This is a genomic window from Streptococcus alactolyticus (assembly GCF_012277075.1).
Taxonomy (GTDB): Bacteria; Bacillota; Bacilli; order Lactobacillales; family Streptococcaceae; genus Streptococcus; species Streptococcus alactolyticus.
This window is the reverse complement of sequence record NZ_JAAXMT010000005.1, coordinates 403701-600007: the sequence shown is the minus strand read 5'-3', so window position 1 is coordinate 600007 and position 196307 is coordinate 403701. Positions and strand designations below refer to the sequence as shown.

The following is a 196307-nucleotide window of genomic DNA, read 5'->3' as shown; positions in this document are numbered from 1 at the left end:
AGCTCATTTTCCCTTTCTTAAAACTATACTCATCCCAGCTCATGACAGTAGGCAGGTGATTCAAGTTGGTTTTAAACTGAAACTCATTGAGCATACGGATGACAGTTGAGGTTGACACCGATAGCTCCTCAGCTATTTTTGTCATGGAGGTCTTTTCGATGAGTTTTTGAGCGATTTTTTGATTGAGGATCGTCGGGATTTGATGATTCTTCTTGACGAGAGAAGTCTCAGCGACTTGCATCTTTCGACAGTTTGAACAGCGAAAGCGACGCTTCTTAAGAAAGATTCGACACTTGAAGCCGACACAGTCCAGATAAGGGATTTTAGAGGCTTTCTGGAAGTCGTATTTAGTCATCTTTCCCCTACAATGCGAACAACCAGGTGCATCGTAATCAAGAGAAGCTATAATTTCCTTGTGTGTTTGACAGTCTACAATATCGTTGATTGTGATATTTTGGTCTTTCATTCCGAGTAGTTTTGTGATAGTATTGAAGTGTTCCATATGATTCTTTCTAATGAGTAGTTTCGTCGCTTTTCATTATAAGTCATATGGGGCTTTTTTTCTATGCACGAAAAGGCTCCATAACTTCTGACTGGGTGTTACCCACTACAGAAATTATAGAGCCGAAAAAGCCATGTCAGGTTATGCTGATGTGGCTTTGTTTTTTATGTTCGTGGAATTTGTGATATAATACACAGACGTAAGGAGGATTTTGTATGTCTGGACATAACAAATGGAGCAAAATCAAAAACAAAAAAGGCGAAGCAGATGCTAAACGAGGGGCTGTTTTTAATAAATTGTCCCGTGAAATTTTTGTAACAGCTAAAGCTGGTGGGGACGATCCAGCCATGAATGCCAGCCTTCGCATGGTATTAGACAAGGCGCGTGCGGCGAATATGCCAAAAGATAACATCAATCGTGCCATTAAAAAGGCAACTGATGTTGGGGACACAACAAACTATGACGAGATTACTTATGAGGGCTATGGTCCTGGCGGTGTAGCGATTTTAGTACACACGTTAACAGACAACAAAAAACGTACGGATGCCAACCTACATACTATTTTTACCCGCAATGGAGGTAATATGGGCTCAACAGGTTCAGTGGCTTATATGTTTGACCGCAAGGGGCATTTGGTGATCGAACGTGAAGGCTTAGATCTCAGTGAAGATGATATGCTGGGAATGATTTTAGAAGCTGGGGCTGATGATCTGAAAACAACAGATGACGTGTTTGAAATTTTGACAGAACCCAAAGCTTTTCCTGAAGTGAAAGAAGCCTTGCAAGCTCAAAACCTTACCTTTGCCCACGCCCAATTGAGCATGATTCCGCAAAACTATGTCAGTCTTGATGAAGAACAAGCAGCTATCTTGGAAAAACTCGTTGATAAATTAGAAGACGATGACGATGTTCAAGACGTTTACACCAACATGGCAGAGGATTAAGACAATAGCATAATACTCACCCCACACAAAAACTCCCTACCCACCAAGCTTTGCGCTTGTGGATAAGGAGTTTTTTCTTGTTATTTCACGAACATGGCATCGCCAAAACTAAAGAAACGGTAGTGTTGGTCAATGGCGTGTTGATAGGCTTCAAGCACAAATTCACGTCCTGCAAAGGCAGATACGAGCATTACGAGGGTTGATTTTGGCAAGTGGAAGTTGGTTGAAAAGGCATCAACAACCTTAAAGTCATAACCAGGTTTGATGAAAATGTTGGTCCAACCGCTATCTGCTTTAATCTCACCGTTAAATTTGGAACCGATGGTTTCAAGGGTGCGGATAGAAGTTGTTCCGACGGCTACCACGCGACCGCCAGCAGCCTTGACGTCGCGCAAGGTTTGAGCGGCTTCTTCAGAAAGGGTGTAAAATTCAGAATGCATTTCGTGTTCGTCAATATTATCCACAGAAACAGGGCGGAAAGTTCCCAAACCAACGTGGAGCGTTAGGTAAACCAATTTGACGCCTTTGGCCTCAATTTTTTCCAACAAATCTTGCGTAAAATGCAGTCCAGCTGTTGGTGCAGCTGCAGAGCCATTTTCCTTAGCATAGACAGTTTGGTAGCGCTCAGGGTCATCTAGCTTTTCATGGATATAAGGTGGCAAGGGCATTTCACCAAGACTTTCGAGCACTTCAAGGAAAATCCCATCGTAGTCAAATTCTACAATGCGTCCGCCATGGTCCAACTCTTCCTTGACCGTAGCAGTCAAACGCCCATCACCAAAGGACACTTTAGCCCCCACGCGCAAGCGTTTGGCAGGTTTAGCCAGCACTTCCCACTGGTCGCCTTGTGTATTTTTCAAAAGCAATAATTCCACGTGACCGTGCGTGTCAGGTTTTTCACCGTACAAGCGAGCAGGCAAAACACGTGTGTTGTTCATCACGAGGGCATCGCCAGGGTTCAATTCGTCCAAAATGTGGTCAAAATGCGTGTCTACCATGTCATGGGTTTTACGGTCAATAACCAACAATTTAGAGCTATCACGTTTTTCAAGAGGGGTTTGTGCAATCAATTCCTCAGGCAAATCAAAATCAAAATCTTTGATGTTCATGTTATTATCCTTAATTCTTATAGTTTATCAATTCTACATTATAACACGCAAATGCCTTGCCGTCATCTCACACTTCTCTATACTAGCTATAAAAAAGAGAATATCTCTCTTTTATTGTAACCATTCTAAAAAAGTGCTATAATAAAAGCGAAGTTTATTTAGAATTATTATAAATATTTTTTATGATAAGGGACTTGATGTAAGCAGTCATCGTACCATAAACACGGGGGAGGTGATGAAATTGGCTATTAAGAATTATGCGAAGTCGATTGTCTATGGTGGGATGGATGGGATTGTAACCACGTTTGCCGTAGTAGCTGGTGCTGTCGGGGGTAACTTAGGAGTTGAATCTATCTTGATTTTAGGTTTTTCTAATCTCTTGGCAGATGGTTTCTCTATGGCAGCTGGGGATTATTTGAGTTCGACAACAGAAGAGTCTAACATCAAAGATAAGTCTATCAAGAATGCCTTAGCAACCTTTGCTTCTTTCATCATTTTTGGCTTGATTCCTTTATTATCTTACATTTTCATGGGAGTATCGACGGTCTTTAAAGCCCATACCTTCTTGTTGGCCTGCTTGTTTGTATCTTTTGCCCTCTTTTTGTTAGGTTTGGTTAAAGGCTTAATTGCAGGTGAAAACAAGGCAAAAGAAATCTTCAGAACCTTGTTTATCGGTCTGGTGGCAGCTCTTTTTGCTTACTATGTCGGAGAAGTGCTTGGTCATATCGCAGGTACTATCTAGATTTTAAAAAGAAAATATCGAAGTTTGAGAGTTTGGCTCTCAGACTTTTTTTGTTTCAAAAATTTTCTTGACAAAGATTGGTATATACCATATAATAAAAATAGATAAACGGTCTATACCAAACAAGGAGGCGTTACAATGAGAATCATTCGTGTACAAAATCAAATAGAAGGCGGTCAAGTGGCATTCTCACTCTTAAAAGATGAAATGGCTAAAGGTGCTAAGACATTGGGCTTGGCAACAGGTAGCACGCCACTTGCTTTTTACGATGAGATCAGAAAGAGTGATCTTGATTTTTCAGACATGACCAGTGTCAATTTGGATGAGTATGTGGGCTTGGCAGCTGATAATGACCAAAGTTACCATTACTTCATGCAGGAAAATCTTTTCCGGGCCAAATCCTTTAAAGAAAGTTTCCTTCCAAACGGGTTGGCAAGTGATTTACAAGAAGAAACACGTCGTTATGATCAAGTGATTGCAGAACACCCTATCGATTTTCAAATTTTAGGGATTGGTCACAATGGGCATATTGGTTTTAATGAACCTGGAACGTCATTTGATGTGACGACACATGTTGTTAATTTGGCAGAAGATACAATTAAAGTAAATAGCCGTTTCTTTGATAGCATTGACGATGTGCCAAAACAAGCCATTTCAATGGGAATTCAATCCATCATGCAATCTAAAATGATTGTCTTAATGGCTTATGGTCAAGGCAAAGCTGATGCTATTAAACAAATGATCGAAGGACCTGTGACAGAAGACTTACCAGCCAGCGTTCTTCAAAAACACCCTAACGTAGTGGTTATTGTGGACGAAGCTGCTGCCAGCGCATTGGATTAAGTTTATTTTTGGCAAGATCTTGCTTGAGTCATGATACAATAGTCCTATGCGTTTAGATAAATTATTAGGACAGGCGGGCTTTGGCTCGCGAAATCAGGTGAAAAAATTGATCCGTAGCCGTCAGGTTTATGTGGACGGGCGTTTGGCTGAGTCGGATAATCTCAATGTCGAACCAAGTCTACAAGCCATTACGGTATCAGGTAAATCCGTGACCGCGTCATCTGAGAAGTATTTTCTCCTTCATAAGCCAACAGGAGTCGTTTCTGCGGTGTCGGATAAGGAACATCAGACGGTAATTGATTTGATAAAGCAAGGGGACCGCGTTTCTGGGCTTTATCCTGTTGGGCGTTTGGACCGCGACACAGAAGGCCTTCTCTTGATAACCAATAATGGTCCCTTGGGCTATCGCCTCCTGCACCCCAAGCATCATGTTACAAAGACTTATTATGTTGAAGTGAATGCCCTATTGGCGGAGGATGCTCCTGACTTTTTTGCAAATAGGGTAACTTTTGCGGACGGTACGGTTTGTAAGCCTGCTAGGCTTGAACTGATCATGACGAGTTCAGATAAAAGTTCGGCCTACATTACCATTTCCGAAGGTAAATTTCACCAAATTAAAAAGATGTTTTTGGCTTACGGTGTGAAGGTGATTTACCTGAAACGCCTAACTTTTGGCGATTTTCAATTAGGTGATTTGCCCAAGGGTCGCTACCGTGAATTGACAGTATCAGAAAAAGAAATCTTGAAAACCTATTTGGATTAGCCTCCAATGGTTTTCAGGATTTTTTCGAATAAAGCGGTAGGAGGTGTGTTTATGTTATCAGCACTCGATGAAAAGGGGCAATTGGTGTCGGTATTGGACGGCATTCCAGACAAACAAGCCTTTAGGTACCCTGCCTGTTATGCTGCTTTGCATTTGAAAAATGGCATGGTTTTGCGCCCGCATTTTGCCCATGTGTCTTTGGAGCAATGCGACTTTTACCATGAAAATGAAAGTAGCGAACACCTGCAGTTGAAAGCAGCTCTCTACCGTGCTATTACGCGAACAGATGACGTCGTGGTAGAGCAAGTTCTGCCAGAGTTACAACAAGTAGCAGATGTCATGGTTAATGGTCATTTGGCCTTGGAAGTGCAATGTTCTCGCTTGTCGCAGAAGCGTTTGTTTGATCGCACGCGGGCTTATCAAGAGCACGGTTTTCAAGTGCTTTGGCTCTTGGGTAAAAAGTTGTGGTTGGGTGAACGCTTGTCTTCTTTGCAGCGGCACTTTTTGTATTTTTCACAAAACATGGGGTTTCATTTGTGGGAGCTGGATGCCACACAGGAAGTTATTCGGTTGCACTATTTGATTTATGAAGATTGGCATGGCAAGTTGCATTATAAGACTAGGACATGTGCGTTTTCAGATGATGTGATGGCTTTTTTGCGTTTGCCCTACCAAAGACAAGCCTTATCTTGTTACAGCGTCGAGCAAGACCCGCAGTTACTGACCTATATTCAAAGGCAATTGCTGGCGCGTCAGAGCAAATGGCTGCAAAGGCAGGAACAGGCCTATTTGAAAGGAACTAATTTGTTGAGCCTGCCCTTGTCTGCTTATTACCCCCAGGTTCGCCCCTTAACAGCGAAAGAAGGTTTTTGCCAGATTAGGCAGGATTTATCTGTCTTTTATGAGCAATTTAGCCGTTATTACCAAAATCAGTCGGAAAAAGAACGTCAATGGCTTTATCCACCAGCCTATTATGATAAAATGGTAGGTAAAGAGCAAAAAGGAGAATAAGATGTCAGATAATCGTCGTCATATTGATGAAAAATACCAATGGGATTTGCGTACCGTGTTTGCGACTGATGAAGCTTGGGAGCGAGAATTGGCAGCTATCGCGTCAGACTTGGATGAAGCCAAAAAATGTAAGGGACACTTGGTTGAATCTAGCCAAAATTTGCTAAGCATCACGGAGCAATATTTGGACTTGTCGCGCCGTTTGGAGAAGGTTTATGTGTATGCGTCAATGAAAAATGACCAAGACACAACAGTTGCAAAATACCAAGAATACCAAGCTAAAGCCACAGCCCTTTATGCCAAATTTAGCGAAGTTTTTGCCTTTTATGAGCCTGAGTTGTTGCAGTTGTCGCAGGCAACTTTTGCGGATTTTGTGGCAGAAACGCCAGCCTTATCAGCTTACGCGCATTTCTTCGAGCAATTGTTTAAACGTCAACCACACGTCCTATCACAAGCTGAGGAGGAATTGTTGGCTGGCGCTCAAGAAATTTTTGGGGCTGCGGGTGAAACCTTTGGTATTTTGGATAATGCCGATATGGTTTTCCCTATCGTTTCAGATGATGAAGGCAATCAAGTGCAGTTGACCCACGGCAATTTTATCAGTTTGTTGGAGTCTAAAAATCGTGAAGTTCGCAAAGAAGCTTACCAAGCCATGTATGCAACCTACGAACAATTCCAGCACACTTACGCGAAAACCTTGCAGACCAATGTCAAAGTGCACAACTATGATGCACGCGTTCACCATTTCCAATCAGCTCGTGAGGCAGCTCTTGCGGCTAATGATATTCCAGAATCGGTATATGATACCTTGGTGGAAACGGTCAATGATTACTTGCCACTGTTACACCGTTATGTCGCCTTGCGCAAAAAAATCCTCAAATTAGATGATTTGAAAATGTATGACTTGCATACGCCTCTTTCTGAAATGGACATGAGTTTTACTTATGAGGAGGCTTTGAAGAAGGCTGAGGAGGTTTTGGCTGTTTTTGGTGAAGATTACGCTGCGCGTGTACACCGTGCCTTCACGGAACGTTGGATTGATGTGCATGTTAATAAAGGCAAACGCTCAGGGGCTTATTCAGGTGGGTCTTATGACACCAATGCCTTCATGCTTTTGAACTGGCAAGACACCTTGGACAATCTCTTTACCCTCGTTCACGAAACAGGGCACAGTTTACATTCGACTTTCACACGCGAAAACCAACCTTATGTTTATGGGGATTACAGCATTTTCTTGGCGGAAATTGCATCAACAACCAATGAAAATATCCTGACAGAAACCTTGTTAAAAGAAGTGACAGACGACAAGGCACGTTTTGCCATTTTGAATCATTATTTGGATGGTTTTAAGGGCACTATTTTCCGTCAAACGCAGTTCGCTGAATTTGAGGACAGCATTCATAAGGCAGATCAAGCAGGTGACGTCTTGACAAGTGACTACCTCAACCAACTCTATGCGGAATTAAACGAGAAATACTATGGCCTTAGCAAAGAGGACAATCCTGAAATCCAATACGAATGGGCACGGATTCCGCATTTTTACTACAATTACTACGTTTACCAATACGCAACAGGTTTTGCGGCAGCAAGCTATTTAGCAGATAAAGTGGTGCATGGCACTCAGGCAGACATTGACCGTTATCTTGACTATCTCAAGGAAGGTAGTTCTGATTATCCACTGAATGTGATTGCTAAAGCAGGTGTGGACATGACCAGTCGTGATTACCTTGATGCTGCCTTCAAGATTTTTGAAAAACGTTTGAATGAATTGGAAGCCTTGGTTGAAAAAGGGGCACATCTCTAAAAAGAGTTATGAGGTTGGCTTAGGCTAACCTCGTTTTGTGTTATAATAAAAGCAATTTGTGAAGAGATTGGATAATGAACGTGACAGCATTGATTTGGGATTTTGACGGCACCTTGGTGGATTCTTACGAGGCAATTGGTGAAGCTTTGCAGGCGACTTATGCCCATTATGGCTTGGATTTTGATGAAGAATGGGTGATGGCATTTATCATCAAAGAATCCGTCAAGGCCCTGCTCTATCAAGTGGCAAAAGAGCACCATATGGATTTTGCGGCCTTGTCAGCTTTTTTCAAAAAAGAGCAGGAGGCGCGTGACGATAAGATTAAATCTATGCCACATTTGGTGGAGGTTTTGGCTGCTACTAAGGCAAAAGGAATCAACCATTTTGTCTATACGCATAAGGGCATTACGGTAAATGATGTCTTGGAACGTTTTGGGGTCCGTCAATACATCATCGAAGTGGTGACTTCTGCCAATGGCTTTGCTAGAAAACCTAGTCCAGAAGTCATTGATTATGGGATAGACAAGTACCATTTGGATAAGGCAAGAACTTATTATGTTGGCGACCGTCGTTTAGACGTTGAGGCTGCAGAAAACGTAGGCATTCCATCTCTTAACCTTGGGCAACCGTTTTTAGCCAATAACCAGCATATCGAGGATTTATCAGATATTATCCGTTTGTTTGAAGTATAAAAATCGAGGTAAATCTATTCACATCGGCCGCGTTTTGCTATATAATAACAGTTATGGTTAAATCATATTCAAAAACAGCAAATCACAATATGCGCCGTCCTGTGGTGAAAGAGGACGTTGTGCGTTATATGCGCAATCAACAAAAGCCAAATGAGGGCTATCTCGCAGAACTGGCCGATTTTGCACATCGCGAAAATATTCCTATTATTCAGCACGAAGTTGTGGCTTATTTCCGTTTTTTGATGCAGACCTTGCAGCCCAAAAATATTTTGGAAATCGGAACGGCTATCGGTTTTTCAACGCTTTTGATGGCTGAAAATGCGCCAGGCGCTAAGATTACGACGTTGGACCGTAATCCTGAGATGATTGCCTTTGCTAAGGACAATTTTGCCAAATACGACAAACGTCATCAAATCACCTTGGTTGAGGGCGATGCCGTAGATACCTTGTCAAGCATTGAGGGAGAATTTGACTTTGTCTTTATGGATTCTGCCAAGTCAAAATACATTGTCTTTTTACCAGAAGTTTTGGAACACTTGAAAGTCGGTGGGGTTGTTGTCTTTGATGATGTGTTCCAAGGCGGTGACATTGTTAAGCCAATTGAAGAGGTTCGCCGTGGACAACGTACTATTTACCGCGGCTTGCAGCGTTTGTTTGACGCAACATTGGACAATCCAGATTTGACGGCTACGCTTGTCCCACTGAGCGATGGCTTGTTGATGATTCGCAAAAATGCAGAAGATGTCACGCTATAGATTAAGCAAGATTTAAGATATTATGATATACTGATAGAGTTAACGACAAATTAAGGAGTTTAGTAATGGCTAATAATGAAAATTCAGGGTTCAAGAAAGTGATTCAAAGCACAGCTTTCAAAGGGATTTCAATTGCGGTAGCGTCAGCGTTAATCGGTGCTGGTATTACTTACCTTGCAACAAATAATAACTCAGAAAATAAAGCATTGGTTACTATGAAAGGCGATACTATTACTGTATCTGATTTTTACAATGCTGCAAAAGATAGCTCGTCTTCAAAACAAACTATGTTGAACTTGATTTTGTCACGCGTGTTCGAAGAACAATACGGTGATAAAGTATCAAGTGAAGATGTGGATAAAGCTTACGACAAAACAGCAGAGTCATACGGTTCATCATTCTCCAGTGCATTGGCTAATGCTGGTTTGACTGCCGACACTTACAAACAACAAATCCGCACATCAATGCTTGTGGAATATGCTGTTAAACAAGCGGCTAAGAAAGAATTGACTACTAAAAACTACGAAGAAGCTTACAAAGACTACCAACCAGACACAACAGCTGTTGTGATTGCTTTGGATGATGAAGAAAAAGCTAATTCTGTTCATGACCAAGCAACAGCTGACGGTGCTGATTTTGATACTATCGCAAAAGATAACACAACTGCGAAGAAAACAGAATACACATTCAATTCAGCAAGCACTGATTTGCCAGAAAGCGTTATGGAAGCTGCCTTTAACCAAGACGAAGGTTCTGTTTCTGATGTAATTAAAGTTATGGATACCTCAACTTATTCATACAAATACTACATCGTTAAAACAACTAAGAAAACAGAAAAAGATTCAAACTGGAAGACTTATAAGAAAGAGTTGAAGAAAATCATTATGGCACAATACCAAAATGATACAAACTTCCAAAACCAAGTGATTGCAGATACACTTGAAAAAGCTAACGTTAAGATTAAAGACAACAGCTTTGCAAGCATCTTATCACAATATGCTACAAGCTCATCATCAAGCTCTTCTAAATCATCAAGCTCATCAGACAGTTCTTCAGAGTCTAGCTCATCTGAATCTGAATCAAGTTCATCTGAAGCAACATCAGCAAGCGAAGAAGCGTCAACAACTGAGTCAAGCTCTAATGAGTAACAAACTTGACCAGACGTTAAAATTACAGTACAATTAAGGGGATTGAGAATCGTTTTATCTTTCGGATACAGAAAAGTGGTGGCTGCTGCGAACCATGGAAGAGGGTAAATCGTGCTACTCGATTGCCGTTAGGTTATCAAGTCTGAATTGTCTTGAGATAGCCTACTAAACAATTAAAAACGTAAATGAAGAATGACAAGTTCATTGAATAGAGGTGGTACCGCGGCTAGTGTCGCCCTCTGGATATGGCTTGTCGTTTTTTTGTGAGCATGTGCAAACGTCACATGCCATCAAATAGAGATAAAGGATACACGTAATGAAACAATTAACTAGTGCACAAGTGCGTCAAATGTGGTTGGATTTTTGGAAATCAAAAGGTCACTCAGTAGAACCATCAGCTAACTTGGTTCCTGTTAATGACCCAACCTTGTTATGGATTAACTCAGGTGTGGCAACACTGAAAAAATACTTTGACGGTACAGTTGTCCCAGAAAACCCACGTATTACCAATGCCCAAAAAGCTATTCGTACAAATGATATTGAAAATGTTGGTAAGACAGCCCGTCACCATACGATGTTTGAAATGTTGGGGAATTTCTCTGTGGGGGATTACTTCCGTGATGAAGCCATCACTTGGGGATTTGAATTGTTGACAAGTCCTGAGTGGTTTGATTTCCCACAAGACAAACTTTACATGACTTACTACCCAGATGATAAAGACACTTACAATCGTTGGATTTCTCTTGGTGTTGAGCCAAGTCACTTGATTCCGATTGAAGATAACTTCTGGGAGATTGGTGCTGGACCTTCAGGACCAGATACCGAAATCTTCTTTGACCGTGGGGAAGACTTTGACCCTGACCACCTTGGTATCAAATTATTGGCTGAAGACATTGAAAACGACCGCTACATCGAAATTTGGAACATCGTTTTGTCACAATTCAACGCTGATCCTGCTGTTCCGCGTTCAGAATACAAGGAATTGCCGCATAAAAACATTGATACGGGTGCTGGTTTGGAACGTTTGGTTGCAGTTATGCAAGGGGCTAAAACAAACTTTGAAACAGACCTCTTTATGCCAATCATTCGTGACATTGAAAAATTATCTGGTAAAACCTACGATCCAGATGGCGACAACATGAGCTTCAAAGTCATTGCTGACCATATCCGTTCGCTTTCATTTGCCATCGGTGATGGTGCTCTTCCTGGTAACGAAGGCCGTGGTTACGTGCTTCGTCGCTTGCTTCGTCGTGCTGTTATGCATGGTCGTCGCTTGGGCATCAACAAACCATTCTTGTACCAATTGGTTCCAACCGTTGGTCAAATCATGGAATCTTATTACCCAGAAATCCTTGAAAAACAAGATTTCATTGAAAAAATCGTTAAACACGAAGAAGAAACCTTTGCTCGTACCATTGATGCTGGTTCAAATATGCTAGATGGATTGTTGGCTGAATTGAAAGCAGAAGGCAAAGATACCGTTGACGGAAAAGACATCTTCAAATTGTATGATACTTACGGTTTCCCAGTTGAATTGACAGAAGAATTGGCAGAGGACCAAGGTTTCAAGATTGACCATGCTGGTTTTGAAGCTGCCATGAAAGAACAACAAGAACGTGCTCGTGCTAGCGTGGTTAAAGGTGGTTCAATGGCTATGCAAAACGAAACCCTTTCAAGCATTACAGAACCTTCTGTCTTTAGTTATGAAGACGAAGTGCTTGATGCGAGCTTGTCTGTTATCATTGCGGACAACGAACGTACAGAAGCGGTTTCTGAAGGTCAAGCCCTTCTTGTCTTTGACCAAACACCGTTCTACGCTGAAATGGGTGGACAAGTAGCTGACCACGGGGTTATTAAAAATGATAAAGGCGACATTGTGGCGCGTGTGACGGATGTGCAAAAAGCACCAAACGGTCAACCTCTTCATACGGTTGATGTTTTGGCAAGCTTGTCTGTTGGCACAACTTACACGCTTGAAATCGACAGCAAACGCCGTCACCGTGTGATTAAAAACCACACAGCTACTCACTTGCTTCACGCAGCCCTTCACAATATCATCGGCGACCATGCTACCCAAGCAGGTTCATTGAATGAAGAAAGCTTCTTGCGTTTTGACTTCACTCACTTTGAAGCCGTAACGCCTGAAGAATTGCGTCGTATCGAAGAAGAAGTTAACCAACAAATTTGGAATGCTATTCCTGTTAAAACCATTGAAACAAATATTGATACGGCTAAATCAATGGGTGCTATGGCTCTATTTGGTGAAAAATACGGTAAAAATGTTCGTGTGGTAACCATCGGTGATTACTCAATCGAGCTTTGCGGTGGAACACACGTGTCAAACACTTCTGAAATTGGTATCTTCAAGATTGTGAAAGAAGAAGGAATTGGTTCAGGAACACGTCGTATTATTGCCGTGACTAGCCAAGAAGCCTTTGAAGCTTACCGTCAAGAAGAAGAAGACCTTAAAGTTATTGCTGCAACTTTGAAAGTTCCTCAATTGAAAGAAGTGACTAACAAAGTAGCAAGCTTGCAAGAACAATTGCACCAATTGCAAAAAGAAAATGCGGAATTGAAAGAAAAAGCTGCAGCTGCCCAAGCTGGTGATGTCTTTAAAGACGTCAAAAAAGCTAACGGCGTTCGCTATATTGCAAGTCAAGTAACGGTTTCTGACGCTGGTGCCCTTCGTACTTTTGCAGACAACTGGAAACAAAAAGATTACTCTGACGTGCTTGTATTGGCCGCAGCTATTGGCGAAAAAGTCAATGTCCTTGTGGCAAGCAAATCAAAAGACGTTCATGCGGGTAACTTGATTAAAGCTTTGGCACCAATTGTTTCTGGTCGTGGTGGTGGTAAACCAGACATGGCTATGGCAGGTGGTTCTGACGTTGCTAAGATTGCAGACCTTCTTGCAGCAGTTGCTGAAAACGTGTAACAAACCGCATCAGTTAGGCAGCAGCTTAGCAGATTAAGGAGTTGTTTTAAAGTAGATGACACCCAAAAATAGACTTTTAAAAATGGCTATTGTCTTTATCGGCTTGACCTTGCTTATTTTGATCTATATGGCTATCAAAGAGGCGGTAAGCGGACATCTTAATATGGTTTATCTTATCGCAATCCTAGCTGAAGGGAGTTTATTGAGCAGTTTTGTCAGGCTATTAAAGGAAAAGTCCAAATAATCATGAGGAGTTCCAATTGGGAACTCCTTTTTGGTTATAGTTTTTAACTATCGATTGCTTTTGAAATAACTATTTTACGATGTGAGGCGATGCTGCTATAATAGGCACTAAGATTTTAGAAGATTATTGCCATATAGAATCGAGGATACAATGAAAGTAGCACTTATTCAGATGGCTATTCGTGAAGGACAGCCTAAGCAAAATACAAAAACCGTATTGGCATTATTGGAAAAAGCGGTGCTGGATGAACCTGATGTGATTGTTCTGCCTGAAATGTGGAACACAGGTTATGCTTTGAGCCAGCTTGCTGATTTGGCAGATGACAATGGTGAAAGGACCAAAACTCTTTTGCGGGCCTTTGCCAAGAAACACCATGTAAATATCGTGGCAGGTTCGGTAGCAACCAAGAAAAAAGATAGCTTTTTTAACACGACTTATGTTTTTGATCGGACGGGACAGGTCATTGTGGACTATGATAAAATTCATTTGTTTGGTCTGATGGGAGAGGATCAATTTTTGCAAGCAGGGCACCAGCCAAGTACTTTTGTTTTGGATGGCATTCAGGCGGCTAGTGTCATTTGTTATGACATTTGGTTTCCAGAATGGATTCGGACGCTCATGTCTGGTGGTGCCAAAGTTCTGTTTGTGGTGGCTGAGTGGCCGACAGAACGCGTGGCGCAGTGGGAAATCTTATTGCGGGCGCGTGCGGTTGAAAATCAGGCCTTTGTTGTCGCTGTGAATCGGGTTGGCAAAGGAGATTTGGATAGCTTTTCAGGACACTCCTTGGTTATCAATCCTTTAGGAGAAGTGATTTTACAAGTGCCAGATAACCAAGAAGGTGTTTTTTCCACTTGTTTGGATTGGTCAGAAGTGGAAAAAGTACGCGGGCAAATACCTGTTTTTGCGGATCGAAAACCCCAGTTGTATCATTAAGGAGGCGTGCAGATGTTTTCACAATCACAGATTTTACAAGATTTACCCAAACAATTTTTCGTCAATCTGGTGGCCAAGGTAAATGCCAAGCAGGCTGAAGGGTATGATGTTATCAATCTCGGACAAGGCAATCCGGACCAGCCGACCTATGATTTCATTGTAGATGCCTTGATTGCTTCGGCTAAAAATCCAGTGTCGCATAAATATTCATCTTTTCGTGGGAATGCTCATTTTAAAGAGGCAGTGAGTCAATTTTATCGGGAACATTATCAGGTTGATCTTAATAGCGAAAAGGAGATTTGCGTGCTTGGTGGTGCTAAAATCGGTTTGGTGGAATTTCCTTTGGCTTTGATGAATCCTGGGGATTTGTTGCTACTGCCTGACCCTGGCTACCCTGATTACCTGTCTAGTGTGGCCTTGGCGCAGATTGATTATGCGACATTTCCATTGACCAAAGCCAATCACTTTTTGCCTGATTTAACAGCTATTCCTGAGGACGTAGCAAAACGGGCTAAGTTTATTTATGTCAATTACCCCAATAATCCGACGGGTGCGGTGGCAACTGCAGCCTTTTACGAAGAATTGGTGGCTTGGGCTAAAGCCTACGATGTCGGTGTTATCAGCGATTTTGCTTACGGTGCCTCGGGAGCAGAAGGTTATGAAAACCCAAACTTTCTTTCCACACCTGGAGCTAAGGACGTCGGCATTGAACTATACACTTTCTCCAAAACCTTTAATATGGCAGGCTGGAGGCTTGCTTTTGCGGCTGGCAATGCTCAGTTGATTGAGGCGCTTAACTTGTTGCAAGACCACTTGTTTGTGAGCGTCTTTCCAGCGATTCAAGATGCAGGTGCGGTGGCACTTTTGGATGAACGGTCGAAAGATGCCGTTGCAGACTTAAATAAGACTTACGATGAACGACGTCGTGCCTTTGTTCAAGCCGCTGAGAAGATTGGTTGGCACGCTTTTGATTCCAAAGGGTCATTCTATGCTTGGATGCCTGTGCCAGAAGGTTATGACAGTGAGCAGTTTGCTGACTTGCTTTTAAATGAAGCCCACGTGGCTGTCGCACCAGGAAAAGCCTTTGGGAAACAAGGTGACAGCTATGTCAGAATCGGTTTATTGGTTGATCCCGAACGTTTGGTCGAAGCTGTTGAGCGCATCGGCAAATTACATCTGTTTGAAAAGACGAATTCCCATTTGTAACGATACAAAGGGAATCAGATTATTTCCCTCGTTAATAAGCAGTTGATTTTATAATCAACTGCTTATTATTTTTATTCAAAAAAACACTTGACTTATGAATAAATATGCTATAAAATAGACACATATTTATTCAAGGGGTGTATATTATGAAAGTGTCGATTGTTGGTATCACTGGATACAGTGGTTTTGAATTGGTTAAAATATTGAATAATCATAAAAAAGTGACGATTGCTTCGATTCATGCCACCAAGGATATTAGCCGACGCTTGTCAGATATCTATCCTTACCTTTCTGGGATTTGTGATTTGGTGATTGAAGCCTTTGACGCGAAAACTATCATGGCAGTTTCTGACTTGGTTTTCTTTGCGACTCCAAGCGGCATCGCTAGTCAATTGGCAGCTCCTTTTGTAGCAGCTGATTTTCCAGTGATTGATTTGTCTGGCGACCATCGTCTGCCTGCAGATGTTTATGAAAAATGGTATCACAAAACCCCAGTAAGCGATGCTGTTTTGAGTCAATTTACCTACGCTTTGACAGAGTGGACAGACCTTAAGGGGAAACGTTTTGTTTCAAATCCTGGTTGCTATGCAACGGCAACAGAACTGGCCTTGCTTCCCTTGTTAAAGGCAGATGTGATTGAGGAAGATGCGATTATTGTTGATGCTAAAAGTGGTTTGACAGGTGCTGGGAAGGCCTTGTCTGAAGCCAGCCATTTCGTCAATGTGCATGATAATTATGTAACTTACAAGCTAAATCACCACCAGCATATTCCTGAAATTGTGCAAATGCTGCAAGAGGTCAACCCTAAGGTGCCGTATATACAATTTTCAACCTCGCTCTTGCCTGTTAATCGTGGAATTATGGCGACGTCTTATGTGAAGTTGAAAAAACCGTTGAGCAAAGCGGAATTAGATGCCATCTATCAAGCGGCTTACGAGGACAAACCTTTCGTGCGTGTGCAAGAGGATTTACCAGAATTGCATAATGTGATTGGGTCTAATTTTACGGATATTGGTTTTCTCTACAATGAGGTGACAAATGTCTTAACGGTGGTGTCTGTGATTGACAATCTGATGAAAGGGGCGGCTGGTCAGGCAGTGCAAAATCTCAATGCCATGATGGGTTGGGATGAAACCGAAGGCTTATTGGTGTCGCCAAGTTATTTATGATAGAAAGAAAGGGTTAGGAGCTTTAAAAAGGAAGCTTTGTGCTTGTGGTTAAAGCTTTAGGTGATTAGGATGAAAGTGATTGAAGGCAATATTGCAAGCCCGCTTGGTTTTTCGGCAGATGGCTTGCACGCAGGGTTTAAGAAAAGAAAAATGGATTTTGGGTGGATTGTGTCAGAAGTCCCAGCCAGTGTGGCAGGTGTTTACACGACCAATAAAGTGATTGCAGCCCCTTTGATTGTGACACGTCAATCGGTGAAAAAAGCTCAAAAAATGAAAGCCATCGTGGTCAATTCGGGTGTGGCCAATTCTTGTACGGGGGTGCAAGGCATGGAAGATGCCTACACCATGCAGCAATGGACAGCTAATAAATTGGGGGTTGAGCCTGATTTGGTGGGGGTAGCTTCAACAGGTGTCATCGGTGATTTGTTGCCAATGGACACGCTCAAAACAGGATTGTCTAAATTGGTGGTCAATGGCAATGCGGATGATTTTTCAAAAGCCATTCTAACAACGGATACAGTCGTCAAAACTGTTGCCGTGACGGAACAATTTGGGCGTGACGAAGTCACCATGGCAGGTGTGGCTAAGGGCTCGGGTATGATTCATCCCAATATGGCAACTATGCTAGCCTTTATCACGTGTGATGCCAATATTTCCAGTGAGACCTTGCAGTTAGCGCTTAGTCAAAATGTGGAAACAACGTTCAATCAAATCACAGTGGACGGTGATACCTCAACCAATGATATGGTCTTGGTCTTGGCTAATGGCTGTACGCTCAATGACGAAATCTTGCCTGACACAGCCGAATTTGAGAAGTTCTCGGCCATGCTCCACTACGTGATGCAAGAACTTGCTAAGAAAATTGCCAAGGACGGTGAAGGCGCAAGCAAACTCATTGAAGTTGTGGTAAAACACGCTCCTAACACCTTTGACGCACGAATGATGGCTAAAAGTGTGGTGGGCTCAAGTCTTGTGAAAACGGCTATTTTCGGCGAGGATCCTAATTGGGGACGTATTTTAGCAGCGCTTGGTTATGCGGGGGTCGATGTCCCTGTTGACAACATTGATATTACTTTAGGAGATGTGCCAGTCATGCTAGGCTCAGGTCCTGTGGCCTTTGATGCCGAGAAAATGCAAGACATCATGCATGAAGAGGTTATTTGTATCACGGTGGATTTGCATTCGGGTGAGGCAACTGGAAAGGCTTGGGGTTGTGATTTATCCTATGATTATGTGAAAATTAACGCTTTGTATCGGACATAAGGGGAAGTTTATGGAACATGTCATTGTCATTAAAATCGGAGGTGTTTCCAGTCAGCACCTATCACAAGAATTCATTCAGCAAATCAAGCAGTGGAAGGCTGAAAACAAGCAAGTGGTTATCGTCCACGGTGGCGGTTTTGCCATCAACCAACTCATGGAAGAAGAACACGTGCCCATTACCAAGAAAAATGGCTTGCGCGTGACCAGACAATCAGATATGAAACTGGTTAGCTATGCCCTGTTGAAAATCGTCGGTGCCAATTTGGTGAAAAAATTGAACCAATCGTCGCTAGATAGCGTCCAACTTTTGTCAAATATGCCAAAAGTGGTACAGGCAGATTTCTTGGACAAGGCGACTTATGGTTATGTGGGCAATGTGTCGCACATCGAGACAGAGATTTTGGAGCAAATGTTGGCAGATCAGATGTTGCCAGTTCTAGCTTCTATTGGTTTTTCTAAGGATGGTAAGATGCTCAATATCAATGCGGATTACCTAGCGACAGCCATTGCCGTTGCTCTTGGGGCTGAAAAATTGGTGCTGATGACAGATGTCAAAGGAGTTTTGGAAAATGGTGCGGTGCTTGATCACTTGTCATCCACTGATTTTCAAGAAAAAATTGATAAAGGAGTCATCACAGGTGGGATGATTCCAAAGATTGAATCAGCGGTCAAGACAGTCCTGGCAGGTGTTGGTGAGGTTTTGATTGGCGATAATTTGCGGGCAGGCACATCCATAGTCTGCTAGGTTAGATTGATGAGGGGACAAGGATGACGAAACTATTTCAAAATTACAAACGCGCAGCGATTGAATTTGTCAAGGCAAAGGACAATTATCTCTTTGACCAAGAGGGCAAGGCTTATTTGGACTTTTCATCAGGAATCGGTGTGACTAATCTTGGTTTTCACCCTACTGTACAGGCGGCATTGCTCAAGCAGGCTCAAGATATTTGGCACACGCCTAATTTATATGAAAACTATCTGCAAGAAGAGGTCGCCAGTAAGTTGATTGGCGATAGGGATTATTTGGCCTTTTTTGCCAATAGCGGAGCAGAAGCCAATGAGGCTGCTATCAAACTAGCCCGTAAGGCAACTGGCAAGCAAGGCATTATCAGTTTTGTGCAGTCTTTTCACGGTCGGACCTATGGCGCCATGTCCGCAACAGGCCAAGACAAAATCAAAACAGGCTTTGGAGATGGTGTGCCGCATTTTAGCTATGCCATTTACAATGATTTGGACAGCGTGAAAGATTTGGTGACCAGCGACACTGCTGCCGTCATGCTGGAATTGGTTCAGGGAGAATCTGGCGTGCGTCCAGCAGACCCTGCCTTTATCACTGCCTTGAGCGCATTTTGTCAGGAAAATGACATCTTGTTCATTGTTGATGAGGTTCAGACGGGCATGGGACGTACGGGCAAGCTTTACGCTTTTGAACATTATGGCATTGAACCTGACATTGTCACCCTCGCCAAAGGTTTGGGAAATGGTGTTCCTGTTGGTGCTATGCTGGGCAAGGCGAAATTTGGGGGGGCTTTTTCTTATGGCAGTCACGGTTCTACCTTTGGAGGCAATAAACTAGTCATGGCAGCAGCCTCAAGCGTTCTTGATGTCATGTTGGCAGAAGACTTTTTGCCACATGTTCTTGAAAAAGGGCAGTATTTACAAACTGCCTTGCAGAAAGCCTTAGCTGAAAATGCAAAAGTGACTGACATTCGTGGCTTGGGTTGCATGATTGGGATTGAAACAACGGAAAATCTTACTGACTTGGTAATCCAAGCACGTGAACAGGGTTTGATTGTCTTAACGGCAGGCAGCAACGTTATTCGCCTTTTGCCACCATTGACTCTGACCAAAGAAAAAATAGACGAAGGTGTTGCCATTCTTACTGATATTTTCGACTAGAAAAAGAATTTTTCTCAAAAGAAACTCTTTTTTGGTTAACAAAAGCATTTTGGCTGAAGTCAAACAAGCACTTCCAGAAGTGGAATTGGATATTTTGAGTGACTTGTATCCTGATTATCAAATCGATGTAGCAGCCGAGCAGGAAAAATTGCGTCAGGTAGATGTGATTGTTTTTCAGTACCCACTGTATTGGTATGCGGTGCCGTCTTTATTGCAAAAATGGCTTGAAAAGGTCTTTGTGCACGGCTTTTCTCATGGTGCTTCTGGGGATGCTTTAAAGGGCAAGTATGTGATTGCATCCTTGACCACTGGAGCTGGCGAGGCAGCTTATCAGGCAGAATCAGGCACCAGCATCGAGGATTTGTTAGCACCCATTCGCTTGACGGCAAAACTCACTCAGCTGAATTATCTTGGACACATTGTCACACACGATGTGTCTTATTCACTACGTCAAGATGCTGACAAGGCACAAGAAATTCTAGCCAAATCTAAAGACCACGCCAAACAACTGATTGCCCTCATTTAACAATTAGACGATTAGTTTTAACAAAAACTAGAAAAACCAGCTTGAGCAAGGAACTCAGGCTGGTTTAATGTCTAACCAAGAACAATTTCCCTTGGGTGGGGATGATGATGGCAAAGGTTAGGATAAGAAAGACTAGCGTCAAAAGGCCAGCAGTGCCATTGACGGTGAGGGAGTACATATAAGGGGACATGCCTTTGGGAGCATAGCTACCCCAAAAAAGAAAGCCTGCAAGAAAATGCCAAAAGTAGCGGACAAAAACAGCTAGACAGCCTCCTAAGCTGGCATAAATCAAAGCACGTCCCTTGTGTTCCTGTCTTAAAGCTTTTTGGAAAGGCGCCGCGAAAAAGCCTGCTAGTCCCATTGAAGCAAAGGCAAAGAGGTATTCAATAACCACTTGCGAAACGGATAAATACCAAACCTTCCCCAAAATAAAGTGCAGCAAGCCCCAAATGGTTCCCGCTAAAATGCCGTATTTTGGCCCACGTCGTAGGGAAAAAAGCACCAAGGGAATAGCACCAAAAGAAGGACTAAACCAGCTAGCAAAATCAGGAATGTAAGACAAGGCCATGGCAAAAGCAGCAACAAGAGCCGTTTCGACCAAGATAGACAATCTAAAACGTTTGGATGACATTAAAAAAGCTCCTTTCACAACAAAGGAGCTTTTTTCTGATTTATTGCACAGGTTATTCAAAACAAAGTTTTATTAACACATGTCACAATCCCTACGCTCGTCCTAACGAGATCAGGTGATCAGGATTTCGCATTTGCGATCTCAGCCTTAAGCACTCCTTTGTGATTCAATTGCCTTTAGTCTATCATGAAAGCGCCATTCTTGTCAAGCATTCTTAACAGCCCTCGCCTAATGATTGGTAAAAGCTACTTGTAAAATAACTCCCCAGTAGTATCTCCAACGCTTTCTTTCCAAATATTTCTTTAAAACAAGCAATTCATCGTTGCGATTGGCTTTTCGGTGTAAGATCTCATCACAAACAAAAGGATACAATCGGTAAGCCAAGTAGGCTATGGAATCGCCCTTTTCAAGTCCTGAGGCACTGTTTAAAAGGGCTTGACGCAGCTCTTCACTAATGACCAGAGTAGGATTATTATAAACCAACTCAATATGATGATAAAATATCTGGCGCTTCCTCTTGCGTCGTTTGTTCATAAACAAGCTAACACCACCCCTCTAATGTTCATTATACCTTATTTCGGTAAAAATGCATCACGAAATCGTTATTGCAGATGGTAGCAGCTACAAAGCCTTTGAAGCAAGTAAAAAGAGAACAGTTTTCCTGCTCTCTTTTCAAAAGGATTAAAGTCCGTAGTTGTAGTCGTCATCCTGCATGGCTTCCACGGTACCAAGCAAGTAACCATTTCCGACTTGACTAAAGAAATCGTGGTTAGACGTCCCCGTTGAAATACCGTTCATGACGATTGGATTGACATCGTCCGCAGTATCAGGGAAAAGTGGGTCTTGTCCGAGATTCATCAAGGCCTTGTTGGCATTGTAACGTAAGAAGGTCAAGACCTCATCTGTCCATCCCACAGCGTCATAGAGGGATCTGGTGTAATTTTCTTCATTTTCGTAGAGCTGGTAGAGCAAGTCATACATCCACTCACGAAAAGCATCTTGTTCGTCTTCTGATAATTCATTGAAACCAAGCTGGAATTTGTAACCGATATAAGTACCGTGAACAGATTCGTCACGAATAATCAGTTTGATAATTTCAGCCACATTGGCTAATTTGTTATTGCCAAGGTAGTAAAGAGGTGTGAAAAATCCTGAATAAAACAAGAATGTTTCCAGAAAAGTAGAGGCTACTTTCTTTTGCAAGGCATCGCCGTTTTCATAAATATCGTTGATGATTTTGGCTTTCTTTTGCAAGTATTCGTTGTTGTTAGTCCACTCAAAAATGGCTTCGATTTCTGATTTGGTGTTGAGTGTTGAGAAAATCGATGAGTAAGATTTGGCGTGGACAGATTCCATGAATTGAATGTTGTTGAGGACAGCTTCTTCATGCGGTGTGCGCACATCTGCTCGAATAGCTTCTACTCCAGATTCAGATTGCATGGTATCAAGTAGGGTAAGACCTCCAAAGACCTTGCCTACCAAGTCTTTTTCTTGTTCAGACAATTGACGCCAGTCATCAAGGTCATTTGATAAAGGAATGCGGGTATCTAGCCAAAATTGTTCGGTCAATTTTTCCCAAGTGGATTTGTCAATGACGTCCTCGATTTCATTCCAGTTAATCGCTTTATAATAAGTTTGTGACATGTTATTCTCCTCGTGTAGCAAAAGGTAGGGTATTAAGTTTTTGCCTTAAATCGTACATGATTCGCATTGGTTAGCGCCAACTTCGTCTCCATCATCGGTAAAGGTACGAATGTAGTAGATAGATTTGAGTCCTTTGTTAAAGGCATAGTGGCGTAAAATGGACAAATCACGTGTGGTTTGCTTGCTTTGCGTTTTCCACTCATAGAGTCCTTGAGGAATGTCGCTGCGCAAGAACAAGGTCAATGACAAGCCTTGGTCAACGTGTTCGGTTGCGGCTGCATAGACATCAATGACTTTTCGCATATCCATATCGTATGCAGATGTGTAATAAGGAATGGTATCGGTTGAAAGTCCAGCAGCAGGGTAGTAGATTTTACCAATTTTCTTTTCCTGGCGTTCTTCGATACGTTGGGTAATGGGGTGAAGGGACGCTGACACATCGTTGATGTAAGAAATAGACCCATTTGGTGCAACGGCTAAACGGTTTTGGTGGTAAAGCCCATCTGCCATGACCGCATCACGCAGTTTAGCCCAATCTTGACCGCTAGGGATGAAGTGGTCTGCAAACAAGTCTTTCACACGGTCAGAAGTTGGCACGTATTTTCCTGTGATGTATTTATCAAAATAGCTACCGTCAGCGTAAGCTGATTTGTCAAAACCGACAAAGGTTTGCTGGCGTTCACGAGCAATGTTATTTGATTCGACCAAGGTCCAATAGTTCAACAACATGAAGTAGATGTTGGTAAATTCGATCGATTCGGGGCTACCGTAGTGAATGTGGTGTTGGGCGAGGTAAGTGTGTAAGCCCATGGCACCAAGTCCAAAGGTGTGTGCTTGGTCATTGCCGTTTTTGATGGTTGGAACAGCTTCGATAGATGATGTATCTGATACGAAGGTCAAGGCGCGTGTCATTGCCTTAATAGAGCGTCCAAAATCAGGTGAAGTCATCATGTTGACCACGTTGGTTGACCCAAGGTTACATGAGATATCTGTTCCCATTTTAACGTATTCCTGAGCATCGTTAATCTCACTTGGTGTTTGCACTTGAAGGACCTCAGAGCACAAGTTAGACATGATGATTTTACCGTCAATTGGGTTGGTACGGTTAGCGGTGTCAATATTGACCACATAAGGGTAGCCTGATTCTTGTTGCAATTTTGAGACTTCAGTTTCCAAATCACGTGCCTTAATTTTGGTTTTGACGATATTAGGGTTTGCCACCATGTTATCGTATTCGGCTGTAATGTCCACATAGCTATATGGCACACCGTATTCACGCTCAACGCTGTAAGGGCTAAAGAGGTACATATCGTCGTTGTTACGAGCTAATTCGTAAAATTTATCAGGGACGGTGATACCTAGTGAAAGGGTCTTAACACGCACTTTTTCATCAGCATTTTCTTTTTTAGTCGATAGAAAAGCCATGATGTCTGGATGAAAGACATCCAAATACACTGCACCAGCACCTTGACGTTGCCCCAATTGGTTAGAATAAGAGAAACTGTCTTCAAAAAGTTTCATGACAGGAACAACTCCAGATGCTGCGCCTTCATAACCCTTGATTGGCGCGCCAGCTTCACGAAGGTTTGAGAGGCTAATGCCCACACCACCTCCGATACGTGACAATTGCAAAGCTGAATTGATAGAACGCCCAATGGAATTCATGTCATCAGTGACCGAAATCAAAAAGCAAGACACAAATTCACCGCGACGGCTACGTCCAGCATTTAAGAAAGATGGTGTAGCAGGCTGGTAACGTTGGTGAATCATTTCTGTGGCCAAATCGCGCGCTAAAGCTTCATCGCCATCTGCAAAATAAAGGGCGTTAAACAAGACACGGTCTTCGATGCTTTCAAGGTATTGTGTGCCATCGTTGGTTTTTAAGGCATATTGTTGGTAAAACTTGTAGGCAGCCATGAATGATTTGAATTGGAAGTGTTGTGCTTGCAAGTCTTTGGCTAAGGCCTCAATAAATTCCGGTGTGTATTTGCCGATAAAAGCCGCTTCGATGTAGTCATTGTCAATCAAATAGCGGATTTTAGCCGTAATGGAATCAAAAGCCATGGTGTTTGGAATGACATTTTCACGAAAGAAGGCTTCGAGAGCTTCTCTATCTTTGTGAAGAGGAATTTGACCATTGATAGGTCGGTTAATTTCATTGTTTAGGCGGAAATAAGACACATCGCCAAGATTTTTTAAACTCATAATTACGATACAAAAGCCTACCTAACAAAAAGAAGAGGCAGACTTTATTTCCTTTCTGTGCTTGGGTTAGAGTTAAAGCAAGGCTTTTAACTTAGCAGGTTGAAAACCAGAGAAAATGATATCTCCTGATTTAATAACGGGAGCAGCGGTAAAGCCTAGATTTTTGACATATTCAATCATTTCAGGACGTTCGTCGATATTAATTTCTTGATAGTTTGCTCCCTCATTATCAAGGAGTTTTTTCGTCATTTTACATTGAATGCAGTTGTTTTTTGAATAAATGGTAATGGTATTAGCCATCTGACATCGACCTTTCTAAATGTTTTAAGTGTACTGTTCTACTTATCTAGCATACCCAAAAAAGAGGAAAAAAGCAAGCTAAAGTGCTTCAAAAAATACTATATATTGTGTTTTTTATGGTCAAATAGCACAAAATATAGTAACCAAGCGGCTTGACGGGGATTGTTTTGAAAACACCTTGCTAACACTATATGTTATAAAAACTAACACATAACAAAATAAAACTTGACACAATATTCTGAAAGTTGTATAATGTATGAAAATTTATACTATTTTAAGGGGGATGTTTATGAGTAAGTTTTTATCTGATTTTTCCTTCAAGGAAAGCCAATATTCCTATTACGACATTGAGCGCGTGGTGACTTCCTACGGAGGAGATATTCATAAAATCCCTTACACCATTCGTATTTTACTTGAAAGTTTACTCAGAAAATACGACGGAAAAGATGTAACGAAAAATCACATAAAAGCCTTGGCGACCTATCAAGCTAAGCAGCCCAGTGGTGAAATCCCATTTAAGCCTAGTCGCGTGATTTTACAGGATTTTACGGGAATTCCGGTAGTTGTTGATTTGGCTTCTATGCGAGATGCGGTGGTTGCACATGGTGGCAATCCCCAACTCATTAACCCTGAAATTCCAGTGGATTTGGTGATTGACCACAGTGTTCAGGTGGATGTTTTTGGTTGTGATTCAGCTTTGGAAGATAATATGACGCTTGAATTTCAACGCAATAATGAGCGCTACACCTTTCTAAAATGGGCGGAAAAAGCCTTTGACAATTACCGTGTGATTCCGCCTGCGACAGGGATTATCCACCAAGTCAACATTGAATTTTTAAGCGATGTGGTGATTGAACAAGACGGCTTGTTGTACCCTGATTCCATGTTTGGAACGGACAGCCACACCACGATGATTAATGGTATTGGTGTTCTTGGCTGGGGTGTCGGTGGTATCGAGGCAGAGGCCGCTATGCTGGGCGAAGCCTCTTTCTTTCCCATTCCTGAAGTGGTTGGCGTGCATTTGACAGGCAAATTGTCTAAGTTAGCGACAGCAACGGATTTGGCCTTGAAGGTTACGCAAGTGCTTCGACAAGCTCATGTGGTTGGCAAATTTGTTGAATATTTTGGGGAAGGTTTAACCAGTTTGACCTTGGCAGAACGAGCAACAGTTGCCAACATGGCACCTGAGTACGGCGCGACCTGTGGTTACTTTCCGATTGACGATGAAACCTTGAATTATATGCGTTTGACCAATCGTTCTAGCGAACATATTGACTTGACAAAGGCTTATGCCAAGCAAAATCACCTATTTTACAATCCTGAGCATCAGGCGGATTATACGACTGTTATTGAGATTGATTTGTCAACGATTACGCCAAGCATCGCTGGACCAAAACGTCCGCAGGATTTGATTGATTTGACCCAAGCCAAACAAGCTTTTCAAGACAGTTTGGTGCGTGAGGCAGGTGTTCAGGGGTTTGGTTTGACAGCAGATGAACTGGATAAGGCCGCTACAGTTCAGTTTGAGCAAGAAACTGTTGACATTAGAACAGGGCACGTGGCGATTGCGGCCATCACGTCATGTACCAATACCTCTAATCCTTATGTATTGATGGCAGCGGGCTTATTAGCGAAAAATGCGGTTGCACGTGGCTTGAAAGTGGCTCCGACAGTCAAGACGTCTTTGGCTCCAGGCTCTAAGGTGGTCACAGGTTACTTGCGCCAATCAGGTCTACAAGCTTATTTGGACCAGCTTGGCTTTAATCTCGTTGGTTATGGTTGCACCACTTGTATTGGAAATTCAGGCAATTTGTTGCCAGAGGTAACAGAAGCGATTACAAAGTCGGATTTGTTAGTATCAGCGGTCTTGTCAGGCAATCGTAATTTTGAAGGGCGGGTCAATCCGCTTGTCAAAGCTAACTTTTTGGCAAGTCCACCTCTAGTAGTGGCCTACGCTCTTGCTGGCAATACTAATGTGGATTTGACCAGTGAGCCGCTTGGTTTTGACCACAATCAAGACCCTGTTTACCTAAAAGATCTTATGCCAAGCCATGACGAGGTTGCCCAATACGTTGATCGTTATGTGACCCGCCAGTTGTTTGAGGATGAGTACCAGCACGTTTTCACTGACAATGAGCAATGGAATCACATTGATACTCAGAACAGCTTGATTTACCCATGGAAGGCAGATTCTACCTACATTCAAAACCCGCCGTATTTTGATGGTTTGGATAATCAAATCACAATCAAACCGCTACGCCATTTGCGTGTTTTAGCTAAATTTGGTGACAGTGTCACGACTGACCATATCTCGCCAGCGGGAAATATCTCAAGAAATAGCCCTGCAGCAAATTACCTTGAAGAACACGGCGTGACTTATGCTGATTTTAATTCTTACGGCAGTCGCCGTGGTAATCATGAGGTCATGATGCGAGGAACCTTTGCCAATATTCGCATTCAAAATCAGTTGGCGGCTGGCAAAGTGGGCGGTTACACGACTTATGAGGGTGACGTGATGCCTATTTACGATGCGGCTATGCATTATAAAGCTGATAACGTGGCGACCTTGGTCATTGCAGGAAAAGATTACGGCATGGGTTCTAGTCGGGACTGGGCAGCCAAGGGAGCAAATCTTCTTGGAGTCAAAGCCGTGCTGGCTGAAAGTTTTGAACGCATTCACCACTCAAATCTAATCATGATGGGGATTTTACCGCTGCAATTTTTAGATGGTGAAACAGCTGATAGCCTTGGTTTAACAGGATTTGAAAGCTATGATATCGAACTGCCAGAAAATCCAAGTATTCATGATGTGGTTGATGTTGTGGCGCGTGATGCCTCAGGTGACAAACGCTTTAAAGCCATGGTGTGTTTTGATGCGGCAGCAGATATTCGCTACTATAAAAACGGTGGTATTTTGCCAATGGTGGTTCGTAAAAAGTTGGAGGGAGTAGCTTATGATGGAAAGTGAAGGCATGAAAGACTTAATTGCCTGCCAAACGCGTATTAGCGCGATTGTTGACGATCAGTTGTCTTATGCAGGCTATAATATTTCAGAATTGATGGACAATGAAGCGAGTTTTGAAGAGGTTATCTATCTTCTTTGGAACCTGCATTTGCCCAATCAGAAAGAATTGGCTGATTTTACTGCGGAGTTGCGTGCCAATTATGGCATTAGCGATGCGATTGAACAGTGTTTGTTGATTCAGTCACGTCGCCATCTGCACCCCATGAGTGTCTTACGTTCAACGGTCAGTCTGCTTGGGGTGTACAACGTTCATGCTGAGGATACTTCAGAAGAAGCTGTTTATGAGCAATCCATTCAATTAATGGCAAAAATGCCCACTATTATTGCGGCATTTGCTCGTTTGCGCTCAGGGCAGACACCCATAGCACCGCGTGAGGATTTGTCTATCGCAGCCAACTTTTTGTATATGCTAAAAGGAGAAGAGCCAACTCCTCTGCAAGTTAAGGCGCTCAATCGTGCCTTGGTCCTACACGCTGATCATGAGTTAAATGCTTCTACCTTTGCTGCGCGTGTGTGTGCTTCGACCTTGGCAGATATCTATTCTTGCGTGACCACTGCTATCGGTACCCTAAAAGGCCCTCTGCACGGTGGGGCAAATGAACGTGTTTTTGATATGCTAACAGACATTCGTGAAATGGGAGATAGCGAGGCCTATTTACAGGAAAAACTCGCCTGCAAGGAAAAAATCATGGGCTTTGGGCACCGTGTTTATAAAAAACAAGACCCGCGTGAAAAATACTTGCGAGATATGGCAGAAGAATTGACCAAAGGCACAGAAGATGAGGTTTGGTTTGATTTGTCGCGTGAGGTGGAAGATTACATGAAAAATGCCAAGGGGCTGATTCCAAATGTCGATTTCTACTCAGCGACAGTTTATCATGTGCTTGGCATTGACAGTTCCATCTACACTTTGATTTTTGCCATGAGCCGTGTATCAGGTTGGATTGCCCATATTCAAGAGCAACAACGCCATAACAAACTCATTCGCCCACGTTCAGACTATGTTGGCTTTGTGGATTTGACTTACATTCCCATGGAAGCGCGTTAGAAAGGATAGCTATGTCAGAAAAAATCACTTTGGAAAATGGCCGTTTGTCTGTGCCTAATCATCCTGTCATTCCGTTCATTGAAGGGGACGGGATTGGGCAAGATATTTGGAAAAATGCGCGTGCGGTTTTTGATGCGGCAGTAGCAAAAGCCTATCACGGTCAAAAAACAATTCAGTGGCTGGAAGTCTTGGCAGGTCAAAAGGCGCACAAAACCACGGGTCAATGGCTGCCTGATGACACACTTGAGGCAATCAAAGAATATTTAGTTGCCATCAAAGGGCCTCTAGAAACGCCTGTTGGTGGTGGTATTCGCTCGCTCAATGTCACCTTGCGTCAAGAATTGGATTTGTATGCTTGCGTGCGTCCTGTGCGGTATTTTCAAGGCATTGAAAGCCCGCTCAAAGAACCTGAAAAAATCAATATCACCATTTTTCGGGAAAATACAGAGGACATTTATGCGGGAATTGAGTGGCAAGCTGGTAGCTCAGAAGCCAAGCAAGTGATTGCTTTTTTGCAAAAAAACATGGGGGTTAACAAAATCCGTTTTCCTGAAAGCAGTAGCATTGGTATCAAACCCATTTCAAAAGAAGGGAGTGAGCGTCTGATTCGCTCAACCATTGAATACGCCCTGACCAATAACCTCGCTAAAGTTACCCTTATTCATAAGGGTAACATTCAAAAATTCACAGAAGGTGGTTTCCGAAAATGGGGCTATGAACTCGCTCAAAGAGAGTACGCCGATGAACTTGCCAGCGGAAAATTAGTTATCAATGACATCATTGCGGACAATTTTTTGCAGCAAATTCTGTTTAATCCTGAAGCTTTTGATGTGGTGGCGCTGACCAATCTGAATGGGGATTATGCCAGCGATGCCTTGGCAGCACAGGTGGGAGGTATTGGCATTTCACCAGGTGCTAACATCAATTACAGCACAGGTCATGCCATTTTTGAGGCGACACATGGCACAGCGCCTGATATAGCAGGGCAAGACAAGGCTAATCCCTGCTCGCTGCTCTTGTCAGGTTGTATGTTATTTGATTACATCGGCTGGACAGAAGTGGCTCGTCGCATCACGACGGCTATTGAAAAGACCTTGGCTCAAGGCTATGTCACTGCTGATTTAGCACACGGTAAGACTGCCTATTCAACCAGCGACTTTGCCGCCAAAGTCATCGACTATTTGTAAAAAGATAACCTAGGATATGTTTTGGTCCTAGGCTTTTTGCTGCCGCCGACATGATATTGATTTTTACCCCAAAAAAGCTTATAATCTTGATAGAAAAGGTAGGTTTTTATGGAATATTCATTGACAGACATTATTTTTTTATTTTTTATTTATTCGTTTGTAGGCTGGCTCTGGGAAACCATTTATTGTTCCATCAAAGATAGAAAATTTGCTTATCGTGGTTTCTTGGCTGGACCTTACTGCCCTGTATATGGCTTTGCGGTGACAACCGTTCTGGTGGCGACAAAACCTTTTCAGAGTCATTTGCTATGGCTGTTTTTGAGTGGGATGCTGGTAGCGACCGTGTTCGAATACGTGGCAGCATGGTTACTAGAAACTCTCTTTCACATGAAGTTGTGGGATTACAGCAATGAATTTGGAAATATCCAAGGACGTATCGCCCCAGCCATCTCACTGTTTTGGGGCTTTGGGATTGTGATTTTAGTTAAATTCATCCAGCCAAGCGTGATGTGGCTGATTGCCCATACGAGCGATTGGGTTGCCTTAGCTATTGTAATTATCATGACAGCGGATTTCATTTGGACAGTGACAGATACAGTGAAATTCCAACAAGCAGCCAGCTCTTTTGAAAAATATGCGCATGCAGAACAAGAACGCTTGCACGAGTCCGTTAAAAAAGAATTTGGCGACTTGGCTCAGCAAACCGAAGTCTTTAGCAAGCGCTTAGAAGATTTACGCCTGCACATCAATGAACGCTTGAAAGCAAGAGGTATCGAACCTTTCCGTTTCAACCAACGCCGCCTCTTGAGAAACTACCGTCAATTCCGTTTGACGACAGCGCCATTTTTAAATGATATCCGTCGCAAACAAGAAGACGCCAAACAAAATCAAAAAAACAAGAAATGAGAACGAAGTCTGGAATGAAAATTCCAGACTTTTATCATAAAAGTGTTTCTTTTTTGCTGTATTTAATGAAGGAAAAGTGATTTTTACCACCTTAAATTTACACCGATCCAATGAATGGTAAGTGCTTGAAAATAAAATTATATTGTGCTATAATCAATTCTTGTAAGGGTTATCAATTGTTGATAATTCAAAAAAACATAATAAAAGGAGAACCAATTATGGCTTCAAAAGATTTTCACATTGTTGCAGAAACAGGTATTCACGCACGTCCAGCTACTTTGCTTGTTCAAACAGCTAGCAAATTCGCTTCAGATATCACTTTAGACTACAAAGGTAAAGTTGTAAACCTTAAATCTATCATGGGTGTTATGAGCTTGGGTGTTGGTCAAGGTGCTGACGTTACTATCTCAGCTGAAGGTGCTGACGCTGACGACGCACTTGCTGCTATCGAAGAAACAATGACTAAAGAAGGATTGGCTTAAAAATGACAGAGAAGCTTAAAGGGATTGCAGCATCAGATGGTGTTGCTGTTGCTAAAGCGTATTTACTCGTTCAACCGGATTTGTCATTTGAAACTGTTACAGTTGAAGATACAAGTGCAGAGGAAGCTCGTTTAGATGCTGCATTGCAAGCATCTAAAGACGAGCTTTCTGTTATTCGCGAGAAAGCAGTAGAAACACTTGGTGAAGAAGCAGCAGCTGTGTTTGACGCACACTTGATGGTTCTTTCTGACCCAGAAATGATTGGTCAAATTAAAGAAACAATCCGTGCCAAACAAATTAACGCTGAAGCAGGTCTTAAAGAAGTAACTGATATGTTTATTACTATCTTTGAAGGTATGGAAGACAACCCATACATGCAAGAACGTGCGGCTGATATCCGCGACGTTGCAAAACGTGTATTGGCTCACCTTATCGGTGTTAAACTTCCAAACCCTGCTACAATTGACGAAGAATCAATTGTTATTGCTAACGATTTGACACCATCTGACACCGCTCAATTAAACAAAAAATTTGTAAAAGCGTTTGTCACTAACATTGGTGGACGTACAAGTCACTCAGCTATCATGGCACGTACTTTGGAAATCGCTGCTGTTCTTGGAACAAACGATATCACAAGCCGTGTTAAAGATGGTGATACTGTAGCCGTTAATGGTATTACTGGTGATGTTATTATCAATCCAACAGAAGAGGAAATTGCTGAATTTAAAGCTGCTGGTGAAGCATATGCTAAGCAAAAAGCTGAATGGGCTATTCTTAAAGATGCCAAAACAGTTACTGCTGATGGCAAACACTTTGAATTAGCAGCAAACATCGGTACTCCTAAAGATGTTGAAGGCGTTAACGCTAACGGTGCAGAAGCAGTCGGTCTTTACCGTACTGAGTTCTTGTACATGGATTCACAAGATTTCCCAACTGAAGATGAACAATACGAAGCTTACAAAGCTGTTCTTGAAGGCATGAACGGTAAACCAGTTGTGGTTCGTACCATGGATATCGGTGGGGACAAAGAACTTCCATACTTTGACCTTCCAAAAGAAATGAATCCATTCCTAGGATTCCGTGCTCTTCGTATCTCAATTTCAGAAACAGGTCAAGATATGTTCCGTACACAATTGCGTGCGCTTCTTCGTGCGTCTGTTCACGGACATCTTCGTATCATGTTCCCAATGGTTGCTCTTCTTAAAGAGTTCCGCGCAGCGAAAGCTATCTTCGAAGAAGAAAAAGCTAAACTTAAAGCTGAAGGTATTGCCGTTGCAGATGATATTGAAGTAGGTATCATGATTGAAATCCCAGCTGCAGCTATGCTAGCTGACCAATTTGCTAAAGAAGTTGACTTCTTCTCAATTGGTACAAATGACCTTATTCAATACACAATGGCTGCTGACCGTATGAACGAACAAGTTTCATACCTTTACCAACCATATAACCCATCAATCCTTCGCTTGATTAACAACGTTATCAAAGCAGCTCACGCTGAGGGTAAATGGGCAGGTATGTGTGGTGAAATGGCCGGAGATCAACAAGCTGTTCCACTTCTTGTCGGAATGGGTCTTGACGAATTCTCTATGTCAGCAACTTCAGTTCTTCGTACGCGTAGCCTTATGAAGACACTTGACACTGCTAAAATGCAAGAGTATGCAAACCGTGCTCTTACAGAATGCTCAACTATGGAAGAAGTTCTTGAACTTAGCAAGGAATACGTTGACTAATTAGCAGCATTATTAGACTTTTAAAGACTGTTTTGAGTGATTAAAAGTCAGTTGTTAGAGAGGGCGCTAATCGTTCTCTCTTTCTTTATGCTTTAAATGGTGGCGCTATTTTATAAGATGTGATTTATGCTAATTTTCTGAATTTAGTAGTGTTGAATAATTGAAAAAAACCAAAAAAGTGATAAAATAAAACTATCATATTAAAAGGGGAAAGAACGTGACCAAACAATACAAAAATTACGTTAATGGAGAATGGAAACTTTCTCAAGAAGAAATCACTATTTATGCTCCAGCAACAGGTGAAGAACTAGGTTCTGTGCCAGCTATGAGCCAAGAAGAAGTAGATTATGTTTATGCTTCTGCTAAAGCTGCTCAAAAAGCATGGCGTGCGCTTTCATACGTTGAACGTGCGGCTTACCTTCACAAAGCTGCTGATATTTTAGAGCGTGATGCTGAAAAAATTGGTGCGGTATTATCAAAAGAAATTGCTAAAGGCTACAAATCAGCTGTTAGCGAAGTTATTCGTACAGCCGAAATCATTCACTATGCTGCTGAAGAAGGTGTTCGCCTTGAAGGTGAAGTGCTTGAAGGTGGTAGCTTTGAAGCTGCAAGCAAACAAAAAATCGCTGTTGTTCGTCGCGAACCAGTTGGTCTAGTGCTTGCTATCTCACCATTTAACTACCCAATCAACCTTGCTGGCTCTAAGATTGCACCAGCCCTTATTTCAGGAAACGTTGTTGCCCTTAAACCACCAACGCAAGGTTCTATTTCAGGTTTGCTTTTGGCTGAAGCCTTTGCTGAAGCAGGTCTTCCAGCTGGTGTCTTCAACACAATTACAGGACGTGGTTCTGTTATCGGCGACTACATTGTAGAACACGAAGCTGTTAACTACATCAACTTCACTGGTTCAACTCCTGTTGGTGAACACATCGGTAAATTAGCTGGTATGCGCCCAATCATGCTTGAACTTGGCGGAAAAGACTCAGCTATCGTTCTTGAAGATGCTGACCTTGATTTGGCTGCTAAAAACATCGTTGCTGGTGCTTACGGTTATTCAGGTCAACGTTGTACAGCGGTTAAACGTGTCCTCGTTATGGATAGCATTGCTGATGAATTGGTCGCAAAAGTATCTGCTTTGGTTGAAAAATTAACAGTTGGTATGCCTGAAGAAGATGCAGACATCACACCATTGATTGATACAAAAGCAGCTGACTTTGTAGAAGGTCTTGTTAAAGACGCTCAAGAAAAAGGTGCTAAAGAAGTGATTGCCTTCAAACGTGATGGTAACCTTATCAGCCCAGTCTTGTTTGATAACATCACTCCTGAAATGCGCTTGGCTTGGGAAGAACCATTTGGTCCAGTTCTTCCAGTTATCCGTGTGAAATCACTTGAAGAAGCTATTGATTTGTCAAACCAATCAGAATACGGTCTTCAAGCAGCAGTCTTCACAAACAACTTCCCACTTGCCTTCAAGATTGCAGAACAATTAGAAGTTGGTACTGTTCACATTAACAACAAGACACAACGTGGTACCGATAACTTCCCATTCCTTGGAGCTAAGAAATCTGGTGCTGGAACACAAGGTGTGAAATACTCTATCGAAGCCATGACAAAAGTTAAATCAACTGTTTTCGATATTGCAAAATAAAAGAATGAGGGTTGGAACGCTTGTGTTCCGCCCTTTTTTGTTTGTGAAAAGAATCATCATTTTATGGAAAAGGTGATCCTTTTTTTCGTTTTTACAGAATATTGCACTTTTTATTGCGAAAACGCATACATTTGTGGTAGAATAGGGTTACCATACAATAGGAGGTGGAAAATGGTCACACGTAATCAATTTTCACCATCGGAGATGCGTAAAGCAAGTCCTTATTTTTCTGCGTTAAAAACTATTGTCGAAACGGCTTTTTATGAAAACCAAGTGCACCCTATCAAGACTCTAGAGGAGGCTTACCAGTTGGCGTCCAATGCTGCTGGAACAGTGATTTTAGATATGTCTGTCATTCATACCAAGGAGTTGGGGTTACCCTCATATGCTCGGGTTTTATTGACAAATTCTGGGGCAATTGTTGGTCGAACAGCTAAGGCGCGCCGCATTTATGGGAGGGATGCCGAAGAAGATGAACGGCTTTTATCCATTGTGAGAAGTGCGGTGTATCAAGCACATAGCCGCACCTTTTACAAGGCAGATGCTATCGTGGGCCTAGAGGAGGATTTCATGGTGCGTGCCCACTTGATGGTGCCGGAAGAAGAAATCAATAATCTCTACTCTTGGTTGCTGAATTTTCAAATTTTGGATGAGGAATTTAAAAACCGTTTGAAGGTTTCCAAACGGTATGACGAAGATGATATTTTTGTCTTTTTTGACCCTAAATGGTCGCATCCTGACTATCCAGATGGTTTGGCTTATTTTGATACCAATCACAATTGTGTGGCGATTTTGGGATTGAACTACTTTGGAGAATTGAAAAAAGCCACTTTGACCTTGGCTTGGGGAACGGCTGCACGAAATGGATACGTTTCTTGCCATGGTGGCTTGAAAATGTTCCAACGAAAAGATATCGAGCAGCATTACGTCGCATCCTTTTTTGGCTTGTCTGGTTCTGGTAAATCGACTTTGACCCACGCTAAGCATAATGGAAAATACGACATCAAAGTTTTGCACGACGATGCTTTTATCATTTCTGAAAAAGATGGCTCATCTATCGCCTTAGAACCGTCTTATTTTGATAAAACCAATGATTACCCAACGGGACATCCCGAGCAAGATTTCTTTGTAACGGTGCAAAATTGTGGGGTGACCTTGGACCATAATGGTCGGAAAAAATTGATGACCGAAGATATCCGCAATGGGCAATGGGCGAACAGTCAAGTCACGCTTTGCGACACCAAATCGTGTGGATGTTGTCAAAGAGCCTATTAACGCTATTTTTTGGATTATGAAAGACGACTCGCTACCGCCTCTCATGAAAATCAATGACCCCATTATGGCAGCAACGATGGGCTGCACCTTGATGACGAAGCGCTCAAGTGCTGAGAATATCGAAAGTGGCAAGCAAACACTGGTGATTGAGCCTTTCGCCAATCCTTTCAGGGTCTATCCGCTGGTAGAAGATTACCAAAAATTCCGTTCGCTATTTTCAGGTGGCGTGGATTGTTATATTATCAATACAGGTTCTTACCTGTCTGAAGATATTTCTAAGGAAACATCTATTGCCTCCATTGAAGAGATTGTGGATAGCAGAGCGGTTTTTAAACTTTTTGGCCAGATTGAAACTTTTGAATATTTAGAATTAGAGAATTTTCCTATTCATCCATTTGATAATCAGTACAAGCAAATCATTCGTTCATGGATGCAAATTCGATTGAATTTCTTGCTCTCTTTCAATCAAAATTATCCTAAATTTGCTCTACCTGTTGAAGCCATTTCTTGCTTGGAAAAAGTGATTAATCAGTTGAAATGATAAGAAACGTTTTAAAAATACCGCCTCCAAGGTTTGGGGCGGTATTGTGTTTATTTGAGATGAAGTTCTTGATTTTTGAGGTAAACTTCTGATACAGATGCGTATTTTTTCAGTTTTTTGAGTTCCTCAGGATGAGTAATGAACGTGATAACCACACCTGCCTTGCCCATACGCCCTGTTCGTCCAGCACGGTGGGTATAGGTTTCCTTATCACGAGCCAAGTCAAAATTCAGGACACATTCTAAGTTGTCAATATCAATGCCTCGTGCTACTAAATCTGTTGCCAACAGCAGTGAAATCTCATGGTTTTTGAATTTTTCAAGGATGATCTTGCGGAATTTGACATTGACATCAGAAGCCAGTGATACCGCCGAAGCGTGGTTGAATTGCAAACGTTCCTCAGCAGCTCCTAGGTCAGATAAGTTGTTGAAAAAGACCAAACCACGAAAATCAGGAGTATTGGAGAATTTACGCAATAAATCTAGGCGGTCGCGTTTATCAACAGTGATGTAGTAGTGAGCAATCTGGTCGAGTTTCTGCTCTGACAAATCAATGGAAATGGTGTTTTCCACTAAGGCATCCACATCGACTTGATTAGTCGCACTCATGTAAATCATCTGGTGGTCACGTGGTACTCGGTGCACGATGCTGTTTACAAAATGGTACTGAGAATCGCTAAGCAACTCGTCAAATTCATCCAAAACAATCGTATCCACAGACATCATTTTGATTTTTTTGAGTTTAACCAATTCAAAAATACGGCCCGGCGTTCCGATGAGGATTTCAGGCCCTTTTTTCAGGCGTTCAATTTGGCGTTTTTGGCTAGAACCTGAAATAAAGAGTTGTGCGGTTAGATTTAGCGGCTCAGCCCATGTTTTGGTCACATCAAACAATTGCCCAGCTAATTCAGTATTTGGGGCTAAAATCAAGAGTTGTTGTGCTTTTTTTGGTTTGAGTTTTAACAAGGCTGGCAAGAGATAAGCCAGGGTTTTTCCTGTACCAGTTGGGCTAATTCCAAGCACATTGTCCCCTTGTGAAATGGGCTCAAAAACCTGTTGTTGAATAGCGGTTAGTTCAGTTATTTGTGCCTTGGCAAGTTGGTCTTGCCAGACATTTGGAAATTGTGAAATCATAGCATGCCTTTTCTAATGTGTAATCTTTATTCCATTATACCATAGAAAAGGGTATCTTTTTGGATTTCAAGGCCAAGTAAGAGTTTTCAATAGTTGAAAAATAACAAAAATAGTGTAGAATAGATAAGAATATATTTGTTTTGGAGTAGTAAATGCGTAAAAAACCTATTATTATCGGTGTAACTGGTGGATCTGGTGGCGGAAAAACCAGTGTTTCAAAAGCGATTTTGGCTAATTTCACAGACCAAAAGATTTCAATGATTCAGCACGATTCGTATTACAAAGATCAAAGCCATTTGACTTTTGAAGAACGTGTGACAACCAATTATGACCACCCACTAGCATTTGACACAGATTTGATGATTGAACACATCAATGAACTCATTGCTGGTCGTCCTGTGGATATTCCGATTTACGATTACACCTTGCATACACGTAGTGAAAAAACTTACCGCCAAGAACCCCAAGATGTCTTTATTGTGGAAGGTATCTTGGTGCTTGAAGATAAACGCTTGCGTGAGTTGATGGATATTAAAATTTTTGTGGATACTGATGACGATATTCGCATTATTCGTCGTATTAAACGTGATATGGAAGAAAGAGGTCGCAGCCTTGATAGCGTCATCGACCAATACACTTCTGTGGTGAAACCCATGTATCACCAATTTATCGAGCCAACAAAACGTTATGCGGACTTGATTATCCCAGAAGGGGCATCTAACATTGTGGCTATCGATTTGATTAACACGAAAATTTCAACCATTTTGGAGTAATATATTAATAGTTAAGACAAGCACCTGTTGTGTTTGTCTTTTTTTTGCAGTAAAAAGTCAGAAAATTTATTTTATTTTGATTATTCTGTTGACTTTTATTTTAGAAAGGGGTATGATGTTAAAAAAGAAAAACATTGAAAGGAAGTCAAACGATGGTATTCGCAGAAATGACAGTTTTGCTATTGCGACAGGGGGGCTAATGCAGCAGGAAAGCATTAGTCCTGTTTGGTTTACCAAGCGGGAAAAAACATCTCGCTGGATAGTGAGATGTTTTTTTAGTTAGTTTATTCGTGATTGTGCACGTTTTTAGAAAGAGGTTTTTATGCGTTCTATTGAATTTCTTGATACAACTCTTCGTGATGGGGAACAAACCCCAGGTGTTAATTTTTCCATTAAGGAAAAAGTGGCGATTGCCAAGCAATTGGAACGCTGGGGGATTGCGTCTATCGAAGCAGGTTTTCCAGCTGCAAGTCCTGATTCATTTGAAGCGGTTCGTCAAATTGCCCAAGTCATGACAAAAACAGCTGTGTCTGGTTTGGCACGTTCGGTAAAATCAGATATTGATGCTTGCTATGAAGCCTTAAAAGATGCGAAATACCCACAATGCCACGTTTTCATTGCGACCAGTCCTATTCACCGCGAATACAAACTGAAAAAATCTAAAGAGGAAATTCTTGAAATTATCAAGGAACACGTGACCTATGCTCGTAGCAAATTTGAGGTGGTGGAGTTTTCGCCAGAAGATGCGACACGAACAGAACTGGATTACTTGCTGCAAGTGGTTCAAACAGCGGTTGATGCTGGAGCAACTTATATCAATATTCCTGACACAGTTGGTTTCACCACACCCGAAGAATACGGCTATATTTTCAAATATTTGATTGAAAATACGGCCTCAGACCGTGAGATTATCTTTAGCCCGCATTGTCACGATGACCTTGGCATGGCAACGGCAAATACCCTTGCAGCTATTAAAAACGGTGCTGGGCGTGTGGAAGGTACGGTCAATGGCATTGGAGAACGAGCTGGTAATGTAGCTCTGGAAGAAGTGGCTGTTGCTCTCAACATTCGCGAAGATTATTATCAAGCCACGTCTGATATTGTGTTAAATGAAACGGTTAATACGTCAGAATTGATTTCGCGTTTTTCAGGTATTCCGATTCCTAAAAATAAAGCTGTGGTGGGTGGCAATGCCTTCTCTCATGAATCAGGTATTCATCAAGACGGTGTGCTTAAAAACCCATTAACCTATGAAATCATCACTCCTGAATTGGTCGGCGTCAAGCACAATTCGCTTCCACTTGGAAAATTATCAGGTCGTCATGCCTTCATTGAAAAATTAAAGGAGCTGGAATTGACCTTTGAAGAATCTGAAATCGTTCCACTTTTTGCGAAATTTAAACAATTGGCAGACAAGAAAAATGAGATTACCGATGACGATATCAGAGCCTTGGTGGCAGGTACGGAAATTGAAAATCCTGAAGGCTTCCATTTTGGCGATTTAAAATTATCGTCAAATACGGACGATACGGTGACAGCGGCGGTTGTGATGGCCAATGCTGACGCTGATGAAGTAGAGGTTGTTGCTGACGGTAAAGGTTCTGTTGAAGCTATTTACAATGCTGTGGATAAATTCTTCCACCAAAATGTGCGTCTGCTTAGCTACACCATGGACGCTGTGACTGATGGCATTGATTCTCAGGCGCGTGTGTCAGTTTCCATTGAAAATACAGATACAGGCACTATTTTCAATGCGTCAGGAATTGATTTTGATGTGTTGAAAGCTGGGGCGCTGGCTTACATTAATGCTAACACGCTTGTTCAAAAAGAAAATATGGGTGAAATTGGTCAAATCATTTCATTTCGTGATTTGCCAACAAACTAATCAGCCATAACAAAAAGGGTAATCTTGACTGAGGGAGTTTAGCTATGACAAAAAAAATTGTGACACTTGCTGGTGATGGTATCGGTCCAGAAATTATGGCAGCAGGTCTGGAAGTTCTTAAAGCCGTTGCTGCAAGAATTGATTTTGCTTATGAGATTGATGCCAAGCCATTTGGCGGTACAGGAATTGACGCTGTTGGACATCCACTTCCTGAAGAAACCTTGGCAGCTGCCAAGTCAGCGGATGCTATTTTACTGGCTGCTATCGGCGGTCCTAAGTATGACAAGGCTCCAGTTAGTCCAGAACAAGGTTTATTGGCCATTCGTAAGGAATTGCAACTGTTTGCCAATATCCGTCCTGTTCGGATTTTTGATGCTTTGAAGCACTTGTCGCCTTTAAAACCAGAGCGCATTGACGGTGTTGATTTTATAGTGGTGCGTGAATTGACAGGGGGCATTTATTTTGGTGAACACCAGCTGAATGACGATTCTGCCCGTGATATTAACGATTATTCTGCTCATGAAATTCGTCGTATTATCCGCAAGGCTTTTGAATTGGCACAATTTCGTGGCAAGAAAGTGACCAGCATTGACAAGCAAAATGTTTTGGCAACGTCTAAATTGTGGCGCCAGATTGCTGAAGAAGTAGCCACAGAATTTCCAGACGTTACCTTGGAACACCAATTGGTGGACAGCGCAGCCATGATTATGATTACCAATCCGTCGCGTTTTGATGTGGTGGTGACAGAAAATCTTTTTGGGGATATTTTGTCTGACGAATCCAGCGTTTTGCCTGGAACTTTGGGCGTGATGCCATCAGCCAGCCATTCGGACAAAGGGCCAAGCCTTTACGAACCCATTCACGGCTCAGCGCCAGATATTGCAGGGCAGGGCATTGCCAATCCTGTTAGCATGATTTTGTCTGTTGCCATGATGTTGCGTGAGAGTTTTGGCGAAGTGGCTGGAGCAGAATTGATTGAAAATGCGGTAGATAAGACTTTCAATCAAGGGATTTTGACACGAGATTTGGGTGGAACGGCTTCAACGGCTGATATGACCGCCGCGATTATTGCCAATCTATGAGCACTAAAGTCGTTGTTTTTCTCCTGTTTGTGTTGTGGAATAGCCTCGTTTTTGCCAGCTATGGTTTGGATAAGAGGAGGGCAAGGCGTGGTTCTTGGCGGATTTCAGAGAAAACCTTGCTTTTGGAAAGTCTTTTCTTGGGAGGAATAGGCGCCTTTCTAGGTGGAAAAGTCTTTCGCCACAAGACACGAAACAGGTATTTCAGACTAGTTTGGTACTTGGGTTTGTTAGGAGATATAGCCTTTTTGTACTGGCTTGTCTGGCTATGGCGATAAGGGGTATTTAAAGGGAATGTAATAAAGGAAAGTGGAGGTTGAAATGAGCGGAAAATCGATTTTTGATAAACTTTGGGAGCGTCATGTGGTGACAGGAAAAGAGGGCGAGCCGCAACTCATGTATGTTGACCAGCATTATATTCATGAGGTGACTAGTCCGCAGGCTTTTCAAGGGCTGAGGGATGCAGGTCGCAAGGTGCGCCGTCCAGATTTAACCTTTGGAACAACAGACCACAATGTGCCAACGGTGGATATTTTTAACATTCGTGATTTGATTTCTAAAAATCAAATTGATATCTTGGCTAAAAACGTTGCGGAATTTGGTATTGATGCGGCGACGCACGGCAGCGAACGTCAGGGAATTGTTCACATGGTTGGGCCTGAAATAGGTCGCAGTCAGCCAGGAAAATTCATCGTTTGTGGGGATAGTCACACGGCGACACATGGTGCTTTTGGAGCGATTGCCTTTGGTATTGGGACTTCAGAAGTAGAGCACGTATTTGCCACGCAATGTATTTGGCAAGTAAAACCTAAAAAAATGAAGGTGGAATTTGTCGGAAAACCGCAAAGAGGGGTGTATTCAAAAGACTTTATTCTAGCTTTGATTGCTCAATACGGTGTTGATGCTGGTGTGGGTTATGCGGTTGAATATTGCGGGGAAGCCATTGATGCCTTATCGATGGACGAACGCATGACCATTGCCAATATGTCGATTGAGTTTGGGGCTAAGATGGGCTTGATGAATCCTGACCAAAAAACCTTTGATTATGTCAAAGGACGAGAAGCCGCACCAAAAGGGGAAGCATTTGAAGAAGCTGTCGCAGATTGGAAAAACTTGGTTTCAGACCCTGACGCGACTTATGACAAGGTGATTACCATTGATGTGTCAGAACTAGCACCGATGGTGACTTGGGGCACCAATCCAGAAATGGGCGTTGCTTTTGGGCAACCTTTCCCAGCCATTAAAGACATCAATGACGAGCGCGCTTATCGTTACATGGGAATGCAGCCTGGCGATAAGGCAGAAGATATTGATTTAGGTTATGTGTTTATTGGGTCTTGTACCAATGCCCGCCTGTCAGACCTTGAATTAGCCGCTAAAATTGTCAAAGGCAAACACATCGCACCCAATTTGACCGCTATCGTTGTTCCTGGGTCACGTCCTGTCAAACAAGAGGCAGAGCGCTTGGGGCTTGATGTTATTTTTAAAGAAGCTGGCTTTGAGTGGCGAGAACCAGGGTGTTCGATGTGTCTCGGCATGAATCCAGACCACGTTCCAGAAGGGGTGCATTGTGCATCAACCAGCAATCGTAATTTTGAAGGGCGACAAGGTTTTGGGGCTAGAACGCACCTGTGCAGTCCAGCCATGGCGGCAGCGGCAGCTATTGCAGGCCAATTTGTTGATGTTCGCCAGCTCGCAGAAGTTCAGTAAAGGAGAAAAAACATGGAAACATTTACCGTTTACACAGGAAAATCCGTTCCTTTGATGAACGATAATATTGATACCGACCAGCTGATTCCCAAGCAATTTTTGAAAGCGGTCGATAAAAAAGGCTTTGGGAAAAATTTGCTTTTTGAGTGGCGTTATCTCAATGACAACTACGATGAAAATCCTGATTTTGTGTTCAACAAGCCTGAATACCGTGGGGCGACCATTTTGATTACAGGGGATAATTTTGGCTCTGGGTCATCGCGTGAGCACGCGGCTTGGGCCTTGGAAGATTATGGTTTTCGTTGCGTTATCGCAGGCTCTTTTTCAGATATTCACTATAATAACGAATTGAAAAACGGGATGCTACCTATTGTTCAGCCTCTAGAGGTTCGAGAAACACTGACGACATTGCCAGCAGGAGAAGAGATAACAATTGATTTGCCCAACCAAGTGATTCAATGCTCTGCAGGAACTTTTCCTTTTGACATTGACGGAGAATGGAAACGCAAATTGGTTCTTGGACTTGATGACATCGGCATTACGCTTCAATATGAGCAACTCATTGCCGATTATGAGGCTAAACGTCCGACTTACTGGCAATAAACGCAAGAGGGAAATCAACCCTCTTTTCTTTTTATGCATTTTAGAAATGTGACGGTCTGTCCATTTTTTGGTATAATAAAGCTTATGAATAAGACACAGAAAATTGAAAACTATCAGATGATGTTGGCGCAAGCACAAGCGCTTTTTGCTAACGAGAAAAACCTTTTGTCAAATTTATCAAACGCCAGTGCCTTGCTGAATATGACCTTGCCAAACTCTGTTTTTACAGGTTTTTACTTGTTTGACGGTCAAGAATTGCTCCTTGGGCCTTTCCAAGGTGGGGTTTCTTGCGTTCACATTGCCCTTGGAAAAGGGGTTTGTGGCGAATCTGCAGCCAAACAAGAAACGATGATTGTGGCTGATGTTACCAAACACGCCAATTACATTGCTTGCGATTCAGCTGCAATGAGTGAAATCGTTGTGCCAATGGTCAAAGATGGTCAATTGGTGGGTGTTTTGGATTTAGACTCACGTTTAACCAATGATTATGACGCTATTGACCAAGAGTATTTGGAACAATTTGTGGCGCTGCTTGTCGAAAAATCGTATTGGAATTTGGATATGTTTGGAGTTGAAAAATAATGTATCAAGCGCTTTATCGAAAATACCGTAGCCAGACTTTCGATGAGATGGTGGGGCAAACGGTTATTTCGACGACCTTAAAACAAGCGGTCGCTTCGGGAAAAATTAGCCATGCCTACCTCTTTTCAGGACCTCGTGGAACAGGTAAAACAAGTGCGGCTAAAATTTTTGCCAAAGCGATGAACTGTCCAAATCAAGTTGACGGTGAACCTTGTAACCATTGTGACATTTGCCGAGATATTACCAATGGCAGTCTTGAGGACGTGATTGAAATTGATGCGGCTTCCAATAACGGTGTTGATGAAATTCGTGAAATCCGTGACAAATCGACCTACGCTCCTAGCCGAGCAACCTACAAGGTTTATATCATCGACGAAGTGCATATGTTGTCAACAGGCGCTTTTAATGCCTTGCTAAAGACCTTGGAAGAACCTACTGAAAATGTTGTTTTTATCTTGGCAACAACGGAGTTGCATAAGATCCCAGCAACTATTTTGTCGCGTGTCCAACGGTTTGAATTTAAGGCTATTAAGTTGGCGGATATTCGCGAACATTTGGTAGAGATTTTGGAGAAAGAAGGCATTGGGTATGACCCAGACGCTTTGACCTTGATTGCACGTTGTGCAGAAGGTGGGATGCGGGATGCCTTGTCTATCTTGGACCAAGCTCTCAGTTTAACCACTGATAATCAGGTGTCGCTAGCCATTGCCGAAGAAATCACAGGCAGCATTTCAATGGTTGCCCTAGATGACTTTGTGGCTAACGTTTTAGCCAATCAGACCACCCAAGCCCTAGCTAATTTGGAAACCATTTTTAATAATGGAAAGAGCATGAACCGCTTTGCGACAGAGTTGCTCAATTATTTTCGGGACCTTTTAGTGGTGCAATCTGGTGGGGAAAACACGCATAACAGCTCGACTTTCCAAGCTAATTTGGAAGTTTCACAAGATGATTTGTTTCACATGATTGACCTTGTGACCAAGCGCCTGCCTGAGATTAAAACGAGCTTGCAGCCTAAAATCTATGCTGAAATGCTCACCATTCAATTGTCAGAATGGCATAAAACCGCTGTAAGCCAAGACTTGCCAGAAAATATCTCTGAAGAGTTTGAGGCTTTGAAGGCTGAAATCAAGGACCTAAAACAGCAATTAGCCAAGGTATCGACGTCACCAGCGCCGAAAGAAACTCGGAAAAACACGGCCAAAGGCTTTACCTTTAAAGTGGACCGGGGCAAGATTTTGAAAATCATGGAAGAAACGGTGGCAGATAGCCGCACGTCAAGGGCCTATCTAGATGCACTCAAAGGGGCTTGGAACGAGATTTTAGACAGCATCTCCTCGCAAGACCGAGCCTTGCTGAATGGGTCAGAACCTGTTTTAGCCAATCAAGAAAATGCCATCTTGGCTTTTGAGGCTGCTTTTAATGCCGAGCAGGTCATGAAACGATCAAATTTAAACGATATGTTTGGCAATATCTTGAGCAAGGCTGCTGGCTTTTCACCGAATATTCTAGCGGTGCCACGCAAAGATTTTGATAGCATTCGACAAGAATTTGCTCAAAAGCTCAAGAAACAAAAACAAGGTCAGGTACCAGAAGAAAAACAAGACACCAGTTTTATTCCAGAAGGGTTTGATTTTCTCGCTGAAAAAATCCAAACCGTTGACGATTAAAAAAGAGTTTTCAATTAAGAAACTCTTTTACTATATGATGAAGGGAACTGAGTAAATCCTATGACAAAAGGTCGTTTTATATTTATTGCACTGATGTGTGCTTTGGAAACTTTTTATTTAAATGATTGTGTGTTTGAAGGGGATTACTTATTTGCCTTCTTTTGGGGCTTTTTGCTCTATCGTGACCTTCGGCATGTTTATCTTATCGATAAGGTGGTTAATAACCTCTGATTTATTGCCAAGAGGAGAGGCTGATTTCACCGCTACGCAGGAGTTTTTCCTGTCCATTATCAAGTGTTACCAGCAGATGCCCTTGATTGGTCACATCTGTAGCAACTCCTGAGAATAATTGGTCATTTTCCATAAACGTCACTTGTTTGTTCAAAACAAGTGATTTTTCTTTATACACTTTAATCAAATCTTTTTCGGGAATGGTGAAAAAAAGCTTCCAAATTTCTGTGATGAGCTGATTGCGCGTGATGCTTGGTGGCTGATGAAAGAGAGAAGTTGCTTTGTTTGCCAAATCCTCAGGAAAATCTTGCAGGTAAAAATTGATGCCGACTCCGATGATGACATCTGTGATAAGCCCTGTTTCGACAGAAGAAATAGCTTCTGTCAAAATACCAGCTATTTTTTTGCCATCAAGATAGATGTCGTTGACCCATTTAATGTCTGTGTCAATGCCCGTCAATCGAGAAATGGCTTTGACCACGCTTGAAGCAACCATAAGCGTGTAGGGTTTCATGTCTTCAAAAGGAACGTTAGGTTTAAGGTGCAGCGACATATAAATCCCCCCTTGCGAAGAGGTGTAAAATGGTCTGCCAAATCGCCCTTTTGCCATTTTTTGATAAGGAGCCAGATAAAGGTGAGGTGTTTTGGCTGTTTCTAAATGATTTTTGGCATCTAACTGGGTTGAATCGCTATCTTCATTTAAGGTCACAGGGGTATGCAGATTTTTGGCAATTTCTTCAGGCAAAAGCAGGTCGCTCGCAATAAGGCGGTAGCCCTTTTTTTTGACCGAATCAATCTGAACTCCCTTTTTTTCCAAAGTTTTCACAGCTTTCCAAATGGCACTCCGAGAAATCCCCAAATGCTGTGCCAAAGCTTCCCCACTCACATAATCAGGATGGGTGCTGAGGTAATGATACAATTTTTCGTAAGTTTTCATGCTTTTAGTATAATACATTTGAGCCTTGGCTGGCTAGTCCCAACTAAGAGAATGTACTTTTTTCAGCTGGCTATAGGTTTTTGGGCTAAAAAATGGTACAATAAACAGGTTAATGAGTCCCGATAAGACAATCTTGCCTATTTTCAAAGGGAGATTGGTACTTTGTAACTCTCGTTGTTTGCTAGCAAATAACGGTAAATCCTATGGTATTTCTAAAAATGAGTAATGCCATGGTATTTTTTAACAACTGCTTTTTATGGTGTCATATCAAGCAATTTTTAAAATTTTTAAGGGGGGACATTTTTTATGTCAGAACGTAAACTTTTCACGTCTGAATCTGTTTCTGAAGGGCATCCAGATAAGATTGCAGACCAAATTTCAGATGCTATTTTAGATGCTGTGCTGGAGCAAGATCCTGACGCACACGTTGCCGCAGAAACAGCTGTTTATACAGGTTCAGTCCATGTTTTTGGAGAAATTTCTACATCAGCTTATGTTGATATCAATCGTATTGTTCGTGATACGATTGCCGAAATTGGCTATACGAATGCGGAATATGGCTTTGCTGCAGAATCAGTTGGGGTGCATCCGTCTTTGGTTGAGCAATCGCCAGACATTGCTCAAGGGGTTAATGAGGCCCTTGAAGTCCGTGGTCATGCCAATCAAGACCCATTGGATTTGATTGGAGCAGGTGACCAAGGTTTGATGTTTGGATTTGCCATTGATGAAACACCTGAATTGATGCCATTGCCAATTTCGCTTTCTCATAAATTGGTGAAAAAATTGGCGGATTTGCGTAAATCAGGTGAGTTGACTTACTTGCGTCCAGACGCTAAATCTCAAGTAACAGTTGAATACGATGAAAACGACAAGCCTGTTCGTGTGGATACGGTCGTGATTTCAACCCAACACGCTCCTGAGGTTAGCAACGAGCAAATTTACCAAGATGTTGTAAACAAGGTGATTAAGGCTGTTATTCCTGAAAAATACCTAGACGATGATACGACATTCTTGATTAATCCGACAGGGCGTTTTGTTATCGGTGGACCGCAAGGAGATTCAGGTCTAACTGGTCGTAAGATCATCGTGGATACTTACGGTGGTTATGCGCGTCACGGTGGCGGTGCCTTCTCAGGTAAAGATGCCACTAAAGTTGACCGCTCAGCTTCTTATGCCGCGCGCTATATTGCCAAAAATATCGTTGCTGCTGGTTTGGCTAGCAAAGCAGAGGTGCAATTGGCTTACGCTATCGGTGTGGCTCAGCCAGTTTCTGTTCGTGTGGACACTTTCGGAACAGGTACCGTTGCTGAAAACAAAATCGAAGCAGCCGTTCGTCAGGTCTTTGACCTACGCCCAGCAGGTATCATCCAAATGCTTAATTTGAAACGTCCGATTTACCGTCAAACTGCCGCTTATGGCCACATGGGACGCACAGATATTGATTTACCGTGGGAAAAATTAGATAAAGTGGATGCCCTAAAAGCAGCCATCGACTAAATAAAACAATCGTTGTATCATGTATACAGCGATTTTTTATAACATAGGTTATATTTTTCTCTTTTTATGGCAGCAATTGATTTGTCAATCAGCATAATATGTGATAAAATGATAAAGTTGAATTCTAGCAGAAAGTTTTGAATATATGCGTAAAATTGTAATTAATGGTGGCAAACCTTTGAAGGGTGAAGTTGCTATTTCGGGTGCAAAGAATAGTGTAGTCGCTTTGATTCCTGCTACTATTCTTTCAGATGACGTTGTCACATTGGACGGTGTTCCTGACATTTCCGATGTTGATAGCCTAATTGAGATTATGGAAATCATGGGGGCAAAGGTAAAGCGAGAAGGCGATACGCTTGAAATTGACCCTCGTGGCGTTAAAAATCAACCAATGCCTTATGGCAAAATCAATAGTCTTAGAGCGTCTTACTACTTTTATGGGAGTTTGTTGAGTCGTTTTGGTGAGGCAACAGTGGGCTTGCCTGGTGGTTGTGACCTAGGTCCACGTCCCATTGACCTTCATTTGAAAGCTTTTGAAGCTATGGGAGCCTCTATTTCCTATGAAGGTGAAGCCATGCGTCTATCAACAGAAGGTGAGCCGATTCACGGGGCACACATTTACATGGATACGGTGAGCGTTGGGGCAACCATCAATACCATGTTGGCGGCGACTAAGGCAAAGGGACGTACAACGATTGAAAATGCGGCGCGTGAGCCAGAAATCATTGATGTGGCGACCTTGTTGAATAATATGGGAGCTCATATCCGCGGGGCTGGTACAGATATCATCACGATTGAAGGGGTTGACTACCTGCACGGGACACGCCACCAAGTCATTCCTGACCGTATCGAAGCAGGGACTTATATTGCTCTAGCGGCAGCAATTGGGGAAGGTATCCGCATCACCAACGTGCTTTATGAGCATTTGGAGAGTTATATTGCCAAGCTTGAAGAAATGGGCGTTCGCATGACGATTGAAGAAGATGCGATTTTTGTTGAAAAGCAATCCACCTTGAAAGCGGTAACGGTGAAAACCTCTCCTTATCCAGGCTTTGCGACGGATTTGCAACAACCCATCACACCTTTGCTCTTGAAAACAGAAGGGCGTGGCATGATTTTAGATACGATTTATGAAAAACGTATCAATCATGTGGCGGAGTTGGCTCGAATGAGTGCAGATATTTCAACGGTTGGTGGTCGCATTGTTTACCAAGGTCCAAACAAATTAACAGGAACGGTGGTGAAAGCATCTGACTTGCGTGCGGGAGCAGCTCTTGTGATTGCAGGTTTGATGGCAGAAGGCCGCACAGAAATTACCAATGTCGAATTTATTTTGCGTGGTTATTCAAGTATCATTGAAAAACTCACTTCTTTGGGTGCTGATATTGCATTGATTGAAGAGTAAAAAGGGGCTACGAGTTAGCCTCTTTTTGATTAGTTAAAAAGAAGGTGTGTTATAATAGGGACATGGATATTTGGACACAATTAGGGCGGTACGCTTCGTTTGAAACCGACCGTACCCGCTTACGCCCTTTTGCTTTTTCAGACCGCTTGGATTTTTTTGATATTTGTCAGGATGCTGACAATTTGCGTTTTATTTTTCCAAGTTGTCAGGCTCAAGCCGAAAGTGATTACGTCATGGTTCACTATTTTATGAAAGAGCCGCTTGGGGTTTGGGCAATTGAGGACAAGGTGAGCGGCAAGATGATTGGTTGCATTCGCTTTGAAAAATTGGACAGCCGCCGTGCGACGACTGAAATTGGCTATTTTTTGCACCGCGATTTTTGGGGACGGGGTCTGATGACTGAGTGTTTAAAAACGCTTTGCTTTTTGAGCTTTCAAGAATTGGGGCTGCAAGGTTTGCGCATTGTGGCACATAAGGAAAATATTGCCAGCCAAAAAGTGGCGGAAAAATCAGGTTTTTGTTTAAAAAGGCGATTTAAAGGGAGCGACCGTTACACCCATAAAATGCGGGATTATGTGGATTATCAATTGAACAGGAGGGATTACCGTTATGAGTAAGCATCAACAAATATTGGAATACTTGGAAAATCTTCCTGTTGGGAAACGCGTTAGCGTACGCAGCATCTCCAATCACCTTAACGTGAGCGATGGAACTGCCTACCGTGCCATAAAAGAAGCTGAAAATCGTGGCATCGTGGAAACCAAGCCACGCAGCGGTACTGTGCGCATTGAGAAAAAATCAACCGTTCGTATTGAACGCCTCACCTATGCTGAAATTGCTCGCATCACGGATTCGGAAGTTTTGGCAGGAAAATCAGGCCTGCACCGTGAATTTAGCAAATTTACGATTGGTGCCATGACCCGTGACAATGTTTTGCACTACCTCGTCAAAGGTGGGCTTTTGATTGTTGGGGACCGAGAAAATATTCAATTGCTGGCGCTAGAAAAGCAAAATGCCATTTTGGTGACAGGTGGCTTGCCCGTTTCAGAAAATGTGCTTTGCTTGGCAGATGAATTGGCCATTCCTGTCATGGTGTCCCATTATGACACCTTTACCGTGGCAACCATTATCAATCACGCCTTGTCTAATTTGCAAATCAAACGCGATTTGACGACCGTTGAGCAATTTTACCAAAAGAAAGACGATTACGGTTTCTTGCGAGAAGGCGATACCATTGGCGAATTTAATGACATGATTAAGCAGACGCGTAATGTCCGTTTTCCTGTCATCAATGACAAAAACGTGGTCATTGGGGTGGTCAGTATGCTAGATGTCTTGGGCAAGGAAAATGCAACGCCCATCAAAAGCATCATGTCCCGCAATTTGATTGTGGCAAAACCGCAAGCCAGTCTTGCCAATATTAGCCAAAAAATGATTTTTGAAGATTTGAATATGTTGCCTGTTGTGGCGGAAGATTTGACCTTGTTGGGTGTCATCACCAGACGTCAGGTGGTCGAAAACCTCCCCAACCTCCAACATTCTCACCTTCACACTTACAGCGAGCAGCTGTTGGCTAGTTTGCATCAAAAAGATGATGTTTATCGTTTCACTGTGGAACCAACCATGATTGATAGCTCGGGTAATTTTTCACAAGGCATTTTGACCGAATTTCTCAAAGACATTAGCGTGCGGGTATTGACCAAGAAATACCAAAAAAACATTGTTATGGAGCAGCTCATGCTTTATTTTGTGCGTGCCGTGCAAATTGACGATTGCTTGGAAATTCGCCCACGATTGATAACGGAAAAACGCCATAGTTCTGTCATTGATTTTGAAATTTTGCTGGACAATCAAATCGTCGCAAAAGCTTTGGTGACAACGAAAATTAACTGAGAGCTTACGGGCTATTTTTGACCTTTACACCAGTTCGGTGTATAATGAATACTGATTAATTTTGAACGATGAAAAGGGAGTACAAACGATATGATTACATTAAAATCAACTCGTGAAATTGAAGCTATGGACCGTGCAGGTAATTTTCTAGCTTCAGTTCACATTGGTTTACGTGACTTAATCAAACCAGGCTTGGATATGTGGGAAGTGGAAGAATATGTGCGTCGTCGCTGTAAAGAAGCCAACGTATTGCCCCTTCAAATTGGGGTGGATGGTTCTGTAATGGACTACCCCTATGCCACTTGTTGTGGTTTAAATGATGAAGTGGCTCACGCTTTTCCACGTCACTACATTTTAAAAGAAGGCGATTTGCTTAAAGTTGATATGGTTTTGAGTGAACCGCTTGATAAATCTGTTGTGGACGTGTCAAAATTGGACTTTGACAATGTTGCTCAAGTGAAAAAATATACCCAATCTTACTCAGGTGGTTTGGCGGATTCTTGCTGGGCTTATGCAGTTGGAAATGTTTCAGAAGAAGTTAAAAACTTGATGGACGTTACCAGAGAATGCCTTTATATCGGTATTGAAAAAGCGGTTGTCGGCAATCGTATCGGTGATATCGGTGCAGCCATTCAAGAATACGCTGAAAGCCGTGGTTACGGTGTGGTTCGTGATTTAGTTGGTCACGGTGTTGGTCCAACTATGCACGAAGAACCAATGGTGCCTCATTATGGTAAGGCTGGTCGTGGGCTTCGCTTGCGTGAAGGCATGGTCTTGACCATTGAACCAATGATTAACACAGGCACTTGGGAAATTGATACGGATATAAAAACTGGCTGGGCTCACAAAACCCTAGATGGCGGCTTGTCATGCCAATACGAACACCAATTTGTGATTACCAAAGATGGTCCAGTTATCCTAACTAGCCAAGGAGAAGAAAGAACGTATTAAGCATGGAGCGTAAGCAACAACGATTAGATGCTTTGTTGTCTAAATTGCAGTGGCAGCCATTACAAGTTTATGTCAAACATTATCAAAGTGCAGAGATGGATTTATCGGCTGTCGCAGTTGCTTACTACCTCATGTTGACAGCTTTTCCCTTGATTGTGATTGCTGCAAATATCTTTCCCTATCTCAATTTAGACATCTCAGTCTTATTGTCGTTTATGGAGAAAAATTTGCCAACCAATATCTATCCAACGGTTTCTGCCATTACCACGGATATTTTTTCAAACCCATCTGGCGGTATTTTGGGAGTGGCGACTTTGACGGCCTTTTGGACCATGTCCAAATCACTAACATCACTGCAAAAAGCCATCAATAAGGCTTATGGTGTATCACAACACAGGGATTTTGTGGTGGGGCGTTTGATTGGCATTTTAGCTGGTCTGCTCATTTTGTTCCTCTTGACCTTTGTGCTGATTTTTTCATCCTTTTCAAAAGCTATTTTGCAACTCATCAGCCGTCATCATCCTTTAGATGACACACTGGTAAAAATGCTTTTGAGCCTAGCACAACCCGTCACGGTGCTGACCATTGTGTTTGGCATTATGATTTTGTATTTCATTTTGCCCAATGTTAAAATTCGGTGTTTCCGCTTCATTTTGCCAGGAACCGCTCTGACCTCTATTGTTCTTGTTTTCCTGAATAATTTATTTAGTCAGTATGTTTTGAGGACTTTTGAACGCATGGTTGACCTTAAAGTTTTCGGGTCGATTATGATTTTTGGTTTGATGATGTGGTTCATCTTTTTGGCACGCATTTTGATTTTGGGGGCTGTTTTCAATGCCACTTATCAAGAGCTGAGTCAAGGCAAGATGGAAAGCAGACGTGGGGATATCTTATCCATTTTAAACCGCCGAAAAAAGAACACCCCATCAGATAAAAAAGACAAGTAAAAAAGCTATCATTTTAAGAGAATGGTAGCTTTTATTGATTATCTCGGAAAACAAGTAACTTACTGAGCACGTAGTTTAGGACGATGATAAGCACTTGCGAGAAGATGGTTTCCACCATGTTGACCATGGCGATGTTATCGTTGACGAATTGTCCGATAATTTGTGGGTATTTGGTAACGAGAAGGTAAGCCAAAGCCAAGTCCAACACAAGGGTTGCCAAGCGAGCCATGAAAAATTTGACCAAACGTCTGAACCAGCCCGTGCGAACTTGGTTAAAAACAAAATAATCATTGGTCACAAAGGCAAAAATAATGGCAACAATGTTAGCGACAACGGCTGAAAAGGTCGCTGATTGGGTGAGTGAGAAAAAGGCTACCCGAGTTACCATGTAAACAAGGGTTGTCAAGACACCGAAAAACAAGTATTTAAAAACTTCGTTAGAGATTAATTTTTTCATAGAACTACTATATCAAATTTTTGGTATTTGTGCTATACTTTAAAACGTTGTGCAAACGACCCTTGACGCTTATTTCCCTTTCGTCAAGCATATTAAAGACGTGGAGTGTAAAACTCTGACGTTAAAGGAGAAAGTTATGAAATCATTGACTATTCGTGACCTTGCTCAAGTGGCTTTTGTGGCTGCTTTGTATGTTGTTTTAACGATAACACCGCCTTTAAATGCCATTTCCTACGGTGCCTACCAATTTCGTGTATCAGAAATGTTGAATTTTATGGCTTTTTACAATCGTAAGTATATTATTGGTTTGACACTGGGTTGTATGATTGCCAATTTTTACAGTTTTGGTTTGATTGATGTTGTCGTCGGAGGTTTATCAACGCTTGTTTTTGTAAGCTTGGGTGTTATGCTCTTTGACCGCTACAAGGACCAATATCTATTTAATGGCTTGTTTAATAAGGCTTTCTTTTATTTTTCGTTTTTCTTTTCAGCGTCTATGTTCACAGTCGCATTAGAATTGCATTTCTTTGGTGCACCTTTCTGGTTGACTTGGTTCACCACAGCTATGGGAGAATTGGCATCCTTGCTTATCGGTTCTCTGATCATGGACCGATTAAGCAAGCGCATCAATCTCAGTGCTTAAGCATAAGGCAAAGCTTTCTTTTGAAGAAGGCTTTTTTCGTTTCCTTTTTGTTAAGAATTCCTAAACTTTTAGTAAGACTTTTTGACAATATATGTTAAAATAATAGTATGAAAAAGCGTATTCAAAACCTGGTTGACCTACTCAACCAATACCGAAAAGAGTATTATACAGACGATAAACCAACGGTGTCAGATAGTGAATATGACGTCCTTTATCGTGAATTAGTTGACCTTGAAAAAGCACATCCAGAGTGGATTTTACCCAATAGCCCAACACAAGAAGTCGGTGGGCTTATTTTAGAGGGCTTTGAAAAGTACCAACACCAAGTTCCTCTATATAGCTTACAAGATGCCTTTTCACGTGAAGAATTGGACGACTTTGACCGCCGTGTCAAATCAGAATTTCCAAATGCCTCTTACATGGCTGAGTTGAAAATTGATGGCTTGTCTATTTCGCTGGTTTATGTCGACGGTGTCTTGCAAGTGGGGGCGACTCGTGGCGATGGTTCGGTTGGCGAAAATATCACTGAAAATGTCAAACGCATCAAGGATATTCCCCACCGTTTGAAAGAACCGCTCACGATTACTGTGCGTGGTGAGGCTTACCTTCCCAAACAATCTTTTGACAAAATCAACGAAGAACGTCGTGAAAATGGACAGACTGAATTTGCCAATCCTAGAAATGCAGCGGCGGGTACTCTGCGTCAGTTAAATACGGCAGTTGTTGCTAAGCGCCAACTGGCTACTTTCTTGTACCAAGAAGTAGGAGCAACTCAGATGACCACACAAAATGCGGTCTTGGATGAGCTGGCGCGTTATGGCTTTTCGGTGAATACTAAGCGTATCACCACGTCATCGATGGATGAGATTTGGACCTTTATCCAAGACATCGCTGAAGAGCGTGACCGTTTGCCTTATGATATTGACGGGATTGTTATCAAGGTAAACAGCCTAGCCATGCAAGAAGAACTTGGTTTCACAGTGAAAGCACCACGCTGGGCCATTGCTTATAAATTTCCGGCAGAGGAAAAGGCAGCTGAAATCCTATCCGTTGACTGGACCGTTGGACGAACAGGGGTAGTGACGCCAACCGCTAACTTAACACCCGTTCAATTGGCAGGGACGACCGTTAGCCGAGCAACCTTGCACAATGTGGACTACATTGCCGAAAAAGACATTCGTATCGGTGATACGGTTATTGTTTACAAGGCTGGGGACATTATTCCTGCTGTTCTTCATGTGGTTGAAAGTAAACGCGACCAGCAAGTACCGATGCCAATTCCGACACAGTGCCCATCTTGCGGTAGCGAGTTGATTCATTATGAGGATGAAGTGGCTCTGCGTTGCATCAACCCACTTTGTCCAAGCCAAATTCAAGAGCGTTTGACCCATTTTGCTAGCCGTGATGCCATGAACATTACTGGTTTAGGACCGTCAATGGTCAAAAAACTTTTCGAGGCCAATTTGGTTCATGATGTGGCGGATATTTACCAGTTGAGCGTGGCGGATTTGCTGACTTTGGATGGTGTCAAGGAAAAATCAGCAGAAAAACTCTATCAGGCTATTCAGGTTTCCAAGGCTAATTCTGCGGATAAATTGTTGTTTGGCTTGGGAATTCGTCATGTGGGAGCTAAGGTTAGTCGCCAATTATTAGAAGTTTTTGAAACGATTGATGCGTTAGAGCAAGCACCCGTGGATGCGATTGCTAACATTGATGGCATTGGAAATGTCATCGCTAATTCTCTGCACAGCTATTTTGCAAAAGAAGAAGCCCAGACCTTGCTGGCAGAATTGCGAACAGTTGCGGTTAATTTTGCTTATCTAGATCAAAAAGCGTCCGCTGATGCCCAATTGTCAGGCTTGACCGTCGTATTGACTGGAAAATTGGAGCATTTCACTCGCAATGAAGCCAAGGAAAAATTGCAAGCATTGGGAGCAAAAGTAACTGGTAGTGTGTCTAAAAAGACAGACCTTGTGATTGCTGGGGCTGAGGCAGGCTCAAAATTGGACAAGGCACAAAGTTTGGGCATTACCATTCGTGATGAGGAATGGTTAGTAGGTTTATAATGGATGTCGAGGTATTTTATGGAAAAGACAAAAAAACGTGCACGTTTAATCTATAATCCCACTTCTGGACAAGAAATCATGAAAAAAAATGTCGGAGAAGTATTGAATATATTGGAAGGGTATGGCTATGAGGCCTCTGCGTTTCAGACGACCCCAGAACCTAATTCAGCCCGAGATGAAGCGAAACGAGTGGCTCAAGACCATTTTGACTTGGTCATTGCAGCTGGTGGTGATGGCACCATTAACGAAGTGGTTAATGGGATTGCACCGCTGGAACACCGTCCAAAAATGGCTATCATCCCAACAGGAACAACCAATGATTTTGCACGTGCCCTAAAAATTCCTCGTGGCAATCCTATCGAAGCGGCTAAGATTATCGGGAAAAATCAAACCATTGCCATGGACATTGGGCAAGCGCGTGAAGATGTTTATTTCATCAACATCGCAGCGGCGGGTTCTTTTACAGAATTAACTTACAGCGTGCCTAGCCAGCTCAAGACCATGTTTGGCTACTTGGCTTACTTGGCCAAAGGGGTGGAGTTGTTGCCTAGCATTCGGACGGTACCTGTTCGGATCACTTATGAAAATGGCGTCTTTGAGGGCGATGTTTCCATGATTTTTGCGGCCATTACTAACTCTGTCGGTGGTTTTGAGCAAATTGCCCCAGATGCCAAATTAGACGATGGCAAGTTTACCTTGATTTTAGTGAAAACGGCTAACCTCATTGAAATCCTGCACTTGATTCGCTTGGTGCTTGATGGTGGTAAGCACATTGGAGATAAACGCATTGAATACATCAAGACGGATTTTCTTAAAATTGAGCCTTTGTCTGATAGCAGAATGATGATTAACTTGGATGGCGAATACGGTGGCGATGCCCCAATCAAACTCCGTAACTTGAAAAATCACATCACATTCTTTGCCAATACCGATGAAATTTCAGACGATGCTTTGGTGTGGAACCAAGAGGATCGCGAATTAGAAGAAATGGCTCAAAAATTCTCAAAAGAAGTTGATGGATTAGATAATCATTAAAATATTTTTTGATAGAATATAATTTAACAGTCTAAAATGGTCGAAGGATCTTTTAGGCTTTTTTGTTTTTATTTAGGGTTTTTTAGTCCTCTTTTTTGTAAAGAATGTGTAACAGTTTTATCATTTTTAAAAAATATAAGAAAAATCTTGAAATTTTCATGACAGTATTTTCAAATCATGTTATAATTTTATTAAATATAAAGCGATTACAAAATATTAGCGACAGAGCTAGAAATTTGCCTGTATGGGATCTTTAAAATTGGAAATAGCCTTAGAACAAGGCTGTTTTTTGTTTAGCTTTATGTTTAATAAAAAGAGGGAGGATGTTTGATGGACGTAAGTGAAGCACTGAGAACTTTTGAAACGGGTGAAAATTACCATGCTCAGCACTATTTTGGTTTTCATAAGGAAAACCGAGACGGCAAAGATGGCTATGTTTTTAGAGTATGGGCTCCAAATGCTCAGGCTGTTCATCTTATCGGCGATTTTACACAATGGAGAGATAATCCACTGGCAATGAAGCGAAATGTAGCGGGGGTTTGGGAGGTATTTACAGACCAGCCTAAGCCAAATCAATTGTATAAGTACTTGGTGAAACGCTCAACAGGACATGAGGTTGAAAAGATTGACCCATTTGCGTTTTACTTTGAACAAAGACCAGGTACCGCTGCAGTCATCACGGATTTTCCAGAGAAGAAATGGAAAGATTCACTTTGGTTGGGGCGACGAAAACGGTTTGGTTTTCAAAAACGCCCAGTCAATATTTATGAAGTGCATGCTGGGTCTTGGAAGAAACACGCCGATGGTCGCCCTTACCAATTCAAGGAATTAACGGAAGAATTGGTGCCTTATTTGGTGGAGATGAACTATACGCATGTTGAATTGATGCCTTTGATGGCTCACCCTTTTGATGCCAGCTGGGGCTATCAGCTGATGGGCTATTTTGCATTTGAGAGCAGTTACGGAACACCTGTGGATTTTCAAAATTTCGTAGAGGCTTGTCACCTCAATAATATCGGTGTTATTGTCGATTGGGTCCCTGGTCACTTTACCATAAATGATGATGCTTTGGCGTATTATGATGGCATGCCGACCTTTGAATATCAGGATTACGATCAAGCACATAATCGTGGCTGGGGAGCTTTAAATTTCGATCTTGGCAAAAATCAAGTTCAGTCCTTTTTGATTTCGAGTGCCAAGTTTTGGATTGATTATTACCACTTGGATGGGATCCGAGTTGATGCCGTCAGCAATATGATTCACCGTGACTACGATATTGGTCCTTGGACACCAAATAAAGATGGCGGCAACCGCAATTACGAGGGCTATCATTTTCTGCAAAAATTGAATACCGTCATTAAAGAAGCTTATCCTGACGTGATGATGATTGCCGAAGAAAGTACCAGCGGGACAAAAGTCACTGGCCCTGTGGAATGGGATTCGCTAGGGTTTGACTACAAGTGGAACATGGGATGGATGAACGACATCTTAAAATTCTATGAAGAAGATCCTGTTTATCGGAAATACGATTTTAATCTAGTGACTTTTAGTTTCATGTATGTTTTCTCGGAGAATTTCCTCCTAGCTTTGTCGCATGATGAAGTCGTGCATGGTAAAAAAAGTATGATGCACAAAATGTGGGGAGATCGCTACAATCAATTTGCAGGATTGAGAAACCTCTATACCTATCAGATTTGCCACCCAGGTAAGAAACTCTTGTTTATGGGAAGCGAATTTGGTCAGTTTTTGGAGTGGAGATACAATGACCAATTGGAGTGGGGAAATTTAGAAGACGACCTCAACCGTAAAATGCTTGGTTTCACCAGTCGTTTAAATCAATTTTACAAGGATAACAATATGCTTTGGAAGATTGATGACAGCTATGATGGCATTGAAATCATTGATGCGGACAATAAAGATGAGACGGTCTTGTCCTTTATCCGCAAAAATGAAGAAGGGGATATGCTGGTCTGTATTTTCAATATGGTGCCAGTCGAGCGGAAAAACTTCACGATTGGGGTGCCAGTAGCGGGCGTTTATGAGGAAGTCTGGAATACCGAACTCGCTGAATTTGGCGGGGTTTGGCAAGAAAACAATCCACAAACACGCACTCAAGACGGGCTTTGGAAACATTATGAAAATACCTTGAGTTTCACCTTGCCAGCCTTGGGAGCAAGCATTTGGAAATTAAAACGGCGTATCATAAAAACTATTCCTAAGAAAGGAATATAAAATGAGAAATGAAATGTTAGCACTCATCCTCGCAGGAGGACAGGGGACACGTCTTGGAAAATTAACACAGAACATCGCCAAACCAGCGGTTCAGTTTGGTGGGCGTTATCGTATTATTGACTTTGCACTTTCAAACTGTGCTAACTCAGGCATTTCAAATGTTGGTATTATCACACAATACCAACCATTAGCCTTAAATAGCCACGTGGGAAATGGTTCAAACTGGGGGCTAGATGGCATCAATTCTGGTGCGACCATTTTACAACCTTATTCTGCTACGGAAGGGAATCGTTGGTTTGAAGGAACCAGCCATGCCATTTATCAAAATATGGATTATATTGATAGCATTGACCCTGAGTACGTTTTGATTTTGTCAGGGGACCATATTTACAAGATGGATTATGCGGATATGTTGCAAACCCATAAAGATAATATGGCTAGTTTGACGGTAGCTGTTATTGATGTGCCGTTGAAAGAAGCCAGCCGCTTTGGGATTATGAATACAGACACCAACGATAGAATTGTTGAATTTGAGGAAAAACCAGAACATCCAAAATCAACCAAGGCTTCAATGGGGATTTACATTTTTGATTGGAAACGCCTGCGTGAAGTCCTCATCAATGCTGAAAAAAATAACGTTGATATGTCTGACTTTGGTAAGAACGTGATTCCAGCTTACCTTGAAGCTGGGGACCGCGTTTACACTTACAATTTCAACGGCTACTGGAAGGACGTTGGAACGATTGAATCGCTTTGGGAAGCCAATATGGAATACATCGGGGAAGACAATGAGCTTCACAGCCGTGACCGCTCATGGAAGATTTATTCTAAAAACCTCATCGCTCCTCCTAATTTCATTACAGAAGAAGCTGATGTTAAAGATTCGCTCGTTGTCGATGGGTGCTTTATTTCGGGGAAAGTGGAGCATTCTATCCTATCAACCAATGTTCAGGTGAAAAAGGGAGCTCAGATTAAGGATTCCTTTATCATGAGCGGAGCAATTATTGGAGAAGGTGCCAAAATCACGCGTGCCATTATTGGGAAAAATGCCGTTATCGGTGATGATGTCGAAATTGATGGGACAAATGATGAAGTGCAAGTTGTGGGCTACGGTGAAGTAGTAGGAGGTCAAAGTGAAGCGTGATAAATATACTGCAGTTTTGGGAAATGCGGTGGTCTACCATGATATGTCAACCTTGACTGAAAAACGTCCTTTGGCAAATCTGCCATTTGATGACAAGTACCGTCTGATTGATTTTCAATTATCAAACCTAGCCAATGCAGGTATTCATAACATTTATGCTATCTTTAGAGGACACAATATTCACTCGGTTTTCGACCATGTGCGTAGCGGTCGTGAGTGGGGGCTAAATACGCTATTGAGCCATTATTTTCTTGGCTTTTACGAAGAACAACACAGCAGCGAGTTGGCCAATCGTGATTACTACGAACAGATTTTGACTTACTTAAAACGCTCAGGCAGTGAGCAAACGGTTTACATGAATTGTGACATCTTATGTAACATTGATTTGGCACAAGTCATTCACCTGCACGAAGTCAGCGACGGCAATATTACCGTTGTTTACAAAAAAATGCCTAAGGAAGCCATCTCTGATGCCAATGAAATCCTTGACATTGATGAAACCGACCATGTGATTAGACGCACGACTATTGATGACAATTTGGAATTGCAAAAAATGTCTGCTGATATTTATGTGGCTAAGACACCGTGGTTGATTAACCGCTTGGAAGAAGAAATGAAGCGAGAAGAGCCACGTCGTCTACGTTACTTCTTGCGTGAGTTGTTGCTCACTAGCAATGCTCTAGCCTTTGAATACACGGGCTATCTCTCAAATATCTTCTCTGTTAAATCTTACTACGATGCCAACATGGATATGCTCAATGCTCAAAAATTCTATTCATTGCTTTATACCAACCACAAGGTTTATACGCGCGTGAGAAATGAAGAGGCGAGCTATTTCTCAAACGAATCACAGGTAACCAACGCCCAATTTGCGTCTGGTAGCATTGTGAAGGGACGTGTTGAGCATTCTATTGTGTCGCGTAATTGCTACCTTTCTAAAGATTCGCAAGTCACAGGTAGCATTCTCTTTCCAAAAGTAACGGTCGGTGAAGGTGCTGTGGTTGAAAATGCCATTGTCGATAAGAATGTTATCGTGCACCCAGGCGTTGTCATTCGAGGCACTAAGGAAAACCCACTTGTTATTAAAAAAGGTTTAGAAATCACTGAGGATATTATAGAATGAAACTATTGTTTGTTGCGGCAGAAGGGGCACCCTTTGCCAAGGCAGGCGGATTAGGCGATGTCATTGGGGCATTGCCTAAATCCCTTGTCAAAAAAGGTCATGAGGTTGCTGTGGTTCTGCCATATTATGATATGATTGATGTTAAATTTGGCGATCAAGTCGAAGACGTCCTGTATTACTACACCAATGTGGGTTGGCGTCATCAATACGTGGGCGTTAAGCGTTTGGTAAAAGATCAAGTCACGTTTTACTTTTTAGATAATCAATACTATTTTTTCCGTGGTCATATCTATGGCGATGGGGATGACGGGGAGCGCTTTGCTTTCTTCCAATTAGCTGCGATTGAATTGATGGAAAAAGTGGCTTTTATCCCTGACCTTGTCCATGTACATGATTATCACACAGCTATGATTCCTTTCTTGTTGAAGGAAAAATACCACTGGATTCAAGCTTATCAAGGCATTCGTACGGTCTTGACCATTCATAACTTAGAGTTTCAAGGGCAATACGACCCAGGAATGCTTTGGGATTTGTTTGGAGTTGGCTTTGAACGTTATGCTGACGGGACTTTACGCTGGAATGAGTGCCTTAACTGGATGAAGAGTGGGATTTTATATGCTGACTGCGTCACAACCGTTTCGCCATCTTATGTCCAAGAAATTAAAACTCCAGAATTTGGCAAGGGCTTGGACCAAATTCTACGCATGGAAAGTGGTAAACTAACAGGTATCACCAACGGTATTGACACTGACCTCTACAATCCTGAAACAGACCAATTGATTCCTTATGCTTTTTCTGCGTCGGATTTGACTGGAAAAATGCAGGATAAAAAAGCGCTTCAAGAGCGCCTTGGCTTGCCTGTACGTGAAGACGTGCCTTTGATTGGGATGGTTTCCCGCTTAACAGACCAAAAAGGCTTTGGTTTAGTAGTCCATGAGCTGTGCCACCTACTTGAAAAAGATATCCAAGTGGTGCTTTTGGGAACAGGTTATGACGGATTTGAAGCAAGCTTTTCTTGGTTTGCCCATGCTTTCCCAGACAAAATGTCTGCCAATATTACCTTTGACCTCGCCCTTGCCCAGCAGATTTATGCGGCTTGTGACCTCTTTTTGATGCCAAGTGCCTTTGAGCCATGTGGCTTGTCACAAATGATGGCTATGCGTTACGGCACCCTGCCTATCGTTCACGAAGTCGGTGGTTTGCGTGATACCGTTCTGCCTTACAACCCTTACGACCAGACAGGAACAGGCTTTAGTTTCCAAGAATTTTCAGGCTACTGGCTGACCAAAACCGTTGAAAGGGCCTTGGACCTTTATCATCATGACAAAGAAGCTTGGGAAATGCTGCAGCAAAATGCCATGGCTTGTGATTTTTCATGGGACACTGCCAGCCAAGCTTACGAGGACTTATATCGTTCTCTTTTCCAATAAAATTAACCAAAAGGAGCTTCTAAAAAGGCTTCTTTTTTACAAACTCCATACACAAAACAGACTCCCATTTTACATGGATTTGAAAGTAAACAAAGGTTAAGAATAATATGAGAAAACGTTTCCCTAATCTGCGATTTCGTTGACAATTCAGCAAAATAGGACTAAAATAACGGAGTAAAAAAATTTATAAAGGAGATTCATATCATGTTGAATTTAGCTATTTTAGCACTTGGTTTTGGTGTTCTAGGTGTCAGTATCGGTGAAGGTATCCTAGTAGCCAATGTAGCCAAATCAGCTGCACGTCAACCAGAAATGTTTAGCAAATTACAAACACTTATGTTCTTAGGGATTGCCTTCATCGAAGGTACATTCTTCGTACTTCTTGCTTGTACATTCTTCGTAACGACTAGATAACAGTTGGTATATCTTTAAGGGGGGGTAGAATTGGAAACTTCTGTGAATCCAACAGCGCAACTCTTTGGGATTGATTTTGACTTAACCATTCTCTCAATGTCACTGTTGACAGTGCTCATTACATTTTTGATTATCTTTATTTCAAGCCGCAATATGCAATTGAAACCAAAAGGAAAACAAAATGTGTTAGAGTGGGTGTATGAGTTCGTACAAGGAATTATTAAACCCAATCTTGGTCGCTATACTAGCAACTACAGTCTCCTCTTCTTTAGTTTATTCTTTTTCTTAGTGATTGCCAACAACATAGGGCTAGTCGCAAAAATTGAAATTGGTGGCTACAACTTTTGGTCATCTCCAACCTCTAACGCAGCCTACAACTTTGGATTGTCTTTGATGATGGCTGTTGTTATCCACGTTGAAGGTGTGCGTAAAAATGGTTTTAAGGAGTATTTGAAAGAATACCTCTCACCAACGCCAGCAATGTTACCAATGAATATTCTGGAGCAGTTTACGAACATCATTTCGTTGACGCTTCGTCTTTATGGTAATATCTTTGCCGGTGAAATCATTTTAGGATTGTTGGTGCAATTTTCAGATACTAGTATCTTTGCATGGCCAATAGCATTCGCCTTGAATGTTGTTTGGACAGGATTTTCGATCATGATATCTTGTATTCAAGCCTATGTATTTGTCATTTTGTCATCTGTTTACGTTGGTGACAAAGTGAATCACAAAGAATAATAAGAAAGGAGAAAGTATTTATGTCAACGCTTATTAATAGCACAAGTCTTGGTAACATTATTATTGTAACTGGCTCTTTTCTTCTCTTGCTTGTTCTCGTTAAATTATTTGCTTGGAACCAAATTACAGGCATTTTTAAGGCTCGTGAAGAGAAAATCGCCAATGATATTGATGATGCCAAAGCAGCTCGTGAAGAGGCTGAAGATTTGGCCGCTAAGCGTCAAACAGAATTAGCTGGTGCACGTTTGGAAGCAACGCAAATCATTGATGATGCCAAAGAAACTGGTAAAAATCAAGAAGCTAAAATCGTTGCTCAAGCGCATGAAGAAGCTAAACGTTTGAAAGAAAAAGCTAATCAAGACATCGCACTCAGTAAGGTAGAAGCCCTATCAAGTGTTAAAGGTGATGTTGCTGATTTAACCGTAATGTTGGCAGAAAAAATCATGGCGACAACGCTTGATAAGGAAGCTCAAAGCGATCTCATTGATAGTTATCTTGATAAGCTAGGAGATGCCTAATGGATAAAAAAACAGTAGCGCTTGTTGAACAGTATGCCAAAAGTTTCGTTGAAGTAGCTATTGAAAAAGATCAATTAGCAGCGCTTCAAGAAGAAACAGACGCCGTATTATCTGTTTTTCAGCAAACACGTTTAGCTAAATTTTTATCAAGTATAGCTGTTTCGCGTGATGAAAAAGTAAAACTTGTTAGGTTGTTTCAAGAGTCTAGTTCAGTTTATATGAACAATTTTCTTGAGGTAATTTTACAAAACGAAAGAGAAGCGTTCTTAGAAGTGATTTTGAAGGAAGTCAAAGCGCAAATGGCTATCGCAAGCAATCAACATGATGCTGTGGTGACAACAGCTGTTGCTTTGACACCTAACCAAAAAGAACGTATCCTAGCGTTAATCTCCAAAAAATTTGGAATAACAGTAGGAAAATTGATTGAAAATATTGATGAGGCTATTCTTGGTGGCTTTATCATCAATGTGAACAACACAGTAATTGATACAAGCATTCAGCATCAATTACAAGAATTAAAAATGAATTTGAAATAGAAAGTGGTGTGACTTTTGGCAATTAATGCACAAGAAATTAGCGCTTTAATTAAAAAACAAATTGAAAACTTCCAGCCAAATTTTGACGTCACAGAAACTGGTGTGGTCACTTATATCGGTGATGGTATCGCACGTGCTCGTGGTCTTGATAACACGATGAGTGGGGAACTTCTTGAATTTTCAAATGGTGCCTTTGGTATGGCTCAAAACCTTGAAACCAATGATGTTGGTATCATCATTTTAGGAGATTTCTCTACAATCCGTGAAGGCGATGTGGTAAAACGCACAGGTAAAATCATGGAAGTGCCAGTAGGTGAAGCCCTTATTGGACGTGTTGTTAACCCACTTGGTCAACCTGTGGATGGTCTTGGTGACATTAAAACCACAGCCACTCGTCCTGTTGAAGCACCTGCTCCAGGTGTTATGCAACGTAAATCAGTTTCTGAACCTCTTCAAACAGGCTTGAAAGCTATTGACGCCTTGGTTCCAATTGGACGTGGTCAACGTGAATTGATTATCGGTGACCGCCAAACAGGTAAAACATCTGTTGCGATTGATGCGATTTTGAACCAAAAAGGACAAGATATGATTTGTATCTATGTCGCTATCGGTCAAAAAGAATCAACCGTTCGTACACAAGTTGAAACCCTTCGTAAATACGGTGCCCTAGATTATACAATCGTTGTGACAGCCTCAGCTTCACAACCATCACCATTGCTTTACATCGCACCTTATGCTGGTGTTGCAATGGCAGAAGAATTCATGTATAACGGCAAACACGTTTTGATTGTTTACGATGATTTGTCAAAACAAGCGGTTGCTTACCGTGAACTGTCCCTTCTTCTTCGTCGTCCACCAGGACGTGAAGCCTACCCAGGTGACGTTTTCTATCTACACAGCCGTTTGCTAGAACGTTCAGCGAAAGTTTCAGATGAACTTGGTGGTGGTTCTATCACAGCCCTTCCATTCATCGAAACACAAGCAGGGGACATCTCAGCTTACATCGCGACAAACGTGATTTCGATTACTGACGGACAAATTTTCTTGCAAGAAAATCTCTTCAACTCAGGTGTTCGTCCTGCGATTGATGCGGGTTCTTCAGTATCACGTGTTGGTGGTTCTGCGCAAATCAAAGCCATGAAGAAAGTAGCTGGTACTCTTCGTCTTGACTTGGCTTCTTACCGTGAATTGGAAGCCTTCACGCAATTTGGTTCTGATTTGGATGCTGCTACACAAGCGAAATTGAACCGTGGACGTCGTACCGTTGAAGTGCTTAAACAACCTGTTCACAAACCACTTCCAGTTGAAAAACAAGTTGTTATCTTGTATGCACTAACTCATGGTTTCTTAGATGATGTGCCAGTTAGCGATATCTTAGATTTCGAGCAAGCTTTGTATGATTACTTTGACGCTCATTACGAATCTATTTTTGAAACCATCCGTACAACGAAAGATTTACCAGAAGAATCAGTTTTAGACGCTGCTATTCAAGCTTTTAAAGAACAATCTGAATTCAAATAAGAGGGGGTAAGCATATGGCAGGCTCTCTTAGTGAAATTAAAGGGAAAATCGTTTCAACTCAGAAAACAAGTCATATTACTGGTGCCATGAAAATGGTATCAGCAGCCAAATTGACCAAATCTGAGCAGGCTGCAAAAGATTTCCAAATCTATGCTTCAAAAATTCGCCAAATCACTACGGATCTTTTAAAATCTGAATTGACAAGTGGTTCTAGCAATCCAATGTTGGTGTCACGTCCAGTGAAAAAAACAGGTTATATCGTGATTACCTCAGACAAAGGTTTGGTTGGCGGATACAATTCAAAAATCTTGAAAGCCATGATGGATTTGATTGCAGAGTACCATGCGGACAATGATAACTATGCCATCATCGCTATTGGTGGTATCGGTGCTGATTTCTTTAAAGCCCGTGGCATGAATGTTGTCTTTGAATTGCGAGGCCTTGAAGACCAACCGTCATTTGAACAAGTTGGTAACATCATTTCGCAGTCTGTTGAAATGTATAAAAACGAGTTATTTGATGAGTTGTACGTTTGTTATAACCATCATGTGAATAGCTTAACCAGTCAGGTTCGTGTTCAACAAATGCTTCCTATCGCAGAATTGGATGCCAATGAAGCAGCAGAAGAAGGCACATCTGGTTTTGAATTGGAACCAGACCGTGAAATGATTTTGGAACAATTGTTGCCGCAATACACGGAAAGCCTTATTTACGGGGCAATTGTAGATGCGAAAACTGCTGAACATGCCGCTGGTATGACAGCCATGCAAACGGCTACTGATAACGCCAAAAGTATTATTAACGATTTGACGATTCAGTACAACCGTGCGCGTCAAGCAGCTATTACACAAGAAATTACAGAAATTGTAGCGGGTGCTAATGCACTAGAATAAAAGAGAAATCTGTTTTCTAGCAAAACCGTATTTCTAAAAAATCTAAAAGGAGAAAAACATGAGCTCAGGCAAAATTGCTCAGGTTGTTGGTCCAGTCGTTGACGTCGCGTTCGATGCTGGTGACAAATTACCTGAGATTAATAATGCATTGATTGTTTATAAAGATGGCGATAAATCGAAAAAAATCGTTCTCGAAGTTGCTCTTGAACTCGGTGACGGTATTATTCGTACAATTGCTATGGAATCAACCGATGGGCTTACACGTGGATTAGAAGTTTTTGATACAGGTCGTGCTATTAGCGTGCCTGTTGGGACAGAAACACTAGGTCGCGTCTTTAATGTTCTTGGGGACACTATTGACCTTGAAGAACCATTTGCTGAAGACGCTCCTCGTGAACCTATCCACAAAAAAGCACCAGCTTTTGATGAATTATCAACATCATCTGAAATCCTTGAAACAGGAATCAAAGTTATCGACCTTTTAGCGCCATACCTTAAAGGTGGTAAAGTCGGTCTTTTCGGTGGTGCCGGTGTTGGTAAAACAGTTCTTATCCAAGAATTGATTCATAACATTGCCCAAGAACACGGTGGTATTTCAGTATTTACCGGTGTTGGGGAACGTACACGTGAAGGGAATGACCTTTACTGGGAAATGAAAGAATCTGGCGTTATTGAAAAAACAGCCATGGTCTTTGGTCAAATGAATGAACCACCTGGAGCACGTATGCGTGTAGCCCTTACTGGTTTGACTATCGCTGAATACTTCCGTGATGTTGAAGGCCAAGACGTGCTTCTTTTCATTGACAATATCTTCCGTTTCACCCAAGCCGGTTCAGAAGTATCTGCCCTTCTTGGACGTATGCCATCAGCCGTTGGTTACCAACCAACCTTGGCTACTGAAATGGGTCAATTGCAAGAACGTATCACATCTACGAAAAAAGGTTCTGTAACCTCTATTCAAGCCATCTACGTGCCAGCCGATGACTACACTGACCCAGCGCCAGCAACAGCATTCGCTCACTTGGATTCAACAACCAACCTTGAACGTAAGTTGACTCAAATGGGGATTTACCCAGCCGTTGACCCACTTGCTTCAAGTTCACGTGCGCTTGCACCAGAAATTGTTGGTCAAGAGCACTACGATGTTGCGACAGAAGTGCAACGTGTTCTTCAACGTTACCGTGAATTGCAAGACATCATTGCCATTCTTGGTATGGACGAATTGTCTGATGAAGAAAAAACATTGGTTGGACGTGCACGTCGTATTCAATTCTTCTTGTCACAAAACTTTAACGTTGCGGAACAATTTACAGGTATGCCTGGTTCATACGTTCCCGTAGCTGAAACAGTTCGTGGATTCAAGGAAATTTTGGAAGGTAAATACGATGATCTTCCAGAAGATGCTTTCCGTAACGTGGGTCCAATCGAGGATGTTGTTGAAAAAGCGAAAAAAATGAACTACTAATGAGGTGATGCCATGACATATATGACTGTTCAGGTGATAACACCCGATGGAATTCGCTATGATCACCATGCTAATTATATTTCAATCAAAACACCTGACGGTGAGATGGGGATTTTGCCAGACCATATCAACCTCATTGCCCCTTTGACAGTCCATGAAATGAAAATCCGTCGTACGGATGATGAAAATCACGTGGACTGGATTGCCATCAACGGTGGTGTTATCGAAGTCAAAGATAATCATGTCACTATTGTCGCTGATTCTGCTGAACGTGAACGCGATATTGACGTTAGCCGTGCCGAACGTGCTAAAATTCGTGCTGAACGTAGCTTGGAAAAAGCACAAAGTAACCATGATATCGATGAGGTGCGTCGTGCCCAAGTTGCTCTTCGTCGGGCATTGAACCGCATTAGCGTGGGAAATAATAAAAAGTAAGAGAAATCTTTACTTTAACCGGCTCTTTGTCAACTGTAGTGGGGTGATGAAAAGCTAACATCGAGAGAGAACCAATTGGTTTTCTCTTTTTTCTACGGTCTGCTAGTGTTAAATGTTTACCTTTTGGTGTATAATAGTCTTGCATCTCAGAGTCCTTCTAATTGTTGTTGTGGTGATTACAATTATATCTCTCTGAGATGTTTTTTGATACACTCAAGTGCTCAAGTGGCTAATTTCATTTTAGAACTTTCAAATATCTTGCTTTTTTAAAATCGCTGTTAGATAAACTGATTTTATGGTATAATGGAAATAATTAAAATTCGATTTTATTAATGGGATCGTTCGGAGCTGAAGTTCTGCTGTGGACGAATAGCGCGATTACGAAATCTTGTGAGAAAAAATGGTCCACGAGTTTTAGAGCTGTGTTGTTTCGAATGGTTCCAAAACATATAATTATGAGACTAACGAATTTCGGAAGTTTTAGAGCTGTGTTGTTAATTGAACGAGCGTATAAAAGCGCTTGTTTTTTTGTTTAGGAAAAATATAAAAGCACAATTGAAAACGATATCATAAACTTGTTTTTTATGTTACAATTAGGGTGGTTTAGGAACGATAAATATTTACTGATTGTAAGAGAGGGGATAAATGGATATGAGAAAAGTCTTTTTATGTTTGTTGGCCTTGTCTTGTGTGGGCTTATCAGCTTGTCATAAGTTCCAATCGCTTCAAACAAATTCCAAAACAACCGTATCTACTACTAGCCAAACGCAAAAAGCATCATCTAGCTCGACTTTCACCTCAACGTCCATCTCAGAAAGTAGCACTCAAACAGAGTTAAGTAGTTCTTCAACACAGTCAATTACTACAGAAACTGAAAGTTTTGATAATCAGACCACACCAAGTAGTAGTCAAGATGAGGCTTCGGTGTCTCAGCCGACTGGAATACAGTTAGAAGAACTAGCTGTGGGAAATTACGCTTCTTTGGCTGGCACATGGACGACTGGAGATGGTTCGGATACCATCATTATCCAGCCTGATGGCTACAGTTACAATGCTAATTCTGGAGTTGGTTTTGTATCGCTTGTAGGTGGTTTACAATCTGTTAATGGCTATCCGTACATTTATTGTCAGTTTGAAGATGATAGTGTTATGAGAATCAATGTTCTTGTGTTGTTAGAAGCTGGGCGTGCAAGCGGCTCTTCAGATGCCAGTCGTGACCGTTTGTATTTTACCAGCAATCGTAGCAATGGCTATGAATTCGCGGATGATAGTTTGTGTTATTACAAGGTGGCAGACTAGAAGTGATTTAAAGGCTTAGATTTTTCAAACCCTACTTTTTATGGTAAAATAGAGAAGAATTTATTTAGATAGGTTGGATTGTTTACATGGAAAAAACATTCTTTATGATTAAGCCAGATGGTGTCAGACGTGGATTAGTCGGTGAAGTGTTGCATCGCATTGAAAGACGAGGATTCAAGATTGAAAAACTTGAAATGCGTATGGCTACTCCAGAGTTGTTAGAAAAACACTATGAAGATTTGGTTGACCGACCATTTTTCCCACAAATTGTTGATTTTATGACAAGTGGACCACTTATCACAGGTGTCTTGTCAGGGAACCAAGTGATTGGCTCATGGCGCACTATGATGGGAGCAACAAATCCTAAAGAAGCTCTTCCAGGAACAATCCGAGGCGACTACGCACAAGCCCCAGATGAAGGTGGCGCAACCTTCAACGTCGTTCACGGTTCAGATTCACCGGAATCAGCCGAACGCGAAATTTCCCTTTGGTTTGGCGAATAATGAAAGCAAGCACTTGAAAGTGTTTGCTTTTTTGTTTGCAAAAAGGTACAATGAAAGGGATTGCAAAAAAGTTAATAGAAGTCCTGGGTAAAGCGCTAAAAGTGGACAATGTTTAAAAAGTTTAAACAAACCAAATCTTTCTATCTACAAAATACGTATAGATGTTCTTGGCAATAGCTATTGTGTAAAAAAGAAGGAGATGAACTACGATTATATTTGAAAGGTAAACAAAAATAATTGGCAATTGGGGTTGCAATTTTTAAGTAGCTGTAAAACTTCATCAGTATCAAACAGCATCGTTGTTTGTGTTATGCACAAGCGGTAATTAACCAACTAGGTACGCTATTGATTTCAAGTATTGTGATACAGCGATGATGTTTATAAAAAATACAGAAAAACATTTATATCTTTTATCATTCACTGTCGAACGCATAGTATATAGCTAGAAAGCGTGGATATCATGAAAAAATGGCAGACAATCACAGCAATAGCTTTAACAATTTTTGCTCTCTCTATAGGAGGATTTGTGACTTACACTTATCTACGACCATCACATTACGGAGGTGGTATATTTACTGATGAAACTTCTCAATATACAACTTCTACTAGTGATACTATTTCTAGTACTACTGAAACCTCTCAATCTATAATTTCTACTAGTGAAACAGGGGGTGACGATGGTTATCATGAAGAAGCAGTAACTGAAACTGAAACCAATACAGCATCCAGTAACATTATTTATCTAACTGATGTTGTCGGACTTGGCACTGATCCTTCTATTTTCAAAGATGGTGGCTACTATATTGTGGCACCAGGAGGAGTGAGATCAGGATCAGAAATTGTATATTCAGTTTATAGATTGGAACGCGAAGGAACTATGGCCGATGGTAAACCAATTGTGGCAACTAAAGACTCTATTCTGACTGGTCCATACAATATTACAAAAGAATTTCTTTATTGGCTACGCTACTATGATCCTGACAATACACCAAATTCTAGCCTTGAAGAAAACTGGAATTACTTTGTTACAGAAAGAGAAGGATGAGATTGACACTATATTAATAGTGTGATAAAAATGATGAGGGCTGAGTTTTTGTGTTCTCAAGATTTAAGTAGCCGTAAACCAAAACACTACAGTGTATGCTTTAGCAATTGATTTAAATAGCTGCAAACTTTTAATAAAACGCTTATTTAGCTAAGGTTTTAAAAAGCGCCTAGCTTAACTCTAAGTACAGCAAATCAATAAGATAGGTGGGACTGTCGGAGCTCCCACATTTATCGACTGGCTAATAAAGCGGTGTGTTGTTGACAGATTCTTAACCTCTATTTTCTTGTATGATATTTTAAAATACTCTATTGTCAAATATTTTTCCTTGTATAGCTAGTTTTCAGATATCTAACTCACCTAACTATAACCACGTTTACTTTCTTGAAAATAAATCAAAAACAGGTGTGATGCTATTTTCTATGCGGGTGTTTGTCGCATGATAGGCTTTGCTTTTTAGGTCTTAACAACTTTCTATGGCGACGTTTTTGGTAATTTGGTATAATAGGAGTAGTGACTAATATTATAGGATTTTAAAATGGATATTCAAGAATTAAAAAAACGTCAAGAGAAGATTCGTAATTTCTCTATTATTGCACATATTGACCATGGGAAGTCGACTTTGGCGGACCGTATTTTGGAAAAGACTGAAACGGTTTCGAGTCGTGAAATGCAGGCACAACTGCTAGATAGCATGGATTTGGAGCGTGAGCGTGGTATCACGATTAAGCTTAATGCGATTGAGTTGAACTATACAGCTAAAGATGGCGAAACTTATATTTTTCACTTGATTGACACGCCAGGACACGTTGACTTTTCTTATGAGGTATCGCGTTCACTTGCTGCGTGTGAGGGGGCTATTTTGGTTGTGGATGCTGCTCAAGGTATCGAGGCGCAAACCCTCGCCAATGTTTACTTAGCTCTTGATAATGATTTGGAAATTTTGCCGGTTATCAACAAAATTGATTTGCCAGCAGCGGACCCAGAGCGTGTGCGTCAAGAAATTGAAGATGTGATTGGATTAGATGCTTCAGAGGCCGTTTTGGCATCGGCTAAAGCGGGAATTGGGATTGAGGAAATCCTCGAGCAAATCGTGGAATACGTTCCAGCTCCATCAGGAGATGTGGAGGCACCACTACAAGCTTTAATTTTTGACTCGGTTTATGACGCTTACCGTGGTGTTATTTTGCAGGTGCGTATTGTCAACGGTATGGTTAAACCTGGTGACAAAATTCAATTGATGTCAAACGGAAAAACCTTTGACGTTACTGAAGTTGGTATTTTCACTCCAAAAGCTATTGGACGTGATTTCCTAGCAACAGGTGACGTTGGTTATATCGCGGCTTCTATCAAGACCGTTGCAGACACGCGCGTTGGGGATACTATTACCTTAGCTGATAATCCAGCAGATAACCCGCTTCATGGCTATAAACAAATGAACCCAATGGTGTTTGCAGGGCTTTATCCGATTGAGTCAAACAAGTACAATGACTTGCGTGAAGCCCTTGAAAAACTGCAATTAAATGATGCCAGTCTTCAATTTGAACCTGAAACCTCACAAGCTCTGGGTTTTGGTTTCCGTTGTGGTTTCCTTGGTTTGTTGCACATGGATGTTATTCAAGAACGTTTGGAACGTGAGTTTAACATTGATTTGATTATGACAGCGCCGTCCGTTGTTTATCATGTCAATACGACAGACGGGGATATGCTTGAAGTGTCAAATCCATCAGAATTCCCAGAACCAACCAAAGTAGCCAGCATCGAGGAGCCTTATGTAAAAGCTCAAATCATGGTGCCACAAGAATTCGTTGGAGCTGTTATGGAATTGGCTCAGCGCAAACGTGGTGATTTTGTGACCATGGACTACATTGATGATAATCGGGTTAATGTTATTTATCATATTCCACTTGCCGAAATTGTTTTTGATTTCTTTGATAAATTGAAATCATCAACACGTGGCTATGCGAGCTTCGATTACGAAATTTCAGATTACCGTAAATCAAAACTGGTGAAAATGGATATCTTGCTTAATGGTGATAAGGTCGATGCCCTTAGCTTTATCGTGCACAACGAATTTGCCTATGAGCGTGGTAAATTGATTGTCGAAAAATTGAAGAAAATCATTCCACGTCAACAATTTGAAGTGCCAATTCAAGCGGCTATCGGTCATAAAATCGTGGCCCGTTCGGATATCAAAGCTCTTCGTAAAAACGTGTTGGCAAAATGTTACGGTGGTGACGTCTCGCGTAAACGGAAATTACTTGAAAAACAAAAAGCTGGTAAGAAACGCATGAAGGCGATTGGTTCTGTGGAAGTTCCACAAGAAGCTTTCTTGTCTGTCTTGTCAATGGACGATGACAACAGTAAAAACTAATCTTATCAGAACACCTCGTATTTAGTTGCGCTCGGATGTGTTTCTGAGCGCTTTTTAGGTACAGAAACTTAGTCAATCATTCAAATTTTTATCTATTTTTGGTAAAATAAATCTAAATGTATCTTGGGAGAACGGCATGAAATTATTAATCAATGTATCGCAATTAAAGGGAACGGTGAGAGTTCCAGGAGATAAATCAATCAGTCATCGCTCGATTATGTTTGGTAGCCTTGCCAAAGGTCAAACGACGATTCATGATATTTTACGTGGGGAAGATGTTCTATCAACTATGCAAGCTTTTCGTGATTTAGGTGTTGACATTCAAGATGACGGTGACCGTGTGACCATTACAGGTGTAGGTTTTGACGGGCTAAAGGCACCTCAAAAATCTTTGGATATGGGCAATTCTGGAACGTCTATTCGCTTGATTTCTGGAGTTTTAGCAGGGCAAGACTTTAGCATTGAGATGTTTGGGGACGACAGTTTGTCAAAACGTCCAATGGACCGTGTGACTATTCCCCTTCGTCAAATGGGGGTTGAGGTTTCAGGACAGACAGAACGTGATTTGCCACCATTGACTATGCATGGTAATAAAAAATTGAAACCAATTCACTATCAATTGCCTGTGGCATCTGCTCAGGTCAAATCAGCCCTTATTTTCGCAGCTTTGCAGGCTGACGGTGAATCCGTTATCATCGAAAAAGAACACACGCGCAACCACACAGAAGACATGATTGTTCAATTCGGTGGCTCAATTGATGTCAATGGTAAGGAAATCCGTATCACTGGCGGGCAAGAATTGCTTGGACAAGAAGTGGTGGTGCCAGGTGATATTTCCTCAGCAGCCTTTTGGTTGGTTGCAGGGCTCATTGTTCCAAATGCGAAAATAAGGCTTGAAAACGTTGGTATCAATGAAACACGCACGGGTATTCTTGATGTGATTGAAGCCATGGGCGGTCAACTAAGCCTGTCAGATGTGGACGATATTGCCAAATCAGCGACAATCACGGTAGAAACTTCCGACCTTCACGGGACAGAAATCGGTGGCGAAATCATTCCACGTTTGATTGATGAGTTGCCAATTATTGCCCTTTTGGCGACCCAAGCCGAGGGAAGAACTGTGATTCGCGATGCGGAAGAATTGAAAGTGAAAGAAACTGACCGTATTCAAGTGGTTGCGGATGCCTTGAATGCTATGGGCGCCAATATTACGCCAACAGATGACGGTATGATTATCGAAGGCAAAACGCCGCTTCATGGTGCAAGCATCAATACTTTTGGGGACCACCGCATCGGCATGATGACGGCAATTGCGGCTCTTTTGGTAGCAGATGGTGAGGTCGAACTGGACCGTTCAGAAGCCATCAACACTAGCTACCCAAGCTTCTTCAAAGATTTGGAGTTACTGACACATGGCTAGAATTATTATCGGTTTTATGGGCTCAGGCAAAACAACCATTTCTTCTTTGTTAGATGAGGATTACGTTGATATGGATGCAGTGATTGTAGAGCGCATCGGAATGCCTATTGCAGATTTTTTTGAAAAAGAAGGCGAAGCCCGTTTTCGTGAGATTGAATCACAAGTTTTGGCAGAATTGATAGCGTCTGACCGAGTGATTGCAACAGGTGGTGGCATTGTAACCAGTGCGGCTAACCGAGCACTTTTGGCAGAAAATCCTGAAACCATTTACTTGAAAGCAGATTTTGACACGCTCTATAATCGTATCCAAAAAGACACTAAAAATGTGCGTCCGCTATTTGTCAATAATAGCAAAGAAGACTTCAAGGCGATTTTTGATGGGCGCCAAGACTTGTACGAATCAGTTGCCAACCGTATTATTGAAGTAGCTGGTAAAACGCCCAAAGACATTATTGAGGAAATCGGATGAAAGTTGGTTACCTAGGACCAAGCGGTTCGTTTACACACAATGTTGCGGTCAAAGCCTTTCCAAAAGCTGACCGTATCCCTTTTGCAAATATCACCGAAGTCATTAAATCTTATGAGGAAGGCTTGGTGGATTATGCTATTATCCCCGTTGAAAATTCGATTGAAGGCTCGGTGCATGAAACCCTAGATTACTTGTTTCATCAAACGGATATTAGTGCCATTGCAGAAGTGATTCAACCCATTAAGCAACAATTATTAGCAACGGCACAGGATAAGCCTGTCGGAAAAATCTTCTCACATCCGCAAGCCATTGCCCAAGGGAAAAAATACATCAAAAGCCATTACCCCCATGCACAAATTGAAGTGACTGCTAGCACGGCTTACGCTGCGCGTTTTATCGCAGAACACCCAGACAAACCTTACGCAGCTATTGCTCCCGTGGCAGCAGCTAAAGAATATGATTTGGAAATCATCGGCAAGGACATTCAGGAAATAGATGAAAATTACACGCGTTTTTGGGTGCTAGGGCATGAACCTTATGTCTTTGATCTGATCAAAGACACGCAAAAAATATCCTTGGCATTAACTCTTCCTGACAATCTCCCTGGAGCTCTCTACAAAGCCTTGTCTGTTTTTGCTTGGCGGGGCCTTGATTTGACTAAAATTGAAAGCCGTCCTTTGAAAACGGCATTGGGGGAGTATTTTTTCATCGTTGATGTGGATAATAGCAATCATGATTTGGTGACTTTTGCCTTAGAAGAATTGCGTGTTTTAGGTATTACTTACAATGTTATGGGGATATATGACGTCTATTGTTTATGATTAGAAAGTGAAGGACTGGTATGATAAAATGGTAGAAAATCGTTTAAGTCGCCACGAGGAATTGCGGTATCAATACCTGTTACGAAATCTTGAATATTTAAGCGAGCGTGAGAAGCAGGAGTTTGATTACCTTTATCAAAAAAAATTAGCGAGCATCTCTAGTCCCTCCCATTATACCCAACCAGCTGCGCCTCATGACCCACGTCCTATTTATCAGGAGGTTAATGATCAAGCTTATGATGGCTACGATGACTATGCGAATTGGGAAGATGAGAAGCAATGGACCGCACCAGGACTTCCCAAATATCCAGACGAAGCCCCTCCCAAGCGTTCTAAAAAAGCCAAACGTGCCTGCCGTTTTACAGATGTGTCTGGAGAAAGACCAAAAAAGAAGAAACGGCACTTCTTTAAACGCTTGATGAAATGGCTAGCTTTGCTTGTGGTGGCAACCATGGCTGGCATGATTTATATGTTTTTCAAGGGAGTGCGTGATGTATCAGAGGGCAATACCAATTACACCCCTGGCGTGACGGAAACGTTTCACGGTGAAAATAGTCCTGACGGCACCAATATTTTGATTTTGGGAAGTGACCAGCGGGTGACCCAAGGCTCGTCTGATGCCAGAACCGATACCATTATGGTGATGAATATCGGAAATAGCGATGACAAAATTAAATTAGTGAGCTTCATGCGTGATATCTTGGTTAATATTCCGGGTGTTAGCTACAATGATTACACTAATGACCAAAAGCTAAATGTCGCCTTTAATATTGGTGAGCAAGATCACAATCAAGGAGCTGATCTTATGCGCCAAACCTTGAAGGATAATTTTGGCATCAACATCAAATATTACGTGATGGTTGATTTTGAAACGTTCGCAGAAGCCATCAACACGCTATTCCCAAATGGGGTTGAAATAGATGCCAAATTTGGTACTGTAGATGGTCAAGAAGTAACTTCCGTCGAAGTTCCTGATGACCTCAATATGCAGCCTGACGGTAGCGTTCCTAGCCAAACCATTAACGTTGGTAAACAACGCATGGATGGTCGTACCTTGCTCAATTACGCACGTTTTCGTAAGGACGATAATGGGGACTATGGCCGTACCCAACGTCAACAACAAGTGATTACCGCCATTATCAATCAAGTCAAGGACCCCGCCAAACTTTTTACAGGGTCTGCGGCTATCGGTAAAATCTATGCCCTTACCTCAACCAATATCTCTTATCCATTTTTCCTCAAGGAAGGCTTGTCTGTCATCACCAGCGGTCAAAAAGGCATTGAGCAAGTCACCATTCCAGCAGAAGGGGATTGGACAGACGAGTATGATATGTATGGAGGTCTAGGCATTGCCATTGATTTTGATAAATATCAACGAGAACTAAAAGAATTGGGATTGCGTGAATAGCGTTATGTTATAATAGAGGGACAGTGATGTTTCTCTATTTTTTGAGGAAGTAGAAAGGATATTATGTTAGAAAAAAATAGCATTGTAGAGGTTGAGATCACAGATTTATCGCACGAAGGAGCAGGGGTGGCCAAGTTTGATGGCTTCGTCTTTTTCGTTGAAAATGCCCTTCCTGGTGAAACCATCAAGATGCGTGTCTTGAAAGTTAAGAAAAATATTGGATTTGGTAAGGTTGAAGAATACCTAACCCTCTCGCCTTACCGTAATCAAGATGTCAATGTGGATTATTTGCGAACAGGAATTGCAGATTTTGGACATTTGGCTTACTCAGAGCAACTCAAATTCAAACGCAAACAAGTCGTGGATAATCTGTATAAAACAGCTGGTATTTCAGATGTTGAAGTCGCAGAAACTATGGGAATGGCGCATCCTTATGCTTATCGCAATAAGGCCCAAGTGCCTGTTCGTCGTGTCAACGGTCAGCTAGAAACTGGCTTTTTCCGCAAACATTCTCATGATCTGATGCCTATTACTGATTTTTACATTCAAAACAAAGAAATCGATCGCTTGATTTTATTTACCCGTGATTTGCTGCGTCAATTTGATATTAAACCGTATGATGAAAAAGCTCAAACTGGCTTGATTCGCAATCTCGTGGTTCGTCGTGGTCATTACTCAGGTGAAATGATGCTGGTTTTTGTTACAACACGCCCTAAAATATTCCGTATTGAGCAAATCATCGCTAAAATCGTAGCAGCCTTTCCAGCGGTGAAATCCATTATTCAAAATATTAATGACAAAAACACCAATGCTATTTTCGGTCAGGAATTTAGAACGCTTTACGGAAAAGACACAATTGTAGATACTATGCTGGGTAATCAGTACGAAATTTCAGCACGTTCTTTCTATCAAGTTAATACTGAAATGGCAGAGAAACTTTACCAGACCGCTATTGATTTTTCAGATTTAACACCAGAAGACATTGTCATTGATGCCTATTCAGGTATTGGAACCATTGGGCTTTCATTTGCCAAAAAAGTCAAAGCTGTCTATGGGGTCGAAGTGATTGAAGAAGCTGTCGCCGATGCCAAACGCAATGCTGCCCTAAATAGCATCACCAATACCCATTATGTGGCGGACTCAGCCGAGCACGCTATGGAAACTTGGATCAAAGAAGGTATTAAACCAAGCGTAATTTTGGTGGATCCACCACGCAAAGGCTTAATTGAAAACTTCATCAAAGCAAGCGTCGCCATGCAACCAGACAAAATCACCTACATTTCATGTAACCCAGCTACCATGGCGCGTGACATCAAACACTACCAAGAGTTAGGCTACAAACTCCAAAAAGTTCAACCCGTCGATTTATTCCCAAATACCCATCATGTGGAGTGCGTAGTGTTGCTACAACGAAGCAACGGGTGAAAATCCTTTATTTTAAGCATTTTTTCAAATATTTTGTCTTTATTGAAAAGAGTGATTTTGACATAAAAAAGGTTCAAAAAAGTACATTGATGTGAACGTCTGTTTGGATGTCGACTGCGTAGACAAAAAATAGATACGTCATAAATATAATGGTTCAGCGAGAACATTTTAATAAGTGTTCTCGTTTTTTTTATCTGGCTCATTGTCAACTGTAGTGGGTTGATGCCAGCTAACATCTAGAGAGAACCAAATTGGTTTTCTCTTTTTTGACGTTCAAAGCGATGAGAATGCGTTTTTTAAAGTTTTCAAAGTTCCTAAAGCCATAGGCATTCCGCTTGATAACCTTGATCAGATTGTTAGTAGCTTCGAGTTTGGCATTAGAGTAAGGTAAAGTAATGGCGTTGATGACTTTCTTCTTATCCTTTCGGAAGGTTCGAAAAACCGTCCGAAAGATTGGATGCACGAGCATGATATTGTCTTCAATGAGCTCAAAGAAGTGATCAGTGTTTTTCTCCTGAAAGTGGAACAGTGAGAGCTGGTAAAGGTCGTAATGACATTTCAATTCTTCTGAATAGCTGATGAGTCGATCTCGAATTTCTTTATTTGTTAGATGTTCTCTAAAGGTTGGACGGTAAAATCGCTTGTTATTCATCTTGCGACTATCCTGCTGTATCAGTTTCCAGTAGCGTTTAAGAGCTCGATATTCTATTGATTTACGGTCAAATCGGTTCATGATTTGGATACGAACACGGTTCATAGAACGACTAAGATGTTGGAGTAAACTAGTCCAGTGGACTATTTTAGCCCGAGCTTAAAAAATGAGAAAGCGAGGGGAAAACGGTCGAGAACGATTTGAGCATGCGGAAAAAGCTGTTTGGCCAGCTGTTAGTAAGGACTATACATATCCATAGTGATGAATTGTACACGTTCACGGACCTTTCTGTGATAACGCAGGAAATGGTTGCGGACGACTGCCTGTGTTCGTCCATCTAAGATAGCGATGATATTCTTGTTATCAAAATCCTGAGCGATAAAGCTCATTTTCCTTTTCTTAAAACTATACTCATCCCAGCTCATGACAGTAGGCAGGTGATTCAAGTTGGTTTTAAACTGAAACTCGTTGAGCATACGGATGACAGTAGAGGTTGACACCGATAGCTCCTCAGCTATTTTTGTCATGGAGGTCTTTTCGATGAGTTTTTGAGCGATTTTTTGATTGAGGATCGTCGGGATTTGATGATTCTTCTTGACGAGAAAAGTCTCAGCGACTTGCATCTTTCGACAGTTTGAACAGCGAAAGCGACGCTTCTTAAGCAGGATTCGACACTTGAAGCCGACACAGTCCAGATAAGGGATTTTAGAGGCTTTTTGAAAGTCATACTTCCCCATCTTTATCCCACAAGCAGGACAGTTCGGAGCATCGTAATCAAGAGAAGCTATAATTTCCTTGTGTGTTTGACAGTCTACAATATCGTTGATTGTGATATTTTGGTCTTTCATTCCGAGTAGTTTTGTGATAGTATTGAAGTGTTCCATATGATTCTTTCTAATGAGTAGTTTCGTCGCTTTTCATTATAAGTCATATGGGGCTTTTTTTCTATGCACGAAAAGGCTCCATAACTTCTGACTGGGTGTTACCCACTACAGAAATTATAGAGCCACATTTGTCAGGGGTTTCTTGGTTATGTGACTTTTTATAGAGCCTCTTTGTCTAGCTTTTTTTGTGTCTTCTTATGACAAGAAGATTACAGTTGTAAGGGCTTTTTGAGGAATGATACTGTGAAGGTCTTTTTTATGTTATAATGGCATTATGGAAATATTAAATACAACTGTAAGTCTATTTAGTCATGTCATTTTTATTGCTATGACCAATTCTTTGTTAAGGCAGTTATTTGACTGGTCTAAGTGGATAAAAAACACCCCTGATAATATCGGGCGCTTGAAAGTGTTTATCTTGTTTTTAAGCATTGCAATTGGCTACTTGGTTAGCAATTTTATCCTGGAAATTGTGACATTGAGTCAAACACTTTTCTTCAGCTTTCAATAAAAGCATTAAATAGAAAACTGTGATATAATTCTAGTTAATAGAATATTGAGAATGGAGTTCATTTTGGATAAGATTATTATAGAAGGTGGTCATACGCGTTTGCAAGGAGAAGTGGTCATTGAAGGGGCTAAAAATGCCGTCTTGCCACTTCTTGCAGCCACCATTTTACCAGAAGAAGGAAAGACGGTACTTACGAATGTGCCAATTCTTTCGGATGTGTTTACCATGAATCATGTGGTGCGTGGTTTGGACATTCAAGTGGATTTTGATGAAGCCACTAACACCATTGAGGTTGATGCATCAGGAAAAATTTTAGATGTTGCTCCTTACGAGTATGTGAGCAAAATGCGTGCTTCTATCGTTGTTCTGGGACCTATCTTGGCTCGTAACGGCCATGCCCAAGTATCTATGCCAGGCGGTTGCACGATTGGAAGTCGTCCGATTGACTTGCACCTAAAAGGTTTGGAGGCAATGGGAGCAACTATCACACAATCTGGCGGTGATATTACTGCGACAGTTGACGGCAAGTTGCGTGGAACCACGATTTACATGGATTTCCCATCTGTTGGAGCAACGCAAAACTTGATGATGGCAGCCACTTTGGCAGAAGGTGTGACAACCATTGAAAATGCTGCACGCGAACCAGAAATTGTTGATTTAGCCATGCTGCTAAATAAAATGGGAGCAAAGGTTAGAGGAGCAGGTACAGAAACCTTGACCATTACTGGTGTGGAAAGCCTTCGCGGTGCAGAACACGATGTGGTGCAAGACCGTATTGAAGCAGGGACTTTCATGGTCGCTACAGCCATGACTTCAGGTAATGTTTTGGTGAAAGATGCCATTTGGGAACACAATCGTCCGTTGATTTCGAAATTGATTGAGATGGGCGTGACAGTGATTGATGAAGAAGAGGGTATCCGTGTGATTGCGGACACGCCAGCCTTAAAACCAGTGACTGTTAAAACCCTACCCCACCCTGGTTTTCCAACGGATATGCAGGCACAATTTACCGCTTTGATGGCGGTTGTGAACGGCGAATCAACCATGATTGAAACGGTTTTTGAAAATCGTTTCCAACACCTTGAAGAAATGCGCCGCATGGGCTTGCAGTCTGAGATTTTGCGTGATACAGCAATGATTCATGGAGGCAAAGAATTGCAAGGAGCACCTGTCATGTCTACAGACTTGCGTGCCAGTGCTGCCTTGATTATGATTGGTATGGTGGCAAAAGGCACAACAACAGTTGGCAAATTGGTTCACCTTGACCGTGGCTACTACAAATTCCATGAAAAATTAGCAAAACTAGGAGCGCATATTAAGCGTGTAAGCGAGGACTAAATGACAACAGGTTGGAAATATGTTGCAAAACAACTAACCTTAATTCTAGTGGTGGTGATTCTTAGCGTTCTTTTTCTAGCTATCGGTTTAATGCTAGGTTACAGCGTTTTTGGAGAGGGTAAGAACCCCTTAGCCATCTTATCCCTTGATAAATGGCAGTCCATTATCGGAAAATTCACTGGAAACGGTTAGGTTAATCACATTATCAAATTCAAAGTGGATAATCGCCTTTATGCGAGTAAATGCGGTTTTCCACTTTTTTAATGGAAGGAATTATGGCGAAAAAATCAAAAACATCAAAACAGTTTAAATCCATTATTGCAGTACTAGTTGCCTTAATTGGTATCGGGACGGGCTGGGTAACCACCTCAGAATCAGGCGAGCAATCCTTGCAGCAGGTGGTTTCCTTGGTCACTGGGCAAGAAACGTCTGCCTCATCTATCACGTCTAACCAATCCAAATCAACAGACGGTGCCCCAAGTCAAGCCTTAGCAGAAACGGTTTTAACTGATAGCGTCAAGGAACAGTTGGGCAACAAGCTTGAGTGGAATGGGGCTGGAGCTTATATTGTGAATCAAAACAAGACGTCTTTAAATGCCAAGGTATCGAGTAAGCCTTATGTCAACAACAAAACCAAAACCGTTCAAGGGCAAACGGTTCCGACGGTTGCGAATGCCTTGCTAAGCAAATCCACACGCCAATACAAGAGCCGTGAGGAAACTGGCAATGGCTCAACTTCTTGGAAACCAGCTGGCTGGCACCAATTGCAACACTTGTCAGGAACTTATCACCATGCCGTTGATCGCGGGCATTTGCTGGGCTATGCTTTGGTTGGTGGTCTAAAAGGATTTGATGCCTCAACCAGCAATCCTGCTAATGTGGCAACGCAAACAGCTTGGGCAAATGAAGCCAACTCAGAAGACTCAACAGGTCAGAATTACTATGAATCACAGGTTCGCAAGGCTTTGGATCAAAACAAACGTGTGCGTTATCGCGTGACCTTAATCTATGATGGCGACAATATTCTCTCAAGTGGTACGCATTTGGAGGCAAAATCATCAGACGGTAGTTTGGAATTTAATGTCTTTATTCCAAATGTCCAAAGCGGCCTGACTTTCAATTACTATTCTGGTGAGGTCAGTGTCAATTAGCCGTTTTTCAATCTTGTCAAATGGTTTAAAATTTGTTAGAATAAACTGTAATTGAATAGTGTCTTGTGAGAGTAGTACCCTTATGGCAGTTTAACAGGGAATGGGAGCCGTGACTGGAAGCTTCCTAGATGAAAGTTTGGCGAATTCACTCACCAAAAAAGACAAGAATTAAGGTCTGCAAGTCAGATAAAAAACGGATGGTACCGCGTGTCAACGCTCCGCTAATGGAGCTTGGCACGTTTTTCGTTTTGTGAGCAGTATTCAGAGAGGGAATGGAATGGATTTACAAGCGCAATTAGAAGAATTAAAAGAAACAACGCAAGCCAAGTTGGCTGAAATGCATGGCGATCATGCCAAAGAACTTCAAGAATTACGTGTACAAGTTCTTGGGAAAAAAGGATCATTGACAGAATTGTTGAAAGGTTTGAAAGAACTCTCACATGATATGCGTCCAGTGGTTGGAAAACAAGTCAATGAAGTCCGCGACGTCTTGACAAAAGCTTTTGAAGAACAAGCTAAAATTGTTGAAGCAGCAAAAATTAAAGCTCAATTAGAATCTGAAAGTTTGGATGTGACTTTGCCAGGTCGCCATGTGAACCTTGGTAACCGTCATGTCTTGACTCAAATCAGCGAAGATATTGAAGACATTTTCATCGGTATGGGCTTCCAAGTAGTCGATGGTTTTGAAGTGGAAACAGATTACTACAACTTTGAACGCATGAATTTGCCAAAAGACCATCCAGCGCGTGATATGCAAGACACTTTCTACATTACAGAAGAAATCTTGCTTCGTACGCACACAAGCCCTGTTCAAGCCCGTACACTTGACAAACACGACTTTGCCAAAGGACCTTTGAAAATGATTTCACCAGGGCGTGTGTTCCGTCGTGACACCGACGATGCCACACACAGCCACCAATTCCACCAAATCGAAGGACTTGTGGTTGGCGAAAATATTTCAATGGGTGACCTTAAAGGAACGCTTGAGATGATTATCAAAAAAATGTTTGGTGAAGACCGTAAAATCCGCCTTCGTCCATCTTACTTCCCATTCACGGAGCCATCTGTTGAAGTGGACGTGTCATGCTTCAAATGTGGTGGTAAAGGCTGTAACGTTTGTAAGAAAACAGGTTGGATTGAAATTCTTGGGGCAGGAATGGTTCACCCTCGCGTCTTAGAAATGTCTGGTGTTGACTCTGAAAAATATTCTGGCTTTGCTTTTGGTCTTGGTCAAGAACGCATTGCAATGCTTCGCTATGGTATCAACGATATTCGTGGTTTCTATCAAGGCGATATGCGTTTTTCAGAACAATTTAAATCTTAAGCAAGTGTAGCTATTAAAATCAGCTCATTTACAAAAAAGTCAGTCTAAAAGAATAAACAGTAGAAAGGAATAAAGCGTTTGTCATTTGAGTTTTGCTTGAATGCAAACACGCTTTTAACGATTAGATTATGTTAGTCAGTTATAAATGGTTAAAAGAGCTTGTCGATGTTGATGTGACAACACACGAGCTTTCTGAAAAAATGTCAACAACAGGGATTGAAGTTGAGGGGGTATCAAGCCCGTCTGATGGTTTAACGAAATTGGTCGTTGGTCATGTGGTTTCTTGTGAAGATGTCCCTGATACTCACTTGCACCTTTGCCAAGTGGATACAGGTGATGACGAATTGCGCCAAATCGTTTGTGGTGCCCCAAATGTGACTGCAGGGATTAATGTCATTGTAGCCGTTCCAGGAGCTCGTATTGCAGACAATTACAAAATCAAAAAAGGTAAAATCCGTGGCATGGAATCACTTGGGATGATTTGTTCTCTAGAAGAACTTGGTTTGCCTGATTCAATCATTCCAAAAGAATTTTCAGATGGTATTCAAATCTTGCCAGCAGAAGCAAAACCAGGTGATAGCATTTTCCCATACCTTGATTTGGATGATGAGATTATTGAATTGTCAATCACACCAAACCGTGCGGACGCTCTTTCAATGCGTGGGGTTGCTCATGAAGTGGCAGCCATTTATGGCAAATCTGTTCACTTCCCACAAAAAGACGTAAAAGAAGTTGAAAAAGCAGCCAAAGATGTGATTGATGTGGCTATCGAATCTGATAAGGTTTTGACTTACAAAGCGCGTGTGGTGGAAAATATAACGGTAAAACCAAGCCCACAATGGTTGCAAAACCTTTTGATGAATGCTGGTATTCGCCCAATCAACAATGTGGTTGACGTCACTAACTACATCTTGTTGTACTTTGGTCAACCAATGCACGCTTTTGATTTGGATAAATTTGACGATAGCAAAATTGTTGCCCGTCAAGCGCGTTTGGGTGAAAAATTGGTAACCCTTGATGGCGAAGAACGTGACCTGGTGGATGAGGACCTTGTTATCACTGTTGCGGACAAACCAGTTGCCCTTGCAGGTGTTATGGGTGGACAAGCAACTGAAATTGATAACCAATCTAAAAACGTTGTTTTGGAAGCTGCGGTCTTTGATGGCACATCTATTCGCAAAACCAGCAGCCGCTTGAACCTTCGTTCTGAAAGCTCATCACGTTTTGAAAAAGGCATCAACTACGCAACTGTTGATGAAGCCCTTGATTTTGCAGCTGCTATGCTAAATGAATTGGCAGGCGGAGAAGTTCTTGTTGGGTGTGTTGAAGCTGGTTTTGTTCCAACAACAGACGTTGAAGTATCAACAAGCCTTGATTACGTTAACGTTCGCTTGGGTACATCCTTAACTTATGCTGATATCGAAGATGTCTTTGCCAAACTTGGCTTTGGTGTGTCTGGCAATGCAGAACATTTCACTGTTTCAGTGCCACGTCGTCGCTGGGATATTGCCATTCAAGCTGATTTGGTTGAAGAAATTGCGCGTATCTATGGTTATGACAATCTACCAACAACCCTTCCAGAAGCTGCTGGAACAGCAGGCGAATTGACTGCGACGCAAAAATTACGCCGCAAAGTGCGTTCAATCGCAGAAGGTGCTGGTTTGACTGAAATCGTGTCATACGCCTTGACAACACCTGAAAAAGCTGTTGAATTTACCTTACAACCAAGCCATTTGACCGAATTAATGTGGCCAATGTCAGTGGAACGCTCAGTGCTTCGTCAAAACATTGTGTCTGGTATGTTAGATACCATCGCTTACAACGTCGCTCGTAAAAACAGCAATATTGCCATTTACGAAATTGGTAAAATCTTTGAACAAAAAGGCAATCCAAAAGAAGATTTGCCAAATGAAATCAGCACTTTTGCTTTTGCGATTTCTGGTTTAGTGGCTGAAAAAGATTTCCAAACCAAGGCAACTCCAGTTGATTTCTTCTATGCCAAAGGTATTTTGGACGCTCTCTTTGATAAGCTTGATGTGACGGTGGATTATGTGGCTGAAAAAGGTCTTGACAGCATGCACCCAGGACGTACAGCAGCCATCTACCTAGATGACCAATTGCTTGGATTTGTCGGACAAGTTCACCCACAAACCGCTAACAACTACAATATTCCTGAAACTTATGTTGCAGAATTGAACTTGGATATGATTGAAGCAGCTCTTCCTGCGGATAAAACTTTTGTTGACATCACCAAATTCCCTGCAGTTTCTCGTGATATTGCCTTGTTATTGCCAAGCACAACAACGCATAAAGACATCATTACAGCTATTGAATCGGCTAACGTGAAACGTTTGACAGATATCAAACTCTTTGACGTTTATGCTGGTGCTAATATCGCCGAAGGCATGAAATCAATGGCTTACAGCCTTACATTCCAAAATCCAAACGATAACTTGACTGATGAAGAAGTTACTAAATACATGGATAAAATCACTAAAGTCCTTGTTGAACAACTAGGAGCAGAAGTTCGTTAATCATTTGATACAATATTATGCTATTTTGGTTAATATAGATAAACCACCTCTACGAAAGTAGTGGTGGTTTCTTGTTTATCAAAAGGCCAAACCAAAAGCAGAATTTGGTATAATAGGATTATCTAGTGACATGACGAAGGATTATTATGAAATTATTATATACAGATATTCAGTTTGATATGACTGAAATTTTGGCAAGAAAAGCGATGGAAGAGGCTAAAGCTGGTAAGCGTGTTTTCTACATCGCTCCAAACTCTTTGTCTTTTGAAAAAGAAAGGGCAGTTTTGGAACTTTTGCCTGACCAAGCGTCTTTTGCCATTACCATTACACGTTTTGCTCAAATGGCGCGCTATTTTGTCTTAAATGAACCTCAGACCAAAGAAACGATTGATGACAATGGCTTAGCTATGATTTTTTATCGTGCGCTGTCTCATTTTTCTGATACAGATTTGAAAGTTTTCGGGCGTTTAAAGCAAGATACGAATTTCATCAAGCAATTGGTTGATTTGTATAAGGAATTAAAAACGGCTAACATGACCGTGCTTGATTTGACAGAATTGCATACGGCTGAGAAGCAAGAAGATTTGGTGAAAATCTTTTTGGCAGTTAATGACATTTTGTTAGCTAACCAGTATGAAAATCAATCAAAAATTGCATTTTTTGTTAAACAGGTAGCATCGGGTCATTTGGATGATGCGCTTGAAAATGTTGTTTTGGTTATCGATGGCTTTACTCGTTTTTCAGCAGAAGAGGAAGACTTAGTCAGCCTTTTAGAGGAAAAATGTGCTCAAGTGATTATCGGAACTTACAGTAGTCAAAAGGCTTATAAGGCTACATTTTCAACTGGGAATGTCTATCAGGCAAGTTTGGATTTTTTGCATTCTTTGGCTGCTAAATTTCAAACACAGCCAGAGTATGTCGAGAGTTCTCAAAAATCTCAAGAAGCATTTGCTAAGTTGTCAAAACTCTTTGAAGCTAAGCACGACTTTACAACATCAGATATCACCTTAACGCAAGATGATAAGAAACATTATGCTATCTGGAATGTTATTAATCAAAAAGAAGAAGTTGAGCATGTGGCAAAGGCTATTCGTCATAAACTTCACCAAGGCTATCGCTATAAAGATATTTTGGTGCTTTTGGGTGATGTGGATAGCTATCGTCTGCAAATCGGCAAAATTTTTGATAAATATGAAATTCCCTATTATTTTGGAAAAGCAGAGTCGATGAGCGATCATCCTTTGGTGCATTTTATTGATTCCTTGGAGCGCGTGAAACGTTATCGTTTTCGTATGGAAGATGTGGTTAATCTTTTGAAAACAGGACTTTATGGTTCCTTCACTCAAGATGATTTAGACCTTTTTGAGCAATATCTGATTTACGCTGATATTAAAGGACAAAGTAAATTTGGCAAGGAGTTCACGATTGCTTACAAGGGTGAAGAACACTTAGCTTATATTAATTGCATGCGCGAGCAAATCATAGCGCCTTTGCTAGGTTTATTTAAGGCACAAAAGCAGTTTGGCTCAAGCCTGCTTGAAAAATTGATGACTTTCTTGGGTGCTATTTCTTTGCCTGAGAATTTAGAGCGTATGGTAGCTACCTTCTCAGAAAATGACCAGGAAAAGCACGAGCAAGTTTGGCGAACATTTATTGGCATTCTCGAGCAATTTCAAACGATTTTTGGACAAGAAAAATTGTCTTTGGATGAATTTTTAGCTCTTCTAAGAAGCGGTATGTTGGCTGCCCAGTACCGCGTAGTGCCAGCAAGTGTTGATGTGGTTTCTGTAAAATCTTATGATTTGGTTGAGCCACATACCAATAAATTTGTCTTTGCACTTGGCATGACGCAGTCGCATTTCCCAAAGATTGCGCAAAATCGTAGCTTGATTTCAGATGAAGAACGTGCCAAGGTTAATGAGACAACAGCTGACAATCAACGTTTTGATATGATTAGTCGTGAAAATATTAAGAAAAATCATTTTGCTGCTTTGTCATTGTTTAATTCAGCGACGGAAGAATTGGTGCTCAGTTTGCCACAAATTGCTAACGAGTCAGAAGATAAGGAATCTTCTTATCTTGCGGAATTAGCTAGCTTTGGTGTGCCTGTTTTGGTTAAGGGACGAAATCGTTTGTCGACAGATGCTGAAGACATTGGGAATTATAAAGCGCTCTTATCTCGTGTGATTGAGGTTAATCGCTTAGCTATTGAAGAAGAACGCGAGCTTAGTAAAGAAGAGCAGACCTTCTGGTCAGTAGCTGTACGTTATCTTCGTAAAAAACTGGTAAATGACGGTATTGAATTGCCACTTATTAAGGACAATATGCAGACCAAGCCAGTTTCTGATGAAGTGATTGAGACGCGTTTTCCAAGTGATGAGCCGATTAATTTATCTTCATCAGCGGTGACAACTTTCTATAACAATCAGTACAAATATTTCTTACAGTATGTGCTTGGTTTACAAGAGGTTGAAACCATTCACCCTGATGCTAGAAATCACGGAACATACCTTCATCGTGTCTTTGAATTGGTCATGAAAGATGCTTCTAACCAGCCGTTTGACAATAAATTAGATCGAGCTATTCAAACAACCAACGCCGAAGATGCTTTCAAATTTATCTACGAAGAAGACGAGGAAAGCCGCTACTCATTGACAGTCTTAGAAGATATTGCTAGAAGCACGGCAACCATTTTACGTCAGGATACTCAGATCCAGGTGGAAAATGAAGAAGAACCTTTTGAATTAATGCTTGCCAATGCAGTTCGTATTCGAGGCATTATTGACCGTGTGGATCGTTTGTCAGATGGAAGTCTTGGGGTGGTTGATTACAAATCAAGTAACAATACCTTTGATATTCAAAAATTCTACAATGGTCTTAATCCGCAATTGGTGACTTATATGCAAGCACTTCGCGATAAAAAAATTAAAAGTAAATCAGATAAGATTTTTGGAGCCATGTACCTTCACATGCAAGAGCCAAAAGTAGATTTGTCATCGGTAACTACTACAGAGAAAATTTTGGAAAATTTGTCTAAAGAACTTCGCTATCGTGGCTTGTTCTTAGAAGATGAAAAAGGCTATTTATCAAATGGAAATTATCATCTTAATGATTCTGTTTACACGCAAGAAGAGTTAGATATTTTACTAGCTTATAATCAAAAATTATTCCTTCAAGCAGCTGAGCAAATTAAACAAGGATACTTTTTGATTAATCCTTACAGTGAGGATGGTAAGACGGTTAAGGGTGACCAATTAAAAGCTATCACACGCTTTGAAGCGGACCGCCACATGCCATACGCACGCAAGTGGTTTAAATTACCAAGAAAAGATAGACGTCAAGGCTTTTTGAGCCTGATGCAAGAAGAGGAGGAAAAAGATGACCTTTAAACCATTTTTAACGGCTGAAGCGATTTCTTCTCTACAGCAAAAAGAGGCGCAGTCATCAAAAGCGCAAAAACGAACACCTGAACAAATTGAAGCCATTTATAGCTATGGCAACAATATTTTGGTATCAGCGTCGGCTGGTTCTGGGAAAACTTTCGTCATGGTTGAGCGCATTATTGATAAAATTTTGCGTGGGATTGCTGTTGACCAGCTCTTTATTTCGACCTTTACAGTTAAAGCAGCGGGAGAATTAAAAGAACGTCTTGAGAAAAAAATCAGCCAAGCTTTGCAACAAGCGACGCATAATGATTTAAAAACCTATCTTAATGAGCAGCTGCTAGCTCTGCAGACTGCTGATATTGGAACCATGGATGCCTTTACGCAAAAGTTGGTTAACCAATACGGCTACACATTAGGAATTTCACCGACTTTTCGCATTATGACGGATAAGAGCGAACAAGATCTTGTCAAGAATGACGTTTTTGCAGATCTTTTTGCAGATTACATGACGGGGCAAAATCAAGACATTTTCCGCAAATTAGTTCGTAATTTTTCTGGCAATCGTAAAGATACCACAGCTTTTAGAGGAATTGTTTACAAAATCTATGATTTCAGTCAAGCAACGGATAATCCTAAGAAATGGCTGGCTGAGGTTTTCTTGAAAGGTGCTAGAACCTATACTGATTTTTCCGCTATTCCCGACCAAGAAGTTGTGGATTTTCTAGCTTGCATGCATGAGACAGCTAATCAATTACAAGATGTGACGGATTTAGAAGATTACAAGCAAAAAACAGCTAAGGGGACGCCTACAGCGGCTTATAAAAAGCATTTGAACATGATTGAGCATTTGCATGAGTGGGCTTTGCATTTTGAGACGCTTTACGGTCGTGATGGACTTGGTCGTTTGGCGACAGATGTGGCTGACTTGATTCCATCTAGTCCAGCTGTGACAGTTGCAGGGGTAAAATATCCAATTTTCAAGACTCTCCAAGGTCGTTTGGCTGGTCTGAAACACTTAGAAACTATCTTCAAATACCAATCGGAAAGTCTACCTTTGTTAGAACTTTTACAAGCGTTTATGCAGGATTTTTCTGAACAATATTTGCAAGCTAAAATCCAAGAAAATGCTTTTGAGTTTTCGGATATCGCTCATTTTGCTATCCAGATTTTGGAAGAAAATCCAGATATTCGTGAGCTCTACCAAGATAAATACCACGAAGTCATGGTCGATGAGTACCAAGATAACAATCACACGCAAGAACGCATGCTTGAATTATTGTCAAATGGTCATAATCGATTCATGGTGGGAGATATCAAGCAATCTATCTATCGTTTTCGTCAGGCTGATCCGCAGATTTTTAACCAAAAATTCAAGGATTTTCAAGAGCATCCAGAACATGGAAAATTAATTCTGCTAAAAGAAAACTTCCGTAGTCAGTCAGAAGTCTTGGATACGACAAATAGTGTCTTTACGCATTTGATGGACGAGTCTGTTGGGGAAATTTTGTATGATGGCATGCACCAGTTAGTAGCAGGCAGTCCCGCACAAAAAGAAGCTCATCCAGAAAATAAAACACAAGTCCTTATTTACGATACTGATGATGGTGGTGAACTTGCAAGTAGTCCAGAAGAGGAGCAAATCAATCCAAACGAGGTTAAGCTGGTAGCTAAAGAAATTATTCGCCTGCATAACGAAGGAGGTGTTGCCTTTGAAGACATCACGTTGCTAGTTTCATCACGTACGCGTAATGATGGTATTTTGCAGACTTTTGAACATTATGGTATTCCTTTGGTGACGGATGGCGGTGAGCAAAATTACCTAAAATCTGTTGAAGTTATGGTGATGCTAGATACCCTTCGAGCTCTGGATAATCCGCTTAATGATTATGCTTTGGTAGCTCTGATGCGTTCACCAATGTTTTCTTTTAACGAAGATGATCTTGCTCGTCTTGCTCTTCAAACAAGCGAGGATGAGACCAGAGCCAATCTTTACCAAAAACTAGAACATGCTTTGGCTAATCAAGGTCAGCATGCAGAATTGGTCACACCAGTTTTACGTGAAAAATTAAAAGATTTTATGACTTGCTTTAGCAAGTGGCGTGATTTTGCCAAATGGCATTCGCTTTATGATTTGATTTGGAAGATTTACAATGAGCGCTTTTATTATGATTACGTGGGCAATCTCCCCCGTGCCGAGCAGCGCCAAGCCAATCTTTACGCCCTTGCCCTTCGCGCTAATAATTTTGAAAAGACTGGCTTTAAAGGCTTATCACGCTTTATTCGCATGATTGATCGCGTCTTAGAAAGTGAAAATGATTTGGCTGACGTTGAAGTGGCCCTTCCAAAACATGCTGTGAATTTGATGACTATCCATAAGAGTAAAGGACTTGAATTCAAGTATGTCTTTATTTTGAACATTGATAAGAAATTCAGTATTCAAGACATGATGTCACCCTTGATTTTGTCACGTCAAAATGGAGCTGGTATCAAATATTTGGCTGACATGCGAGAAGAGTTAGATACGGATGTTTTTCCAACCGTTAAAGTCAGCATGGACACTTTGCCTTATCAGCTTAATAAACGTGAACTGCGCCTAGCAACCTTGTCTGAACAAATGCGTTTGTTCTATGTTGCCATGACCCGTGCTGAGAAGAAATTGTATTTAGTCGGAAAAGCAAGTTCTGAAAAATTGGTTGATAAATACAGCGGTAAGTCAGAAAATAATCATCTTCCAGTTGCAGAACGTGAAGCTTTCATGACTTTCCAAGATTGGATGTTGGCCATTCATGAAGCTTATAAGGACTTACCATTTAAGGTTGAATTTGTCACAGATGAAGATCTGACAGAAGAGAAAATCGGGCAGATTGAAGTCAAATCAGCTATTAAACCTGATGATTTGTCAAATAACCGCCAGTCAGAAAATATTGCAGAAGCTTTGGAGAGACTTGAGGCAGTTGCAGAGTTGAATACCAAATATCAATCAGCCATTAACCTGCCAAGCTTAAGAACACCTAGTCAGGTTAAGAAACTGTATGAGCTTGTTATGGATACTGATGGTGTTGATGTGATGGCTAAGAAGGACCAAGTAAAACCAAGCTTTGCCTTACCTGATTTTTCGAAAAAAGCCAAGGTTGAAGCGACAGCGATTGGTTCTGCCATGCACGAGCTCATGCAGCGCATTTCCTTGTCTCAAAAAGTGACACTAGAGGATATTTCAAAAGCTCTAACACAAGTGTCTGCTAAAGATGAAGTTAAAGCGCGCATTCATCTAGAAAATGTTTTGGATTTCTTTGAAAATTCAGCTCTTGGACAATTGATTCAGCAAAATACTGACAAAATCTACCGCGAAGCTCCATTTGCTATGCTAAAAGAAGACCCTGAGAGCAAAGAAAAATTTGTTGTTCGTGGGATTGTCGATGCTTATCTTATTTTAGAGGATCGTTTGGTTCTTTTAGATTACAAGACTGATAAATACACAAACAGCGAGGAAATCAAAGACCGATACCAAGGTCAAATGGCACTTTATGCCGAAGCACTCAGCAAGTCATATCATATTGATCAAGTTGATAAATACCTTGTTTTACTTGGTGGAGAGTGTCTGGAAGTAGTTAAACTTTAAAAGTAATTAAAAAAACGACCGTTTAGCATAAAGCTTGCGGCCGTTTTTGGTATAGTATATTGTATATTGAAAAAATAAAGGCGAGTTGATTGGATTAACTCCAGAATTTAGCGGCGATGTCTTGACCTTGCTTAATTTTAGCCCATTGTTGTGGAATGCTCAATTCATTTCCAGAATCACATGAAGCAAAACCGCATTGGTGTGAGAGGTAAAGGCGGTCTTTTGGCAAGATTTGGCTAGCTTCTTCAAGCATTTTAAGCGCACGTTCTTCATCGTCAAGATCAGTTGTTTTACTTGAAAGAAGTCCAAGAACGACTTCAGCATCTGAGTCTTTCAAGCTTTCAAGAGCTTTAAGGTCACCAGCCACTTCGCTATCCCATTCAAGGAAGAAACGGTCATAGTGTTGATCTTTCAAGAATTTTGTTGCGATAGCTTCGTAAGTACCACCAGCAGCAGAACGACTTTCGTAGTTACCACGGCAGTTGTGAGTCCAAACTTGCAAACCAAGCTCATGACCGTAGTCCGCAACATCGTTATTTACTGCGATGAATTCATCAGCAAGATTGGCAAGAGCGCTGTTTCCTTGAGCAAAGAAACCAGCTGGGTTTGTTTCATCGAAAAGTTCCCAGAGGCAGTCGTCAAATTGAATGATTTCTCCGCCAGCTTCTTTGTATTCTTTCAAGAATTCTTTATAGGCATTTGTAAGACCAGCTTTTAGTTCTTCTTTAGTTTTGTAAACTTGGTCTTCGCCAACTAATTGATTAAAGACTGTGAATTCTGTGTAGGCGTGAGCAGGTCCCCAGATTGTTAGTTTTGTGTCAGTTTCACCAGCTTCTTCTTTAAGAAGTTTGTAAATATCTAGAAAGTGGTGATTTTTGCCAGAAAGTGGTTCTGTGATACGGATACCAATATCCTTACGTGTTTCAAAATGACCGCCATCATGGTCTTGGAAAGTGTATCCGTGGTCAGCGATGTAACGTTCAATACCTTTTAAGCCCCAAACGAAATCAAGGTGCCACATAGATTTTGAGTATTCGCCGTCAGTTAGGACATCGATACCTGCCGCTTTTTCTTCAGCGATAACTTTTCTGATATCAGCTGTTTCTGTTTCTTTGTAGCCTTCGAATGCATCGTAGAAAGGATATTTGATATCATCACGATGCTCGATTGCGATTTTGTATTCGCGTAAATCTGCTGGTCGTAAAAGTGAACCAACTAGTTGAAATCTTGATTTAGCCATTTTCTATACCTCGTTTATTTTTTGTGATTCCTATTTTAGCTGAGCTTTTCAGTTTTGAAAAATAGTTATTTATATGGGATAATGTATAGTTATAAACTATAACTGAAAAAATATGTTTTTCTATAAAAATGACAGAAAATTTGGTAAAATAATAAAAGACTGACAATTTTTATAGGAGATTTATGATGGATATTTGGGAGAAACTGTACGAAGCGGCAAAAAATGACTATAATCCACATTATGTGACGCCTTTTATTTATTCAAATCATGTTGTTGCAGCAATTGAAGCAGAAGATGGACAGATTTTCACAGGCTACTGTTTTGAAGCTACGTCTGGTGTATTTCATCTTTGTGCGGAACGAGCTGCATCATTTAATATGTTCCAGCAATCTGGTCAAACGACTATAAAGCGTATCATTGCCTTTCGTGATAAAGCGCCAAATGGTGGTGGTTCAGGTATGCCTTGTGGTGCCTGCCGTGAATTTTTGATGCAATTGTCACCTAAAAATAAAGATTTGGAATTTATGATTGACTATGACAAGCGTGAAACCATTACACTTGGTGAGTTGATGCCAAATTGGTGGGGAGAAGAGCGCATGGCAGCTGGTATTGAGGATTTAGATTAGTCACAAGTAAAGATAAACGAGGTAGAGGATGCGAGATAATCATTTACACACACATTTTTCATATGATTCAGAGACTCAGTTTGAAGATTATTTAACTCATTATGATGGTAATATTGTGACAACAGAGCACTATGATTTGTCAAATCCTTATACTAAGCAAGATAATGTGCCGGATTATGACGCTTATTCGCGTGAAATAGCTGAGCTTAATCGAAAATATGGCAATCGTATCAAAAAAGGAATTGAAATTGGCTATTATGAGCCACGTGAAGATGATATTATTGCTTATTTAGCAGATAAGAACTATGACTTAAAATTGTTATCGGTTCACCACAATGGCATCAATGATTATTTGGATGATGAAGTGGCTAGCATGGACAAGGATGTGGTCATTCAAGATTATTTGGATAGGCTTGAGCACGCGATTGGGCGCGTGGATGCGGATGTTTTAGCACATTTTGATTATGGCTTTCGAATTTTTGATATGACAGTCGAGGATTTAAAAGTTTATGAACCTCAATTAAAGCGTATCTTCCAAAAAATGATTGACCATGATTTAGCTTTTGAGTTAAATAGTAAATCCATGTATTTGTATCATAATGAGGACTTGTATCGTTATGCCTTGGGCTTGGTCAAGGAATTGGGCGGGCATAAGTATTCGATCGGATCAGACGGGCATCGTTTGGAACATTTTCGCCTGTATTTTGATAAGATCCAACAGTTGCTAGAGGAATTTGGCATTAAGGAATGGGAAATTTTGTAAGTAAGACAAAAAAAGAACTACAAGCAGATGCTTGTAGTTCTTTTAAACTTGTCTGATTAGTGAGAGACACGTTTACGAGCGGCTTTTTTACGATTTTCTTCGATGAAAGCAGCTTTTTCTTCTTCTGGGTCAATGATATTTTTCTTGACAGCGTAAACAGCTCCAGCAACAGTTGCTGCAGTTGCTAAAACACCTGTCGCAATCCCTTTAGCAAAAGCAAATCTTTTAGCCATAATCTAATTCCTCCTTTTTTATAAGGACGGTAGTCACAACACATCACTGATTGCTAAAATCAAGTCGTTATTAGTAACTGACGATTGTTCCTTGTCCCGTCACCATATGTTATAATAATAGTAACTAAAATTAGTGTAGAATTCAAGTAAAAACGTTTCTTTTATCAGGATATGTGTTAGGACGGATGGATAAGTAAAAATGGGTTTAGATAAGGTAAAAATCATAGCAGTTGTTGGTCCAACAGCAGTGGGAAAAACCGCTTTAGGGATTGAATTAGCAAAGCGATTTAACGGTGAAATCATTAGTGGGGATAGCCAGCAGGTGTATCGTCATTTGGATATTGGGACGGCTAAGGCGACTCTTGAGGAGCAGGCTGAGGCACCGCATCATCTCATTGATGTGCGTGAGGTGGATGAGGCTTATTCGGCCTATGATTTTGTCAAGGAAGCCAGTGCGGCGATTGAGGATATTACTAGCCGTGGCAAGTTGCCTATTATCGTTGGCGGGACGGGCTTGTATTTGCAAAGTCTGCTGGAAGGCTATCATCTAGGCGGTCAGGTCAATCAAGAGGAGGTGCTGGCTTATCGTCAGGAGCTGGAGCAGTTGGCGGATGCTGTTTTATTTGACAAAATAGCAGAGTAGGACATTGAGATTCCTGAGTTAAACCGCCGCCGTGCCATTCGTGCCTTGGAATTAGCGACATTTGGGCAAGATTTGGAAAACAAGGAAACTCCCTACGATGCTTTGTTGATTGGCTTAAACGATGACCGTCAGGTGCTTTACGAACGCATTAATCACCGTGTGGATGTCATGGTTGAAAAGGGGCTTTTGGATGAGGCAAAATGGCTTTATGACAATCACCGTGATGTGCAGGCGGCGCGTGCTATTGGTTACAAGGAACTTTTTCCTTACTTCGCAGGTCAAGCTTCGTTGGAGGAGAGCGTTGACAAACTCAAACAAAACACTCGCCGTTTCGCCAAACGACAATTAACGTGGTTCCGAAATCGCATGTCCGTTTCTTTTTACATGGTATCAGAAAGTGATGTTAAAAAGCAGATAAATAAGGCTGTTCAGGATTTTTTAGCAAACTAACTAGCCTAAGGCAAGTAGCACCTTCAAGGTGCTTTTTCTAATGCTTTTGCTGATAGCCTAACGGTGCTTTGTACCGTCATTTTTGATTTTATGATATAATGATATTTACGAGTTAATCAAGTAAAGGGGTGAGTACAAGATGATTGAAACAAGCAAGCACCAAGAACGAGTGATTTTGCTAGGAGTTGAGTTGCCTGACACAGAAAACTTTGAAATGTCAATGGAAGAATTGGCGTCACTCGCTGAAACAGCAGGTGCTGAGGTGGTCTCATCTTATCGTCAAAAACGTGAGAAATATGATAGCAAATCTTTGATTGGTTCAGGGAAATTAGCTGAAATCAAAGCGATTGTTGACGCTGATGAGATCGATACTGTGATTGTCAACGACCGCTTAACGCCACGTCAAAATGTTAATTTGGAAGCAGAACTTGGCGTTAAAGTTATTGACCGCATGCAGTTGATTCTAGATATTTTTGCCATGCGTGCCCGTAGTCACGAAGGTAAATTGCAAGTTCATCTGGCTCAACTCAAATACATGTTGCCACGTCTTGTTGGTCAGGGGGTTATGCTTAGCCGACAAGCAGGTGGAATTGGTAGTCGTGGACCTGGTGAAAGTCAGTTAGAGCTTAACCGTCGTTCGATTCGCAATCAAATTTCAGATATTGAACGTCAACTGAAAATCGTTGAGAAGAATCGTGAAACTGGTCGAGAAAAACGCACTGAGTCACAAGTCTTTAAAATTGGTTTGATTGGTTACACAAATGCTGGTAAATCAACGATTATGAACGTTTTGACAAATGATAAGCAGTACGAAGCCGATGAATTGTTTGCGACTTTGGATGCGACGACAAAGCAAATTTATTTGCAAAATCAATTTCAAGTGACTCTCACGGACACGGTTGGATTTATTCAAAATTTACCGACAGAATTGGTGGCAGCCTTTAAGTCAACCTTGGAAGAGAGCCGTCATGTTGATCTCTTGTTGCACGTGATTGACGCTAGCGACCCCAACCATGAAGAACATGAAAAAGTGGTCCTGGATTTGCTGAAAGACTTGGATATGCAGGACATTCCTCGCTTAGCCGTTTACAACAAAATGGACCGCACTGAAAATTTGGTGGCTACGGCTTTTCCAAATGTTCGCCTATCTGCGCGTGATAAGGGTGCCAAATCTCTCTTGCGTCGTTTGATACTTAATGAAGTTCGTGACCTTTTTGAACCGTTTAGCATTCGGGTGCATCAAAGTCAGGCTTACAAACTGTATGACTTAAATAAAATTGCGCTGCTTGACCCTTATGAATGGACACAAGAATATCAATTGATCACGGGCTACATTGACCCTAAAAATAAATGGAGATTAGAAGAATTTTATGACTGATTATATCAATTTAGCCTTAACCTACGGCGGTTTTACGTCACTAGATAAGGTTTATTTGCAAAATACCTTGGAGCCATTGACAGATGCGCAAAAGTTGAATTTTATCACCCCACCGCCAAGTGTGATTAACGCTTATTTTGCAGAAATGTATCAAAAACAATCTCCAAAGGCAGCAACGGATTACTATTTTGATTTGTCAAAAGCCTTGCATTTGTTTAATAGCGAGCCTTCTTTTGACGAGCACAAGCCCTTTATTCGCTTGAATTTATCAGGAAAATCGTACGGATTTACTTACGAAAACGATCAAGAAATTGCACGAGTATTTTCTGAAAAGCAGGAGCCTGTATCGTTAGAAGTCTTATTTGAATTGGCACAGGTTTTCCCACAATACAAGGTCTATGTCACAGACAATCATATAAAAATGGCAGACATGACGTTTGATGAAGAGGTTCTTGAAGACCTCACGCCACAAGACAGTCTGCTCAGCCATGTTTCAAAGCTAAAAGGAAACGTGGTGAAACTAAAAAGTTTCAATCGCGATGAACTCGCAGAATTACTAACTGGCTACAAGGGGCAAGTTTATTACACCTTTGACCAGCGAGAATTTATCGCTTATGTAAAAGTACAGTAGGAAAGGACAAAACTTCGGTTTTATCGGTAACATATGGAATTACAATTTTTGGGAACAGGAGCAGGTCAGCCTTCAAAGTCACGCAATGTGTCGAGTTTGGTTTTGAAATTGCTCGATGAAATCAATGAGGTGTGGATGTTTGACTGCGGTGAGGGTACCCAGCGCCAGATTTTAGAAACAACCATTAAACCTCGCAAAGTTAAACGTATTTTTATCACGCATTTGCATGGGGATCATATTTTTGGTTTGCCTGGTTTCTTAGCGAGCCGTGCCTTTCAAGCTAACGAAGAACAAACAGACCTTGATGTTTATGGGCCAGTTGGCATTCGTTCTTACATTTTGAGTAGTTTGCGTTTGTCAGGTGCCCGCTTGCCTTACCGCATTCATTTTCATGAATTTGACGAAACCAATCTTGGAAAAATCATGGAAACGGATAAATTTGTGGTTTATGCGGAAAAATTGGACCACACGATTTTCTGTATTGGCTACCGTGTGATGCAAAAAGATTTGGAAGGAACCTTGGACGCTGAAGCCTTGAAGGCTGCTGGAGTACCGTTTGGACCGCTTTTTGGCAAGGTCAAGAGTGGGCAAGATGTTGTCTTGGAAGATGGTCGCAAGATTATTGCCAAGGATTACATTTCAGCACCTAAAAAAGGAAAAATCATCACCATTTTGGGTGACACGCGTAAAACAGATGCCAGCATTCGCCTTGGTTTGGGAGCAGATATTTTGGTACACGAATCAACCTACGGCACCAAAGACGAGCCTTTGGCACGCAAGCACGGACATTCAACCAATATGCAGGCAGCCCAAATTGCCAAAGCTGCTTCAGCTAAGAAATTGCTGTTGAACCATATCAGTGCGCGATTCTTGGGACGCGAGTGCCGTCAATTGGAAAAAGATGCGCAAACGATTTTTGAAAACACACATATGGTCAAGGATTTAGAAGAAGTTAGCCTATGAGAATCATCGCCATTACAGGAGCAAGCGGAGGTGTAGCGCAAGCCATCATCAATCAGCTACCGAGTGAGGATTATGTCATTGCCTTGGGGCGTGATAAGGCGACATTAGAAAGCCTTTATGGCAAGCGTCCCCACACTACTTGTTGGTCGCTGGATCTGTCAAATGATGCTGAGATTGCTGCTATTGTTGAGCGGATGTATGATTTGCACGGTCGGATTGATGTCTTTATTAACAACGCTGGTTACGGGAATTTCAATGCTTTTGATGCCTATACCACTGCGGATATTCGTGCCATGTTTGAGGTCAATACCTTTGCCACAATGACTTTTTCACGACTGGTTGGGCAGCGCATGAAAGCTGCTAAACGAGGGCATATCATCACTATTGCCAGCATGGCAGGCTTGATGGCATCGGCTAAATCGTCGGTGTATTCAGCCACAAAATTCGCCGTCATTGGTTTTTCAAATGCTCTACGTTTGGAATTAGCTGATAGCAATGTTTATGTGACAACGATTAATCCTGGACCGATCGCAACAAGCTTTTTTGACAAGGCAGATCCATCTGGAGAATACTTAAAGAGTGTTGGACGTTTTGTTTTGCAACCAGAAGAAGTTGCTAGACGTACGGTTGCCATTTTAGGTAAGAACAAGCGTGAAGTGAACATGCCTTGGTCAATAGCTGCAGCACACAAATTCTATACTCTTTTCCCAAAGATTGCTGATTTTTTAGCACGCAAAGTTTTTAATTATAAATAACCTCCTTTCAATTCTACATAAGAAGTGAGAAGTGAATGATAACAAGTAAATACAATTGGAAAAATATTGAAAAAGAGCCAGATGATGGCTTTTTTGAAGTGACAAAAAAAGAAAATATAACGGCATTAGCCAGCAAAATCCTATACAGTCGTGGCGTTGACAACGACGAAAAACTAGCTCAATTTTTATCGAATGATTTGTCACAACTTCACGATCCATATCTTTTGCACGATATGGACAAGGCAGTTGCCCGCATTCGTCAAGCTATTGAAAATTATGAACAAATCTTGGTTTATGGTGACTATGATGCCGACGGGATGACCAGTGCTAGTATCATGAAAGAAGCGTTGGAAATGCTTGGAGCTGAGGTTCAAGTCTATCTTCCTAACCGATTTGTTGATGGTTATGGACCAAATGAATCGGTTTATAAGTATTTCATCGAGCAACAACAGGTTTCTTTGATTATTACGGTGGATAATGGCGTAGCTGGACATGAAGCTATTAGCTATGCACAAAGTCAAGGAGTAGATGTCATTGTTACTGACCACCATGGCTTACCAGCAGAGCTTCCAGACGCATTTGCCATTGTACATCCAGAGTATCCAGAAGCTGACTATCCTTTTAAATATTTAGCAGGATGTGGTGTAGCCTTCAAAGTGGCTTGTGCCCTATTAGAATCCATCCCAACCGAAATGTTAGACTTGGTTGCTATCGGAACGATTGCCGATATGGTTAGTCTAACAGATGAAAATCGTATCATGGTCAAGGTTGGGCTTGAAATGCTCAAGCAGACCGAACGCATTGGTCTCATAGAGCTTATGAAAGTATCTGATATTGACATGTCAGATGTTAATGAGGAAACTGTTGGGTTTAAAATTGCGCCGCAGCTAAATTCTCTTGGTCGTCTAGATGATCCAAATCGAGCTATTGAATTATTGACTGGTTTTGATGATGAAGAAGCGCTAAGTATTGCGCAAATGATTAATGCCAAGAATGAAGAACGTAAAGAAATTGTTCAAAAAATTTACGATGAAGCCATGGGCATGGTTGATCTTGACAAGCCTGTGCAGGTGTTGGCAAAAGAAGGTTGGCACCCGGGTGTTCTAGGAATTGTCGCTGGTCGTATTTTGGAGCACATTGCTCAGCCAGTTATTGTCTTAAACATTGAAGACGATATGGCAAAAGGCTCTGCAAGAAGTATTGAGGCAATCAATATCTTCCATGCACTTGATGACCACCGTGATTTATTTGAAGCTTTTGGTGGACATGCTGGTGCTGCAGGAATGACCTTGCCAGTTGATAACTTAGAGCAATTATCACAAGTTTTATGTGATTACATTGCTGAAAATGATATTAATTTAGCTCAGAAAAAGACTTTGATCATTGATGAAGTGCTGGACTTGTCAGAAATTGATTTAGACACTGTTAAAAGTCTTGAGAAGATCGCACCTTTTGGGATGGATAATGCTAAGCCAGTCTTTGAAATCAAAGACCTTACCGTTAAACAAGCACGTACCATGGGGCAAAATGGTGCTCACTTGAAATTAAAAATTGCTCAAGGAAGTACGGCGGTTGACCTTGTTGCCTTTAACCAAGGTCATTTGGTACAAGAATTCCAGCAAGCGCAGAACCTGCGCCTTGCCGTTACCTTGTCAATCAACAAATGGAACGGGCAAACCACAGTTCAGTTGATGCTTGAAGACGCGCGTGTTGACGGCGTTCAGTTGATTGATATTCGTTCCAAAAATGCCAGTCTTCCTGAACGTGTTCCTGTTTTGAGTGAAGACACCAGTGCCAGTGAAGTGGTTGTACTAGATATTCCTGATAAGGCTGAAGAACTCAAATCCCTTTTTGTTGGTCGACAATTTGATGCCGTTTACTTTAAAAATCACATTAAACGAGCTTATTATTTGACTGGCTATGGAACTCGTGAACAATTTGCTAAGTTGTATAAAACGATTTATCAATTCCCTGAATTTGATGTTCGTTACAAGCTGAAAGAATTGAGTCATTATCTTAATATTCCTGATATTCTTTTGGTCAAAATGATTCAAATTTTTGATGAATTGGATTTTGTAACCATCACAGATGGAGTAATGGTCGTCAATAAAGGTGCTGAGAAACGCAGCATTTCTGATAGTAAAATTTATCAAGATCTTAAGCAAGAAGTGAAATTTCAAGAGCTCATGGCACTTGGAACGCCACAAGAAATTTATGACTGGTTGATGAACTAGACTAAAAAGTTACGTTGCTTAGCTCAGCGTAGCTTTTTTAGTTTTTTTCATAGAAAACGTTTACTTAAAAATTGAAAACTTTTTTAATTGGAACTATAATGAGACTGCAAAGTTGTAGATGACTTTTAAAGTATTTTTTAAAGGAGTTTTTTTATGTGTACTGCAATTACTTATACAACTAAAGATAATTACTTTGGTCGAAATCTTGATTTGGACTTTTCTTACAATGAAACGGTAACGATTTGTCCTCGAAATTATCCTTTTTCGTTTAGACACCAAGGAGAAAATAACAGCCATTTTGCCATGATTGGAATGGCAACGGTAGTGGCTGATTACCCACTTTATTACGAAGCAGTTAATGAAAAAGGTTTAGGAATGGCAGGTTTGAATTTCCCTGAAAATGCCGACTATAAAGAAGTAGCAGAAGGGAAAGACAACCTTGCATCTTTTGAATTGATTCCATGGTTCTTATCACAATGCCAATCTGTTGCTGAAGTTAAAAAACTTTGCCAAAATCTTAACGTCACAAATGAAGCATTTAGTGATGATTTTCAACCAAGTCCCTTGCACTGGTTGATTGCAGACCGCAATGAAGCTATTGTGTTGGAATCTGTGGCTAGTGGTCTTAAGGTTTATGATAACCCAACAGGTGTTTTGACAAATAACCCAACTTTTGATAAACAATTATTCAATTTAAACAATTATCGTCACGTTTCTCCAAAAGTTTCTGACAATCTCTTTTCTACAGAAATTACCTTAGACACTTATAGCCGAGGAATGGGAGGCCTTGGTTTGCCTGGTGATTTGTCATCAATGTCACGCTATGTTAAGGTAGCCTTTACTAAATTAAATTCAGTAGCAGAAGATACAGAAGTATCTAGTGTTAACCAGTTCTTCCATATTTTGAAATCCGTTGAACAACAAAAAGGGTTATGTTACGTAGATGAAAGCGGCAAATACGAATACACCATTTACAGTTCATGTATCAACACAGAAAAAGGTATCTATTACTACACAACTTACGATAATTCACAGATTACAGCTGTCGATATGCATAAGGAAAATTTGGATAATAACAAGTTAGTTACTTATCCATTGATTAAAGATTGGCAAGTGAATTATCAAAATTAAGGTCTTGAAAATTTATTACCTAAATCCCCTTCTTTTTTCGAAAAATATGCTATAATAAAATGTAAAACATTTTTTGGCAAAAAGCCCATAGAAAGAAGAAAATGGATTTAAAAAATTATATTGCTTCAATTGAAAATTACCCAGAGGAAGGGATTACTTTTCGTGACATTTCGCCTCTAATGGCAGATGGAAATGCGTACAGCTACGCCATCCGTGAAATTGTTCAATACGCAACAGACAAGAAAATCGATATGATTGTTGGGCCTGAGGCGCGTGGTTTTATCGTTGGTTGCCCAGTTGCTTTTGAACTTGGTATTGGTTTTGCGCCAGTACGTAAACCAGGTAAATTGCCTCGCGAAGTAATTTCAGCAGATTACGAAAAAGAATACGGAGTGGATACTTTATGTATGCACGCAGATGCCATCAAACCAGGTCAACGTGTTCTTATCGTGGATGACCTCCTTGCAACAGGTGGTACCGTTAAAGCGACCATTGAAATGGTTGAACGCCTTGGTGGCGTAGTTGCTGGTTGTGCCTTCTTGATTGAATTGGATGGTCTTAATGGTCGTAAAGCTATTGAAGGTTACGATACCAAAGTCTTGATGAACTTCCCAGGTTAGTTATAGTTATTAGTTATAACTACATAAAGAATTTATATAATTGAAAACTATATCTCCATGTTTTATAATATGATTTAACATATTATAGAATGGAGATATTTTCATGCCAATAAAACTTGATCGCGAACTACCTGTATTAGACATTTTGCGCAAAGAGAATGTCTTTATTATGGACAATAAACGGGCAAATCACCAAGATATCCGACCCATTCGTTTTTTGATTGTCAATTTAATGCCGACAAAGGAAACTACCGAGTTGCAATTATTGCGTTTATTGGCTAATACTCCCTTGCAAATCAATATTGACTTTTTGTATATGCGCAGCCATCATTCCAAAAACACAGCCAAAAGTCATCTCGAAACCTTTTACAAGACCTTTGAGGATGTGAAGGACAATTATTATGATGGCTTGATTGTGACGGGCGCCCCTGTTGAAACCCTTCGATATGAAGAGGTGGATTATTGGGAGGAGTTGTGTCAGATATTTGATTGGGCTAAAAGTCATGTGTACTCGACCTTACACCTGTGTTGGGGCGCGCAAGCAAGCTTGTATTACAAATACGGCATTCCTAAGGCACCGCTTCCACAGAAATTGTCAGGTATTTTTGCTCAGACGATTGAAGCACCGTCAAATCCTTTGGTGCGTGGCTTTGATGATGTGTTTATGGCACCCCATTCACGCTATACAAAAGTGACGCGTGCGGCGATTGAGCAGGTGGAACACCTTGAGATCGTTGCTTCAGGGAAAGAAGTCGGCGTTTCCATTGTGGCCAGTAAAGATTTGCGGGAAGTTTACAGTTTTGGGCATTTGGAGTATGATAGAGGTACTCTTGATTGGGAATACCAGCGTGATGTCAAAGCTGGAAAAGAACCCCACTTGCCAGCGCATTATTATATCAATGATGACCCTAGTCAAGCCATACTAATGCAGTGGAATTTAGCCGCAACGACTTTCTTTAGCAACTGGATTAACTATGCCGTTTACCAAGAAACCCCTTATTTATTAGAACAGTTGGGAGAATCTGCAGGTATTTAGGGCGATAAAGCCAAATAAACAATAAAGGAGATTCTCTTTTTAGAGATAGTGTCATGAGTTTTTTAGACAATTTTAAATCGGGCAATTTGGTTTTGCCAAGTGCTCTGCTATTTCATTATAAGGATATTTTTAAAAGCGCCGATGATTTTGTGATTTGGCAATTTATTTATTTGCAAAACACTACAAAAATGGAGGATTTGGCGCCTAGTCAGATAGCTGCTGCCTTAAATAAAACCGTGGCTGAGGTCAACAGTACCATTTCAGATTTGACGGCTCAGGGGCTTTTGGATATGAAAACCATTGAGCTGGGCAATGAGATTGAAGTGCTTTTTGATGCTAGCCCCGTTTTAGCCCGCTTGGATCAATTGCAAGATCAAGCTAATACAACCCCAGAAAAGCAAGCTTCTGACAATCCGATCAAAACCTTGGTTGAGGATTTTGAGCGCGAATTGGGTCGGATGCTTAGCCCCTTTGAATTGGAGGATTTGCAGCAAACCATTCGTGAGGACCAAGCGGATCCTGATTTGGTTCGGGAAGCCTTGCGTGAAGCGGTTTTCAATGGTAAAACCAATTGGAGATATATTACGGCTATTTTGCGTAATTGGCGCCGTGAGGGCATTACCACTGTGCGTCAAGTTGAGGAAAATCGCAAGGAGCGTGAAGGTGGCAAAACCAACAAAGTATTCGTATCAGATGACTTTTTGTCAGCAATGGATTTATGGAGTGACTCATGAGATTAGGTAGAGAACGTTTGCGCAAGGTCTTGGCCATTATTGGTGAGATGTATCCTGATGCACACTGTGAATTAGACTATCAAACCCCTTTTCAATTATTGGTGGCTGTGATTTTATCAGCACAGACAACAGATAAATCGGTCAATAAGGTAACCCCTCAGTTGTGGCAACATTACCCCACTATCGCGGATTTGGCTGCGGCAAATGTGGTCGATGTTGAAAATGATTTGAGAACGATTGGGCTCTATAAAAACAAGGCTCGTAATATTGTAAAAACGGCGCGAGCTGTTTTGCAGGATTTTGACGGCGTGGTACCTAAGACGCACAAGGAACTAGAAAGCCTGCCAGGAGTGGGGCGCAAGACTGCCAATGTTGTTTTGGCAGAGATTTACAAAGTGCCTTCCATTGCCGTAGATACCCATGTTTCTCGTGTTGCTAAGCGCCTTAATATCTCAGCACAAGACGCGAGTGTAACTGAAATTGAGCATGATTTGATGAAGAAAATTCCTAAAAGGGATTGGATTGTGACACATCATCGCTTGATTTTCTTTGGGCGTTACTTTTGCCTAGCCAAAAATCCTAAGTGTGCGATTTGCCCAGTCCAAAGTTACTGCAAATACTACAAGGATCATGTTAAAAATACCAAGTAAAAAGCTGATATTCAGCTTTTTTATATTGCCATCGCTTTTTGTAAGCCGGGTGCCTTTTTGATATAATAATGTGGTGAATGAAGATTTAGAAGGAAGACTTATGCAGACAGTATTATCACAACGTTTGGCGGCTGTGGCAGAATTTGTACCGCAGGGCGCACGTTTATTAGATGTGGGAAGTGACCATGCCTACTTGCCCATTGCTTTGATTGAAGACAATACCATTTCCTTTGCTCTTGCTGGTGAAGTGGTCAAGGGACCTTATGAATCAGCCCTTCATAATGTGGCTAACGCTGGCTTGAATGACAAGATAGCTGTTCGTTTGGCCAATGGTTTGGCAGCATTTGAGCCAGAAGATAAGGTGGATGTTATTACGATTTGTGGCATGGGTGGTGGCCTGATTGCGGAGATTTTAGCAGCAGGAAAAGCAAAATTAGCTAGCGTTGAACGCTTGATTTTACAACCCAATAACCGTGAAGATGAATTGCGTGCTTGGTTGATGACCAATGGATTTAAATTGGTTGCTGAACACATCATGACCGAAAACGATAAGTATTACGAAATTATGGTAGTCGAACACGGTCACATGCATTTATCAGCCGAAGATTTGCGCTTTGGACCATTTCTTATGCAAGCCAAATCGCCTGTTTTTTGTGCTCGCTGGGAACGTGAACTGGCCAAACTGGAACTGGCTTTGTCTCATATTCCTGAAAATCGTGTGGCTGACCGCACTGCTATGATTCAAAAAATAGATGCCATTAAGGAGGTTATCCATGAAAGCAAGTGATCTTATTGCCCGTTACGAAGCCTATTGCCCGCAAGCATTATCTATGGAGGGTGACATTTCAGGCTTGCAAATAGGGACCTTGGACAAGGATATCAACCGCGTGATGGTAGCTCTCGATGTCCGTGAAACAACAGTTGCGGAAGCTATTGCTAAAAATGTGGATTTGATCATTGTCAAACACGCTCCTATTTTTAAACCACTTAAAGATTTGGTGGCAACAGCTCAAAACCAGATTTACTTGGATTTAATCAAACACGACATCGCTGTTTACGTCAGTCATACCAATATTGATATTGTGCCAGATGGATTAAATGATTGGTTTTGCGAACGTTTGGGGATTACAAATACAGAAATATTGATTCCGACCAAAGACGGGTATGGTATCGGGCGCATTGGCACGATTAAAGAGCAGGCTTTTTCAGATTTTGCCTTGACTGTGAAGGAGGCCTTTCACTTGGATAGTGTGCGTTTGGTGGCTTATGGCAATCAGGACCAGCTGATTAACCGTGTGGCTGTTTGCGGTGGCAGTGGTCAAAGTTTTTACCACGATGCTTTAGCCAAAGGGGCACAAGTTTACATCACAGGCGATATTTATTATCACACTGCACAAGAAATGATTACCAATGGTTTGATGGCTATTGACCCAGGTCACCACATCGAAGTGTTATTTATTGAAAAAGTCATTGAAAAATGCGAAACTTGGAAAGCTGAGCAAGACTGGGATGTCACATTTATCGCCAGTCAAGCCCCAACGAATCCGTTTTACCATTTGTAAATGTGAAGGACAAGTAAGGTAAGTCCAGTGTAAAATCTGGAAACTTAGTGACAGCATTTGAAAAAAATGATAGAATAGGCTTGAATAATTAATGTAAGAGGGAGACCTAGTATGAAAGGTATTATTCTAGCAGGAGGTTCAGGGACTCGTTTGTACCCTTTGACTCGTGCAGCTTCAAAACAACTTATGCCAGTGTATGATAAACCAATGATTTATTACCCACTATCTACACTGATGTTGGCAGGGATTCGTGATATCCTAATCATTTCAACGCCAACAGATATCCATCGTTTTGAAGAATTACTTGGTGATGGTTCAGAATTCGGTATTTCATTGACTTATGCTGTGCAACCAAGTCCAGATGGTTTGGCTCAAGCCTTTATCATCGGTGAAGAATTTATCGGTGATGACAATGTTGCTCTTATCTTGGGTGACAACATCTACCATGGACCAGGACTTAGCAAAATGCTTCAAAAAGCAGCCAGCAAGGAAAAAGGTGCTACTGTCTTTGGTTACCAAGTAAAAGATCCAGAACGTTTTGGTGTGGTTGAATTTGATGAAAACCGAAATGCTATTTCAATCGAGGAAAAACCAGAACATCCGAAATCTCACTATGCTGTCACAGGTCTTTATTTCTATGACAATGACGTGGTTGAGATTGCTAAAAACATCAAACCAAGTGCGCGTGGCGAACTTGAAATCACAGATGTTAACAAAGTTTACCTTGAACGTGGCGACCTTTCTGTTGAAGTGATGGAACGTGGCTTTGCTTGGCTTGATACAGGAACACACGAAAGCCTTTTGGAAGCAGCCCAATACATTGAAACCGTGCAACGTATGCAAAACCTTCAAGTTGCTAACTTGGAAGAAATTGCTTACCGTATGGGTTACATCACAAGAGAAGATGTGCACAATCTCGCACAACCATTGAAGAAAAACGAATACGGTAAATACTTGCTTCGTTTGATTGGAGAAGAATAATGACAGAACAATTTTTTGGTAAAGCTTTAGCTGCACGTCCCATCGAAGCCATCCCAGGAATGATTGAATTTGATATTCCTGTGCATGGCGACAACCGTGGTTGGTTCAAAGAAAACTTCCAAAAAGAAAAAATGGTACCGCTTGGTTTTCCAGAATCATTCTTTGCAGAAGGCAAATTGCAAAATAATGTCAGCTTTTCACATAAAAATGTTTTGCGTGGGCTTCATGCAGAACCATGGGATAAATACATCTCAGTAGCTGATGAAGGAAAAGTCCTTGGTTCATGGGTTGACTTGCGTGAAGGCGACAGCTTTGGTCATGTGTATCAAACCGTTATCGATGCTTCAAAAGGGATTTTCGTTCCTCGCGGCGTTGCCAATGGTTTCCAAGTCTTGTCTGATAAAGTGTCATACAGCTACTTGGTTAATGACTACTGGGCTTTAGAATTAAAACCTAAATATGCCTTTGTTAACTACGCCGACCCAACTTTGGGCATCAAATGGGAAAACTTGGAAGAAGCGGAAGTGTCTGAAGCAGACAAAAACCACCCATTATTAAAAGACGTTAAACCACTAAGCAAAGACGATTTGTAATACCAAATAAAAATAAATCAGAAAGGAATGTTCCGTTTTTTAAAAACAGAACACGGGACTAAATCTCTGAGAAAAGATGTTCTATTTTCTACGAGATTTTGCACAAGCAAAATGTCCCTTTGTATCTTAAATTATGTCAGAATACAAAAATATCATCGTAACTGGTGGCGCTGGGTTCATCGGTTCAAATTTCGTACATTATGTTTATAATAATCATCCAGACGTTCATGTGACAGTCCTTGACAAACTCACTTACGCTGGTAACCGTGCTAACCTAGAAGAAATTCTAGGTGATCGTGTTGAATTGGTTGTTGGCGATATTGCCGATGCTGAATTGGTGGATAAATTAGCAGCAAAAGCGGATGCTATTGTTCACTATGCGGCTGAAAGCCACAACGATAACTCATTGAAGGATCCAAGCCCATTTATCCACACTAACTTTGTTGGAACGTACACTTTGTTGGAAGCTGCTCGTAAATATGATATTCGTTTCCACCATGTATCAACAGATGAAGTGTACGGTGACCTTCCTCTTCGTGAAGACCTTCCAGGACATGGTGAAGGTCCAGGTGAAAAATTCACAGCAGAAACAAACTACAACCCAAGTTCACCTTACTCATCAACCAAAGCTGCTTCAGATTTGATTGTTAAAGCTTGGGTACGTTCTTTCGGTGTGAAAGCAACTATTTCTAACTGTTCAAACAACTACGGACCATACCAACACATCGAAAAATTCATTCCACGTCAAATCACGAACATCTTGTCAGGTATTCGACCAAAACTTTACGGTGATGGTAAAAACGTTCGTGATTGGATTCACACCAACGACCATTCGACTGGTGTTTGGGCTATCTTGACTAAAGGACATATCGGTGAAACTTACCTTATCGGTGCTGATGGTGAAAAGAATAACAAAGAAGTTCTTGAACTTATCCTTGAAAAAATGGGTCAACCAAAAGACGCTTACGACCACGTTACAGACCGTGCAGGTCACGACCTTCGTTACGCGATTGACTCAACAAAACTTCGTGAAGAACTTGGATGGGAACCACAATTCACAAACTTTGAAGAAGGACTTGAAGACACGATCAAATGGTACACTGACCATGAAGATTGGTGGAAAGCAGAAAAAGACGCTGTTGAAGCGAAATACGCTAAAATGCAACAAGTCATCAAATAATCACAGTCTAGCATCCTATCACACTGTTGGTAGGGTGTTTTTTGCGTTTGACAAGATGAGAATATCAGAAAATACGCCAAACATGAGAGGAAATCACAATGACTAAACTAGCCACCATTTGTTACATTGACAATGGCCAAGCCTTGTTATTATTGCATCGAAATAAAAAGCCAAACGACGTCCATCACGGGAAATGGATTTCAGTAGGTGGAAAATTGGAAGCGGGTGAAACGCCTGATGAGTGTGCCAAACGTGAGATTTTTGAGGAAACGCATTTAACGGTTAAAAAAATGGATTTCAAGGGTGTGATTACGTTTCCAGAATTCACCCCAGGTCATGACTGGTACACTTATGTCTTTAAGGTCACTGATTTTGAGGGAGAATTGATTTCAGATGAGGAATCAAGAGAGGGTACTTTAGAATGGGTACCTTATGATAAAGTGCTCTCAAAACCAACTTGGGAAGGGGATTATGAGATGTTCAAATGGATTTTGGATGATGTGCCCTTCTTTTCAGCAAAATTTGTCTATAACGACCAGCAAGAATTGGTTGATAAAGAGGTTATTTTTTACGACTGAGCTACTTTGCTTAAATGTGGTTATTTTGCTCAAAAATGCTATAATGGTGTCTAAGTAGGATTATAGTGGTTTGGAAAGGAATACGTTATGCATCAGCAAAATGAAAAGAAATTTTCAGATTCTTGGTTTTTTAAGTGGTTTTTAGACAATCAAGCTGTGGTTGCTGTTTTAGTCACTTTCTTGGTGTTTTTGACCCTTTATCTCTTTACCAAGATTTCATTTTTATTTACAACCTTAGTCTCAGTGGTTGCTGTAATCATGCTGCCTTTGGTTATTTCAGGCCTTCTTTATTACCTCATTAAGCCACTGGTGAGCTTCATTGAACGGCGCGGTGTCAATCGTACGATGTCGATTTTCATTGTCTTTGCCATTATTGCAGCCCTTTTGGTTTGGGCGGTAGCCAGCTTCATTCCGATGATTGAAACTCAGCTGACTTCTTTTGTCGAAAATCTCCCAAATTATGTGAGAAGCACCAACCATGAAGTCAATAAATTATTGGATAGCCCTTGGTTACTGGTTTATCAAAAAGAATTGAGTGATATGGTGTCTAATATTGGAACCAAAGCCGTTGATTATGCAGAAAGTTTTTCTAGAAATGCCATTGATTTGGCATCTACTTTTGCAGGCACCTTTGCCCGTGTGACCGTAGCAATTATCATGTCACCGTTCATTTTGTTTTACTTTCTACGTGACAGTAGCAAGATGAAGGAAGCTTTGATTCAAGCCCTTCCTACCAGAACACGTCAACCAATTTCGCGTGTTTTGGGAGACATTAACAAACAATTGGCTGGTTACGTTCAAGGTCAGGTAACCGTTGCTATTGTGGTTGGGATTATGTTTACCGTCTTTTTTAACATCATAGGCATTCGCTACGCAGCGACCTTTGGGATTTTGGCAGGCTTTTTGAACATGGTTCCTTATTTGGGAAGTTTTCTAGCCATGGTTCCTGTTGTGATTATGGGAATTGTGCAAGGACCGATTATGTTAGTCAAGGTTCTGATTGTGTTTGCAATTGAGCAGACTATTGAAGGGCGTTTTGTATCCCCATTGGTTTTGGGTAGCCGCTTGAACATTCACCCCATCACCATTATGTTTATTTTGTTGACGGCTGGAGCCCTGTTTGGCGTGTGGGGCGTCTTTTTAGGGGTGCCATTGTACGCTTCGGCTAAAGTTATTGTGACCGAAATTTTTGCGTGGTACAAGCGTGTCAGTGGTTTGTACGAAGAATTGAAGGAAGAAGAAGGAGGACAAGTAGCCGAACATGCTGAATAGTGAAAAAATGGTAGTGTCCATCCAAAATCAAGATTTGGAGCATGCCAATAAATATTTCAAAAAAGCTTTAAAGGAAGATGACGATGAGGCATTGCTTGAGTTAGCGGAATATCTTGAAAGCATTGGTTTTTTAAATCAAGCAAAAACCATCTATGAAAAAGAGCGTGCGTCTTTCCCTGAGGTCAATATCAATCTCGCACAGATTGCGGCTGAGGATGGTGATATTGAGGCAGCTTTTACTTATTTGGATGCCATTTCACCTGATAGTGACGCTTATTTGTCGGCTTTATTGGTGATGGCGGACATTTACGATATGGAAGGTTTGGCGGATGTGGCGCGTGAAAAACTCTTGTTAGCCTCTCAAATCAGCGACGAGCCTTTGGTGACTTTTGGATTAGCAGAAATCGAAATGGAATTGGGTCATTTTTCAGAAGCCATCAAGGAATATGCCAAATTGGATAACCGCGATGTCTTAGAAATGACAGGTATTTCAACCTACCAACGCATCGGTAAAGCTTATGCTAGCCTTGGTAAATTTGAAGCAGCCGTTGAATTTTTGGAAAAAGCCATTGAAATCGAATACGACGATGAAACGGTCTTTGAATTGGCAACCATTTTGTATGACCAAGACGAATTCCAAAAAGCCAATACCTACTTCAAACAATTGGACACCATGGACCCTGATTTTCAAGGGTATGAATACGTTTATGCCCTTTCCTTGCACGAAGAAAACAAGACTGAAGAAGCCTTGCGTATGGCACAAAAAGGAATCAGCAAAAATGCGTTTGATGCTCGCTTGTTGTTATTAGCCTCACAATTAGCTTATGAATTGCACGATGCTGCTCAATCCGAAAGTTATTTGCTCAGTGCTAAAGAGGTCGCAGAAGACGAAGAAGAAGTCTTGATGCGTTTGACCAATTTGTATTTAGAGGAAGAACGCTATGAAGACGTCATCGCCTTTGCCAAAGAGCCCATTGATAATGTGTTGACCAAATGGAATATCGCCAAAGCCTATCAAGGTCTAGAAGCTGACAAAAAAGCCTTGGCCTTGTACAATGACTTGGCTGCAGATTTGGGCGAAAACCCAGAATTCTTGCATGATTATGCCTACATTTTGCGAGAATTTGGGCAAAAAGAGCATGCGCATCAAGTGGCTAAACATTATCTGACCTTGGTTCCTGATGATGTCAATATGGTGGAATTTTTACATGAAGATGAATTTTAGAGATTTGCTGATTAGCAATCTGATTACGGTTATCACGATTTTTATTTTATTGATGTTCTTTGACCAAAGCGGCGAACCCGTGCGCAATATTATCCTTGTGTTTGCTGGCTTTGTAGTGATGACTATTTACGATTTTATCAGAACAAAGCAAAAGTAGCCCAAACCAGTGACTCTTTGTCTCTTTTAATCGGTGGTGAAGAGTCCTTTTGTTTTTATGTTAAAAGAAAAATTTCACAAGTATTTATTCACAAAGTCTGTCAAAAACTATGATATAATTGACTTATATTTGTGAAATATCGAAAAAATACTATAAAATAAAAGAGATGGGGGAGCTAATGAGCGAGAATAAGCAATATGGGGCAGACTTGATTGTTGATAGCCTTATTAATCATGATGTGGAGTATATTTTCGGAATTCCTGGAGCTAAGATTGACCGTGTCTTTGACACGCTGGAGGATAAAGGACCGAAATTGATTGTGGCGCGTCATGAGCAAAATGCTGCTTTTATGGCGCAAGGTATTGGACGCATGACAGGTAATCCTGGTGTGGTCATTACCACCAGCGGTCCAGGGGTTTCCAATTTAGCGACGGGCTTAGTAACGGCAACAGATGAGGGCGACCCTGTTTTGGCTATTTCTGGGCAAGTGAAACGTTCTGATTTGTTGAAACGCTCGCACCAATCTATGAAAAACGTTGCCATGATGGAGCCTGTCACCAAATATGCTGTGGAAGTCAATGACCCAAATACCTTGTCAGAAACCATCGCCAACGCCTATCGTGAAGCAAAATCAGGCAAACCTGGAGCTAGTTTTGTATCTATTCCACAAGATGTGACCGATAGTTTGGTGTCTGTCAAAGCCATCAAGCCACTTACTGACCCTAAATTGGGTTCTGCTTCCGTGGATGACATCAATTATTTGGCACAAGCCATTCGCAATGCGCAACTACCTGTTCTTTTGTTGGGAAATGGTGCCTCAACGAGCAAGGTAACGCAAGCCATTCGTCAATTGTTGACTGCTGTCAAATTGCCAGTTGTTGAAACGTTCCAAGGCGCAGGAATTGTTTCGCGTGAACTAGAAGAAGATACCTTCTTTGGCCGTGTCGGTCTTTTCCGTAACCAACCAGGTGATATGTTGCTCAAAAAAGCGGATTTGGTGATTGCTATTGGCTATGACCCAATCGAATACGAGGCACGCAACTGGAATGCTGAAATTTCAGCTCGCATCATTGTGATTGACGTAGCTCAGGCTGAAATTGACACTTATTTCCAACCTGAGCGTGAATTGATTGGTGATATTGCTGATACGATTCAACTCTTGTTGCCAGCCATCAACGGTTATTCCTTGCCAAAAACATCGGTGGCTTACCTGCAAAACCTTAAGAAAAACGTTGTCGAAGATGTGAAATTTGACCGAAAAACAAAAGACGGTTTGGTGCACCCACTAGATGTTATTGATGTTTTGCAATACAACACCACAGATGACATGACCGTAACTGTTGACGTGGGAAGTCACTACATTTGGACGGCGCGTTATTTCAAATCTTATGAGCCGCGTCACCTGCTCTTTTCAAATGGGATGCAGACACTGGGAGTTGCTTTGCCATGGGCTATTTCAGCGGCCCTGATACGCCCTAACACCACGATTATTTCAATATCAGGCGACGGAGGTTTCCTCTTTTCTGCCCAAGAATTAGAAACGGCTGTGCGCTTCCAATTGCCGATCATTCATTTGATTTGGAATGATGGCAAATACAACATGGTTGAATTCCAAGAAGAAATGAAATACGGGCGTTCTTCTGGCGTTGATTTTGGTCCGGTTGATTTTGTCAAATACGCTGAAAGTTTCGGTGCCAAAGGTTATCGTGTTGACGGCAAAGAATCCTTCGAACAGACCTTAAAACAAGTCTTGGAAGAAGTCAAACACGGTCCGATTTTGATTGATATTCCTATTGATTATAAGGACAATATCAAGCTAGGTGAAACCATTTTGCCGGATGAATTTTATTGATAAACGGTAAGGATGTTAGGAAAGAAAGTGAAGTAAAATGTCAGACGTTATTAAACTATTTCAATACAATACCTTAAGTGCTTTGATGGCGGGGCTTTACGGTGGAACAATGACCATCGGCGAGCTTTTGCAGCACGGTGATTTGGGAATTGGAACGCTGGATTCGATTGATGGTGAGTTGATTATTCTTGATGGTAAGGCCTATCAAGCCAAAGGTTCTAACGGCAAAGCAGAAGTGGTAGAGGTTTCTGATGATGTGACCGTTCCCTATGCTGCTGTCGTTTTTCATCAAGCAGAAGTGATTTTTAAACAACGCTTTGAAATGACCGATACCGAGCTCAAAAGACGCATCGAGTCTTATTATGACGGGCAAAACCTCTTCCGTTCCATTAAAATCAAAGGGAATTTTTCAAAAATGCACGTTCGCATGATTCCAAAATCAGCTCCTAATATTAAGTTTGCAGACGTTGCCACAAGACAACCAGAGTACACCTGTGAGAACATTTCAGGAACGATTGTAGGGATTTGGACCCCAGAGATGTTCCACGGCGTTAGTGTGGCAGGCTACCACTTGCATTTTATCTCTGATGATTTGACCTTTGGCGGCCACATCATGGACTTTACCATCACAGAAGGCATTGTCGAAGTTGGCCCCGTTGACCAATTAGACCAACGCTTCCCAGTTCAAGACCGAAAATACCTCTTTGCAACCTTCAATATTGATGATTTGAAAGAAGATATTGAAAAAAGTGAGTGAGCTTTATATATGATTTATAGCATTACCTTTACCCATTTGGGTAGAAGGTAGTGCTCTTTTTTATTTCTTATCAAGTGGGAAAAAGTGTCATCGTTTAATACTTTTCCCAACCTCACTGACTAAGTTTCAGAATGCCTGAAATCTATTGTTTTCCCGTATTGATGTTGATAAAATAACCAATGTAAACGATAACAAAAGGAGAAAACATTATGTCAGTAGTATTAGCAAGAATCGATCAACGTCTTATTCACGGTATTGTCGTCACACAGTGAGCAGGATTTACCAAGGCCAAACGCCTTATGGTTGTCGATGATGATATTAGCAAAGATGAAGTTCAAAAGGCAGCTATGAGAATGAGTAAGCCAGCAGGAACAGGAATGTCTATCATCGATACAAACACAGCCATTACTAATTTTGCAGCAGGAAAATACGACAGTCACAACGTTTTTCTAATTGTCCGCCACCCTCAAACATTAGTTGACTTAGCTAAAGGAGGCGTAGCTATTCCTAAAGTTAATATCGGAATCATTTTTGATGGTCCTGGTAAGCAAACTGTTAAAAAGATGGTTTCAGTCAATGAGGAAGAAATCAGTGCTTTGAAAGAATTGGAAAATCTTGGCGTGGAAGTAACCTTCCATTTTGTTCCAAATGATGTTGAAGAACCAATGAGTAGCTACATTAATTGAGGTAGATCACTATGGATATTATTCAAGGCATTTTAATTATTTTACTATCATTTTGGGTCGTTTTGGATCAACAAGGGCTAGTAGTTGTGACTTGGTTTCCTATCATGGTGTCATTGTTTGTTGGTCTTATTATGGGCGATATGGAAACAGCCATGGTTATTGGTGGAACCTTCCAATTAATGTCTTTAGGTGTCGCAAATATTGGAGGCTCATCGGTTCCAAACTGGGGGTTGGCAGCATTGGTTGGTGGTTATGTCGCTATAAAGAGTACTAACAATATTGAAGATGCCAAATCTGTTGCTCTGGCAGTAGGGGTTCCTGTTGGTATGTTAGGCATTCAATTAGATGTACTAGCTAAAATCCTAAATACTTATGTTGCACACTGGGCACAAAAGGCAGCAAATGCCAAACCATTTGATAAAATGAATCGCATCCTTTGGCTTGGTCCTCTTATTTTTGGGCTATCAATGGCGATTCCAACAGCTTTATGTGTATTGTTCGGTGAACAAATTGTTACGTTAATCTTGAATTATGTCCCTGATTGGGTGACAACTGGCCTAACGGTTGCTGGTAATATGCTTCCTGTTGTGGGGATTGCGTTGTTGTTACAAGTGATACCAGCTAAAAAATATCTATCCCTATTGTTGATTGGATTTGTCTTAACGGCTTATCTTAGCCTACCAATTGTAGGGGTTTCTATCATTGGACTAGCTTTAGCTTATTACTACTTTACAACCACGACTCAAAAAGTCGCTACAACTAGTGCTAATACTGTAGAAGATATGGGAGATGATTTTGATGAGTAAGCAAAAAGATACCGTAACCACTAAAGACATTAATAAAGCAGCCTTTAGATACATGTTTATGGCTTGTAACACTTTCAATTATGAAACACAACAAGGACCAGCAGTTGTATTTGGATTAAATAAATTACTACGAAAAATTTACCCTAATGATAATGAATACCTAGCCTCTTTGAATAATCATTTTAAATATTTCAATACCACAACTTGGATGGCTAATGTTTTGCTGGGGGCAAGTGTGGCAATGGAAGAAAAAGATGGGGCGGCTGCTCATGATGCGGTTAAAAGTTTTAAAACAGGGATGATGGGGCCTTTGGCAGGTATTGGTGATACCCTTTGTTTGGGTTCTTTATCCAACCATCATTGGTTCTATATCTGCTTATATGGGACTAGAGGGAAATCCGACAGGAGCAATTGTCTGGCTTTTACTCAATCTGCTTTTCTTGTTATTCCGTTTTAAATTGTTTAACATCGGTTACAAATCAGAGATTAAGCTAATAACAGCTTTAGGTGAACGCCTTAGTGTCTTTACAGAGGCAGCTTCCATCATGGGACTGACTGTTATTGGTGCCTTGGTAGCCTCTGTTGTCAAAATCGACGTTGCTACTGTTTTTAAAACAGGAGAAGTTTCCCTACCTTTACAAACAGAAGTGCTAGATAAAATCATGCCTTCGTTACTACCTGCTTTATTAACCGTAGCTGTCTATAAATTGATTGCAAGTAAAAAAGTATCTGTTATCCAAATTATTTTTGGTATTATTATCCTCTCAATTATATTATCTTATTTTGGAATTTTGAAAGCGTAGGTTATATATGGTTAAAGTTATTATTGCAAGTCATCATAAGTTAGCAGATGGTATGGGAGATACGTTAAAGTATCTCGTACCTTCTTTGACAGATATTGAAACCATCAGTGCTTATCTTGACAATGAGCCGATTGATTCGGCTGTTGAAGCAGCTTTAGGCCGTTGCCAAGATACAGAAGATGTTGTGGTTTTCACAGATTTATTAGGCGGTTCTGTCAATCAAGAATTTGTTAGACAATTAAAACCCAATGTTCACGTCATTGCAGGGATGAATTTACCTATTATCATGACTTTGTTGTTACAATTGGAAAATCAACCACTATCTGAAGAATTGATTACACAGAGTATTGAAGAGGCTAAAAATCAGATTATCTATGTGAATCAGTTTTTAAAAGAATCAGTTGATGATTTAGATGAAGATGAATTGTAAGTAGGATATAAAGGAAGAGCGTCATGGAGAAAGATTGGTGGAAACATAGCGTGGTCTATCAAGTGTACCCGCAAAGTTTTAAAGATAGCAATGCAGATGGTATTGGTGATTTAAAAGGAATAATCGAAAAACTTCCTTACTTAGCGACCCTTGGTATTGATGTCATCTGGTTAAATCCAATTTATGAGTCACCAGGAGTAGATAACGGGTATGACATTAGCGATTATTATAAGATTGATCCTAAATATGGGCAATTAGATGATTTAAAAACGTTATTGGAAGAAGCCCACAAAATAGGTATAAAGGTCATATTGGATTTAGTGGTTAATCACACTAGTGATAAGCACCGCTGGTTTGAAGAGTCTAAAAAAAGCCAAGACAATCCGTATTCAGACTATTATATTTGGAAAGATCCAAAGCCAGATGGCAGTGAGCCGACCAATTGGGGATCCACTTTTGGAGGTTCAGCTTGGGAATATGTTCCAGAAAGAAACCAGTATTACTTACATTGTTTTGCCAAGGAACAACCCGATTTAAATTGGGATAATCCAAAATTGCGTGAAGAGATTTTTCAGATGATAGATTGGTGGTTCCAATTTGGAATCGATGGGTTTAGGATGGATGTGATTACGTTAATCAGTAAAGATCTAAACTATCCAGATGCCCCAGAATCTCTCCCTTATACTAAATCTTATTATATCGGTGCTTCAAATGGTCCTAGAGTTCATGAGTATTTGCACGAATTGAATGAAAAAGTATTAAAACGTTATGATGTGATGACCGTAGGTGAAGCGCCTAATACCAATGCTGATCAAGCCCTTCATTACACCAAACCTGAAAATGAAGAGTTAAATATGGTGTTCCATTTTGACCATATGCATCTAGACTACGGTCGTTATGGCAAATTCTCTGATGTTCGTTTTAAATTAAGTGAATTAAAGAGAGTATTATCAGAGTGGCAAGATAAGTTAGCTGAAGGCTGGAATAGCTTATATTGGAGTAACCATGACCAACCTAGAGCTGTAACGCGTTTTGGTGACGACGGTGTATATCGTGTTGAATCTGCAAAAATGCTGGCTACTTTATTACATATGATGAAAGGGACTCCTTACATTGTTCAGGGAGAAGAGTTAGGTATGAAAAATGTTCCTTTTGAAAAAGTGGAAGACTATCAAGATATTGAGACGCAATATTTCTTGCAATTAATGAAAGAAAAAGGAGAGCCTGAAAGTTATATTAAAGAGTCGATGTATCTCAAATCAAGAGACAATGCTCGAACCCCTTTCCCTTGGAATGGGGATGCCAACGATGGCTATGGTTTTTCACCATCAAAACCTTGGATTGCTTATTCTAGCGATAATCAATTTATTAATGCTGAGTCAGCTTTAGAAGATGAAGGATCTGTTTTCTATTACTATAAACAACTAATTGCTTTGCGACATCAATTACCAATTATCGTTCACGGAGATTATGAACTGATTAATGAAAGCGATAGTAATGTGTATTCTTATTTGAGAACATACGAAAATCAGACGCTTCTTGTTGTGTGTTCTTTTGCTGATAAGCCGACTTATGTTGATCTTCCAAAAGAGTTGCTGGAACGCTCAGGGCGTTGTTTAATCCATAATTACCCCAAAGAGCCATCGTCATTAAATGTTAAACAAGAACTCCAACCTTATGAAGCTTTTGTCTATTTATTTGATTAATGAAATAAATACCTAAAGGGATAATGCGATGAGCATTGTCTTTTTTGGTATCGAAAATTTTTAGCAAATAGTATACAATATTGTTATATCAGTCGTTATGATTAAGCATGAAAGCATCAGTTTGTGGAGGGTTAGTCTTGAATTTTGAACAGTTAGTTGGGTTGCATTTCGATCACTTGTCGGAGTCTGAAAAGGATTTAGCAAGGTATATCATAGCTCATTAAGAGGATATTGCAGAATTAACGTTGATAGAATTAGGGCAAAAAGTTCTAATGTCTAAAAGTACGGTTTTAAGATTTGCCAAAAAACTAAGGTTCAGTGGTTATTCGGAAATGAAGTATTTTATTCAGTCTTCCCTTGCCGCACAAGTTATCCCATCGGACCAAGATGTGATTGATAGACTATTAGGCGATATTCATAATACTATCAAGTTAATGGAAAATATTGACCTTGATAAAATGTTTTCTATGCTTCATAAGGCGTGTAATGTTATTATTTACGCAACAGGGTTCACTCAGAGTAATTTTGCGAGAGAATTTTCAAATGAACTGTTCTTGTACAAAAGACCCAATTTTTTACTCTCTGGGGAAACCAATTTTTCTGCCATTTCCGATAATCTGACTGAAAATGACTTTGTTATTATTATTTCACTAAGTGGTAATACCTTGTCTATCCAAGAAACCTTGAAGAAGTTAGTTTTAAAACAGATACCCGTCTTGAGTGTTACGGCATTTGGGGATAGCTTTTTAAGACAGCATTCGACCTATCAATTGTATTATGAAGTGAGTGATTTAGAAGTTGATTTTGAAGATAGCAAATCCATGTCTGGGCTCTATGTTGTTTTGATTTTAATGGCTCGGATGTACAACCTATACCGATTGCAACACCTCAATGAGTGATGTTAATCAGATTTTAATAACGATTTTTGCAGACTTTTTCTCGCTCTCCCCAATATGGTGTTGATTTTTGCGTATATTTATACTAAAATAGAGTTCGTTGTGTAGTTCACTTTGTCTGTGATGGTAAGGGCTATCACTTGGTAAGGCTATATTAGAATAAGATTGGGTATCGTTGGTAAAAAGAGCAAGCATCCCAACGGACATAGTTTGCAAAGGAAAAAGACCAACGAGTTTATTTTTTACATAGGAGAGTGTATGGATATCTTTCGAAAAGCTCCCATGACTCAAAAGAAATCGCATCTACAGCGCCACCTTGGATTATCAGAATTGATTTTTCTAGGTGTTGGGTCAATTGTGGGGACTGGAATTTTCACGATAACAGGAACGAGTGCAGCAGAGTATGCTGGTCCTGCTATCACCATTTCTATTATTATTGCCGCTATTTGTGTGACAATGTCAGCATTGTTCTTTGCTGAATTTTCATCTCGACTTCCTCATTCAGGTGGCGTCTATCGCTATATTTATACAGTTTTTGGTGAATATCCTGCTTGGATTGCTGGATGGTTTATGATTATTGAATTCCTCGGTGCTATTTCAACGGCAGCATCTGGTTGGGGAGAATATTTCAAAGCCTTCCTGCAAACCTTTGGTATCTCGTTGCCAAAGGCTTTGAGTGGCCCATTTAACCCTGCAAATGGTACTTACATTGATATTGTTCCTGTCTTGTTGCTGCTTTTTGTGACCATTTTGGTACTTAGAGGGTCTAAGACAGCGCTTCGTTTTAATTCTGTTTTGGTTGTTTGTAAAATAGCGGTGCTGATTTTGTTCATCGCTTTGGGCTTGACAGCCATCAATGTGGATAACTGGAGCAATTTTGCCCCGTATGGTTTTGGTCAACTTTATGGCGGTAAAACGGGTATTATGGCAGGAGCGACACTCATGTTCTTTGCTTTTCTTGGTTTTGAGTCCATCTGTATGGCGGCTGATGAAACCAAAGACCCACAAAAGAAAGTTCCTCAAGGGATTTTCATTTCAATCGGTTTGGTAACTTTGCTTTATGTTCTATTTACTTTAGTCTTGACAGGAACGGTGAACTACACCAAACTCAATATTACTGACGTAGTACCGTTTGTGCTTCGTAGCATCGGTTTCCCACTGGCAGGGAATTTCGTGTCAGTTGTAGTTATTTTGACCTTGGTAACTGTCTGCATTTCAATGATGTATGCCTTGTCACGTATTATTTACAACATTAGTTGTGATGGTTTGTTGCTAGTGCAATTCCAAAAAGTATCAGCTACAAGCAAGGTGCCAAATAATGCGACTATTTTCGTGGGTATTGTTACCATGATTTTTGCAGGTATTTTACCGCTAGAACTTCTCGCTTTATTGGTTAATATCGTTACTTTAGCTTACTTGATTTTGTTGGCTTTAGGTGTGATTCAATTGCGCCGCGTACACGGAGAGCCAAAAGAAGGTGAATTTAGAACACCATTTGTACCTGTTCTACCAATTCTATCTATTATCATCTGTTTGTCATTGATGACTCAATGTGGCACAGAAGCATGGATTGGATTTTTCATTTCATTTGTTCTTGGTACAATTATTTACTTTGTCTATGGCTACCGCCATTCTAAAATTGGCAACGGTCAAGTAGATGATTAACAATCTCAGATAAAATATCCCTCCTAGGTCACCTAGGAGGGATATTTTATGTTTATGGCAAACGCATGCTATTGATTTTTTCTTCTGTTGGTGTGACGCGTAGGGTCTTTTGACCTGTGTAAGTCACAAAACCTGGCTTACCACCAGTTGGCTTGTTGAGTTTCTTAGCTTCAATCATATCCACCTGAACGAGGTTAGATAGCCTTGCCTTAGAATAATAAGCCGCTAATTCAGCTGCATCTGTTTTGACTTCATCGCTAGGATTGAGGTTGTCTTTGATGAGCACGTGACTACCAGGAATATCTTTGGCGTGGAACCAAAGTTCCCCTTTTTTGGCCAATTTAAAAGTCAATTCATCGTTTTGAAGATTATTGCGCCCAACCAGAATAATGGTCTTGCCGTCTGAAGCAAGGTATTGTTCTGGTTTTTTGCGTTTGTGACGTTTGTCGCGCGTGCGACGTTTGACAAAACCAGTTTCCACCAATTCGTCACGAATGTCCTCGATGTCTGAAAGCGACGCATGATTGAGGGCTGTTTCCACACTTTCTAGGTAAGTGATGGTGTCTTTTGTTTCTTGGATAAGCCCCGTCAAATGCTTAACAGCTTCCTTTAATTTTTGGTATTTTTTGAAATAGCGTTGAGCATTTTGGCTTGGTGTTAAGCTCTTATCCAGTGCAATACGGATTTTGTCGTTGGTGTAGTAGTTGTCCAACTCCACAGAATCTTTGTTATTGGGCACAAGCGTGAGGTAAGTGGTTAAAAGTTCCCCTTTTTGGCGAAATTCTTCCGCGTTTTCAGTCGCCTGTAATTCCTTTTCTTGCTTGCCCAGTTTTTTGATGTTTTTGTCCAATTCCGTTTGCACCCGATGAATCAAATCGCTGGATTGCTGAGTTACACGATCACGCTCAGCCTTATCTTGGTAGAATATATCCAGTAATTCTGACAAGTTGTCAAACGTTTCCTTGCTATCTTCAAATAGCACTGGCGCAAACGATTTTTCAGTCAGATTGGGTTGGGCAGGACGATTAAAGAAAGCGTGGAATTGTTTTAATTTGTCTGTGCTGAGTTGGTGAGAGAGGTTTTCAGCCGTATCACGTCCTAAACCTTGGAAGAGTTTTTGCAGGTGACGTGGTGCCAAATCTTCCGTTTGCAGTATTTCAAATAAGGTCTGGTCTGGCACGGTAAAAGGATTTTTGGCATTGGTTTGAGGAGGGGCAACATAAGTTGAACCTGGTAAAATCGTACGGTAGCTATTTTGAGAGAAACCGATGTGTTTGATAGATTCGATGATTTTGTGCTCAGCCTTGTCAATCAAAATGATATTGCTGTGTTTTCCCATGATTTCGACCACCAAAGTGACCTTGATGTTGTCGCCAATTTCATTTTTATTAGAAAAGGCAATCTCCAAAATACGGTCATTTTCGATTTGACGAATATCCTCAATCACCGCACCTTGCAGGTATTTCCGCATAATCATCGTGAAAGTATTAGGCGTTTGCGGGTTTTGAAAATCTGCTTTTGTAATTTGCACCCGCCCAAAAACAGGGTGAGCAGATAGAAGAAGCTTGTAATTTTGACGATTGTTCCGAATGGTCAAGACAAGTTCACGCTCAAAAGGCTGATTGACCTTTTGCACCCGCCCATGAATCAGCTCGCCTTGGAGTTCCTTGGTTAAATGGTGTAGAAAAAAACCATCAAATGACATGATAAAAGTTGCCGTAAGGCTGTCAGTAGCAGCATCAAAGCCCCATAACCTTACGACGCCTCCTTTCTAATCTCATGTGTTCAATCCCTATATTATACCATAAAAAAAGCTATTTTAGTTAATCGTAGAGAGTTAGAAAATGGTATAATTGGCGTGAAAGCAGTTGACAATGTAGAAATTACAGGAATATCAAAACATACAACTGAAAGAGCTATTGAACGTGGTGGTACAATTCAGACATTGACAGATGCTTTAATTAATCCGCTGGAAGTAACAAATACTAAGTACGATAAGGACGGTTTACCATCGAAACAATATCGTGGTGCAGTCTCTACCGTCGTTGTCAATCCAGATACTGGTAATGTTGTATCAACCAATCCAACACGAAGAAACATCAGAAAACGACATGGAGTTTATAAAAATGAAACTAAATAGCATTTATTCAAGTGATGAATTCAAAAAAATCAGTAGTCACTTGCCAAATTGGGAATACGATAAAGATTATTCCAAAAATGAAATCGATATCTTTGACGAACAACTAGAAGACGTCAACGATTTTATCGGTTACGAAAATGAAGCAGGTATTTTTATTTCAGAAATGATTTACAAATTGAGAAGTAACCCACAATATTAACATTTGTATGTCTCCAGCACCTAGAGAAATCGAGAAAACAAGAGATACAATTATAGCCCCAAAAAATTAATCAAATCTCTTGAAATTTTCAGAATTTAGTATATAATTATAAAAAAACACTATTTCAGGAGGATATTAGGATGAACATGACACAAGCTCTTACAAGTTGGCAAGGTTGGCGTAGGTAGAGTTGTGTTTATGTTGTGGCATAGATACGACTTTTAGAGTACTTCTAAAAAGTATCTATGCGCTAGTCTTAATGACAAAGTTGGATAAGGCGTGTAGTAGGCATTTACTACACGCTTTTCTTTTTAGCAGGCTCGATGATATGGCAATGATGAGAATGGTTTGACTGGCAAAGTCAGTCTTCAATAGGTGAGATAAAGGGAGACACGTATGAAAAATAAAGGACTTATTGGAACGTTAATTGTTTTAGTGGTATTAGTGGTGGGGTCAATGCTTTATGACCAAACCAAGAGTGATTCGCATCGCAATGAAAAGATTAAAATCGGTATTTTGCAATACGTGACCCACGAGGCTTTGGATGAGATTGAGCGAGGGATTGAAGATGGTTTGGCTGATGCGGGTTATGATAAGTCAAATGCGGATATCACGGTTTTAAATGCTGAAGGAGATCAAAGTAAGATTCAGACCATGAGTAAGCAATTGGTCAATGCTAAAAGCGATGTTTTGATTGGGATTGCAACGCCAGCGGCACAAGGTTTGGCTTCGGCTACGAGTGATATCCCAGTTGTGATGGGGGCTATTTCAGACCCAGTTGGAGCAAAATTGGTTAAAAATCTTGGGAAACCAAATAGCAATGTAACAGGGGTTTCCAACCAAGTACCGCTCAAACAAACGGTAGAACTCATCCAAAGCATCACGCCAAATGCGAAAACGATTGGTGTTTTGTATGCTAGCAGCGAGGACAACTCAGTGTCACAAGTGGCTCAATTTAAAGAATATGCCAAATCTGCTGGCATCAATGTTGTGGAATACGCTGTGCCGTCAACTAATGAAATCACAACAACCATGTCTGTGATGACTGGCAAAGTCGATGCTATCTTTGTTCCTCAGGACAACACCATTGCTTCAGCTTTCACGAGCGTTGTGAGTGCAGCCAACGCAGCTAAAATCCCAATTTACTCATGCGTGGATACCATGGTTGAGCAAGGAAGCATTGCTTCTGTGGCACAGAGCCAATACGATTTGGGTGTCGAAACGGCTAAGATTGCCGTGAAATTATTGGCAGGTAAAAAAGTATCAGAAGTTCCTGTTAAGGTGGTCAATACAGGAACACCAACCTTGAATTTAAAAGCGGCTAAGGAGCTTGGCATTACTATTCCAGAAGACGTTTTGTCTCATGCAACCGTAGCCGTTGAGGCAGATAAGAATTAGAAAAGGAGAGGCACATGATTATTTCATCGGTTTCACAGGGGCTTTTGTGGGGAATTCTTGGACTCGGTATTTACCTCACGTTTCGTATTTTGAAATTCCCAGATATGACGACTGAGGGTTCTTTCCCCTTGGGTGGTGCAGTGGCGGTTACCTTGATGAATCAAGGCATTCATCCTATTCTAGCGACTTTTGCGGGAATGTTGGCAGGCTGTGTGGCAGGTCTTGTGACTGGCTTACTCTACACCAAAGGTAAAATTCCAACCATTTTGGCAGGGATTTTGGTAATGACCTCATGTAATTCTATCATGCTGATGATTATGGGGCGTGCTAATCTTGGTTTGCTGGATATTAAGACCATTCAAGACTTGCTACCTTTTTCAGCAACAACTAACCTTTTGGTGATTGGGTTGTTAGCCGTTATTCTCGTGATTGCGGGGCTGATTTTCTTCCTATATACAAAACTTGGGCAGGCTTATATTGCTACGGGTGATAATCGTGATATGGCTAAGAGTTTTGGCATCAATACCGACCGTATGGAAGTCATGGGCTTGGTGGTTTCAAATGGGCTGATTGCCTTGTCAGGTGCTCTGATTAGTCAGCAAGATGGCTATGCTGATGTGTCAAAAGGGATTGGTGTCATTGTTATCGGTTTGGCTAGCATTATCATTGGTGAGGTGCTTTATTCGACCAATCTGACCTTATTAGAACGTCTTGTGGCAACGGTTGTGGGAGCTATCTTGTACCAATTCTTGATTGCTGGCGTGATTGCACTTGGTTTCAATACCAACTACCTCAAATTGTTTAGTGCCATTATTTTGGCTATTTGTCTTATGGTACCTGTTCTCAAAGATAAATTTTTCAAAGGAGTGACCTTATCGCGATGAAAAAAGTTGTAGAATTAAAAGAAGCGACCGTTCAGGTTAATAACGGTTTGGATAATGTCAAAACCATCCTTGACCATGTGAATTTGACGATTTATGAACATGATTTTTTGACAATTTTGGGTGGCAATGGTGCTGGAAAATCAACCCTTTTCAACGTGATTGCGGGGACTTTGATGTTGACTAGCGGCAGCATTTTCATCTTGGGTAAGGACGTGACCCATTTGCCTGCTGAGAAACGAGCGAGTGATTTGGCGCGTGTTTTTCAAGACCCTAAGATGGGAACGGCTCCTCGAATGACCGTGGCAGAAAACCTCCTTATTGCTAAATACCGTGGCGAAAAACGTGGTTTGATCCCTCGCAACATTCACGCTTTTACAGAAGAATTTCAGGCCTTGGTGGCTAAGACTGGCAATGGTTTGGAAAAGCATTTGGAAACGCCGACAGGTCTTTTATCTGGGGGACAACGTCAGGCCTTGAGTTTATTGATGACAACGCTCAAACGCCCTGAATTGTTGCTGCTGGATGAACACACCGCAGCCCTTGACCCCAAAACCAGCGTTTCTCTGATGCATTTGACCAATACGTTTGTCCAAAAGGACCAACTAACAGCCTTGATGATTACCCATCACATGGAGGATGCCTTGCATTATGGTAATCGCTTGATTGTCATGAAAGATGGTAAAATCGTCAAAGACCTCAATCAAGAGGAAAAGAAAGACATGACGATTGCGGATTACTACCAGCTGTTTGATTAAATGTGTGAAAGATGCCTTAGGGTATCTTTTTTTGCTGTTTAAAGCAATCTTTCCAAGTGTAAAAGAAGAAAATCTTCTGAAAATATGCTATAATGAAAGAGCTGTAATTCGACTTGTTAACCGTTTGGTGCAAGGACCGTTTGTATTATCATGAAGCAACTGGCGTTGCTTGTATTAAAAAATCAATGAAGGAGAAAACATCGTCATGAGCGATATTAAACTAATTGCCCTAGGTGGAGTCCGTGAAAACGGTAAAAACCTGTATGTGGTTGAAGTGAACGATTCTATTTTTATTTTAGATGCTGGTTTGAAATATCCTGAAAATGAGCAATTGGGTGTTGATGAGGTCATTCCAAATCTAGATTATTTGATTGAAAATAAAAAACGTGTTCAAGGGATTTTCTTGACACATGGTCACGCAGATGCAATTGGGGCTTTGCCTTACATTTTGTCAGAAATGAAGGTACCTGTCTTTGGGTCACCACTTACGATTGAGCTTGCTAAGCTTTTTGTGAAGAAAAACAACAATGTGAAGAAATTCAATCAGTTTCATGTCATTGATGCAGAAACAGAGATTGAGTTTGCGGATGCGACCATTTCCTTCTTCAAAACGACCCATTCTATTCCAGAAAGTTTAGGGATTGTGGTTGGTACAGATGAAGGTCAAATTGTCTATACTGGTGATTTTAAATTTGACCAAGCTTCCCGTAAATACTATCGTACAGACTTAGCACGCTTGACTGAAATTGGTCGTGACGGCGTTTTGGCTTTGTTGTCAGATTCTGCCAATGCGACAAGTCATGTTTTAACGGCTAGTGAATCAGAAGTTGGGGCAGAAATTGATGACGTGATTGCCAATGCCGAAGGGCGTGTTATCATTGCGGCTGTGGCGTCAAACCTTTCTCGTATCCAACAAGTTTTTGATTCTGCCGCTGAACACCGTCGCCGTGTGGTCTTGACTGGTTTTGATGCGGAAAATATCATCCGTACCGCTATTCGCATGAAACGCTTGGGCGTGGCAGATGAAAAACTCATTGTTAAGCCAAAAGATATGCATAAATTCGAAGACCATGAATTGATTATCTTGGAAGCTGGACGTATGGGTGAGCCAATCAATGGTTTGCAAAAAATGGCTTTGGGACGTCACCGCTATGTTCAAATCAAAGACGGTGATTTGGTGTATATCGTAACCACTCCAAGCACTTCAAAAGAAGCTGTTGTGGCTCGCGTTGAGAACCTTATCTACAAAGCGGGTGGAACGGTTAAACTCATCACACAAGATTTGTGCGTATCTGGTCATGCCAATGCCCGTGACTTGCAATTGATGATTAACTTGTTGCAACCTAAATACCTCTTCCCTATCCAAGGGGAATACCGCAACCTTTCTGCCCACGCAGACTTGGCACAAGAAGTTGGGATGTATCCTGAGGACATTTATATTGTCAAACGTGGGGACGTTATGGTACTTGAAAAAGATGGTTTCCACCACGAAGGCAGTGTTCCTGCTGGTGATGTGATGATTGATGGAAATGCGATTGGTGATGTCGGCAATATCGTCCTTCGTGACCGTAAAGTCTTGTCAGAAGACGGTATTTTCATCGTGGCTTTGACAGTCAACAAACGTGAAAAGAAAATCGTATCAAAAGCTAAAATTCATACGCGTGGCTTTGTTTATGTGAAGAAAAGCCGTGATATCTTGCGAGAGGCAGCAGAATTGGTCAACCAAACAGTTGAAAATTACTTGGCACAAGACAGTTTTGACTGGGGCGAATTAAAAGGAGCTGTCCGTGATGACGTGGCTAAGTTCTTGTTTGACCAAACCAAACGCCGTCCAGCTGTTTTACCAGTTGTCATGGAAGTGCGTTAATCCGTTTTGAAAAGGAGCAGAATGAGCATTTCAAGAATAAGGTTTTCCTTATTTTTGGGTGCTTTTTCTCGTTTTTTAAGCCAAAGCTTGGTATACTTGAGGTAATAATGATGAATTAAGCGTTTTCAAAAATACATAAAAAGGAGAAGGTGGATGCGGTCTTTTGTAAACATGATTTTCTTTATTCTCAGACTTGTGTTTCGGCTGATTTGGAATCTTTTTTGGGGTTTGGTCGAGACGGTGGTGGTGCTGGGACTTCTAATTTTTGGTTTGCTTTATTACGCTAATCATAGCCAATCAGCTCTTGCCAATGCTATTTTAGATGTCAAAGACCGTGTGGTGACTTATGTGTCCACACAAGATGACGATTTGGTTGGGTGTTTGAAAAACCTCACTATTGACCAGGACAGCCATCATGCGGGCGAGCGTTGGGAAAATGCCAGTGCGACGGTTTATATTGATACGGACAACACGACCTTGGTTTATGCTTATGAAGAAGCCATCAGGGCTTGGAATGATACAGGGGCTTTTACCTTCAACATCGTTCCTGACAAGAGTTTGGCAGGGATTGTTTTGACCGAGTACTCAGATGCCCAATCAAAAGCCGCAGGAGTGGCCGAGGCTGAAACCGATGCTCTCACCAATGAAATCAAGTATGTCAAGGTCAAGTTGAACACCTATTATTTGACGGAGAACAACTACGGTTACAGTTATTATCGAATTGTTTACACGGCGGAGCATGAATTGGGGCACGCGATTGGCTTGGACCACGATGATAGCCAACAGTCTGTCATGCAATCATCAGGCTCTTATTATGGCATTCAGCCTGTTGATATTGAAAATGTCAAGAAACTTTATGCTTCTTAAAAATGGTTTGTTTGGAAAATCTGCTGATTTTGGCAGATTTTTTGACATTCTTCTAGTTTAACGACTCGTGATTTGGTAAAATAGACCTATGATTATTTTACAAGGTAATAAATTGGAACGCTCATTTTCGGGCGATGTGTTATTTGATAATATCAATATTCAAGTAGATGAAAAAGACCGCATTGCGCTGATTGGGCGAAACGGTGCGGGAAAATCGACTTTGCTGAAAATTTTGGTTGGCGAAGAAGCACCGACTTCTGGTGAGATTAACCAAAAACGGGATTTAAGCCTGTCGTATTTGGCACAAGATAGCCGTTTTGAATCGGAAAATACGATTTTTGATGAAATGCTGCATGTTTTTGATGACGTGCGGAGCATGGAAAACCGTCTGCGTCGCATGGAAATACAGATGGCAGAGGTGACAGGCGATGCCTTTGACCAGTTAATGTCAGATTATGACCGCTTATCAGAAGAATTTCGCGTGAAGGGCGGCTTTACCTACGAAGCGGATATCAAGGCTATTTTAAACGGTTTTAAATTTGATGAATCCATGTGGCAAATGAAGATTTCGGAATTGTCAGGAGGGCAAAATACCCGCCTAGCCCTTGCCAAAATGTTGCTGGAAAAACCAGAACTTTTGGTCTTGGACGAGCCGACCAACCACTTGGATATCGAAACCATTGCTTGGCTGGAAAATTATTTGGTCAATTACCAAGGCGCCTTGATCATCGTCAGCCACGACCGTTATTTCTTGGATAAGGTAGCAACGATTACGCTGGACTTGAATCCGCATTCGCTTGACCGTTATGTGGGTAATTATTCGACTTTCATGGACTTGAAGGCGGAAAAATTAGCCCTTGAAGCCAAAAATTACGAAAAACAAGCCAAAGAAATTGCCAAATTGGAAGGTTTCGTGCAACGCAATATCGTTCGAGCCTCAACGACAAAACGTGCCCAAGCCCGCCGCAAACAATTAGAGAAAATGGAACGTTTGGATAAACCAAGCGCTGGGCAAAAATCAGCCCATATGACCTTCCACGCGGACAAGGTTTCAGGAAATGTGGTCTTGACCGTCACAGATACGGCAATTGGTTACGACAATCATATCTTGTCTGAGCCGATTAACATTGACGTTAAAAAATGCGATGCCATTGCCATCGTCGGACCAAATGGTATTGGTAAATCAACCTTGATTAAGTCTATCGTGGGGCAAGTGCCATTTATCAAGGGAACTGCTACTTACGGTGCCAATGTCGAAGTGGGTTACTATGACCAAACGCAGTCTAATCTCACGCGGACCAACACCGTGCTGGACGAATTGTGGAATGATTTTTCAACCACGCCAGAAGTGGACATTCGTAACCGTCTGGGAGCTTTTCTTTTCTCAGGAGATGACGTCAAAAAATCAGTTGCTATGCTATCAGGTGGTGAACGTGCTCGCTTGCTTCTTGCGAAATTGTCAATGCAGAATGACAATTTCCTTATCCTAGATGAGCCAACCAACCACTTGGATATTGATAGCAAGGAAGTTTTGGAAGACGCCTTGATTGATTTTGATGGCACCCTTCTCTTTGTCAGTCACGACCGTTATTTCATTAACCGCGTGGCAACAAAAGTGCTGGAAATCTCAGAAGAAGGCTCAACCCTTTATCTTGGTGATTACGATTATTACCTTGAGAAAAAGGCAGAGCTGGAAGAATTGGCCCGTCTAAAAGCCGAAGAAGGGCAAGAAAAGCCTGCGGAAGTGTCTGAAAAAGCACCAACCAATGATTACCATGCCCAAAAAGCCAACCAAAAGGAACTCCGCAAACTCACTCGCCGCATTGCTGACATTGAAAATCAATTGGAAGACATTGAAGCGCGTGAAGAAGCAATCAACCAAGCGATGTTAGCCACAAATGATGCCGTAGAACTCGTTGATTTGCAAAAAGAATTGGATGCCTTGAGCGAGCAACAAGAAGTCCTCATGTCAGAATGGGAAGAACTCAGCGAACAAGTCGAAGGGTGAAATTGACCTAATAAGTGCAACGTTGAAGTGGGAAAAGGAGAATTTATGCAAGATTATGGACCAATCTTTAAAGAATTTCGAATCAATCGTGGTTTTTCTTTGAAGCAGGTAGCCTGCGATGATTTATCCATTTCACAGCTATCGCGTTTTGAACGAGGTGAGTCTGATATTTCTCTAAATAAATTTCTTCTAGCCTTGCAAGCCATTCAACTTTCACTTGATGAATTCATGAATCGAGCCAATAACTACAAAAAACTGAGACAGAAGAAATTGATGTCTCAAATGGCTGTTTACCATTATCAGAAGGATGTTCAAGGCTTGGAGAAAATGATTCAAGAGGAACAAAAGAAACTTGAAAAAGATTTTACCGATATCCAAGCAAAGCTTAATATCATTCTCTTTCGAGGCATGATTTGCCAATGCGACGAAACTCGTACCATGTCAAAAGAGGATTTGGATTTTGTGATTGATTACCTCTTTCAAAAAGAAAACTGGGAAATTGGTGATTTAATCTTAATTGGTAATTTTTACACCTTTTATCCAACTCCTTTGATGAGTCGCATGGTTAGAGAAATTCTGAAACGAGTCGATTATTATTCTGAAATTTCAACGAATCGAAATTTGGTTGAATGCACCTTGATTAATATGATAGAGATTTGTACAGAGCGTGGGGAATTAGAGGAAGCGAGCTTTTTTGAGAAAGAAGCTGAAAAGTTATTGTCAAATGAGCGAAATGCCTATCACCGTACGGTTTTTCTCTACGAAAAGGGCTTCTTAAAATATGCTAAAGGTGATTTCAGCGGGATAGATGATATGAAAAATGCTATTTTTTGTTTTGAAGTGACTGGTGCTATCAATCACGCGAAACACTATCAATCTCATATGGAAAAAGTTTTAAAATGAAAAATTCTCGTATTCGGGAATTTTTTTATTCCCTTAAAAATCTCATTTATAATAATGGAAAAGATTTAAGGGGGATGAAAGTGGAGAAAAACAGTTTAAAACTTTTAGCAAGTAGGGCAGTTAACAAACTTGGAGATGTTTTATATGATTATGGGAATAGCAGTTGGATTGCGTCCATGGGCAGTTTTGGACAAAAGATGTTGGGAATTTACCAAATTGTCGAAGTTGTGATTGATATTATCCTTAATCCATTTGGTGGAGCAATTGCAGATAGGTTTAGGCGTCGCAAAATTTTGCTTTGGACTGATGGGCTTTGTGCTTTGTTGTGTGTAATCTTGGCATTTATTCCTAGTAATCGCTTGATGTTATACGGTTTGATTCTGGCAAATATGCTGCTTGCTGTATCGAATGCGTTTTCTAGCCCAGCTTATCGAGCTTATGTTCCTGAGGTTGTCAAAAAAGAGAAGCTTGTTAGTTATAATTCGTATTTAGAAACCTCTGTTCAAATCATTAAGGTGAGTTCACCTCTATTAGGATTTCTTATTTACCATTATTTTGGGATTCGTTGGACTTTAATTGTGGATAGTTTGACTTTTGGGATTTCTTTTCTTTGTCTGCTGATGATTAGGCATGTTGACTATGTTGGACACGAAATCAGACAGAATTTAATATTTAGAGAGATTCTTAAAGATATTTGGGAAGGATTTTTATATATTGTTGCTCAAAAAGAGATATTTTTTCTTTTGATAATGGCTACAACGGTAAATCTTTTCTTGGCAATGCTGACTTATTTATTGCCTTTTAGTTCTAGTATTTTTAAAATGTCGAGTGCTTATGCGACACTCCTTAGTTTATCGGCGGTTGGTTCTATTTTCGGTGCAATAGTGTCAAAAAGAGTTCCTAATACGATATCAGCATTATTATGGGCATTAGGGTTTAGCGGGCTAGGAATAACTGTTTTGGCTATTTCACCCTTAACAGGTTTGCCTATTTTTTTGAGTTTTTCTGGAGTGCTGTTTTACAGTCTTTTTGAAACTATCTTTAATATTCATTTCTTTAGTCAAGTTCAAAGTCGTGTCGCTAATGAGTATATGGGACGAGTGATTTCAAGTATTTATACTTTAGCGATTCTATTTATGCCATTAGGAACTTTAATGATGACTTTGATAAGAAGTAGTATTTCGGCTTATAGTTTTATCATTATTGGCTTAGCTGTTTTTCTATTAGCCATGGTAGGATTATATTATAGCAACAAACGATTGAAGCTATCTCACGAAAAAGAAGGGTAACTCTTTAATGATATGCAGCTGTCTGGGATTGGCAATATGCTAATTTTGGATAAGTTTGCATATCATTTTTTGTGTCAAAGTTCTATAATAACTATTGGTAAATAGATGAAAATGTCTAGCAAATCTTGAAATTTAGCTAAAAAATTGTTTTGGGGCTAAGTTTTGAGAGGCTTGCTTTTTTGAGTTTGGAGGCAATAATGAACCCGACAAATGCTCCTTATGGCTGGTTAGTCAAACGGATAGCTCATCGTTTGGAACAAAACATGAATAATTTCCTAAAACCGTATAATATCACGATTATGCAGTCATGGGTGTTGATGTTTTTGAAACGAACAGAGAAGTGCTACACTTTTAAAGAATTAGAGAAACAATTTGAAGTGTCTCAGCCGACAATGGCTGGTATTTTGGCGCGTTTAGATCAAAAAAATATGATTATCACAAGCCAAGATGAGAAAGACAAGCGTATCAAAAAAGTTGAAATTTCTGACGAAGGTAGGGCTTTGATTAATCGTTTGGGTGAACACTTAGATGATTCAGAGCGTGCAATTGTGGGGGATTTTACCAAAGACGAGCAGGAGACGTTTCATTTATTGCTTGAAAGAGCTTATTATAATGTTGTAGAAAGAGGTGATGAGAATGATTAAAACTTTACTAGCGCAGGTGAAGGAGTACAAAACGCCATCTTTACTAGCTCCTTTGTGTGCTGCTTTAGAAGTCTTTTTTGATATGTCGATTCCTTTTGTTATCGCCCAATTGATTGACCAAGGGATTCAGGCGGGTAATATGGCTGTCGCTATGAAATTTGGCTTGTTAATGCTATTTCTAGCCATTTGTGGTTTGACAACTGGCTTTTTAGCTGGGAAATTTGCGGCAGAAGCTTCGGCTGGTTTTGCGGCTAATTTACGTGAGGGGATGTACGATAATATTCAGACCTTTGCCTTTTCTAATATCGATAAATACAGCACGGCTGGTTTGGTGACGCGGATGACAACGGATGTCACAAACGTCCAAAATGCCTACCAAATGATTATCCGTGTGGCAGTCAGAGCACCTTTAACCGTGATTTTCAGTATGTTTATGTGCTTTGTGGTTGACCGTCGCTTGAGTATCATGTTTTTGATTGCGGTAGTGATTTTAGCAACTTCGCTCTACTTTATCATGCGCAGAGCCATGACGAGTTTTAATTACGTTTTTCGTAAATACGATGAACTCAATGCCAGTGTTCAAGAAAATATCTCTGGTATTCGCGTGGTAAAAGCCTTTGTGCGCGAAGATTATGAAAATAAAAAATTCACCAAGGCAGCAGAGAACATTTACCAGCTTTTTGTTAAGGCTGAAAAAATTGTCATTTTCAATAACCCAATCATGATGTTTATCCTCTTCGCGTGTATGATTTGCTTGTCGTGGTTTGGGGCACACTTTATCGTGGCAGGAAGCTTGACCACAGGGGAATTGACGTCGCTCTTTTCGTATATCTTTGCCATGATAATGTCTTTGATGATGTTGTCTATGATTATGGTCATGATTTCCATGAGTACGGCCAGTGCTGAGCGGATATCAGAAGTGTTGACGGAAAAAGCAGATATTGTGAATCCTGAAAATCCATTGATGGAAGTGCCAGATGGCAGCATTTGTTTTGACCATGTGCATTTTTCGTACAAGCATGGTAGTGGTGAGAAAGTGCTATCTGACATTGATTTGTCTATTGCATCGGGTGAGATTATCGGTGTTATCGGTGGTACAGGTTCAGGAAAAACCTCATTTGCAAACTTGATTTCCCGTCTTTACGATGTGGATGCTGGTTCCGTTACTGTGGGTGGTCATGATGTCCGCCAATACGATTTGGAAGTTTTGCGTGACCAAGTTGCCGTTGTGTTACAAAAAAATATCCTCTTTTCAGGAACTATTTTGGATAATCTTCGCTGGGGAAATGAGGACGCGACGGAAGAAGAATGCATTGAAGCTTGTCGCCAAGCCTGTGCGGATGAATTTATCGAGCGTTTCCCCTGATAAATACAATACGTGGATTGAGCAAGGTAGTAATAGTGGTTTTCCCAGATCCAGTTGAACCGGCGATGGCGGGTGCTGACCGTGTCTTTACCTTACTTGATGCTGATGTGGAAGGGGACGAAGGTTATGTTGAGCTGGTGAATGCCAAGGTGGACGCTGCTGGTCACATCCAAGAGGTGCCAGAAACCACAAGTATGTGGGCATGGAAACACCCACACGAGGATGGTACGGTGACCTACCACAAACTTGAAGGTGGCGTGACTTTCTCAGATGTAACCTTTGGTTACAACGACCACAAGATGGTCTTGCATGATATCAATTTGTTTGCAGAACCTGGGCAAAAGATTGCCTTCGTCGGTTCAACTGGATCTGGGAAAACCACTATTACCAACTTGATTAACCGTTTTTACGATATTCAAAAAGGGAAAATCCATTACGATGGTATCAACATCCGCAAAATCAAGAAAGCAGATCTTCGCCGTAGCCTAGGGATTGTGCTTCAAGACACACACCTCTTTACAGGAACGGTGATGGACAATATTCGTTATGGTTGCCTGACGGCATCAGATGAGGAGTGTATCGAGGCCGCTAAATTAGCCAATGCTCATGACTTCATCAAGCGCCTGCCGAAAGGTTATGACACTGTTTTGACTGGTGATGGTAGCAATCTTTCACAAGGGCAATGTCAGTTGCTAGCGATTGCGCGTGCGCCGGTAGCCAATCCACCAGCCTTGATTTTGGATGAGGCAACCTCTTCTATTGACACACGGACAGAAGTGCACGTCCAAGAAGGGATGGACGCTCTCATGAAAGGGCGCACAACTTTTGTTATTGCCCACCGTTTGTCAACGGTTCGCAATGCTGATTGCATCATGGTGCTTGAGCGTGGTCGTATCATCGAACGGGGTAACCATGATGATTTGATGGCGCAAAAAGGACGCTATTACCAACTTTATACAGGAAACGCAATTAGCGACTAACCCATCCAAACAACCTTTGAAAATGGCTGAACTGTTTTCAGGGTTGTTTTTTTCTTTAAATCGTTTTCAAAAAAGCGGTTAAATAATTTGTGATTTGACCAATAATAGCTTATGATAAAGAGAATAAGACATGGAAATTTTGGAGGGCAATCAGATGAATTTGTCACGTGAAAACTATATAGAGATGTACCTCAAAATGCAGCGCATTCGTGAGTTTGACCTGCGCATCAATAAACTCGTCCGCCGAGGCTTTGTGCAAGGCATGACGCATTTTTCTGTGGGGGAAGAAGCAGCTAGTGTTGGGGCTATGGCTCACTTGACCTATGATGATATTATTTTTTCAAATCACCGTGGGCATGGGCAGTGTATTGCCAAGGACATGGATTTGAATAAAATGATGGCCGAATTGGCAGGCAAGGTGAATGGGGTATCTAAAGGCCGTGGGGGCTCGATGCACCTAGCGGATTTTGAAAAAGGCAATTACGGTACCAATGGTATTGTAGGGGGTGGCTATGCCCTAGCTGTTGGTGCTGCCCTGACACAAGACTACAAGCAAACAGACAATATTGTCGTGGCTTTTTCGGGTGATGGAGCAACCAACGAAGGGTCTTTCCATGAATCCGTGAACCTAGCTGCCACATGGCACTTGCCAGTGATTTTCTTTATCATCAATAACCGTTACGGTATTTCGATGGACATCACAAAAGCAACCAACACCCCTCACCTTTACACGCGTGCGGAAGCTTACGGCATTCCAGGTTTTTACTGTGAAAATGGCAATGATGTGTTGGCGGTTTACGACACGATGGGCAAGGCGGTTGCGCATGTGCGTGCTGGTAAGGGACCAGCCATCGTGGAAGTAGAATCTTACCGCTGGTTTGGGCATTCAACGGCCGATGCTGGAAAATACCGCAGCAAGGAAGAAGTCGATGAGTGGAAGAAAAAAGACCCGCTGGTCCTCTTTCGCACCTATTTGACGGACAATCACTTGGTTGACGCTGAAGCATTGGATGCTTTGGATGCTCAAGTGGTCAAAGAAATCGATGACGCTTACGCTTTTGCTCAAAATAGCCCTGAGCCAGATTTAGCAGTGGCATTTGAAGATGTTTGGGCTGACTAGGCATTTGCATCAAAAAGGAGAGAGATAATGACTGAAACAAAACAAATGGCCTTTCGTGAAGCCATTAATCTTGCGATGGCTGAGGAAATGCGCAAAGACGACATGGTTTTTCTCATGGGTGAGGACGTCGGGATTTATGGCGGTGACTTTGGAACGTCTGTAGGTCTGATTGAAGAATTTGGTGCCAAACGAGTGAAAGACACGCCGATTTCAGAGGCGGCGATTGCAGGGAGTGCTATTGGGGCTGCTATTACAGGTCTGCGTCCTATTGTGGATGTGACCTTTATGGATTTCATCACCATTGCCCTTGATGCCATTGTTAATAACGGTGCTAAAAACAATTATATGTTTGGTGGTGGTCTAAAAACACCCGTGACCTTCCGTGTGGCCTCTGGTTCTGGCATCGGCTCAGCTGCCCAACATTCGCAATCGCTAGAGGCTTGGTTGACCCATATTCCAGGCATTAAGGTGGTTGCACCAGGAACGGCTAACGATGCTAAAGGGCTCTTAAAATCAGCCATTCGAGATAATAATATTGTCATTTTCATGGAACCAAAAGCCCTCTACGGCAAAAAAGAAGAAGTGAGTTTGGATGCTGAGGAGTATCTACCACTTGGTAAGGGTGAGATTAAGCGTGAAGGAACAGATGTGACAATTGTGTCTTATGGCCGAATGTTGGAGCGTGTGCTGCAGGCAGCTGACGAGGTGGCACAAGATGGTATCAGCGTTGAAGTGGTTGACCCAAGGACCCTTATCCCGCTTGATATGGACCTGATTATCCAGTCGGTTAAAAAGACAGGACGCCTCATGTTGGTTAATGATGCCTACAAAACAGGTGGCTTTATTGGGGAAATTGCTGCGCGGGTGACTGAGAGTGATGCTTTTGATTACTTAGACTATCCTATCGTTCGACTGGCTAGTGAAGATGTGCCAGTGCCTTATGCTCGCGTCTTGGAAGAAGGTATTTTACCAGATGTGACAAAGATTAAAGCTGCTCTGTATCAAATGGCACGCAATGGACGCGACAACTAAGGGAGGTGTGGCCTGTGGCAAAGGAAATTATTATGCCAAAACTCGGCGTAGATATGCAAGAAGGTGAAATCCTAGAGTGGAAAAAAGCCCAAGGAGATAGTGTCCAAAAGGGCGATATTTTGCTTGAAATCATGTCTGACAAGACCAATATGGAAATCGAAGCTGAGGATTCAGGAGTTCTTTTGAAAATCGTGCATCCTGCGGGTGATGCTGTGCCTGTGACCAAAGTAATCGGATACATCGGTGCAGCAGGTGAAGCCCTCCCTGATTCTGTGGGAGAGGAGACGGCTAGTCCAAGTCCGTCAACTCAGGAAGCGCCAGCCCAATCCTTGTCAGGTGTGTCAGCGCCAGCTATTGCCCCTAAAAAAGTGGATAATGGCAAGGTTCGTGCGACCCCAGCTGCTAGAAAGCTAGCGCGAGAGCGAGGGATTGACCTTGAAAAAGTGACGGGAAGCGGTGCCAATGGGCGTGTGCATGAAGCAGATGTGCAGGCCTTTAAGGCAGTGCGCGTGACACCTTTGGCTCGCAAGATTGCGCAAGATAAGGGCGTTGATTTGAATACTTTGGTTGGTACAGGGGAGCGTGGCAAAATTACCAAAGAAGATGTTTTAGCCAGTGTGCCAGCAGAAAAAGTGGCTACTTCGCAAAAAACACCTCTTGCTGTGAATCAAGCCCAAGACGGCGTTGAAGTGATCAAGATGTCTGCTATGCGTAAGGCTATTTCAAGAGGCATGACCCAATCTTATTTCACGGCGCCAACCTTTACCTTAAATTACGATATCGACATGACCAATCTCATAGCGCTGCGTCAGCAATTGCTTGAGCCAATCAAGACCAAAACAGGTTACAAGGTGACCTTTACCGATTTGATTGGGCTTGCTGTAGTTAAAACCTTGATGAAGGAAGAACACCATTTTCTTAACGCTTCTTTGATACATGATGCGCAAGACATTGAACTCCATCATTTTGTGAATTTAGGAATTGCCGTTGGGCTTTCAGACGGCTTAGTGGTACCTGTGGTTCACGGTGCAGACCAAATGACTTTGTCAGAATTCGTGGTGGCTTCAAAAGACGTCATTCAAAAAGCGCAGGCTGGCAAATTAAAAGCGGCAGAAATGTCAGGATCAACCTTCTCAATCACTAATCTGGGGATGTTTGGCACTAAATCATTTAACCCCATTATCAACCAGCCAAATTCGGCTATTTTAGGTATTTCAGCAACGATTGATACGCCAGTAGCATATGAAGGTGAGGTGGTTATTCGTCCTATTATGGGAACGAGTTTGACCATTGACCACAGGCTAGTGGATGGCATGAACGGTGCCAAATTCATGCTGGATTTGAAAGCACTTCTTGAAAATCCTTTGGAATTGCTCATCTAATTAACAGAAAGGAAAAAGCAATGGCAGTAGAAATTATCATGCCCAAGCTCGGCGTTGACATGCAAGAGGGCGAAATCTTAGAGTGGAAAAAAGCCGAAGGGGATTCTGTGAACGAGGGCGATATTCTCCTTGAAATCATGTCTGACAAAACCAATATGGAAATCGAAGCCGAGGATTCAGGGGTACTTTTAAAGATTGTGCATCCTGCAGGCGATGTTGTCCCTGTCACAGAAATCATTGGTTACATTGGTGCTGAGGGTGAGGCCGTCGAATCAAGTCTGCAAAGGACAGCCGATAAAGCTGTCTCAGACCTAACTGCAGCAGGCTTGGTCGTTCCGCCAGCCGTTTCAGTGGCCAAAACCAACCATGACAAAGTGTTGCTGGCAGCTGAGGAATACGATATGATTGTCGTCGGTGGCGGTCCTGCAGGTTATTATGCCGCTATTCGTGGGGCTCAATTAGGAGCTAAAGTAGCCATCGTTGAAAAATCTGAATTTGGTGGTACCTGCCTCAATGTTGGCTGTATTCCAACCAAAACTTATCTCAAAAACGCTGAAATTTTGGACGGACTCAAAATTGCTGCTGGACGCGGAATAAACCTCGCCTCAACCAATTACAGCATTGACATGGATAAAACCGTTGATTTTAAAAATTCGGTTGTTAAAACCTTGACAGGCGGTGTTCGTGGGCTCTTGAAGGCTAACAAGGTTACTATTTTTGATGGTCTTGCTCAGGTTAATCCAGATAAAACCGTAACCATTGGCTCTCAAACCATTCAGGGGCATAGTATTATTTTGGCGACAGGTTCAAAAGTATCGCGGATTAACATTCCAGGTATTGAGTCACCTCTTGTTTTGACCTCTGATGACATTTTAGATTTGCGAGAAATGCCTAAGTCACTAGCTGTTATGGGCGGTGGCGTTGTTGGAATTGAACTTGGTTTGGTGTGGGCGTCTTACGGTGTTGATGTCACTGTTATCGAAATGGCAGACCGCATTATTCCAGCCATGGATAAAGAAGTGTCTCAAGAATTGCAAAAAATTCTCACTAAAAAGGGCATGACCATCAAGACCAATGTTGGCGTAGCGGAAATCAAGGAAAGCAATCACCAGTTGACCTTGACCCTGACAAATGGCGAAAGCATTCAAGCTGAAAAAGCCCTGCTATCTATCGGACGCGTTCCACAAATGCAAGGACTTGAAAACCTCAATCTGGAAATGGAAGGCAACCGCATCAAAGTCAATGCTTACCAAGAAACCTCTATCCCAGGCATTTACGCTCCAGGTGATGTCAATGGGCAAAAAATGCTGGCGCACGCTGCTTATCGTATGGGCGAAGTGGCTGCTGAAAATGCTATTCGTGGCAATCATCGCAAAGCCAACCTCAAATACACCCCAGCAGCTGTTTATACCCATCCAGAAGTTGCCATGGTTGGTCTGACGGAAGAAGCGGCACGAGAACAATACGGCGATGTTTTAATTGGCAAATCAAGCTTTGCTGGCAACGGACGAGCCTTAGCATCTAACGAAGTGCAAGGTTTTGTCAAAGTCATTGCAGACCGCAAATACCATGAAATTCTTGGCGTTCACATTATTGGACCTGCTGCAGCCGAACTCATTAACGAAGCCGCAACCATTATGGAAAATGAATTGACCGTTGATGATGTGGCGCAAGCCATTCATGGACACCCAACCTTCTCTGAAAATATGTACGAAGCCTTCATGGATACTATCGGAGAAGCCATTCACAACCCACCAACACCTCGCCATTCTCAAAGATAAGGACCATTAGATGAAATACATTATCAATCATTCTCACAATCCAGCCTACAACATTGCCTTGGAAGCCTATGCTTTTCGTGAATTATTAGAAGAAGATGAGCTCTTTATCCTGTGGATTAACGAGCCAACTATTGTTATCGGCAAGCATCAAAATGCTATTGAGGAAATAAATAAGGCTTACACAGATGAGCATGGTATCCATGTGGTGCGGCGTTTGTCAGGTGGCGGAGCCGTTTACCACGACCTCAACAATCTCAATTACACGATTATTTCCAACAAATCTCAAGAAGGGGCTTTTGATTTCAAGACCTTTTCTCAGCCTGTTATTGCCACTTTGGCGGATCTCGGCGTAACGGCAACTTTCACAGGACGAAACGACCTTGAGATTGACGGCAAGAAATTTTGTGGTAATGCCCAAGCTTACTACAAGGGGCGAATGATGCACCACGGTTGCCTGCTCTTTGACGTGGATATGACCGTTCTTGGCAATGCCTTGCAGATCTCAAAGGATAAAATCCAATCCAAAGGTGTGAAGTCTGTGCGTGCGCGTGTGACCAATATCTTGGATGAATTGCCTGAAAAAATCACGGTTGATGATTTCTCAGAAAAATTGCTCAACAAAATGCGAGAATTGTACCCTGACATGACCCAATACCATTTTTCAGAGCAGGAATTGCAAGCCATTCAGACTTTGGCAGACCAACAATTTGGCACCTGGGATTGGACCTACGGCACAGCTCCTGAGTACACAATCAAGCGCTCGGTTCGCTACCCAGCAGGTAAACTAACCATTTATGCTGACATAGACAAATCCATCATTCAGGGCATTAAAATCTACGGTGACTTCTTTGGCATCAAAGACGTTTCAGATATTGAGAAAGCCCTTATTGGCCTTCGCTATGAGTATTCAGACGTCCTAGCTAAACTCCAAACCATAGACACAAGCCTTTACTTTGCCAATATCAGCCCAGAAGACATTGCCAAAGCCATTGTTGAGTAAGAAAAAACCGTTAGCTATTGCTAACGGTTTTGAGGTTGATGATTGGAATCAATTCAACAACTTTTGATAAATATGGCGTTCTTTATCGTTATTGACGGCAAAGATGACTTTTTTGACAAAGTGGCTTTGTTCTAAGAATTGTTTGGTTGTTTGGACGGCGACTTCAGCGACATTTTCATCGACAAAATGCGGGTCCTTGCTAGAATTAATCGCAGGTAGTGCCACGGATTCTAGCTGATTTTTCTCAGACAAGCCCAAGCAAGCCAAATAGGTTTGCGTCAGCAAATCCTTAGACATGGGGGTCAAAGGTCCGCTGAGATTAGGGCTGACGGTGTGTAGGACAAATTTGGCAGGCAGATTGTAAGCGGGTGTGATTTTGGCTGTTCCTGTTGGTTCTTCATAAGGCTGTTGCTCCATGAGATTGTAACAATCTTGTCGCAGCTGAACACCCGCATAAGTGTGGATGGCATTTTCCGAGCAATTATGCAAAGGTTCAAAGCAGCCTAGCAGATGACGACTCGCCGTATTAACAATACCGTCAACTTTTAGCCGTGTAATATCCCCCTTCCAAACGTAAAAACGCTCATCGTTGGGAACAGTGTGTAAGTGGTTGAGAAAAACCACTACACGCTCTGCCGCTTTTAATTGCAAATAATCGTTTTGAACAGAGAGGAAGTGCCGAGATGTCGCCATTGGAGGACGAACATTTAATAGAGCACGCAATAAGGACTCTTGACCTGACAAATCCTCTGGAATATGAATTGCTTTGTATTGCGAATTTTCCTTTAGCAAGTAGTCTAAGAGATAATTAACCATTTCTTGTTTAGTCATGAGGCCTCCTTTATGAATGCATAAACGTTACTAAGGATAAGTATAGCACCTTTTTGACAAAATGGCATTAAGAAATGCAAACGATAACACAAAAAACATCTTTTTATGTTAATAAATGAGAATAAAAAAGGAGATAAGATGCATTATGATTAAAACCATTACAACACAGGACCTGAAAGAACACCTGCAAAGACAACAATGTCATGTGCTTGATGTCCGTGAGCCAGACGAATATGCCACAGGGCACGTGCCAACGGCGGTTAATTTACCATTGAGTGAATTGGTCGAACGGTACCAAGAATTAGATAAGGACATGCTTTATTATGTGATTTGTCAGATCGGTGGGCGTTCTGAGCGGGCAAGTTTGTTTTTGGACCAAGAAGGTTACCAAGTCGTAAATGTGCTAGGAGGAACATCCGCTTGGCCAGGGCATTAGAAAAATAAGCTCTGCCGTAGTTACAAGCCACAAAGAAGATGGTATAATAGATAAAACGAGATATGGGGGAGTTAGACATGACCATTAGACCTGCGACAAGTGCTGATATTCCAAGCTTAATGGACCTTTTGCAACAAGTTTTGTCCGTACATCATGCAGTAAGACCTGATTTGTTCCAAGCTAAAGGTGTGAAATACACGGAGCAAGAATTGGCAGATCTGCTTTCTGATGATAAGCGTCCTATTTTTGTCTATGAAGGCGAAGAGGGCAAGGTGTTGGGGCATATGTTTACTATCATTGAGGAAGCACAAGCGCCAAAAGTTCCTCACAAAACCTTGTTTATCGATGATTTGTGTGTGGACGCGGCAGCGCGTGGGCACAAAATTGGGGAGCAGTTGTACCAGTTTGCCTTGTCTTATGCGAAAGAGATTGGTTGCTACAACGTGACCTTGAACGTTTGGAATGCCAATGAAGCGGCTCTGCGTTTTTACCAACATCAAGGCATGACCCCGCAAGAAACCCGTATGGAACACATTATCAAATAAGCTGACAGTTAGGAGCAGCCCTAACTGTTTTTTTGCCATTTTTTGAAAATACATGAGAAAAACATGAAAAGAATACAGTTAAAATCCATCTTTTTTTCAAAAATATGAGATAATAGGAGTGTAAACGATTGCCCATTGAGCAGCAATCAGATGGCGTGTTTCGCAAAAGGGGGACTTATGGGGACAATAAACGATTATGTGACGCAACATCAAGACAAGACTTTCGAGGCTTTTCCACTTAATGAGGCGGATAAAATGTGCCTAAATGAGTTGGGTTATTTTTGTTTTGAAGAACTGGATGCCAGTATCGATGTGACCAAGGATGTCTTGGTGCAAGAAGTTTTTCGTCCGTATAGCACGGGGGAAAAGACCTTGGACCGCAATTTTTTGGCGACTAAATCACGTATTGATTTGCTAAAAACAGTGGCGGAATCGGACCGTTTTGCGGATTTGCACGTGTCTTATTATGTCAATGATGTGGACGAAGAATACGAAAGACAGTTTGCGGCAATGGTCTTTAGTTTACCTCAGTTAGATTATCGCCAACTGGTTTTTCGTGGGACTGATGACACCTTGATTGGTTGGAAGGAAGATTTCAAACTGAGTTATGTGCGAGAAATCCCAGCTCATCGTTCGTCTTTGAAATATTTGGAAGAAATTTTAAGTGAGAATGCGGGTTCTTTTACCTTGTCAGGGCATTCTAAAGGTGGCAATTTAGCCCTATACGCGGCGGCTAATGTGCGTCCTGACCTTCGCTCGCAAATCACGCAGATTTATATGTTGGATTCTCCAGGGCTTAATGAAGCCGACCTTGCAAAAGAAGGTTACCGAGCAATTCGCGATAAGGTGCGGGTTATTCGGCCAGAAGAGTCTATCGTTGGGGTGATGTTGTACAATGACATCGAGCCAGTTATCGTTCAAAGTCAAGGTGTGGGCATCATGCAGCACGCTTTGACCAATTGGCAAATGGACGCTGAAACAGGCCAATGGCTAATTGTCGAGCATCCAACAGAATTGAGCCGAAATCTTGAAAAAACCTTTAAACAGTGGACGGATGATTTATCAAGCCAAGAATTAAAACTCTTGTTTGATACCTTGTTTGACACCCTCATGTCCAGTGGCATTACCAGTATCAACGATTTGGCGGTTAATCGAGAATTTATGTCGAAACTCTCTGCTAGTCTAATCTCCTTTTACTCTATTGGAGCAGAGAAGAAGTTTCTCCTAGCCAAGTCGGCCAAGCTCTTTTTGGGGGCTTTTATGGGACACAGTAAATTAGCTACCTTGACTAAAGACAGAGGCAATTTGTCCCTGCCTGATTTGAATCGTTTCCGCGACTATTGGGACGATAGAAGAGAGTGATGAAATTGTTTAGCACTTAGATTGGTCTGGGTGCTTTTTTTGGTGTTCCAGCCTATTTTAGAAAACGATTATATTTTTACTAAAAAGTTCCTTTTTGGGATTGACTTGGAGTGGACTCTAAGGTATATACTGAAGGTAACAAAGAGAGGAGATGACCTATGAATATCAAAACCGTTAGCGAGCAGACAGGGATTTCGGCAGATACGATTCGTTATTATGAGCGGATTGGCTTGATTCCACGCGTCAAACGTCAGGCGTCGGGCGTTCGTGATTTTTCAGAACGTGACATTGCGGCCTTGGAATTTGTCCGTTGTTTCAGAAGAGCAGGCGTTGGCATCGAATCCTTGATTGAGTACATGGGCTTGGTGGAAGCAGGTGATGGCACCGAACAAGCAAGGCTAGACTTATTAGAAGAAGAACGTGTCAAATTAGAAGCCCGCATTGCCGAATTGCAAGAAGCCCACAGACGACTCAACCGCAAAATTCAAAACTACCAAAACATCGTTCTTAAAAAAGAACAGCATTTGTTTAACGAAGAAATCACAAAATCTTGATGTGGAAAAGAGAACCTAGTGGAATACAAAACATTATCAAACGGTATTAAAATGCCTATTTTAGGATTTGGAGTTTACCAAATTCCTAATATCGATGAATGCGAGCGTGTGGTTAGTGATGCCATTTTAGTTGGTTATCGTTTAATTGATACAGCTCAATCCTATAAGAATGAAGAAGCTGTTGGAAATGCTATCCGTAAGTCAGGGATTGCACGTGAAAATTTTTTTATCACAACTAAAATTTGGATAAGCAATTATGGCTATGAGAAAGCAAAAGCTTCTCTGGATGCTTCTTTAGCTAAACTTCAAACAAACTATATTGATTTAGTCCTTCTCCACCAGCCATTTGGTGATTATTATGGTGCTTATCGTGCTATGGAAGAGTACTATAAAGCTGGTAAAATAAGGGTAATTGGTATTAGCAATTTTGCCCCTGATCGTGTGGCAGATTTAGCTATTTTTGTGGATGTTACGCCTATGGTCAATCAAATTGAGACACATGTCTTTAATCAACAATTGAAAGCCCGTCAGACAATGGATGAATATGGTATTCAAATAGAATCTTGGGGACCATTCGCAGAAGGGCGCAATGATTTCTTTACAAATGAAACACTTGTTAATATTGGGCGAAAATACCATAAATCGGCTGCACAAGTCGCCCTTCGTTATTTGATTCAACGTGATGTTATTGTCATTCCTAAGACCGTGCATAAAAATCGTATGGAGCAAAATTTTGATGTCTTTAATTTTGTTTTAACAAAAGATGATATGGAAGCAATTTTGAAACTTGATATGGGGGAGAGTCAATTCTTTTCCCATGTTGATCCTGAAACAGTTAAAAGGATTAGTTCATTTAAACTTTAAGTGATGTGATTTTACTTTCTACCAGAAAGGAGAGAACAATGACCATTAAACAAACAGTAGGACGTGACCAATTGGGTGATTTTGCGCCAGCATTTGCTCATTTTAACGATGATGTGCTTTTTGGTGAAAATTGGAACGACACGGCTATTGACTTGAAAACCCGCTGCCTTATCACGGTAGTGGCCCTCATGGCACAAGGTATAACCGATAGTTCGATGGCGCATCACCTTGAAAATGCTAAAAATCACGGCGTTAGCAAGGAAGAAATAGCGGCAGTAGTTACCCATGTGGCTTTCTATGCAGGCTGGCCAAAAGCTTGGGCTGTTTTTCGCCTAGCTAAGGACATTTGGCAGGACGATTAAAGAAGGGAGTTTACTATGACGAATATAGAAATGGACAAAGTGGCATTTGATCAGGCAAATGTTTTCGGAAAAGGGCAGGCAAATGATGCTTTTGCACAGTATTTTGACGGGCAATCTTTTCTCAATCCCTTGGTGGATGAGGAGTCGCCTTTATTTCTCGCAAATGTGACCTTTGAGCCTGGTTGTCGCAATCATTGGCATATTCACCAAGCAGATAAGGGTGGCGGTCAGGTATTGATTTGCACAGCTGGGCAAGGTTGGTATCAAGAAGAAGGCAAGGAAGCGGTAAGCCTTGAGCCAGGCAAGGTCATCGTCATTCCAGCTAACGTTAAACATTGGCATGGCGCTAAAAAGAATGCTTGGTTTAGCCATATTGCCATCGAGGTGTCTGGTAATAATACCAAAACCATCTGGCTGGAGGCCGTTAGTGACGCAGATTACAAGGCCCTTTAATCTTGCCGTGACAATTTAGCATTAGCGTGTTACACTAAAATCATGAAACACATTGCTCACACTCATATCGTCAAGGCAGGGCATTTTCTGAAACTATTCAAAAATGATGCCCAGTTTAGCACACCTATTTTTCGTCGGGATAAAAAACGCAAAAACCTACAATTTGTTATTGTTTTTAAAGATGCAAACGGATCTTACGCCCTTAATCATTCGCAGCAAGGGTATAGCTCGTACCTCAAGCGCCTCAAAACATTTAGTCAAAAGACGCTTTATCAAGGCATCTTGTCTGTGCCGGCAAAAGCGCGTGCGAGTGTTCAGGTTTTGCAGGTGCCAAGTGACCGAAAAGTTCGGGCGTCGGACGTTACCTATTATTCGGACGCTGAGATTGAGGCCATTTTGTCTAAGAAAAAGGTTATAGAAGAAGTCTATGATCCCTTTCGTGATGCTCATTCGGTAGTATTTCAGCAGGATACAAAAGCTTCTGAGATGACCTACGAAGATTACCAAGGCATCCAAGATTTTCACCCTTTTTTGACGCTCAAGGACCAAGCGACCGAGGTGTTTTGTACCTATCAAGACCACAACAAAAACCAAGCCATTTCCTTGAGTTTAATGGGGTGGTATTATCTGGGGCAACAATTAAAAATCAGCTGGAAACCTAATTCTCAGCCCAAAGCACGTTGGCGTTCATCCTTGCTTGCCATTGACAAAAAGACCAAGCGTTATTTCTTTCAAGGCAATATTTACCAAGAAAAGGGCACCGATCCTGTCTTTTTGGACAATCTGACCTTTCAGCCACAAAAAAGCAGAGCTAATAGCCAAGCCGTGGCTGCAGAATTTCAGCGCCTCATCCAAGAAATAAAGCAACAGGAGCGTGCTGCTCTCTTGACGCGTCGCTAAAATGGCGGTTGAGTCTTTTGTGATTTATGCTATAATGATCTCTGATTGAAAATTGTTAGAAAGTGCAAAAATGACAGAATTGGATATTGAGCGTTACCACGAATTGGCTCAGCAAAAGCAAAAAGAACACCGCAAATTTTTAGCAACCCTCAAGAAAAAAGCCCCTAAAAACCTTGACAAAATCACGCAGGAAATCCACACGGAAGTCTTTCAAGAGATTGATTGCACCCAGTGTGCGAATTGTTGTAAAAGTCTGGGACCGCTTTTCACTGAAGCAGATATTACCCGCATTTCAAAGGCTTTTCGCATGAAATTATCAGTCTTTGAGGACGCTTATCTTCGTGTTGACGAGGACAGCGACAAGGTTTTCCAAAGCATGCCTTGCCCTTTCCTAGGCAGTGATAATTTGTGTACCATTTATGATGTCCGTCCCAAAGCGTGCCGTGAATTTCCCCACACCGACCGTAAAAAGATTTACCAAATCAATAACCTTACTATTAAAAATACCCTCTTTTGCCCCGCCGCCTATCTTTTCGTTGAAAAACTCAAGGAGCGATTGGAGGGGAGATAATTAACCAAAACTTCTTGAACTGTTTCGTTTCAAGAGGTTTTTATTATAATTTTATTAGGATTCTAATTATTTGCAATACCTCATGATATAATAGAATAACTAAAAATGAAATGAGAATTTCTATGTATATTGAAAAATTAAAATACTTCATAGATTTGTATGAATGTAGAAATTATATAGAAACAGCTCGTAAAAACTTCATTTCACAAGCATCTATTAGCCAATACATTTCTTCACTTGAAAAAGAATTTAACACGAAATTTTTTGATAGAAGTGTGACTCCTATTCAACCAACTTTAGCTGGAAAAATGCTATATAATAATGCAAAATGATGTTAAAGCAGTATGAAGAAACAAAAATTCAAATACAACATTCAATAAATACCTTGAAGCCAAGACTCAGTATTGCCTATACTTCTTTATATGATTTAAGATTACCCCTACCTTTTATCTCCTATCTTAAAGAAATTGGCTTTCCTATCAACATTCAATTAAAAAAGTAGAAGGAAAAAATATTGAAACCTATGTTACAAAAGATATTTCTGATTTGGCATTATCATTTGGAGAAGAATTTACCAGTAAAAACATTTCAAAATTAGTGATAAAATCAGGTAGATATAATGCATTGGTCGCTCAGGGACACCCACTATTTGATTATCAGGTTATTACTGTTTCGGAACTGTATCAGTATCCTTTGTTAATGTTGAGTGAGGAGAGCATGGGTAAAAGTTATGTCATTATGAAAGAACGTTCGCTAAAAGATGGCTTTTATCCTAATATTGCTAGGACGGTTGATGATTTTGAAGAAAGTTTCTTTTATATATTATCAGAACAACTTATTGGATTTGGAACAGATGATTTTAATTTATCTAAATTAGATGGAATGATTCGAAGCATTCCGATTGAAGGTAGCTAGCATACTTATGAAATTGTTCTAGCTTATCAAAAAGATTCTAAAAATCAAACACTTATTGATTTTCTAACCATTTTTGATAATTCCTTATTATGATTTCTAATGGGCCATAAAAAAATAGGATTGAATTTTAGATAGCGTTTACATTATAATAAAACTAACAATAAAGTAAATATCTTTTAAGGAGAAGTATTATGACAAAAATTGTTGTTAATGGTGTTGATGGAAACTTTGGCTCACAAGTCGCTAAACATATTCAAAATTTGTTACCAAAGGACGATTTATTATTTACTGCACCTAGAGAGGAAGCATTAAAACCTTATCAAGAACAAGGTATTAAGACAGCAGTAGCTGATTTTAACTCATTGGAGAATCTTGTAAGAGTGTTTGAAAATGCAAATAAAGTACTTCCGATTTCAATGCCTTTTGTTGGTGAAAAAACGTTGTAAAGTTCATCAAAATGTAGTTGAAGCTTGTGTTAAAGCAAATGTTAGACAAATTGTATACACCTCAGTACTTTCAGATAGTCACCCACTTAATCCAAGTATTGAAAATATAGACCATAGTTTTACAGAAGCTATCATTCAGAATTCACCATTAGACTACATTTTCCTTCGTAATTCTTTATTTGCAGAAGCTTTTATTAGTGATTATTTAAGAGCAGTGGATGCAAAAGAAGAGGTTATTTCTAAAAATATGGGCGATGGTCGAGTTTGGTTTATTTCTCGTCGAGATGCAGCCTTTGCTGCGAGTTGTGCCCTTTCCAATGACCTTCTTCATCGTGAAGTATTGAATAATAATGGTATTGAACCGATTTCTTATCAAAACTTTCTAGATATTGCCAATAAGGCAACAGGAAATCATATCGCATATAATAAATTAACAGACGATGAATTATATGCCTATTTCGATTCTATTGGAGTTCCAAGAGATACTGACGGTGACTTTAGTAAGAGTCCTATCCAAGCTACATCAGAAGGTATGGTAAGTTTTGGTACAACAGTGACAGAAGGCTTTTTAGATGTTCCAGTTAGTGATTTTGTTAAATTGACAGGACGTAAACCACTTAGCCCATCAGAGATGTTTGAAAATGTGGACGATTATTTACTAGGAGAGCGTCATACTGTAGAATAATTTTTGTCGGTTAACAATGAACAGCTGGAGTCAGATGACTTCAGCTGTTTGTTTATATGACTTTCAGTCCATCACGCTATCAAGCTGTCAGAAGCAAAAAAATCATGATCACCCATTAACGGGTAGTCATGATTTAGTAATCAATTTTTTGTTCTTCGGTGATGAGGTTTGTCATTTTTTGGGGATTGATGATGCGAATTTGGTGGCCAACCTTGTCAATCAGGCCTTCTTCACGCAGGGCTTTGACCATGCGGGCAATTGTCACAGAATGCATACCAAGATAGCTGGCGATTTCTTGGTAAGTAAAGACAGTGTCGAGCAACAGCTCGCCAGAAGGTTCTTGCTCAGCTTGGTCCATCAAAAAGCGGCTGAATTGCACAAGGGCAGGTTCGTTTTTGCTGCTATGAAAATGCTCCATCAAATACACCAAGTTTTCAGTGAGGGTATTGACCATCAGCGCTGTGATAGATGGAAAACCGAGCAATTCCTGAAAACTGCGGTTTGAAATGCGGTAAGCAACGCAAGGGGTTTTAGCAATGATAGAGAAGGTCTTTTTGCCATAATAATTTAAATTAAAGGTTGTCATAAGGGATGTAAATCCGACAAATTGTTCTCTCTTAAAGTAGAGGTAGGTGGTTTCCTTGCCGTCAAGAGAAATGGACGAGAGTGCGCAAATGCCTGAAGACAGGATGAAGATGTCCCCGTGAGACTCTCCTGCGATGGATGTGGCTAGGCAGTCCCCTTTTTTAAATGTGACCCTCTCCCCATATTGTAAAAGCTCTGTGATGTCAACTGTTGTATGCATATATGCCCTTTCTAAGTTACAAGCTGTGCCCGTTTAATTACTTAGTTTACGTTAATTTTGGTTTTTAATCAAGTCCTTATTTTCTAAAAATAGTTTAAAAATATCTTGGTAAAGTGTTTTAAAATGGCTATTTTTTCGCCAGATAAAAGTAAAATCATGCCAAACTGGTGGAATATCAAGGTCGATGGCCACCAATTTTCCAGAAGCCAATTCATTTTTGACCACGCTGCGATAAACAAAACTAATCCCTACATTGTGCGCGACCAAGCTGCGAATCATATTGAGGCTACCAATTTCAGTGACTTGTCGAAAATCATTGATAGATAGGTTGTTTTCTTTGAGAATGAGCGACAGCATTTCACGCGTGCCAGACCCCTGTTCTCTGATGATAATAGGATAATCCAACAAGGTTTCCAAGGTCACAGCTTTGCCATTTAAATCTGACTGCGACGAAGCAACGGCGATGAAGGGCTCTGACGTGTAAGGGAGAAAATCGTATTTTTCCTTGGAGAAAAAGCCCTCGATAATGGCAAAATCAATCTTTCCTTGATCCAGTGCCTTGAGCAAGGACGTGGTATTATTGACCAGCATGTTGAATTGGTATTGGGAATATTGTGAAAAGATGTGAATCAAGGAGTCACACAAGATAAATTCCCCGATGGTGGAAGTGGCGCCAAAATTCAATAGTTTGACATCTTTCTTCAAATCCGATTTGAAATGCTGAATGTCATTGTTGATGGTCATGAGCAAATTCAGCAACTCTTCGCCGTTTTGCGTCAATTGGCAATGTTTTCCTGAAAAGGTGAAGAGCTTAGTTTGATATTCGATTTCCAAGGCTTGAATGTGCTTGGTGACAGCAGGTTGTGTGATGTGAAGTTCCTTGGCGGCTTGGGTAAAGTTCATGGTTTCACATACTTTCATAAACGTAAACACACGATAGTCCAACATGGTGGGATTTGTCCTTTATCATTCTTTTTTGTTATTATATCATAAAAAAGAATAATTTTACATTATAGTTAAGAGGGGGTATAATTATTGTCATGAAAAGGAGTTTGAAACTATTATGACATTTCAGAAAAAAGTTCCCGGTGTTTTATTTTGTACCATTTTAGCCTTGCCAGCTTGGTTTTTAGGGGAAAAATTCCCTCTTGTTGGTGCTCCGGTATTTGCCATTTTGCTTGGTATGATTATCGGTAATTTTCACACTAATCGTGAACAAACGGTGGAAGGGATTGCCTTCACTTCAAAATACGTTTTGCAAATCGCCGTTGTACTTTTGGGATTTGGTCTTAACTTGACCCAAGTGGTGAAAGTAGGGACAGAATCTTTACCTATTATCATCAGCACCATTTTGGTATCGTTAATCATTGCCTTTCTTTTGCAAAGATGGTTGAAGCTTGACGTCAATACAGCAACCTTGGTTGGTGTTGGGTCATCTATTTGTGGTGGTTCAGCCATTGCAGCGACAGCGCCAGTTATCCAAGCCAAAGACGAAGAAGTGGCTAAAAGTATCTCAGTTATCTTCTTGTTCAACATCTTGGCAGCCTTGATTTTCCCAACCCTTGGGGAATTGCTTCACTTGTCAAACCACGGTTTTGCGGTCTTTGCAGGTACAGCCGTTAATGATACCTCATCTGTAACAGCGGCTGCAACAGCTTGGGATGCTGTACACGGTTCAAATACACTTGACGGAGCAACCATTGTTAAATTAACACGTACATTGGCTATTATCCCGATTACCTTAGGTTTGTCATTTTACAGAGCTTACAAAATGCAAAAAAATGGTGGAGAAGCTAAACAAACCTTCCAATTGCGTAAATCTTTCCCAACCTTTATTTTATTCTTCTTGATGGCATCAATCATCACAACAATTGCCAGCAGCATGGGTGTTGACACTGTGATTTTTGATAACTTGAAAGTTCTTTCAAAATTCTTCATCGTTATGGCTATGGGAGCTATTGGTTTGAATACCAACCCTGTGAAATTGGTCAAAACTGGTGGACAAGCCATCATGCTTGGGGCTATTTGTTGGGTAGCAATTACTTGCGTGAGCCTCTTCATGCAATATTCTCTAGGTATTTGGTAATTTTTGACAAAAATCTGAGTCGAAAGGCTCAGTTTTTTTGTGCCCAAAACGTCTGACGTGGCTTTTGTGTGCTTATGTTATCCTATGAGTCCTGAATTTGTTATAATAAAGGGTATGAACGAACTGATTAAACACAAATTACAATTATTGCCAGATAGTCCAGGATGCTATATCCACAAAGACAAGCATGGCAAGATTATTTATGTGGGAAAGGCTAAAAATCTGAAAAACCGTGTTCGGAGTTATTTCCACGGTAGTCACGATACCAAGACGGAATTATTGGTGTCTGAGATTGCGGATTTTGAGTATATTGTGACAGGGTCAAATACTGAAGCCCTATTGCTTGAAATCAATCTCATCCAAAAAAACCAACCCAAGTACAACATTCGGCTAAAAGATGATAAGTCTTACCCTTTTATCAAGATTACGGTCAACGAGCAATACCCACGATTGCTCATTACGCGTCAAATCAAAAAAGACGGTGCCATGTATTTTGGCCCCTATCCTGACTCGGGGGCGGCAAATGAAATCAAACGGCTTTTGGACCGCATTTTCCCCTTTAAAAAATGTACCAATCCAGCCAATAAAGTTTGTTTTTACTACCATTTAGGGCAATGCAACGCCCACACGATTTGCCATGTGGATCACCAGTATTTTGTTGATATGGCGCAAGACGTCAAGCATTTTCTTAATGGTCAAGACGATAAAATTGTCAACGAACTCAAGGAAAAAATGCAAGCAGCTTCAGATGAAATGGCTTTTGAGCGTGCGGCAGAATACCGTGACTTGTTGCAGGCCATCTCGACCTTGCGCACTAAACAACGGGTGATGAACCAAGACATGATGGACCGTGATATTTTTGGGTATTATGTCGATAAAGGGTGGATGTGCGTCCAAGTTTTCTTTGTTCGTCAAGGCAAACTCATTCAGCGGGATGTCAATATGTTTCCTTATTATGACGAGCCTGAGGAAGATTTCTTGACTTATGTGGGGCAATTTTACCGTGACAAGAAGCACTTTGTACCCAAAGAAATCTTCATTCCCAATGACATTGACGAGGACTTGGTTAAGGCTGTGGTAGATGCTAAAATCGTCAAACCGCAACGAGGTGAGAAAAAGCATTTGGTCAATTTAGCGACAAAAAATGCTCGTGTCAGCCTGCAACAAAAATTTGATTTGCTTGAAAAAGACATGAAAAAGACTTACGGTGCTATTGAAAATATTGGAAACTTGTTGCATATTCCAAAACCTGTTCGCATCGAGGCTTTTGATAATTCCAATATTCAAGGAACGAGCCCAGTGTCTGCCATGGTGGTCTTTATTAACGGTAAGCCAAGCAAGAAAGATTACCGCAAATTCAAAATCAAGACGGTTGTGGGGCCTGATGATTATGCCAGTATGCGCGAAGTGCTTTACCGCCGTTACCACCGCATGATGACAGAAGGGCAAACACCGCCTGATTTGATTATCATTGATGGGGGGCAAGGTCAGGTCAATGTGGCGCGTGATGTCATTGAAAAGCAACTTGGCTTGTCTATTCCCATCGCAGGTTTGCAAAAAAATGACAAACACCAAACCCATGAATTGCTATTTGGTAATCCCTTGGAGGTGGTTCCTCTCCCACGCAACTCAGAAGAATTTTTCCTTTTGCAACGTATTCAAGACGAGGTGCACCGCTTTGCCATTACCTTTCACCGTCAAGTGCGCAGTAAAAATTCCTTCTCATCTAAGTTGGATGGCATTGCAGGTTTGGGACCAAAGCGCAAGCAATTGCTCATGAAACACTTCAAGAGTCTTGCCAATATTCAAAAAGCAGATGTGGAGGCTATCAGGAAGTGTGGCATTCCGCAAAACATAGCGCTCGCAGTCAAGGAACGCCTTCAAGAAGAAACAGAGGCTTAATGGTGTTTTTAGATTGTGTTATCGCCTAAACTATGCTAACATGGATAAGGATTTTTTTAAGGAGATGATCATGTTTCAGAATGTAAGAGAGAGGCTTTCTCGTTTCCGAGAAAAAGAGGTTTGGCTATCCGGCCTTATCATCGTGGTAGCCGCCTTTGTATTGATTCTTCCTCAAGTATTAACAAAAGGAGTCATTGCTGGCAGTGATTTTCTTTTTCATTACAACCGTTTTTACGAAACGGCCATGCAGATAAAGACGGGCAATTTCAGCTACTTTATTTCGCTATTTGGCTTTTACAGTTCGGGCCGCATTGTTAACGCCTTATATGGTCCGTATTTTGCCTATTTTCAAGGGCTTTTAGTGCTCATCAGCCGAAATTGGTACACGTATCAGCTGGTGTCACGCTTTCTCATAGGCATTATCGCTGGCTTTTCCATGAATGCTCTTACCAAGCGAGCAGGCGTTAAGCCTAAGATTTCCCTAGCCATAGCGGTCTTTTACATGACTACGTTTTCCATTCAGTACTGGACTTTCCGTCAAGGATTTTCAAGCTGGGGAGCAGCCGTCATGCCTTGGTGCTTGATTCCTGCCATTGATTTTATTCAAACGAAGAAAATTGCGCCTGTTCGTTTAGCAGTGGCGGTGTCTGTTATGGTGCAGATTCATATGCTGAGTGCTTTCTTGCTCATTTTGGCCTACCTGCCTTTTTACCTCTATGGTTTTGTCAAATCCACGGACAAGAAGAACATTTTGTGGAATGGCATCAAGGCTGTCGCCCTAGCCCTTGTTTTAACGGCAAATGTTTGGGTGGTGCTGGCAAATGTCGGACGTGCCAACAATCTGGTTGAGCCTTTTATCAATTCAAAACTGTATATCATGACGGTCAATCAGCGTAGCATTCAGTGGTTGATAACACCGATTCCTTTGCTGCTCATGGTTTTGTACCAGCTCTATTTCACTTTCAAACATTGGCGTCATTTTGATACGCTCTTGCGTTTGGTGGTAGGGTCATTTTTCCTATTTTTGGTGCTATCCAGCAGCATTTTCCCTTGGTATTCCATCAACAAATTGAACCTATCCTTGGTCAACCTCATTCAATTTCCTTTCCGCTTTTTCATTCCAGCAACGGTACTCTTGTTATTAGCGGTGGCTTTAATTCTTGAGAGGTATTTTGATGTCAAGTGGTCACGCTGGGTAACGATTGGCTTATTGCTGGTTAATGTGGTTAGTTTTGCTCAAATTATGCATTTGCAGCAGGAAAAAATCACTGAATATTACACAGCCAAACACCCTATTAAAAACAAAAAACACACCTTTGTTCTTGGCAACACCAAAGCTGTCCAAGCAAGCTTTTACAGTTCTAATTTGAATGATTTGCTGGACTTGATTGCCAAATCAACACCAGACTACTTGCCATCTAAAAAGTCAAATACCGACAACAAGTATGTTTTGTATGAGGAATTTGTCCTCAAACACACGGATGATTTCAAAAAATCACAAGACGGCAGCACCTTGATAGTGACTTGGAATGCGGACAACGACGGCACGGTTAGTTTACCAGTTGCCAAGTATCAAGATACGCAGCTTGTTTTAAACGGCAAGAAATTAACGTCTAAGGACTACCTTTTGTCTGGTATTGGAACACCGACAGTTACCCAACGAATTGGTAAAAACACGTTAGAAGTCACTTACCAAGTTGGGACATGGTTCTATGCGCTTATCATTATCAATCTACTAACTTGGGTCGCAGTCTTGTTTGTGCCGATGGTTAGACGGTCTTAGAGATGGTGGAAAAATTATTTTCTACTGTCTAGCGATTTTCCTACGATTTATGATAGTTTTGCATCTCAGAGCTTTTCTGCTTGTTTTTGTAGTAATTGCAATTAGTATCTCTCTGGGATGCTTTTTGTATATCTAAGCGACTAACTGTTTTTCAGAATACTCTGTAGTTTTTAATAATCATTCTAAAGAATTGTAATAAGATAAACGGATGTCACCTTAGCTTAGAAAATGGTATAACAGTAGGATATGAAATAGGAGTTAGGAGAGAAAAAGGATGACTGAGGAATTTGATTACGTTGCTTTTGCGAAAGAGTTTGAAGCTGCTAATGGACGACCACCATCAGCTAAAGAACTAGACGATGCAAAGTGGTCTCATTATGGGGTTAAATGGGGAACACCAGAAAGAAGTACAGGCTAGACTAGAAAGCTTAAAACCTAGCTCTGGGGAGCGTTTAATCGATCTTTTTGGCTATTTGATAAAAGGTGTTGGCTTTTTATCACGAGGCTTTCTGAGAGCCTTAGTTCTTTTGGTACAAACACCAGTTTATTTAGTATCGTTTGTATTCAACTACATAAGATCTGCCATAGCGGTTATGATTATGTTTTTTGTAACTAAAGTGGCAATGTTTTTTGGTAGTTAACGTTTTCATGGAGCATCTTAATATTTCAAATTTATCTCAAGCTTCAGGTTTACTCGGATTCTTTGGAAAACTTGTAATGATCTACAATTTGCAGCCCAACTTCTGGGTATATCCAGCCGTTGACATTATAGTAATACAGGTTGCTATCATCTTTTTTTGCTTTAGTCATGACATTCTCAAAAATAGATGAAAGACGCTAAATAGTTTTTAAGAACCTTTCGAGGTTCTTTTATTTTTGATTGGAAAGGAGTTGTATGAAAGATATTCTTTCAGAATTGACCAAAAGTTTGGAGATTACCCTGTTTTATTGACTGTTATTCTTTAAGATTATTTTTCTAGTTGTTGTTTTTTGATTTTGGCAAAATAATTTTGTTTAATTGTTAACAAAATGCTAAAATAAAGAGGCATAGAATATCTTAGGAGGGCGAAGCTTATGAAATTCCTAGAATTAAACAAAAAGCGTCACGCAGTCAAACATTTCAATGACAAACTAGTGGATTACAAAGATTTACGCACAGCCATTGAAATCGCCACCTTATCGCCAAGTGCGAATAACCTGCAACCTTGGAAATTTGTGGTTGTCAAGGACAAAAAGGCAGAACTCGCTCAAAGCATGCCTGGACCAAACCGAAAACAAGTGGAAGAAGCACAATATGTGGTTGCCTTGTTTACGGATACTGATTTGGTGCAACGTTCGCGTAAAATTGCACGTATCGGGGTCAAATCATTAAGCAATGACCAATTGAGCTACTACATGGAAACCTTGCCAGCACGATTTGCAGCTTTTGATGACCAACACAAAGGAGAATATCTGGCTCTTAATGCTGGTATCGTGGCGATGAATTTTGTATTGGCTTTAACAGACCAAGGTTTGGCTTCCAATATGATTTTAGGATTTGATAAATCAGTAACCAACGATATTCTAAACATCGACCACCGTTTCCAACCTGAATTGTTGATTACGGTTGGTTACAGCGACGAAACATTAGAACCAAGTTATCGTTTGCCTGTGGATGACCTCATTGAACGCCGATGAGTCGTCTGATTATGTGAAACAAGCGTGTGATATGATACGTCAATAGCTCTCAAACGGAGGCAAAATCATATCTTAGAAGGAGTTTGAAAAATGACAGTAGATTTTAGAGCAGAGGTGGACAAGCGCAAAGACGCCATGATGGATGACTTATTTGCCTTGTTGCGCATCAATTCAGAACGTGATGATAGCCAAGCAGATAGCAAACACCCATTTGGACCTGGACCTGTGAAAGCTTTGGAGTATTTCTTGGCAATGGCAGAGCGCGATGGTTACAAGATACGTAATATTGATAACTACGCAGGGGATTTTGAATTTGGTGAAGGTGACGAAGTCCTTGGTATCTTTGCTCACTTAGACGTTGTGCCTGCAGGTAGTGGCTGGGATACTGACCCTTACGAACCTGTTATCAAGGATGGTCGTTTGTATGCGCGTGGGTCATCTGATGACAAAGGCCCAACTATGGCTTGTTATTATGCCCTAAAAATCATCAAAGAACTTGGCTTGCCAGTTTCTAAAAAAGTACGCTTTATCGTCGGTACAGATGAAGAATCAGGCTGGGGCGACATGGATTATTACTTTGCCCACAATGGCTTGAAAGACCCTGACTTTGGCTTCTCACCTGATGCAGAATTCCCAATTATTAATGGGGAAAAGGGAAATATCACAGAGTACTTGCATTTTGCTGGTGAAAACGATGGTGCTTTCCAACTGCTTAGCTTTAAAGCAGGGCTTCGTGACAATATGGTACCAGAATCTGCCACTGCAACTTTCACTGCTAACAGCAGCCTAGCAGACCTTCAAGACAAATTGGCAGCCTTTACAAGCGCTGAAGGTTTAACCGCAGAATTAACACAAGACGGTGATGTTTACCGCGTGACCCTTATCGGAAAATCAGCTCACGGTTCAACACCAGAAGCAGGTATCAACGGGGCAACCTACTTGGCAACTTTCTTGAACCAATTTGACTTTGCTGGAGCAGCTAAAGCTTACTTGAATGTCACTGCCAATGTCTTACACCGTGATTTTGCTGGTAAAAAACTGGGTGTGGCTTATACAGACGCTAAAATGGGTGCCCTTAGCATGAACGCTGGTGTCTTTACCTTTGACCGTCATTCAGATGACAACACAATCACGCTTAACTTCCGTTACCCACAAGGTACGACACCACAAGCTATCAAAGAACAATTGGAAACTTTGGAAGGTGTAACATGCGTGACTCTTTCAGACCACGAACACACCCCACACTACGTGCCAGCTGATGACCCATTGGTCGCAACGCTTCTTTCTGTTTACGAAAAACAAACAGGCCTTAAAGGTTACGAACAAGTTATCGGTGGTGGAACATTCGGACGTCTTCTTGAACGTGGTGTTGCCTTTGGCGCTATGTTCCCAGGTTATGTGAATACCATGCACCAAGCCAATGAATTTGCGGACGTCGAAGACCTTTACCGTGCAGCTGCTATTTACGCAGAAGCTATTTACGAATTAATCAAATAATAAACAGTAAGGGAGAGAACTCTGAAAAGAATATCTCTTCTTTGTTTTGAGGAGCATGTGATGGATACCATTGACCAATTAGTAGCAGATATTATGGCAGATGAGCAAAATATCGCCTACACCAAAAAAGGCATCAAGCCCTTATTTACCGTACCAAGCACTGCACGCATTAATATTGTCGGACAGGCACCAGGTATTCGTGCCCAAGAGTCAGGCTTGTATTGGAATGACCCGAGTGGGGACAATTTGCGCAAGTGGCTTGGGGTTGACCGAGAGATGTTTTACCATTCAGGGCTTTTTGCGGTGGTTCCGATGGATTATTATTTTCCTGGTACGGGGAAATCAAGGGACTTGCCGCCTCGCAAGGGCTTTGCCCAAAAATGGCACGAGCGAACCCTCGCTCTAGCACCGCAGATTGAATTGCACATTTTGGTGGGGTCTTACGCTCAGCGCTATTATTTGCACCAAAAATCGTCTGCCAGATTGACTGAAACGGTCAAACATTACAAAGATTATTTGCCGACCTTTTTTCCGTTGGTGCATCCATCGCCTCGCAATAACATTTGGCAAGCTAAAAATCCTTGGTTTGCGGAATATGTGATTCCAGATTTGCAAGCGCGTGTCAAGGAAATTCTCTCGAAATAAGGCAAAAACTCGCTGTTCGGGCGAGTTTTTTAGTGCAAGAAAAGCAACAGACGATTGCTTGAAAACGCAAACAAGTCCATGCTATAAATGAAGGTGTTCCAAAGAGGGAGGGAGAAAAGATGGAAACAAAGGATATCTTAAAAGCAATTCGCACGAAACACCATCTCATGCAGGATGATATGGCTGATAAGTTGTTTGTTACCCGCCAAGCTGTTTCACGTTGGGAAAATGGGAATTCAACCCCAAATATCGAAACCCTGAAACAGATTTCCATTACTTTTGACGTGTCAATCAATACATTGCTAGGAAGTCCAAGAAAGCTTATTTGCCAGTGTTGTGGCATGCTGCTGGATGAGGACGATATGATTAGTAGAGAAGTGGATAAGCATTTCAACGAGGACTATTGCAAATGGTGTTACACGAATGGGCAGTTTGTTTATCAAACGATGGATGATTTGCTTGATTTCTTGGTCGCTCATATGTCAAATGACACCTACACCCCTGAGCAGACCAGAGCTTATTTTTCTGAGCAATTGCTAACATTGAAGCACTGGAAATTAAAAAAGCCGCTACTGTAGTAGCAGCACTTGGCAAGAAATCTGAAAAGTGATTTCTTGCTTTTTATTTTCCAAGACAGAATTGGCTAAAGAGTTTGGTGATTAACTCATCTGGGGCAGCATCTCCAGTGATTTCACCGAGAATTTCCCAGCAACGTGTCAAATCAACTTGCAGCAAATCAACAGGCATTCCTAGATCAAGCCCTTCATTGACCGCTTGCAAACTTTGCACCGCCTTTTCAATCAATGAAATGTGGCGAGCATTTGACAAGTAGGTTGCATCTTTTTCAACCAAACCAGCGTTATCGAAGAAGAGTTGGTTGATGCGGTCTTCGATAAGGTCGATATTTTGGTTGGTGAGAACGGAGATGCGAATAACATCCTCAGGCAATTGGTCAGCCTCGATTTGTTCAGGCAGGTCTGTTTTATTGAGCAAAATGATGCGGTTGCTATTTTTGCTAAGTTCTAGCAGAGCGCGGTCTTGATCGGTCAAAGGTTCAGAACTGTTGAGGACAAGCAGAACCAAGTCAGCTTCCTCAAGGGCCTTTTTAGAGCGTTCAACACCAATTTTTTCCACGACATCATCCGTTTCGCGAATACCAGCAGTATCCACCAATTTCAGCGGAACACCCTTGATATTCACGTATTCTTCAATCACATCACGCGTGGTTCCTTCGATATCCGTGACAATGGCCTTATCTTCACGCAAGAGATTGTTCAGCAGGCTTGATTTTCCAACATTTGGACGACCAATAATCGCTGTTGACAAGCCTTCACGCAAGATTTTCCCACGGCGAGCGGTGCGCAATAAATTTTCCAAAAGTGCTTGGAATTCTTGCGTTTTTTCACGAATCAAAGTGGTGGTCATTTCTTCTACATCGTCGTATTCTGGGTAATCAATATTGACCTCGACTTGAGCCAGTGTGTTGAGGATTTCTTGGCGCGTGTCGTTGATGAGTTGTGACAAAGAGCCATCTAGCTGCTTGACGGCAATATTCATGGCTTTGTCGGTCTTAGCACGGATAATATCCATCACGGCTTCGGCTTGGGTCAAATCCACACGACCATTCAAAAAGGCGCGCTTGGTAAATTCCCCAGGATCTGCTAAGCGAGCTCCTTGACGCAAAACCAATTGCAAAATTTCATTGGTTACCGCAACCCCGCCGTGTGTGTTGATTTCAATCACATCTTCGCAAGTAAAGGTTTTAGGCGCCAGCATGACAGACACCATGACTTCATCAAGAACTTCATCCTTATCAGGGTCGACAATGTGACCGTAGTTAATGGTGTGCGTAGCCACTTGGTTTAGGTCTTTCCCACGGTATATTTTTTGCGCAATCGCTAGCGCATCTGTTCCAGAAATTCTGACAATCCCAATGGCCCCTTCACCAAGAGGAGTTGAGATAGCAGCAATTGTATCAAATTCATTAGTAATCATACTGCTATTGTAACGTAAAAACAGCATTCTAGCAATCAGAAAGGGCTCTCTTACAAAAACTCCCCTAACTGATAAATACACACAATACAAACGCCCAAAATCATGGTATAATAGAAGCACGTACACAAGACTGAGTGCGGTAAAAACTGACTTCTCAGGCAAGAAAATAACAGAAGAGAAATAACGATTTAAGTACTAAAAACCATTCAAACTTAAAACAAACAAGCTTATCGTCAAAATCAACTTGCTAGTCATAACGTTTGAATGGCATCTCGATTTTGAATAGTGAGAAATCACTATTCACTCCCCGTTCGGGGGTGTACTTAAATAGTAACAAAAAACACCATGAAAGTAACATTTAAAGTAACAAGACACCCGTTTGATTGGAAAGCATTTCTAGACTGGTTAGTCATTATCGGACTAATTGCTTGGTTATTGTTTAAATAAGCATTTGAGTCATTAAAAAGACGCCTGAAGTTATTCAGGCGTCTTTTTATATTAAAATCAAAAGCTTTGGACAGGAAAAGAGTTCTCCAGGGCTAAAAAGTGTGTGGTAGTGCATTTATTAAAATCATGGTATAATAAGTATTTGGAAATAGGAATTCTTTAATGAGATATAGAGAGGTAGCTATGGACAAACTCAAAAAAATGGCTGGTGTAACAGCTGCTCAGTACGTGAAAGACGGTATGGTTGTTGGTCTTGGAACAGGTTCAACGGCATATTTCTTTGTTGAGGAAATCGGTCGTCGTATGAAGGAAGAAGGTTTGCAAGTGACAGGTGTCACAACATCAAGCCGTACAACAGCCCAAGCCCAATCCCTAGGTATTCCCTTAAAATCAGTTGATGACATTGACGTGATTGATGTGACAGTTGATGGTGCTGATGAAATTGATGCTCAGTTTAATGGTATCAAAGGTGGCGGCGGTGCTCTCCTTATGGAAAAAATCGTGGCAACCCCAACAAAAGAGTACATTTGGGTAGTTGATGAGTCAAAAATGGTTGAAAAATTGGGTGCTTTCAAGTTGCCAGTTGAAGTGGTGACTTACGGTGCCGACCGCATTTTCCGTGAATTTGACGCCAAAGGTTACAAGCCATCTTTCCGCATGGCAAGCGATACAGAACGCTATGTCACTGATATGGGAAATTTCATCATTGACCTTGATATGGGCGTGATTGACAATCCAGTTGCTTTTGGCCAAGAATTAAAAGCTATGGTTGGCGTTGTGGACCACGGCCTCTTTAACGGTATGGTCAATAAAGTTATCGTCGCAGGTCAAGACGGTGTCACTATTTTGGAAGCTAACTGCTAATTGTTAGATATATTCGTAGATGTTTTAGAAAAGTGCTAATCTTTGTCACATAAAAGGATTAGGAGGTTTTGGGTGCTAACCGTAACCACCCTAGATGAGGAAAAGTATGTCAACATTTAATCGTATTCACCTTGTTGTTTTGGATTCTGTCGGAATCGGAGCAGCACCAGATTCAGATAAATTCTTTAATGCTGGAGTTCCAGATACAACATCTGACACCCTTGGTCACATTTCAGAAGTCGCAGGGCTAAACGTGCCAAACATGGCAAAAATCGGTCTTGGGAATATCCCACGCGAAACACCCCTAAAAACCGTACCAGCTGAAAGCCAACCAAGTGGCTATGTGACAAAATTGCAAGAAGTATCACTTGGAAAAGATACTATGACTGGCCACTGGGAAATTATGGGGCTTAACATTACAGAACCATTTGACACTTTCTTTGACGGTTTCCCTGAAGAAATCTTGACGCAGATTGAAGAGTTTTCAGGTCGTAAAATCATTCGTGAAGCGAACAAACCTTATTCAGGAACACAAGTTATCGCCGACTTTGGTGGACGCCAAATGAAAACAGGTGAGTTGATTGTTTACACATCAGCAGACCCAGTACTTCAAATTGCAGCGCACGAAGATGTGATTCCGCTTGATGAATTGTATAAGATTTGTGAATTTGCTCGTTCGATCACTTTAGAGCGTCCAAGTTTGCTGGGACGTATCATTGCTCGTCCATACGTTGGTGAACCAGGAAACTTCACTCGTACGGCTAACCGCCACGACTATGCTTTGTCACCATTTGCCCCAACAGTCCTTAATAAATTGGCTGACGCTGGTGTGCCAATTTATGGTGTTGGTAAAATCAACGATATTTTCAACGGTTCAGGTATCACAAATGATATGGGTCACAACAAATCAAACAACCACGGTGTAGATACGCTTCTCAAAACCATGCAATTGCCAGAATTTACCAAAGGTTTGTCATTTACTAACCTGGTTGATTTTGACGCTATGTACGGACACCGTCGTGACACAGAGGGCTACCGTGATTGCTTGGAAGAATTTGACAGCCGTCTGCCAGAAATTATCGCTAACATGAAAGAAGATGATTTGCTCTTGGTGACTGCAGACCACGGAAATGACCCAACCTATGCAGGAACTGACCACACCCGTGAGTTTATTCCACTTTTGGCTTACAGTCCATCATTCAAAGAAACGGGTGTCTTGCCACAAGGTCATTTTGCAGATATCTCAGCAACAATTGCTGAAAACTTTGGTGTTGCAACAGCCATGATTGGGGAATCTTTCTTAGATAAATTAGTATAAGAGGTCATTTATGAAAACAATTATTGAAAAAATCGAGGAAGCGCGCCAGTTTTTAGTTTCAAAAGCTTGTGATGCTCCTGAATTTGGCTTGATTTTGGGTTCAGGACTTGGCGAATTAGCTGAAGAAATTGACAATGCTGTGGTTATTCCTTATGAAGATATTCCACACTGGGGACAGTCAACCGTTGCGGGTCACGCTGGCCAATTGGTTTACGGTGACCTTGGTGGGCACAAAGTACTTGCCCTTCAAGGGCGTTTCCATTTTTATGAAGGCAACAGCATGAAAGTGGTGACTTTCCCAGTGCGTGTCATGAAAGCTCTTGGTTGTAAAGGGCTTATCGTGACCAATGCCGCTGGTGGTATTGGTTTTGGCCCGGGAACTTTGATGGCTATTTCAGACCACATTAACATGACAGGTCAAAACCCATTGATTGGGACAAACCTTGACGAATTTGGTCCACGTTTCCCTGATATGTCGGATGCCTACACAGCTGACTACCGTGCTATTGCTCACAAGGTCGCTGAAAAAATCGGTATTACCCTAGACGAAGGGGTTTATCTTGGGGTATCTGGTCCATGTTATGAAACACCAGCAGAAATCCGTGCCTTCCAAACACTTGGTGCAGATGCTGTCGGCATGTCAACTGTTCCAGAAGTTATCGTTGCTGCTCATTCAGGCTTAAAAGTTTTGGGAATTTCAGCTATTACGAACCATGCCGCAGGTTTCCAAAGTTCTTTGAACCACGAAGAAGTGGTAGCCGTTACACAACAAATCAAAGAAGATTTCAAAACCTTAGTCAAGTCTATTTTAGTAGAATTGAACTAGGCTACTAAAACGTAGTATTTAAATACCACACTGTTATTTAGTGAAAGGAAGTATTATGTCAATACATATTGAAGCCAAACCAGGCGACATTGCCGATAAAATTTTATTGCCAGGCGACCCATTACGTGCCAAATTTATCGCTGAAAACTTTTTAGAAGATGCTGTATGTTTCAATAACATTCGTGGTATGCTTGGTTATACAGGAACTTACAAAGGACACCGCGTCAGCGTTATGGGAACAGGTATGGGAATGCCATCTATCTCTATCTATGCCAACGAATTGATTACGTCATACGGTGTTAAAAAATTGATTCGTGTCGGAACGGCGGGTTCTTTGAACAAGGATGTTCATGTGCGTGAATTGGTCTTGGCACAAGCTGCTGCAACCACATCAAGTATGATTAAAAACGAATGGCCTTTGTACGATTTCCCACAAATTGCCGATTTCACTCTGCTTGACAAAGCTTACCACATTGCGCAAGACTTGGGCATGAAAACACACGTTGGTAGCGTCTTGTCTGTGGATGCTTTCTATTCTGATTTTGCGGACAAGAATATCCAATTGGGTCAATTGGGTGTTAAAGCCGTTGAAATGGAAGCTGCAGCTCTATACTATTTAGCTGCTAAACATGGGGTGCAAGCTCTAGGTATTATGACGATTTCAGATAGCCTTGTGGCTGATGAGGACACAACTGCTCAAGAACGCCAAACAACCTTTACAGATATGATGACTGTTGGTCTTGAAACCTTGATTGCTGAATGATGCCACCCATTCCTATCCCCATCTATGAAACCATAGATATTCTCTTGGATGTTTATGCCTATCACCACGCTTGGAGGATTGCAGAGCAGTATTCTGCCTTTCCAAAGCAAGGCTGCTATCTTTTAGAAATGTTAAAAGAGCGTCGTGAATTAAATGTGGGCTTTGTCTTTGCTCATCACGAGGAAAATCAGGCCATTTATCAGCAATACGGTTTTTCTGTGATTCGTAATCCTCGAGAAGAAGAGCAATTGGCCAATTATATCATGGATTTGGAAGCCAAGGTAAAAAACGAGAAAATCATTGATTTTGTGAGGGCTGTCAGTCCCATTCTTTATCGTCTTTTCTATCGTTTGGCCAAGAGGGAGGTTCCTAATTTTGAAACCTTTATTCATGATGCTAAAAATGCCCAGTACGACACATGGCTCTTTCACAAAATGAAGCAAAGCGATTATCCCATTTTTCATCAGTATCTGGCCATTAGGCGTGATGACAAGATAACTACAAAGAGCTTGTCAGAATTGCTGCAATACAGTCATTTGCCTTATGATATCAAGGAAATCATAAGAGAGTTGCGTCAATTTGAGCGTTCGGTACGCAATCCCTTGGCGCATCTGATTAAGCCTTTTGACGAGGAGGAGTTACACCGCACTACAAATTTCTCCTCACAAGATTTCCTCAATAAAATCATTACGCTGGCAAGCTATGCTGGCATCCATTATGACCGTTATCATTTCTATTTTGATAGTGTTAACGAACTCATTAAGCAAGAAATGCGTTCGCATTATGACTGGTAATAATAAAAAACTAGGACATCTCCTGAAATGGCAACAGGATGTGTCCTAGTTTTTGGTATCTATTGGTCAAATTGCACTTCTTTAAGCAAGTAATCAATGAAACGCTCACCCATCTTAGAAAGATTAGCTTTTTCATGACGAATATAGACAATATCAATCATATCCTCTACATCCAGCGGAATAGAAACGATATTGTCACCATTAAGATTGCTATTTAAAATCCCCGTAGCAATGGTGTAGCCATCCAAACCAATCAAGAGATTAAACAAGGTCGCACGGTCACTCACGACGATAGACTTTTTATGCGGAATTTGTGAAAAAATCTCTTCTGAAAAATAGAAGGAATTGTGAATCCCTTGGTCGTAACTCAAATAAGGAAAGTCTTCCAAATCCTTCATGGTCACTATGTCGCGATTGGCAAGCGGATTATCCTGGCTCACAAAGATATGAGGGTGTGCTTGAAAAAGACTGGTATAAGTCAGACGATTATCGTCAAACATCTTTGTCAAGACATCGCGGTTGTAGCTATTTAAAAACAAAACGCCGATTTCAGAACGGAAATTCTTAACGTCGTCAATAATCTCATAGGTGCGTGTTTCCCGCAAAAAGAGCTCGTAACGTGACATATCAGCACCCTTGAGTAGAGAAACAAAAGCGTTGACCACAAAGGCATAATGCTGTGAAGACACGCTAAATAGCTCACGATTGGTATCTTTGCTCTTATAGCGTTCTTCTAAAAGAGCAGTCTGCTCCAAAATTTGGCGCGCATAAGAAAGAAATTCCACACCGTCCTTGGTTAAGGTAATTCCTTTGGGATTGCGGATAAAAATTTTGATGCCCATTTCACGCTCCAAATCCCGAACAGCATTTGATAGGCTAGGTTGCGTGATGAATAGTTGCTTGGCAGCCTCATTCATGCTACCTGTTTCAACGATTTTAACGATATAATGTAATTGTTGTATTCTCATAGCTTTTAGTTTATCTTAAAATAGAAAGAAGGGCAAGTAGGGAGCATATAATAGAAAAAGCGAACGATAACAAAGAAAAAACACTTGTTACAAATATGTAACGATTTTGTAACGATATAATTGATTGTTTCTCATTTTCTTAAAAAATACTTATTTTATTTGTTTTCATGATTGTTTTCAAACATTGAATTTACAAATAATTGATTGAAAACTATATTGAAAAAAAAACAACTGAGTGATAAAATAAGAACGTTAATATTTATTATTAGAAAGTAGAGATGAAAATGTCCCATTCTACACGCCATAAGCGTCATCGTAGTCGCTCAAACGACCGTTTTGACACGCAGATGATTGCCAATGGTGTCTTATTAATTTTGTTCGCCCTTTTAGCTGGAATTGCTAGCTACACCATGTATGCTCATAACATTTTAGCCTTTAGGCATGTTAATGTGATTTACACAGCCGTGTTGGTAGTTGTTTTTCTTGTTTGTTTACTACTAACATTGTTTAAAAAGGGAAAACACCTGGTAACTGTTTTGCTCGTTCTTTTTTCGATTGTCGTTGGTGTTTCCTTATTCGCCTTTAAATCATTGGTGGATGTTGCCGACAATATCAATAAGACGGCTAGTTACTCTGAAATCGAAATGAAAGTGGTTGTTCCTGCCAATAGTTCGATTTCGGATGTGAGTGAGTTAACCAATGTGCAAGCACCGACTTCAGCAGATGAAAGTAATATCAATGCCTTGATTGCTAATATTAAATCTGAAAAAGGAGTGGAGTTAACTGTTAATCCCGTTGATTCTTATCAATCTGCTTATGAAAATCTCATTAATGGTAGCAGTCAAGCTATGGTACTAAACAGTTCCTACTCAAGTTTACTTGAGTTATCCTATAATGATTACGAATCAAATCTAAAAACCATCTATACTTATAAAATCAAGAAAGCCATTGAAGATACAGCTAAAACAACAGATAAAAATGTCTTTAACATCTATATTAGTGGTATTGATACTTCAGGTGTTGTTTCAACGGTTTCGCGTTCAGATGTCAACCTGATCTTGACGGTTAATATGAATACCCATAAAATTCTTATGACAACCACACCACGTGACTCTTATGTTCGAATTCCAGATGGCGGAGCTGATCAGTATGATAAATTAACCCACGCTGGAATCTATGGTATTGAAACATCTGTTAAGACCCTTGAAAATCTTTATGATATTCCAATAAATTACTACGCACGTTTGAACTTCACCTCATTTGTAAAACTCATTAATGCCTTAGGTGGTGTAACGGTTTATAATGACCAAGCGTTCACAAGCTTACATGGTAATTACAATTTTGGTGTTGGAAATATTAATCTAACATCAGGTGAAGAGGCCCTTGGCTTTGTTCGTGAACGTTATAGTTTGGAACACGGTGACTATGACCGTGGAAATAATCAATTGAAAGTTATCCAAGCCATTGTAGAAAAATTAACGTCATTCCAATCAGTTTCTAACTATTCAGATGTTATTTCAACCTTACAAGATTCGATTCAAACCAATATGCCTCTCAATACAATGATGTCATTGGTGAACGAACAATTGGATTCAGGTAAGACATTCATTTTCAGTTCACAGGAAGTAACTGGTACAGGTTCAACTGGACAGTTGACCTCTTACGCCATGCCAAATGCTAGCCTTTATATGATTCAACTGGATAATGCTAGCGTAGCAAAAGCCTCACAAGCTATTAAAAATGTCATGGAAGGAAAATAAATGATCGATATTCACTCGCATATTGTTTTTGGTGTTGATGATGGCCCAGCGACTTTGCAAGAAAGTTTGAATTTGATTGGCGAGAGCTACCGTCAAGGTGTCCGAACGATTGTGTCAACATCGCATCGTCGCAAAGGTATGTTTGAAACACCAGAAGAGACCATTGCCGACCATTTTCAACAAGTCAAAGAGGCTGCAGAATCCAAGTATGAAGACCTTACGATTTTGTATGGTGGTGAACTTTACTATAGTGGAGACTTACTAAAAAAACTAGAGGAAAATCAGGTTCCTAAAATGCATAATACACGTTATGCCTTGATTGAGTTTAGTATGACCACACCATGGAAAGACATTCACACAGCCCTTAGTAATGTCATTATGCTTGGTATCACACCGATTGTTGCCCATATTGAACGTTATAATGCTCTAGAATTTGAAGAAGATCGTGTTAAGGAGTTGATTAACATGGGCTGCTATACGCAAATCAATAGTGCCCATATTTTGAAATCAAAACTCTTTGGGGATAAAAACCGTACCTTTAAAAAACGTGCTCGCTATTTCTTGGATAAAAATGTAGTTCACTGTGTGGCTAGTGATATGCATAACCTAGGACCTCGTCCTCCTTTTATGGATAAAGCAAGAGAAATAGTCGCAAAAGAATATGGTAACAATCGAGCTTACCGCTTGTTTGAAGGCAATCCACAAGCCTTATTAGAAAATCAATACTTATAGGAGTTAATATGAATTCAAATGACAATGCTAGCATCGAGATCGATGTGCTTTACTTGTTGCGAAAGCTTTGGAGTAGAAAGTTCTTCATTATCTTTATCGCCCTTGTTGTCGGAACGATCGCTTTATTAGGAAGTGTCTTTTTAATCAAACCTAAGTACACATCGACAACACGTATCTATGTGGTTAGCCGTACAGCAGATAGCATCACAAACCAAGATTTACAGGCTGGATCTTATTTGGTTAAGGACTATCAAGAAGTGATTACATCAAACGAAGTTTTGTCTTCAGTTATTGATAAAGAAAAATTATCATTAACACCAAATGAGTTATCATCAATGATTTCTGTTACTATTCCAACAGATACTCGTGTGATTTCGATTTCTGTTGAAGATGATAATGCTCAAGAAGCTGCAACTATCGCGAACACTGTTCGAGAGGTGGCTGCTGAGAAGATTAAAGCTGTTACGAAAGTGGATGACGTGACAACTTTAGAGGCAGCAGAAGTACCGAAAGAACCTTCATCACCAAATATTAAACGCAATACACTTATTGGAGTTATTGCTGGTGGGGGATTAGCGGTTATTAGTATTATCATACTAGAAGTTCTTGATGATCGTGTACGTCGTCCAGAAGATATTGAGGATGTTCTTGGGCTGCCTCTTTTAGGAATTGTTCCAGATATTGATAAATTGTAAGGAGAAGTATTGTAATGCCAAAATTAGAATTAGTAGCTGCTAAAGCGCAAATGGTCAAATCTTTGGAGGAATATTACAATTCTATCCGTACCAATATTCAATTTAGTGGTCGAAACTACAAGATTATTACCTTGACATCAGCGCAGCCAGGTGAGGGAAAATCAACGACATCGATGAATATTGCTATTTCCTTTGCTAAGGCAGGCTTTAGAACTTTGTTAATTGATGCAGATACTCGTAATTCGGTTATGTCAGGGACTTTCCGTTCAGATGAACGATACCAAGGTTTGACTAGTTATCTTTCAGGTAATGCAGAGTTGTCGGATGTTATTTGTGAAACAACGATTCCAAACCTTATGGTTATTCCGGCAGGACAAGCTGCTCCTAACCCAACGTCATTATTGCAAAACAATCAATTTCAAACCATGATTGATATGGTTCGTAGCTTATACGACTATGTTATCATTGATACACCTCCACTTGGTTTAGTGATTGATGCAGCTATTTTAGCACACTATTCGGATGCTAGCCTTTTAGTAACAAAAGCTGGTGAAGATCGTCGCCGTACCATCACAAAATTGAAAGAACAGCTGGAACAAAGTGGTGCAGTTTTCCTTGGTGTTATTTTAAACCAATATGATGTTACTACGGATACCTACGGTCACTATGGTAGTTATGGCGACTATGGAAACTATGGTAAGGCAAAGGAAGAAACGTCTAAGAATAGACGTCGTAAAAAGAAATAGTTTCTATTAGAATAGTCTAGAGTTGATATGTATAGTGAAGATTCAAAAAAGAAAATATATTATTTCCTATCAGATGTTTTTGCTGTCATTGTCAGTTACCTTGTGCTTGTCACTTGTTATCCTTATCAGTTTTTTAACAGTAAATTCTTTGCAATTCTGTTTTGGGGGCTCGTCATTGCGGTTAATGTTTTAACCGATGAATACTCTTATATCAATAATCGCGGATATTTGCAGGAGTTACGTTCTTCTATCATTTTTGGAACAAGAGTCCTTGTCCTATTCACCTTTGTTCTGATTCTTGGGAAAGTTCGTTTTATTCAAGATATTTCACAGATGTCTTATGCTTTTCTTATTCAGGTCTTTGTCCTTGTAACGTTATTTGTTTTTATCGGACGTATTTGTGTTAAGACCTTGTTTAAGACGCAAATGTCAAATCCTAAAAAAGTTCTTTTGGTGACTGATTTTGACAATGATAAGGAAATTGAAGTTGACTTAGATCGTTTTAATTACCACATTACAGCTTACATCAGTAAGAAAAATAATTCTAAAGTAGAACAACCAATTTTGTCTACAGATAAAAATATCAGAGATTTTGTGGCTAATCACCAAGTTGATGAAATTTTTGTAGTCAACCACAATTTAGAACAGTTTTCAGGTTTTGCTCAATGCTTGAGGTTATTAGGGATTCCAACAACGGTTGCAATTGGAAATTATTCTAACTTTTATGTTGGAGATAGTGTTCTGAAAAAAGTTGGTGACATGACTTTTGTTACAACGGCTTATACCATTGTCAAATTTCGCGCACTAGTTTTGAAGCGTTTGATGGATATTGTGATTGCCTTGATCGGCTTGGTGTTAACTGGCATTGTTGCCTTGATTATTGCACCAATTGTGAAAAAACAATCACCTGGGCCATTAATCTTCAAGCAAAAGCGGGTTGGTAAAAACGGTAAAGTTTTTGAAATTTACAAATTTAGAAGCATGTACACCGATGCCGAAGAACGCAAAAAAGAATTACTAGCGCAAAATGATTTGGATACTGACTTAATGTTTAAGATGGAAGATGACCCTCGTATCTTCCCATTTGGACATAAGTTACGTGATTGGTCACTTGATGAATTACCACAATTTATCAATGTCCTAAAGGGTGAAATGTCTGTTGTGGGCACACGTCCACCAACGCTTGATGAGTATCATCACTATGAGTTACATCATTTCAAACGCTTAACAACCAAACCAGGAATCACTGGCTTATGGCAAGTTAGCGGTCGTAGTGACATTACCGACTTTGAAGAAGTCGTGGCACTTGATATGAAGTATATCCAAAACTGGAGCATCAGTGAAGATATTAAAATTATTGCAAAAACATTTGGAGTCGTACTAAAAAGAGAGGGAAGTAGGTAGAACTTATCTACTTCCTTTCATATTGATAGGAGTTAAAAGTGAAAATTTGTTTAGTTGGTTCATCTGGAGGTCATTTAGCACATTTAAATATGTTAAAACCTTTTTGGAGTCAGGAAGATCGTTTCTGGGTTACATTTGATAAAGAGGATGCTCGCAGCATTTTAAAAGAAGAAAAAATGTATCCATGCTATTTTCCGACGAATAGAAATCTCAAAAACTTAATTAAAAATACTTTTTTAGCTATTAGAATTCTAAGAAAAGAGAGACCGGATGTTATTATTTCATCAGGTGCTGCAGTAGCAGTCCCATTCTTTTACATTGGAAAATTATTTGGCGCAAAAACAGTTTATATTGAAGTGTTTGATAGAATTGATAAACCAACAGTTACAGGAAAATTAGTGTATCCTGTGACGGATAAGTTCATTGTTCAATGGGCAGAGATGAAAAAAGTTTATCCAAAAGCTATTAATTTAGGGAGTATCTTTTAATGATTTTTGTAACAGTTGGAACACATGAACAACCTTTCAATCGATTGATTGAAGAAGTTGATTGCCTAAAAAAAGAAAATATTATCACAGAAGATGTTTTTGTTCAAATAGGTTTTTCAAGTTATGAGCCTAAATTTTGTCAGTGGTCTCGTTTGATAAGTTTTGATCAAATGAGTGAATTTATGCAAAAAGCTGATATTATTATCACTCACGGAGGTCCAGCGACTTTTATGAGTGCTATTGCAAAAGGGAAGAAGCCGATTGTTGTTCCAAGACAAGAAAAATATGGTGAACATGTCAATGATCATCAACTGGATTTTGCTCAACACGTAAAGGAAAGATATAATAGTATCGAAGTTGTCACAGAAATTTCAGAATTAGGAAATTATTTAAATCGATATTTGAAAATTGATGGGAATGAATCATCAAATAACAAATTGTTTAATGATAAACTTCGCGAGGAAGTAGAAAGGATGTTCGAAGAGTATGATTCCTAAAAAAATTCACTACTGTTGGTTTGGAGGAAATCCACTTCCTGATAGTGTAAAAAATTGTATAGATTCGTGGAAAAAATTCTGCCCAAATTATGAAATAATCGAATGGAATGAATCAAATTACGACGTGCATAAAATTCCATATATTTCTGAAGCTTATAAAAATAAGAAATATGCGTTTGTTTCGGATTATGCTAGGTTAGATATCATATATAATGAGGGTGGATTTTATCTGGATACAGATGTAGAGTTAATAAAATCATTAGATAATTTATCTTCTGAACATTGTTTCATGGGAATGGAGGAACCGGGAAGAGTTGCTACTGGTCTAGGTTTTGGTGCAGAAAAAGGACATCTTTTTATAAAAGAAAATATGCAGCAATATGAAGAAGTTTCTTTTAATTTTAAGCTACTAGAAACATGTGTGGATATCACGACAAATTTATTATTATCAAAAGGGTTATTAGTAGAAAATTCATATCAAAAAATTAGTGATGTGTCAATTTATCCAACAGATTTTTTTTGTCCGTTTAATATGCAAACACAAGAAATGGGAATAACTAAAAATACTTATTCAATTCATCATTATGATTCAACTTGGTATGGCAATGGTGTTAGTGCAATAATTAAAAAGAAATTATTACCATTAAAAGTTAAATCTCGTATCCTTATTGATAAATATTTAGGTGAAGGCTCTTATGCTAAAATCAAAGCTATTATTAAGAAATGATATTTTTCAAAGGAGGATATTTTGTTAACTAATATTGAATTTTTTGATATATATATATTTCTTGTTACTCTATTTAAAGGATTGGGAGCTGAAGCAGGTAATAAATTATATGTTGTAGCATTTTTTATAGGATCTATTGCGATTTGTTTAAAAATTTCAAAGGAAAAATTTTCATTTAATGAACTTAAAAAAGTTACTTTTATTTTGATAATAGGGCTATTAGATTTTATTGTTGGCAAAAGTACAATGTTTTTGTTTACTGCAATTGCATTAAGTGGACTTAAAAATGTTAATGAAAATCGAGTTATCAAAATTGCTTTTTGGACTAGATTATTCTCTTTTCTATTAATGGTGAGTCTAAGTAAATTGAATATTATTAAAGATAACTTGTTCCTTTTTTATAGGGATGGCCAGTTTGTAGGAAGGCATACATTTGGTTATGGACATCCGAATCAAGCGCAGAGTGCTTTAACAATTTTGATAATACTTGCTATTTATCTTTATAATGAGAAGTTTAATATTTTCCATTATATCATTATGATTATTATGAACTTCTATTTATATAGCTTAACATATTCGCGTACAGGTTTCTTGATCGGAGTATTATGTATTGTTCTGGGAGTGGTTCAAAAAAGTAAAAATGTAGAAAAAATTTTTGCTAGAGTATTTAAAAACTCATATTTTTGGGCTGTTTTAGTGACGCTATTTATAGGGTATTTTTACACTAAGATTCCACAATTAAAAAACTTAGATGAATTATTCACAGGTAGGTTGGCTTATAACAACACTTTATTAAATAATTATATTCCGCCACTTATTGGGAGTTCAAAATACAATGAGTATGTTAATATCGATAACGGTTTTATTTCTTTGATATATCAAGGAGGTATTTTAGCATTTTTGTGGATTTCGGCTTGTATCATAAAATTAATGAATGATTTTTATATCCAAAAAAAATTTAGGGAGTTGTTTTTTATGAGCAGCTTTATAGTTTATGGAATGACAGAAAGTTTTTTTCCAAATATTGCTGTTAATATCTCTCTTATTTTCATTGGTAAACTGATATTTAAAACTCGCGAGGAAGTTATGAATGCATAAAGTTTTTATTTTTACACCGACATACAATAGAGTGGAAAATCTAAAGAAATTGTATGAGTCACTAAGGAAGCAGACTTGTAAAGAGTTTATTTGGCTAATTGTCGATGATGGTTCAAATGATGGTACTGAATTTTATATTAGACAGTTACGATCTGAATATATTTTTGATATTGTATACCTAAAAAAAGAAAATGGAGGTAAACATACTGCGTATAATTTAGCTTTAGATTATATGGGAGGAGAGGGATGGCATATGGTTGTAGATAGCGATGATTGGTTAGCTAGCACAGCTGTTGAATGTATTATTAAAGATATCTCCTCACTTCAAGTTGGTAAGCTTGGAGTTGTATATCCAAGATATAGTTTAACTGAAGAATTACGATGGTTACCTGAGAAAGTAACTGAAGTTAATATTCCAGACATAAAATTGAAATACGGAATTTCCGTTGAGACAGCAATTCTGATACGAAATTCTCTTATCGGAAATATACGTTTCCCATTTTTTGAGGGTGAAAAATTTCTTTCTGAGGAGATTTTTTATATTGAACTTGCTAAGCTTGGAAGTTTTAAGGTTTCAAGTTCCAAAATTTATTATTATGAATATCTTCAATCTGGATTAACTAAAAATTTATTTAGATTATGGTTACAGAATCCAAATGGAGTCTTTTTATTACTAAAAAGTAGAGAAGAATTTGTTATGAATAACTTACATGGGATAGGACGTATTGTAGAATTAATAAAAATTGATTTAAACAGAGGTGGTATGTGTATTGCTTTGCCTCAATTTAAAAATAAATTTAGAAGTTTTAGGTATATTTTTTTAAAACCTTTTTCAATGTTAGTCTATTTAAAAAGATTTAGAAAGCAAGTTTGAGGCTGTAACACAAAGAATAGATTTTTGTTAAGAGTTAAAAGTAGCATGTATACAGAAAAGAGGAGTGTATGAAGGAATTAGTCAGTGTTGTTATTACGACGTTCGGTAGAATTGATAGCCTTAAAAGAGCTATAGAAAGTGTTATTAGACAGAGTTATGAAAATCTTGAAATCATAGTTGTAGATGATAATAATGATTTAAATCTAAAAAGAGAAGTGAGTAGGATCGTTCAAAGTTTTGGTGATTCTAGGCTAAAGTTGGTTGTAAATGATAAAAATGTTGGTGGAGCTGTTTCAAGAAATATTGGGATAAAAAATTCTAGGGGTAACCTTATTTCTTTTTTAGATGATGATGATGAATATTTACCGGAGAGAATTGAAAAACAAGTTATTTGTTTTGATGAATCATCATCTAATGTTGCTTTAGTATATACATATTGTGTAGGTATTAAAGAAAATGGAAAAAAAATTTATTATAAAAATGATTTTACAGGTAGTTGCTTATTCGAGGCTATGAGAGAGTGTATAGCTGCTACTTCACAGTGGTTATGTAGGAAAGATGCTTTACAATCAGTTGGGAATTTTAGTAATGTACCATGTAAACAAGACTCTACGCTAATAGTTAAATTATTAGCAAAGGGGTATGAGATTGATAGAGTTCCTGAAGTGTTATCTATTTATCACGATGATGAAACTGAGCGGATTAGTCGTCAAGGGCACGATAAACGTATTTATGGTGAAGAGACATTACGTAACTTATGCAGAGAAAACTATGATTTACTTTCTGCAGAAGAGGTTAGAAATGTAGAGTATAATTTTTATTGCCGTTTAGCTCCTCACTATTTCGCAACTCATAAATTAAGAGAAGCATTCTTGGCCTTAGTTTATATTTTTAAAATACATCCTTTTAGTAGGAAGACTTTTTCTTGTTATAAACATATATTAAGAAATTTTAGAGGTGAATTCATTAGATAATATAATGTTAGCTTATTAGATTAAAAAATTTAGTCAATTGAAAGTTGAAAGGGATAAAAATGCAACAGAACAAGTCATTAGGTTTAAATGCTGTCTTAAATAGTTTGCAGAGCCTTTTAAATCTGATATTCCCTCTTATAACATTTCCATATATTTCAAGAACATTATCAGTTGATGGAGTAGGTGAGTATAATTTTGCTAACTCAATTGTTAGTTATTTTATTTTACTTGCAGGTCTTGGTATTAGTGTTTATGCAGTTCGAGAAGGAGCTAAATTTAGACACGATCGACAAAAATTTAGTCAATTTGCAAGTAAAATTTTCACAATTAATATTGTTTCAACTGTTATTGCCTATTTAACACTTTTTTTAGCTTTAGCTTTAAGTACAAGTTTACAAAAATATAACGTAGCTATCCTAGTTTTTAGTATTCAAATATTTTTTACGACTTTAGGTGTAGATTGGATTTATACAATTTACGAAGAGTATGGTTATATAACCGTAAGAAATATTGTTTTTAAAGTTATTTCTTTGATACTATTATTTATTTTTGTAAGACATCGCAATGATTGCCTTAATTATATTGTAATTACGGTTATCGCATCTACTGGCTCATATTTACTTAATTTTTTTCACGCTAAAGAATTTTGCGATATTAGGTTGGTATTTCGCTTTAATTGGAGAGAGTACTTAGTCCCCATTTTCACTATTTTTGCTACAACTGTTGCCATTAAGATTTATCTTGCTTCAGATGTAACGATGATTGGCTTAATAAAAGGTGACTATAGTGTAGGTATTTATAGTACTGCGACGAAAATCTATAGTATAGTAGGTGCTATGTTATCTGCTGTGACAGCAGTAGCTATTCCAAGATTAGCTATGTTAATGGGCCAAAAGCGTATGGACAAGTATCAAGGCCTATTGGATCAGCTAATTAACATACTTTTAATGATTATTCTTCCAGGTATCATAGGACTCTTTATGCTTAGCAAAGATGTTATTTTGATTATTGCTGGAGAGAAATATTTACGTGCAACACCAGCATTACAAATAACTTGTTTTGCGATATTAGGAAGTGCAATGAGTACAGTTTTTAATCAGTGTGCTTTAATGCCCGCAAAAAGAGAAAAGAAAACCTTGATATCTTCAACTACAAGCGCGGTGTTGAATATTGGTCTAAATTTTATTTTGATACCTATGTTTGCTGAAGTAGGTGCTGCTTTTACAACCGTTTTGGCAGAATTTATGATGATGACAATGAATTTTTTCTTTAGTAGGGATATTACAGGATTTGTTTTTAAGGATAAACAAACTTGGAAGAATATTTTTTCATCATTAATCGGTTGTTTCGGTATTGCATCTATCTGTCGATTAAGTTCAACAATATTTAATAGTATCTTTATCAGAGTATTAGCCTCAGTCACTGGATCAGTATTTATCTACATAGCTATTTTATTACTATTAAGGAATAAGGTTGCAGTAGGGTTATTGAAACAACTTACCAGTAGATTAGGTAGAAGTTAAGTATTGAAAAGAGGATAATATTCTATTCAAAATGTAATAAATTCAATATTAAAACGATTAAAAAGTATTTTTACAAGTTATTCATATTAATAACTCAAAGATTATTAGTGTAAAAATATAAGTTAGTAGGTGATACATTGAAAAGAGAAAAATATATTGACGTTTTAAAAGTAATAGGTCTATTAGGTATTATTTTGGCACATGTCTAGCCACCAGAAGTTCTTTTTCAATTGAGAAATTTTGATGTGGTTTTGATGATTTTGGTATCTGCTTATTTAGGATTGCAATCTAAAAAATCGGAAAAGTTGATATCTTATTTGATAAAAAGGTTTAAGAGATTAGTCATTCCAGCTTGGATATTTATATCTTTTTTCTGTTGTTGAAATTATTAGTAGGTAATTTTGATATTAGTTTAAAAGATGTATTTGGAACATATGCATTATCAGATTTTGGCATAGGTTATGTCTGGATTATTAGAATTTACTTCATTGTTGCTATTTTAGTTCCACTATATAAATCGTTAGATACTAAGTTAAATGAGCTTCAAATATTGGTAATGTCTTTACCTGTGTTTATTTGTTATGAATATTTGTGTAGAATTGGGCTATTTAATAATAAAATACTTGACTATTTATTAGCATATTTTATTCCATGCTTTTTATTACTAGCATTAGCTAAGCTACTTTTTGAAAATAGTAGGTGGAATATTACCATAACTTTTATTAGTTTTATCATTTTTGTTGTATATGCAGCTTATTTATATAGAATTAATGGGCATTTTGTTCCAACTCAGGATTATAAGTATCCATTTCAGCTTTATTATCTGAGTTTTGGTGTTTTTATATCAGGATTATTAATTAGATTAACCAAAAAATTGACTATGAGTGATTATTTTTACAATAAGATTATTTTATTTATGTCAAGTCACTCTCTTTGGATTTATCTTTGGCATATCTTAGTTTTAACTATGGTAAATCATTTTAGTTTTCCTTGGTATTTTAAATTTGTAATTGTTGTAGTTGTAGCATCAGTTATTACGGTAATTCAAGATAGACTTGTAAAAAGATTGCAAGATAGTGGTCAAGTGAATACAGAAATTTTAAATGTTTTTAAGGGATAATTAAAAAGGTCACTCCATATAGAGTGACCTTTTTTAGGCTTTATAAATATTTTAATCTCTTCTAAAAATATCGCGAGTATAAACTTTTTCTTTGACGTCATCCAATTCAGTATTATAGCGGTTAGCAATGATGCTTTGACTTAATTTTTTAAATTGGTTGAGGTTATTAACGACTTTTGACCCAAAGAAAGTTGTTCCGTTTTCAAGAGTTGGTTCATAGATAATAACGGTCGCTCCTTTGGCTTTGATACGTTTCATAACACCTTGAATAGAGCTTTGACGGAAGTTGTCGGAATGGCTTTTCATGGTAAGGCGATAAACACCGATAACAGTTTCTTTTTCATTTTGTGGTGAATAGTTGTCGTTATCTGAATAAGCATAATAACCAGCTAGTTTAAGCACTTGGTCTGCAATGAAATCTTTGCGGGTACGATTTGACTCAACAATCGCACTCATCATATTTTGTGGCACATCATTGTAGTTGGCTAGAAGTTGTTTGGTATCTTTTGGTAAGCAATAGCCACCGTAACCAAATGAAGGATTATTATAGTGTGTACCGATACGTGGGTCTAAACCAACACCATTGATGATTGCTTGGGTGTCTAATCCTTTTAGTTCGGCATAAGTATCCAACTCGTTGAAATAAGACACACGAAGTGCAAGATAAGTATTGGCAAATAGTTTAACCGCTTCAGCTTCTGTGAAGCCCATGAAGAGAACGTCAATGTCCTCTTTTTCAGCACCGTCTTGAAGCAATTGCGCAAAAGTATGTGCAGCAGCTGTCAACTCTTTGTTGTCCTTATCAGTAGAAACGATGATACGGCTTGGATAAAGGTTGTCATACAAGGCTTTTGATTCACGTAAAAATTCAGGGCTAAAAATAATTTTATCTGTATTGAATTTTTGACGAACGGCATCTGTAAAGCCGACAGGAATTGTTGATTTGATAACCATAATGGCATCTTTATTGACTGAAAGCACTTGCTCAATAACAGATTCTACGGCGCTAGTATCAAAATAATTTTTTTCGCTATCGTAGTTAGTTGGAGCGGCTATAACAACAAAATCAGCCTTTTTGTAAGCTGCATCTCCATCAGTTGTTGCAACTAAGTCAAGTTTTTTTTCTGCTAGGTATTTTTCAATATAATCATCTTGAATGGGTGATTTTTTATTGTTGATTAGTTCAACTTTTTCTGGAACAATGTCAACAGCAGTTACAGAGTTATGTTGTGCAAGAAGAGTGGCGATAGATAATCCCACGTATCCAGTTCCCGCTACAGCAATATTATAGGAACGGTCCAATTTTTGCTTCTTTTCTTTTGTTTCTGTAAATAAATCAGCAATATCAAAAGAGATAATCTTGGCCAATGATTCTATCTGAGTGATAGAAGGGATATGCTCTTCTTGCTCAATTTTGCTTAGAATAGAACGGTTGATCCCACTTTCAGTGGCCAGGTTTTCCTGAGACATTTTATTTTCTTTACGATAATCTAAAATAAGCTTCGCTAAAGTAGCTGACGAAAAATTTTTCATTGAATTCCTCCTAACAAGATTATACACCGTTTTGTTTTTTAAAACAACCATTTTTCAATAAATCATTAATAATATGCAGTTATTGTTGTTATAAGTATCAATTGTATGTTAATTTCTTTCCCATTTTATTTTGCGATTTTAGGGCTTGTGTGATATATTAGTAGGTAGTTAGTGTAACGAAAATGTAATATAAAAGGTACGTGTGCGTGGTGGAAAATACGAGTTTAAATAATCACCAATTATTGATTCACAAGTTATTGGTGAGCATTCATTATTTGACATTGTTTCGAGATGAAATCGTTTTGGTTGAAAAGACTCCCTCTTTGTTGGGGGGTTCTTTTTCCCCTTCGGTGATTCATGAGGAGTTGGGAGAGATTTTGGCAGCGGTTGATGCCTTGTCCCAACAAGAAAAACTGATTCGCTCAACGTTTTGGTATGAGGAAGATTCCTTTCGATTGATGAATCAATCCCTAAATATCGTTGGTAATTGGGTGCAAGGGATTGATTATGTGTTAGACAATTGTGAGTCAAAATCCGTTTTTCAAGCAATTATTGGGGATAATCGTCCTCGTGTTTTTGGTGTTTTGATTGATGTTTTTACGTCGCTTAGGGTGACTAATCTAGCCATTAAAGAGGAGTCAGATTATCCTGTTCTTCTTGATCCTGTACATTTGTTTAAGGAACGTGTGAAGGAAACGAAAAAGGCAGAGCTTTTGGCTAAGATTGATGCTATGGTTCCCAAGGAAGAACGTCTTACCGAAGAAATTCCAGTTATTCGACCAACAGAGCTTTTAGAAGCTAATTCAGATGATGTCATTAAGAAAATCAGGCATTACCTCTTTGACAATAAAGGTTTGGTTTATGTGGTGGATGCTCAAGAAGACCTCAAGGACGAAATTGCTTCTTACAATGTTTTTGATCGCTTTCAAGGAGCTTATGACAGTATTTCCGATGCTCTCGTTATTGTAGAAAACGTTTTAGAACAGCTGGAAGTCCGTGGTGAAGAGAAAGTAGATGAAGCTGGTCATGTTGTAAGTCAAACAACAGTGCCTTTATACCTCTTGATTTATGGGCAAAATAAACTCGTCAAAGACAGCCGTTTTGAAAGTTTGTTGGAAGAATTGAGTTCTTATGCGGGCCGTTCAGATTTGCATTTATTGTACTATCGTGCTTACTGAGATTTGACAAGTTAAGCGATTTACGTTATAATGAGCAAAATTTAAAAACCTTTAATTGAGTCCAGAGAGACTTGCAAGGTGACTGCAAAAATGGATAATGATAAGTGGAGAAGTGCGTTGGAATTTTCTGCTTATTTGCTGTAACCTTGCCTGTTTTGGGCAAGGTTTTTTTGTCAGGAAAGGAAGAGTTATGGCTCCAAGTTGTAAAGAAAAAACAGCTGTTTTGAAAGAAGATTTACGGATTACCCATCAGGAAGAGATTGCCCCACGTATTTTTAAGATGACCTTGTCAGGAGAGATGGTTTTGGACATGGCTCCGGGACAATTTCTCCATCTGCGTGTGCCAGACCCAAGTAAATTATTGCGTCGTCCTATTTCTATTTGTCAGATTGATAAGGCCAAAAAAGAAGTGACGATTGTTTATCGTGTAGAACGTGCGGGGACGGCTATTTTATCTCAGTTAAAAGCTGGTGATGTGGTGGATACCATGGGACCTCAAGGTAATGGCTTTGATCTTTCTGTGGTATCTGCTGGTCAAAAAGCCTTATTGATTGGTGGTGGAATTGGTGTGCCACCTTTGGTAGAAACGGCAAAACAACTGGCTGCTAAAGGGGTTGAGGTGATTTCTGTTATTGGATTTGCCAATAAAGACGCAGTGATTTTGGAAGAAGAACTGGCAGCCTATGGCAAGGTTTATGTGACAACTGATGATGGTTCATACGGTACAAAGGGTTATGTGTCAACAATTGTGGATGAGTTGCTCCAAACGCAAAACTTTGATGCTATCTACTCTTGTGGGGCTCCAGGTATGTTGAAATATGTCGATAAAACCTTTGAAAATCATCCCCACGCCTACTTGTCAATGGAAGCTCGGATGGCTTGTGGCATGGGAGCTTGCTATGCTTGTGTAGTTCATCTAAAAAATGCACAAGATACTGCTAATAAGCGTGTGTGTGAAGATGGTCCTGTCTTTGAGACGGGAAATATTATCTTGTAAGGAGGATGCTAATGTTAGAAAATCGTTTAGCTGTAAGTCTTCCAGGGCTTGATTTGAAAAATCCTATTATTCCAGCTTCGGGTTGTTTTGGCTTTGGTCAAGAATACGCCAAATATTACGACTTAGATAAGCTTGGTTCAATTATGATTAAGGCAACCACAAAAGAAGCACGTTTTGGTAATCCCACCCCACGTGTGGCAGAAACCCCATCTGGAATGCTCAATGCAATTGGTTTACAAAATCCAGGTGTGGACGTTGTGTTAGCAGAAAAATTACCTTGGTTGGCAGAGAATTTCCCAACCTTGCCGATTATTGCCAATGTGGCAGGCTTTTCAAATGATGAATACGCCTATGTGTCTGAAAAGATCTCAAAAGCACCAAATGTCAAAGCAATTGAGTTGAATATTTCTTGCCCTAATGTTGACCACGGCAATCATGGTTTGTTGATTGGTCAGGTGCCAGAATTGGCTTATGCTGCGGTTAAGGCAAGTGTTGAGCATTCAGAAGTGCCTGTCTATGTCAAATTGACCCCAAGTGTGGCGGATATTACCACTGTGGCTAAGGCGGTCGAAGAAGCAGGTGCCACAGGCTTTACCATGATTAATACCTTGGTTGGTATGCGTTTTGATTTGCAAAGCCGTCAGCCTATCATTGCCAATGGCACAGGTGGGATGAGTGGTCCAGCTGTTTTCCCAGTTGCTTTAAAACTCATTCGCCAAGTAGCTCAAAGCACTGATTTGCCAATTATTGGTATGGGTGGTGTGGATTCTGCCGAAGCAGCGATTGAGATGATGATTGCAGGCGCATCAGCTATTGGCGTTGGTACGGCTAATTTTACTGACCCCTATGCGTGTCTAAATATCATTGAGCGTTTGCCAGAGGTCATGGACCAGTATGGCATTACGGATTTGGAAACCTTACGCCGTGAAGTTAAAGCTAGTCTGCGTTCCCACTAAGATTTTGACTTTATTAGCAAAAAAAGCTATAATAATAACAACTGAATAACCTTTAATTGAGTCCAGAGAGGCGAGAAAGGTTGCTAACAAAAGAAGATAGATGGGTGTACGCTACCCTACTTTTTGTGTGACCTCGCCCTGGCGAGGTTTTCTTTGTAGAAAAGGAGAAAGTATGCACGAAAGTCGTCCCGTTATTGCCCTTGATTTTCCATCATTTGAGGAAGTCAAAGCCTTTTTAGCCTTGTTTCCTGAGGATGAAACATTATATGTCAAGATTGGTATGGAATTATACTATGCCGTTGGGCCTGAGATTGTCCGCTATGTCAAATCACTTGGGCACTCTGTTTTTCTAGATTTGAAATTGCATGACATTCCGAATACTGTCAAATCAGCCATGCGTGTGCTGGCAGAATTGGGTGTTGACATGACCAATGTTCACGCTGCTGGTGGTGTTGAAATGATGAAAGCTGCTCGCGAAGGACTGGGAGACGGTCCAAAACTCATTGCAGTTACCCAATTAACGTCAACATCTGATGAGCAAATGAAAGCTGACCAAAATATCCAAACCAGCTTGGTAGAGTCTGTTGTGCATTATGCCAAGAAAACAGCTGAAGCTGGGCTTGATGGTGTGGTTTGTTCGGCTCGTGAAGTGGCGGTCATTAAAGAAGCAACGTCTGATGATTTTGTTTGTTTGACGCCAGGTATTCGCCCAGCAGGTGCTGCGGTTGGTGACCAAAAACGTGTCATGACACCAAGCCAAGCAAACGCGATTGGATCAAGCTATATCGTGGTGGGACGCCCTATTACGCAAGCGCCAGACCCAGTTGCGGCCTACAAGGCTATTTACGATGAATGGAACGCTTAGTATTAGAATACTATATTGAAATACCAAGATAGAAAAGAGGAATATTATGACTTTAGCATCACAAATTGCATCAGATTTACTGGATATTCAAGCTGTTTACTTGAAACCAAATGATCCATTTACTTGGGCATCTGGGATTAAATCACCGATTTACACGGATAACCGTGTGACTTTGGCTTATCCTGAAACACGTACGTTGATTGAAAATGGATTTGTAGAAAAAATCAAAGAAGCATTTCCAGAAGTGGAAGTCATCGCGGGAACAGCGACAGCAGGTATTCCACACGGAGCTATCATCGCTGATAAAATGGATCTTCCTTTTGCTTATATCCGTAGCAAACCAAAAGATCATGGAGCTGGTAATCAAATTGAAGGTCGCGTGACAAAAGGTCAAAAAATGGTTGTCGTTGAAGACCTTATCTCAACAGGTGGTTCTGTTTTAGACGCTGTGGCTGCGGCTGAACGCGAAGGGGCAGATGTCATTGGTGTTGTGGCTATTTTCACTTATGAATTGCCAAAAGCTGCTGAAAACTTTGCCAAAGCTGGTGTGAAATTGGTAACCTTGTCAAACTACACCGAATTGATCAAGGTGGCAAAAGTACAAGGCTATATCTCTGAAGAAGACCTTGACTTATTGCACAAATTTAAAGAAAATCAAGAAACTTGGCGTGACTAAGTTGGTATTTAGCCACTAAGACTGGTCTTGGTGGCTAGCTTTGTTGATTGGAAGAATGAGAGGAGTAGCAGATGAAAATTTCATGTCCGTTTGATGA

General features: G+C 40.6%; 180 protein-coding genes, 8 pseudogenes and 2 riboswitches (1 of these 190 only partly in view). Of the genes and pseudogenes, 168 read left to right on the top strand and 20 right to left on the bottom strand.

The annotated features are described in order from the left end of the window. Positions 1-502 (bottom strand): transposase family protein (locus tag HFK82_RS04815; protein WP_168261003.1); only part of this gene is annotated, 502 nt, incomplete at its 3' end. Between the two features lie 215 nt (positions 503-717). Here HFK82_RS04815 and HFK82_RS04810 point away from each other — a divergent pair. Continuing rightward, on the top strand, positions 718-1446 hold the full coding sequence (locus HFK82_RS04810; protein WP_168261002.1) for a YebC/PmpR family DNA-binding transcriptional regulator: 729 nt from the start codon (positions 718-720) through the stop codon (positions 1444-1446). Positions 1447-1526: 80 nt separating this feature from the next. On the opposite strand, the gene queA is transcribed toward HFK82_RS04810, so the two are convergent. Beyond that, the gene (queA, locus tag HFK82_RS04805) at positions 1527-2555 is read right to left on the bottom strand and encodes a tRNA preQ1(34) S-adenosylmethionine ribosyltransferase-isomerase QueA (protein ID WP_168261001.1); all 1029 of its coding nucleotides are present in this window, start codon (positions 2553-2555) and stop codon (positions 1527-1529) included. 241 nt (positions 2556-2796) lie between these two features. On the opposite strand from queA, the gene HFK82_RS04800 reads away from it, so the two are divergent. The 17 genes from HFK82_RS04800 to HFK82_RS04720 all read left to right on the top strand — a co-directional run bounded on the left by HFK82_RS04800 (position 2797) and on the right by HFK82_RS04720 (position 20488). Continuing rightward, positions 2797-3297, top strand: a complete 501-nt coding sequence (locus HFK82_RS04800; RefSeq protein WP_206151197.1) for a VIT1/CCC1 transporter family protein — start codon at positions 2797-2799, stop codon at positions 3295-3297. Positions 3298-3435: 138 nt separating this feature from the next. Beyond that, on the top strand, positions 3436-4140 hold the full coding sequence (gene nagB, locus HFK82_RS04795) for a glucosamine-6-phosphate deaminase (RefSeq protein WP_168260999.1): 705 nt from the start codon (positions 3436-3438) through the stop codon (positions 4138-4140). Positions 4141-4186: 46 nt separating this feature from the next. Then, positions 4187-4903, top strand: a complete 717-nt coding sequence (locus tag HFK82_RS04790) for a pseudouridine synthase (RefSeq protein WP_154454414.1) — start codon at positions 4187-4189, stop codon at positions 4901-4903. A gap of 51 nt (positions 4904-4954) precedes the next feature. Beyond that, positions 4955-5914 (top strand): competence protein CoiA, encoded by a 960-nt coding sequence (locus tag HFK82_RS04785; protein WP_168260998.1) that lies wholly within the window; start codon positions 4955-4957, stop codon positions 5912-5914. Between the two features lies 1 nt (position 5915). After that, complete coding sequence (gene pepF / locus HFK82_RS04780) at positions 5916-7718, top strand: oligoendopeptidase F (protein ID WP_168260997.1); 1803 nt, start codon at positions 5916-5918, stop codon at positions 7716-7718. 80 nt (positions 7719-7798) lie between these two features. Next, positions 7799-8410: an HAD-IA family hydrolase gene (locus HFK82_RS04775; RefSeq protein ID WP_168261029.1), complete on the top strand. Its 612-nt coding sequence runs from the start codon at positions 7799-7801 to the stop codon at positions 8408-8410. 53 nt (positions 8411-8463) lie between these two features. Then, complete coding sequence (locus tag HFK82_RS04770) at positions 8464-9165, top strand: O-methyltransferase (RefSeq protein WP_168260996.1); 702 nt, start codon at positions 8464-8466, stop codon at positions 9163-9165. Between the two features lie 65 nt (positions 9166-9230). Then, a complete protein-coding gene (locus HFK82_RS04765) occupies positions 9231-10313 on the top strand; it encodes a peptidyl-prolyl cis-trans isomerase (RefSeq protein WP_168260995.1) in 1083 nt (360 codons plus the stop codon). Positions 10314-10629: 316 nt separating this feature from the next. Beyond that, entirely contained in the window at positions 10630-13248 is a 2619-nt protein-coding gene (gene alaS / locus HFK82_RS04760) for an alanine--tRNA ligase (RefSeq protein ID WP_168260994.1), read from the top strand. A gap of 55 nt (positions 13249-13303) precedes the next feature. Then, positions 13304-13492 (top strand): peptidase, encoded by a 189-nt coding sequence (locus HFK82_RS04755; RefSeq protein WP_168260993.1) that lies wholly within the window; start codon positions 13304-13306, stop codon positions 13490-13492. Between the two features lie 150 nt (positions 13493-13642). Then, a complete protein-coding gene (locus tag HFK82_RS04750; protein WP_168260992.1) occupies positions 13643-14425 on the top strand; it encodes a carbon-nitrogen family hydrolase in 783 nt (260 codons plus the stop codon). Positions 14426-14437: 12 nt separating this feature from the next. Beyond that, positions 14438-15631: a pyridoxal phosphate-dependent aminotransferase gene (locus HFK82_RS04745; RefSeq protein WP_168260991.1), complete on the top strand. Its 1194-nt coding sequence runs from the start codon at positions 14438-14440 to the stop codon at positions 15629-15631. Between the two features lie 146 nt (positions 15632-15777). After that, positions 15778-16800 carry an N-acetyl-gamma-glutamyl-phosphate reductase gene (gene argC / locus HFK82_RS04740; RefSeq protein ID WP_168260990.1) on the top strand — a complete coding sequence of 341 codons (1023 nt, stop codon included), beginning with the start codon at positions 15778-15780 and terminating at the stop codon, positions 16798-16800. Between the two features lie 69 nt (positions 16801-16869). Then, positions 16870-18063, top strand: a complete 1194-nt coding sequence (gene argJ, locus HFK82_RS04735) for a bifunctional ornithine acetyltransferase/N-acetylglutamate synthase (protein ID WP_168260989.1) — start codon at positions 16870-16872, stop codon at positions 18061-18063. Positions 18064-18073: 10 nt separating this feature from the next. Further along, positions 18074-18808, top strand: coding sequence for an acetylglutamate kinase (gene argB, locus HFK82_RS04730; protein ID WP_168260988.1), 735 nt, complete (start codon positions 18074-18076; stop codon positions 18806-18808). A gap of 23 nt (positions 18809-18831) precedes the next feature. After that, positions 18832-19962 (top strand): acetylornithine transaminase, encoded by a 1131-nt coding sequence (locus HFK82_RS04725; protein WP_168260987.1) that lies wholly within the window; start codon positions 18832-18834, stop codon positions 19960-19962. Then, on the top strand, positions 19946-20488 hold the full coding sequence (locus HFK82_RS04720) for an NAD(P)H-dependent oxidoreductase (protein ID WP_154454419.1): 543 nt from the start codon (positions 19946-19948) through the stop codon (positions 20486-20488). The genes HFK82_RS04725 and HFK82_RS04720 overlap by 17 nt, the downstream gene beginning before the upstream one ends. 64 nt (positions 20489-20552) lie before the next feature. Here HFK82_RS04720 and thiT read toward each other — a convergent pair whose 3' ends face one another. The 5 genes from thiT to nrdH all read right to left on the bottom strand — a co-directional run bounded on the left by thiT (position 20553) and on the right by nrdH (position 25268). Beyond that, on the bottom strand, positions 20553-21119 hold the full coding sequence (gene thiT, locus HFK82_RS04715; protein ID WP_168260986.1) for an energy-coupled thiamine transporter ThiT: 567 nt from the start codon (positions 21117-21119) through the stop codon (positions 20553-20555). A gap of 71 nt (positions 21120-21190) precedes the next feature. Then, positions 21191-21288, bottom strand: a riboswitch (TPP riboswitch). A 59-nt stretch (positions 21289-21347) separates the two neighbouring features. Continuing rightward, positions 21348-21653, bottom strand: a complete 306-nt coding sequence (locus tag HFK82_RS04710) for a bacteriocin immunity protein (RefSeq protein WP_168260985.1) — start codon at positions 21651-21653, stop codon at positions 21348-21350. A gap of 147 nt (positions 21654-21800) precedes the next feature. Further along, complete coding sequence (gene nrdF / locus HFK82_RS04705) at positions 21801-22763, bottom strand: class 1b ribonucleoside-diphosphate reductase subunit beta (protein ID WP_154454400.1); 963 nt, start codon at positions 22761-22763, stop codon at positions 21801-21803. Between the two features lie 45 nt (positions 22764-22808). Beyond that, the gene (gene nrdE, locus HFK82_RS04700; protein ID WP_154454399.1) at positions 22809-24968 is read right to left on the bottom strand and encodes a class 1b ribonucleoside-diphosphate reductase subunit alpha; all 2160 of its coding nucleotides are present in this window, start codon (positions 24966-24968) and stop codon (positions 22809-22811) included. Between the two features lie 72 nt (positions 24969-25040). Next, on the bottom strand, positions 25041-25268 hold the full coding sequence (gene nrdH / locus HFK82_RS04695) for a glutaredoxin-like protein NrdH (protein ID WP_168260984.1): 228 nt from the start codon (positions 25266-25268) through the stop codon (positions 25041-25043). 289 nt (positions 25269-25557) lie between these two features. Between nrdH and acnA the strand changes: the two genes are divergently transcribed. The 8 genes and pseudogenes from acnA (at position 25558) to HFK82_RS04655 (ending at position 37110) form a co-directional block, all read left to right on the top strand. Further along, positions 25558-28236 carry an aconitate hydratase AcnA gene (gene acnA / locus HFK82_RS04690; protein ID WP_168260983.1) on the top strand — a complete coding sequence of 893 codons (2679 nt, stop codon included), beginning with the start codon at positions 25558-25560 and terminating at the stop codon, positions 28234-28236. Beyond that, positions 28223-29341: a citrate synthase gene (locus HFK82_RS04685; protein WP_168260982.1), complete on the top strand. Its 1119-nt coding sequence runs from the start codon at positions 28223-28225 to the stop codon at positions 29339-29341. Before acnA ends, HFK82_RS04685 begins: the two co-directional genes overlap by 14 nt. Positions 29342-29352: 11 nt before the next feature. Further along, positions 29353-30528, top strand: a complete 1176-nt coding sequence (gene icd, locus HFK82_RS04680; protein ID WP_168260981.1) for an NADP-dependent isocitrate dehydrogenase — start codon at positions 29353-29355, stop codon at positions 30526-30528. A 108-nt stretch (positions 30529-30636) separates the two neighbouring features. Continuing rightward, complete coding sequence (locus tag HFK82_RS04675; RefSeq protein WP_154454394.1) at positions 30637-31434, top strand: putative ABC transporter permease; 798 nt, start codon at positions 30637-30639, stop codon at positions 31432-31434. A 218-nt stretch (positions 31435-31652) separates the two neighbouring features. Beyond that, positions 31653-31916 carry a phosphocarrier protein HPr gene (locus HFK82_RS04670; RefSeq protein ID WP_168260980.1) on the top strand — a complete coding sequence of 88 codons (264 nt, stop codon included), beginning with the start codon at positions 31653-31655 and terminating at the stop codon, positions 31914-31916. Positions 31917-31918: 2 nt separating this feature from the next. Next, on the top strand, positions 31919-33646 hold the full coding sequence (gene ptsP / locus HFK82_RS04665) for a phosphoenolpyruvate--protein phosphotransferase (RefSeq protein ID WP_168260979.1): 1728 nt from the start codon (positions 31919-31921) through the stop codon (positions 33644-33646). A gap of 217 nt (positions 33647-33863) precedes the next feature. Beyond that, complete coding sequence (locus tag HFK82_RS04660; RefSeq protein WP_168260978.1) at positions 33864-35294, top strand: aldehyde dehydrogenase family protein; 1431 nt, start codon at positions 33864-33866, stop codon at positions 35292-35294. A 171-nt stretch (positions 35295-35465) separates the two neighbouring features. After that, positions 35466-37110: pseudogene (locus HFK82_RS04655) on the top strand (phosphoenolpyruvate carboxykinase (ATP)). Positions 37111-37160: 50 nt separating this feature from the next. On the opposite strand, the gene HFK82_RS04650 reads toward HFK82_RS04655, so the two are convergent. Further along, positions 37161-38243, bottom strand: coding sequence for a DEAD/DEAH box helicase (locus HFK82_RS04650; protein ID WP_168260977.1), 1083 nt, complete (start codon positions 38241-38243; stop codon positions 37161-37163). Between the two features lie 152 nt (positions 38244-38395). On the opposite strand from HFK82_RS04650, the gene udk reads away from it, so the two are divergent. The 9 genes from udk (at position 38396) to HFK82_RS04605 (ending at position 46776) form a co-directional block, all read left to right on the top strand. Next, positions 38396-39016 (top strand): uridine kinase, encoded by a 621-nt coding sequence (udk, locus tag HFK82_RS04645; RefSeq protein ID WP_154454390.1) that lies wholly within the window; start codon positions 38396-38398, stop codon positions 39014-39016. 322 nt (positions 39017-39338) lie between these two features. Continuing rightward, a complete protein-coding gene (locus HFK82_RS04640; RefSeq protein ID WP_168260976.1) occupies positions 39339-40901 on the top strand; it encodes a 2-isopropylmalate synthase in 1563 nt (520 codons plus the stop codon). Positions 40902-40945: 44 nt separating this feature from the next. Next, positions 40946-41983, top strand: coding sequence for a 3-isopropylmalate dehydrogenase (leuB, locus tag HFK82_RS04635; protein WP_168260975.1), 1038 nt, complete (start codon positions 40946-40948; stop codon positions 41981-41983). After that, on the top strand, positions 41980-42258 hold the full coding sequence (locus tag HFK82_RS04630; RefSeq protein WP_168260974.1) for a DUF1294 domain-containing protein: 279 nt from the start codon (positions 41980-41982) through the stop codon (positions 42256-42258). Before leuB ends, HFK82_RS04630 begins: the two co-directional genes overlap by 4 nt. A gap of 43 nt (positions 42259-42301) precedes the next feature. Beyond that, positions 42302-43690: a 3-isopropylmalate dehydratase large subunit gene (leuC, locus tag HFK82_RS04625; protein ID WP_168260973.1), complete on the top strand. Its 1389-nt coding sequence runs from the start codon at positions 42302-42304 to the stop codon at positions 43688-43690. 12 nt (positions 43691-43702) lie between these two features. Further along, entirely contained in the window at positions 43703-44293 is a 591-nt protein-coding gene (gene leuD / locus HFK82_RS04620) for a 3-isopropylmalate dehydratase small subunit (RefSeq protein WP_168260972.1), read from the top strand. 84 nt (positions 44294-44377) lie between these two features. Continuing rightward, the gene (locus HFK82_RS04615) at positions 44378-44875 is read left to right on the top strand and encodes a GAF domain-containing protein (protein ID WP_168260971.1); all 498 of its coding nucleotides are present in this window, start codon (positions 44378-44380) and stop codon (positions 44873-44875) included. Next, positions 44875-46545, top strand: coding sequence for a DNA polymerase III subunit gamma/tau (dnaX, locus tag HFK82_RS04610; RefSeq protein ID WP_168260970.1), 1671 nt, complete (start codon positions 44875-44877; stop codon positions 46543-46545). The genes HFK82_RS04615 and dnaX overlap by 1 nt, the downstream gene beginning before the upstream one ends. A gap of 60 nt (positions 46546-46605) precedes the next feature. Next, the gene (locus HFK82_RS04605; RefSeq protein ID WP_154454381.1) at positions 46606-46776 is read left to right on the top strand and encodes a DUF3272 family protein; all 171 of its coding nucleotides are present in this window, start codon (positions 46606-46608) and stop codon (positions 46774-46776) included. 1 nt (position 46777) lies between these two features. Here HFK82_RS04605 and birA read toward each other — a convergent pair whose 3' ends face one another. Continuing rightward, positions 46778-47713 (bottom strand): bifunctional biotin--[acetyl-CoA-carboxylase] ligase/biotin operon repressor BirA, encoded by a 936-nt coding sequence (gene birA, locus HFK82_RS04600; RefSeq protein ID WP_168260969.1) that lies wholly within the window; start codon positions 47711-47713, stop codon positions 46778-46780. A 306-nt stretch (positions 47714-48019) separates the two neighbouring features. Between birA and metK the strand changes: the two genes are divergently transcribed. From metK to HFK82_RS04570, 6 genes are all read left to right on the top strand, one after another. Next, complete coding sequence (gene metK, locus HFK82_RS04595; RefSeq protein WP_168260968.1) at positions 48020-49210, top strand: methionine adenosyltransferase; 1191 nt, start codon at positions 48020-48022, stop codon at positions 49208-49210. A 145-nt stretch (positions 49211-49355) separates the two neighbouring features. After that, entirely contained in the window at positions 49356-50615 is a 1260-nt protein-coding gene (locus tag HFK82_RS04590) for a UDP-N-acetylglucosamine 1-carboxyvinyltransferase (protein ID WP_168260967.1), read from the top strand. Positions 50616-50677: 62 nt separating this feature from the next. Beyond that, positions 50678-51232, top strand: a complete 555-nt coding sequence (locus tag HFK82_RS04585; protein WP_168260966.1) for a GNAT family N-acetyltransferase — start codon at positions 50678-50680, stop codon at positions 51230-51232. Then, positions 51225-52508, top strand: a complete 1284-nt coding sequence (gene spxR / locus HFK82_RS04580) for a CBS-HotDog domain-containing transcription factor SpxR (RefSeq protein WP_168260965.1) — start codon at positions 51225-51227, stop codon at positions 52506-52508. Before HFK82_RS04585 ends, spxR begins: the two co-directional genes overlap by 8 nt. Positions 52509-52598: 90 nt before the next feature. Next, positions 52599-53459 (top strand): methionyl aminopeptidase, encoded by an 861-nt coding sequence (locus HFK82_RS04575; RefSeq protein ID WP_168260964.1) that lies wholly within the window; start codon positions 52599-52601, stop codon positions 53457-53459. A gap of 2 nt (positions 53460-53461) precedes the next feature. Beyond that, positions 53462-54406 carry a YihY/virulence factor BrkB family protein gene (locus HFK82_RS04570; protein ID WP_168260963.1) on the top strand — a complete coding sequence of 315 codons (945 nt, stop codon included), beginning with the start codon at positions 53462-53464 and terminating at the stop codon, positions 54404-54406. A 31-nt stretch (positions 54407-54437) separates the two neighbouring features. Here HFK82_RS04570 and HFK82_RS04565 read toward each other — a convergent pair whose 3' ends face one another. Continuing rightward, a complete protein-coding gene (locus HFK82_RS04565) occupies positions 54438-54863 on the bottom strand; it encodes a GtrA family protein (protein ID WP_154454373.1) in 426 nt (141 codons plus the stop codon). 28 nt (positions 54864-54891) lie between these two features. Beyond that, a riboswitch (PreQ1 riboswitch) is annotated at positions 54892-55002 on the top strand. On the opposite strand from HFK82_RS04565, the gene HFK82_RS04560 reads away from it, so the two are divergent. The 24 genes from HFK82_RS04560 (at position 55000) to rlmD (ending at position 81823) form a co-directional block, all read left to right on the top strand. Continuing rightward, positions 55000-55506: a QueT transporter family protein gene (locus HFK82_RS04560; RefSeq protein WP_168260962.1), complete on the top strand. Its 507-nt coding sequence runs from the start codon at positions 55000-55002 to the stop codon at positions 55504-55506. It overlaps the preceding riboswitch by 3 nt. 107 nt (positions 55507-55613) lie before the next feature. Then, positions 55614-57572 (top strand): NAD-dependent DNA ligase LigA, encoded by a 1959-nt coding sequence (gene ligA / locus HFK82_RS04555; RefSeq protein ID WP_168260961.1) that lies wholly within the window; start codon positions 55614-55616, stop codon positions 57570-57572. A gap of 18 nt (positions 57573-57590) precedes the next feature. Further along, the gene (locus HFK82_RS04550; RefSeq protein WP_168260960.1) at positions 57591-58607 is read left to right on the top strand and encodes a diacylglycerol kinase family lipid kinase; all 1017 of its coding nucleotides are present in this window, start codon (positions 57591-57593) and stop codon (positions 58605-58607) included. A gap of 330 nt (positions 58608-58937) precedes the next feature. After that, a complete protein-coding gene (gene glgB, locus HFK82_RS04545) occupies positions 58938-60839 on the top strand; it encodes a 1,4-alpha-glucan branching protein GlgB (RefSeq protein WP_168260959.1) in 1902 nt (633 codons plus the stop codon). A gap of 1 nt (position 60840) precedes the next feature. Beyond that, the gene (locus tag HFK82_RS04540; protein WP_168260958.1) at positions 60841-61983 is read left to right on the top strand and encodes a glucose-1-phosphate adenylyltransferase; all 1143 of its coding nucleotides are present in this window, start codon (positions 60841-60843) and stop codon (positions 61981-61983) included. Next, positions 61973-63106, top strand: coding sequence for a glucose-1-phosphate adenylyltransferase subunit GlgD (gene glgD / locus HFK82_RS04535; RefSeq protein WP_168260957.1), 1134 nt, complete (start codon positions 61973-61975; stop codon positions 63104-63106). The genes HFK82_RS04540 and glgD overlap by 11 nt, the downstream gene beginning before the upstream one ends. Further along, entirely contained in the window at positions 63103-64536 is a 1434-nt protein-coding gene (gene glgA / locus HFK82_RS04530) for a glycogen synthase GlgA (RefSeq protein ID WP_168260956.1), read from the top strand. The genes glgD and glgA overlap by 4 nt, the downstream gene beginning before the upstream one ends. Positions 64537-64740: 204 nt before the next feature. Continuing rightward, on the top strand, positions 64741-64950 hold the full coding sequence (locus tag HFK82_RS04525) for a F0F1 ATP synthase subunit C (protein WP_154454365.1): 210 nt from the start codon (positions 64741-64743) through the stop codon (positions 64948-64950). Between the two features lie 30 nt (positions 64951-64980). Next, the gene (gene atpB / locus HFK82_RS04520) at positions 64981-65691 is read left to right on the top strand and encodes a F0F1 ATP synthase subunit A (RefSeq protein WP_154454364.1); all 711 of its coding nucleotides are present in this window, start codon (positions 64981-64983) and stop codon (positions 65689-65691) included. A gap of 20 nt (positions 65692-65711) precedes the next feature. Further along, a complete protein-coding gene (gene atpF, locus HFK82_RS04515; protein ID WP_168260955.1) occupies positions 65712-66209 on the top strand; it encodes a F0F1 ATP synthase subunit B in 498 nt (165 codons plus the stop codon). Then, positions 66209-66745 carry a F0F1 ATP synthase subunit delta gene (locus HFK82_RS04510; RefSeq protein WP_168260954.1) on the top strand — a complete coding sequence of 179 codons (537 nt, stop codon included), beginning with the start codon at positions 66209-66211 and terminating at the stop codon, positions 66743-66745. The genes atpF and HFK82_RS04510 overlap by 1 nt, the downstream gene beginning before the upstream one ends. 15 nt (positions 66746-66760) lie before the next feature. Next, positions 66761-68266, top strand: a complete 1506-nt coding sequence (atpA, locus tag HFK82_RS04505; protein WP_168260953.1) for a F0F1 ATP synthase subunit alpha — start codon at positions 66761-66763, stop codon at positions 68264-68266. Between the two features lie 14 nt (positions 68267-68280). Further along, positions 68281-69159, top strand: coding sequence for a F0F1 ATP synthase subunit gamma (locus tag HFK82_RS04500; RefSeq protein WP_168260952.1), 879 nt, complete (start codon positions 68281-68283; stop codon positions 69157-69159). Between the two features lie 58 nt (positions 69160-69217). Continuing rightward, the gene (atpD, locus tag HFK82_RS04495) at positions 69218-70624 is read left to right on the top strand and encodes a F0F1 ATP synthase subunit beta (protein ID WP_154454359.1); all 1407 of its coding nucleotides are present in this window, start codon (positions 69218-69220) and stop codon (positions 70622-70624) included. 12 nt (positions 70625-70636) lie between these two features. Next, on the top strand, positions 70637-71059 hold the full coding sequence (locus HFK82_RS04490; RefSeq protein ID WP_168260951.1) for a F0F1 ATP synthase subunit epsilon: 423 nt from the start codon (positions 70637-70639) through the stop codon (positions 71057-71059). A gap of 645 nt (positions 71060-71704) precedes the next feature. Then, on the top strand, positions 71705-72358 hold the full coding sequence (locus HFK82_RS04485) for a hypothetical protein (protein ID WP_168260950.1): 654 nt from the start codon (positions 71705-71707) through the stop codon (positions 72356-72358). An 86-nt stretch (positions 72359-72444) separates the two neighbouring features. Then, positions 72445-72861: a nucleoside-diphosphate kinase gene (gene ndk / locus HFK82_RS04480; protein WP_154454356.1), complete on the top strand. Its 417-nt coding sequence runs from the start codon at positions 72445-72447 to the stop codon at positions 72859-72861. Between the two features lie 460 nt (positions 72862-73321). After that, positions 73322-73906, top strand: coding sequence for a hypothetical protein (locus tag HFK82_RS04475; protein WP_168260949.1), 585 nt, complete (start codon positions 73322-73324; stop codon positions 73904-73906). Positions 73907-74444: 538 nt separating this feature from the next. Continuing rightward, on the top strand, positions 74445-76280 hold the full coding sequence (gene lepA, locus HFK82_RS04470) for a translation elongation factor 4 (protein WP_154455250.1): 1836 nt from the start codon (positions 74445-74447) through the stop codon (positions 76278-76280). A 136-nt stretch (positions 76281-76416) separates the two neighbouring features. Beyond that, positions 76417-77700, top strand: coding sequence for a 3-phosphoshikimate 1-carboxyvinyltransferase (gene aroA, locus HFK82_RS04465; protein ID WP_168260948.1), 1284 nt, complete (start codon positions 76417-76419; stop codon positions 77698-77700). Further along, positions 77693-78169: a shikimate kinase gene (locus HFK82_RS04460; RefSeq protein WP_168260947.1), complete on the top strand. Its 477-nt coding sequence runs from the start codon at positions 77693-77695 to the stop codon at positions 78167-78169. Before aroA ends, HFK82_RS04460 begins: the two co-directional genes overlap by 8 nt. After that, on the top strand, positions 78166-78990 hold the full coding sequence (pheA, locus tag HFK82_RS04455; RefSeq protein ID WP_168260946.1) for a prephenate dehydratase: 825 nt from the start codon (positions 78166-78168) through the stop codon (positions 78988-78990). The genes HFK82_RS04460 and pheA overlap by 4 nt, the downstream gene beginning before the upstream one ends. Before the next feature lie 28 nt (positions 78991-79018). Continuing rightward, positions 79019-80398 (top strand): LCP family protein, encoded by a 1380-nt coding sequence (locus tag HFK82_RS04450; RefSeq protein ID WP_168260945.1) that lies wholly within the window; start codon positions 79019-79021, stop codon positions 80396-80398. Between the two features lie 63 nt (positions 80399-80461). Beyond that, positions 80462-81823 (top strand): 23S rRNA (uracil(1939)-C(5))-methyltransferase RlmD, encoded by a 1362-nt coding sequence (gene rlmD, locus HFK82_RS04445; protein ID WP_168260944.1) that lies wholly within the window; start codon positions 80462-80464, stop codon positions 81821-81823. Between the two features lie 229 nt (positions 81824-82052). Here the strand turns inward: rlmD and HFK82_RS04440 are convergent. Further along, positions 82053-83359, bottom strand: a pseudogene (locus HFK82_RS04440) (ISL3 family transposase). A gap of 274 nt (positions 83360-83633) precedes the next feature. On the opposite strand from HFK82_RS04440, the gene HFK82_RS04435 reads away from it, so the two are divergent. From HFK82_RS04435 to addA, 8 genes are all read left to right on the top strand, one after another. Beyond that, a complete protein-coding gene (locus HFK82_RS04435) occupies positions 83634-83870 on the top strand; it encodes a DUF1146 family protein (RefSeq protein ID WP_154454301.1) in 237 nt (78 codons plus the stop codon). A 63-nt stretch (positions 83871-83933) separates the two neighbouring features. Continuing rightward, positions 83934-85208 carry a UDP-N-acetylglucosamine 1-carboxyvinyltransferase gene (murA, locus tag HFK82_RS04430; protein WP_168260943.1) on the top strand — a complete coding sequence of 425 codons (1275 nt, stop codon included), beginning with the start codon at positions 83934-83936 and terminating at the stop codon, positions 85206-85208. Then, entirely contained in the window at positions 85209-85400 is a 192-nt protein-coding gene (locus HFK82_RS04425) for a DNA-directed RNA polymerase subunit beta (RefSeq protein ID WP_154454299.1), read from the top strand. An 83-nt stretch (positions 85401-85483) separates the two neighbouring features. Next, positions 85484-86359 (top strand): DNA/RNA non-specific endonuclease, encoded by an 876-nt coding sequence (locus tag HFK82_RS04420; protein WP_168260942.1) that lies wholly within the window; start codon positions 85484-85486, stop codon positions 86357-86359. Between the two features lie 277 nt (positions 86360-86636). Beyond that, on the top strand, positions 86637-87683 hold the full coding sequence (pheS, locus tag HFK82_RS04415; protein WP_168260941.1) for a phenylalanine--tRNA ligase subunit alpha: 1047 nt from the start codon (positions 86637-86639) through the stop codon (positions 87681-87683). Positions 87684-87811: 128 nt separating this feature from the next. After that, positions 87812-90217, top strand: coding sequence for a phenylalanine--tRNA ligase subunit beta (gene pheT, locus HFK82_RS04410; RefSeq protein ID WP_168260940.1), 2406 nt, complete (start codon positions 87812-87814; stop codon positions 90215-90217). A gap of 146 nt (positions 90218-90363) precedes the next feature. Further along, positions 90364-93606, top strand: a complete 3243-nt coding sequence (gene rexB, locus HFK82_RS04405) for an ATP-dependent nuclease subunit B (RefSeq protein WP_168260939.1) — start codon at positions 90364-90366, stop codon at positions 93604-93606. Further along, positions 93596-97222: a helicase-exonuclease AddAB subunit AddA gene (gene addA, locus HFK82_RS04400; RefSeq protein WP_168260938.1), complete on the top strand. Its 3627-nt coding sequence runs from the start codon at positions 93596-93598 to the stop codon at positions 97220-97222. Before rexB ends, addA begins: the two co-directional genes overlap by 11 nt. Before the next feature lie 94 nt (positions 97223-97316). Here the strand turns inward: addA and HFK82_RS04395 are convergent, their stop codons facing one another. Next, on the bottom strand, positions 97317-98462 hold the full coding sequence (locus HFK82_RS04395; protein ID WP_168260937.1) for a cobalamin-independent methionine synthase II family protein: 1146 nt from the start codon (positions 98460-98462) through the stop codon (positions 97317-97319). Positions 98463-98647: 185 nt separating this feature from the next. Between HFK82_RS04395 and HFK82_RS04390 the strand changes: the two genes are divergently transcribed. Beyond that, the gene (locus tag HFK82_RS04390; RefSeq protein ID WP_058833145.1) at positions 98648-99088 is read left to right on the top strand and encodes a cytidine deaminase family protein; all 441 of its coding nucleotides are present in this window, start codon (positions 98648-98650) and stop codon (positions 99086-99088) included. A 28-nt stretch (positions 99089-99116) separates the two neighbouring features. Next, complete coding sequence (locus HFK82_RS04385) at positions 99117-99851, top strand: PHP domain-containing protein (protein WP_168260936.1); 735 nt, start codon at positions 99117-99119, stop codon at positions 99849-99851. 56 nt (positions 99852-99907) lie between these two features. Here the strand turns inward: HFK82_RS04385 and HFK82_RS04380 are convergent, their stop codons facing one another. Further along, positions 99908-100084: a DUF3042 family protein gene (locus HFK82_RS04380; RefSeq protein WP_154454290.1), complete on the bottom strand. Its 177-nt coding sequence runs from the start codon at positions 100082-100084 to the stop codon at positions 99908-99910. Between the two features lie 199 nt (positions 100085-100283). On the opposite strand from HFK82_RS04380, the pseudogene miaA reads away from it, so the two are divergent. From miaA to HFK82_RS04235, 29 genes and pseudogenes are all read left to right on the top strand, one after another. After that, positions 100284-101177 (top strand): annotated as a pseudogene (gene miaA, locus HFK82_RS04375) (tRNA (adenosine(37)-N6)-dimethylallyltransferase MiaA). Positions 101178-101316: 139 nt separating this feature from the next. Continuing rightward, on the top strand, positions 101317-102555 hold the full coding sequence (gene hflX, locus HFK82_RS04370; RefSeq protein WP_168260935.1) for a GTPase HflX: 1239 nt from the start codon (positions 101317-101319) through the stop codon (positions 102553-102555). Next, positions 102548-103186, top strand: coding sequence for a cystathionine beta-lyase (locus HFK82_RS04365; RefSeq protein ID WP_168260934.1), 639 nt, complete (start codon positions 102548-102550; stop codon positions 103184-103186). The genes hflX and HFK82_RS04365 overlap by 8 nt, the downstream gene beginning before the upstream one ends. A gap of 33 nt (positions 103187-103219) precedes the next feature. Further along, positions 103220-104149, top strand: a complete 930-nt coding sequence (rnz, locus tag HFK82_RS04360) for a ribonuclease Z (RefSeq protein ID WP_168260933.1) — start codon at positions 103220-103222, stop codon at positions 104147-104149. Beyond that, positions 104146-104904 carry an SDR family NAD(P)-dependent oxidoreductase gene (locus HFK82_RS04355; RefSeq protein ID WP_168260932.1) on the top strand — a complete coding sequence of 253 codons (759 nt, stop codon included), beginning with the start codon at positions 104146-104148 and terminating at the stop codon, positions 104902-104904. The genes rnz and HFK82_RS04355 overlap by 4 nt, the downstream gene beginning before the upstream one ends. A gap of 35 nt (positions 104905-104939) precedes the next feature. Next, positions 104940-107138 (top strand): single-stranded-DNA-specific exonuclease RecJ, encoded by a 2199-nt coding sequence (recJ, locus tag HFK82_RS04350; RefSeq protein ID WP_168260931.1) that lies wholly within the window; start codon positions 104940-104942, stop codon positions 107136-107138. Positions 107139-107291: 153 nt separating this feature from the next. After that, entirely contained in the window at positions 107292-108269 is a 978-nt protein-coding gene (bsh, locus tag HFK82_RS04345) for a choloylglycine hydrolase (protein ID WP_058833142.1), read from the top strand. Positions 108270-108370: 101 nt separating this feature from the next. After that, positions 108371-108889: an adenine phosphoribosyltransferase gene (locus tag HFK82_RS04340; RefSeq protein ID WP_168260930.1), complete on the top strand. Its 519-nt coding sequence runs from the start codon at positions 108371-108373 to the stop codon at positions 108887-108889. 103 nt (positions 108890-108992) lie between these two features. After that, positions 108993-109925, top strand: a complete 933-nt coding sequence (gene metA / locus HFK82_RS04335; protein ID WP_168260929.1) for a homoserine O-acetyltransferase MetA — start codon at positions 108993-108995, stop codon at positions 109923-109925. 53 nt (positions 109926-109978) lie between these two features. Next, a complete protein-coding gene (locus HFK82_RS04330) occupies positions 109979-110659 on the top strand; it encodes a DnaD domain-containing protein (protein ID WP_168260928.1) in 681 nt (226 codons plus the stop codon). Beyond that, entirely contained in the window at positions 110656-111309 is a 654-nt protein-coding gene (nth, locus tag HFK82_RS04325; RefSeq protein ID WP_168260927.1) for an endonuclease III, read from the top strand. The genes HFK82_RS04330 and nth overlap by 4 nt, the downstream gene beginning before the upstream one ends. Positions 111310-111409: 100 nt before the next feature. Continuing rightward, on the top strand, positions 111410-112096 hold the full coding sequence (locus HFK82_RS04320; protein ID WP_154454279.1) for a tRNA (adenine(22)-N(1))-methyltransferase: 687 nt from the start codon (positions 111410-111412) through the stop codon (positions 112094-112096). Beyond that, positions 112083-112871, top strand: coding sequence for a Nif3-like dinuclear metal center hexameric protein (locus tag HFK82_RS04315; RefSeq protein WP_154454278.1), 789 nt, complete (start codon positions 112083-112085; stop codon positions 112869-112871). The genes HFK82_RS04320 and HFK82_RS04315 overlap by 14 nt, the downstream gene beginning before the upstream one ends. A 111-nt stretch (positions 112872-112982) precedes the next feature. Next, complete coding sequence (gene rfbA / locus HFK82_RS04310; protein ID WP_154454277.1) at positions 112983-113852, top strand: glucose-1-phosphate thymidylyltransferase RfbA; 870 nt, start codon at positions 112983-112985, stop codon at positions 113850-113852. Further along, positions 113852-114445, top strand: coding sequence for a dTDP-4-dehydrorhamnose 3,5-epimerase family protein (locus HFK82_RS04305; RefSeq protein ID WP_154454276.1), 594 nt, complete (start codon positions 113852-113854; stop codon positions 114443-114445). The genes rfbA and HFK82_RS04305 overlap by 1 nt, the downstream gene beginning before the upstream one ends. 133 nt (positions 114446-114578) lie before the next feature. Further along, positions 114579-115625 carry a dTDP-glucose 4,6-dehydratase gene (gene rfbB / locus HFK82_RS04300; RefSeq protein WP_168260926.1) on the top strand — a complete coding sequence of 349 codons (1047 nt, stop codon included), beginning with the start codon at positions 114579-114581 and terminating at the stop codon, positions 115623-115625. A 98-nt stretch (positions 115626-115723) separates the two neighbouring features. Next, on the top strand, positions 115724-116203 hold the full coding sequence (locus HFK82_RS04295; RefSeq protein WP_168260925.1) for an NUDIX hydrolase: 480 nt from the start codon (positions 115724-115726) through the stop codon (positions 116201-116203). 87 nt (positions 116204-116290) lie between these two features. After that, positions 116291-117475 carry an AI-2E family transporter gene (locus HFK82_RS04290; protein WP_168260924.1) on the top strand — a complete coding sequence of 395 codons (1185 nt, stop codon included), beginning with the start codon at positions 116291-116293 and terminating at the stop codon, positions 117473-117475. Beyond that, the gene (locus HFK82_RS04285) at positions 117465-118700 is read left to right on the top strand and encodes a tetratricopeptide repeat protein (protein ID WP_168260923.1); all 1236 of its coding nucleotides are present in this window, start codon (positions 117465-117467) and stop codon (positions 118698-118700) included. The genes HFK82_RS04290 and HFK82_RS04285 overlap by 11 nt, the downstream gene beginning before the upstream one ends. Continuing rightward, entirely contained in the window at positions 118684-118857 is a 174-nt protein-coding gene (locus HFK82_RS04280; RefSeq protein WP_168260922.1) for a sec-independent periplasmic protein translocation protein TatC, read from the top strand. The genes HFK82_RS04285 and HFK82_RS04280 overlap by 17 nt, the downstream gene beginning before the upstream one ends. 178 nt (positions 118858-119035) lie before the next feature. Then, on the top strand, positions 119036-120709 hold the full coding sequence (alsS, locus tag HFK82_RS04275; RefSeq protein WP_168260921.1) for an acetolactate synthase AlsS: 1674 nt from the start codon (positions 119036-119038) through the stop codon (positions 120707-120709). Between the two features lie 37 nt (positions 120710-120746). Then, complete coding sequence (gene budA, locus HFK82_RS04270) at positions 120747-121466, top strand: acetolactate decarboxylase (RefSeq protein ID WP_154454269.1); 720 nt, start codon at positions 120747-120749, stop codon at positions 121464-121466. A gap of 209 nt (positions 121467-121675) precedes the next feature. Continuing rightward, a pseudogene (locus HFK82_RS04265) lies at positions 121676-122152 on the top strand (PTS sugar transporter subunit IIB). An 11-nt stretch (positions 122153-122163) separates the two neighbouring features. Then, positions 122164-122958 carry a PTS mannose/fructose/sorbose/N-acetylgalactosamine transporter subunit IIC gene (locus tag HFK82_RS04260; protein WP_168260920.1) on the top strand — a complete coding sequence of 265 codons (795 nt, stop codon included), beginning with the start codon at positions 122164-122166 and terminating at the stop codon, positions 122956-122958. Next, a pseudogene (locus HFK82_RS04255) lies at positions 122951-123761 on the top strand (PTS system mannose/fructose/sorbose family transporter subunit IID). The gene HFK82_RS04260 and the pseudogene HFK82_RS04255 overlap by 8 nt, the downstream one beginning before the upstream one ends. 7 nt (positions 123762-123768) lie before the next feature. Continuing rightward, positions 123769-124191 carry a PTS sugar transporter subunit IIA gene (locus HFK82_RS04250; protein WP_154454265.1) on the top strand — a complete coding sequence of 141 codons (423 nt, stop codon included), beginning with the start codon at positions 123769-123771 and terminating at the stop codon, positions 124189-124191. A gap of 23 nt (positions 124192-124214) precedes the next feature. Further along, complete coding sequence (locus tag HFK82_RS04245) at positions 124215-125897, top strand: glycoside hydrolase family 13 protein (protein WP_168260919.1); 1683 nt, start codon at positions 124215-124217, stop codon at positions 125895-125897. Positions 125898-126142: 245 nt separating this feature from the next. Then, complete coding sequence (locus tag HFK82_RS04240) at positions 126143-126796, top strand: MurR/RpiR family transcriptional regulator (RefSeq protein ID WP_272869843.1); 654 nt, start codon at positions 126143-126145, stop codon at positions 126794-126796. Between the two features lie 255 nt (positions 126797-127051). Beyond that, positions 127052-128458 (top strand): APC family permease, encoded by a 1407-nt coding sequence (locus HFK82_RS04235; RefSeq protein ID WP_168260918.1) that lies wholly within the window; start codon positions 127052-127054, stop codon positions 128456-128458. Positions 128459-128510: 52 nt separating this feature from the next. Here HFK82_RS04235 and HFK82_RS04230 read toward each other — a convergent pair whose 3' ends face one another. Next, complete coding sequence (locus tag HFK82_RS04230; RefSeq protein ID WP_168260917.1) at positions 128511-130163, bottom strand: Rqc2 family fibronectin-binding protein; 1653 nt, start codon at positions 130161-130163, stop codon at positions 128511-128513. A gap of 153 nt (positions 130164-130316) precedes the next feature. Between HFK82_RS04230 and HFK82_RS04225 the strand changes: the two genes are divergently transcribed. The 19 genes and pseudogenes from HFK82_RS04225 to HFK82_RS04140 all read left to right on the top strand — a co-directional run bounded on the left by HFK82_RS04225 (position 130317) and on the right by HFK82_RS04140 (position 150073). Further along, positions 130317-130598 (top strand): hypothetical protein, encoded by a 282-nt coding sequence (locus HFK82_RS04225; RefSeq protein ID WP_154454261.1) that lies wholly within the window; start codon positions 130317-130319, stop codon positions 130596-130598. After that, positions 130585-130797 carry a hypothetical protein gene (locus HFK82_RS04220; RefSeq protein ID WP_154454260.1) on the top strand — a complete coding sequence of 71 codons (213 nt, stop codon included), beginning with the start codon at positions 130585-130587 and terminating at the stop codon, positions 130795-130797. The genes HFK82_RS04225 and HFK82_RS04220 overlap by 14 nt, the downstream gene beginning before the upstream one ends. Before the next feature lie 396 nt (positions 130798-131193). Beyond that, positions 131194-132195 (top strand): tryptophan ABC transporter substrate-binding protein, encoded by a 1002-nt coding sequence (gene trpX / locus HFK82_RS04215; RefSeq protein ID WP_168260916.1) that lies wholly within the window; start codon positions 131194-131196, stop codon positions 132193-132195. Between the two features lie 14 nt (positions 132196-132209). After that, complete coding sequence (locus HFK82_RS04210; protein WP_154454258.1) at positions 132210-133079, top strand: ABC transporter permease; 870 nt, start codon at positions 132210-132212, stop codon at positions 133077-133079. After that, a complete protein-coding gene (locus tag HFK82_RS04205) occupies positions 133076-133834 on the top strand; it encodes an ABC transporter ATP-binding protein (RefSeq protein WP_168260915.1) in 759 nt (252 codons plus the stop codon). Before HFK82_RS04210 ends, HFK82_RS04205 begins: the two co-directional genes overlap by 4 nt. A 205-nt stretch (positions 133835-134039) precedes the next feature. Continuing rightward, on the top strand, positions 134040-135701 hold the full coding sequence (locus HFK82_RS04200) for a ribonuclease J (RefSeq protein ID WP_168260914.1): 1662 nt from the start codon (positions 134040-134042) through the stop codon (positions 135699-135701). 153 nt (positions 135702-135854) lie between these two features. Continuing rightward, positions 135855-136568, top strand: coding sequence for a matrixin family metalloprotease (locus HFK82_RS04195; protein WP_168260913.1), 714 nt, complete (start codon positions 135855-135857; stop codon positions 136566-136568). An 88-nt stretch (positions 136569-136656) separates the two neighbouring features. Continuing rightward, positions 136657-138576, top strand: a complete 1920-nt coding sequence (locus HFK82_RS04190; RefSeq protein WP_168260912.1) for an ABC-F family ATP-binding cassette domain-containing protein — start codon at positions 136657-136659, stop codon at positions 138574-138576. A 45-nt stretch (positions 138577-138621) separates the two neighbouring features. After that, entirely contained in the window at positions 138622-139479 is an 858-nt protein-coding gene (locus HFK82_RS04185; RefSeq protein WP_168260911.1) for an Rgg/GadR/MutR family transcriptional regulator, read from the top strand. Positions 139480-139559: 80 nt separating this feature from the next. Next, a complete protein-coding gene (locus HFK82_RS04180) occupies positions 139560-140768 on the top strand; it encodes an MFS transporter (RefSeq protein ID WP_168261028.1) in 1209 nt (402 codons plus the stop codon). 197 nt (positions 140769-140965) lie between these two features. Then, positions 140966-141412, top strand: a complete 447-nt coding sequence (locus tag HFK82_RS04175) for a MarR family winged helix-turn-helix transcriptional regulator (protein ID WP_009853976.1) — start codon at positions 140966-140968, stop codon at positions 141410-141412. Then, a pseudogene (locus HFK82_RS04170) lies at positions 141405-142815 on the top strand (ABC transporter ATP-binding protein); the annotation flags it as partial. The gene HFK82_RS04175 and the pseudogene HFK82_RS04170, both read left to right, overlap by 8 nt. A gap of 25 nt (positions 142816-142840) precedes the next feature. Beyond that, a pseudogene (locus HFK82_RS04165) lies at positions 142841-143758 on the top strand (ABC transporter ATP-binding protein); the annotation flags it as partial. A 154-nt stretch (positions 143759-143912) separates the two neighbouring features. Continuing rightward, positions 143913-144878: a thiamine pyrophosphate-dependent dehydrogenase E1 component subunit alpha gene (locus HFK82_RS04160; RefSeq protein WP_168261027.1), complete on the top strand. Its 966-nt coding sequence runs from the start codon at positions 143913-143915 to the stop codon at positions 144876-144878. 27 nt (positions 144879-144905) lie between these two features. Next, positions 144906-145910 carry an alpha-ketoacid dehydrogenase subunit beta gene (locus HFK82_RS04155; protein WP_168260910.1) on the top strand — a complete coding sequence of 335 codons (1005 nt, stop codon included), beginning with the start codon at positions 144906-144908 and terminating at the stop codon, positions 145908-145910. A 14-nt stretch (positions 145911-145924) separates the two neighbouring features. After that, positions 145925-147292: a dihydrolipoamide acetyltransferase gene (locus HFK82_RS04150; protein WP_168260909.1), complete on the top strand. Its 1368-nt coding sequence runs from the start codon at positions 145925-145927 to the stop codon at positions 147290-147292. 20 nt (positions 147293-147312) lie between these two features. Continuing rightward, a pseudogene (locus tag HFK82_RS09300) lies at positions 147313-147571 on the top strand (biotin/lipoyl-containing protein); the annotation flags it as partial. Between the two features lie 122 nt (positions 147572-147693). Next, positions 147694-149073 carry a dihydrolipoyl dehydrogenase gene (gene lpdA, locus HFK82_RS04145; protein ID WP_394992044.1) on the top strand — a complete coding sequence of 460 codons (1380 nt, stop codon included), beginning with the start codon at positions 147694-147696 and terminating at the stop codon, positions 149071-149073. Positions 149074-149083: 10 nt separating this feature from the next. Next, complete coding sequence (locus tag HFK82_RS04140; protein WP_168260907.1) at positions 149084-150073, top strand: lipoate--protein ligase; 990 nt, start codon at positions 149084-149086, stop codon at positions 150071-150073. A 48-nt stretch (positions 150074-150121) separates the two neighbouring features. Here the strand turns inward: HFK82_RS04140 and HFK82_RS04135 are convergent, their stop codons facing one another. After that, positions 150122-150904: a protein-ADP-ribose hydrolase gene (locus HFK82_RS04135; protein WP_168260906.1), complete on the bottom strand. Its 783-nt coding sequence runs from the start codon at positions 150902-150904 to the stop codon at positions 150122-150124. 145 nt (positions 150905-151049) lie between these two features. Here HFK82_RS04135 and HFK82_RS04130 point away from each other — a divergent pair, with 145 nt between their 5' ends. The 13 genes from HFK82_RS04130 (at position 151050) to HFK82_RS04075 (ending at position 158997) form a co-directional block, all read left to right on the top strand. Beyond that, entirely contained in the window at positions 151050-151340 is a 291-nt protein-coding gene (locus HFK82_RS04130; RefSeq protein ID WP_168260905.1) for a rhodanese-like domain-containing protein, read from the top strand. Between the two features lie 77 nt (positions 151341-151417). Further along, on the top strand, positions 151418-151885 hold the full coding sequence (locus HFK82_RS04125) for a GNAT family N-acetyltransferase (protein ID WP_154454244.1): 468 nt from the start codon (positions 151418-151420) through the stop codon (positions 151883-151885). Between the two features lie 177 nt (positions 151886-152062). Then, entirely contained in the window at positions 152063-153247 is a 1185-nt protein-coding gene (locus HFK82_RS04120) for an Mbeg1-like protein (protein WP_168260904.1), read from the top strand. Positions 153248-153405: 158 nt separating this feature from the next. Then, the gene (gene nmlR, locus HFK82_RS04115; RefSeq protein WP_168260903.1) at positions 153406-153801 is read left to right on the top strand and encodes a stress response transcriptional regulator NmlR; all 396 of its coding nucleotides are present in this window, start codon (positions 153406-153408) and stop codon (positions 153799-153801) included. An 18-nt stretch (positions 153802-153819) separates the two neighbouring features. Then, entirely contained in the window at positions 153820-154665 is an 846-nt protein-coding gene (locus HFK82_RS04110; RefSeq protein ID WP_168260902.1) for an aldo/keto reductase, read from the top strand. A gap of 38 nt (positions 154666-154703) precedes the next feature. Continuing rightward, positions 154704-155027 (top strand): carboxymuconolactone decarboxylase family protein, encoded by a 324-nt coding sequence (locus HFK82_RS04105; RefSeq protein WP_168260901.1) that lies wholly within the window; start codon positions 154704-154706, stop codon positions 155025-155027. A 15-nt stretch (positions 155028-155042) separates the two neighbouring features. Beyond that, the gene (locus tag HFK82_RS04100; protein ID WP_239472498.1) at positions 155043-155480 is read left to right on the top strand and encodes a cupin domain-containing protein; all 438 of its coding nucleotides are present in this window, start codon (positions 155043-155045) and stop codon (positions 155478-155480) included. Between the two features lie 42 nt (positions 155481-155522). Next, entirely contained in the window at positions 155523-156380 is an 858-nt protein-coding gene (locus HFK82_RS04095; RefSeq protein WP_168260900.1) for a hypothetical protein, read from the top strand. 70 nt (positions 156381-156450) lie between these two features. After that, positions 156451-156951 (top strand): YkgJ family cysteine cluster protein, encoded by a 501-nt coding sequence (locus tag HFK82_RS04090; RefSeq protein WP_168260899.1) that lies wholly within the window; start codon positions 156451-156453, stop codon positions 156949-156951. A gap of 122 nt (positions 156952-157073) precedes the next feature. After that, the gene (locus HFK82_RS04085; RefSeq protein ID WP_168260898.1) at positions 157074-157283 is read left to right on the top strand and encodes a helix-turn-helix domain-containing protein; all 210 of its coding nucleotides are present in this window, start codon (positions 157074-157076) and stop codon (positions 157281-157283) included. A 214-nt stretch (positions 157284-157497) separates the two neighbouring features. Further along, positions 157498-157866 carry a type 2 periplasmic-binding domain-containing protein gene (locus tag HFK82_RS04080; protein WP_168260897.1) on the top strand — a complete coding sequence of 123 codons (369 nt, stop codon included), beginning with the start codon at positions 157498-157500 and terminating at the stop codon, positions 157864-157866. A 191-nt stretch (positions 157867-158057) separates the two neighbouring features. Continuing rightward, positions 158058-158312, top strand: a complete 255-nt coding sequence (locus HFK82_RS08970) for a hypothetical protein (RefSeq protein WP_240928824.1) — start codon at positions 158058-158060, stop codon at positions 158310-158312. Continuing rightward, the gene (locus HFK82_RS04075) at positions 158296-158997 is read left to right on the top strand and encodes a Rossmann-fold NAD(P)-binding domain-containing protein (RefSeq protein WP_240928922.1); all 702 of its coding nucleotides are present in this window, start codon (positions 158296-158298) and stop codon (positions 158995-158997) included. The genes HFK82_RS08970 and HFK82_RS04075 overlap by 17 nt, the downstream gene beginning before the upstream one ends. 133 nt (positions 158998-159130) lie before the next feature. On the opposite strand, the gene HFK82_RS04070 is transcribed toward HFK82_RS04075, so the two are convergent. Then, entirely contained in the window at positions 159131-159802 is a 672-nt protein-coding gene (locus HFK82_RS04070; RefSeq protein WP_168260896.1) for a Crp/Fnr family transcriptional regulator, read from the bottom strand. A 51-nt stretch (positions 159803-159853) separates the two neighbouring features. Further along, complete coding sequence (locus HFK82_RS04065) at positions 159854-160750, bottom strand: LysR family transcriptional regulator (RefSeq protein WP_168260895.1); 897 nt, start codon at positions 160748-160750, stop codon at positions 159854-159856. Positions 160751-160865: 115 nt separating this feature from the next. Between HFK82_RS04065 and HFK82_RS04060 the strand changes: the two genes are divergently transcribed. The 8 genes from HFK82_RS04060 (at position 160866) to HFK82_RS04025 (ending at position 169970) form a co-directional block, all read left to right on the top strand. Then, positions 160866-161888 carry a YeiH family protein gene (locus tag HFK82_RS04060; RefSeq protein ID WP_206151195.1) on the top strand — a complete coding sequence of 341 codons (1023 nt, stop codon included), beginning with the start codon at positions 160866-160868 and terminating at the stop codon, positions 161886-161888. 114 nt (positions 161889-162002) lie between these two features. Further along, complete coding sequence (gene uvrC, locus HFK82_RS04055) at positions 162003-163790, top strand: excinuclease ABC subunit UvrC (protein ID WP_168260894.1); 1788 nt, start codon at positions 162003-162005, stop codon at positions 163788-163790. A 70-nt stretch (positions 163791-163860) separates the two neighbouring features. Then, a complete protein-coding gene (locus HFK82_RS04050; RefSeq protein WP_168260893.1) occupies positions 163861-165573 on the top strand; it encodes a hypothetical protein in 1713 nt (570 codons plus the stop codon). A gap of 274 nt (positions 165574-165847) precedes the next feature. Beyond that, positions 165848-165991, top strand: a complete 144-nt coding sequence (locus HFK82_RS08965; protein WP_235281065.1) for a hypothetical protein — start codon at positions 165848-165850, stop codon at positions 165989-165991. 656 nt (positions 165992-166647) lie between these two features. After that, positions 166648-167250: a nitroreductase family protein gene (locus tag HFK82_RS04040; RefSeq protein WP_168260892.1), complete on the top strand. Its 603-nt coding sequence runs from the start codon at positions 166648-166650 to the stop codon at positions 167248-167250. Between the two features lie 90 nt (positions 167251-167340). Next, complete coding sequence (gene pepV, locus HFK82_RS04035) at positions 167341-168747, top strand: dipeptidase PepV (protein ID WP_168260891.1); 1407 nt, start codon at positions 167341-167343, stop codon at positions 168745-168747. Between the two features lie 60 nt (positions 168748-168807). Next, the gene (locus tag HFK82_RS04030) at positions 168808-169392 is read left to right on the top strand and encodes a uracil-DNA glycosylase family protein (protein ID WP_154455055.1); all 585 of its coding nucleotides are present in this window, start codon (positions 168808-168810) and stop codon (positions 169390-169392) included. 119 nt (positions 169393-169511) lie between these two features. Then, positions 169512-169970, top strand: a complete 459-nt coding sequence (locus HFK82_RS04025) for a zinc ribbon domain-containing protein (protein WP_168260890.1) — start codon at positions 169512-169514, stop codon at positions 169968-169970. A 43-nt stretch (positions 169971-170013) separates the two neighbouring features. On the opposite strand, the gene mnmE is transcribed toward HFK82_RS04025, so the two are convergent. Further along, positions 170014-171387: a tRNA uridine-5-carboxymethylaminomethyl(34) synthesis GTPase MnmE gene (mnmE, locus tag HFK82_RS04020; protein ID WP_168260889.1), complete on the bottom strand. Its 1374-nt coding sequence runs from the start codon at positions 171385-171387 to the stop codon at positions 170014-170016. A 630-nt stretch (positions 171388-172017) separates the two neighbouring features. On the opposite strand from mnmE, the gene rpiA reads away from it, so the two are divergent. From rpiA to HFK82_RS03995, 5 genes are all read left to right on the top strand, one after another. Next, complete coding sequence (rpiA, locus tag HFK82_RS04015; RefSeq protein WP_168260888.1) at positions 172018-172698, top strand: ribose-5-phosphate isomerase RpiA; 681 nt, start codon at positions 172018-172020, stop codon at positions 172696-172698. A 106-nt stretch (positions 172699-172804) separates the two neighbouring features. Then, complete coding sequence (locus tag HFK82_RS04010) at positions 172805-174016, top strand: phosphopentomutase (protein WP_168260887.1); 1212 nt, start codon at positions 172805-172807, stop codon at positions 174014-174016. Positions 174017-174026: 10 nt separating this feature from the next. Further along, entirely contained in the window at positions 174027-174842 is an 816-nt protein-coding gene (locus tag HFK82_RS04005; protein ID WP_168260886.1) for a purine-nucleoside phosphorylase, read from the top strand. A 55-nt stretch (positions 174843-174897) separates the two neighbouring features. After that, positions 174898-175605: a purine-nucleoside phosphorylase gene (gene deoD / locus HFK82_RS04000; RefSeq protein WP_154455060.1), complete on the top strand. Its 708-nt coding sequence runs from the start codon at positions 174898-174900 to the stop codon at positions 175603-175605. Beyond that, the gene (locus HFK82_RS03995; RefSeq protein WP_240928822.1) at positions 175602-176399 is read left to right on the top strand and encodes a LytR family transcriptional regulator; all 798 of its coding nucleotides are present in this window, start codon (positions 175602-175604) and stop codon (positions 176397-176399) included. Before deoD ends, HFK82_RS03995 begins: the two co-directional genes overlap by 4 nt. Positions 176400-176458: 59 nt before the next feature. On the opposite strand, the gene HFK82_RS03990 is transcribed toward HFK82_RS03995, so the two are convergent. Then, positions 176459-177367: a LysR family transcriptional regulator gene (locus tag HFK82_RS03990; protein WP_154455061.1), complete on the bottom strand. Its 909-nt coding sequence runs from the start codon at positions 177365-177367 to the stop codon at positions 176459-176461. Between the two features lie 284 nt (positions 177368-177651). Here HFK82_RS03990 and cpsA point away from each other — a divergent pair, with 284 nt between their 5' ends. From cpsA to HFK82_RS03925, 13 genes are all read left to right on the top strand, one after another. Then, positions 177652-179127, top strand: coding sequence for an LCP family glycopolymer transferase CpsA (gene cpsA, locus HFK82_RS03985; protein ID WP_168260885.1), 1476 nt, complete (start codon positions 177652-177654; stop codon positions 179125-179127). Beyond that, positions 179128-179859: a capsular polysaccharide biosynthesis protein Cps4B gene (gene cps4B, locus HFK82_RS03980; protein WP_154455063.1), complete on the top strand. Its 732-nt coding sequence runs from the start codon at positions 179128-179130 to the stop codon at positions 179857-179859. It begins immediately after the preceding gene. An 8-nt stretch (positions 179860-179867) separates the two neighbouring features. After that, a complete protein-coding gene (locus tag HFK82_RS03975) occupies positions 179868-180554 on the top strand; it encodes a Wzz/FepE/Etk N-terminal domain-containing protein (RefSeq protein ID WP_168260884.1) in 687 nt (228 codons plus the stop codon). Positions 180555-180568: 14 nt separating this feature from the next. Further along, the gene (locus tag HFK82_RS03970; protein ID WP_168260883.1) at positions 180569-181300 is read left to right on the top strand and encodes a tyrosine-protein kinase; all 732 of its coding nucleotides are present in this window, start codon (positions 180569-180571) and stop codon (positions 181298-181300) included. A 27-nt stretch (positions 181301-181327) separates the two neighbouring features. Further along, positions 181328-182704 carry a sugar transferase gene (locus HFK82_RS03965; protein ID WP_168260882.1) on the top strand — a complete coding sequence of 459 codons (1377 nt, stop codon included), beginning with the start codon at positions 181328-181330 and terminating at the stop codon, positions 182702-182704. A 38-nt stretch (positions 182705-182742) separates the two neighbouring features. Beyond that, the gene (gene pssD / locus HFK82_RS03960; RefSeq protein WP_168260881.1) at positions 182743-183192 is read left to right on the top strand and encodes a PssD/Cps14F family polysaccharide biosynthesis glycosyltransferase; all 450 of its coding nucleotides are present in this window, start codon (positions 182743-182745) and stop codon (positions 183190-183192) included. Continuing rightward, on the top strand, positions 183192-183689 hold the full coding sequence (locus tag HFK82_RS03955) for a glycosyltransferase (RefSeq protein ID WP_168260880.1): 498 nt from the start codon (positions 183192-183194) through the stop codon (positions 183687-183689). The genes pssD and HFK82_RS03955 overlap by 1 nt, the downstream gene beginning before the upstream one ends. Beyond that, positions 183679-184416, top strand: a complete 738-nt coding sequence (locus tag HFK82_RS03950) for a glycosyltransferase family 32 protein (protein ID WP_168260879.1) — start codon at positions 183679-183681, stop codon at positions 184414-184416. The genes HFK82_RS03955 and HFK82_RS03950 overlap by 11 nt, the downstream gene beginning before the upstream one ends. Positions 184417-184437: 21 nt before the next feature. After that, positions 184438-185514: a hypothetical protein gene (locus HFK82_RS03945; protein ID WP_168260878.1), complete on the top strand. Its 1077-nt coding sequence runs from the start codon at positions 184438-184440 to the stop codon at positions 185512-185514. Then, on the top strand, positions 185507-186388 hold the full coding sequence (locus HFK82_RS03940; RefSeq protein WP_168260877.1) for a glycosyltransferase family 2 protein: 882 nt from the start codon (positions 185507-185509) through the stop codon (positions 186386-186388). Before HFK82_RS03945 ends, HFK82_RS03940 begins: the two co-directional genes overlap by 8 nt. Before the next feature lie 68 nt (positions 186389-186456). Next, the gene (locus HFK82_RS03935; RefSeq protein WP_168260876.1) at positions 186457-187362 is read left to right on the top strand and encodes a glycosyltransferase family 2 protein; all 906 of its coding nucleotides are present in this window, start codon (positions 186457-186459) and stop codon (positions 187360-187362) included. Between the two features lie 59 nt (positions 187363-187421). Then, positions 187422-188885 (top strand): oligosaccharide flippase family protein, encoded by a 1464-nt coding sequence (locus HFK82_RS03930; RefSeq protein ID WP_168260875.1) that lies wholly within the window; start codon positions 187422-187424, stop codon positions 188883-188885. A 352-nt stretch (positions 188886-189237) separates the two neighbouring features. Beyond that, entirely contained in the window at positions 189238-190005 is a 768-nt protein-coding gene (locus HFK82_RS03925) for an acyltransferase family protein (protein ID WP_168260874.1), read from the top strand. Between the two features lie 51 nt (positions 190006-190056). Here the strand turns inward: HFK82_RS03925 and HFK82_RS03920 are convergent, their stop codons facing one another. Continuing rightward, complete coding sequence (locus HFK82_RS03920; RefSeq protein ID WP_168260873.1) at positions 190057-191538, bottom strand: nucleotide sugar dehydrogenase; 1482 nt, start codon at positions 191536-191538, stop codon at positions 190057-190059. 209 nt (positions 191539-191747) lie between these two features. Here HFK82_RS03920 and HFK82_RS03915 point away from each other — a divergent pair, with 209 nt between their 5' ends. The 6 genes from HFK82_RS03915 to HFK82_RS03890 form a co-directional block, all read left to right on the top strand. Next, positions 191748-192716, top strand: a complete 969-nt coding sequence (locus tag HFK82_RS03915) for a hypothetical protein (protein ID WP_168260872.1) — start codon at positions 191748-191750, stop codon at positions 192714-192716. A gap of 190 nt (positions 192717-192906) precedes the next feature. Further along, positions 192907-193713 (top strand): dihydroorotate dehydrogenase electron transfer subunit, encoded by an 807-nt coding sequence (locus HFK82_RS03910; protein ID WP_168260871.1) that lies wholly within the window; start codon positions 192907-192909, stop codon positions 193711-193713. A gap of 11 nt (positions 193714-193724) precedes the next feature. Continuing rightward, positions 193725-194669: a dihydroorotate dehydrogenase gene (locus HFK82_RS03905; protein WP_168260870.1), complete on the top strand. Its 945-nt coding sequence runs from the start codon at positions 193725-193727 to the stop codon at positions 194667-194669. 172 nt (positions 194670-194841) lie between these two features. After that, positions 194842-195534, top strand: coding sequence for an orotidine-5'-phosphate decarboxylase (gene pyrF, locus HFK82_RS03900; protein WP_168260869.1), 693 nt, complete (start codon positions 194842-194844; stop codon positions 195532-195534). A gap of 46 nt (positions 195535-195580) precedes the next feature. Next, positions 195581-196210 carry an orotate phosphoribosyltransferase gene (gene pyrE, locus HFK82_RS03895; protein WP_154455152.1) on the top strand — a complete coding sequence of 210 codons (630 nt, stop codon included), beginning with the start codon at positions 195581-195583 and terminating at the stop codon, positions 196208-196210. 71 nt (positions 196211-196281) lie between these two features. Next, on the top strand, positions 196282-196307 hold the 5' portion of the coding sequence (locus HFK82_RS03890) for a YbhB/YbcL family Raf kinase inhibitor-like protein (RefSeq protein ID WP_168260868.1). Its footprint extends 475 nt past the window's final position; 26 of the gene's 501 nt are visible here — the first part of the coding sequence; the start codon lies at positions 196282-196284; its stop codon lies off the right edge, out of view.

Coding starts and splice junctions, on each gene's coding strand:
- HFK82_RS04810 (WP_168261002.1), top strand. CDS start 718: ATGTCTGGACATAACAAATGGAGCAAAATCAAAAACAAAAAAGGCGAA.
- queA (WP_168261001.1), bottom strand. CDS start 2,555: ATGAACATCAAAGATTTTGATTTTGATTTGCCTGAGGAATTGATTGCA.
- nagB (WP_168260999.1), top strand. CDS start 3,436: ATGAGAATCATTCGTGTACAAAATCAAATAGAAGGCGGTCAAGTGGCA.
- HFK82_RS04790 (WP_154454414.1), top strand. CDS start 4,187: ATGCGTTTAGATAAATTATTAGGACAGGCGGGCTTTGGCTCGCGAAAT.
- HFK82_RS04785 (WP_168260998.1), top strand. CDS start 4,955: ATGTTATCAGCACTCGATGAAAAGGGGCAATTGGTGTCGGTATTGGAC.
- pepF (WP_168260997.1), top strand. CDS start 5,916: ATGTCAGATAATCGTCGTCATATTGATGAAAAATACCAATGGGATTTG.
- HFK82_RS04770 (WP_168260996.1), top strand. CDS start 8,464: ATGGTTAAATCATATTCAAAAACAGCAAATCACAATATGCGCCGTCCT.
- HFK82_RS04765 (WP_168260995.1), top strand. CDS start 9,231: ATGGCTAATAATGAAAATTCAGGGTTCAAGAAAGTGATTCAAAGCACA.
- alaS (WP_168260994.1), top strand. CDS start 10,630: ATGAAACAATTAACTAGTGCACAAGTGCGTCAAATGTGGTTGGATTTT.
- HFK82_RS04755 (WP_168260993.1), top strand. CDS start 13,304: ATGACACCCAAAAATAGACTTTTAAAAATGGCTATTGTCTTTATCGGC.
- HFK82_RS04750 (WP_168260992.1), top strand. CDS start 13,643: ATGAAAGTAGCACTTATTCAGATGGCTATTCGTGAAGGACAGCCTAAG.
- HFK82_RS04745 (WP_168260991.1), top strand. CDS start 14,438: ATGTTTTCACAATCACAGATTTTACAAGATTTACCCAAACAATTTTTC.
- argC (WP_168260990.1), top strand. CDS start 15,778: ATGAAAGTGTCGATTGTTGGTATCACTGGATACAGTGGTTTTGAATTG.
- argJ (WP_168260989.1), top strand. CDS start 16,870: ATGAAAGTGATTGAAGGCAATATTGCAAGCCCGCTTGGTTTTTCGGCA.
- argB (WP_168260988.1), top strand. CDS start 18,074: ATGGAACATGTCATTGTCATTAAAATCGGAGGTGTTTCCAGTCAGCAC.
- HFK82_RS04725 (WP_168260987.1), top strand. CDS start 18,832: ATGACGAAACTATTTCAAAATTACAAACGCGCAGCGATTGAATTTGTC.
- thiT (WP_168260986.1), bottom strand. CDS start 21,119: ATGTCATCCAAACGTTTTAGATTGTCTATCTTGGTCGAAACGGCTCTT.
- HFK82_RS04710 (WP_168260985.1), bottom strand. CDS start 21,653: ATGAACAAACGACGCAAGAGGAAGCGCCAGATATTTTATCATCATATT.
- nrdF (WP_154454400.1), bottom strand. CDS start 22,763: ATGTCACAAACTTATTATAAAGCGATTAACTGGAATGAAATCGAGGAC.
- nrdE (WP_154454399.1), bottom strand. CDS start 24,968: ATGAGTTTAAAAAATCTTGGCGATGTGTCTTATTTCCGCCTAAACAAT.
- nrdH (WP_168260984.1), bottom strand. CDS start 25,268: ATGGCTAATACCATTACCATTTATTCAAAAAACAACTGCATTCAATGT.
- acnA (WP_168260983.1), top strand. CDS start 25,558: ATGAGTAAGTTTTTATCTGATTTTTCCTTCAAGGAAAGCCAATATTCC.
- HFK82_RS04685 (WP_168260982.1), top strand. CDS start 28,223: ATGATGGAAAGTGAAGGCATGAAAGACTTAATTGCCTGCCAAACGCGT.
- icd (WP_168260981.1), top strand. CDS start 29,353: ATGTCAGAAAAAATCACTTTGGAAAATGGCCGTTTGTCTGTGCCTAAT.
- HFK82_RS04675 (WP_154454394.1), top strand. CDS start 30,637: ATGGAATATTCATTGACAGACATTATTTTTTTATTTTTTATTTATTCG.
- HFK82_RS04670 (WP_168260980.1), top strand. CDS start 31,653: ATGGCTTCAAAAGATTTTCACATTGTTGCAGAAACAGGTATTCACGCA.
- ptsP (WP_168260979.1), top strand. CDS start 31,919: ATGACAGAGAAGCTTAAAGGGATTGCAGCATCAGATGGTGTTGCTGTT.
- HFK82_RS04650 (WP_168260977.1), bottom strand. CDS start 38,243: ATGATTTCACAATTTCCAAATGTCTGGCAAGACCAACTTGCCAAGGCA.
- udk (WP_154454390.1), top strand. CDS start 38,396: ATGCGTAAAAAACCTATTATTATCGGTGTAACTGGTGGATCTGGTGGC.
- HFK82_RS04640 (WP_168260976.1), top strand. CDS start 39,339: ATGCGTTCTATTGAATTTCTTGATACAACTCTTCGTGATGGGGAACAA.
- leuB (WP_168260975.1), top strand. CDS start 40,946: ATGACAAAAAAAATTGTGACACTTGCTGGTGATGGTATCGGTCCAGAA.
- HFK82_RS04630 (WP_168260974.1), top strand. CDS start 41,980: ATGAGCACTAAAGTCGTTGTTTTTCTCCTGTTTGTGTTGTGGAATAGC.
- leuC (WP_168260973.1), top strand. CDS start 42,302: ATGAGCGGAAAATCGATTTTTGATAAACTTTGGGAGCGTCATGTGGTG.
- leuD (WP_168260972.1), top strand. CDS start 43,703: ATGGAAACATTTACCGTTTACACAGGAAAATCCGTTCCTTTGATGAAC.
- HFK82_RS04615 (WP_168260971.1), top strand. CDS start 44,378: ATGAATAAGACACAGAAAATTGAAAACTATCAGATGATGTTGGCGCAA.
- dnaX (WP_168260970.1), top strand. CDS start 44,875: ATGTATCAAGCGCTTTATCGAAAATACCGTAGCCAGACTTTCGATGAG.
- HFK82_RS04605 (WP_154454381.1), top strand. CDS start 46,606: ATGACAAAAGGTCGTTTTATATTTATTGCACTGATGTGTGCTTTGGAA.
- birA (WP_168260969.1), bottom strand. CDS start 47,713: ATGAAAACTTACGAAAAATTGTATCATTACCTCAGCACCCATCCTGAT.
- metK (WP_168260968.1), top strand. CDS start 48,020: ATGTCAGAACGTAAACTTTTCACGTCTGAATCTGTTTCTGAAGGGCAT.
- HFK82_RS04590 (WP_168260967.1), top strand. CDS start 49,356: ATGCGTAAAATTGTAATTAATGGTGGCAAACCTTTGAAGGGTGAAGTT.
- HFK82_RS04585 (WP_168260966.1), top strand. CDS start 50,678: ATGGATATTTGGACACAATTAGGGCGGTACGCTTCGTTTGAAACCGAC.
- spxR (WP_168260965.1), top strand. CDS start 51,225: ATGAGTAAGCATCAACAAATATTGGAATACTTGGAAAATCTTCCTGTT.
- HFK82_RS04575 (WP_168260964.1), top strand. CDS start 52,599: ATGATTACATTAAAATCAACTCGTGAAATTGAAGCTATGGACCGTGCA.
- HFK82_RS04570 (WP_168260963.1), top strand. CDS start 53,462: ATGGAGCGTAAGCAACAACGATTAGATGCTTTGTTGTCTAAATTGCAG.
- HFK82_RS04565 (WP_154454373.1), bottom strand. CDS start 54,863: ATGAAAAAATTAATCTCTAACGAAGTTTTTAAATACTTGTTTTTCGGT.
- HFK82_RS04560 (WP_168260962.1), top strand. CDS start 55,000: ATGAAATCATTGACTATTCGTGACCTTGCTCAAGTGGCTTTTGTGGCT.
- ligA (WP_168260961.1), top strand. CDS start 55,614: ATGAAAAAGCGTATTCAAAACCTGGTTGACCTACTCAACCAATACCGA.
- HFK82_RS04550 (WP_168260960.1), top strand. CDS start 57,591: ATGGAAAAGACAAAAAAACGTGCACGTTTAATCTATAATCCCACTTCT.
- glgB (WP_168260959.1), top strand. CDS start 58,938: ATGGACGTAAGTGAAGCACTGAGAACTTTTGAAACGGGTGAAAATTAC.
- HFK82_RS04540 (WP_168260958.1), top strand. CDS start 60,841: ATGAGAAATGAAATGTTAGCACTCATCCTCGCAGGAGGACAGGGGACA.
- glgA (WP_168260956.1), top strand. CDS start 63,103: ATGAAACTATTGTTTGTTGCGGCAGAAGGGGCACCCTTTGCCAAGGCA.
- HFK82_RS04525 (WP_154454365.1), top strand. CDS start 64,741: ATGTTGAATTTAGCTATTTTAGCACTTGGTTTTGGTGTTCTAGGTGTC.
- atpF (WP_168260955.1), top strand. CDS start 65,712: ATGTCAACGCTTATTAATAGCACAAGTCTTGGTAACATTATTATTGTA.
- HFK82_RS04510 (WP_168260954.1), top strand. CDS start 66,209: ATGGATAAAAAAACAGTAGCGCTTGTTGAACAGTATGCCAAAAGTTTC.
- HFK82_RS04500 (WP_168260952.1), top strand. CDS start 68,281: ATGGCAGGCTCTCTTAGTGAAATTAAAGGGAAAATCGTTTCAACTCAG.
- atpD (WP_154454359.1), top strand. CDS start 69,218: ATGAGCTCAGGCAAAATTGCTCAGGTTGTTGGTCCAGTCGTTGACGTC.
- HFK82_RS04490 (WP_168260951.1), top strand. CDS start 70,637: ATGACATATATGACTGTTCAGGTGATAACACCCGATGGAATTCGCTAT.
- HFK82_RS04485 (WP_168260950.1), top strand. CDS start 71,705: ATGGATATGAGAAAAGTCTTTTTATGTTTGTTGGCCTTGTCTTGTGTG.
- ndk (WP_154454356.1), top strand. CDS start 72,445: ATGGAAAAAACATTCTTTATGATTAAGCCAGATGGTGTCAGACGTGGA.
- HFK82_RS04475 (WP_168260949.1), top strand. CDS start 73,322: ATGAAAAAATGGCAGACAATCACAGCAATAGCTTTAACAATTTTTGCT.
- lepA (WP_154455250.1), top strand. CDS start 74,445: ATGGATATTCAAGAATTAAAAAAACGTCAAGAGAAGATTCGTAATTTC.
- aroA (WP_168260948.1), top strand. CDS start 76,417: ATGAAATTATTAATCAATGTATCGCAATTAAAGGGAACGGTGAGAGTT.
- HFK82_RS04460 (WP_168260947.1), top strand. CDS start 77,693: ATGGCTAGAATTATTATCGGTTTTATGGGCTCAGGCAAAACAACCATT.
- pheA (WP_168260946.1), top strand. CDS start 78,166: ATGAAAGTTGGTTACCTAGGACCAAGCGGTTCGTTTACACACAATGTT.
- HFK82_RS04450 (WP_168260945.1), top strand. CDS start 79,019: ATGGTAGAAAATCGTTTAAGTCGCCACGAGGAATTGCGGTATCAATAC.
- rlmD (WP_168260944.1), top strand. CDS start 80,462: ATGTTAGAAAAAAATAGCATTGTAGAGGTTGAGATCACAGATTTATCG.
- HFK82_RS04435 (WP_154454301.1), top strand. CDS start 83,634: ATGGAAATATTAAATACAACTGTAAGTCTATTTAGTCATGTCATTTTT.
- HFK82_RS04425 (WP_154454299.1), top strand. CDS start 85,209: ATGACAACAGGTTGGAAATATGTTGCAAAACAACTAACCTTAATTCTA.
- HFK82_RS04420 (WP_168260942.1), top strand. CDS start 85,484: ATGGCGAAAAAATCAAAAACATCAAAACAGTTTAAATCCATTATTGCA.
- pheS (WP_168260941.1), top strand. CDS start 86,637: ATGGATTTACAAGCGCAATTAGAAGAATTAAAAGAAACAACGCAAGCC.
- pheT (WP_168260940.1), top strand. CDS start 87,812: ATGTTAGTCAGTTATAAATGGTTAAAAGAGCTTGTCGATGTTGATGTG.
- rexB (WP_168260939.1), top strand. CDS start 90,364: ATGAAATTATTATATACAGATATTCAGTTTGATATGACTGAAATTTTG.
- addA (WP_168260938.1), top strand. CDS start 93,596: ATGACCTTTAAACCATTTTTAACGGCTGAAGCGATTTCTTCTCTACAG.
- HFK82_RS04395 (WP_168260937.1), bottom strand. CDS start 98,462: ATGGCTAAATCAAGATTTCAACTAGTTGGTTCACTTTTACGACCAGCA.
- HFK82_RS04390 (WP_058833145.1), top strand. CDS start 98,648: ATGGATATTTGGGAGAAACTGTACGAAGCGGCAAAAAATGACTATAAT.
- HFK82_RS04385 (WP_168260936.1), top strand. CDS start 99,117: ATGCGAGATAATCATTTACACACACATTTTTCATATGATTCAGAGACT.
- HFK82_RS04380 (WP_154454290.1), bottom strand. CDS start 100,084: ATGGCTAAAAGATTTGCTTTTGCTAAAGGGATTGCGACAGGTGTTTTA.
- hflX (WP_168260935.1), top strand. CDS start 101,317: ATGATTGAAACAAGCAAGCACCAAGAACGAGTGATTTTGCTAGGAGTT.
- HFK82_RS04365 (WP_168260934.1), top strand. CDS start 102,548: ATGACTGATTATATCAATTTAGCCTTAACCTACGGCGGTTTTACGTCA.
- rnz (WP_168260933.1), top strand. CDS start 103,220: ATGGAATTACAATTTTTGGGAACAGGAGCAGGTCAGCCTTCAAAGTCA.
- HFK82_RS04355 (WP_168260932.1), top strand. CDS start 104,146: ATGAGAATCATCGCCATTACAGGAGCAAGCGGAGGTGTAGCGCAAGCC.
- recJ (WP_168260931.1), top strand. CDS start 104,940: ATGATAACAAGTAAATACAATTGGAAAAATATTGAAAAAGAGCCAGAT.
- bsh (WP_058833142.1), top strand. CDS start 107,292: ATGTGTACTGCAATTACTTATACAACTAAAGATAATTACTTTGGTCGA.
- HFK82_RS04340 (WP_168260930.1), top strand. CDS start 108,371: ATGGATTTAAAAAATTATATTGCTTCAATTGAAAATTACCCAGAGGAA.
- metA (WP_168260929.1), top strand. CDS start 108,993: ATGCCAATAAAACTTGATCGCGAACTACCTGTATTAGACATTTTGCGC.
- HFK82_RS04330 (WP_168260928.1), top strand. CDS start 109,979: ATGAGTTTTTTAGACAATTTTAAATCGGGCAATTTGGTTTTGCCAAGT.
- nth (WP_168260927.1), top strand. CDS start 110,656: ATGAGATTAGGTAGAGAACGTTTGCGCAAGGTCTTGGCCATTATTGGT.
- HFK82_RS04320 (WP_154454279.1), top strand. CDS start 111,410: ATGCAGACAGTATTATCACAACGTTTGGCGGCTGTGGCAGAATTTGTA.
- HFK82_RS04315 (WP_154454278.1), top strand. CDS start 112,083: ATGAAAGCAAGTGATCTTATTGCCCGTTACGAAGCCTATTGCCCGCAA.
- rfbA (WP_154454277.1), top strand. CDS start 112,983: ATGAAAGGTATTATTCTAGCAGGAGGTTCAGGGACTCGTTTGTACCCT.
- HFK82_RS04305 (WP_154454276.1), top strand. CDS start 113,852: ATGACAGAACAATTTTTTGGTAAAGCTTTAGCTGCACGTCCCATCGAA.
- rfbB (WP_168260926.1), top strand. CDS start 114,579: ATGTCAGAATACAAAAATATCATCGTAACTGGTGGCGCTGGGTTCATC.
- HFK82_RS04295 (WP_168260925.1), top strand. CDS start 115,724: ATGACTAAACTAGCCACCATTTGTTACATTGACAATGGCCAAGCCTTG.
- HFK82_RS04290 (WP_168260924.1), top strand. CDS start 116,291: ATGCATCAGCAAAATGAAAAGAAATTTTCAGATTCTTGGTTTTTTAAG.
- HFK82_RS04285 (WP_168260923.1), top strand. CDS start 117,465: ATGCTGAATAGTGAAAAAATGGTAGTGTCCATCCAAAATCAAGATTTG.
- HFK82_RS04280 (WP_168260922.1), top strand. CDS start 118,684: ATGAAGATGAATTTTAGAGATTTGCTGATTAGCAATCTGATTACGGTT.
- alsS (WP_168260921.1), top strand. CDS start 119,036: ATGAGCGAGAATAAGCAATATGGGGCAGACTTGATTGTTGATAGCCTT.
- budA (WP_154454269.1), top strand. CDS start 120,747: ATGTCAGACGTTATTAAACTATTTCAATACAATACCTTAAGTGCTTTG.
- HFK82_RS04260 (WP_168260920.1), top strand. CDS start 122,164: ATGGATATTATTCAAGGCATTTTAATTATTTTACTATCATTTTGGGTC.
- HFK82_RS04250 (WP_154454265.1), top strand. CDS start 123,769: ATGGTTAAAGTTATTATTGCAAGTCATCATAAGTTAGCAGATGGTATG.
- HFK82_RS04245 (WP_168260919.1), top strand. CDS start 124,215: ATGGAGAAAGATTGGTGGAAACATAGCGTGGTCTATCAAGTGTACCCG.
- HFK82_RS04235 (WP_168260918.1), top strand. CDS start 127,052: ATGGATATCTTTCGAAAAGCTCCCATGACTCAAAAGAAATCGCATCTA.
- HFK82_RS04230 (WP_168260917.1), bottom strand. CDS start 130,163: ATGTCATTTGATGGTTTTTTTCTACACCATTTAACCAAGGAACTCCAA.
- HFK82_RS04220 (WP_154454260.1), top strand. CDS start 130,585: ATGAAACTAAATAGCATTTATTCAAGTGATGAATTCAAAAAAATCAGT.
- trpX (WP_168260916.1), top strand. CDS start 131,194: ATGAAAAATAAAGGACTTATTGGAACGTTAATTGTTTTAGTGGTATTA.
- HFK82_RS04210 (WP_154454258.1), top strand. CDS start 132,210: ATGATTATTTCATCGGTTTCACAGGGGCTTTTGTGGGGAATTCTTGGA.
- HFK82_RS04205 (WP_168260915.1), top strand. CDS start 133,076: ATGAAAAAAGTTGTAGAATTAAAAGAAGCGACCGTTCAGGTTAATAAC.
- HFK82_RS04200 (WP_168260914.1), top strand. CDS start 134,040: ATGAGCGATATTAAACTAATTGCCCTAGGTGGAGTCCGTGAAAACGGT.
- HFK82_RS04195 (WP_168260913.1), top strand. CDS start 135,855: ATGCGGTCTTTTGTAAACATGATTTTCTTTATTCTCAGACTTGTGTTT.
- HFK82_RS04190 (WP_168260912.1), top strand. CDS start 136,657: ATGATTATTTTACAAGGTAATAAATTGGAACGCTCATTTTCGGGCGAT.
- HFK82_RS04185 (WP_168260911.1), top strand. CDS start 138,622: ATGCAAGATTATGGACCAATCTTTAAAGAATTTCGAATCAATCGTGGT.
- HFK82_RS04175 (WP_009853976.1), top strand. CDS start 140,966: ATGAACCCGACAAATGCTCCTTATGGCTGGTTAGTCAAACGGATAGCT.
- HFK82_RS04160 (WP_168261027.1), top strand. CDS start 143,913: ATGAATTTGTCACGTGAAAACTATATAGAGATGTACCTCAAAATGCAG.
- HFK82_RS04155 (WP_168260910.1), top strand. CDS start 144,906: ATGACTGAAACAAAACAAATGGCCTTTCGTGAAGCCATTAATCTTGCG.
- lpdA (WP_394992044.1), top strand. CDS start 147,694: ATGATTGTCGTCGGTGGCGGTCCTGCAGGTTATTATGCCGCTATTCGT.
- HFK82_RS04140 (WP_168260907.1), top strand. CDS start 149,084: ATGAAATACATTATCAATCATTCTCACAATCCAGCCTACAACATTGCC.
- HFK82_RS04135 (WP_168260906.1), bottom strand. CDS start 150,904: ATGACTAAACAAGAAATGGTTAATTATCTCTTAGACTACTTGCTAAAG.
- HFK82_RS04130 (WP_168260905.1), top strand. CDS start 151,050: ATGATTAAAACCATTACAACACAGGACCTGAAAGAACACCTGCAAAGA.
- HFK82_RS04125 (WP_154454244.1), top strand. CDS start 151,418: ATGACCATTAGACCTGCGACAAGTGCTGATATTCCAAGCTTAATGGAC.
- HFK82_RS04120 (WP_168260904.1), top strand. CDS start 152,063: ATGGGGACAATAAACGATTATGTGACGCAACATCAAGACAAGACTTTC.
- nmlR (WP_168260903.1), top strand. CDS start 153,406: ATGAATATCAAAACCGTTAGCGAGCAGACAGGGATTTCGGCAGATACG.
- HFK82_RS04105 (WP_168260901.1), top strand. CDS start 154,704: ATGACCATTAAACAAACAGTAGGACGTGACCAATTGGGTGATTTTGCG.
- HFK82_RS04100 (WP_239472498.1), top strand. CDS start 155,043: ATGACGAATATAGAAATGGACAAAGTGGCATTTGATCAGGCAAATGTT.
- HFK82_RS04095 (WP_168260900.1), top strand. CDS start 155,523: ATGAAACACATTGCTCACACTCATATCGTCAAGGCAGGGCATTTTCTG.
- HFK82_RS04090 (WP_168260899.1), top strand. CDS start 156,451: ATGACAGAATTGGATATTGAGCGTTACCACGAATTGGCTCAGCAAAAG.
- HFK82_RS04085 (WP_168260898.1), top strand. CDS start 157,074: ATGTATATTGAAAAATTAAAATACTTCATAGATTTGTATGAATGTAGA.
- HFK82_RS08970 (WP_240928824.1), top strand. CDS start 158,058: ATGACAAAAATTGTTGTTAATGGTGTTGATGGAAACTTTGGCTCACAA.
- HFK82_RS04070 (WP_168260896.1), bottom strand. CDS start 159,802: ATGCATACAACAGTTGACATCACAGAGCTTTTACAATATGGGGAGAGG.
- HFK82_RS04065 (WP_168260895.1), bottom strand. CDS start 160,750: ATGTTGGACTATCGTGTGTTTACGTTTATGAAAGTATGTGAAACCATG.
- HFK82_RS04060 (WP_206151195.1), top strand. CDS start 160,866: ATGACATTTCAGAAAAAAGTTCCCGGTGTTTTATTTTGTACCATTTTA.
- uvrC (WP_168260894.1), top strand. CDS start 162,003: ATGAACGAACTGATTAAACACAAATTACAATTATTGCCAGATAGTCCA.
- HFK82_RS04050 (WP_168260893.1), top strand. CDS start 163,861: ATGTTTCAGAATGTAAGAGAGAGGCTTTCTCGTTTCCGAGAAAAAGAG.
- HFK82_RS08965 (WP_235281065.1), top strand. CDS start 165,848: ATGACTGAGGAATTTGATTACGTTGCTTTTGCGAAAGAGTTTGAAGCT.
- HFK82_RS04040 (WP_168260892.1), top strand. CDS start 166,648: ATGAAATTCCTAGAATTAAACAAAAAGCGTCACGCAGTCAAACATTTC.
- pepV (WP_168260891.1), top strand. CDS start 167,341: ATGACAGTAGATTTTAGAGCAGAGGTGGACAAGCGCAAAGACGCCATG.
- HFK82_RS04030 (WP_154455055.1), top strand. CDS start 168,808: ATGGATACCATTGACCAATTAGTAGCAGATATTATGGCAGATGAGCAA.
- HFK82_RS04025 (WP_168260890.1), top strand. CDS start 169,512: ATGGAAACAAAGGATATCTTAAAAGCAATTCGCACGAAACACCATCTC.
- mnmE (WP_168260889.1), bottom strand. CDS start 171,387: ATGATTACTAATGAATTTGATACAATTGCTGCTATCTCAACTCCTCTT.
- rpiA (WP_168260888.1), top strand. CDS start 172,018: ATGGACAAACTCAAAAAAATGGCTGGTGTAACAGCTGCTCAGTACGTG.
- HFK82_RS04010 (WP_168260887.1), top strand. CDS start 172,805: ATGTCAACATTTAATCGTATTCACCTTGTTGTTTTGGATTCTGTCGGA.
- HFK82_RS04005 (WP_168260886.1), top strand. CDS start 174,027: ATGAAAACAATTATTGAAAAAATCGAGGAAGCGCGCCAGTTTTTAGTT.
- deoD (WP_154455060.1), top strand. CDS start 174,898: ATGTCAATACATATTGAAGCCAAACCAGGCGACATTGCCGATAAAATT.
- HFK82_RS03995 (WP_240928822.1), top strand. CDS start 175,602: ATGATGCCACCCATTCCTATCCCCATCTATGAAACCATAGATATTCTC.
- HFK82_RS03990 (WP_154455061.1), bottom strand. CDS start 177,367: ATGAGAATACAACAATTACATTATATCGTTAAAATCGTTGAAACAGGT.
- cpsA (WP_168260885.1), top strand. CDS start 177,652: ATGTCCCATTCTACACGCCATAAGCGTCATCGTAGTCGCTCAAACGAC.
- cps4B (WP_154455063.1), top strand. CDS start 179,128: ATGATCGATATTCACTCGCATATTGTTTTTGGTGTTGATGATGGCCCA.
- HFK82_RS03975 (WP_168260884.1), top strand. CDS start 179,868: ATGAATTCAAATGACAATGCTAGCATCGAGATCGATGTGCTTTACTTG.
- HFK82_RS03970 (WP_168260883.1), top strand. CDS start 180,569: ATGCCAAAATTAGAATTAGTAGCTGCTAAAGCGCAAATGGTCAAATCT.
- HFK82_RS03965 (WP_168260882.1), top strand. CDS start 181,328: ATGTATAGTGAAGATTCAAAAAAGAAAATATATTATTTCCTATCAGAT.
- HFK82_RS03955 (WP_168260880.1), top strand. CDS start 183,192: ATGATTTTTGTAACAGTTGGAACACATGAACAACCTTTCAATCGATTG.
- HFK82_RS03950 (WP_168260879.1), top strand. CDS start 183,679: ATGATTCCTAAAAAAATTCACTACTGTTGGTTTGGAGGAAATCCACTT.
- HFK82_RS03940 (WP_168260877.1), top strand. CDS start 185,507: ATGCATAAAGTTTTTATTTTTACACCGACATACAATAGAGTGGAAAAT.
- HFK82_RS03935 (WP_168260876.1), top strand. CDS start 186,457: ATGAAGGAATTAGTCAGTGTTGTTATTACGACGTTCGGTAGAATTGAT.
- HFK82_RS03930 (WP_168260875.1), top strand. CDS start 187,422: ATGCAACAGAACAAGTCATTAGGTTTAAATGCTGTCTTAAATAGTTTG.
- HFK82_RS03920 (WP_168260873.1), bottom strand. CDS start 191,538: ATGAAAAATTTTTCGTCAGCTACTTTAGCGAAGCTTATTTTAGATTAT.
- HFK82_RS03910 (WP_168260871.1), top strand. CDS start 192,907: ATGGCTCCAAGTTGTAAAGAAAAAACAGCTGTTTTGAAAGAAGATTTA.
- HFK82_RS03905 (WP_168260870.1), top strand. CDS start 193,725: ATGTTAGAAAATCGTTTAGCTGTAAGTCTTCCAGGGCTTGATTTGAAA.
- pyrF (WP_168260869.1), top strand. CDS start 194,842: ATGCACGAAAGTCGTCCCGTTATTGCCCTTGATTTTCCATCATTTGAG.
- pyrE (WP_154455152.1), top strand. CDS start 195,581: ATGACTTTAGCATCACAAATTGCATCAGATTTACTGGATATTCAAGCT.